232 protein-coding genes, 1 tRNA gene, 8 pseudogenes and 1 riboswitch (1 of these 242 running past the window's edge) are annotated in these 230,686 nt (G+C 39.2%); of the genes and pseudogenes, 106 read left to right on the forward strand and 135 right to left on the reverse strand.

The features are described from left to right. The first annotated feature begins 161 nt into the window (after positions 1–161). From bchB to SLP02_RS12805, 5 genes are all read left to right on the forward strand, one after another. The gene (bchB, locus tag SLP02_RS12785) at positions 162–1,688 is read left to right on the forward strand and encodes a ferredoxin:protochlorophyllide reductase (ATP-dependent) subunit B (protein WP_319421040.1); all 1,527 of its coding nucleotides are present in this window, start codon (positions 162–164) and stop codon (positions 1,686–1,688) included. Between the two features lie 298 nt (positions 1,689–1,986). After that, entirely contained in the window at positions 1,987–2,388 is a 402-nt protein-coding gene (gene rplU / locus SLP02_RS12790) for a 50S ribosomal protein L21 (RefSeq protein WP_319421041.1), read from the forward strand. A gap of 42 nt (positions 2,389–2,430) precedes the next feature. Next, positions 2,431–2,700, forward strand: a complete 270-nt coding sequence (gene rpmA, locus SLP02_RS12795; RefSeq protein WP_319421042.1) for a 50S ribosomal protein L27 — start codon at positions 2,431–2,433, stop codon at positions 2,698–2,700. Between the two features lie 116 nt (positions 2,701–2,816). Then, a complete protein-coding gene (locus tag SLP02_RS12800; RefSeq protein WP_319421043.1) occupies positions 2,817–3,143 on the forward strand; it encodes a hypothetical protein in 327 nt (108 codons plus the stop codon). Between the two features lie 440 nt (positions 3,144–3,583). Further along, complete coding sequence (locus SLP02_RS12805; protein WP_319421044.1) at positions 3,584–4,822, forward strand: DUF4912 domain-containing protein; 1,239 nt, start codon at positions 3,584–3,586, stop codon at positions 4,820–4,822. 206 nt (positions 4,823–5,028) lie between these two features. Here the strand turns inward: SLP02_RS12805 and SLP02_RS12810 are convergent, their stop codons facing one another. The 10 genes from SLP02_RS12810 to SLP02_RS12855 all read right to left on the reverse strand — a co-directional run bounded on the left by SLP02_RS12810 (position 5,029) and on the right by SLP02_RS12855 (position 17,943). Continuing rightward, a complete protein-coding gene (locus SLP02_RS12810; RefSeq protein ID WP_319421045.1) occupies positions 5,029–7,362 on the reverse strand; it encodes a molybdopterin oxidoreductase family protein in 2,334 nt (777 codons plus the stop codon). A 231-nt stretch (positions 7,363–7,593) separates the two neighbouring features. Further along, the gene (locus tag SLP02_RS12815; RefSeq protein WP_319421046.1) at positions 7,594–9,156 is read right to left on the reverse strand and encodes an MFS transporter; all 1,563 of its coding nucleotides are present in this window, start codon (positions 9,154–9,156) and stop codon (positions 7,594–7,596) included. Positions 9,157–9,620: 464 nt separating this feature from the next. Next, a complete protein-coding gene (locus tag SLP02_RS12820) occupies positions 9,621–10,973 on the reverse strand; it encodes a chloride channel protein (RefSeq protein WP_319421047.1) in 1,353 nt (450 codons plus the stop codon). Positions 10,974–11,436: 463 nt separating this feature from the next. Next, on the reverse strand, positions 11,437–12,204 hold the full coding sequence (locus tag SLP02_RS12825) for an RNA polymerase sigma factor SigF (protein WP_319421048.1): 768 nt from the start codon (positions 12,202–12,204) through the stop codon (positions 11,437–11,439). A 353-nt stretch (positions 12,205–12,557) separates the two neighbouring features. Further along, positions 12,558–14,186 (reverse strand): aminotransferase class I/II-fold pyridoxal phosphate-dependent enzyme, encoded by a 1,629-nt coding sequence (locus SLP02_RS12830; protein ID WP_319421049.1) that lies wholly within the window; start codon positions 14,184–14,186, stop codon positions 12,558–12,560. Between the two features lie 290 nt (positions 14,187–14,476). Further along, complete coding sequence (locus SLP02_RS12835) at positions 14,477–15,460, reverse strand: RNA polymerase sigma factor, RpoD/SigA family (protein WP_319421050.1); 984 nt, start codon at positions 15,458–15,460, stop codon at positions 14,477–14,479. A 205-nt stretch (positions 15,461–15,665) separates the two neighbouring features. Continuing rightward, positions 15,666–15,836, reverse strand: a complete 171-nt coding sequence (locus tag SLP02_RS12840) for a hypothetical protein (RefSeq protein WP_319421051.1) — start codon at positions 15,834–15,836, stop codon at positions 15,666–15,668. A gap of 246 nt (positions 15,837–16,082) precedes the next feature. Beyond that, entirely contained in the window at positions 16,083–17,117 is a 1,035-nt protein-coding gene (cbiB, locus tag SLP02_RS12845) for an adenosylcobinamide-phosphate synthase CbiB (RefSeq protein WP_319421052.1), read from the reverse strand. Then, complete coding sequence (locus SLP02_RS12850; RefSeq protein WP_319421053.1) at positions 17,095–17,484, reverse strand: GFA family protein; 390 nt, start codon at positions 17,482–17,484, stop codon at positions 17,095–17,097. Before SLP02_RS12850 ends, cbiB begins: the two co-directional genes overlap by 23 nt. A 15-nt stretch (positions 17,485–17,499) precedes the next feature. Continuing rightward, positions 17,500–17,943, reverse strand: coding sequence for an Rrf2 family transcriptional regulator (locus SLP02_RS12855; RefSeq protein ID WP_319421054.1), 444 nt, complete (start codon positions 17,941–17,943; stop codon positions 17,500–17,502). 250 nt (positions 17,944–18,193) lie between these two features. Between SLP02_RS12855 and SLP02_RS12860 the strand changes: the two genes are divergently transcribed. Then, positions 18,194–18,580: an AbrB family transcriptional regulator gene (locus SLP02_RS12860; RefSeq protein WP_319421055.1), complete on the forward strand. Its 387-nt coding sequence runs from the start codon at positions 18,194–18,196 to the stop codon at positions 18,578–18,580. 260 nt (positions 18,581–18,840) lie between these two features. On the opposite strand, the gene SLP02_RS12865 is transcribed toward SLP02_RS12860, so the two are convergent. After that, positions 18,841–20,466: an ArnT family glycosyltransferase gene (locus tag SLP02_RS12865; protein ID WP_319421056.1), complete on the reverse strand. Its 1,626-nt coding sequence runs from the start codon at positions 20,464–20,466 to the stop codon at positions 18,841–18,843. Between the two features lie 410 nt (positions 20,467–20,876). On the opposite strand from SLP02_RS12865, the gene SLP02_RS12870 reads away from it, so the two are divergent. Beyond that, complete coding sequence (locus SLP02_RS12870) at positions 20,877–22,796, forward strand: cation:proton antiporter (protein ID WP_319421057.1); 1,920 nt, start codon at positions 20,877–20,879, stop codon at positions 22,794–22,796. A gap of 204 nt (positions 22,797–23,000) precedes the next feature. On the opposite strand, the gene SLP02_RS12875 is transcribed toward SLP02_RS12870, so the two are convergent. Beyond that, the gene (locus SLP02_RS12875) at positions 23,001–24,149 is read right to left on the reverse strand and encodes a pyridoxal-phosphate-dependent aminotransferase family protein (RefSeq protein WP_319421058.1); all 1,149 of its coding nucleotides are present in this window, start codon (positions 24,147–24,149) and stop codon (positions 23,001–23,003) included. 295 nt (positions 24,150–24,444) lie between these two features. Between SLP02_RS12875 and cysH the strand changes: the two genes are divergently transcribed. Next, positions 24,445–25,203: a phosphoadenosine phosphosulfate reductase gene (cysH, locus tag SLP02_RS12880; RefSeq protein WP_319421059.1), complete on the forward strand. Its 759-nt coding sequence runs from the start codon at positions 24,445–24,447 to the stop codon at positions 25,201–25,203. A 43-nt stretch (positions 25,204–25,246) separates the two neighbouring features. On the opposite strand, the gene recN is transcribed toward cysH, so the two are convergent. The 3 genes from recN to SLP02_RS12895 all read right to left on the reverse strand — a co-directional run bounded on the left by recN (position 25,247) and on the right by SLP02_RS12895 (position 27,711). After that, positions 25,247–27,007: a DNA repair protein RecN gene (gene recN, locus SLP02_RS12885; protein ID WP_319421060.1), complete on the reverse strand. Its 1,761-nt coding sequence runs from the start codon at positions 27,005–27,007 to the stop codon at positions 25,247–25,249. A 160-nt stretch (positions 27,008–27,167) separates the two neighbouring features. After that, positions 27,168–27,422, reverse strand: a complete 255-nt coding sequence (locus SLP02_RS12890) for a Txe/YoeB family addiction module toxin (protein ID WP_413467373.1) — start codon at positions 27,420–27,422, stop codon at positions 27,168–27,170. Positions 27,423–27,450: 28 nt separating this feature from the next. After that, positions 27,451–27,711, reverse strand: coding sequence for a type II toxin-antitoxin system Phd/YefM family antitoxin (locus SLP02_RS12895; protein ID WP_319421062.1), 261 nt, complete (start codon positions 27,709–27,711; stop codon positions 27,451–27,453). A 90-nt stretch (positions 27,712–27,801) separates the two neighbouring features. On the opposite strand from SLP02_RS12895, the gene SLP02_RS12900 reads away from it, so the two are divergent. Next, positions 27,802–29,037, forward strand: a complete 1,236-nt coding sequence (locus SLP02_RS12900; protein ID WP_319421063.1) for an MFS transporter — start codon at positions 27,802–27,804, stop codon at positions 29,035–29,037. Between the two features lie 67 nt (positions 29,038–29,104). Here SLP02_RS12900 and SLP02_RS12905 read toward each other — a convergent pair whose 3' ends face one another. From SLP02_RS12905 to SLP02_RS12920, 4 genes and pseudogenes are all read right to left on the reverse strand, one after another. Further along, positions 29,105–29,446, reverse strand: coding sequence for a diguanylate cyclase domain-containing protein (locus SLP02_RS12905; RefSeq protein ID WP_319421064.1), 342 nt, complete (start codon positions 29,444–29,446; stop codon positions 29,105–29,107). A gap of 15 nt (positions 29,447–29,461) precedes the next feature. Next, complete coding sequence (locus SLP02_RS12910; protein WP_319423679.1) at positions 29,462–31,240, reverse strand: ATP-binding protein; 1,779 nt, start codon at positions 31,238–31,240, stop codon at positions 29,462–29,464. Positions 31,241–31,282: 42 nt separating this feature from the next. Further along, positions 31,283–31,705 (reverse strand): annotated as a pseudogene (locus tag SLP02_RS12915) (cache domain-containing protein); the annotation flags it as partial. Between the two features lie 18 nt (positions 31,706–31,723). Then, positions 31,724–32,260: a hypothetical protein gene (locus SLP02_RS12920; protein WP_319421065.1), complete on the reverse strand. Its 537-nt coding sequence runs from the start codon at positions 32,258–32,260 to the stop codon at positions 31,724–31,726. Between the two features lie 214 nt (positions 32,261–32,474). Between SLP02_RS12920 and SLP02_RS12925 the strand changes: the two genes are divergently transcribed. From SLP02_RS12925 to SLP02_RS12935, 3 genes are all read left to right on the forward strand, one after another. After that, complete coding sequence (locus tag SLP02_RS12925; RefSeq protein ID WP_319421066.1) at positions 32,475–33,281, forward strand: class I SAM-dependent methyltransferase; 807 nt, start codon at positions 32,475–32,477, stop codon at positions 33,279–33,281. Between the two features lie 23 nt (positions 33,282–33,304). Further along, complete coding sequence (locus SLP02_RS12930) at positions 33,305–33,985, forward strand: HAD family hydrolase (RefSeq protein WP_319421067.1); 681 nt, start codon at positions 33,305–33,307, stop codon at positions 33,983–33,985. A 507-nt stretch (positions 33,986–34,492) separates the two neighbouring features. After that, the gene (locus tag SLP02_RS12935; RefSeq protein WP_319421068.1) at positions 34,493–34,678 is read left to right on the forward strand and encodes a hypothetical protein; all 186 of its coding nucleotides are present in this window, start codon (positions 34,493–34,495) and stop codon (positions 34,676–34,678) included. 176 nt (positions 34,679–34,854) lie between these two features. Here the strand turns inward: SLP02_RS12935 and SLP02_RS12940 are convergent, their stop codons facing one another. The 7 genes from SLP02_RS12940 to SLP02_RS12970 form a co-directional block, all read right to left on the reverse strand. Continuing rightward, a complete protein-coding gene (locus SLP02_RS12940) occupies positions 34,855–36,141 on the reverse strand; it encodes a glutamyl-tRNA reductase (protein WP_319421069.1) in 1,287 nt (428 codons plus the stop codon). Between the two features lie 295 nt (positions 36,142–36,436). Continuing rightward, complete coding sequence (glpX, locus tag SLP02_RS12945) at positions 36,437–37,474, reverse strand: class II fructose-bisphosphatase (protein WP_319423680.1); 1,038 nt, start codon at positions 37,472–37,474, stop codon at positions 36,437–36,439. Between the two features lie 814 nt (positions 37,475–38,288). Next, entirely contained in the window at positions 38,289–38,645 is a 357-nt protein-coding gene (locus SLP02_RS12950) for a DUF760 domain-containing protein (RefSeq protein WP_319421070.1), read from the reverse strand. Between the two features lie 86 nt (positions 38,646–38,731). Then, positions 38,732–39,259, reverse strand: coding sequence for an SMC-Scp complex subunit ScpB (gene scpB / locus SLP02_RS12955; RefSeq protein ID WP_319421071.1), 528 nt, complete (start codon positions 39,257–39,259; stop codon positions 38,732–38,734). A gap of 27 nt (positions 39,260–39,286) precedes the next feature. Then, positions 39,287–40,120: a bifunctional hydroxymethylpyrimidine kinase/phosphomethylpyrimidine kinase gene (thiD, locus tag SLP02_RS12960; RefSeq protein WP_319421072.1), complete on the reverse strand. Its 834-nt coding sequence runs from the start codon at positions 40,118–40,120 to the stop codon at positions 39,287–39,289. Positions 40,121–40,137: 17 nt separating this feature from the next. Beyond that, positions 40,138–41,406: a cell division protein FtsZ gene (gene ftsZ, locus SLP02_RS12965; protein ID WP_319421073.1), complete on the reverse strand. Its 1,269-nt coding sequence runs from the start codon at positions 41,404–41,406 to the stop codon at positions 40,138–40,140. 235 nt (positions 41,407–41,641) lie between these two features. Further along, the gene (locus SLP02_RS12970; protein WP_319421074.1) at positions 41,642–42,412 is read right to left on the reverse strand and encodes a cell division protein FtsQ/DivIB; all 771 of its coding nucleotides are present in this window, start codon (positions 42,410–42,412) and stop codon (positions 41,642–41,644) included. Positions 42,413–42,732: 320 nt separating this feature from the next. Here SLP02_RS12970 and ctpC point away from each other — a divergent pair, with 320 nt between their 5' ends. Then, entirely contained in the window at positions 42,733–44,025 is a 1,293-nt protein-coding gene (gene ctpC, locus SLP02_RS12975; protein WP_319421075.1) for a carboxyl-terminal processing protease CtpC, read from the forward strand. Between the two features lie 15 nt (positions 44,026–44,040). On the opposite strand, the gene SLP02_RS12980 is transcribed toward ctpC, so the two are convergent. Together SLP02_RS12980 and SLP02_RS12985 are read right to left on the reverse strand one after the other, a co-directional pair. Beyond that, entirely contained in the window at positions 44,041–44,235 is a 195-nt protein-coding gene (locus tag SLP02_RS12980) for a hypothetical protein (RefSeq protein ID WP_319421076.1), read from the reverse strand. A 115-nt stretch (positions 44,236–44,350) separates the two neighbouring features. Further along, positions 44,351–44,467, reverse strand: a complete 117-nt coding sequence (locus SLP02_RS12985) for a photosystem II reaction center protein I (protein WP_319421077.1) — start codon at positions 44,465–44,467, stop codon at positions 44,351–44,353. 246 nt (positions 44,468–44,713) lie between these two features. Between SLP02_RS12985 and gcvT the strand changes: the two genes are divergently transcribed. Further along, entirely contained in the window at positions 44,714–45,832 is a 1,119-nt protein-coding gene (gene gcvT, locus SLP02_RS12990) for a glycine cleavage system aminomethyltransferase GcvT (protein ID WP_319421078.1), read from the forward strand. 48 nt (positions 45,833–45,880) lie between these two features. Here gcvT and glpK read toward each other — a convergent pair whose 3' ends face one another. The 3 genes from glpK to psbX all read right to left on the reverse strand — a co-directional run bounded on the left by glpK (position 45,881) and on the right by psbX (position 49,097). Next, on the reverse strand, positions 45,881–47,377 hold the full coding sequence (glpK, locus tag SLP02_RS12995) for a glycerol kinase GlpK (RefSeq protein ID WP_319421079.1): 1,497 nt from the start codon (positions 47,375–47,377) through the stop codon (positions 45,881–45,883). 250 nt (positions 47,378–47,627) lie between these two features. Continuing rightward, entirely contained in the window at positions 47,628–48,731 is a 1,104-nt protein-coding gene (locus tag SLP02_RS13000; protein WP_319421080.1) for a Ycf66 family protein, read from the reverse strand. 243 nt (positions 48,732–48,974) lie between these two features. Continuing rightward, positions 48,975–49,097 (reverse strand): photosystem II reaction center X protein, encoded by a 123-nt coding sequence (gene psbX, locus SLP02_RS13005; RefSeq protein ID WP_319421081.1) that lies wholly within the window; start codon positions 49,095–49,097, stop codon positions 48,975–48,977. Between the two features lie 307 nt (positions 49,098–49,404). Here psbX and SLP02_RS13010 point away from each other — a divergent pair, with 307 nt between their 5' ends. Further along, positions 49,405–49,695, forward strand: a complete 291-nt coding sequence (locus SLP02_RS13010; protein ID WP_319421082.1) for a YggT family protein — start codon at positions 49,405–49,407, stop codon at positions 49,693–49,695. A gap of 17 nt (positions 49,696–49,712) precedes the next feature. On the opposite strand, the gene accC is transcribed toward SLP02_RS13010, so the two are convergent. From accC to SLP02_RS13035, 5 genes are all read right to left on the reverse strand, one after another. Continuing rightward, positions 49,713–51,059, reverse strand: coding sequence for an acetyl-CoA carboxylase biotin carboxylase subunit (gene accC / locus SLP02_RS13015; protein ID WP_319421083.1), 1,347 nt, complete (start codon positions 51,057–51,059; stop codon positions 49,713–49,715). A gap of 72 nt (positions 51,060–51,131) precedes the next feature. Then, positions 51,132–51,368, reverse strand: coding sequence for a hypothetical protein (locus SLP02_RS13020; protein WP_319421084.1), 237 nt, complete (start codon positions 51,366–51,368; stop codon positions 51,132–51,134). Between the two features lie 217 nt (positions 51,369–51,585). Beyond that, positions 51,586–51,657: transfer RNA gene (locus SLP02_RS13025), tRNA-Thr, on the reverse strand. Positions 51,658–51,743: 86 nt separating this feature from the next. After that, a complete protein-coding gene (locus SLP02_RS13030) occupies positions 51,744–52,598 on the reverse strand; it encodes an ion transporter (protein ID WP_319421085.1) in 855 nt (284 codons plus the stop codon). Then, complete coding sequence (locus SLP02_RS13035; RefSeq protein WP_319421086.1) at positions 52,595–53,905, reverse strand: CmpA/NrtA family ABC transporter substrate-binding protein; 1,311 nt, start codon at positions 53,903–53,905, stop codon at positions 52,595–52,597. The genes SLP02_RS13030 and SLP02_RS13035 overlap by 4 nt, the downstream gene beginning before the upstream one ends. Before the next feature lie 654 nt (positions 53,906–54,559). On the opposite strand from SLP02_RS13035, the gene SLP02_RS13040 reads away from it, so the two are divergent. Continuing rightward, a complete protein-coding gene (locus SLP02_RS13040; RefSeq protein ID WP_319421087.1) occupies positions 54,560–56,035 on the forward strand; it encodes a chloride channel protein in 1,476 nt (491 codons plus the stop codon). A gap of 347 nt (positions 56,036–56,382) precedes the next feature. Here SLP02_RS13040 and SLP02_RS13045 read toward each other — a convergent pair whose 3' ends face one another. The 6 genes from SLP02_RS13045 to SLP02_RS13070 form a co-directional block, all read right to left on the reverse strand. Beyond that, positions 56,383–57,426 (reverse strand): S1 family peptidase, encoded by a 1,044-nt coding sequence (locus SLP02_RS13045; protein ID WP_319421088.1) that lies wholly within the window; start codon positions 57,424–57,426, stop codon positions 56,383–56,385. Positions 57,427–57,462: 36 nt separating this feature from the next. Then, the gene (locus SLP02_RS13050) at positions 57,463–57,999 is read right to left on the reverse strand and encodes a COP23 domain-containing protein (protein WP_319421089.1); all 537 of its coding nucleotides are present in this window, start codon (positions 57,997–57,999) and stop codon (positions 57,463–57,465) included. A 163-nt stretch (positions 58,000–58,162) separates the two neighbouring features. Further along, positions 58,163–59,209: a cobalamin biosynthesis protein CobW gene (cobW, locus tag SLP02_RS13055; protein ID WP_319421090.1), complete on the reverse strand. Its 1,047-nt coding sequence runs from the start codon at positions 59,207–59,209 to the stop codon at positions 58,163–58,165. 23 nt (positions 59,210–59,232) lie between these two features. Continuing rightward, positions 59,233–59,904 carry a HupE/UreJ family protein gene (locus SLP02_RS13060; RefSeq protein ID WP_319421091.1) on the reverse strand — a complete coding sequence of 224 codons (672 nt, stop codon included), beginning with the start codon at positions 59,902–59,904 and terminating at the stop codon, positions 59,233–59,235. A 318-nt stretch (positions 59,905–60,222) separates the two neighbouring features. Next, a riboswitch (cobalamin riboswitch) is annotated at positions 60,223–60,371 on the reverse strand. Positions 60,372–60,492: 121 nt separating this feature from the next. Then, a complete protein-coding gene (locus SLP02_RS13065) occupies positions 60,493–61,503 on the reverse strand; it encodes a lysylphosphatidylglycerol synthase domain-containing protein (RefSeq protein WP_319421092.1) in 1,011 nt (336 codons plus the stop codon). Between the two features lie 38 nt (positions 61,504–61,541). After that, positions 61,542–64,112, reverse strand: coding sequence for a protein kinase domain-containing protein (locus SLP02_RS13070; RefSeq protein WP_319421093.1), 2,571 nt, complete (start codon positions 64,110–64,112; stop codon positions 61,542–61,544). 285 nt (positions 64,113–64,397) lie between these two features. On the opposite strand from SLP02_RS13070, the gene SLP02_RS13075 reads away from it, so the two are divergent. Then, a complete protein-coding gene (locus SLP02_RS13075) occupies positions 64,398–64,571 on the forward strand; it encodes a hypothetical protein (protein ID WP_319421094.1) in 174 nt (57 codons plus the stop codon). A gap of 189 nt (positions 64,572–64,760) precedes the next feature. On the opposite strand, the gene SLP02_RS13080 is transcribed toward SLP02_RS13075, so the two are convergent. Then, positions 64,761–65,243 (reverse strand): hypothetical protein, encoded by a 483-nt coding sequence (locus SLP02_RS13080; protein ID WP_319421095.1) that lies wholly within the window; start codon positions 65,241–65,243, stop codon positions 64,761–64,763. Positions 65,244–65,614: 371 nt separating this feature from the next. On the opposite strand from SLP02_RS13080, the gene SLP02_RS13085 reads away from it, so the two are divergent. Beyond that, complete coding sequence (locus SLP02_RS13085; RefSeq protein WP_319421096.1) at positions 65,615–67,024, forward strand: ABC transporter substrate-binding protein; 1,410 nt, start codon at positions 65,615–65,617, stop codon at positions 67,022–67,024. Between the two features lie 80 nt (positions 67,025–67,104). Beyond that, complete coding sequence (locus SLP02_RS13090) at positions 67,105–67,815, forward strand: hypothetical protein (RefSeq protein WP_319421097.1); 711 nt, start codon at positions 67,105–67,107, stop codon at positions 67,813–67,815. Between the two features lie 231 nt (positions 67,816–68,046). Here the strand turns inward: SLP02_RS13090 and SLP02_RS13095 are convergent, their stop codons facing one another. Next, entirely contained in the window at positions 68,047–68,964 is a 918-nt protein-coding gene (locus SLP02_RS13095) for a thylakoid membrane protein ThyD (protein WP_319423681.1), read from the reverse strand. Positions 68,965–69,242: 278 nt separating this feature from the next. On the opposite strand from SLP02_RS13095, the gene SLP02_RS13100 reads away from it, so the two are divergent. The 7 genes from SLP02_RS13100 to SLP02_RS13130 all read left to right on the forward strand — a co-directional run bounded on the left by SLP02_RS13100 (position 69,243) and on the right by SLP02_RS13130 (position 73,101). Further along, on the forward strand, positions 69,243–70,526 hold the full coding sequence (locus SLP02_RS13100; protein ID WP_319421098.1) for a TldD/PmbA family protein: 1,284 nt from the start codon (positions 69,243–69,245) through the stop codon (positions 70,524–70,526). A 216-nt stretch (positions 70,527–70,742) separates the two neighbouring features. Then, positions 70,743–71,138 (forward strand): rubredoxin, encoded by a 396-nt coding sequence (locus SLP02_RS13105; RefSeq protein ID WP_319421099.1) that lies wholly within the window; start codon positions 70,743–70,745, stop codon positions 71,136–71,138. A 99-nt stretch (positions 71,139–71,237) separates the two neighbouring features. Then, complete coding sequence (locus tag SLP02_RS13110; RefSeq protein WP_319421100.1) at positions 71,238–72,293, forward strand: photosynthesis system II assembly factor Ycf48; 1,056 nt, start codon at positions 71,238–71,240, stop codon at positions 72,291–72,293. A 105-nt stretch (positions 72,294–72,398) separates the two neighbouring features. Further along, positions 72,399–72,644, forward strand: a complete 246-nt coding sequence (psbE, locus tag SLP02_RS13115; RefSeq protein WP_319421101.1) for a cytochrome b559 subunit alpha — start codon at positions 72,399–72,401, stop codon at positions 72,642–72,644. A 17-nt stretch (positions 72,645–72,661) separates the two neighbouring features. Then, positions 72,662–72,796 carry a cytochrome b559 subunit beta gene (gene psbF / locus SLP02_RS13120; RefSeq protein WP_319421102.1) on the forward strand — a complete coding sequence of 45 codons (135 nt, stop codon included), beginning with the start codon at positions 72,662–72,664 and terminating at the stop codon, positions 72,794–72,796. A gap of 9 nt (positions 72,797–72,805) precedes the next feature. Continuing rightward, a complete protein-coding gene (locus SLP02_RS13125; protein WP_319421103.1) occupies positions 72,806–72,925 on the forward strand; it encodes a photosystem II reaction center protein L in 120 nt (39 codons plus the stop codon). A 56-nt stretch (positions 72,926–72,981) separates the two neighbouring features. Then, on the forward strand, positions 72,982–73,101 hold the full coding sequence (locus SLP02_RS13130; protein ID WP_319421104.1) for a photosystem II reaction center protein J: 120 nt from the start codon (positions 72,982–72,984) through the stop codon (positions 73,099–73,101). Positions 73,102–73,240: 139 nt separating this feature from the next. Here the strand turns inward: SLP02_RS13130 and SLP02_RS13135 are convergent, their stop codons facing one another. Continuing rightward, on the reverse strand, positions 73,241–74,107 hold the full coding sequence (locus SLP02_RS13135) for a GNAT family N-acetyltransferase (protein WP_319421105.1): 867 nt from the start codon (positions 74,105–74,107) through the stop codon (positions 73,241–73,243). Positions 74,108–74,314: 207 nt separating this feature from the next. Between SLP02_RS13135 and pip the strand changes: the two genes are divergently transcribed. Together pip and SLP02_RS13145 are read left to right on the forward strand one after the other, a co-directional pair. Beyond that, positions 74,315–75,262, forward strand: a complete 948-nt coding sequence (pip, locus tag SLP02_RS13140; RefSeq protein WP_319421106.1) for a prolyl aminopeptidase — start codon at positions 74,315–74,317, stop codon at positions 75,260–75,262. 104 nt (positions 75,263–75,366) lie between these two features. After that, entirely contained in the window at positions 75,367–75,774 is a 408-nt protein-coding gene (locus SLP02_RS13145) for a DUF2834 domain-containing protein (RefSeq protein ID WP_319421107.1), read from the forward strand. A gap of 105 nt (positions 75,775–75,879) precedes the next feature. On the opposite strand, the gene SLP02_RS13150 is transcribed toward SLP02_RS13145, so the two are convergent. Continuing rightward, a complete protein-coding gene (locus tag SLP02_RS13150; RefSeq protein WP_319421108.1) occupies positions 75,880–76,788 on the reverse strand; it encodes a hypothetical protein in 909 nt (302 codons plus the stop codon). Between the two features lie 168 nt (positions 76,789–76,956). Then, positions 76,957–77,484, reverse strand: a complete 528-nt coding sequence (locus SLP02_RS13155) for a hypothetical protein (protein ID WP_319421109.1) — start codon at positions 77,482–77,484, stop codon at positions 76,957–76,959. A gap of 266 nt (positions 77,485–77,750) precedes the next feature. On the opposite strand from SLP02_RS13155, the gene SLP02_RS13160 reads away from it, so the two are divergent. Then, positions 77,751–78,275, forward strand: a complete 525-nt coding sequence (locus SLP02_RS13160) for a hypothetical protein (RefSeq protein WP_319421110.1) — start codon at positions 77,751–77,753, stop codon at positions 78,273–78,275. Between the two features lie 179 nt (positions 78,276–78,454). On the opposite strand, the gene SLP02_RS13165 is transcribed toward SLP02_RS13160, so the two are convergent. After that, the gene (locus SLP02_RS13165; RefSeq protein WP_319421111.1) at positions 78,455–78,916 is read right to left on the reverse strand and encodes a hypothetical protein; all 462 of its coding nucleotides are present in this window, start codon (positions 78,914–78,916) and stop codon (positions 78,455–78,457) included. Between the two features lie 403 nt (positions 78,917–79,319). Beyond that, positions 79,320–79,877: a hypothetical protein gene (locus SLP02_RS13170; RefSeq protein ID WP_319421112.1), complete on the reverse strand. Its 558-nt coding sequence runs from the start codon at positions 79,875–79,877 to the stop codon at positions 79,320–79,322. A gap of 168 nt (positions 79,878–80,045) precedes the next feature. On the opposite strand from SLP02_RS13170, the gene SLP02_RS13175 reads away from it, so the two are divergent. After that, positions 80,046–80,441 (forward strand): ACT domain-containing protein, encoded by a 396-nt coding sequence (locus SLP02_RS13175; RefSeq protein ID WP_319421113.1) that lies wholly within the window; start codon positions 80,046–80,048, stop codon positions 80,439–80,441. Positions 80,442–80,609: 168 nt separating this feature from the next. Continuing rightward, complete coding sequence (locus SLP02_RS13180; protein WP_319421114.1) at positions 80,610–80,879, forward strand: AbrB/MazE/SpoVT family DNA-binding domain-containing protein; 270 nt, start codon at positions 80,610–80,612, stop codon at positions 80,877–80,879. Here the strand turns inward: SLP02_RS13180 and SLP02_RS13185 are convergent. Then, positions 80,872–81,102, reverse strand: coding sequence for a DUF433 domain-containing protein (locus tag SLP02_RS13185; RefSeq protein WP_319421115.1), 231 nt, complete (start codon positions 81,100–81,102; stop codon positions 80,872–80,874). The genes SLP02_RS13180 and SLP02_RS13185 overlap by 8 nt on opposite strands. Positions 81,103–81,225: 123 nt before the next feature. Here SLP02_RS13185 and SLP02_RS13190 point away from each other — a divergent pair, with 123 nt between their 5' ends. After that, entirely contained in the window at positions 81,226–83,649 is a 2,424-nt protein-coding gene (locus tag SLP02_RS13190; RefSeq protein WP_319421116.1) for a S9 family peptidase, read from the forward strand. A 118-nt stretch (positions 83,650–83,767) separates the two neighbouring features. Then, positions 83,768–85,129 (forward strand): 8-oxoguanine deaminase, encoded by a 1,362-nt coding sequence (locus SLP02_RS13195; RefSeq protein ID WP_319421117.1) that lies wholly within the window; start codon positions 83,768–83,770, stop codon positions 85,127–85,129. 92 nt (positions 85,130–85,221) lie between these two features. On the opposite strand, the gene SLP02_RS13200 is transcribed toward SLP02_RS13195, so the two are convergent. Further along, positions 85,222–85,506: a hypothetical protein gene (locus SLP02_RS13200; protein WP_319421118.1), complete on the reverse strand. Its 285-nt coding sequence runs from the start codon at positions 85,504–85,506 to the stop codon at positions 85,222–85,224. Continuing rightward, a complete protein-coding gene (locus SLP02_RS13205; RefSeq protein ID WP_319421119.1) occupies positions 85,472–85,762 on the reverse strand; it encodes a hypothetical protein in 291 nt (96 codons plus the stop codon). The genes SLP02_RS13200 and SLP02_RS13205 overlap by 35 nt, the downstream gene beginning before the upstream one ends. A 183-nt stretch (positions 85,763–85,945) precedes the next feature. On the opposite strand from SLP02_RS13205, the gene SLP02_RS13210 reads away from it, so the two are divergent. After that, complete coding sequence (locus SLP02_RS13210) at positions 85,946–86,233, forward strand: hypothetical protein (RefSeq protein WP_319421120.1); 288 nt, start codon at positions 85,946–85,948, stop codon at positions 86,231–86,233. Between the two features lie 21 nt (positions 86,234–86,254). Here the strand turns inward: SLP02_RS13210 and guaD are convergent, their stop codons facing one another. Then, the gene (gene guaD, locus SLP02_RS13215) at positions 86,255–87,577 is read right to left on the reverse strand and encodes a guanine deaminase (protein ID WP_319421121.1); all 1,323 of its coding nucleotides are present in this window, start codon (positions 87,575–87,577) and stop codon (positions 86,255–86,257) included. 188 nt (positions 87,578–87,765) lie between these two features. Then, entirely contained in the window at positions 87,766–88,248 is a 483-nt protein-coding gene (gene ybaK / locus SLP02_RS13220; protein ID WP_319421122.1) for a Cys-tRNA(Pro) deacylase, read from the reverse strand. 295 nt (positions 88,249–88,543) lie between these two features. Here ybaK and SLP02_RS13225 point away from each other — a divergent pair, with 295 nt between their 5' ends. From SLP02_RS13225 to SLP02_RS13235, 3 genes are all read left to right on the forward strand, one after another. After that, positions 88,544–90,406 (forward strand): iron uptake porin, encoded by a 1,863-nt coding sequence (locus SLP02_RS13225; RefSeq protein ID WP_319421123.1) that lies wholly within the window; start codon positions 88,544–88,546, stop codon positions 90,404–90,406. A gap of 532 nt (positions 90,407–90,938) precedes the next feature. Next, entirely contained in the window at positions 90,939–91,541 is a 603-nt protein-coding gene (locus SLP02_RS13230; protein WP_319421124.1) for a Uma2 family endonuclease, read from the forward strand. Between the two features lie 226 nt (positions 91,542–91,767). Further along, positions 91,768–92,739, forward strand: a complete 972-nt coding sequence (locus tag SLP02_RS13235) for an AAA family ATPase (protein WP_319421125.1) — start codon at positions 91,768–91,770, stop codon at positions 92,737–92,739. Positions 92,740–92,858: 119 nt separating this feature from the next. On the opposite strand, the gene SLP02_RS13240 is transcribed toward SLP02_RS13235, so the two are convergent. Further along, positions 92,859–93,002, reverse strand: a complete 144-nt coding sequence (locus SLP02_RS13240; protein ID WP_319421126.1) for a chlorophyll a/b-binding protein — start codon at positions 93,000–93,002, stop codon at positions 92,859–92,861. A gap of 264 nt (positions 93,003–93,266) precedes the next feature. On the opposite strand from SLP02_RS13240, the gene SLP02_RS13245 reads away from it, so the two are divergent. Then, positions 93,267–95,672: an endonuclease MutS2 gene (locus SLP02_RS13245; protein WP_319421127.1), complete on the forward strand. Its 2,406-nt coding sequence runs from the start codon at positions 93,267–93,269 to the stop codon at positions 95,670–95,672. Between the two features lie 12 nt (positions 95,673–95,684). Here the strand turns inward: SLP02_RS13245 and SLP02_RS26675 are convergent. Next, positions 95,685–95,917, reverse strand: a pseudogene (locus tag SLP02_RS26675) (HigA family addiction module antitoxin); the annotation flags it as partial. A gap of 853 nt (positions 95,918–96,770) precedes the next feature. On the opposite strand from SLP02_RS26675, the gene SLP02_RS13255 reads away from it, so the two are divergent. Continuing rightward, a complete protein-coding gene (locus SLP02_RS13255; RefSeq protein WP_319418706.1) occupies positions 96,771–97,364 on the forward strand; it encodes a hypothetical protein in 594 nt (197 codons plus the stop codon). Between the two features lie 630 nt (positions 97,365–97,994). Further along, positions 97,995–98,474, forward strand: a complete 480-nt coding sequence (locus SLP02_RS13260; protein ID WP_319421129.1) for a hypothetical protein — start codon at positions 97,995–97,997, stop codon at positions 98,472–98,474. A gap of 19 nt (positions 98,475–98,493) precedes the next feature. On the opposite strand, the pseudogene SLP02_RS26680 reads toward SLP02_RS13260, so the two are convergent. The 3 genes and pseudogenes from SLP02_RS26680 to SLP02_RS13270 form a co-directional block, all read right to left on the reverse strand. Beyond that, positions 98,494–98,589: pseudogene (locus SLP02_RS26680) on the reverse strand (addiction module antidote protein, HigA family); the annotation flags it as partial. A 181-nt stretch (positions 98,590–98,770) separates the two neighbouring features. Continuing rightward, on the reverse strand, positions 98,771–99,025 hold the full coding sequence (locus SLP02_RS13265) for a PFE-CTERM domain-containing protein (protein ID WP_319421130.1): 255 nt from the start codon (positions 99,023–99,025) through the stop codon (positions 98,771–98,773). Then, positions 98,997–99,386, reverse strand: a complete 390-nt coding sequence (locus SLP02_RS13270) for a hypothetical protein (RefSeq protein ID WP_319421131.1) — start codon at positions 99,384–99,386, stop codon at positions 98,997–98,999. The genes SLP02_RS13265 and SLP02_RS13270 overlap by 29 nt, the downstream gene beginning before the upstream one ends. A 223-nt stretch (positions 99,387–99,609) precedes the next feature. Here SLP02_RS13270 and SLP02_RS13275 point away from each other — a divergent pair, with 223 nt between their 5' ends. The 8 genes and pseudogenes from SLP02_RS13275 (at position 99,610) to SLP02_RS13310 (ending at position 105,225) form a co-directional block, all read left to right on the forward strand. Further along, complete coding sequence (locus tag SLP02_RS13275; RefSeq protein ID WP_319421132.1) at positions 99,610–100,368, forward strand: HpsJ-like protein, cyanoexosortase A-associated; 759 nt, start codon at positions 99,610–99,612, stop codon at positions 100,366–100,368. A gap of 329 nt (positions 100,369–100,697) precedes the next feature. Further along, on the forward strand, positions 100,698–101,018 hold the full coding sequence (gene grxC / locus SLP02_RS13280; protein ID WP_319421133.1) for a glutaredoxin 3: 321 nt from the start codon (positions 100,698–100,700) through the stop codon (positions 101,016–101,018). A gap of 396 nt (positions 101,019–101,414) precedes the next feature. Next, positions 101,415–102,839: a MotA/TolQ/ExbB proton channel family protein gene (locus tag SLP02_RS13285; protein ID WP_319421134.1), complete on the forward strand. Its 1,425-nt coding sequence runs from the start codon at positions 101,415–101,417 to the stop codon at positions 102,837–102,839. A 21-nt stretch (positions 102,840–102,860) separates the two neighbouring features. Then, positions 102,861–103,325 (forward strand): hypothetical protein, encoded by a 465-nt coding sequence (locus SLP02_RS13290; protein WP_319421135.1) that lies wholly within the window; start codon positions 102,861–102,863, stop codon positions 103,323–103,325. Between the two features lie 40 nt (positions 103,326–103,365). Continuing rightward, entirely contained in the window at positions 103,366–104,079 is a 714-nt protein-coding gene (locus SLP02_RS13295; protein WP_319421136.1) for a hypothetical protein, read from the forward strand. An 86-nt stretch (positions 104,080–104,165) separates the two neighbouring features. Then, positions 104,166–104,507 (forward strand): annotated as a pseudogene (locus SLP02_RS13300) (Uma2 family endonuclease); the annotation flags it as partial. Between the two features lie 30 nt (positions 104,508–104,537). Next, positions 104,538–104,972, forward strand: coding sequence for a Uma2 family endonuclease (locus SLP02_RS13305; protein WP_319423682.1), 435 nt, complete (start codon positions 104,538–104,540; stop codon positions 104,970–104,972). A 13-nt stretch (positions 104,973–104,985) separates the two neighbouring features. Further along, positions 104,986–105,225 (forward strand): LapA family protein, encoded by a 240-nt coding sequence (locus SLP02_RS13310; protein WP_319421137.1) that lies wholly within the window; start codon positions 104,986–104,988, stop codon positions 105,223–105,225. Positions 105,226–105,287: 62 nt separating this feature from the next. Here the strand turns inward: SLP02_RS13310 and nfi are convergent, their stop codons facing one another. After that, a complete protein-coding gene (gene nfi / locus SLP02_RS13315) occupies positions 105,288–105,959 on the reverse strand; it encodes a deoxyribonuclease V (protein ID WP_413467374.1) in 672 nt (223 codons plus the stop codon). A 200-nt stretch (positions 105,960–106,159) separates the two neighbouring features. On the opposite strand from nfi, the gene SLP02_RS13320 reads away from it, so the two are divergent. Beyond that, the gene (locus tag SLP02_RS13320; RefSeq protein WP_319421139.1) at positions 106,160–107,425 is read left to right on the forward strand and encodes an MFS transporter; all 1,266 of its coding nucleotides are present in this window, start codon (positions 106,160–106,162) and stop codon (positions 107,423–107,425) included. 102 nt (positions 107,426–107,527) lie between these two features. On the opposite strand, the gene SLP02_RS13325 is transcribed toward SLP02_RS13320, so the two are convergent. The 6 genes from SLP02_RS13325 to SLP02_RS13350 all read right to left on the reverse strand — a co-directional run bounded on the left by SLP02_RS13325 (position 107,528) and on the right by SLP02_RS13350 (position 110,672). Further along, entirely contained in the window at positions 107,528–107,815 is a 288-nt protein-coding gene (locus SLP02_RS13325; protein WP_319421140.1) for a hypothetical protein, read from the reverse strand. Positions 107,816–107,858: 43 nt separating this feature from the next. Beyond that, positions 107,859–108,509, reverse strand: a complete 651-nt coding sequence (upp, locus tag SLP02_RS13330) for a uracil phosphoribosyltransferase (protein WP_319421141.1) — start codon at positions 108,507–108,509, stop codon at positions 107,859–107,861. A gap of 428 nt (positions 108,510–108,937) precedes the next feature. Continuing rightward, the gene (locus SLP02_RS13335) at positions 108,938–109,267 is read right to left on the reverse strand and encodes a hypothetical protein (protein ID WP_319421142.1); all 330 of its coding nucleotides are present in this window, start codon (positions 109,265–109,267) and stop codon (positions 108,938–108,940) included. 284 nt (positions 109,268–109,551) lie between these two features. Beyond that, positions 109,552–109,764, reverse strand: a complete 213-nt coding sequence (locus tag SLP02_RS13340) for a hypothetical protein (protein WP_319421143.1) — start codon at positions 109,762–109,764, stop codon at positions 109,552–109,554. An 88-nt stretch (positions 109,765–109,852) separates the two neighbouring features. Beyond that, positions 109,853–109,987, reverse strand: coding sequence for a hypothetical protein (locus SLP02_RS13345; RefSeq protein WP_319421144.1), 135 nt, complete (start codon positions 109,985–109,987; stop codon positions 109,853–109,855). Between the two features lie 85 nt (positions 109,988–110,072). Next, positions 110,073–110,672 carry a superoxide dismutase gene (locus tag SLP02_RS13350; protein WP_319421145.1) on the reverse strand — a complete coding sequence of 200 codons (600 nt, stop codon included), beginning with the start codon at positions 110,670–110,672 and terminating at the stop codon, positions 110,073–110,075. A 431-nt stretch (positions 110,673–111,103) separates the two neighbouring features. Between SLP02_RS13350 and SLP02_RS26685 the strand changes: the two are divergent. The 3 genes and pseudogenes from SLP02_RS26685 to SLP02_RS13365 all read left to right on the forward strand — a co-directional run. Then, positions 111,104–111,172 (forward strand): annotated as a pseudogene (locus SLP02_RS26685) (ATP-binding cassette domain-containing protein); the annotation flags it as partial. Positions 111,173–111,252: 80 nt separating this feature from the next. Further along, positions 111,253–111,663 carry a YidH family protein gene (locus tag SLP02_RS13360; RefSeq protein WP_319421146.1) on the forward strand — a complete coding sequence of 137 codons (411 nt, stop codon included), beginning with the start codon at positions 111,253–111,255 and terminating at the stop codon, positions 111,661–111,663. 18 nt (positions 111,664–111,681) lie between these two features. Next, the gene (locus tag SLP02_RS13365; RefSeq protein WP_319421147.1) at positions 111,682–111,843 is read left to right on the forward strand and encodes a hypothetical protein; all 162 of its coding nucleotides are present in this window, start codon (positions 111,682–111,684) and stop codon (positions 111,841–111,843) included. 146 nt (positions 111,844–111,989) lie between these two features. Here the strand turns inward: SLP02_RS13365 and SLP02_RS13370 are convergent, their stop codons facing one another. After that, positions 111,990–114,275 (reverse strand): GumC family protein, encoded by a 2,286-nt coding sequence (locus SLP02_RS13370; protein WP_319421148.1) that lies wholly within the window; start codon positions 114,273–114,275, stop codon positions 111,990–111,992. Positions 114,276–114,473: 198 nt separating this feature from the next. Here SLP02_RS13370 and SLP02_RS13375 point away from each other — a divergent pair, with 198 nt between their 5' ends. The 4 genes from SLP02_RS13375 (at position 114,474) to psbV (ending at position 117,153) form a co-directional block, all read left to right on the forward strand. After that, entirely contained in the window at positions 114,474–115,277 is an 804-nt protein-coding gene (locus SLP02_RS13375) for a sirohydrochlorin chelatase (protein WP_319421149.1), read from the forward strand. A 4-nt stretch (positions 115,278–115,281) separates the two neighbouring features. Then, a complete protein-coding gene (gene cobA / locus SLP02_RS13380) occupies positions 115,282–116,040 on the forward strand; it encodes a uroporphyrinogen-III C-methyltransferase (protein ID WP_319421150.1) in 759 nt (252 codons plus the stop codon). A 264-nt stretch (positions 116,041–116,304) separates the two neighbouring features. Then, positions 116,305–116,493 (forward strand): translation initiation factor IF-2, encoded by a 189-nt coding sequence (locus SLP02_RS13385; RefSeq protein WP_319421151.1) that lies wholly within the window; start codon positions 116,305–116,307, stop codon positions 116,491–116,493. A 168-nt stretch (positions 116,494–116,661) separates the two neighbouring features. Continuing rightward, positions 116,662–117,153, forward strand: coding sequence for a photosystem II cytochrome c-550 (psbV, locus tag SLP02_RS13390; RefSeq protein WP_319421152.1), 492 nt, complete (start codon positions 116,662–116,664; stop codon positions 117,151–117,153). A gap of 236 nt (positions 117,154–117,389) precedes the next feature. Here the strand turns inward: psbV and SLP02_RS13395 are convergent, their stop codons facing one another. From SLP02_RS13395 to ctpA, 6 genes are all read right to left on the reverse strand, one after another. Next, positions 117,390–117,851, reverse strand: a complete 462-nt coding sequence (locus tag SLP02_RS13395; RefSeq protein ID WP_319419762.1) for a transposase — start codon at positions 117,849–117,851, stop codon at positions 117,390–117,392. A 114-nt stretch (positions 117,852–117,965) separates the two neighbouring features. Continuing rightward, positions 117,966–118,340 carry a helix-turn-helix domain-containing protein gene (locus SLP02_RS13400; protein ID WP_319419761.1) on the reverse strand — a complete coding sequence of 125 codons (375 nt, stop codon included), beginning with the start codon at positions 118,338–118,340 and terminating at the stop codon, positions 117,966–117,968. A gap of 575 nt (positions 118,341–118,915) precedes the next feature. Continuing rightward, the gene (locus SLP02_RS13405) at positions 118,916–119,122 is read right to left on the reverse strand and encodes a hypothetical protein (protein WP_319421153.1); all 207 of its coding nucleotides are present in this window, start codon (positions 119,120–119,122) and stop codon (positions 118,916–118,918) included. Positions 119,123–119,244: 122 nt separating this feature from the next. Further along, on the reverse strand, positions 119,245–120,078 hold the full coding sequence (locus SLP02_RS13410; RefSeq protein ID WP_319421154.1) for a pentapeptide repeat-containing protein: 834 nt from the start codon (positions 120,076–120,078) through the stop codon (positions 119,245–119,247). Between the two features lie 213 nt (positions 120,079–120,291). Then, positions 120,292–120,669, reverse strand: a complete 378-nt coding sequence (locus tag SLP02_RS13415) for a DUF1499 domain-containing protein (RefSeq protein WP_319421155.1) — start codon at positions 120,667–120,669, stop codon at positions 120,292–120,294. Positions 120,670–120,796: 127 nt separating this feature from the next. Further along, positions 120,797–122,053 (reverse strand): carboxyl-terminal processing protease CtpA, encoded by a 1,257-nt coding sequence (ctpA, locus tag SLP02_RS13420; protein ID WP_319421156.1) that lies wholly within the window; start codon positions 122,051–122,053, stop codon positions 120,797–120,799. A 464-nt stretch (positions 122,054–122,517) separates the two neighbouring features. On the opposite strand from ctpA, the gene petB reads away from it, so the two are divergent. The 8 genes from petB (at position 122,518) to SLP02_RS13460 (ending at position 130,658) form a co-directional block, all read left to right on the forward strand. Continuing rightward, positions 122,518–123,186 (forward strand): cytochrome b6, encoded by a 669-nt coding sequence (gene petB / locus SLP02_RS13425; protein WP_319421157.1) that lies wholly within the window; start codon positions 122,518–122,520, stop codon positions 123,184–123,186. A 136-nt stretch (positions 123,187–123,322) separates the two neighbouring features. Continuing rightward, positions 123,323–123,805 (forward strand): cytochrome b6-f complex subunit IV, encoded by a 483-nt coding sequence (gene petD / locus SLP02_RS13430; RefSeq protein WP_319421158.1) that lies wholly within the window; start codon positions 123,323–123,325, stop codon positions 123,803–123,805. Between the two features lie 327 nt (positions 123,806–124,132). Further along, the gene (rimP, locus tag SLP02_RS13435) at positions 124,133–124,591 is read left to right on the forward strand and encodes a ribosome maturation factor RimP (RefSeq protein ID WP_413467375.1); all 459 of its coding nucleotides are present in this window, start codon (positions 124,133–124,135) and stop codon (positions 124,589–124,591) included. Positions 124,592–124,667: 76 nt separating this feature from the next. Continuing rightward, complete coding sequence (nusA, locus tag SLP02_RS13440; RefSeq protein WP_319421160.1) at positions 124,668–126,011, forward strand: transcription termination factor NusA; 1,344 nt, start codon at positions 124,668–124,670, stop codon at positions 126,009–126,011. An 87-nt stretch (positions 126,012–126,098) separates the two neighbouring features. Next, on the forward strand, positions 126,099–126,347 hold the full coding sequence (locus SLP02_RS13445) for a YlxR family protein (protein WP_319421161.1): 249 nt from the start codon (positions 126,099–126,101) through the stop codon (positions 126,345–126,347). 276 nt (positions 126,348–126,623) lie between these two features. Then, the gene (gene infB / locus SLP02_RS13450) at positions 126,624–129,575 is read left to right on the forward strand and encodes a translation initiation factor IF-2 (protein WP_319421162.1); all 2,952 of its coding nucleotides are present in this window, start codon (positions 126,624–126,626) and stop codon (positions 129,573–129,575) included. 162 nt (positions 129,576–129,737) lie between these two features. Next, on the forward strand, positions 129,738–130,361 hold the full coding sequence (locus SLP02_RS13455) for a low-complexity tail membrane protein (protein WP_319421163.1): 624 nt from the start codon (positions 129,738–129,740) through the stop codon (positions 130,359–130,361). Positions 130,362–130,463: 102 nt separating this feature from the next. After that, the gene (locus tag SLP02_RS13460; RefSeq protein ID WP_319421164.1) at positions 130,464–130,658 is read left to right on the forward strand and encodes a hypothetical protein; all 195 of its coding nucleotides are present in this window, start codon (positions 130,464–130,466) and stop codon (positions 130,656–130,658) included. A 134-nt stretch (positions 130,659–130,792) separates the two neighbouring features. On the opposite strand, the gene SLP02_RS13465 is transcribed toward SLP02_RS13460, so the two are convergent. Continuing rightward, positions 130,793–131,200: a DUF3465 domain-containing protein gene (locus SLP02_RS13465; protein WP_319421165.1), complete on the reverse strand. Its 408-nt coding sequence runs from the start codon at positions 131,198–131,200 to the stop codon at positions 130,793–130,795. A gap of 163 nt (positions 131,201–131,363) precedes the next feature. Here SLP02_RS13465 and proS point away from each other — a divergent pair, with 163 nt between their 5' ends. Next, positions 131,364–133,169: a proline--tRNA ligase gene (gene proS / locus SLP02_RS13470; protein WP_319421166.1), complete on the forward strand. Its 1,806-nt coding sequence runs from the start codon at positions 131,364–131,366 to the stop codon at positions 133,167–133,169. A gap of 162 nt (positions 133,170–133,331) precedes the next feature. Here the strand turns inward: proS and SLP02_RS13475 are convergent, their stop codons facing one another. Further along, on the reverse strand, positions 133,332–135,377 hold the full coding sequence (locus SLP02_RS13475; protein ID WP_319421167.1) for a chromosome segregation ATPase: 2,046 nt from the start codon (positions 135,375–135,377) through the stop codon (positions 133,332–133,334). 327 nt (positions 135,378–135,704) lie between these two features. After that, positions 135,705–136,598 carry an Hsp33 family molecular chaperone HslO gene (hslO, locus tag SLP02_RS13480; protein ID WP_319421168.1) on the reverse strand — a complete coding sequence of 298 codons (894 nt, stop codon included), beginning with the start codon at positions 136,596–136,598 and terminating at the stop codon, positions 135,705–135,707. A 494-nt stretch (positions 136,599–137,092) separates the two neighbouring features. Between hslO and SLP02_RS13485 the strand changes: the two genes are divergently transcribed. Together SLP02_RS13485 and SLP02_RS13490 are read left to right on the forward strand one after the other, a co-directional pair. Next, complete coding sequence (locus SLP02_RS13485) at positions 137,093–137,443, forward strand: HEAT repeat domain-containing protein (RefSeq protein WP_319421169.1); 351 nt, start codon at positions 137,093–137,095, stop codon at positions 137,441–137,443. Positions 137,444–137,487: 44 nt separating this feature from the next. Continuing rightward, positions 137,488–138,543, forward strand: a complete 1,056-nt coding sequence (locus tag SLP02_RS13490) for a glycosyltransferase family 4 protein (protein ID WP_319421170.1) — start codon at positions 137,488–137,490, stop codon at positions 138,541–138,543. A 144-nt stretch (positions 138,544–138,687) separates the two neighbouring features. On the opposite strand, the gene tatA is transcribed toward SLP02_RS13490, so the two are convergent. Continuing rightward, positions 138,688–138,861, reverse strand: coding sequence for a twin-arginine translocase TatA/TatE family subunit (tatA, locus tag SLP02_RS13495; protein WP_319421171.1), 174 nt, complete (start codon positions 138,859–138,861; stop codon positions 138,688–138,690). A gap of 139 nt (positions 138,862–139,000) precedes the next feature. Here tatA and SLP02_RS13500 point away from each other — a divergent pair, with 139 nt between their 5' ends. Next, positions 139,001–139,786, forward strand: coding sequence for a phycocyanobilin:ferredoxin oxidoreductase (locus SLP02_RS13500; RefSeq protein WP_319421172.1), 786 nt, complete (start codon positions 139,001–139,003; stop codon positions 139,784–139,786). Positions 139,787–140,337: 551 nt separating this feature from the next. Here SLP02_RS13500 and SLP02_RS13505 read toward each other — a convergent pair. Together SLP02_RS13505 and ahcY are read right to left on the reverse strand one after the other, a co-directional pair. Then, on the reverse strand, positions 140,338–140,961 hold the full coding sequence (locus SLP02_RS13505; RefSeq protein ID WP_319421173.1) for an exopolysaccharide biosynthesis protein: 624 nt from the start codon (positions 140,959–140,961) through the stop codon (positions 140,338–140,340). Positions 140,962–141,183: 222 nt separating this feature from the next. After that, complete coding sequence (gene ahcY / locus SLP02_RS13510) at positions 141,184–142,587, reverse strand: adenosylhomocysteinase (RefSeq protein WP_319421174.1); 1,404 nt, start codon at positions 142,585–142,587, stop codon at positions 141,184–141,186. Between the two features lie 672 nt (positions 142,588–143,259). Here ahcY and SLP02_RS13515 point away from each other — a divergent pair. Beyond that, a complete protein-coding gene (locus SLP02_RS13515) occupies positions 143,260–144,012 on the forward strand; it encodes a class I SAM-dependent methyltransferase (protein WP_413467376.1) in 753 nt (250 codons plus the stop codon). Positions 144,013–144,166: 154 nt separating this feature from the next. Here the strand turns inward: SLP02_RS13515 and dnaK are convergent, their stop codons facing one another. Next, positions 144,167–146,098, reverse strand: a complete 1,932-nt coding sequence (gene dnaK, locus SLP02_RS13520) for a molecular chaperone DnaK (protein ID WP_319421176.1) — start codon at positions 146,096–146,098, stop codon at positions 144,167–144,169. Between the two features lie 335 nt (positions 146,099–146,433). On the opposite strand from dnaK, the gene SLP02_RS13525 reads away from it, so the two are divergent. Continuing rightward, positions 146,434–146,694 (forward strand): SemiSWEET transporter, encoded by a 261-nt coding sequence (locus SLP02_RS13525; protein WP_319421177.1) that lies wholly within the window; start codon positions 146,434–146,436, stop codon positions 146,692–146,694. A gap of 113 nt (positions 146,695–146,807) precedes the next feature. Beyond that, positions 146,808–147,743, forward strand: coding sequence for an NAD(P)H-dependent glycerol-3-phosphate dehydrogenase (locus SLP02_RS13530; protein ID WP_319421178.1), 936 nt, complete (start codon positions 146,808–146,810; stop codon positions 147,741–147,743). A gap of 93 nt (positions 147,744–147,836) precedes the next feature. Here SLP02_RS13530 and SLP02_RS13535 read toward each other — a convergent pair whose 3' ends face one another. Beyond that, entirely contained in the window at positions 147,837–149,177 is a 1,341-nt protein-coding gene (locus SLP02_RS13535) for a pentapeptide repeat-containing protein (protein ID WP_319421179.1), read from the reverse strand. Beyond that, positions 149,177–149,554, reverse strand: coding sequence for an EAL domain-containing protein (locus SLP02_RS13540; protein ID WP_319421180.1), 378 nt, complete (start codon positions 149,552–149,554; stop codon positions 149,177–149,179). Before SLP02_RS13540 ends, SLP02_RS13535 begins: the two co-directional genes overlap by 1 nt. Before the next feature lie 59 nt (positions 149,555–149,613). Here SLP02_RS13540 and SLP02_RS13545 point away from each other — a divergent pair, with 59 nt between their 5' ends. The 4 genes from SLP02_RS13545 (at position 149,614) to SLP02_RS13560 (ending at position 154,816) form a co-directional block, all read left to right on the forward strand. Continuing rightward, positions 149,614–150,078, forward strand: coding sequence for a MarR family winged helix-turn-helix transcriptional regulator (locus tag SLP02_RS13545; protein ID WP_319421181.1), 465 nt, complete (start codon positions 149,614–149,616; stop codon positions 150,076–150,078). A 155-nt stretch (positions 150,079–150,233) separates the two neighbouring features. Then, positions 150,234–151,619 (forward strand): HlyD family secretion protein, encoded by a 1,386-nt coding sequence (locus SLP02_RS13550; protein WP_319421182.1) that lies wholly within the window; start codon positions 150,234–150,236, stop codon positions 151,617–151,619. Continuing rightward, the gene (locus tag SLP02_RS13555) at positions 151,606–153,195 is read left to right on the forward strand and encodes a DHA2 family efflux MFS transporter permease subunit (protein WP_319421183.1); all 1,590 of its coding nucleotides are present in this window, start codon (positions 151,606–151,608) and stop codon (positions 153,193–153,195) included. Before SLP02_RS13550 ends, SLP02_RS13555 begins: the two co-directional genes overlap by 14 nt. A 40-nt stretch (positions 153,196–153,235) precedes the next feature. Continuing rightward, positions 153,236–154,816, forward strand: a complete 1,581-nt coding sequence (locus tag SLP02_RS13560; RefSeq protein ID WP_319421184.1) for an MDR family MFS transporter — start codon at positions 153,236–153,238, stop codon at positions 154,814–154,816. A gap of 104 nt (positions 154,817–154,920) precedes the next feature. Here the strand turns inward: SLP02_RS13560 and SLP02_RS13565 are convergent, their stop codons facing one another. Continuing rightward, positions 154,921–155,157, reverse strand: a complete 237-nt coding sequence (locus SLP02_RS13565; RefSeq protein ID WP_319421185.1) for a hypothetical protein — start codon at positions 155,155–155,157, stop codon at positions 154,921–154,923. A gap of 128 nt (positions 155,158–155,285) precedes the next feature. Continuing rightward, positions 155,286–155,921 carry a hypothetical protein gene (locus SLP02_RS13570; RefSeq protein WP_319421186.1) on the reverse strand — a complete coding sequence of 212 codons (636 nt, stop codon included), beginning with the start codon at positions 155,919–155,921 and terminating at the stop codon, positions 155,286–155,288. A 180-nt stretch (positions 155,922–156,101) separates the two neighbouring features. Between SLP02_RS13570 and SLP02_RS13575 the strand changes: the two are divergent. Both SLP02_RS13575 and SLP02_RS13585 read left to right on the forward strand, forming a co-directional pair. Then, a pseudogene (locus tag SLP02_RS13575) lies at positions 156,102–157,053 on the forward strand (IS630 family transposase). A gap of 222 nt (positions 157,054–157,275) precedes the next feature. Continuing rightward, complete coding sequence (locus SLP02_RS13585; protein WP_319421187.1) at positions 157,276–157,650, forward strand: PAS domain-containing protein; 375 nt, start codon at positions 157,276–157,278, stop codon at positions 157,648–157,650. 63 nt (positions 157,651–157,713) lie between these two features. Here SLP02_RS13585 and SLP02_RS13590 read toward each other — a convergent pair whose 3' ends face one another. From SLP02_RS13590 to SLP02_RS13605, 4 genes are all read right to left on the reverse strand, one after another. Next, on the reverse strand, positions 157,714–157,965 hold the full coding sequence (locus SLP02_RS13590) for a hypothetical protein (RefSeq protein ID WP_319421188.1): 252 nt from the start codon (positions 157,963–157,965) through the stop codon (positions 157,714–157,716). Between the two features lie 25 nt (positions 157,966–157,990). Then, positions 157,991–158,395, reverse strand: coding sequence for an Hpt domain-containing protein (locus SLP02_RS13595; RefSeq protein WP_319421189.1), 405 nt, complete (start codon positions 158,393–158,395; stop codon positions 157,991–157,993). A gap of 99 nt (positions 158,396–158,494) precedes the next feature. Next, positions 158,495–158,734 carry a winged helix-turn-helix domain-containing protein gene (locus tag SLP02_RS13600; protein ID WP_319421190.1) on the reverse strand — a complete coding sequence of 80 codons (240 nt, stop codon included), beginning with the start codon at positions 158,732–158,734 and terminating at the stop codon, positions 158,495–158,497. A 43-nt stretch (positions 158,735–158,777) separates the two neighbouring features. After that, positions 158,778–159,047, reverse strand: a complete 270-nt coding sequence (locus SLP02_RS13605; RefSeq protein ID WP_319421191.1) for a response regulator transcription factor — start codon at positions 159,045–159,047, stop codon at positions 158,778–158,780. 2,347 nt (positions 159,048–161,394) lie between these two features. Between SLP02_RS13605 and SLP02_RS13610 the strand changes: the two genes are divergently transcribed. The 9 genes and pseudogenes from SLP02_RS13610 (at position 161,395) to SLP02_RS13640 (ending at position 167,454) form a co-directional block, all read left to right on the forward strand. Then, the gene (locus SLP02_RS13610; RefSeq protein ID WP_319423683.1) at positions 161,395–161,850 is read left to right on the forward strand and encodes a reverse transcriptase N-terminal domain-containing protein; all 456 of its coding nucleotides are present in this window, start codon (positions 161,395–161,397) and stop codon (positions 161,848–161,850) included. Beyond that, positions 161,811–161,954 carry a hypothetical protein gene (locus SLP02_RS13615; RefSeq protein ID WP_319423684.1) on the forward strand — a complete coding sequence of 48 codons (144 nt, stop codon included), beginning with the start codon at positions 161,811–161,813 and terminating at the stop codon, positions 161,952–161,954. The genes SLP02_RS13610 and SLP02_RS13615 overlap by 40 nt, the downstream gene beginning before the upstream one ends. Then, positions 161,951–163,045: a group II intron reverse transcriptase gene (locus tag SLP02_RS13620; RefSeq protein WP_319421192.1), complete on the forward strand. Its 1,095-nt coding sequence runs from the start codon at positions 161,951–161,953 to the stop codon at positions 163,043–163,045. Before SLP02_RS13615 ends, SLP02_RS13620 begins: the two co-directional genes overlap by 4 nt. A 202-nt stretch (positions 163,046–163,247) precedes the next feature. Further along, positions 163,248–163,949, forward strand: coding sequence for an RNA-guided endonuclease InsQ/TnpB family protein (locus tag SLP02_RS13625; RefSeq protein WP_319423685.1), 702 nt, complete (start codon positions 163,248–163,250; stop codon positions 163,947–163,949). Positions 163,950–164,015: 66 nt separating this feature from the next. Next, a complete protein-coding gene (locus SLP02_RS26690) occupies positions 164,016–164,264 on the forward strand; it encodes a zinc ribbon domain-containing protein (protein WP_413467192.1) in 249 nt (82 codons plus the stop codon). Between the two features lie 673 nt (positions 164,265–164,937). Continuing rightward, a pseudogene (locus tag SLP02_RS13630) lies at positions 164,938–166,218 on the forward strand (reverse transcriptase domain-containing protein); the annotation flags it as partial. 195 nt (positions 166,219–166,413) lie between these two features. Next, positions 166,414–166,725, forward strand: coding sequence for an HNH endonuclease (locus tag SLP02_RS13635; protein ID WP_319423686.1), 312 nt, complete (start codon positions 166,414–166,416; stop codon positions 166,723–166,725). Between the two features lie 339 nt (positions 166,726–167,064). Next, positions 167,065–167,157 (forward strand): transposase family protein, encoded by a 93-nt coding sequence (locus SLP02_RS26695; protein ID WP_413467194.1) that lies wholly within the window; start codon positions 167,065–167,067, stop codon positions 167,155–167,157. 12 nt (positions 167,158–167,169) lie between these two features. Beyond that, positions 167,170–167,454 carry a hypothetical protein gene (locus SLP02_RS13640; protein ID WP_319421193.1) on the forward strand — a complete coding sequence of 95 codons (285 nt, stop codon included), beginning with the start codon at positions 167,170–167,172 and terminating at the stop codon, positions 167,452–167,454. 58 nt (positions 167,455–167,512) lie between these two features. Here the strand turns inward: SLP02_RS13640 and SLP02_RS13645 are convergent, their stop codons facing one another. After that, complete coding sequence (locus SLP02_RS13645) at positions 167,513–167,941, reverse strand: beta-carboxysome assembly chaperone CcmS (RefSeq protein ID WP_319421194.1); 429 nt, start codon at positions 167,939–167,941, stop codon at positions 167,513–167,515. 303 nt (positions 167,942–168,244) lie between these two features. Between SLP02_RS13645 and SLP02_RS13650 the strand changes: the two genes are divergently transcribed. Next, the gene (locus SLP02_RS13650; protein WP_319421195.1) at positions 168,245–168,442 is read left to right on the forward strand and encodes a hypothetical protein; all 198 of its coding nucleotides are present in this window, start codon (positions 168,245–168,247) and stop codon (positions 168,440–168,442) included. A gap of 389 nt (positions 168,443–168,831) precedes the next feature. On the opposite strand, the gene SLP02_RS13655 is transcribed toward SLP02_RS13650, so the two are convergent. The 5 genes from SLP02_RS13655 to SLP02_RS13675 all read right to left on the reverse strand — a co-directional run bounded on the left by SLP02_RS13655 (position 168,832) and on the right by SLP02_RS13675 (position 173,533). After that, the gene (locus SLP02_RS13655) at positions 168,832–169,149 is read right to left on the reverse strand and encodes a slr1957 family protein (protein ID WP_319421196.1); all 318 of its coding nucleotides are present in this window, start codon (positions 169,147–169,149) and stop codon (positions 168,832–168,834) included. A 263-nt stretch (positions 169,150–169,412) separates the two neighbouring features. Then, positions 169,413–169,982: a 5-formyltetrahydrofolate cyclo-ligase gene (locus tag SLP02_RS13660; RefSeq protein WP_319421197.1), complete on the reverse strand. Its 570-nt coding sequence runs from the start codon at positions 169,980–169,982 to the stop codon at positions 169,413–169,415. Positions 169,983–170,327: 345 nt separating this feature from the next. Beyond that, complete coding sequence (locus tag SLP02_RS13665) at positions 170,328–171,161, reverse strand: sulfurtransferase (RefSeq protein ID WP_319421198.1); 834 nt, start codon at positions 171,159–171,161, stop codon at positions 170,328–170,330. A gap of 190 nt (positions 171,162–171,351) precedes the next feature. Further along, positions 171,352–171,810: a hypothetical protein gene (locus tag SLP02_RS13670; RefSeq protein ID WP_319421199.1), complete on the reverse strand. Its 459-nt coding sequence runs from the start codon at positions 171,808–171,810 to the stop codon at positions 171,352–171,354. A 10-nt stretch (positions 171,811–171,820) separates the two neighbouring features. Beyond that, a complete protein-coding gene (locus SLP02_RS13675) occupies positions 171,821–173,533 on the reverse strand; it encodes an ABC-F family ATP-binding cassette domain-containing protein (RefSeq protein ID WP_319421200.1) in 1,713 nt (570 codons plus the stop codon). Positions 173,534–174,011: 478 nt separating this feature from the next. Between SLP02_RS13675 and SLP02_RS13680 the strand changes: the two genes are divergently transcribed. Further along, positions 174,012–174,845, forward strand: coding sequence for a response regulator (locus SLP02_RS13680; RefSeq protein ID WP_319421201.1), 834 nt, complete (start codon positions 174,012–174,014; stop codon positions 174,843–174,845). A gap of 11 nt (positions 174,846–174,856) precedes the next feature. On the opposite strand, the gene SLP02_RS13685 is transcribed toward SLP02_RS13680, so the two are convergent. Beyond that, positions 174,857–175,312: a VOC family protein gene (locus tag SLP02_RS13685; protein WP_319421202.1), complete on the reverse strand. Its 456-nt coding sequence runs from the start codon at positions 175,310–175,312 to the stop codon at positions 174,857–174,859. A gap of 172 nt (positions 175,313–175,484) precedes the next feature. Here SLP02_RS13685 and cysC point away from each other — a divergent pair, with 172 nt between their 5' ends. The 3 genes from cysC (at position 175,485) to SLP02_RS13700 (ending at position 177,553) form a co-directional block, all read left to right on the forward strand. Continuing rightward, positions 175,485–176,018, forward strand: coding sequence for an adenylyl-sulfate kinase (gene cysC, locus SLP02_RS13690; RefSeq protein ID WP_319421203.1), 534 nt, complete (start codon positions 175,485–175,487; stop codon positions 176,016–176,018). A 285-nt stretch (positions 176,019–176,303) separates the two neighbouring features. After that, the gene (locus SLP02_RS13695) at positions 176,304–176,687 is read left to right on the forward strand and encodes a hypothetical protein (RefSeq protein WP_319421204.1); all 384 of its coding nucleotides are present in this window, start codon (positions 176,304–176,306) and stop codon (positions 176,685–176,687) included. A 527-nt stretch (positions 176,688–177,214) separates the two neighbouring features. Next, positions 177,215–177,553, forward strand: coding sequence for an STAS domain-containing protein (locus SLP02_RS13700; RefSeq protein ID WP_319421205.1), 339 nt, complete (start codon positions 177,215–177,217; stop codon positions 177,551–177,553). A 155-nt stretch (positions 177,554–177,708) separates the two neighbouring features. Here SLP02_RS13700 and sodX read toward each other — a convergent pair whose 3' ends face one another. The 4 genes and pseudogenes from sodX to SLP02_RS13720 form a co-directional block, all read right to left on the reverse strand. Further along, positions 177,709–178,059, reverse strand: coding sequence for a nickel-type superoxide dismutase maturation protease (sodX, locus tag SLP02_RS13705; RefSeq protein WP_319421206.1), 351 nt, complete (start codon positions 178,057–178,059; stop codon positions 177,709–177,711). A 406-nt stretch (positions 178,060–178,465) separates the two neighbouring features. After that, a pseudogene (locus SLP02_RS13710) lies at positions 178,466–178,682 on the reverse strand (transporter substrate-binding domain-containing protein); the annotation flags it as partial. A 131-nt stretch (positions 178,683–178,813) separates the two neighbouring features. Next, positions 178,814–179,365 (reverse strand): DNA topology modulation protein, encoded by a 552-nt coding sequence (locus tag SLP02_RS13715; RefSeq protein ID WP_319421207.1) that lies wholly within the window; start codon positions 179,363–179,365, stop codon positions 178,814–178,816. A gap of 16 nt (positions 179,366–179,381) precedes the next feature. After that, positions 179,382–179,834 carry a hypothetical protein gene (locus tag SLP02_RS13720; RefSeq protein ID WP_319421208.1) on the reverse strand — a complete coding sequence of 151 codons (453 nt, stop codon included), beginning with the start codon at positions 179,832–179,834 and terminating at the stop codon, positions 179,382–179,384. 263 nt (positions 179,835–180,097) lie between these two features. Here SLP02_RS13720 and SLP02_RS13725 point away from each other — a divergent pair, with 263 nt between their 5' ends. Next, positions 180,098–180,802, forward strand: coding sequence for a phosphatase PAP2 family protein (locus tag SLP02_RS13725; RefSeq protein WP_319421209.1), 705 nt, complete (start codon positions 180,098–180,100; stop codon positions 180,800–180,802). A gap of 29 nt (positions 180,803–180,831) precedes the next feature. Here SLP02_RS13725 and SLP02_RS13730 read toward each other — a convergent pair whose 3' ends face one another. The 8 genes from SLP02_RS13730 to SLP02_RS13765 form a co-directional block, all read right to left on the reverse strand. Continuing rightward, the gene (locus tag SLP02_RS13730) at positions 180,832–181,284 is read right to left on the reverse strand and encodes a GNAT family N-acetyltransferase (RefSeq protein WP_319421210.1); all 453 of its coding nucleotides are present in this window, start codon (positions 181,282–181,284) and stop codon (positions 180,832–180,834) included. A gap of 117 nt (positions 181,285–181,401) precedes the next feature. Beyond that, positions 181,402–181,755, reverse strand: a complete 354-nt coding sequence (gene rplT, locus SLP02_RS13735) for a 50S ribosomal protein L20 (RefSeq protein ID WP_319421211.1) — start codon at positions 181,753–181,755, stop codon at positions 181,402–181,404. A gap of 72 nt (positions 181,756–181,827) precedes the next feature. Next, positions 181,828–182,031: a 50S ribosomal protein L35 gene (gene rpmI / locus SLP02_RS13740; RefSeq protein WP_319421212.1), complete on the reverse strand. Its 204-nt coding sequence runs from the start codon at positions 182,029–182,031 to the stop codon at positions 181,828–181,830. Between the two features lie 149 nt (positions 182,032–182,180). Beyond that, on the reverse strand, positions 182,181–183,002 hold the full coding sequence (locus tag SLP02_RS13745) for an SWIM zinc finger family protein (RefSeq protein ID WP_319421213.1): 822 nt from the start codon (positions 183,000–183,002) through the stop codon (positions 182,181–182,183). A gap of 89 nt (positions 183,003–183,091) precedes the next feature. Next, entirely contained in the window at positions 183,092–183,922 is an 831-nt protein-coding gene (locus SLP02_RS13750) for a M15 family metallopeptidase (RefSeq protein WP_319421214.1), read from the reverse strand. A gap of 22 nt (positions 183,923–183,944) precedes the next feature. Then, positions 183,945–185,351, reverse strand: coding sequence for an NAD-dependent malic enzyme (locus tag SLP02_RS13755; protein ID WP_319421215.1), 1,407 nt, complete (start codon positions 185,349–185,351; stop codon positions 183,945–183,947). Between the two features lie 73 nt (positions 185,352–185,424). Next, positions 185,425–186,075, reverse strand: coding sequence for a tRNA (guanosine(46)-N7)-methyltransferase TrmB (gene trmB, locus SLP02_RS13760; protein ID WP_319421216.1), 651 nt, complete (start codon positions 186,073–186,075; stop codon positions 185,425–185,427). Between the two features lie 49 nt (positions 186,076–186,124). Then, positions 186,125–186,661, reverse strand: coding sequence for a DUF4330 domain-containing protein (locus SLP02_RS13765; RefSeq protein WP_319421217.1), 537 nt, complete (start codon positions 186,659–186,661; stop codon positions 186,125–186,127). A gap of 220 nt (positions 186,662–186,881) precedes the next feature. Between SLP02_RS13765 and SLP02_RS13770 the strand changes: the two genes are divergently transcribed. Then, positions 186,882–187,304, forward strand: a complete 423-nt coding sequence (locus SLP02_RS13770) for a tellurite resistance TerB family protein (RefSeq protein ID WP_319421218.1) — start codon at positions 186,882–186,884, stop codon at positions 187,302–187,304. 12 nt (positions 187,305–187,316) lie between these two features. On the opposite strand, the gene SLP02_RS13775 is transcribed toward SLP02_RS13770, so the two are convergent. From SLP02_RS13775 to SLP02_RS13800, 6 genes are all read right to left on the reverse strand, one after another. Further along, entirely contained in the window at positions 187,317–188,201 is an 885-nt protein-coding gene (locus tag SLP02_RS13775; RefSeq protein WP_319421219.1) for a carbohydrate ABC transporter permease, read from the reverse strand. Continuing rightward, positions 188,198–189,049: an NgoPII family restriction endonuclease gene (locus SLP02_RS13780; protein ID WP_319421220.1), complete on the reverse strand. Its 852-nt coding sequence runs from the start codon at positions 189,047–189,049 to the stop codon at positions 188,198–188,200. Before SLP02_RS13780 ends, SLP02_RS13775 begins: the two co-directional genes overlap by 4 nt. Before the next feature lie 12 nt (positions 189,050–189,061). Beyond that, on the reverse strand, positions 189,062–190,204 hold the full coding sequence (locus tag SLP02_RS13785) for a DNA cytosine methyltransferase (protein WP_319421221.1): 1,143 nt from the start codon (positions 190,202–190,204) through the stop codon (positions 189,062–189,064). Between the two features lie 107 nt (positions 190,205–190,311). Further along, the gene (locus tag SLP02_RS13790) at positions 190,312–191,268 is read right to left on the reverse strand and encodes a DUF362 domain-containing protein (protein WP_319421222.1); all 957 of its coding nucleotides are present in this window, start codon (positions 191,266–191,268) and stop codon (positions 190,312–190,314) included. A 201-nt stretch (positions 191,269–191,469) separates the two neighbouring features. Beyond that, positions 191,470–194,394, reverse strand: coding sequence for a DEAD/DEAH box helicase (locus tag SLP02_RS13795; RefSeq protein ID WP_319421223.1), 2,925 nt, complete (start codon positions 194,392–194,394; stop codon positions 191,470–191,472). A gap of 94 nt (positions 194,395–194,488) precedes the next feature. Next, the gene (locus SLP02_RS13800; protein WP_319421224.1) at positions 194,489–194,998 is read right to left on the reverse strand and encodes a pentapeptide repeat-containing protein; all 510 of its coding nucleotides are present in this window, start codon (positions 194,996–194,998) and stop codon (positions 194,489–194,491) included. Between the two features lie 173 nt (positions 194,999–195,171). On the opposite strand from SLP02_RS13800, the gene SLP02_RS13805 reads away from it, so the two are divergent. Further along, positions 195,172–195,837, forward strand: a complete 666-nt coding sequence (locus SLP02_RS13805) for a Uma2 family endonuclease (RefSeq protein WP_319421225.1) — start codon at positions 195,172–195,174, stop codon at positions 195,835–195,837. A 230-nt stretch (positions 195,838–196,067) separates the two neighbouring features. Here SLP02_RS13805 and SLP02_RS13810 read toward each other — a convergent pair whose 3' ends face one another. Together SLP02_RS13810 and SLP02_RS13815 are read right to left on the reverse strand one after the other, a co-directional pair. Then, entirely contained in the window at positions 196,068–198,314 is a 2,247-nt protein-coding gene (locus SLP02_RS13810; protein ID WP_319421226.1) for a glycoside hydrolase, read from the reverse strand. Positions 198,315–198,484: 170 nt separating this feature from the next. Then, positions 198,485–200,182, reverse strand: coding sequence for a CARDB domain-containing protein (locus SLP02_RS13815; protein WP_319421227.1), 1,698 nt, complete (start codon positions 200,180–200,182; stop codon positions 198,485–198,487). Positions 200,183–200,774: 592 nt separating this feature from the next. On the opposite strand from SLP02_RS13815, the gene SLP02_RS13820 reads away from it, so the two are divergent. After that, positions 200,775–201,641 (forward strand): shikimate dehydrogenase, encoded by an 867-nt coding sequence (locus SLP02_RS13820; protein ID WP_319421228.1) that lies wholly within the window; start codon positions 200,775–200,777, stop codon positions 201,639–201,641. A gap of 23 nt (positions 201,642–201,664) precedes the next feature. Here the strand turns inward: SLP02_RS13820 and SLP02_RS13825 are convergent, their stop codons facing one another. Beyond that, the gene (locus SLP02_RS13825) at positions 201,665–202,795 is read right to left on the reverse strand and encodes a geranylgeranyl reductase family protein (RefSeq protein ID WP_319421229.1); all 1,131 of its coding nucleotides are present in this window, start codon (positions 202,793–202,795) and stop codon (positions 201,665–201,667) included. A gap of 150 nt (positions 202,796–202,945) precedes the next feature. Then, entirely contained in the window at positions 202,946–203,308 is a 363-nt protein-coding gene (locus SLP02_RS13830; protein ID WP_319421230.1) for a DUF1823 family protein, read from the reverse strand. A 53-nt stretch (positions 203,309–203,361) separates the two neighbouring features. Between SLP02_RS13830 and rd the strand changes: the two genes are divergently transcribed. Together rd and SLP02_RS13840 are read left to right on the forward strand one after the other, a co-directional pair. After that, positions 203,362–203,520, forward strand: a complete 159-nt coding sequence (rd, locus tag SLP02_RS13835; RefSeq protein WP_319421231.1) for a rubredoxin — start codon at positions 203,362–203,364, stop codon at positions 203,518–203,520. A 185-nt stretch (positions 203,521–203,705) separates the two neighbouring features. Next, positions 203,706–204,488 (forward strand): hypothetical protein, encoded by a 783-nt coding sequence (locus SLP02_RS13840; protein ID WP_319421232.1) that lies wholly within the window; start codon positions 203,706–203,708, stop codon positions 204,486–204,488. 37 nt (positions 204,489–204,525) lie between these two features. Here the strand turns inward: SLP02_RS13840 and lpxA are convergent, their stop codons facing one another. The 5 genes from lpxA to purC all read right to left on the reverse strand — a co-directional run bounded on the left by lpxA (position 204,526) and on the right by purC (position 210,145). After that, positions 204,526–205,317, reverse strand: a complete 792-nt coding sequence (gene lpxA, locus SLP02_RS13845) for an acyl-ACP--UDP-N-acetylglucosamine O-acyltransferase (protein ID WP_319421233.1) — start codon at positions 205,315–205,317, stop codon at positions 204,526–204,528. A gap of 204 nt (positions 205,318–205,521) precedes the next feature. Beyond that, entirely contained in the window at positions 205,522–206,007 is a 486-nt protein-coding gene (gene fabZ, locus SLP02_RS13850; RefSeq protein WP_319421234.1) for a 3-hydroxyacyl-ACP dehydratase FabZ, read from the reverse strand. A 78-nt stretch (positions 206,008–206,085) separates the two neighbouring features. Then, positions 206,086–206,916: a UDP-3-O-acyl-N-acetylglucosamine deacetylase gene (lpxC, locus tag SLP02_RS13855; RefSeq protein ID WP_319421235.1), complete on the reverse strand. Its 831-nt coding sequence runs from the start codon at positions 206,914–206,916 to the stop codon at positions 206,086–206,088. A gap of 125 nt (positions 206,917–207,041) precedes the next feature. Next, positions 207,042–209,153, reverse strand: coding sequence for a BamA/TamA family outer membrane protein (locus SLP02_RS13860; RefSeq protein WP_319421236.1), 2,112 nt, complete (start codon positions 209,151–209,153; stop codon positions 207,042–207,044). 257 nt (positions 209,154–209,410) lie between these two features. Beyond that, positions 209,411–210,145 (reverse strand): phosphoribosylaminoimidazolesuccinocarboxamide synthase, encoded by a 735-nt coding sequence (purC, locus tag SLP02_RS13865; RefSeq protein WP_319421237.1) that lies wholly within the window; start codon positions 210,143–210,145, stop codon positions 209,411–209,413. Between the two features lie 245 nt (positions 210,146–210,390). Here purC and SLP02_RS13870 point away from each other — a divergent pair, with 245 nt between their 5' ends. The 5 genes from SLP02_RS13870 to SLP02_RS13890 all read left to right on the forward strand — a co-directional run bounded on the left by SLP02_RS13870 (position 210,391) and on the right by SLP02_RS13890 (position 213,953). After that, positions 210,391–210,645, forward strand: a complete 255-nt coding sequence (locus tag SLP02_RS13870) for a DUF7219 family protein (protein WP_319421238.1) — start codon at positions 210,391–210,393, stop codon at positions 210,643–210,645. Positions 210,646–210,726: 81 nt separating this feature from the next. After that, positions 210,727–211,752 carry an ABC transporter permease gene (locus SLP02_RS13875; RefSeq protein ID WP_319421239.1) on the forward strand — a complete coding sequence of 342 codons (1,026 nt, stop codon included), beginning with the start codon at positions 210,727–210,729 and terminating at the stop codon, positions 211,750–211,752. A gap of 67 nt (positions 211,753–211,819) precedes the next feature. After that, positions 211,820–213,139, forward strand: coding sequence for a hypothetical protein (locus tag SLP02_RS13880; RefSeq protein ID WP_319421240.1), 1,320 nt, complete (start codon positions 211,820–211,822; stop codon positions 213,137–213,139). Positions 213,140–213,228: 89 nt separating this feature from the next. Next, positions 213,229–213,627, forward strand: a complete 399-nt coding sequence (locus SLP02_RS13885; RefSeq protein WP_319421241.1) for a DUF4112 domain-containing protein — start codon at positions 213,229–213,231, stop codon at positions 213,625–213,627. A gap of 83 nt (positions 213,628–213,710) precedes the next feature. Continuing rightward, entirely contained in the window at positions 213,711–213,953 is a 243-nt protein-coding gene (locus SLP02_RS13890) for a hypothetical protein (RefSeq protein ID WP_319421242.1), read from the forward strand. 220 nt (positions 213,954–214,173) lie between these two features. On the opposite strand, the gene SLP02_RS13895 is transcribed toward SLP02_RS13890, so the two are convergent. The 9 genes from SLP02_RS13895 to SLP02_RS13935 form a co-directional block, all read right to left on the reverse strand. Next, entirely contained in the window at positions 214,174–214,899 is a 726-nt protein-coding gene (locus SLP02_RS13895; protein ID WP_319421243.1) for a sulfite exporter TauE/SafE family protein, read from the reverse strand. After that, entirely contained in the window at positions 214,900–215,325 is a 426-nt protein-coding gene (locus SLP02_RS13900; RefSeq protein WP_319421244.1) for a universal stress protein, read from the reverse strand. Positions 215,326–215,338: 13 nt separating this feature from the next. Continuing rightward, positions 215,339–216,898, reverse strand: coding sequence for an alanine/glycine:cation symporter family protein (locus SLP02_RS13905; protein WP_319421245.1), 1,560 nt, complete (start codon positions 216,896–216,898; stop codon positions 215,339–215,341). A gap of 505 nt (positions 216,899–217,403) precedes the next feature. After that, positions 217,404–218,513 carry an alanine dehydrogenase gene (gene ald / locus SLP02_RS13910; protein ID WP_319421246.1) on the reverse strand — a complete coding sequence of 370 codons (1,110 nt, stop codon included), beginning with the start codon at positions 218,511–218,513 and terminating at the stop codon, positions 217,404–217,406. Between the two features lie 90 nt (positions 218,514–218,603). Next, a complete protein-coding gene (locus tag SLP02_RS13915; protein ID WP_413467377.1) occupies positions 218,604–219,980 on the reverse strand; it encodes an aminotransferase in 1,377 nt (458 codons plus the stop codon). Positions 219,981–220,481: 501 nt separating this feature from the next. Further along, a complete protein-coding gene (locus SLP02_RS13920) occupies positions 220,482–221,492 on the reverse strand; it encodes a heme-dependent oxidative N-demethylase family protein (RefSeq protein WP_319421248.1) in 1,011 nt (336 codons plus the stop codon). A gap of 26 nt (positions 221,493–221,518) precedes the next feature. Next, positions 221,519–222,040 (reverse strand): dimethylamine monooxygenase subunit DmmA family protein, encoded by a 522-nt coding sequence (locus SLP02_RS13925; protein WP_319421249.1) that lies wholly within the window; start codon positions 222,038–222,040, stop codon positions 221,519–221,521. A gap of 544 nt (positions 222,041–222,584) precedes the next feature. Next, on the reverse strand, positions 222,585–223,355 hold the full coding sequence (locus SLP02_RS13930; protein ID WP_319421250.1) for an SDR family oxidoreductase: 771 nt from the start codon (positions 223,353–223,355) through the stop codon (positions 222,585–222,587). 153 nt (positions 223,356–223,508) lie between these two features. After that, positions 223,509–224,426 (reverse strand): LysR family transcriptional regulator, encoded by a 918-nt coding sequence (locus SLP02_RS13935; protein ID WP_319421251.1) that lies wholly within the window; start codon positions 224,424–224,426, stop codon positions 223,509–223,511. Positions 224,427–224,607: 181 nt separating this feature from the next. On the opposite strand from SLP02_RS13935, the gene SLP02_RS13940 reads away from it, so the two are divergent. Further along, positions 224,608–224,850: a hypothetical protein gene (locus SLP02_RS13940; protein ID WP_319421252.1), complete on the forward strand. Its 243-nt coding sequence runs from the start codon at positions 224,608–224,610 to the stop codon at positions 224,848–224,850. A gap of 74 nt (positions 224,851–224,924) precedes the next feature. After that, positions 224,925–225,089: a hypothetical protein gene (locus tag SLP02_RS13945; protein WP_319421253.1), complete on the forward strand. Its 165-nt coding sequence runs from the start codon at positions 224,925–224,927 to the stop codon at positions 225,087–225,089. A gap of 74 nt (positions 225,090–225,163) precedes the next feature. Here SLP02_RS13945 and SLP02_RS13950 read toward each other — a convergent pair whose 3' ends face one another. Further along, positions 225,164–225,910 (reverse strand): SDR family oxidoreductase, encoded by a 747-nt coding sequence (locus tag SLP02_RS13950; protein ID WP_319421254.1) that lies wholly within the window; start codon positions 225,908–225,910, stop codon positions 225,164–225,166. Positions 225,911–225,947: 37 nt separating this feature from the next. Next, a complete protein-coding gene (locus tag SLP02_RS13955; protein WP_413467378.1) occupies positions 225,948–227,429 on the reverse strand; it encodes a cation:proton antiporter in 1,482 nt (493 codons plus the stop codon). A gap of 508 nt (positions 227,430–227,937) precedes the next feature. On the opposite strand from SLP02_RS13955, the gene SLP02_RS13960 reads away from it, so the two are divergent. Next, entirely contained in the window at positions 227,938–228,375 is a 438-nt protein-coding gene (locus tag SLP02_RS13960) for an NUDIX hydrolase (protein WP_319421256.1), read from the forward strand. 1 nt (position 228,376) lies between these two features. Here SLP02_RS13960 and SLP02_RS13965 read toward each other — a convergent pair whose 3' ends face one another. Then, positions 228,377–228,814 carry a nuclease A inhibitor family protein gene (locus SLP02_RS13965; protein WP_319421257.1) on the reverse strand — a complete coding sequence of 146 codons (438 nt, stop codon included), beginning with the start codon at positions 228,812–228,814 and terminating at the stop codon, positions 228,377–228,379. Positions 228,815–228,917: 103 nt separating this feature from the next. Here SLP02_RS13965 and SLP02_RS13970 point away from each other — a divergent pair, with 103 nt between their 5' ends. Next, complete coding sequence (locus SLP02_RS13970; protein WP_319421258.1) at positions 228,918–229,316, forward strand: hypothetical protein; 399 nt, start codon at positions 228,918–228,920, stop codon at positions 229,314–229,316. 45 nt (positions 229,317–229,361) lie between these two features. Here SLP02_RS13970 and murJ read toward each other — a convergent pair whose 3' ends face one another. Further along, positions 229,362–230,686, reverse strand: the 3' portion of a protein-coding gene (murJ, locus tag SLP02_RS13975; protein ID WP_319421259.1) for a murein biosynthesis integral membrane protein MurJ. Its footprint extends 274 nt past the window's final position; 1,325 of the gene's 1,599 nt are visible here — the last part of the coding sequence; its start codon lies off the right edge, out of view; the stop codon is at positions 229,362–229,364.

Here is a 230,686-nt window from a genome sequence, read left to right on the forward strand (position 1 = left end):
GCCAAAGAATGTGGCGATAATTATATTCTGAATTTTTGAGCATAGTGGCTAGTCGCACTCTCTCCCCTAATTCTGAGACAATCAGAACTAATATTTAAACGCCATTTTCTATCCAAATATCTAAACCCATTCCGTTAATGTAATTTAGGAGAAAATACATAATGAAGTTAGCTTACTGGATGTATGCTGGTCCAGCACACATCGGCACTTTACGCATTGCTAGTTCTTTTAAAAATGTTCACGCTATTATGCACGCTCCTTTGGGAGATGATTATTTCAACGTCATGCGATCGATGCTTGAAAGAGAGCGTAACTTTACACCCGTTACCGCTAGCATTGTAGATAGAAATGTTTTGGCAAGGGGTTCACAAGAAAAAGTAGTAGATAATATTACTCGCAAGGATCGAGAAGAACGTCCAGATCTAATTGTGCTTACACCTACCTGCACCTCTAGTATTTTGCAGGAAGACTTACAAAACTTTGTTAGTCGTGCCTCAATGGATACTAAAGGGGACGTGATGCTGGCTGATGTAAATCACTATCGTTACAATGAGTTACAGGCAGCCGATCGCACTCTGCATCAGGTAGTTAAGTTTTATCTAGAAAAAGCACGCAAAAAAGAGGAATTACCCACAGCTAAAACTGAAAAGCCCTCAGTAAATATTATTGGTATTTCTACTTTAGGTTTCCATAACCAGCATGATTGTACTGAGTTAAAACGTCTGATGGCGGATTTGGGAATTGAGGTAAACGAAGTTATTCCTGATGGTGCTTCGGTACACAACCTTAAGAATTTACCCCGTGCCTGGTTTAATCTTGTTCCCTATCGTGAATTGGGCATGATGACGGCGGAATACTTAGAGTCTGAGTTTTCTATGCCTTGTGTAGACATTGCGCCAATGGGTGTAGTCGAAACTGCGCGCTGTATTCGCAAAATTCAACAGGTAGTTAATGCCCAGGGTGCAGAAGTAGATTACGAGGGGTATATCAACAACCAAACTCTCTATGTATCTCAAGCAGCTTGGTTTTCTCGCTCAATTGACTGTCAAAACCTGACAGGTAAAAAAGCGGTGGTGTTCGGCGATAATACCCATGCAGCAGCCATGACTAAGATTCTGGCAAGAGAGATGGGGATTAAGGTTGTTTTGGCTGGTACTTACTGTAAGTATGACGAGGACTGGTTTAGAGAACAGGTAAGCGAATACTGTGATGAAGTTTTAATTAGTGATGACAATGGCGCAATTGGCGATGCGATCGCGCGTCACGAACCTTCAGCTATCTTTGGGACACAGATGGAACGCCATGTAGGTAAACGTTTAGACATTCCCTGTGGTGTAATTGCGGCACCAATTCACATTCAGAATTTTCCCATTGGCTACAAGCCATTTATGGGTTACGAAGGAACTAATCAAATTGCTGACTTGGTTTATAACTCCTTCACTTTGGGGATGGAAGATCACCTCTTAGAAATCTTTGGCGGACACGATACCAAAGAAGTTATCACCAAAGGTATTTCGGCTGATTCAGATTTAAACTGGGATAAAGAAGCCAAGGTAGAACTAGGTAAAATTCCTGGTTTTGTACGCGGAAAAGTCAAACGCAATACCGAAAAGTTTGCCCGCGATCGCAATTTGTCAGAAATTACCTTAGAAGTTATGTATGCTGCTAAAGAATCTGTGGGCGCATAGGCAGTTATGGGAAAGAAATTAATTTGCTGTTAATTTAAAAGATTGTAGGCTAAACCTAAATATAATTTGTTTCGCCTACAATTTGAAAAGCTGACGGCTAATCTCTGAAAGCCGAAAGCTTATCAAAAATCTTGACAAAATTAAAATAACTCAAGACAATTAGAGATTGGGCATTCAATACCTGCTCGGATCGGGTTTTTAAATAAACGCCAAGTTAGAAACTAGGTATTCCGATTGAAGTTTCAGTCGGCTTTAGTTTGACATGGCTACCCTTACGGCAATATCACAATAGATAATTATGACTTACGCAATTGTTGAAATCGGCGGTACACAAATTCAGGTTGAACCTGGTCGTTTTTACGATATCAATTTACTAGATGCCGATCCTGAATCTAGCTACACCATAGACAAAGTTTTATTGGTAAACAACGACAACGAAGTTACTGTTGGTCGTCCTTTGGTTGAAGGTGCTACCGTAGAAGGTACTGTAATGCGTCATAGACGAGGCAAAAAAGTCATTGTCTATAAAATGCAGCCTAAAAAGAAAACTCGCAAAAAGCGCGGTCATCGTCAAGAATTAACTCGCTTGATGATTGATTCTATTAGTTTAAATGGTTCGGCTATTGCCAAAGCAGAAGCATCAGAAGCTGAAGCTACTACGACAGAAGTACCAGAAGTAGAAGCAGCTACGGCAGAGTAAACAGGCATTAATTTATTAGCAAAATTCACAAAGGAAGATAAAATGGCTCATAAGAAAGGAACGGGTAGTACTCGTAATGGTCGCGATTCTAATTCTAAACGTCTCGGCGTTAAGCGTTATGGCGGTCAAGAAGTTACAGCAGGAAGCATTATAGTTCGCCAAAGAGGAACTAAATTTCACCCTGGTAATAATGTAGGACGCGGTAAAGATGATACTTTGTATTCTTTAGTCCACGGCGTTGTCAAATTTGAATTTAGAAAAAGAGGACAAAAAAAGGTCAGCGTTTACCCTGATGCTGAAGTTGCAGCATAAATAAATTGCTTTGATCTAACTAATTTTTAAATAAACAGCACTCATTTATATGAGTGTTTTTTTTATGGAGTTAAACTAGAATCAATCATTAAAAATAAGTTTCAGAGTTCTGTCTAATGTACCAACCAGAAGATAATTTTGATCGAGATCTGCCTAAAAACTCTAACTCTAATAAAAATATAGATAATATAGATGCCAATTTATCACCCAAAAACGTTGCAGTTCGCAAAAAACAGTTAGAGAAAATTTTTATTAAATTGATTGCTGTTGGTCTTGCATTGGGAGCAGTTTTAGGGGTAGGTACATATTTTCTACTAAACAAGCTGGGTTTGACAAAAAAACCTTACCAAATAGAACAGGAAAAGCAAGAAAATAAATCAGATAGCTATAACGAAATACAATATTTTCCTCACACGCCAAAGTCTTTTTCTTTTAAAAAATAGAATGGCTATATTCAAGCTCTCAAATATTTGATTAATTTTGCTGTAACTTGATGCAAGAACTTGAGTGATATACAGCTTTAAGTCATCGCAGTTAAGAAAAGGGGATAATGTCATAATACTGTGACACGAGCTTTTTTTTTCAGATATCGATCCCAATAAATGTCATGCTTTCATAACACAAAAACAACTAAGGTCTAATAAAATCGTTAGTCATTTAGTTTTTGCTGGTTCTATCTTGATCCCCTGACTTAATTTGTTGTTATAACATATTCAAGTGGTTAAGACCTTTCCCACCCACGTACAAATAAATAAAAATATTAAGTAGACGAAAATTAAGGTTGAAAGACGACTGAAGTACTAGTTGACTTTTCTAGCTTCTCTGTCTTAAATATGGCTGCTAGCAGCTAAACACCGTCTAACTAATTGGAGGCTGTAAGTCAATGGCGAAAGAACGACCACCATTAGAAGAAATGACCTTGAGGCAGCTTAGAAAAGTTGCCAGCGAATATAAAATATCCCGTTACAGCAGAATGCGTAAAGCACAACTGCTAACTTCTATCAAAGAAGCAATTAATAAAAAAGAACCAGAAAAACTTTCTCAAAATCCATCAGCCAACCAGGAGGAACAACAAGTGAAAGCTACGAAATTTGAAGTCGGTCAAGAAGATAATTTAAGGGAAAGCCTTGCTTCTGTCGATCAAGATTTAGGAGAGCTTCCTGACGGTTATGGAGACAGCCGTATTGTGTTGATGCCTCGGGATCCGCAGTGGGCTTATGCTTACTGGGACGTTCCTAATCTTCACAAGGAAGAGTTACGTCGCCAAGGCGGGCAACAGCTAGCGTTGCGTATCTATGATGTGACAGATATTGATATCAACAGTCAAGCACCCCATAGCGTACAGGAATATCTCTGTGATGAGATGGCAAGAGAATGGTATTTGCCTATTCCCGTAAGCGATCGCGATTATGTTGCTGACATCGGCTATCGCTGTGCTGATGGTCGCTGGCTGGTATTAGCTAGCTCTGCTTCGGTAAGTATTCCTCCCGTCTATCCTTCTGATTGGATTGAGGATGCTTTTGTTACCGTAGACTGGCAGGATGATATCAAAGGTAAGACTCTTTATGAGCTTGTGCCTCCTGCTAAAAAGCAGACCGCGAGTACAACAAATACAAATATGAACGCTCCCGAAGGCGATCGCCTTTATAACGCTGTATTCGGAATGACTCAATCCACCGAGTCTATGCAGATGACAGGTTCTTTGTTTGGTTCAATGCAGCAGACCCCTGAATCAGCGGTTAGCTCCTATGTATTCCCTTCTGGTGCAGGAATGTGGGCTTTACCAACTACTTCTGGACAAAATATGTCTGGTGCGGGTTTCTCTGGGGATATTGCTGCCCGTCCTCGTCAATTTTGGCTAGTGGCTGATGCCGAACTTATTGTTTATGGTGCAACAGAGCCTAATGCTACGGTAACTATTGGCGATCGCCAAATTAAACTTAACCCTGATGGTACTTTCCGTTTCCAGATGTCTTTCCAAGATGGTGTAATTGACTATCCTATCAAGGCAGTAGCGGTTGATGGTGAGCAAACTCGTTCAATTCACATGAACTTTGAACGTGAAACTCCTTCTCGCAATACCAATACTAAAGCCGAAGCGGTTGAAGAATGGTTTGCTTAAATATTAACCTAAGTTCGGGTTAAGCAGATTGGGGTAAAAGCCAATCAAGTGTGAGGGCAGGTTTACTGAAGAAAGTTATTATTTTCAGCTTACTACCTGTCCTTTTTTTGCTCCCTAACTCAGGCTCGGTTAGCTTTTGACCTTTTTGAGCTACAAAGATATTGAGCAAGTTTATAGCCTGGATCAAACTGACATTGACTCTTCAACTAAATGGCAATTGGTCGGCTACGCGTAGCATAATCGCCTTGAGATGATTCACTAGATGTCTCATCAATTAGAGAATCTTTTAGTTTTACTGTTGTTAAACTCACCGCACAGGCTTTTAGTTCTGGTTGAAGAGAAATAGGACAGGATTGGGGGTGGGTTAGTGAGTTTGCTTCGCCGTTGTCTGTCCACAAGGCGCCCCAGTGCATCGGCACAAAAACCGTACCAGGAATGATCGCCTTAGTGATTCTAGCAGCAAAACGCCCTACACCACGGCGCGATCGCACTTCTACCATAGTTGCCTCTTCAATATCTAATTTGGCAGCATCTTTGGGGTGAATTTCTACAAAGGGCTGGGGTTGCTTTTTCATGATTTTGTCAATGCGCCCAGTACGAGTCATGGTGTGCCAGTGTTCATATAAGCGACCGATGGTTAGCACAAAAGGATAGTCTGGATCGATAGGTTCAGCTAGTCCCTTAGAATGGAAAGCAGCAAATTTTGCCCGTCCATCAGCCGTATTAAATCTGCCGTCGGTGTAGAGTCTTTTTGCTACTGTAGTTTCTTCTTTGCTGTGAAACAGATTAGAAAGCAAACCTTTTTTAGCTTCACTCTCTTCAGTAACATTTCCTTGAGTGTTACAGGTCAAGGAAACGGCTAATAGATCATCTTGTCTTGCTGCTTCTAAAGGACAGGGCCATTGAATTGCTCCCTGTTGGCGTAATCGTCCATGACTTAAACCAGTCATTTCACAGGAGCGATTTTTGGTTAGCTGGACAAATTCTTGATATACCTGGGCAGAATTAGCAAAATTAAACTCTTTGGTAAAACCCAGACGGCGACCAACCTCGGCAAATATTTCCCAATCTGCCTTGGCTTCTCCTGGGGGATCGCGAAACTGAGGACAAAGTGTGACAACTCTCTCCGAATTAGTCATTGTCCCAGTTTTTTCTCCCCACTGTGCTGCGGGCAAGACTACGTGGGCAAAACTGGCGGTTTCTAGGGGATAGTAAGCATCCTGGACGATAGTAAAAGGCGATCGCAACAGGGCTTTTTTGGTTCTGACCAGATCGGGCATACTCACCGCAGGGTTGGTAGCTGCTACCCAAAATACTCCCACATCTCCTGTTTCCAAACCTGTAATCATGCTCCAGGTATCTCTACCAGGGATAGGCTTAATACTGCCAGGAGGTAACTGCCAAACTTGTTCTACCTCTGCCCGATGCTGGGGATTTTTGACTACTCGATAACCAGGAAGGATATGGGATAAGCCACCTGCTTCTCTTCCACCCATAGCGTTGGGCTGACCTGTCAGGGAAAAAGGACCTGCCCCTGGTTTGCCGATATTACCCGTCATTAGGTGCAGATTAATAATTGTGCGAACTTTTGCTGTTCCTTCTGAGGACTGATTTACTCCCATCGACCACATAGAAAGCACGTTGTCTGATTCTGCCCAATAGCGAGCAGCTTCTTCTAAATGATCGATGCGAATACCACAGCGACGAGCGACTAATTCTGGAGGATATTGTTGGATGACCTGGACATAATTACTAAAGCCTTGAGTACATTCATCAATGAAATAAGTATCAAGTTCGCCCCAACGGAGTAGAAGATGAGCAATGCCGTTGAGCAAATCCATATCTGTTCCTGGCTGGATAGCTAAATGGAGATCTGCATCCTTTGCCGTTTTCGTCTCGCGGGGATCGACAACGATCATTTTGACCTTGCGATTTTTCTTGTGGTGTAACCGCAAACGATTATAAATAATAGGATGACATTCGGCGGTGTTAGTGCCAATTAGAAAAGCACAGTCAGTTAGTTCTAAATCATCGTAACAAGAAGGTGGTCCATCTGAACCAAAGCTTTGCATATATCCTGCTACGGCTGAGGACATACAGAGACGAGAATTAGCATCAAAGTTATTTGTACCAAGACAGCCTTTAAGTAATTTTTGAGCAATATAATAATCTTCGGTTTGAAACTGCCCTGAACCATACATACAGATGGACTCAGCCCCCTGAGTGTCTATTACTTCCTTAATTCGAGACACAATACGGTTTAAAGCGACATCCCAGCTAACGCGATGAAATTCTTGATCTAATGAATCTCGCATCATGGGATATTTGAGACGATCTTTATCTAAAGATTCAGCAATAGTGCCACCTTTTATACATACTTTACCTTTACTGGAGGGGTGAGCGCGATCGCCTCTGACTCGCCACAACGGGTTTCCTTGGCTGTCTCTGTTGGTAGCTTTCCCTGATTGTGCAGGAGGTAAAACTTCTAAACCACAGCCAACTCCACAGTAGGGACACAAGGTTTTAATCGGTTCGCTCACTTTGCTTTTCTCCAGGTTGAATATCGTCAAATATTTATGCTTAAATAAATAAAATTTTTATTATTTACGTTCTACTAATCAGTTGTATTGGATCGTGACCATGAACTACTGTGGGCAATAATACCAAATAAAGATTTTTTTTAATTCTTTTGCTCAGAGCAAAAAGTGCTGAGAAAGCATACATCCAAATATATGTTCTCAGCACTAAGTATTGTGTAGCCGTTGAGATAGCTAGAGCTTTTCTACTCCTAGTGCTGGCTCAGGTGTAAAACTGGGATTAACGTCATGTTCCTCGTCATGATGAGCTTCCGCAAATGAACCTTTTGGTTCTTTGAGAACTACAAAGCATAATGCCGAAACGACTAACGCTGCTACGCCCATAATTTGGAAAAAGCGCATATTAGCTGCTGCTTCAATGGCAGGAGAAGGATCTGCACCACCACCTAACCAACCAGGAAGTAAACTGAAAATGTTGAGATACAATACTGCACCAACGTTACCATAAGCACCAACGTTACCAGCAACCTGACCAGTTACACGTTTCTTAACTAAAGGCACGATTGAAAACGTAGAACCTTCTCCTGCCTGTACAAAGAAAGAACAGAACATAGTCAACACGACCGCAGCAGGTAAGAACCAGCCACTACCCACTTGGCTGAGGAGCAAATAGCCGATACCCATACAGCCAGTAACAACTCCCATAGTCAGCTTACGACTACCTAACTTATCAGAAATAAGACCACCGCCAGGACGAGCAACTAAGTTCATAAAAGCATAACTAGCAGCAATCATCCCCGCCTTCGCAGGAGTTAAGCTGAATGTTCCTTGGAAAAATGCTGGAAGCATGGAAACTACAGCTAGCTCGGAACCAAAGTTGACTAGATAGGTAAGCTCTAACATAGCAACCTGAGAGAAATCGTAACGATCGTCAGCAGGGTAACGTTTTTTGCCTGATAGCAAGTCTTTATTAACAGCCCAGCAATTATAAGCTTGGAATAAATATAATCCTAGTAAAGCAAGCCAGATAATATACATTGTGCCAGTAGCATACAAGCCCAGCTTCATTAAACGCCAAGCAACTAGCATGAGAACTCCAGTCAGAGGCACGTTCATTAGCAATAAGAACCCAAAGTCTTTCTTGCTGGTAACTTCCAAACCCCTAGCACTTTTGGGACGACGGTAAACTTTGCCTGGAGGCGCATCTTTAGCATTAAATAAATAAAATATTCCGTACAACGCGGCAATAATACCAGTACCAGCAATACAAGCACGCCAGTTAATATTTGCACCAGGTGCGCCAAATGCTAGAAAACCACCAATAGTAGCCAAAGTAAAGGCGGAAAAGGCAGAACCAAAGTTACCCCAGCCACCATAGATACCTTCGGCTAGACCAATTTCCTTGGGAGGAAACCACTCGGAAACCATACGAATACCAATTACAAAACCTGCACCGACAATCCCCATCAGCAAGCGAGAGATTACTAGCTGGCTAAAGTTTTGCGCTGAAGCGAACATAATACAGGGAATGGATGCGTACATTAGCAGCAGTGAAAAAGTTAGCCTGGGACCAAACTTATCTAGCAGCATCCCAATAATGATCCGCGCAGGAACTGTTAAAGCTACGTTGCAGATCCCAAGAGTTGCAAGTTGTTCTTTTGTCAAACCCATGTCGGCTCCTATAGTAGTAGCCAGAGGAGCGAAATTGAACCAAACTACAAACGATAAAAAGAACGCAAACCAAGTTATATGGAGTATTTTGTATCTACCCCTGAATTGCCACATTTCTCCGAGCATTATTTACCTTCCTGATTGTCAAAAATTACCATAGTTAAAAGTTAAAGTTGAGAGACTAAATACTAGAACGATGCACAATTTTAATATCTATTTTTTGGGTTTTAAATTCCCCTTTGTAATTACGTAATTGTTGTTCCATCTATCTCTATTTACATTTCAAGAACTAAGTTGAGTTATATATAGTTCTTAAGATGTATTGATCTTGAGGTAATAGTTGCATTTAAAAAAAGGTTTTATCGTATATTTGGCTACCGAAATTTATTAATAGAGCATTTTTATGTATTTTTTACATAATCAAAATACTTTTATTGCATCTTAGGTAATTATTAGATTACGAAGGTAGGTTTTAAATATTTAGTTGACAGCTAAAAAATATCGATCTGACGATATAAATAAACAAAAAAAAGATCGAAGCGATGAAACTTCAATCTTGTATAAATCTTAATTTCTCAATCTAATTTCAATTAAACTTTTTGCTGACGTAATTTTTGCACAGAATACAGTTCATCCATATCACGCGATCGCTGTGTCTTTAACATGGACAATTCTGTAGTCAAAAGAAAGCTTACAAAGCTGGAGATAGCAATTACAGGCAGCATAGCCGTCCCCGAAAGCACGCTCAAGATGATGCTGGTACTGATCGGGGTTTTGGTAACCGCCACGTTAACCGCAGCCATCAAGCAAACCATTCCTACCGTAGGATGAACTTGAGGTATCGCCAAAGATATAGCCAAGCCAACGTTAGCACCAATAAAGAACAAAGGAAAAATAAACCCGCCCAAAAAGCCTGAGTGAAGAGTAAAGCTAATGGCAAACATTTTAGCAACGGCGATCGCAATTAACATTGCTACACTCAAAGTTGCTCCTGTTTGGATAACGGTTTCAATTTGTGATTCACTAAAGAAGAGAGTTTGTGGAAAGGCGAAGGCAATTAGACCAATCGAAAGACCACCACAGGTTGCTAAAATAATTCGCTGATCTTCTAAAGGTTTAGCTAGCTTACCTATCAAACGAAAAATAAGTACAAAGATGGTTGCTACCAATGCACCCACTGCACCCAAGGCGACACCTTCAAGTAGCTCTAAAGAAGTCAGCTTGGGAATCACGTTAAAGTGATACATTCCCCCAATGCTGATGCCAGTATTCAGTCTAAAGATGGCAAAAGAGAAAATAGCCGAAATAATTGCTGGGGCGATCGCTTCATAATATTCTAGTCCTTTACGATGGGGAATCTCTAGAGCAAACAAAGCAGCACCAATCGGCGCACCAAAAAATGCCCCCAATGCAGCACTCATACCGCAAAAGGTCATAATCCTGACAGAATCGCTAGTAACGTTTAGCTTATCTCCCAACCAGCTACCAAAGCTTCCGTTTACCTGGACTAAAGGAGCTTCAGGTCCAGCACTTCCTCCAGCAGTAATGGCAATCAAGGAGGCAATAATCATCGCGGGAGTTTTTTTAATATCAATCTTACCAGGACTATGAATGCGATCTACTACCTGCGCCATTTCTCCTGGTAAGCCCATAAGATATAGCACTAAGCCCACGCAAAAACCGCCAATAGTAGTGGCTATTAATACATAATTTTTAGCTGGTAGCCAACTGGGGAAATAGGGCTGCAAAAAGTTGGGAACTGTATGCCAAACCCCGTGCATCATTCCTTCTAAGACAAAATAATAAATGGTAGCGACCAAACCACCGACAATACCAATCACCACTGAACAAAGAATTATCTGATGATAGGTAAGCGATCGCTTATCCAGATTAATATCTGCTATTTTTTCTAAAAGAATATCTTTATCTACTTGGGTAGTCAATGCCTTTTACCTCAAAATTTTAGCCAGGATTAGATGTCAAAGATGATGGATTTAGTCACCACTGACCTGCATCTAATTTTGTTTTTTCACCATTGCGTTAAATCTAGTTGGTGGCTAAAAGTAAGATTGTCTATTTTGCTACTGTTTGAGGAGATAGATGCAATTTGTCTATTTTAATAATCCTTTTCTTACATCGAATAACTGCATATTTTATTAGTACTAACGTATTTACAAAAGCAAAATTATCTGGTTGGGAAATTATATTTAATCAAGTATTTTATTTCTGTCAAAGAAAACAATTATTTATTCCTGAGAAATTATTTGATATTCAATAGAAAAAAGCATCTAACATTTAGATGCTTATAAAATAGACTGTTAAAATAATTATTTTTGTAGATTGAGGTGATTACTGACTTATCAATATCTATATATTTTTTGGCTAGATAAAGTTAATCGCTTCAATTTATGCTGCTTGAGCCTCAAGCATTGTACCCAACTGTTCGATACCTTTATGTAAATGTCTGGTGACAGTCATAGGGCTAATACCAATATGTTTGGCTGCTTCTTTACGAGGTAAATCCCAGAGAAAAACACATTCAATAGCTGCTTTGGTTTTTTCTTCTAGCTGACCCATTGCTCTTTGTAACTGTAGCTTATCGTCTTCTAATTTGCGCTGTTGATGATAGTTAGGATCGGCGATAGTATCACCAAAGGTAATTGAAGAGTCCAAAGAATTATTTATCATCGCATCTAAACTAATTGGTAAGCGGTTTTGCAGTGCTAATTGACATTCACTCCACTCTTCTAAAGGTACGCCCAAACCATTAGCCAACTCCGTATCTCTGGGTAAACGTCCCAATTCTTCAATTAAATCTTTGCGTAATTTTTTGCCTCTAGTATAAAGCTCTTGCCATCTACGGGGAATTCGCATCATGCTACCTCTATCTCTAAGGTAATGAAGCATTTCACCGCGAATGTAAGGAATTGCAAAAGAGCTAAATGCCGAACCCTGTAAAGGATCGAAGCGTTCGATCGCTCTGATTAAACCAAGATAGCCGATTTGTTCCAAATCTTCATAGGGTTCAGCGCATTTTTGGCAGATTTGATGAGCTACTTTTCGGACTAAACCTATATTCAACTCAACTAATTTATTGCGTAATTTTAAAGAGGGATGACGATAATAATCCTGAAGGAATTCCATGCAACGATAACTGAGAGTTTGAGTAGCCATAAAAATAATGTTTTCAGTATCAACAATCTATTTATGTGAATCTAATTCTCATTTTCTGTTGCAAGAAAAATCTACACCATAGTTGTTTTACGGAAAAATTCGTAATTGGATTTTTTCATCTCCGAGCAAACACGCATTAGATATCAAATTGTTTGATGAAGATTTTTTTTATAAACTATTTATTTTGAATGAATCAAATTAAGCTATGTTAAGCCTAAAATACGTAAAAAGTATCTGGTTTTACAACGATCTTGCCAAAACTAAAAAATAAATGCTTGCCGAAAATGGCAAAAAAAAACAGGAATAGTGTCTACTGTTCCTGTAAGTAAAGTTTTAATTATTGACGATAAAGTTTAAAGTTTTTTTAATTCTTCAGTCAGAATATTTACGGTAAGGTGTATTTGCTCAACCGTATGATCGCAGGTAATAAAAAATCGCAATCGCGCCCCATTTTGAGGTACAGAAGGATAAATCATAAACGGTACGTTAATCCCGCGTTTAAATAGATTCTGAGATAGCTGAATTGACTTGAGGGAATCACCGACAACAATAGGAATGACAGGGGAATTTTTACTCATGCCCGTGTTTAAACCCTGCTCTTTAGCTAAATCTAGAAACAATTTTGCTCTGGCTTGGAGGCGAATAGCTCGCTCTGGCTCTGCTTTCAAAACGCGGATTGCCGCTAAAGTTGCTGCTGTACTTGGTGGAGACATCCCAACGCTAAACACAAAGCCAGGAGCGGTATATTTAAGATATTCAATTAAGGCATGAGAACCAGCAATATAGCCACCACAGCTAGCAAAAGATTTACTGAGAGTTCCCATCCATAAATCAACATCCTTGGGGTTAATTTGGCAATATTCACTGATTCCTCGACCAGTTTTGCCAATTGTTCCCATAGAATGCGCTTCATCTACCATCAAGAAGGTTTTATATTGCTGTTTAAGTTCAATACAGCGAGGTAAATTGGCAATATCACCATCAGTACTGTATACGCCTTCTATGACGATAATTACTCTTTGATAGCGGTGCCGGCGATCGCGTAAAATTATTTCTAATGCTTCCGTATCATTATGGGGAAAAGCAACTAAACTTGCCCCAGAAAGAAAACAGCCTTGAAGAATACTGTTATGGCTCAATGAATCATAGATAACTAAGTCATTTTTACCAAACAGATGACCAATGGTAGTAACGTTAGTCGCATGACCACCAACCATGACAATGCTGTCTTCTACGCCAATAAAATCAGCAAGCTCCTGCTCTAATTCTCTGTGTATTGGTTTTTCACCTGAAATTAAGCGACTAGCACAGGCAGACGTACCATAAAGCTCGGTGGCATCTTTAGCAGCCTGATTAACTAAAGGATCGCCACACATCCCAATATAGTTATAGGTAGCAAAGTTGATTAATTCACGACCATTAATAGTAGTGCGGTCATTAACTATGGTTTCTTGAGGGACAAAAAAGGGATTGCCGTTACCTAAGCTGGCTACCTGCGCCTGCTGTGCCAATAATTTTTTATATTCGGGAAATTCTGTAAACTGGTAATTTTCTAAAGGTATTTCTGATTGATTGTTAATGCTGTTAGCAATCAAATTATCTTTTATTGCCAAAGAAGCCGAAAGTAGATCTTGAGCAGAATTTACCTGAGTTGATGATAGGTTATCGACTGCTAAATATTGTGCCAAAGCCTCAATATTTTGATAATCCCAGAGCAAAGTTGGTGGTAAACGACAGCCGAGATAGTCTTCTAAATCTCCAGACAAATTAATCGCCTCGGCTGATTCTAAGCCATATTCTTCAAAATTTTGGACAATATCAATTTGATTTGGCTCAATTTCTAATACTTCTGCTAATTTGTCAATTAACCAACCCTGTACTGTCTCTGCTTTAGATGCAGCGTTGAGGTTGTTTAATTTGCCATTGCTGCTGACAGAAATATTTGTATCTTTACCATTTAACGTTTCGTTGAACAGTGTCATTACTCACTCCTACACCACTTAATTGAAAATTTACTGCGGGGATATTGTCCACCAACAGATAATAAGAATCTTGGGGATTGCTTATACTGATTACTGATTATTGATTACTGTTTTGCCATGAACCCCCACCAAAATACCAGAGTATTCAGCAGGGGTTTGTTTTAGTTGCTTGGTTAATAACACTAATATAATGGCGACCTCACCTTTTGTTATAGATCATAAATAATAGATCGAATTTATAACAAATATAGTGTAGATCGCCAGTAATTCAAGTAAATATGTCGTCAGTTTTAACTCGCAATATACTCTCGAACGTAGCTTCGACGACGTTTAAGCTGTGCTATAGCCTGATGCTCTAACTGACGCACTCTTTCTCGACTAAGACTCATTCTCTGACCAATTTTAGCTAAGGATAGTTCTTTACCATCTTCTAAACCAAAACGTAAGATAATGACTTCTTGCTGTTGGGGGGATAAATCCGCCATTAGATTATATAGGTCTTGACGCAGAAGCTGCTGAGTTGCATAGCTGTCTGGTGAAGCTCCTTCATCTTCTAGCAACTCTGATAACTCAGTATCCTGGTTGTCACCTACACGCACATCCAGAGAAATTGGTTGACGGGCAATACTCAGATACTCGCGAATTTGGTCAGGTTTGAGATCTAACTCTTGAGCAATTTCTTGGGGTTCGGCACTACGTCCTAACTTTTGGGATAGCTCTCTTTGAGTTTTCTTAATTTTATTGAGTTTTTCGGTGATGTGAATCGGCAATCGAATGGTACGGGCTTGTTGAGCGATCGCTCTGGTGATTGCCTGGCGAATCCACCAGTAGGCATAGGTAGAAAATTTGTATCCTTTGGTAGGGTCAAATTTTTCTACTCCTCTTTCTAAGCCAAGACTACCTTCTTGGATTAGATCGAGAAATTCCATATTGCGCTTTTGGTATTTTTTAGCGATCGCTACTACCAAACGCAGGTTAGCCTCAATCATTTTGCGCTTTGCTCTTTGACCTTCAGTGATAACCCTGTTAAGTTCAATTTCACTCATTTGGGCTGATTTTGCCCACTCCTTCAGGCTGAGTGTAGTGTCTAACTGTTGCTCTAACTCTTCTTTCTCGGTTAACAGGATCATCATTTTCTGTACTTGCTTGCCGTAAACAATTTCTTGTTCATGGGTCAACAAGCGTACCCGTCCAATTTCATGCAAATAAGTTCTGACCATATCTGCTGAATAGTTACTTCTGGGGTTAGTTTTGTCGATTTTGGCTTTGGGCATTTGTACAGTTATGACTCCTTATAAACTGATTAAAAGTCAGCGATACTTCTTCTTTTTACGAACTGTCCGACTGAATGTTTAGACGTGTGATTAGTTATAAAGGTTCAACTAATTTTTTGATAGCTTTAAGCTCTAGGCTGTAGGCCATAAGCTTAGTAATAAAAAATCACTAATGTCTTCCCTACCTGATTGACTGACAAAACTTTCAAGAAATATTGTAGGAATAAGTTAAAACTTTGAACTCCAACTGATCTGCTCGTTTTTGATATTGCGATCGTGATGCCATTGCAGGTGAGGGATCTTGATTACTAGAGAAAGTCACGCAATGAAGTAAATTCCAACCATTAATGAGTGCAGCTTTGACCCAATCCCTCAACTCTTTACTGAATCTCTATTCTCAGGTTTTTCTCTTCATCTTTTGTCAGTCAACCAGCTTCCCTACTTTTATATGATCGACCTAAACAGTTTATGCAAGACCAATCTCGATGTATGGATTGCCGAACTATTGAGGATGTAATTTACAACTTTAATATTGCTGATTTAACTGAAAAAAACCTGACTAGATTATGAGAAGTAAATAAGAATTTAGAAGAACTTTTTTGATTAAACAAAATGTTTTAGCTTAGAAATTGAGCATAGTCATGGCAAACCATAAGGTTGTTCCAATCCCCAGCCAAACTAGAAAACAGTAGCGAGTTAAAATTAAAGCCCGATCGATTTTAGTAACAGAAATTGCTTCTAAAGGATTTCCCAGCAAAGGTTTATTTTTCACTACCCCTTGATAAGTATTTTGACCCCCTAGCTGCACATTTAAAGTTGCTGCATAAACTGCTTCACTCCAGCCTGAATTGGGGCTAGGATCTTTGATTCCATCTCGGCGACAGATTTCTAATACTTTTAACGGCTGACCAGAAAATAAGCTTAAAGTCAATACGGTTAAGCGACAGGGAAACCAGGTTAAGCGATCTTCTAATTGCGCGCTAAACCAGCCCAGATCGCTATAGGGTTCACGACGATAGCCCACCATAGAGTCTAGGGTGCTTGCAGCCTTGTAAGCCAATGCTAACGGTACTGCACCTACACCTGGAATAAAGATTCCCAAAATGGCATAAAAAAGAGGTGCAGTGACTCCATCGACTGTATTTTCAGCTATAGTTTCCAGCAATGCCCGCAATATTTCCAACTCTGATAGATTATCCGTGTCCCGCCCTACATATAGGCTAAGACGAGAACGAGCTACGGTTAAATCTTGAGTGTCGAGCGATCGCAATACGTCTTCAACTGCAACTCTCAAACTTTTGCCCGCCAAGCAACTAGCTAGTAATACTGTTGCCACGACAGATCCTAATAGAGGCTGGATGATACTAAAACCCCAAATAATTAGCCAACCTACTAAGCCACTACCAATGATCAGAATTAGCCCTAGCAATACTCCCGCAAAACGACGTTGCCATCCAGGTTGAGCAAATTTGATTGCTAAGTCTACATAGTTTTTAATTAGCCAGCCCATAATTTGGACTGGATGAAGCCATTCCCAAGGATCTCCTATTAAGTAATCTTCAATAGCTGCTAGTAGTAAAATTAAGGGTGAAGATTGAACCAGAAAAATAGCAGAAACGGTAATTTCTAATTGATTAAGATCTAATTTGATCGACATTATCTGACCAGTTTTGCCCATCAAAAGATCTTATTGTAAATCGTTCTAGTAGATCTCCATCTAAACAACGAACGTTAACATCTACCATATCTGGATGAGAGCGAGGACGATAAAAAGAATGGATGCCACAAATTGAGCAAAAAGTATGTTGGGCGACTTTTGTGTTAAATGTATAGTTAGTTAAAAATTCTTCTCCCTGTATTAAAGTAAAATTTTCTGGGGAAACAATCAAATGTAAAAAGCCTTTTTTACGGCAAATAGAACAGTTACAATCGTCTACAATAAAGCGATCGACTAATACTTGAAAGCGAACTGTTCCACAATGACAACCGCCCTCACAAACTAAAGAATTTTGAGCTTCACTCATAAAAATATTTGACAGCTAAACAATAAAATTGTTTTCTTCTCCTTGAGATGCCTGCCAACTCCTAGCATCATAATATAAATCAGCTAAAGTTATGCTGTGCAGAGCTTCTTTTAATTTTTGATGTAATCTTTGCCAGAGGCTAAAAGTTACCCAATCTTCAGCCAAATTATGATCGGGAGAGTAATTTGGTAAAGGTTCAATAGTTTCTCCTACAGCCTCTAAAATTTTGCCTAAAGAAATTTGCTCTGGCTTATAGGCTAACTGATAACCTCCTTTTGCTCCTCTAATGGATTTAACAATACCAGCGCGACGCATTTCAATCAATAACTTTTCTAAATAAGGTGCAGGTAAATCTTGTCGTTGAGCGATCATCTTTACTGATGCTGGTCGATATTGTGGCTGCAAACTAAGGTCTAATAATGCTTTGACACTATAATGTCCACGAGTTGTTAATTTCATTATTGTTTTTTAAATCCTTGGGAAAACTTATTCAAATAATTTGATATTTTTTATAGAGTTAGCAATATTAATTTCTGGTAGTGTCAACTATATTAATATTGCGAAAATTTAAATTTTTATTTATTTAATTATGTTAAACAAGTGTAATATACTTTTAGATAAAGATATCAAAGTAAAATATATAAACTTTGTATAGCTTTAGCGAAAAGTAAAATTGTAAACCAAGTAAATTTTTAGTTGTTTCAAGTTAATGGCAAAAGCAACCCAACCACAACCCTTAGTAGGTGCAACATTAATCGATAAAGTAAAAGAGCTAGGCAATCTCTCTAAAGAGGAAAAAGCTAGAGAATGTGGCTATTATACGGTCACTAAAAACAATGTAGAACGAGTCAATATGATGAAATTCCTGAATGCACTAATTGATGCAGAAGGAATCGAGTTAGACAGTACTTCTAACGGTCAAGGTAGAGGTGGTCGTTCTGCTAGCTATCGTATTAGCGTTCAATCGAATGGCAATCTATTGATTGGATCTGCCTACACTAAGAAAATGGGATTAAAACAAGGTGACGAGTTTGAAATAACTCTGGGAAGAAAACATATCCACCTGAAACAAATTGGGGTTGATGACGAAGAGTAGTATTAAGTATAGTCTCAATAGAGTAATTTGAATTAGGCAAAGTTTCAAGAGTTTTCTAAACTATCAACAAGCTTATTTGAGGAGTTCGGTTGAACCAGAAAATATCGACCGTTCATCCTCATGTTTTATTTTCAATAGTTTTTTTCACTTATATTACTATACAAGCGTTAAATATTAATCTGCATTAAATACAGAACGCTTGATTGCTTAGGCAGAGAATAAACTATTATCCTTAGTAATCAAATTAAAATGCAATTCAATTAAGAGTTTTTGATAGCGAGTACCCACTTTAAAGATTCAAATTTGGAGCTTTTAACAACGGTCTGTTGAGAAAGATCTAGTTTTTCTAAAGTGATGGGATCTATCAGTAAGTAAACAGGATAATTTTGTTGCCAAGTTTGTTTTAGCTGAGTCAGAGATTGAGTCACAATTTTGCGATCGCTGTAAAAATTTAAGCTAGGTCGTTCTTGAGGCATAGAAGTATAAATTATCGTCTCAGCAGGAGTATGGTTACGGATAAGAGTAGCGATGGGTTCAATAGGCTCTTTGGCGTTTATTTCCCAAATCCAATGGGGAGAAATAATCAAAAGAAACATCGAGATAAACAATCCCCAAAATAGTAGAGGGACAAACTGTTTTTCTCTTTGAGCGATCGCAATTGCCGTAACCGTAAAAGTAATAGCTAACGAACCACAGATAAAGGGTAGGTAAAAATCTACATAGTCTCTTATCCCCCAATATAGTCCTGCAAAAGCAGCCACAGCAGCCATTAGCATAAAGCTATAGATCCAGATACGGGGATAAGCTATATAGCTAGGTACATTGCGAACCATATCTAGCTGCCTTCCTGCTGCTAATGCCAAAGCAGGATATAGAGGCAAGATCGACCAGTAACCTTGGCTAAAGACCAGTAAGCTCAAAAGAGTATAAATGCCGATCCAAGTAATCAATAGCTTACCCCATCCCCATTGAAGATTAAGACTAATCAACTTTAAACCCATCGCCATTACTACTAACCAAGGCAATAAATATTGCAGACCAGATAATAAATAGTATTCAGGAAATAGCTGAACCTGAATTGTACTAGCAGAAATATCCCCTAGAAATAGCTGGAAAAAATCCCCAGTAGTTTTAAATTCGTGATAACGAAACCATTGAGAAACATACCAAGCTATAGCTGGTGCAGTTCCTAAAATTATCCCCGCCCAGTAATAGGTAGAGGCAAGTAGGCGAGGCGTATCCCAAAGCAAAAAAACGATCGCAATTACTAATATTTGTAGGCTCAAAATTCCTTTGGTTAGAGCCATTAGTCCCAAACCAATGCCAGCCAGTAAAGACCATCTAAAATCTCGACGCGATCGCAATATTGCCCAGATTGTCAGTAATTCAAAACACAACAACGGTCCATCCAGCATTGCCAATCTGCTCAAACGTAATACAGGCAAGCAGGTTAAATACACCAAAGCCGAAAAAAGAGCAGGCAGACGAGCCACAAAAATTTCCCGTCCGATGTTGTAAAGTAAAAGAACCGAGACTGCCCCTAACAATGCTCCTGGCAGACGGGTTGTGAACTCACTAACTCCAGCAACTTTATAGGCGATCGCAATTAAGTCATGAACTAAGGTTGGCTGCTCTAAATATGGCTCGCCCCAGAGAGTCGGAAAAAGCCAGTTGTCTCCTAACCATAATCCTTGATAAATTTCTTTTGCTACTTGTGCTACAACCCCTTCCTTCAAGTCTATTAAAGGCAGATTTCCTAAATTAACCAAAAATAAAACTAATGCTGCTAAAAACAAGCTAATAAAACAAAAGCACTCTAGCCAAATTTCACCTTGGCGCAGTTTATTAGGAGAGCGTTTCCAAATGGATGTAGGATGGGATGACATAGCTAAAACATTACAAAAAATAAATTAATTGGTTTTTTATTAAGCTGACAAATATATGAATATTTAAATCTAATTTGACTTAATCACATCGATTCTTAAATTTAACTTTTTGATCGGAAGGACATTCGCTTTCATTAGTTTATCTCTTAATGCTATTACCGAGGCAGCTTTTATTGAAGCGCCAAATAATTTGATTTTTTAACCGAGATGTTAGAATATGACCCAAGAAAACAGCTACAGCTAGGCTTGACTCGTACGTTTGTTTTACTTTAGTTTTCAAGGCATTCGTTATAATTAACTGACTCATAAAAATAAGTTAAGCATGACTCAAATTATCCAATTGAAGCAGATTATTTGCTTCAATTATTGAACTGCCAATCTGCCAAAAAAGCCAATTTTTTACTTAGCTTATGGAAGGATCTTTTGAAATTACTCTACAAATAGTTATTACTGTTCTTGCAGGAATCAGCGCACAAGTAGTAGCCGAATATTTTCAAGTTCCTAGTATAGTTTTTCTGTTAATTTTCGGCATCCTCTTAGGTTCAGACTCTCTAAACATACTCCATCCTCAAGATCTTGGTATTGGTTTAGAAGTTTTAGTTGCCCTTTCTGTAGCTATTATTTTGTTTGAAGGTGGGCTTAACCTAGAGTTGCGGGAGTTGGGCAAAGTTTCAGGCAGTCTCCGCAACCTGGTAACAATTGGCACTCTTATAACCCTTGTCGGAGGTGGCATGGCGGCACATTGGTTAGCGGAGTTTCCTTGGTCAATTGCTTTTCTATACTCTTCTTTAGTCGTGGTGACTGGACCTACAGTAATTAGTCCTTTACTCAAGCAGGTAAAGGTAGATAGTCAGGTGGCAACTCTTCTAGAGGGAGAAGGAGTTTTAATCGATCCGGTCGGTGCGATCTTAGCAGTAGTAGTTTTAAACACCATCCTTAATACTAATGCTGCCCCTCTAGACATTATGAGTGGTTTGGTCTTGCGATTGGGCATTGGGGCGGTTGTAGGTGGATTAGGAGGCTGGTTGCTGGGGCTATTTCTCAAAAAAGCTAACAGTCTTTCCGAAGAATTAAAAAACCTAGTCGTCCTAGCTGCGGTATGGGGACTATTTGTGCTGTCTCAGAGCCTAGGAAGCGAATCAGGATTAATGGCAACTGTTGTAACTGGTATTGTGGTTAAAGCCTCCGCTATTCCCGAAGAAAGACTTTTAAAAAGATTTAAAGGTCAGTTAACAATACTTTGTGTTTCGGTATTGTTTATTCTGTTGGCTGCCGATCTTTCTATTGATAGTGTTTTCGCTTTAGGTTGGGGCAGTGTCTTATCTGTTTTCGTTTTGATGTTAGTTGTAAGACCAATTAGCGTTGCTGTCTGTACCTGGAATAGCACCATGAATTGGCGACAAAAATTATTTTTGGCTTGGATTGCCCCCAAAGGAATTGTATCGGCTTCTGTAGCTTCTTTGTTTGCTATTTTATTGACGGAAAAAGGAATTAATGGTGGTGATGCTATTAAAGCACTAGTCTTTTTAACCATTCTCATGACCGTATTTTTGCAAGGCTTAACTGCACGGTGGGTAGCTGATTGGTTGAAGATTTCCTCTAGCGATGCTAAAGGAGCAGTTATTATTGGTTGCAATCCTTTAGGTCGTTTTATGGGACGACTATTTCAACAGCTAGGAGAATCCGTGGTGATGATTGATACCGATCCCGAAGCCTGTAAAAAAGCTGAAGCGGAGAATTTGCCAGTATTTCAAAGTAGTGCCTTAGATCCTGAAGTTTTAGCCGAAGCAGGAATTGAGTCTATGGGAACATTTCTCGCTTTAACTAGTAATGGTGAAGTTAATTTAGTGTTGGCTCAAAGAGCAGTTGAAGAATTTCAGCCACCTAAAGTATTAGCTGCATTTCCCCAAAATGACTCTGCCGAAACCAGCAGTAAAAAAGTTAACCAAGCTCTAATTCCCCAGCTACAAATCAAAACCTGGAACAGCTATATTGATGATGAACAAATTAAATTAGGCTGGACGATTTTAAAAGAGCCTGAATTTTCTTTCAAGGTAGCTCATTTACAGGCATTGATTCGTGCAGGAGAAATGTTGCCCCTATTGGTAAAAAGAAACGCTAGTTTACAAGTGGCAGTAGCAGCCGAAGAATGGCAAGTCGAAGACGAAATCTATTATCTAATACACGATCCCAGACCAAAATTATTAAAGCGTCTGTCGGGTGGAAATCAATCTTCTCGCCTATTGTTAGAAAAACTGCCTGAAGTAGAAGAGATTCCTTTGGCTGCCCCAATTCAAGCGTCTCCAAAAGTAATTGAAGAAACAATTTAAAATATGAGTTCAGGCAAAAAAATAAGTAAATATCTGTTTAATAGCTATAAGCCAGAAAGGTTTACTCACCGCATCTAGCTTTAAGCCTAATTGAATCTGAGTTTGAGATATTTAGTTGTAATGTATCAAAATATTGTTGGTAAACTGCTAAATCAATTTGTTGGGTTAGCTGAAATTTAACCCAACAAACTCCTGCTATCTAAATTATGATTTAAGTACTTTTTCTAAAGCATCTAAGAGTAGTAAAACGTTTTCAGGACGGCTATTATAGCCCATTAAGCCAATACGCCAGACTTTTCCGCCTAATTCCCCCAAACCACCTGCAATTTCAATATTATATTCAGTTAGTAAACGTTTGGCGATCGCTTTTCCATCTACGCCATCAGGAATTTTGACAGTGGTTAGGGTAGGCAAACGAAACTCTGGCTCTACATGACAGCTTAAGCCTATGTCTGCTAGACCATTCCAGAGCATTTCGGCATTTTGTTGATGGCGTTTCCAGCGTTGCTCTAGTCCTTCCTCTGCTACTAAGCGTAGAGACTCCCGCAAACCATAGTTAGTATTGACAGGTGCAGTATGATGATACACTCGCTGTTCGCCCCAATATTTAGCCAGTAGGGACATATCTAAATACCAGTTAGGTACAGGTTTGGCACGATTATTTAGCTTGGCGACTGCACGTTTACTCATGGTAAAAGGAGAAGCACCAGGAGGACAGCCCAACCCCTTTTGGCTACAGCTATATGCCAGATCGATACCCCATTCATCGATATACAAGGGTACTCCGCCTAAACTAGTTACCGTATCTACCAAAAGCAAACAATTGTGCTGGCGACACAATTGGGCTACTCCTTCTAATGGTTGACGCGCCCCCGTTGAAGTTTCTGCATGAACTAACGCTAAAACTGCGGGCTGGTGTGTTTCTAAATTAGTTTTAATCTCTTCTAAGCTAAATACTTGTCCCCAAGGCTTGGTCATGGTGCGGACATCTCCACCATAACGCCCCGCCATATCTACTAAACGATTGCCAAAATAGCCCTTGACCCCCACTAAAACCACATCTCCAGGTTCAACTACATTAGCTAAAGTCGCCTCCATTGCTGCTGTACCTGTACCAGCAACAGAGATTGTTAGTTCATTTTCTGTTTGCCAAGCGTAGCGTAAAAGATCTCTAATTTCATCCATCAATGCCAAATAGGTCGGATCGAGATGTCCTACAGGACTAATGCCCATTGCAGCAAGAACTCTAGGGTTAACGTTAGCAGGCCCAGGACCTAACAACAGACGAGGAGGCATATCAAGCTGTTTTGTTTTTAGGCGATAGCGATCGCTAATTCCTGTAGTTGCAACCATATTTTTAGTCTCTAAATTGTTTATTGCTTTATGCTTTTCTTTGCTTAGTTTACTTGATGAGGTTGGCAGAAAACATTGCCAAACTGAAGCTAGAAATGAAACAAAATATATGGCGGTGTTCGGTATACCCTTTAGAAACTTTAGTTGAATTTAATTGTGTTGTGTCAAAATGAAATAATTAAATCATGAGATTATGAACATAATCTGGATACATTAGGGATAAACAAACAAATGCCAATAATTTGTTACCATCCTCTTTAGTCGATCATTTACAGCATTTATAGAGCTAGAATCAATGACCTGTGCCACAGTCAAATTAGATACTCTCAATTTATCTCAAGCCAATCAGAAATTAGAAGATGCAGAAGCATTGTCTGTAGTTGAATGGAGTTGCAAAACTTTTGGCGATGGCTTGGTGATGACTACCAGCTTTGGTATTCAGGCGGCGGTAATGTTACACCTTGTAACTAAAATGATTCCCAAAATTCCTGTAATTTGGATCGATACAGGCTATCTCCCTGCTGAAACTTATCAATTTGCCGAACAGTTAACTAAAAAGCTCAATCTCAATCTTCACGTTTATCAGTCTTCTATTTCCCCAGCGCGAATGGAAGCTTTATATGGAAAACTATGGGAACAAAATGATGTAGAAGCTTTGAATCTCTACGATAAGATCCGCAAAGTCGAACCAATGCAGCGCGCCTTAGACGATTTAAATGCCACTGCTTGGCTGGCGGGACTACGTAAAGACCAAACGGCTCATCGTCAAAATTTAGCTAGGGTAGAACAGCAAAATAAGCTATATAAGATTTACCCTATTTTAAATTGGAATGCGCGGGACATTTATCAGTATCTGACTACTTACGATCTTCCTTATCATCCTTTTTTCGATCTAGGCTATGTTTCTGTGGGTGATTGGCACTCTAGTCGCCCTTTAACCGCTGATGACACTAATGGTAGAGATACTCGTTTTAATGGTTTAAAACAAGAATGTGGCTTACATTTACCGCAAACTTCAGGGGAAGAAGAAAGCCTTAATTGCAGCAGCTTATAAAAGCAAATCAGAGATTGGCGATCGCAATCTAAATCACATAAACCTACTTTGATTGAGATGCCTGATATTTGGCTGCTTTTGCCAGTAGAGACTCAGCAAAAGCGATCGCATCTTCTGCTGAATGCCCCCCCGTAATTTGTGCTATTTCTTCGGCACGCATATTATGATCATTTAGAGATTTTATTCTAACAACTGTACGTATATCTGCTATACCAGAGTTGCCGTTTTCCTGTTTGGCTTTAGCAGTTTCTTCGATGATAGTTTTCTCAACCTTAAAATGCCCATTTGCCATTGCTGCAATTAATGGTTGGTGGGTAACGCATAGTACCTGGTGCTGTTTACCTAGCTGGTGCAGCTTTTCGGCGATCGCCTGAGCAACTTTGCCCGAAACCCCTGCATCGATTTCATCAAAGATCAGGGTATGAGAACTTGATTCTGCACTACTAAAGCAGGCTTTTAGGGCAAGTAAAAACCGACTCATTTCGCCCCCAGAAGCAATTATTGATAATGGCTGTACAGCCTCTCCTGCATTGGGACTAAAGTAAAACACTACCTTGTCTGCACCCATCGCCGTAGGGCTACATTCAATTAGGCGACATTCAAATACTACCTTATCCATCGCTAGAGGCTTTAACTCTTTGACAAGCTGCTTTTCTAGCTTAACGGCAGCCTTTTGCCTTAGCTGAGTTAGCTTTTGACACTCTACTGTCAAATTGGCTATTGCCGACTCATATTCTTGCTGTAAGACTTCAATTGATTGTCCCGCCCCATTCATTTCAGCTAGTTCTTGCTGAAGCTGTTCATAAAGAGCAATCACATCGGCTAAATCTGGACCATATTTACGGCAGATATTTTTTAGCTGTCTGATTCTTAATTCGATCTCCTCCAAACGCTCTGGATCGGCTTCTAAACCCTCGCTATAGCTGTTAATTTGCTGTCCTGCTTCGACTATTTGCGCCAATCCAGACTGCACCATTTCTAAGATAGGAGCAAGTTCGCTATCGTATTCCACCATCTCCATCAGACAAGATTCGGCTTTACCCAAAAGATCTGCTCCCGCAGGTGCATCATAATCTCCCTCATAGAGCATTTGATAGGTTTGGTTGCCTAACTGCTGTAACTCCACTACATGAGACAGGCGATCGCGTTCTTGCTCAAGTTCTTCTAGTTCATCAGCATCAGTTAGTTCAGCCTCTTTTAAATCCTTAAGCTGAAACCGTAACAAGTCTTGGCGTTGCAATAGTTCTTGTTCGGACTGAATCCGTTTGTCTAAGGCTTTTCTTGCCTGCTGGGCAGTTTCATAAGCCTGAGTTACTATAGCTAACTGTTGAACAATCGACTTGCCACCATAGGCATCTAATAAATTTCTTTGCTTTTCCGAGATTAATAAATTTACGGTTTGTCCTTGCGCCGTAATTTCTACCAAGCGCGATCGCAATTCGCTCATCAACTGACGATTAACCAACACCCCGTTTACCCGACTGCGAGATCTCAGGTTGGCTTTGCCATTAACTATTTCACGGCTACAGATCAAAGTATCTTCTTCTAGGAGATCGATTTCTTGTGCTTCTAGCCATTCATTTAGTCGAGCATTAGTCTGGAAAGTCGCTTCCACCAGAGAGCGATCGCTGCCACTGCGAATCATGCGGACATTAGCTTTTCCGCCTAAAACAATATCAATTGCATCAAGAATAATTGATTTACCTGCACCAGTTTCTCCTGTTAAAACGCTTAAACCATTTTGCAGATTAAGTTCTAAAGAGTCAACTAAAGCAAAATTATTAATTTTTAGATTAACGAGCATCTAGATAAAATTAGGCTGGCTTGAACCAAAAGAATAAATAATTAAAATTAAATCTGCACTACCAGCAGTTTAGCTGAAGTCACAGAAGATTATTAGTGTTTTTTTATTGACTTTACTGAATCCTAAATATGCCGATCAACGTGGGTTAAATGAATACAGGTTAGTAATGAAATTTACATTGAGCCACAAATATCTTATCTTCAGTAACTTTGTATACTAAGCGATGTTCTTGAGTGATTCTTCTTGACCAATAACCCGTCCAATTATATTTGAGTGGTTCTGGTTTACCAAGACCATCAAAGGGGGTTTTTTTAATATTTCTCAGTATACGATTGATTCGCTTAAATACTTTAGGGTCTTTTTCTTGGAAGTCATAATAATCTTTCAAAGCAGAAGTGGCAAAAACAACTTTCAACAAGTCGGTTGGATATGCTGAAACAAGTTCAGCATCCCCCGACTTCAATTTCTACTTCAACTCCACCACCATCTTCTAATTCAGCGATCGCCTCAGACAAAACTCTAATATTTTCTTGACTAGACATCAAATGTAGGGTGGCTTCATTAGTCTGATAATCATCAAAGCTCATCACCACCACTTTTCTTCCGTTAGACCTCGATACTACGATGGGAATGCGATCATCTTCCACCTTATTAAGATAGTTAGCCAGATTTTGACGAAATTCTGAGTAATTAACAGATTCCATAAACTTAAGTACCCAAACAAGTACTTAAATTATAGCTCTTTATTAAACTAATAAAGATATACTTAAAAGCTGATTGACCCAACTTAATCTATGAAAAGCGATCGCTGGCGTGAAAAATTTGATTTGCCCCCATTATTTTGGCTGATAGCTTTAATTGCTTTCATCAACGCCATTAGTTTCACAATAATTATTCCCCTCATTTATCCCTATGCCAAACAGTTCGGCTTAAGCGATCTACAGGCTAGTTTACTAACTACAGCTTTTGCCTTGTCGCAGTTTTTTGGTACTCCCATATTAGGCAAGCTGTCAGATCGCCTGGGACGCAAATATATATTAGTTTTTAGTTTAGCGGGGACAGTAGTAGCGAATTTAATTGCTAGTGTGGCGGGGGTTGCTTGGCTGCTGTATGCTGCGCGAGTCTTAGATGGCTTGACTGGAGGGAATACCTCGGTTGCCAGTGCGGTAATTAGCGATATTACTACTCCCCAGCAACGTCCAAAAGCCTTTGGTATTTTTGCGGCTACCTTTCGTTTGGGGTTTGTCATTGGTCCTGTCTTAAGCTACCTAGCGCAGCAGTTGCCGACTTTTCCTGGGGTTTCTTCTCTGGGAATGAGTTTTTTGGTTAGTGCGGCGATCGCGGCTTTTGCTTCTTTGTTAACTTTATTTTTTCTCCCCGAAACCACTTCTCAATCAGGGGAATTTAAATTAAGCTGGGACGATTTTGCCTTTGGCAAGATTGTCAAATCTGCTACTAGACCAAAGTTGGGTAAATTGTTTGTCCTTACTTTTTTAAGCGGCATTACCTTTACTATCTTTACCTTTGCTTTTCAGCCGTTTTTCCTGTTTGTCTTAAAGCAAGATGCTAAAGGATTGGCAATCATGTTTGCTTTGGTGGGGATACTGGGCTTTATTTCTCAGGTATTTGCCCTTGAACCTTTGAGTAAAAAATTCAATCTAATTGATATTGTTAGCGTTTCTTTGGTTTTACGGGGAATAACTTTCTTATTGATGCCAACTTTCCCTACCTATGGCGCATTTGTGATTATTTTGATCGTCTTTGGTCTAGTTAATTCTTTTCCCATGCCTTTGATCGACACAGTGTTATCTCTTAATACAAACAATAAAGAACAAGGAGAAGTGTTGGGAATTAACTCTTCTTACTTAAGCATGGCTAATGCGATCGGTCCTGTCATTTCGGGCTTATTAGTTAGCATAAATTACACCACACCCTTGTGGATTACGGGAGTATTAACTATTTTAGTTGCAGGATTTGCCTTCAAACTCAAGCCTCAGTTTAAATGTACTAAATCAATAGTTAATAGCTGACGTTACGTACTCATCGATCTGTAAGACTACGCTCCTCGTCACCCCGTCACAGCAGCAAGCATTTTATCTAAACCGTTGCTTTTGCCTTAAATAGCTTTGATTCAAGCTCTCTTGGATCGAGGGGTTGGGCAAATAAGTAACCTTGGGCAAATTCGCAACCCAAAGCTTTTAATTGCTGTAACTGCTCTCTAATTTCTACTCCTTCGGCGATCGCATCTTGCAGAGAATGAATATCATCTAGTAAAATAACAAATTCATCTCCTCCCAAACGAGCCACCGTATCCATAGTTCGCAAATCTTCCGAGAGAGTTTTGGCGATCGCAATCAGTAATTTATCACCGACTAAATGACCCAAACTATCATTAATAATTTTAAAACGATCAAGATCAATAAAAAGTACCGCAAACAAGTGGTTTAGATTGCGTTAAGAATTTTGCAAGGCGCGCTCGATACGATCCATTAATAGGGTGCGATTGGGCAAACTAGTTAAGCCATCGTAGAGAGCATCATAAATTAACTGCTGTTCGGCTTTTTGACGTTCGATAATTTCTTGTTTTAGCTGTTGGTTAAAAGCTACTAACTTTTGATTACTAATTTTTAACTGTAGAGTTCGCTCCTGGACTTTTTGTTCTAGCTGTTGGTTTAAGCTCAAAATTTCGGCTTTGGCTAATTGTAGATCTAGTTGATTTTTAACTCGCAGCAAGACTTCTTCAATCTGAAAGGGTTTACGGACAAAATCATCACATCCTGCTGATAAAACAATCGCTCTTTCCTCCTCAAAAGTTGATGCTGTTAAAGCAATAATATAAACAGCCTGACCTTTTAGGTGTGATTTGATGTATTTAGTTGCTTCATAACCGTTCATCACTGGCATCCTCATGTCCATCCAAATTAGATGAGGCTGCCATTCTTGCCAGATGGCTACGGCTTCTTGACCGTTGTTGGCTTCCTTGACTTCAAAGCCAACTGGTTGCAGTAGTTTTAAGACAATTTGACGATTCTCCTGGCGATCGTCCACGACCAAAATACGATAGCTAGGCTGGTTTGGTTTTAAGGCAATAACCTTTTTCTGGGATTTGTGAGGTTGCAATTCATCAGCGAGAGGAGGTTCAGTCACAATTTGGAATTTAAATACCGTTCCTGTCTGCAAATCGCTACTGACGGTAATATTTCCTCCCATGAACTGCACGAATTTACGACTAATGGGTAAGCCTAAACCCGTTCCTTCTTCTGACTGTCTGCCTGTTTCTGTTTGCGTAAACGCATCAAATAGAGTATTTAATTCTTCGGGGGCAATTCCTGCACCAGTATCGGCAATTTCAAATAATAAAAGCTTATCGTTGGCTGCATCTGCTTTGACTCGTAGAGTTACTCCGCCTTCGGTAGTAAATTTAAGAGCATTATTTAATAGATTAATTAATACTTGCCGTAATTTACGTTCATCGGTACGCACGTAGTTCGGTGTATTGGGATGACGCTCAAATAAAAGCTGTAGGCTTTTAGCATCAGCCTTAAATTCTAACATTTCAACCGTGGTATCGAGGAGGCGATGTAGGTCAAAGCTATTGGAATTAAGATCGATTCGCCCAGCTTCGATTTTTGACAGATCTAAAACATCGTTAATCAAAGCCAGTAGATGTTCTCCGCTACGATTAACCACTGCCAAATTTTCTAATTGCGATCGCGTTGCTGATTTATCCCGCTGCATGATTTGGGTAAAACCGAGAATAGCGTTCAGAGGAGTCCGTAGCTCATGACTCATGTTGGCTAAGAAAGAGCTTTTGGCTTTGTTGGCTACTTCTGCTGCTTCTTTGGCAGTTTGTAATTCTTTGGTACGCTCGACAACCCGATTTTCTAGTTCTTGGTTGGTATTGGCTAATTCTTGATTAGCAGTATCCAACTCCTGGTTGGTGGCATCTAGTTGAGCAAAAGAAGACTTTAACTGACTTGCCATTTGGTTAAAGGAATCAGCTAAAACACTTAATTCATCGATCTTTTTAATCCTGACTGTTTGTTCTAAATCGCCACTGGCGATCGCCATACTGGCATTAATAAGGCGACGAATCGGCTTTGTTATCCAACGAGAAGTGATTGTTCCCAACAGAGTTGCCACTAATAAAGAAGCCAAACACAGTAAAATGGTAGTACGGGTATTAGCATTAATCTCTGCCATAAAGTCTGATTCTGGCATTACCACCACCATCAGCCAATCTAATCCCAGTTCGTCCTTCCAGGGAGTTACTTGAGCAAAATGCCTTTTACCTTCAAGCTCGAAGTTTACCTGTTGCTCGGTATTGATGCGTTCAAAGCTACTAAATTTAGATTTTAAATATTTGGCTGTGGCTTTGATTAAGGGATCGCTACTGTTGGCTACATTGAGTCGTTTTGCTTCTTCCTCAACAACATTATAGGGTGCTTCGTCACTAGAACTAGCAATAACTAAACCGTCACGCTCTAAGACAAAAACTCTGGCTGAAGGGCTAATATCAAAACTTCGTAAAAACTCGCTAATCCCTTTTAAAAGTAGATCGACACACAAAATAGCCAATAAATTGTGATCCTCGTCATAGAGAGGATAGTTAACGGGGACAGACAAGATATCTGGTGTTCCATCCCAAGCATAAACCTCTGTCCAAGTTGGTTTACCTTTTTTGACTGTTTCGGTGTACCAAGATTCTTGTAAAGGCTAATAGGGAGTATAATCTACTATCTTGGTGCGCCTACCTTGCTCGTCAACTCCATAGCCATAAGAATTCCAATTTGTCTCGGCAGAAAGTTCATCAATTGTAAAACTATCATTCTCTAGCCACCTTCCCGCCCCTGCATATTCACCCGTGGGTAAAGCATAAAAAATATAACCAACATTTTCAAATACCTGTAACTGTTGCCAATGATAAAGCCCTGCGGTTTTATAATCTCTGAGATTTAACAATCCTAGCTTGACAGCATCAGCATTAATTTGATTAATGGCAACGGCAGTTTTAATATAATTATCTAAATGTAAGGAAACGCGATCGCTTGCCTCTACTTGTAAATCCGTAGCCAGAGAATTTACAGCTTTTTGTCCATTACGAAAAGATAGATAACCAGTAATACTTACTGCTGCAAAAATTTGTAAGATAAATGGAACAACTAAGATTAAAGGTAAAGCAATACCTTTTTTTTGTTTGGGTATATTATTCTTACGGGTTGTCAATAATTGACGATCTAGCTTAAAGCTCATGGGGACTGAAGTAAAAATTCATAGCCATATTATTCCTTTCTACTAGGTCAAAATGATGATCGTCACCGATCGGGAAAATCTCTAAGTAAAGCAAGAAATTAATTACTCAGACCAAATATTTTTAACATTTAATGCCAAATGTCAAAAGGCATAACTGAAAATAATTGCTTAGACTGAAAGAGGTTACGTATAGTAAATTTTATTTTCAGCTAATATGGCTACTGGACAAGATACTCTGTGGGAAAAATTTATCCAACCGTTGTTTGGATTTTTAATTGATCGCGAAGCATTAAAAGAACTATCCGACAGCATAGACTGGGAGACTGAGAGCGATCGCCTGAAAAATCCTGATTTGATTTATCCTGAGTACTATAAGTCTCAAAATTTTCACGGTATTAAAGGCGGTTATCTTAATTCCAGCGCAGCCGTAACTTACGATCCTATTACCAAACACGCCTTACCTCCTAATGAAAATTGGAATCGAGAGGCAGTAATTAAAGCAGTCACAGGTAATCCCCTTAAAATCATCGATCTTGGCTGTGGAACAGGTTCAACCACGATTATGCTTAAACAGGCTTTTCCGAATGCCGAGGTTGTCGGCTTAGATTTATCTCCGCAAATGCTGGTTATGGCAGAATACAAGACACAGTTAGAAAGATTAAATGTTCAATGGCTACATGGCTTGGCTGAAGCAACTAGCTTTGATGATAGCGAATTCGATTTAGTTACCGCCTCATTACTATTTCATGAAACTCCTACTGCAATTTCTCAAGCTGTACTCAAAGAGGGATTTCGCTTGCTGAAACCAGGAGGACAGGTCATAATTTTGGATGGTCATCAAAAGACTCTGCGTAACACCACATGGCTTACAGACATATTTGAAGAACCTTATATTGAAGAATATGCTAAGGGTAGCGTGGATGCTTGGTTAGGCAAAGCAGGATTTACTCAGGTATTAACCGAAGATGTTTGGTGGACAAATCAACTAAGTACGGGAGTAAAATCGATTAGCAATTTGTAATTTGATAGTTGATAAATAAATATATGGGTTTGAAAGCGGTTTTATTAGATTTTAGCGGTGTAATTATCGATGACGAAGAGATAAACCAGACATTAGTAGCAGAGATAATGCTGAGTGAAAATTTACGGGCTGATGAGTCTGAATATGCTCAATATTGTCGAGGTAGAAGCGATCGCGCTTGCTTAAAAGATATCTTAGCTAATCGTGGTCGCATTTTACCTGATGAATATCTAAATAAGCTAATTAAAACTAAATCCAATGGCTACCGACAGCAAATCGATCAACTAAATAAATTACCTTTATCTCCCAACTTAGCTGAATTTTTGGCGCAGTTAAAGGAACAAGGTATTGCTATTGGCTTAGTAACTGGTGCAATTCGTTCTGAAGTTGAATATATTCTGCAAAAGGCTGAACTAGCAGAATACTTTGATGTCATTGTTGCAGGAGATGACCTTGAACAAAGTAAGCCTGAACCTGAACCCTATTTGCTAGCGTTAAAAAACTTCAGCTTACAATCATCGGAGTGTTTGGCAATTGAAGACAACCCTGTCGGTATCGAAGCAGCAAAACAAGCCAAGATACAAGTAGTGGGTATTTCTTCTATTTATCCTCTACATATGTTGCAAAGACAAGCTAACTGGACAGTAGATAATTTTTTAGAAATTGAGCTAGATCGAGTAGACGAAGTATTGTCCCAAGCTTAATTGAAGTTATGTGCAATCAATAGTAGGAAAAAATGGCGTTGCTGATTTAGCGAAGGAGCGCGGTCTTTTTGACTGCTCACCGCCATTAATGAACGGTGATTCTAAGCTTTTAGCTCTTAGCTCTTAGCCGTTAGCTATATATTCTTCCAGTAAAAGCTATTGATACTGCCCATTTAGAAATTACTGATGCACAGGCTGAATCTAAAGCGATCGCGGTTTGCTCAATGCTGTGTAGAAATTCCTTACATGGGCTTGTTCTGTTGGGATCTTTAAAAACTTCTATTATTGCTATTGGTAGAAAATTATTTTAATTAAATATTTATATTAGAAGCACGACTTAAATAGTAAGTCGTGCTTTTTTAATCGATCTACGATCATTTTAATAAGTGATTAAGTAACTATTCAACTAGTGATCCTAGTCATAGAATATTTTATTTGGCAAATTTATACTGGCTTTATAGAAAAGAAAAAACCTTAACAACCTTTTAAAATTAGTCAGTATAAATCATGAAAAAACAACTATCTTTTGCCCTACTAACTGTTAGCATTTTTAGTCTTAATATTCTTCCAGTAAAAGCCATTGGTATTGCCGATTTAGAAATTTCTGATGCCCAAGCTGAATTTGGAGCGCTCGCTAATGGTCAATGGTGTGTAGAAATTCCTTACATGGGCGTATTCTGTTGGGATCTTTAAAAACTTCTATTATTGCTATTGGTAGAAAATTATTTTAATTAAAAATGCGGCTTAAACAATAAGCCGCGTTTTTTGCATTATTGAAAATAATATAATAGCCATAGTTTTAATAACATAATCAATCTATGGCTATCTCAATTTTTTATCTTCAAGGTTAACTAATTCACTTCTAAGCACTAACTGTACTGTTCTTCTGTATCTAAATCAAATAGCATTTGTAAAGAACGTAAACAATGACGGCGCGCTTCGATGTCTTGCTGCGCTCTCAACTGCACCATCGGTTCATGAAGAATTTTATTCACAATCCCTCTGGTTAATGCTTCAATTACTTCTTGGTGCTTTTCTCCAAACTCTGAACCTAGACGAGATAAAGCTTTTTCCATTTCTTGTTCGCGAATGCTTTCTACTTTACTACGCAAACAGCTAATTGTCGGAACTGTTTCGAGCGATCGCCACCATAATAGATAATTATTAACTTCTTGCTCAATAATGCCTTCTGCCTCTTGAGCTATTTTACGTCGGCTTTCTTGATTTGCTGCTACCACTGCTTTGAGATCGTCAACATTATAAGCATTAACGCATTTAATTTCATTTACGTCGGCTGCAACATTACGGGGAACCGAAATATCGACTAACATCAAGGATTTATCCAGAGTTAGTTCAGTTTCTAATTTGGTTCTATTTAGGATTGGTTCAGTAGCTCCAGTACTGGTAAAAACCAGATCTGATGTAGCAACTGCTTTCATCATCTCACTAATTGGATAAATAGTAATATTGGCTTGAGCAAACTGATCGCACAGTGCTTGCGCCCGTCTGTGGGAACGATTGACGATGGCAATATTCGTTACGCCTTTAGACAGCAAATGTTTGACTAGCAAACAAGCCATCTTACCTGCACCAACAATAGTAATGCTATTGGCAGTCAGATTATCAACTTTCGTATAAACCAATTCTACAGCAGCCGAACTAATTGAAACCGCACCTGTACCAATACTAGTTTCGCTACGTACTCTTTTGCCTGTAGAGATAGCTTGTTTAAATAAACGATCGAGCAATCTGCCCAAGCCTTGATATTTTTGTCCTAGCTTATGGGTATTTTTTACCTGAGCTAGTATCTGTCCCTCTCCTAAGACTAGGCTTTCCAAACCTGCGGACACACGCATCAAATGGCGCAAAGCATCTTCTCTCAAGAGGGTAAACAGATTGGGGCGAAGTTCCCGTAAGGAAATTTTGGCTTTCTCGGCTAAGAACTGACTAATTTCTTTAACGCCCTGCTCTATATCTAAAGCTACACCATATATTTCTAAACGATTACAGGTGCTAATAATTGCTATTTCCTCAATGTGAGGATAACCTTTGAGCGTTGCGATCGCATTTTCTATCTGAGCTTCGGAAATACTTAATTTTTCCCGCACTTCAACTGAGGCAGTTTTGTGACTTAAACCAACAACTACAATATTCATTATTTTTGGCAAATTTGCTTTAATTTAATGTTTATAGCTAGTACTGCATAAAGACCGAGCAATCTATGACTAGATGCTCAACATAAATATTAAAGCTAAAGATTTTCTAAATTATAAAGTTACGTATCAATCAATTTTTTTTATTCAAGTCTGAGATGGAAAGAGACCACAGCAGAAAATCCTTTTTCTGGCTGTAGATCTCTACCTTTAATCATTTATACAGTTTTACCGTAGCTATTTGCGTGTCCACTCAATCAAGATTTACATAACTTCAAAGGTAAACACGACTACTCCTTTATCTTAACTGTAAAGACTTAGGCTGATCGAACATATGAACTGTATCTACGAAACGTGCGGTTTTTGACTGAGAAGAAATAACTAGGCTTTGAGTTCTAGCACCACCTTTAAAAAAGCGAACGCCATTCATCAATGTGCCAGGAGTAATACCGCAAGCAGCAAACAAAACTGTTTCTCCATTAGCAAGCTCTTCAGCGGTGTATACCTTATCGGGATCATTGATGCCCATTTTCGTTAATCTATCTAGATTGCTTTCTTTACTTTCGCCGATCAAACCAGTTTTGACTATCGCCGGATCGTAAATTAACTGTCCCTGGAAGTGTCCACCTAAGCAGCGCATTGCAGCAGCAGAGATAACACCTTCAGGAGCAGCACCAATACCCATCAAAGCATGAATATTTGAACCAGAGAAGGCGCAAGAAATAGCAGCAGATACGTCACCATCAGCGATTAATCTTACTCTAGCTCCTGCACCGCGGATTTCTTTGATTAAATCTTCATGACGAGAACGATCCATGACTACTACTACCAATTCTTCGATGGAGCGACTAAGACAATCAGCCAAGATCTTCAGATTTTCGGTAGGAGTTTTGTTAATATCTACATGACCTTTCGCTAAAGGAGGTGCTGCTAGTTTTCTCATATAGAAATCTGGTGCAGCAAATAATCCACCTTTCTCGGAAATTGCTAAAACAGCCATAGAGCCATTTTGACCATATGCCACTAGGTTAGTTCCCTCACATGGATCGACGGCAATGTCAATCTCGATAAGCTCATCTGGATTGCAAAAATCCTTAGCATCTTCGCGAGTACAAATACCTACTTCTTCACCAATATAAAGCATGGGAGCATCATCTCTTTCTCCCTCGCCAATTACAATACGACCACGCATATTGATTCTGTTCATGCGTTCACGCATTGCTTCTACTGCCACTTCATCGGCAGTATCCTTTTCACCTTTGCCCATCCACTTAGCAGAAGCGACGGCAGCTTGTTCTACTACCTCAATAATTTCTAAACCGAGGGTTGTTTCCAGCAAGGTTTTCCTCCTTATTTGCTTGTATTTAAATTTCTTTTCAAAAGCGATGAAGTGTGGTATCAGGAGTTTTCCCCATGAACAACTTCATCGCGAAGCGATGCTCACTCAAGTCACAGATTACCAGAGAGATGTATCCCCCTGATATTTATTAAGTTTTAATAAGCTCTGACAAATAGCCCAGCATTCATTTAATTATCTTATTATTTCGCAATTAACAATTATTAAGTTTAATAACCACTTTTGAAAAGTAATTAGCTTTTCGCTAATTAGATAAATATTTTATTACATTATGTGTCAAAACAAGCTTTATATTTGGGGCATTGTAGAGCTTGCTGTTGAATTTTTTAGATTCTAAAAATCAATGTTTAGGGCAATTGTTCGTTTACAAGTATTCAAAGCTACAATTTAGCTACAAAACTTTTAGAAAAGCATTATTTATTAATTAATTGTATATTTAAGCTTACTTGCTGAGAATTTAAAGTTAAGCTCTAAGTATATTAATTACCTGAATTTAAAATCGCTACTAAAAAGAGACTTCAAGCATCATGACCTCTAATGAATTATTCACCTTAATCGCTTTACTAGCTCCTGGTATGGCTTTGTCTGTTTTGATCATGTTGACTTTTTCCAAAGGTGGTTAAGCTGCTTACAGGACGAGATGGCGGTCAACTAGTATTTAAAGCTGACTCTATTACTTATAATTTTTTCTTTAGACAGTCAAGAAGCGATCGCAGCTAAATGTCTGTTTTTATTAGGTAAGGCTAGCTTAAAAAATGGCAAATTTCGCAATTTTGAGCAATTGCCGAGTAATCTAAAGCTCTGGGGGTTCTTCTGTCAAAGAATGGTTAGAAATAGAAGAATCAGTTAGTTTTTCTTCCAAATCCATCCGTTTTTCCATCTGGCACAGAAAATAGCCTGTCATCATTGCCGAAGCAAGCAGGTGAGCCAAGTTTTCTTTGTCCGTAGTTACCTTAACGTTAAAGTCTCCTGCGGGCAGCACTCCTACAAGTCCCTGAACATTTTGAGAGATAATTTGTTTGACTTCAGGGCTGGCAGATTGGGCAATCTGCGCCAAAACATCAGGATGTTGCTGACGCAAATACTGCATCAAAGTATTATAGTGCTGTTCTTGTGTTTCAGAATTCAAAAAATCAAAGTTAAATATCATTCGTTACCCAAACTATGGATTTATCTTGACTCTACTTTGACACAATTTTGGATGATGTCGCTAGTAAAAAATACGGGAAAAAATAGTTAAGATATAGCCATGTCGTTGATTTCAAAGTACTGGTGAAATTTATTGGTCACCTCTAACCAATAGGAGCGTCCATCAGCCTGTTCTCTTTTGCGGATAAATCCCAGCTTGACTAGTTCGCCAACTTGTTGATAGGCACTGCTGCCCCGTAGATCGATCAGTTCAGTTTGCAAAATAGGGTTTCTTAAAGCCACCGCTGCTAAGGTTCGTAATGCTCCTTTACCTAATTCTGCTGGCACTAATTCCTGGAGCAGGTTTTCATATTCTGCCTTTAGCTGTAGACTATAGCCTGCTTCTGTTTCTACAATTTCCAAGGCACTATGACGATGAGCATAGTCATTCATAAGCTCAATCAAAGCATCTTCAACCAACTCATGATTAACTGACTCAGATGGTTCTAATCCTTCCTCTGGGGATATGTTACTTGACTTAGGGGCTAAGGAAATCAGACAGGCGACTATTTCCTCAATAGAAAGTGGTCTACCTTTGATATAAAAAATTGCTTCAATTTTGGTGGTTAATTTCATCGCCAAAGATTGTTATTAAAAAAGTTTTTAGGATGACCGCGAGGGATGTCGCGGTATTGGTTTAAGTTTTGTCAAAGGAAAGAAATGACCTACAGGACCACTGCCAGCACCGATATCGAGGGAACATTCCAAAGCATTAGTAACAAAATGCTTGGCATCAACCACCGCCGACCACAAATCTTGACCTAAAGCTAAATTGGCGCAAATTGCTGCTGAAAGCGTACAACCTGTGCCGTGAGTGTTATTGGTTTCAATGATTTTTGTTGATAAAGTTTTAATTTCTTGCCCGTCGTACCAAATATCTTTTCCTCGATCGCTACCCGAAAGTCCTCCTCCTTTAGCCAGAACTACGTTTATCTTTGAACGCTCATAAATGGCGATCGCCGCTTCTTTTAGTTCGTCTAAGGTATTAACCGTTAGACCGCTCAAGATTTCGGCTTCATAGCGATTAGGTGTAACAATTACAGCTTGAGGTATCAGCAGGTCTTGTAAAGAGGCGATCGCACTATCGTCAATCAACTGCGCTCCTGCACGAGAAACCATTACAGGGTCAACTACTAGTTGCTGCAAATTTAATCTTTCAACCTGTTGAGCTACCGCAGTGATAATGTCACGGTTTAACAACATTCCTGTTTTAACCGCATCAACTTTTAAATCTGTAGCTACAGCCTCAATTTGTGCTGTTACCATAGCAGCCTTAATAGCCTCAACCTGAGTCACGCCCACAGTATTTTGAGCAGTAACGCAGGTGAGCGCGCTAGCACCATGAACGCAGTACATAGCAAAAGTTCGCAAATCTGCCTGAATTCCTGCCCCGCCACTGCTGTCAGAACCAGCAATAGTTAAAGCTGTTTGGGTCATGGATTTACCCTGTAGATTTAGTTTTTGGGATAACGTCTTCGCTGAAGAAAATCAGGAATTTCGATCCGCGAGCGATCGCTTTGGTTGGGTTTGTTTCTTTCTGGCTGAGGTGCAGCAGGCATAGTCGGGAAAGCACTTCTTTGTTCTTCTTGAGACTCTTCTGGGTCTTGATCTTCCCCCGTATCGCCATCAAAACCAGTGGCAATAACGGTGATTCTGACTTCTCCATCCATAGTTTCATCAATTACCGCACCAAAGATAATATTGGCATCTTCATCAACCACTTCATAAATACTATCGGCTGCTGCATTTACTTCATGGAGAGTTAGGTCATAGCCTCCAGTAATGTTAATTACCACGCCTTTAGCACCATGAATAGATGCCTCTAATAAAGGCGATGAAACCGCTGCGATCGCAGCTTCTCTGGCTCGAGATTTACCTGAACCCATACCAATCCCCATCAGTGCCGAACCAGCATCAGCCATAATTGCTCTGACATCGGCAAAGTCAACGTTAATCAGACCTGGAATGGTAATAATGTCAGAAATACCCTGAACACCTTGGCGCAATACATCATCAGCCACCCCAAAAGCTTCTTGGACTGGAGTCTCTGGAGAAATTACTGACAATAACTGGTTGTTAGGAATAACAATTAGAGTATCCACTCGACTGCGGAAAGCATCAATACCTTTTTCAGCTTGTTTAGTGCGTCTTCTGCCTTCAAAAGTAAATGGTCGAGTTACAACACCTACAGTCAAACAGCCCATTTCTTTAGCCACTTCGGCAGCAATTGGAGCTGCTCCAGTTCCTGTACCGCCTCCCATCCCAGCGGTGATAAACACCAAATCTGTGTTTTCTAGAGCATGGGCTAATTCATCTCGCGATTCTTCTGCTGCTTTTTGCCCAATAGCAGGATTTCCTCCCGCACCTAAGCCTCTGGTAATTTTTTGTCCGATTTGCAGCTTTTGAGGAGCCTGAGCGTTGTCTAAAGCCTGAGCATCAGTATTAATTGCCCAAAACTCAATACCTGTAACTTGGCTGTCGATCATGCGGTTAACTGCATTACAGCCGCCGCCACCTACTCCCATTACCTTAATTTTGGCGACGTTGCTAGGCACTATTTTATTACTCCTACTCTCTTCTTTGGGAATTTGAGAATTGTGATTATTTTTGAAAGGTATTCCCATTGTGTGACTCAAAGAATTATTTCCTAAAGCTAAGGGTAACTCAGAACTATAATTATTTTCGTTATTGAAGGTACGGACAGTTATTTTCTCTAAAGACATGGGCGTAAATCAAAGTTTCCGAGCTGGGTTTTCTTATACTTAACTTAACTTAACTCTGCAATTTAGCTCTTTTTATTATCGTCTAAAGTAATTTAAACTGCAAAAAATATTAAAGTTTTTGTAACTATTAAACACATAAATTCAATTGTCCTCCAAATATTTACTGAATAAGTAGTTAAATCAGCCAATTGTCTCAGAGAAAATACTTATGTTATCTTCTAAAATATACATAATATTAGTACTTTTGAATTAAATCTAAATTAGGATTGCTTAGGTCAATATAGGCGATTTTGCTATTTTCAATGTAGTCAGGTAAATTTTGCAGTTTAAGCATCGTTTTGAATTGCCTTTTTAATTGCGATAAATCAGAACCTAAAAATACTTTTCCTATTTTGGTATGCAACAGTAAATCTCCTGATTGATTCCACTCTAACTCCGTGATTTCTAATTCTGGATATAAAGATATTAGTTGATATATGTTTACCCATTCTGGCTGATACTGAATTTGATAATTTAATACTTTAAGTTTTGGCAAAGCAGAATCTGCACTTATATTGTCATAAAATTTTTGATCTATCCATAGACCATTTGTATCCAAAAAACCAACTTTTCCTTGAGATGTAGCTAAAGCTATTGGTGCTTTTTCCTGAAGCGAAACTATTAATTTGGGCGGAATAATTATTCGATTAATTCTTGCCCCTGCAATTGAAGGGATAGATTCTATTTGTTTGGCTAAATTTAACCCATTTATTTTCCAAATAAATTGGGGATAAGAAATTTTTAAAGCATTATAAATAGAGCTTCTGCTAATCAGCTTTTCGCCATTGATCTCAATTTGGGATTGATGTTTAATTTGCCAGTAAGGTAAAATTGCTAGCAAAAAAATGCTCACAGCACACAAGACGATAAAGCTAGAACGCCATAGAGCTAGACGAGATAGACGAAGATCCTGAGCTTTAACCAAAGCAAGCTTATATTTTATTTGTGGTGGAGGAAATGAGCTCATGATCCCAACTTGATTGAAAAGGGTGACTATTATTTCCTGGTTTAAGAAAGTTCTTATGTAACTCACGTTATATTAACTATGATGTCAGAAATCTGCTAATTATTACTCAGTTTTATCTTTAGCTTGTAAAGAAAATAAATATAATCTTCTCTGCCTTTTCTCATTTTTCTCTGTCAGAATATTTAATGGCTTGCAGAGGTTATTACGTTTAGCGTTGCTAAATCACTAATTATAGAAGTCATCTGTGGTAGATTAGACTTTAATTATGGAAATTGCTTGTCGTCTCTTAAATTGACAATATTTATTTTATTTTTAAGCTTATGGTAATTACAAAAAAAGGACTGATTTTGGGAACAACTGCTGTAGCTTTATCAGCTGTTGCAGTTGCTGGGACAGGTATGTACCTATCTCAAGGTCAGGCTTTCATGCAAAGCGGTCCAAAAGAGACAGTGGACGAAGTCTGGCAAATTATCAATTATCAGTATGTAGACACAAGCTTTAATCATACTGATTGGTCAAAAATTCGTCAGCAATATGTTAAGAATGCTGCTTATGAAAATAAACAAGATGCTTATAAAGCAATTCGAGAAATGCTGGGTAAGTTAGGAGATCCTTATACGCGCTTTATGAATCCAGAGGAGTTTCAGAATATGCGCATTGATACTTCAGGGGAGTTAACTGGAGTAGGTATTACCATTGCTAAAGATGAAAAGACAGGCAGGCTAATAGTTATATCTCCCGTTGAAGATACTCCTGCTTTTAAAGCGGGCATCCTAGCACAAGATTTAATTACCAAAATTGACGGTCAAGATACTAAAGGTATGGATGTCAACGATGCGGTTAAATTAATTAGAGGCGAAGAAGGAACTCAGGTTACTCTAACAATCGATCGCCAGGGTAAAAAGAAAGACTACAATATTACTCGCGAAAAAATTGAGATTCATCCTGTTCGAGCAGCCGTTAAAGATAGTGACATCGGCAAGGTAGGGTATATTCGCCTGACAACCTTTAATGAGAATGCTGCTAAAGATATGCAGAAGGCGATTAAATCTCAAGAAAAAGAAGGTGTTGTTGGCTATGTGCTAGATCTACGCTCTAATCCAGGGGGTTTACTTTACTCGTCGATTGATATTGCTCGGATGTGGATTAATGACGGTACGATTGTCTCTACTGTCGATCGCAAAGGAGTAAGCGATCGCGAATCAGCAAACCACAAAGCTTTAACGCAAAAGCCTTTAGTTGTTTTGGTCAACGAAGGTTCAGCCAGTGCCAGCGAAATTCTTTCAGGTGCGCTACAAGATAATAAACGAGGAACTTTACTCGGAACAAAAACTTTTGGTAAAGGTCTGGTACAGTCAGTTCGTCCTCTGGGAGATGGTTCTGGATTAGCAGTGACAATTGCTAAGTATCTTACTCCTAGCGGTAGAGATATCAACAAGCATGGAATCGATCCAGATGTCTTAGTAAAATTGAATGAAAAACAGCTAAAACAGCTTTATGGTGGCAATGCCGATAATTTAGGTTCAAAAAATGACCCGCAATTTTCTAAGGCAATTGATGTACTAACCAAGGATTTGGCACAGCAAGGTTCTAAACCTCAAGCAGCTAAGTAAAACTAAAGTTATTAACTATTGGGGTTTGCACTTACCAGCCCTAATTAAACCAATTTTTTTAGCGATCGCCTCTTGTTCGCTAGCAAATGAACCCCAGTGTTGACGAGATGATTCTTGCTTTGGGGTATTTGTTTGGGGTTGCTCAAAATCAGCTACCTCACAATTCCCATCTTCTTGCTTAATTACATACCAAAACTGTTTATCACTCATGATTTTAGCAATCTAACTTATCTAAATATTAAAGAAAAAATCAGGCTAAGCAAAAAATAAGGGGCTATTGTAATTGCCCCAGTTTTTGGTATCTTAAAATTGAAAGAAAATGGAATTATTCTGAATCACTTCGACCAGGATTACGGGAAGGATCGCTAGACAGGAAGCCGAAGATAAATATGCCAATAAAGAAAAATACGGTGATGTAAACAACAATTTTGAGAGTAGCCATGTTAATTATCTCCTGATAAGTCTAAAAAATGTTAACCAAATTATTAATAAGCGTTTCTTGTTTCAAAAATACATTTTGGTAGCTAATAATGTTACTAAAATGAACTACCCTATACAACCATAGGTCGCTGACAGAATTAAAATTTTGAAACCAATATTACGTAATTATTAAATCATACCTGAATACACCCCCACAAGCCGATTTTTTCTCTGATATAGGTTCAAGTACTTAAAATATATCTACAACATGGCTAATTCTGAACTATCTCCATTATTACGAACTCCTCTTTATAGTCTTGCCCAAGCTTCAAAAGCTCGTTTTACTGGCTTTTCAGGCTGGGAAATGCCCGTACAGTATTTAGGCTTAAAAATCGAACATCAAGCAGTACGCACCCAAGCAGGAATGTTTGATATTTCTCACATGGGTAAATTTACTTTTGTAGGCAAAGATTTAATTAGTGCTTGGCAGAATTTAGTACCTTCAGACTTGAGCCGTTTGCAACCAGGAGAAGCAATGTATACATTGCTGCTTAACCCTCAAGGCGGAATTATCGACGACATCATTTTGTATTACCAAGGAGAAAGCGATACAGAACAAAAAGCGGTGCTAATTGTTAATGCGGGAACAACCGACAAGGACAAAGCCTGGATTTTAGAAAATCTGCAATCTGATTCGGTGACGATGGCAGACATATCCCAGCAACAGGCTCTAATTGCTTTACAAGGACCTAAAGCCAGTCAGATTTTACAAAGTCTGGTGGCAGAAGATATCAGCGCGATGAAGGCTTTTACTCATCAAACCGTCAGCATCAACGGTAGTGCTGCATTTATTGCTCGAACTGGCTATACAGGAGAAGATGGTTTTGAAATTATGCTTGAACCAGCAGCAGCACTACAGCTATGGCAGTCTTTTTTAAAGGCGGGAGTAATTCCCTGTGGTTTGGGTGCTAGAGATACTTTGCGCTTAGAAGCAGCAATGAGTCTTTATGGGCAAGAGATTGATGAAACAACCACGCCTCTAGAAGCTGGCTTAAACTGGGTAGTGCATCTAGATGACAAGCAAGACTTTATCGGACGCTCTGCCTTAGAAAAACAAAAGCAAGAAGGAGTAAAACGCCGTCTAGTAGGTTTGGAAATGTCAGGTAGACACATAGCCCGTCATGGCTATCGTGTTGTGTCCGAAGGGAAAGCAGTAGGAGAAGTAACCAGCGGAACTTTAGCTCCTACTGTGGGAAAAGCGATCGCTTTAGCTTATGTGCCTAAGTCTTTAAGTAAAGTGGGGCAGGCTTTAGAAATTGAAATCCGTGGCAAAACCTATCCTGCTACAGTGGTCAAAAAACCCTTTTATCGTTCACCCCATCGGTAGATTAACTGTCCATTGTTAATTGTTAATCGATTATTGTTCATTGAATTGCTATTCAATCCAATTTTTGGCTCTGCTGACGGCTTTTGACCACATAGCAAAATTCTCTTGTGCCTGAGACTGTCCCTCTCCTGGTTCAAATACCTTGTCTACTTGGCGATCGCCTACCAACTTCTGATAATCGTCCCAAAACCCCACCGCTAAACCCGCACCAAAAGCTGCGCCTTGGGCGGTGGCATCTAGCACTACAGGACGTTCTAATGCCACTCCTAAAGCATCTGCTTGGAACTGCATCAAAAAATTGTTTTTGGCTGCCCCACCGTCGATTTTGAGTAGAGACACGGCTTTGTCACTGTCTTTGTTGACCGCATCCACCACTTCTTTAACCTGATAGGCGATCGCCTCTAGAACGGCTCTAACCATGTGTTCTTTCTTTACCCCGCCAGTAATGCCCAAAAATGCACCACGGGCTTTCATATCCCAGTGAGGCGCACCCAAGCCACTTAAGGCAGGAACAAAATAAACTCCGTTAGTATCTTCTACCTGATTACAGAAAGACTCGGTGTCAGCAGCATATTTAATCAAACCCAAACCATCTCGTAACCATTGAATAGATGCCCCCGTAGTAAAAATAGCTCCTTCTAAAGCATAGTTAGTTTGTTCTAGGGTACTCCATGCCACCGTTGAAAGAAGTTGATTATTGGAACGGGTTACTTCTGTGCCTGTTTGTGCCACTAAAAAGCAGCCTGTGCCATAGGTACATTTGAGTAATCCAGGGCGATCGCATCCGTGAGCAAATAATGATGCCTGCTGATCTCCAAAGATGGCAGCAATGGGAATTTCTGTTCCTAATATCTGGCGATCGCTTTTGCCAAACAAACCCATACTAGGTTTAATTTCAGGCATAATCTGACTGGGAATATCAAATAGCTTGAGCAATGACTCGTCCCAGTCTTTCGTGTCTAAATTCATCAACATAGTACGGCTGGCATTGCTTTCATCAGTAGCATGAACCTGTTTACCCGTTAGATTCCATAAAGCCCAACTGTCTACTGTTCCCGCCATCACGTTATCCCAATTCGTATCAGGCTGATTCTGCTTCACCCAATCAATTAGCCAGGCTAATTTGGTCGCTGAAAAATAGGCATCTAAAACTAAACCCGTTTTCTGTTGAATCACCTCAGCCTGTCCTTCTGCTCTGAGGCGATCGCACATAGTAGAGGTACGACGATCCTGCCAAACAATCGCTTTATGCAGTGGTTTTCCTGTAGTTTTGTCCCAAAGCAAACAAGTTTCTCTTTGAACAGTCAAGCCAATAGCTGCAATTTCTGAAGCGGTAATCTGCTTGTCGGCAATAACTTTTTGTATAGAGTCATTAGTGTCCCGCCAAATTTCTACGGCATCATGTTCTAACCATCCAGGATGAGGGTAATGTTGAGTTAACTCTTTGTATGCCTGACCGACAATATTCCCCTGGCGATCAAATAATATTGCCCGATTACCTGTAGTACCTAAATCTAAGGAAAGAATGTATTTTGTGTCGGTCATTGATAATACCAAAATTCTACTTATGTTTGTAGGTTTACAGCAAAGTCAGGACTCAGAAATGTTTTATTAAGTTTTTTTTACGTTTATGTTGTTTTGGAGCGATCGCCATAGCTGAATTCTATCTTTATGCTCAATTGCTACAGGAATCAACTACCAAATACCAGCTTAAGATTTAAGCTTGGCAAAATAAGCCAAGAAATTATTTAAAAGTCAGGGAATAAAACTTGCAAACTATCATCAAACTTGTGTTTTATTCTTCAAAATTGATGGGCTTGCGTCCTGGCTGTCTTCTTAGATCTTCTGAATAATTATCATCTTCAGAATCGTCGTAATTATCATAGTCATCTTGCTCAGAATCATCGTAGTCATCATAGTCATCATATTCATCTGCATAGTCAGCAGCTTCAGAATCATTTAATGGCTGATAATCGACTACAAAATCTCCAGGAATAGATTCATTTTGCCCATCATTGCTCCTGTTAATCTGAGAATCATAATTTCTCTCTAAATCATCAGAACCATAATTATCTTCTGGTTCATCATAGCTTCTGCCTAAATCAGCTAAATTAGTTGGGTTCGGTCTACTGTTAGTAAGAGGAGGAGTAGACTTGGGCATACGACCAGGACGATCTGGATTCATAGGGCGACGAATAGGGCCAGAAGCATTACGGGAACTATCTGCCCATTCATCTTGAGCGTTCCAACTATCATAACCATCAGAGGGAGGAGCGGAGGCAGGACGACGACGAGGACGAACATCTCTTTCTACATAACTGTCCTCAGCTTGACGGGGACGGGGGCGTTCGGCAAAATTATCGGTTTCAGGACGGCGAGTTTTGCTGCGTCGAGGTTCGTCTCTAATCTCAGGAGCGGGGGAAGATGGTCTTTTTCTCTCAGATGGACGACGAACAGGGCGAGATTGAGGCTCATCGTAGCCTCTCAATCTGGGACTATTGTAGTTGGGTTTAGCCCCATCATAAACATTGTCATAAGGGTCAATTTTGTCTAATTCTGCTTCAGTATAAACTCTGGTACTGCTCACAGGGCGATCGCGATCGACAACGGGAGTATTACGCCTAGCTTGCTCAGTCGCTACGCCCCGCATCCGAATGCTTTCAAAAGCAAAGAAAATTGCTGTTCCCGTCAGCAAGAATTGACCAAACTGCAAAATTGGATCGAGTCGCCACCCATTAAACAACAAGATAACGCCACAAAGTAAACCCACCGCAGCAAAGAAAATATCATAATCCCTTGCCAACTCAGGGCGAATTGAACGCAGGAAAAACAGCCCAGCCCCTGCCACTGCCAAAAATATACCTAAAATAGCTGCTGCATTCAGCCCGAAATTGACCATTAATGTTCTCCTAATATGGCTTTATAAATTTTAACTGATGAATATCTTGACTTTGACCAAAATTAGAGAAATTTAAAGTTATTAAATAACTATTATCTGGTGCTATTTTTGCGCTCATATATTCTTATAAAAAATAATAGGGCAATGAAACATAGACACTACCATTACTGTCTTTTCTCTACGTAGAGAATATCTCATCGCCCACAAAAACCATAATAATTTAATGTCAATACTGACAAGCAATCAAGAACCGCGTTTAACTTTGTCGCTCTGACTCAAAACAATTAGGGCAATAGTTGCGGGAATAACTACAATCACAGCACCCAAGGCTATACTCAAAAGAAAATTGGTTAATGAAGGAGTCATAATTTTTTATCCTGATTAATTTTGTTTATTTAGTAATGATTTACGTTGTGTAGTAATTTTAAAAGTTTTTTAGGCAAAACTAAAGCTCTTCACAACACGGTGCTTTAAAAAGCCCATCATATATTGTAAGGGGATGGTGGTCATCAAATTCTGGCGAGGCTAGATAAAATATAATTTTTATTACTTAACTATAGTTTCGAGTCTAAGCCAACTAGTCCATAAAACAACAGTACAATAAATAATAGATATTTACATTGTGTAATATTATCAGCACTTATCGATCAAATCTCATTGATGTATTGATGTTATGAATTTATCAAGTTTAGGTACTTTGGGTATAAGTCTTTTGTTAGGGTTAATGACAATTTTATTTATTTTTAGAATTGTGCTTACCTGGTATCCTCAAGCAGAGCTTACTCGTTTTCCCTTTAGCTTAGTTGTTTTGCCGACCGAACCTTTTTTAAAGCCTTTGCGTAAAATAATTTCTCCCATTGGTGGAGTAGATATTACGCCAATTATCTGGGTGGGAATTTTAACTTTGATCAGAGAAATTTTAGTTGGACAACAAGGATTAGTAACTATGGCATTAAGCCATTAATCCTAAAAAACCATCAATTAGTCACTCAAATGTTCGGCAATAAAATTAGTGTATATTTCGCCTTTAAGAAAAGCAGGGGTTTCTAAAATGCGCTGATGAAACTCAATGGTAGTAGGTACTCCAGTAATAGCACATTCTCTTAAAGCTCTTTTCATACGCTTAATTGCTACATCACGATTTTCGCCCCAGACAATTAGTTTACCGATCAAAGAATCATAATAAGCAGGAATTTCGTAGTCGGTATAAACATGAGAATCCATTCTTACTCCTGGCCCTCCTGGGGGTAAATAGGCACTAATTCGTCCTGGATGGGGGCGGAAGTTATGTTTGGGATCTTCAGCGTTAATTCGACATTCGATCGCATGACCCGTCAACTTTACCTGATCTTGGGTAAGTCTCAGCTTCTCTCCCTGAGCCACCCGAATTTGTTCGGCAATCAGATCGATCCCTATAACCATTTCTGTAACGGGATGTTCTACCTGAATGCGAGTATTCATTTCCATAAAGTAAAAATCTCCAGATTTATCCAGGAGAAATTCTACTGTCCCCACACCCACATAATCGATTGACTTGGCTGCTTTGACCGCAGCATCACCCATTTTCTGGCGCAATTGGGGGCTTAAGACCGCGCTAGGTGCTTCTTCTAACAGTTTTTGATGACGACGCTGAATAGAGCAGTCTCTTTCACCTAAATGAATAACGTTACCGAAACTGTCGGCAAGAATCTGAAACTCAATGTGACGAGGGCATTCCACAAATTTTTCTAAATATACCCCACCATTACCAAAAGCTGCCTCAGCTTCTCCTTGAGCAGCTTGGAACATTCTGACTAAATCTGTTTCCTCATGTACTAAACGCATTCCTCGACCACCGCCACCAGCAGTGGCTTTAATCATTACGGGATAACCAATTTTGCTAGCAATTGTTTTTGCTTCCTCTTCATCACGTAGTAAACCGTTACTACCAGGTACAGTAGGAACACCTGCTGCCTCCATAGTTTTTTTGGCAGTAGATTTATCTCCCATCGCTAACATCGCTTCCTTGGAAGGACCAATAAAAGTAAGCTGATGATCGTTACAAATTTCTACAAAACGGGCGTTTTCGGCTAAGAAACCATAGCCAGGATGAATGGCGTTAGCATTACGGGTCAAAGCAGCAGCTATGATGTTAGGAATATTTAAATAGCTTTTACCAGATGGGGGCGGACCAATACATACACTCTCATCCGCCAACTGAACGTGAAGAGCTTGGCGATCGATGGTAGAGTGAACGGCTACCGTAGCAATGCCCATTTCAGCACAGGTGTGTAAAATGCGTAGAGCAATTTCCCCTCGATTGGCGATTAGAATTTTGTCAAACTGCATTTTTTGAGTAGATAACTAGAGTCATGTTTTAGAATAGAGCTTTTTATGGCACTAAAGAAAAGATAAAATTGATCATTTACTTGATTTTGCAGGTGGACGATCATCACTCCAGCCCCACCAAGCAGTGTTACACTCGCACTGATAAAATTCTTGCCATTTGCGATGACCATCTACACTTACAGGTGCGCGACGGTTTAGCCAAACATTTTGCGCCTTTTTAGGGTTAGATTTACAGCTAGGACAGCAAAAATCAACCGCATGCACTGCTGATTTAGTCCATTCTGGAGGTACTAAAGCAAAAGCATCCATAAATGTTTTGTTTGATGATAGTTTTAGAATAGTATTCTTAATTATCCCTATTATTTGTTTATCTTGGTATTATCTTAATAGGAATTATTTTACGAACCGTAAGAGCAGTAAAAACGGGGTATCTATAAGAAATTGCAAGATTGCATTTTGATTAGCTTAACGGGCTTTGAACTCGTGACCTCGTCCTCACCCAAGGTGTGTGAATATAATTTAATAAAGCCCCGAGCGAGGATTGAACTCGCGACCTCGTCCTTACCAAGGACGCGCTCTGCCACTGAGCCATCGGGGCATTCGGCGTCTAAAATAGTATAGCATCTACTACTTAATTAAAGAAGATGAAATTAAGTTGCGATCGCAATTCTCAAGATAATTCATTTATTCAAGATGTTTTCCGCAATGGGGACAGGTGGGATTACTGCGCTTACGCTGTACTTCTTCAGCAAAGCCAGAAGCTAAAATTCCCGTTGGTAGTGCCACTAAACCCAATCCCAACACTGCAATAACTCCGCCTAATAATTTGCCAATAGGCGTGATGGGATAGATATCTCCATAGCCAACACTAGTTAAGGTAACAACAGACCACCACATCGAAGCGGGAATGCTAGAAAAGAGTTCTGGTTGAGAAGCTTGTTCGGCGAAATAGACCAAACTGGCAGAAAACATGAGTAGGGTAAACACTGTGAAGGTAGCTGAAAGCAAGTCATGACGTTTAGCAGCCACAACATTGCTCAAAGTTCTCATAGACTCGGAATAGCGACCTATTTTTAATAGTCGAGCCAGTCGCAACAGATGAAGTTCGGGAATAAAAACTAAATTAGGAAAAAGTATAAATAGATAATAGGGAAAAATTGACAGTAAATCGATCAGCGATAAGGGTTTGAAGATAAACTTAATTCTGCCCCAAAGAAAATGACGATATTGCCGCTCTAGGGTGCAGATCCATAGTCGTAGACAGTATTCTATGGTGAAAATAATCACAGAAAACGTTTCAAAGTTATTAAAATAGCTTTTGTAGGGAATAGAGATTGAATACACAGTCTCGAAAGCAAAAGCAATGACGTTCAAGGAAATCAGCGCAATCATAAAGTTATCAAAAGCTTTGCCCAACAGGTCATCGTGGTGACTAACCTCTAACATTTTGAAAATAAAGTATTTGAAACGGTTTATTCTAGTATTTTTACGTCTTAGGAGGCGATCGCGAGATCCCGAACGTGGTTTAGTCTTAGTCATATTCGCTGCTTTTTGATTGGTAAGCTATTTAAATAAGCGGTAGGGTTTTCAGGGTCAAATTGAACGCCATCGTAAAAGGTTTCAATCCCTCTAGATGTGCTTTTGGGGATTGCTTGCTCTTGACCAATAGCCTGTGCTGCTTCTCGCCATAAATCTTCGCGGTTAACTTGCTTAATCAAATCTTGAGTATTGGTATCGGCTGGTAAGTAGCCCCAGCGAATGTTTTCAATCAAAAACCAAAGATCGTGACTTTGATAGGGATAGGAAGCCGAATTTTGCCAAAATTTCATCCGATACGGACTATTAGTTAAAACTTGTCCGTTACCAAAATCAAAGTTACCTTTACTTCGCTCCAAAATATCTTTAACAGGAACATTGAAATACTTGCGAGCTGAGACAATTTGACACATTTCTTCCTTATTGGCCATTTCATCACACCATATTTGCGCTTCCAACACTGCCATCAACATTGCTTTAGCTGCGCGAGGATAACGATTGACCCAATCTGCACGCATTGCCAGGGCTTTTTCAGGATGATCTTGCCATAGTTGTCCCGTAGTTAAAGCAGAATGACCGACATTACGCCTGATTATCTGGGCATTCCAAGGCTCTCCCACGCAGAGCATATTCATCGTTCCTGTTTTAAGGTTTGCCAGCATTTGTGGCGGTGGGACGACAAACATCCATACATCTGTATCGGGATTAATTCCTCCCGCAGCTAGCCAGTAGCGAATCCATAAATCGTGAGTCCCTCCTGGAAAGGTCATTGCTACCTTAAGTTTTCTTCCTGGACCTTTGCTTTTGGCTTGTTCTGCTTCTTCTTTGAGTTTTTCGCTTTTTAAACCAACTGACTCGTAGATATTAGCCAAAGAAATTCCCTGACCGTTAACATTTAGACGTGCCAAAATATTCATTGCCAGCGGCTGATCTGATGTAATTGTTCCCGTAGCCATTAAGTAAGGCATGGGGCTAAGAATATGCGCTCCATCTACGCCACCTGCTGCCGAACCTCGCACTAAATTGTCACGGGTGCTTGCCCATGAAGCTTGTCTGACAACTTCAACTTGAGTCAGACCGTATTTGCGGAAAAATCCTTTTTCTAAGGCAATTATTAAAGGAGCAGCATCAGTCAGGGCGATAAATCCCAAGCGAATTTGGTTCACTTCTAGCCCATTGGTAGTAGGGGCTGCATAGTTAATAGATTGAGTTGTTTTCTCTGAAGTTGTAGACGTACAGCCATGACCGAGAAGACCAGCAGCGATCGCACCTGCCGAACCGACAAATCGCCTTCTGGAAAATTTGGACATCAATGAATATATTATTTGAAAATCCGAGAAATTAAGCAATGGCGCTTAAACGCTCGACACTTAATAGTAAATAAATCGATTCGACTTTTCAGTATCGGCTTTTACTAATTTATAATATTTTTTAGCTGAATCTTATAAATAAAATTCATGTTTTCTAGAATTTGTAAGCTTATTTTGTAGACAATTCATGACATTAAAACCAATAATTGTTAATAGAAACCCAGAAACATTAAAAAAAAATTAAGCTAGGAAAATGTGTGTCTTTAGCTACATCTAGCAGATACCTATTAATATTAGGTTCAATTGATAGCTGGTCTTTAATTTAAAAATAATAAATTTTACAGCTTTGATACCATCATCAATAGCATAAATGTAGTTTTTATTGATGATCGAGAATAAATATTTAGATTAAATTTAATTTCAAATTTAAGACCATAAAAATAACTATAGTTATCTTTGTTTATTTGATATTAAGGCGATAAAAAGATTGAAGTTAAAAAATTATAACCACTGAAGAATTGATTATTTATGTCTGGAATATTGTCATTTAGTGGTCGCGATCGCATTTTGCATTGAACTTGGAATGTTTGGGTTGGTACGCGATGAGATTATTTTTTTCATAGTTTAACTGAGAACGTTTTTAGGAGTATATATATGTCGTCAAATGGTCAACACGGGAATGGAACATGGTCGGGAGACCCGACCGTTTCCTCCCATCAAATTGAGATAAGCGATCGCCACGAAAACAAACCCAGTCTAGAAAGCATTAGCGACAATAGACAGTTAAATTACTCACAGCTTTATCTCTGTGCTGTAGTTATAGGTATCTTTGGCGGTATGACGGCTACTATTTATTACTTCGTGCTAGAAAGCATGATGCACGGTATGTGGCACACCCTGCCTGAAATAGTCAAGCCTTATTTTCCTAGCTGGCTTGGGGTTAGTAACTATGTCTGGATTGCCACTACTATTGGCGGATTTTTTGTTGGTTTAGCTCTTTATTTCTTTGGGCTTCCTGGAGAAATGGCTCAAGTGGTCGATAAAATTCATAACCCAGGCAAAATCGATATCCGCCAAACTCCAGCGATGATTGTCACCTCTTTAATTGCCATTAGCTCTGGTGGGAGCGCGGGACCCGAAGCACCTTTAGTTCAGGTTAACGGTAGCTTGGGAAGCTGGCTGGGAGAGAAATTAAATCTTTGCAAAACTTCGGTGAGAATTCTTACTTTTTGCGGGATGAGTGCAGCTTTAGGAGCTTTTTTCGGCGCACCGATTGGTGCAGCTTTGTTTGCCCTAGAAATTCCTCACCGTCGCGGTTTGCAGTATTTTGAAGCGATCGCCCCATCGATTATTGCTGCCATTTTTTCCTTCGCCGTATTTCGACTAAACACGGGCATAACTATCGGTGGTTTTTACCACTTTGAAGAAGTTCCTGCACTTTCCCCTCAAAACTTACTAGAAGGCTTAGTTTTGGGTGTAATTGGTGCTGGATTTGCAGTAATGTTTATTATCATCTTTCGTCTGATTGGCAAGCTACTAAAACCTCTAGAACATCATCCGATTGTCTTAGCAACTTTAGGTGGTTTATCAATTGGTCTAATTGCTTTTGCTTTCCCGCAAACCCTATTCTTTAGCGAGGCACAAATTCAAACCGTAATTGAAACGGGGGCTGGTTTAGGTGTTGGTCTATTACTGGCGATCGCTGTTGCTAAAATGTTTGCCATTAGCTTTACCCTACATTCTGGATTCTTGGGTGGCTTCATTTTTCCCCTATTTTTTATCGGTGCTAATGTTGGTTATGCCGTGTCTTTAGCAGTACCTCAAGTTCATCCTACGGTGGGCATGGTCTGCTTGATGGCAGCAATAAATGTAGCTGTTACTAAAACTCCCGTAAGTACTAGTATTATCCTCAGCGTACTTTCGGGGACGGCAATGCTGCCTGTTATTGTGATCGCCTCTTTTGTCAGTTTTGTCTTAACTAGCCAAATTACCATGATTAAAACTCAACGATATCGAGACTTAAAAGAAGTTGATTCGTCTAATCTAATTCTCGAAAAAGTGATATTAGTTGGAGAAAAACAAACTATAATTCCTGGTTTAAACAAGCTGAAAAAATTAGTGAGTATTTAAGATAGATTTTATGAGTTTTTTGGTGACAATCTTCGTGCTATTAATTTCGACCTGCTTTTTCTGTTTGCTTATGACGACAGACTTCGGCTGGGGTCCAATTGCCTATATTGCTTCTTTCTTGGGCGGTATAGTTTTAATTGGTTGGGCGGGTGTTTCTTGTCTCGATCTTTTCAACGATTAAATTGATGTTAGTTAATGCAAAGAATAAATTCTCTCGAAGAGCGAGAATGAAATAGCCCTGCTTCAAACAAGAACTTATACGAAAAAACAATATCTTTTAAAGTAAATGATTCACTACACCATTGAAGAACTACTGTTTTCTATGTGGACGCAGTTTATATTATTTTTTAGTTTTTAGGATCACCTGTTGTTTGTTCTTGAAGATCATCAGTAGATTTTTTACAGCTTTGATTGGTTACTTTCGCTTCTGCCTGCATTTTAGTAACTAATCGGGAATTTTCTAGCGACGTAGATTTACGAGCGATTTTTGAGTTAGGTAGTGGTTCAAGAGACTCTAAATGTGGTGTTAAGCCAATGCTTTTTTCAATGGGAATCGCCAAACTTGAGCGTGTGATTAATTTCTGTAACGCAGGACAAGGCTGAGAACCATCTTGATAAATTTCAGGAGAATCCCAAAGAGGATAGGCGTGCTGACCATTTATGCCGACTACTTCTCCTTGGCTGTTTAATAAAGGACCTCCGCTCATTCCTCTTTGAACATTGTTGGTATAGCCTATTTGATATCCTTGCTCAAGAGCTTGATTTAAAATCATAGCAACTCGACCTGACTTAAGCACAAAACCATTAGGCTCATTATTTTGAGGCTGTTTTGAGATAAAGGGAGAAGATATTCTTTCTAATTCAGAACGGGGAAATCCAGCAGCGTATATTGGTTCTCCGACCTCAAGAGATAAAGAACTACCAATTTTTGCTGTGGGATAGGTATTATGGGAATTAAATTCTAATACAGCCAAATCATAATCTTGTTTGGAAGTTGAATTGGTCACAACTTTTGCTGAATAGGTTTTTCCATCGGCAGTTTCAATACTGTAGGGAGCTTCTCCTGCTCGCAAAACGTGTTGATTGGTGATGACAGTATATTTTTGACTTTCTTGCAGCACAATAAAGCCAGAACCTAAAAAATCACCGCTTGATATTTTGACGCTGATGTTTGCTGCATGGTGACTGATTTCTTTGACTAATTCTTGAGAAGTAGTGCTACCAACAATTTTGGTTTTTAACTTAGAAACATCTCCAGATAAAAACATCCCAGTGCCAATTAAACAGATCATCAGTTTTATTAGCTGGGATGTGGATTGTGAGAAGTTAATGTTTGCAAGGATTGTTCTCCCAAAGCCTTTTTCTGACTCTTGATTAGGTAGCCATTTCATTAACTAGTCTTGATAAGTTTGCTCTTATCTATATTTTTAATTGTTTACGGGTACAGCGTCGAGGAATTTTGCCATATCTACATAAAATTCACCGTCAGAGTAGAAACCAGGATCATCTCCACTTAGAGTCAAGGTTTGTCCACTAACGCTACGACGGAAATCCACGAGTTTGACTAGTACTTCTTCTGGATCTGTGCCTTGCTTTAGAGTTACCAGGACGTTTTCTTCAGGACAAGTACCGCCTCTGGTATTGGCTACACAAAGTACAGGCATTTTGTTTACATCACCTGTACGAATAAACTTGAGATTTCCTTTGTCTAAAAATCCTTGGAAACGCTGTGAAACAGCACCGCATCGGTTTTTAGGAGTCCATTCACCAGAAAAGCTATTTTGCCAGTTAATTAAGGATATTCTGCCTCTGGGGGTATTGACAAAGGTAGTCCAATTTCCATTAAGTTGAGCGCAATAATAGGTATTGGTGTCTTTAGTTTGTGCTTTAGCTGGAGATGCGATCGCGCCGCCAATAACAACGCCTAATCCAGCAAGTATGACCGCTAACGATTTAATTTTCATGGTAATTGAGATAGATAGTGTGAGCTATAGGAAAAAGGATACGTTAAGTATTTATATCTAATACTAATGTAGCAAACCTTGCTTCGTAAGAGTTTTTCACCTTGACAAATTATAAACTGCACACTATGTAAAACTGAATTAAGTACAATGTCAGCGATCAAAACTAGATTACTGCCTTATCGCCCAAAATAGATTGTTCTATTAAATCTCGCTTTAAGTTATGTCCAATTAGCACTAAGCGAGTTTGTCTTGGTTCATCGGCTGCCCACGGGCGATCGTAAAAGGTATCAAAACGATTGCCTACTCCCTGCAACACCAAGCGCATTGACTTATTTGGCACATTGATAAATCCTTTGACGCGATAAATCTCTTGTTCTTGAAGCAATTGCTTGAGTTGTTTAGTTAAAGCTTCAGGCTCAAAGGCTTGTTCTGATATTAGTTCAATGGAATTAATATCATCGTCGTGTTCATGTTCTGCTTCGTGATCGTGATGAGAATGACGGCTATCTAAATGATCTTCAACCGCAGCATTAAAGCCTAATAAAAGGTCTGGAGCGATTTCTCCTTTGCTTACAGTGACTATTTTTACCCCAGGCTGTAATTCTTGTTTTAGCCAAGCTTTGATTTTGCTCAATCTATCTTCATCAACCAAATCAGTCTTGGTCAGCAACACCATGTCAGCACAGGCTAGCTGATCTTCAAAAAGTTCCTCAAGGGGCGTTTCGTGTTCTAAATTAGGATCTGCCTGTCTTTGAGACTCTAAAGCGTCAATATCTCCTACTAAGTTGCCTGTTGCCAAAGCATGGCAGTCTACTACGGTTACTACTCCGTCTACAGTGGCACTATTGCGAATTGCGGGCCAACGAAATGCTTGAATTAAAGGCTTGGGCAAAGCCAATCCCGAAGTTTCAATCAAAAGACAGTCAATTTGATCGCGACGCTTCAGCAATTCTTGCATGACTGGATAAAATTCTTCCTGCACAGTGCAGCACAAACAACCATTGGTAAGTTCAACAATATTACTATCGCCATCTTCTTCATCGCAAACTTGACACGATCGCAATAAATCACCATCAATACCTACTTCGCCAAACTCATTAACCAAGACGGCGATGCGTCTTCCTTGGTTGTTTTGCAGTAGATGGCGCACTAAGGTTGTTTTGCCTGCGCCTAAGAAGCCTGAAATTACGGTAACGGGAATTTTGTGCATAATAATTAAAGTCTGATAAATAATTAACCTAAGATGTTGCTGGAGAGAAAGGCAAACCCAATACCACACACGGCAAATCCAGCAAAACGTAGAGGTAAGCTGGGTGATCCCGAAGCTCTTTTGAGAATCGATTTGCCGACATAAAAAGCGATCGCGCTAATCCCTAGCTGAATTAAACAAAAACCAAGTAGATAAGCCCCTACAGCATTAGCCCTAGCACCGACAATAGATTCGCCATAGGCATAACCATGAAAAATACCAGCAATCGCAGCAATAATAATTAATAAAGCTAAATTAGTTTTATTTTCTTTTGCCAAGAAGATGCCCACAATTAGCACTGAAGCTGAAATAATTAATTCTGGTATCGGTAGATTAACGCTTTGTAAATGTATGCCTGTACCCACAGCCGTAGCCAGAATAAATGTCAGAGGAATAACCATACCTAATTTGCTGCTTAAAGCTGCTAATAAGCCAATAGCAATCACAAAAACGAGATGATCGATGCCAATTACAGGATGACCCAAACCAGCAAGAAACCCCGATGCAAAACTGCTAGGAAGTTTTCCACCGCTAGCATGATGAGCCAGCGCAGGGGAAGGGATAAGCAGTAAGCTAATGCTCCCGAAGACACTAGCCAGAAAACCCAAAGCAATTACCTTACGAGAAAGTTGCGCGATCGCACTATTTTTGTTCATAATTTGTGATTAAATTTGATTCAAAACCCTGTAAACACCAATCAATAGCTACAGATATTTTGTTTTTTTGAATAACAAAATTCAGCAAAACAAACTTTAGAGTAGTAATTAACTAATTAGTTGTTTGTCAGCCAAAAGCACGGTACTTCAATTTCTACCGCTCCATTATTAAATTAAGAAGTGCTTTTTGTTTGAAATTATTTTGGTTTATTACTAGTAATAAATGCTTAAAAAAGTTAAAGCTACGTAGAGTAAGCCAACGACAATTGTTATGAAGTGAATTTAACATTATCTGTACCTCGCAGATATGATCTAAGTGTGGTTGTATATAGTATCGGCGGGCATTCTGACTACAGAAATTGACGACAATCTCTTTACAGTTGCGGGACAGTGCCAGATTTTCACTGAACTTTCCCCTTTACATTTAATGACTGCTCATCATTAAAACCGAATTTTAGATAGGCAGTATATTTTTGTTTTACTACCATCTGTCAATCTACCACAGACAGGAGAAATTGAAATAATTTAGCTCGCAAATACTGTGTGTATTAACATGAAACACAAAAAAGCGAGTTTGCCTGAATAGAATTAACTATTACTTTTCCAGCATACTCCTGCGGCGATCGCTTCTGCTAAGATGCTAATTAGGCGATACAGTGCCACTGCTGCTATTTCTGCGGGAAACTGAGTATTATCTAAAAGACTAAAAGCGGTAACCTCAAATACTCCCAAGCCTCCTGGCGCGCCTGGAACAATCAAGCCTAACAACCAAGCAAAGCTAAAGGCACTGGTTAATTGAGGAATCTGTTGCCACGTCACAGACTGCAACGCCATAAAAGTCAGCATAAATCCAGTTGCTCTAAAAACAACAAATCCAATTTCCCCTAGAAAAGGAATAAAAGGATATCGATCTAATTTAATAGCTTGTGCCGCGATCGCATCAGCTTTGTTTTTACTACGGCTCAATCGGTGTAAGAGTTGATTGATGATGAAGGGATGTATGCCAATTAGCACTACTACTAAGCCAGCCAAACTTAAAATGCTGATAGCAGATAACAAAATCTGAGAATCAACATTGATTGTTAGCCAGCTTAATTTATCAGTAATCAAATTAATAATCTTCAAGACAAATAACGAAATTGGCGAATCTATATCCTCTGACCAAATCAACCCGCTACTGGTCAAACCAATAAATAAGGCTGCTGCTGCCATTAATAATGGCTCTAACAAGACACAAAGAGTTGCAGCACCCCTTGAACCTCCTTTGCGCTCGACAACGGTTATTCTGCCATAAAAGTGCCAGATGTTACCTGGGCAATATTTAGCAATATTGGTTAATAGATAAACTCTAATACCTTCTTTTGTGCTTAAAGGCTGTTGAAAAATTTTGATAATCCATGTCCATACCCAACCAGACCAAACATGAGCGCAGATAGTTATGATTAATGCTCCCGTTAGCATCAGCCAGCCTTGAGTATCAATTTCAACTGAAGCAACTTCTATCAAGCGATCTTTGAGTGTCTTGACCAAGAAAAATAATATACCTCCCAAAATAAACCAGCGTAGATAAGGTTTAATTTGAGCAAGAATCTGTTTCATTCAGTAAATTGTTGATTACCCATTACCTATTACCTCAATCAACTGCCAAGTTTACGCTCGATTCTCTCTAAAGCTTGATTTGCTGCTTGCCAATCTGGCTTTAAATCTACTGCTTTTTGATAGTATTCTTTAGCTGTTTGATAATTTTGTGAATATTCGGCGACCGAGCCTTTACCATACCAGGCTTCATGATAATCGGGATTAATAGCCAATGCTCGATCATAAGAATCCACAGCTTGAGTGTATAGTTGGCTATGTTTTTGAACATTGCCTAATCCAATTAAGGCAGGCAAATAATCTGGTTTAACGGCTAATGCCTCTAGATAAGCTTCTGATGCCTGTTGATAATCTCCTTGTTCAAAGTATAGTTTGCCCAAGTTATTCCAGGAAACAAAACTTCTATCTGGATCTAACGAGATTGCTTTTTGAAAATCAGCTATAGCCTTGTCTGTCTGCCCTAAACGGGTGTAGGTTTCACCACGATTGTTCCACAACCAGACATTTTCAGGAGCAATCTCTATAGCTTGATTATATGCTGCGATCGCCAAATCATATTTTTCAAGATTATACAGAGTCAAAGCTTTACAGTTCCAAAGTTGAGGACTTTGATAGTATTTTAAAGCTGTGTCGCAAGTATTCAAAGCTGCTTGATAATCATCCAATTGTCTTTGTGCCTTGGCTTTTTTTAACCAAACTTGTTCAAAATTTCTTACCTGTCCTCTAGTATTTGGTAATCTTCCTAGTCCACTATTGTAATAGTCAATAGCTGCTTGATATTGGTTTTTGTCTAATTTGGTATCGCCGCGATAGAACTCCAAAATCGCCGCCCTCTGACTATATTGAGTCCAGCCATATAGAATTCCGAAAAACAAGATAGGAGCAATGATCAAGTATTTATATAATCCTCTAAATCTAGATTTGTGCTTGATTTTTTTGAGGTCTTTGACTACTCGGTTTACCGATTGATATCGTTGATTTTGATCTAGATAAATCATTTTATCTAGGATTTTGGCAAAGTTAGGACTAATTCTGGCTTTTCGATGCCACAATATTTCTCCCGTGCGGGGATTTTTCTCTAAATTTTGCGGAGAAGTTCCCGTTAGTACATGAATAGCAGTCATACCTAGAGCATAGATATCGCTTGCCAAAGTAGGACTGTTGGCAATTTGCTCTGGAGGAATATAGCCAGTTTTGCTTTCAGGAATTAAATTGATAGCTTCGTTGACTAAATTAAAATCAACCAAAGTAACTTTATTATCCTTGTGTCGTCTAATTAGGCTAGAAGGTCTAATGTTGCCGTGAATAATTTGCTGTCTGTGGAATGGATGTAAAGCAGTAGCAGCATTAATCAGAATCTCAACTACCTCAGTTTCTGAAAGGATAAACTGATCCTCAATAATTTGCGCTAAATTTTTTCCCTCTACATACTCTTGAACGATATAAATTCTTGATTCATCGATAAAATATTCAATTACCGCTGGAGTTTTCTGATCATTATCAATAGCTGATAAATTACTAAAGCCGATCATTATCTCTTGATTCATTGCCGATACTGAAGATTCTCTCAATTGCAGAGGTTGCAGAATTTCTAAATAATATCTAAGTTTACTTTCTTCTAAACTATTAGCTACATAAGAGTGTGTTTCTTTTCTGCCACCTAGGTACTTAGCTATCTGATATTTATTAGCGATAGTTTTACCAATCATTTCTAATGGTTGAAGATCGCGCAATACTTCTTTGGCACTGTTGTAACGTTGTGAAGAGTTACCAGCAGTCATGCGATTAATAATCTTCAAAAAAGCTTCACTGATGGCTATTTTTTTATTCCAGGCAGTTACGCCACTAGCTTCAGCTTCCTCCCACTCCAAGGGAGATTTATTGGTCATCCCAAAAATAACTGTTTTACCTAAAGCAAAGATATCGCTACTATAGATTGGCTTGCCGTTATTTTGCTCTGGGGGCATATACCCTGGAGTACCAATAATCTGGGTTTTAATCTGCTGTTTGCTGGTATCAAAAGCCAAGGTGCCGATTTCTTTAACTGCACCAAAATCAATCAGGCTCATCTTGCCATCTTGTTTACGTCTGATTAGATTGGATGGTTTTATATCCCGATGTATTACACCTTGCTGATGAACAAACTTGAGTATTTCTAAAACATCAAATAAAAACTGAATTGCTTGAGCTTCATTTAATATTTGCCGATGGACTTCCTGCTCAAATTCTTCGCCTTCAATAAATTCTAAAACTAGGTAAAACTGTTTTTTTTCTTCAAAATGACCAATAAATTGAGGAATTTGAGCGTGTTTACCTAACCATTGCAAGACCATTGCTTCGGTTGCCAACCTCTCTTTGGCACTCTCCCACACGGCAGAAGTATTAAATCTTGGCTGTAGTTGTTTAACAGCGCATTTGTGTTCATCTGCCAGTTGGTTGTCTAAAGCCAAATAAGTAGTAGCAAATCCTCCACTACCTAATTCTCTGACAATAGAAAACCTTTCGTTTAATATATCTCCTGATTTGAGAGTTTTGTAGCCATACTTAGTATTCCGTTCAGAGTTTAAGCCTTCGGATTGAGAAATAGGAATAGTGAAATCTGAATCTGACATGGCATATCTGAAACACAAGATTTTTAAATTGTAGCGAACATCTTTAAAAGATTGAACCTACTTTAGATTGCAGTTAGCTGTAGTATACAAGGGAATCTTATACTTAATTTATTTAGCGTTAACAATTGGCTGTATAAAACTGAAGCGTCATACTTTAATTTTCCGTTCTGCAACATAAAAGCTCAGGTTAACGATAAAATTATTATCTAGCCCCGTATACAAATTAGCTTTTTAGCTTTCACTTTAATCGCTTTTATAGTTTACTATCGCCAACTTTTTGGAATTATGACATTTCTTCGCCAATATATAGCCCCTTTAGCCGTACTAATAATTTTTTTGCTAGCCTTATTTGCAGTGAGCGCACGTATTTTTTTACCTTCAGATATGGCTGCTCCTGCTCCAGTTGCATTAGATGATTTGAGTACCATCATGCCCCAAATTGGCTTAAATATATTTTAAAGACATTGCTAAATCAAGTGTGAACTCGAAAGGAATACTATTAGTAGTTATATGCGGACAAGTTTTTTGTAGATTCAGTCGCTATGATACGAAAACCGTCAAGTCCGCGCTGAATCGCTCTCAGCTCTTAGCTTTTAATTCAATACTTTTCGGTTGACATTTGTTTGGAAGATTTAGATTTAGCTCTGTTTAGTTATTGTTGAGCTTAATTAGAGATTTATAATCAACTAACTGCCACCATTCTCGTAACTCAGTCTTCTCAATCTTTATAGCTTCTATCTGCACAAAAAATTTATTATATACGAGCAAATTTAAACTTCTTTTACTACTATAAGTATATTCTTTTCCAGAAATATTATCAATTTTAATACTTTTGTTATATCCTTCTGTTGATTCTTGACTAAAATCCGTAGTCATTAAAAAAGGCGTATAAAGCGCAGAATTAAATGCCCAATCAAATATACGAATGGTGATTTGCTTACTTTGCTGAGTATATATCTGACTAACTTGTGAAATACTATAGTTTCCTAAAAATATTGTTTCACCTTGAAATTTTTCTGCTATCCACCCTTTAGGTGGTTGGGGCAAATGCTCAATTAGTTCTTCAAATGAAACTTGTACTGGTTTTCTATTAGCTATTTTTAGCTGAATATCGTTAGTATTTTTGCTCAACTTTAAAGCTTTATGAATAGCTTCTGAAGGATTTGGTTGAATCTTAATTTTTTCATCTGCTTCTAATGTTTTAGACTAAGAGTCATTACCAATACAAGCAGCTACTAAACCAAAGGCTAAAAATAACAAGAACATTTTAGTAATAATGTTTTTTATAACTTTATAAAAGAACACAAAATAAATCGAGCTAGTATATATGACTGAATCTTTATAATTTTGGGCAGTCGAATTGTATTTTCTCTAGCTATGCGCTTTTCAATGATATATGTTTATGTTTGAATTAGACCAGCCTAAACAATATATAGGTTAGTCGCCATTAATCATTTTAATAACTATTACTTTATCCTTTTAATTTTTATTTATTTGATGTTATGAGCCAGAAAAGAGAAACTACGGTTTTATTATTGTCATTATTAATGACTCTTGGCGTAATCGGTGGTGGTTTGTGGTGGCTGACTAAAGATAAACAGTCTTCAAACCCAACAGAAACTATTGAATCTGCGGGAAAACCCCAATCTACTAAATCGACTTTCGATCAAAAACAAATTAGTACAGGAAACAAACTTTTAATTAGTCAAGATACTACTCCCCAAAAGCAAAAAGCAGTACAGGCGATCGCCAATGCTAATTACTCTGAAGCAGTATCTCAACTAGAGCAATCATTAAAAATAAAGCGTAACGATCCCGAAGCCCTTATTTATCTCAATAATGCTCGTATTGGTGACAACAAAGCCTACAGTATTGCTGTACCTGTTCCAGTAGGCACAGATATGACTACAGCTAAGGAAATACTTAGAGGTGTGGCACAGGCACAGGATGAAATTAATCAGCAAGGGGGAATTAATAGTGTTCCTTTAAAAGTAATCATTGCTAATGATGATAATAATCCTAAATCAGCTAAGGAAATCGCCCAAAACTTCGTTAAAAGTCAAGATATTGTGGGGGTAGTGGGGCATTTTTCTACTGGAGTTACCTTAGCTGCTGCACCGATTTACCAAAAACACGGTTTGGTTGCTATTTCTCCTACCAGCACCTCTGTGGCTTTATCTGATTTAGGCGACTATATCTTTCGTACTGTACCAAGCGATCGCTTTAGTGGCAATACCCTGTCTAAATATATGCTGGAAAAACTCAACCAGCGTCAGGCTGCGATAATTTATAATTCTCAAAGTGACTATAGCAAATCCCTCAGAGATGCTTTTACTACCAATTCTGTTGGCGACGGGGGAGAAATTGTGACCGAAACTGATTTATCCCAAGGAAATTTTAATCCAGCAGAGACGTTGCAGTCAGCAGCTAGCAATGGCGCAGAAGTACTAGTCTTTCTCGATGATTCGACTACATTAGACAAAGCATTTTTGCTAATGCAGCTAAACAATCGTCAATTGCCAATGTTAGCAGGAGATAGCTTTTATAGACCTCAAACCCTACAAATCTTAGGCGAAAAGGCAGCAGGCTTAGTTGTAAGCGTACCTTGGCACATTTCGGGAAATACTAACCCCAATTTTCCTGATGCTGCTCGTCGTCTGTGGGGAGGAGATGTCAGCTGGCGCACGGCGATGGCTTATGATGCCACCAAAGCTTTAGCTGCTGGTTTAGCTAATAGTCCTAGTCGTCAAGGAATACAGCAGACTTTATCTCAGTCAGGATTTTCTTTTGATGGAGCATCGGGTACAGTGAAGTTTTTACCTTCAGGCGATCGCAATTGGGCAGTACAGTTAGTTAAGGTGCAGCCTGGAAATCGTTCTTCCTATGGTTATGATTTTGTACCTGTTTATTAAATATTACTTTATTAATTAATATTTAATTTAGATTCTAGCAGGATAGAATTAGGTTGATAGCTATTAGATGAAACATTAAAGTGACTAACATTCCCGTACCTCCTAAACCACCTCAAAATTTGTTCGATAGTGAAAAAAAGCTCGCTATCTACAGTCAAATGTTAGCGGACTTGGAACAAAATGCTAGTTATCAACAAGAGGCGATCGCCTATCATGCCCAATCCTTGAAACTATTAGAAGCTGAGGCAGCAACTACCCAGACTGAGTTAGAAGCCTGTCGCAATATTATTGATAGTCTCAATAAGACTCAACAATTAGCTGCCAACGTAACGCTAGACGAAGAAAATAAGAGTAATGGATACCATCCGACTGAAGCAGAGGAGACTGCTCCAGTAGAAATGCCAGCAGTTCAATCTAAAGCAGATAAATCGAAGCAGAAAACAGCAGTTAAAAAAAGCCAGACCAAAACTAAATCACCAAAAGCGAAGGTCAAACCACAAGCTCAGACCAAATCTAAGAACAAACTCGATAGTACACTACCTCCGTCTGCCAGACTAGATACTTACGAGAACATTACTACTGGAGTCTTGGACTTTGTTAAAAAGCAAGATGGAGTTATTAGTTCACCAGACATTGTGGCTTATTTCTATCCTGATGGTTTAGATCAAACACAACAAAACAAAGTGGCAAAATCTTTTAGCAGCGTCCTCAGTTTACAATTCAGAAAAGGTATTTTAGAGCGCACCGTCCCTGGCAAATATATGTGGAATAACAAGGCTTCAACGAAATAACCTTTTGACTTAAATTAGCTCCTTGATAGTTTTTTACTAGACTGAGAATGGTTTTTCTCCTGGCTGTACTTCAATTAATATAGTCATTCTAAATAGAAACCATACGAAAAAAGACAACTGTGATGAGTGCCTGAAACTACTCTGACCTCTGACCTCTGACCTCTGACCTCTGACTTAAACCAGTCAATCATGAGGAAGTTAATTGGAATGACTATAGTTGTCTGCTTGAGGCTATTTAATAATTTCTACCAGTGCTGGTTTTAGATCTGCATACTGGTAATTAAAGCCTGTAGACTGAGTTTTTTGCGGTAGCACCTGCTGTCCTTCGAGTACAACTATTGCTCCATCTCCCAGCAAAACTTCCAAAACGAAATCAGGCACAGGTAGCCAAGAAGGTCGATTCATCACCTCACCTAGAGTTTGACACAGTTTGTTCATCCGAACGGAATGAGGAGAGGTAGCATTATAGACTCCAGACATATCAATTTGGTTGATTGCTTGAACAATCAAGTTAACCAAATCGTCGCGGTGAATCCAAGAAAACCACTGTCTGCCACTGCCAATAGGACCGCCAGCAAACATCTTAAACGGTCCGATCATTTTACCCAATGCACCGCCGTTGGCTAAAACAATACCCACACGTAAAATAACTAATCGCACTCCTAACTCAGTTACTTTCTGTGCTTCAGCTTCCCAAGCTTGACAGACTTGAGCTAAGAAGTCATTTCCAGCAGGACTGTCTTCTACAAAAGCAGCAGTTTCACTTGTGCCATAGTAACCGATCGCCGAACCACTCACTAGCACCTGAGGCTTTTGCTCGGCGGTGGCGATCGCTTCTACTAGTTTTGCCGTGCCAATTTGGCGACTTGACATAATTGCCTGTTTTTGCTGAGGACTCCAGCGTTCGGCAATAGGCTCTCCTGCTAAGTTGACTACTCCATCACAGCCTGAAATACTTTTTTGCCATTCTCCCGACTCTTGGGGAGTATATTGAACTATTTCTAGCTGGGAGTAAGCTGAAGCGGGAAAAACTTTTTGAGCTTTATTAGGATTACGGGTTAGAACTAATATTTGATGCCCTTCTTGGTTTAGCTTGGCTACCAAACGACTGCCAACTAAACCTGTTGCTCCTGTAATGGCGATTTTCATCTGTTGCACTGTTATTTATATCGACCTCTTTAGACTAATGATAAAAGAAGATGGCTGGGTAATTAGGCAGAACAGCAAAATCTAACCAAAAGCGATCGCACTTTTTGTTGGTTCAAACGCTATATATCCAATTACAGTCCCTTTAAAACCAAGGCGGTACAAATGACATCCAAAGCCGATGAGATAGGATGTATAGCAGGTTCAACAGCAATGGAATTCGGGATAATCATGCTAAGACGATAATTAAAAAAGTATAAAACTGCTGTAAATTAAAATTTATGAATCAAGAACTGGAATTACTGCTTCAGTTGGCATCTCGTCAAGGAGCAAGCCATGCAGAAGTTTATCAGGTGACATCTCAATCCCAGCCAGTATTTTTTGAGGGAAATCGTCTCAAGCAGCTAGAAAGTTCTCAATCTATAGGTACAGCTTTAAGACTATGGCATGATAGTAAGCCAGGTTTAGCGGTGGCTTATGGCAACCTTGAGCCAGAATTGTTAGTCAGTAAAGCGATCGCTTTATCAAACCTCAACCAACCTGAAACTATAGAATTAGCACCCCCTAGAAAGGCAATTTACGATTTGACGGGTGCGCAAGCAACCGTAACTGAATTAATAGAATTGGGCAATCAAACAATCGAAAGGTTACGGGAAGAATATCCTGAATTAGTTTGTTCTGCCGAGCTTGAGTCTGAGCAGGAAACTACTACCCTAATTAACTCCCAAGGATTACACTGTCACTATAGAGAATCTGGTTTAAGCTACTATATTGGCGCGGAGTTAGTGCGTGGCGAAGACTTTTTGAGTGTCTACGACGGAGAATACACTAAAGAGAAACTAAATCCTGATTTGGTAATTGAGCAAATTGTCAAACGTCTAGATTGGGCAAAGCGTAACGTTACGACCCCTCAAGGCATTGTACCAGTATTACTTACAGCCAATGCTGCTAATTTGCTTTGGGATACTGTCTCATCGGCTTTAAACGGCAAAAGAGTCAAAGAAAAGTCATCTCCCTGGAGTAGCCAGCATCAGCAATTAGTTGTCTCAAAATCAATTAGTCTTTCTCAACAGCCAGATCGACAACCCTATGACTGTCCTTTTGACGATGAAGGAATGCCAACTCAAAAACTGGAGCTTATTTCTCAAGGAATAGTCAATCAGTTTTATAGCGATCGCACTATTGCTAGAGAATTAAATCTTCAACCAACAGGAAACGGTTTTCGCTCTGATCTAGATAGCTATCCTAGTCCTACCTTAGTAAATCTTATTGTTACTCCAGGTGATAGCTCATTCTCAGAATTAATCACTCAACTAGATAATGGCATTATTGTCGATCAAATGCTTGGCGGTGGTGCAGATATCAGTGGAGACTTTTCCGTTAGTCTAGATTTAGGCTATCGAGTTGAAAATGGCAAGATAACTGGTCGAGTAAAAGATACGGCAATCTCAGGTAATGTCTATCAAATCTTAAAAGAGGTGGTTGCTTTGGGTAGTGATTCTATTTGGAATGGCTCTTGTTTTACGCCTTCGTTGATAGTAGAGGGAATTTCAGTTACAGGTTAATTTTTTAGCAAGTACTTCTGAATTATTTTCCTTAGAGAAATAGCCAGCCAAGGCGATCGCTTGATACGCTCAACAAGTTAAATGTTGTAAATATCTCTTTTTCCTCATCCTGCGTACTGGCTTGCCCTTCGTTCCCTTATCCCTTTAAACCCTTGTACTTTTTTATGCGATAATTCATAAAAGAATAATATTTTAATGTTTGCTTAACATAAAGCAATGAATGAGCCAGCTAAAAAACAACCAAATCCAGAAGAAACTCTAGCCAAACAGACTCCCCCAAAAGAGAAAACCCTGGCAGAACAAGCTCCAGCAAGTTATGAATGTCGCTCTTGTGGTTATGTTTACGTGCCATCTAAAGGGGATAATCAGGGGAATGTTCCCGCAGGAACTCCGTTTGCAGAACTATCGAATGACTGGCGTTGTCCTGTCTGTGGTGTCCGTAAAACTCAATTTGTTAATGTTGGCGCGCAAGGTTCAGCATCTGGCTTTGCTGAGAATTTGAATTATGGCTTAGGAGTTAATCGTCTGACTCCTGCCCAAAAAAATCTTTTAATTTTTGGTGCTTTGGGTTTGGGCTTTTTGTTATTCCTGAGCTTATACGGCTTACACTAGCAATCTTATTTCCATGCCTGCGGTTCAAAGAAAGTTATTTTAGTTGATTTTTCTCATGAATTTGCTGCTTATCTGCCTCAATTAATCACAAAAACATTTATGAATTTATTGATTCAAGCACGTAGTTGGATGTATGCCATAAAACAACGCATTCCCTACGTTCAAAACTTAAAGCAAGTAGCTATATTATTTGCAGTTTGTATATTTTGTATTAGCTGTAGTCAAGTGCCTTCCACCACCGCTAATCCTTGGAAAACAATGACTTTACCAACCGAAGCCATTTTTTCTGATATTGCTTTTACTAGTAATAGCGATCGCGGTTGGCTAGTGGGAACTCAAGCCACCTTATTTGAAACCAAAGACGGTGGTGAAACTTGGTCGCAGCAATCTTTAGACTTAGGAGAAGAAAAGGTAACTTTAGAAGCCATCAGTTTTGATGGTGATGAAGGCTGGATTGCTGGTCAACCATCTATTTTGCTGCACACAGAAGATGGTGGTGATAGTTGGTCGCGTATTCCTCTTAGTGCGAAACTTCCTGGCGCACCTCTTGATATCATTGCTCTGGGTAAGTCTACCGCAGAAATGGTAACCAATCTAGGGGCAATCTATAAAACCGAAAACGGTGGCAAAAACTGGAAGGCTTTAGTAGAAGGTTCGGTGGGGGTAGCTAGAGGTATTCAGCGTTCTAACAACGGTAAATATGTAGCTGTTTCTGCCAAGGGTAATTTTTACTCTACTTGGGAACCAGGTCAAACCGAATGGACTCCTCACCAGAGAACCTCATCTCGTCGTCTGCAAAATATGGGTTTTAATGATGATGAAAGTCTCTGGTTGCTGGCTCGTGGCGGTCAGGTTCAGTTTAGCAAATCAGAAGATTACGAAGAATGGGGAGAACCTATCTATCCTGAAGTTTCTGCTAGCTGGGGCTTTTTAGATGTTGGTTATCGTACCCCTGAAGAGATTTGGGTAGCTGGAGGAAGTGCTAATCTATTAGTAAGTCCTGATGGTGGTCAAACTTGGTCAAAAGACCGTGATGTAGAAGACGCGCCCTCTAATTTTTATAAAGTAGTATTCCTTTCACCGCAAAGAGGCTTTATTTTGGGTGAGCGAGGAACACTACTAAAATATGTGCCTGAAGCTGGTACTGCTGCCTAATTACTTTAGGTAAGTTGTAGGCAGTTACCTTTGTTTCGTATTATGTAGATAAGGCTTTTAATATTCACAAGGCTTGAAAACTTTTAATCAGGAGAAATAAAACATATGGCTGGAGATACTGGAGAACGTCCATTTTCCGATATTATTACGAGCGTTCGCTACTGGGTAATCCATAGCGTTACAATTCCTATGCTGTTTGTAGCTGGATGGCTATTTGTTAGCACTGGGTTGGCTTATGATGCTTTTGGTACTCCTCGTCCCGATGAGTACTTTACCCGAGAACGAATTGAAATTCCTGTGATTAGCGATCGCTATGATGCTAAAGGGCAAATCAAAGAATTTAATAAGTAAAAATTAAGTAGAAAAATATGACAAGCAATAACCCCAATCAACCCGTTTCTTACCCCATCTTTACCGTTAGATGGTTGGCAATTCACACTTTAGCCGTACCAACCGTTTTTTTTCTTGGTGCGATCGCCTCTATGCAATTTATTCAAAGATAGGAGTTAATCATGGAGAGAAATCAAAATAAAAATAGACAACCAGTAGAGCTAAATCGTACCTCTCTCTACTTGGGTTTACTTTTAATTGCTGTTCTAGGTATTCTTTTCTCTAGTTACTTCTTTAACTAGACAAGTTACTTAAACAACTTATCTCAATATTCATAACAAGAGGAGAATTAAAAAGAATGTTTGCAAATGGAAAAATTCCCTTGTGGATCGTTGCCACAGTAGCTGGCACGGGTCTCATCGCCGTTGTCGGTATCTTTTTTTACGGTTCTTATGGTGGTGTTGGCTCTGGAATGTAGAGTTTGCCTCAATCAAGCTACACCTTGAAATGTAGAATCAGTTACGCAATGAACCGCCTAGTATTTCCACTCGGCGGTATTTTTTTGGGCTGTTGTTTAATTTATCGCTTAAAGTAGATAATCAAACTGTTTTAAGCTTTTAGCGTCTTGGTGAGCGTTCCCTTGATTTAAAGTCATAGTCGTATATTACCCATACTGGCTGGTAACCAATCTGGCGATAAATATGGTTAGAGATAGGGTTAGCTAAATTAGTAAATAAGAAACAGTATTTATAGTCTTGATTGAGTAACTGTTGACTAACTCCAGCAACACAAGATGTTGCGTAGCCTTTTCCTCTATATTCTGGTGGTGTGTAAACTGCGTTGATTCTAATTCCGTTAGGTGTTGCTCCACCAAAAGCTGCCATTGATACAGATACTTTATCTTGCCAAACAAAAAGACTTTTCTGTTTTAAATGTCGATTGAACCACAATTGATGATCTGACCTGGGTTCGTTGTCGCCTAAAGCTTCATCTTCAAAAGCCTTTCCCCATTTAATTAACAAATTGCGATCGCTTTGTGTTGCTAATCTTAAATTACCTGAAGCGGATGTTATTGGCTGTACTATCTCCAACTGATGTATCTTCATCGCCACAGCTAGTTCAAAAGCTTGTCCTGTCAGAGATTGCCATGTACGAGCAAAGATTATAGCTTCTGATTTTGGTGCTATGACCCCAGGCAAAGATTTATTTGGCGATGCTATATCTTTAGCAATTGAGTCAACTGCTTTATTATCTGTAGATTTAGCTAGCATTAATTTACGAGGAGGAGTTTGGATAGCTGTTGTTTTAATCAATCCTTTATTTTCAACAGTTGCAAGATATGGCAAGTTAGCATCATCTCGATCAGATTTACTTAAAGCTTTGCTGATACCCAATAGTAAACAGTGAGTAGCTTCATCTTCTAGTAAATAACTTTCAACCCTCTGATAATATTCGCTAGCATTATCGAATCTAACTACATCCATAAATAACTCTCACTATTTTCCTTATGATAATTTTGTATAAAAAAAAGGTTTAATACAACTCCCTACTTCTTTCTAAAAATCGCGTTGAAATATGAATCTATTTTTAGGTTTATTAAGAGAAATATTGCCTGGGCTTGAGATACGGGCATTATCGTTATAGTGGCGATCGCTCTATAAAGCTAATAACTTACAATTAATAACTAACCAATGAAAGATTTATATCCACCTATCGAACCTTACAATCAAGGCAAATTAAAAGTCTCTGAGCTACATACAGTTCACTATGAAGAATCTGGTAATCCTCAAGGCAAACCAGTAATATTTCTTCATGGTGGTCCTGGTGGCGGAATTGCCCCTATGTATCGGCAATATTTTGATCCTCAGCAATGGCGTATTGTTATCTTCGCTCAAAGGGGATGTGGGCAAAGCACTCCCTATGCAGAATTACGCGAAAATACTACCTGGGATTTGGTCAGCGATATTGAAAAGCTTAGACAGCATCTAAATATAGATCGGTGGGTAGTATTTGGTGGTAGTTGGGGCAGTACATTAGCTTTGGCATATAGCCAAACTCATCCAGATAGCTGTAAAGGTCTAATCCTGCGGGGCATATTTATGTTACGCCCATCGGAAATTGGCTGGTTTTACCAAGAGGGCGCAAGTAATATCTATCCTGACGCTTGGCAGGAGTATATTAAGCCTATCCCTCCAGCAGAAAGAGGTGATTTATTATCTGCTTTTTACAAAAGGTTAACCAGTGAAGATGCCCAAATCCGCCTAGAGGCAGCCCGTGCTTGGTCAGTTTGGGAAGCCAGCACCAGCAAGCTAATTCCTTCGCAAGCTAGCAAAGTTAGCTTTGGCAGAGCAGAATTTGCCGAGGCTTTTGCCCGCATTGAATGTCATTATTTTGTTAACAAAGGCTTTCTCAAGAGTGAAAATCAATTATTAGATAACGTCGAGCGCATCCGCCATTTACCAGGAGTCATTGTTCAGGGCAGATATGATGTGGTCTGTCCCATGATTACCGCTTGGGAACTTCATCAGGTTTGGACAGAAGCAGAATTTGTCGTTATTGCCGATGCAGGACATTCTGTATCCGAACCAGGAATTAAAGATGCTCTAATTAGGGCAAGCGATCGATTTGCTGCATTGTAGCTAAAAAACAAATAAAATATCTCCTGATGTTGGCAGTAGCCAATTTATTGATTTTTAGTGATAGTGTAAAAGCATCAAGGAATGCTTTGTAAACTTAAACTTTTATGCTTCAGAATCGCATTCGACAAGCTATCTATGCTGCCCTAACAGCGATCGGCTTCGTCTTGACAAATTATTATTTAGTGCAGTTCACCATTGCCACCAAAGGAGAATTGACCATAGCTAACTTTCTTAACTTCGATATTGCTTTGTTTATCGAACAAGTTTTTGCTAATTCCGCCTCCAGTTTTATTGGGATGGATGTAACTATTGCAGCCTTGTGTGCAATAGTGCTGATCGTGACCGAAGGGCGACGACTAAAAATGAGGTTGTGGGGTCTTTACATTGTCGTTATGTTCTCAGTGTCCTTTGGTTTTGGATTTCCGTTGTTTCTGTTCATGCGAGAGCGCAAGCAGATTAAATTGTTAGGTATAGCAGGAGATAATCAGAAGGAGAACATTTCACCAACGTAAATAATTGATTGTCCTACTTCTACTTCCCATCCCTAATATCCTTGCCTCACCTCTACATTTTCTCTGAAATTTAATAGCGTTGTTTTTTTGTTATCAGTCGTTAGTCTATTGGGTGTGGTTTGGGTGCGATCTCAATACTTCCTGTTGTATATGTTGACCATATTGGTTTAGACTTGCAGCCGTGAAACATTTTGGGTTGCCCAAATTAGTACTAAGTCCGATAAAAGGTAGTTCGACCTTGATTGCTCCTCCTATACAATAGCTAGCACATCCGTAGCCTTGCCATATTGTTTGAGATATAGAGCTATCTATGTACTGACTGAAATAATTAAAGTTTGTACGCCCAAAGAGAATAAGCGAAGATGGCTGAAGCATCGTAATAAGTGATTGAATGAAGTTTGCTGCCCAATTATTACCGAACAAATCTTCTTCATTAATGTTTTCATTTTCTAGTAAACACTTGAAGTTAGACAATGTAGCAAAAGGAAAAAGGTCTATGTGAACTGCTTGATAAGATAAATTGTTGTTTGGATAATACGATGCGCCAAAACCTCTTAGGAAACCTTCTACATTGTAACTATCGGGTTTATTCATGCCGAACCATTTGGTGTATGCTGTATATCGCTCGTCTTGAGGATAAAAATAAAAGTTATATCCGTTGATGATTTCGTCTTGAAGCTGTTGATCATTGAGAATATCAGCAAGTTCTTCAGTTTGGTTTAGTACTCGAAAACGATTATTTGGTGTTTCCCGATAATTCAATGGTTCGTTATTTTTGACCTTTTTTAAAGCTGACTCAGGAGTTTCATTAAGATATTCTTTCCGCGATGGATTTGCAGCTACAGTAAGAATAATAGGTTTTTTAGTTTCAGCATTCCCAAACCAAAGGATTGGAGGACACCTTTCGGGTAGCTCTTTTTTCCATTCATCTTGTTCTCTTAATTTGATTTGTTTCTTAACAGCATGAATCAAAAGTGATCGAGCAGTTGAGTTACATTCTAGAGAATTGCTCATAAAAATTTTATACTTGTGTTCTATCAAGTAATTTTTTAGCTATTACCTAACGGTTTAGATTGCACAATCCTAACCTCCACCGTTCCAATTGCATATTGTTCTCTCAAAAGTGCGTAGCAAAGCAATGCCGTAGGCTTATCGCCCGTTCTAACTTACAGTAACGCTTACTCAATCTGTCTTCGTTTCACCCAAACTGTAACTTTCTGATTTAGGAAAGATGCTAGGAATAGCCATTGTGGTCAACATAATCAGATTTGCCACCCAAAACAGTAAAACTAACCACAACAAACCAAGCCAAGGCTGAGGATAATTTATTAAATGTAACCCCGACCATAATTGCCAAATGCGAAACCCCGTGTAAAGTGTTCCAATAATGACAACAACACTTTTACACAAAATACGACTAAAACCTGTTTCACTCGCTAACTGAACGACAACAGCCAATAAATAACAACTGAAAAAGACTCGTACAATTGGCTGATTCCAGAAGACAATCCACATAACTAGAGGCAGAATTATCCCTACTAGCCCTGCAACCTTAGCCCAAACTCTAATAAATTGGATCTGTGCATCGTTAAAAGCCATCACTGAGTTTAATGGTAGTTTTCCTTTTTTGACTAACCAACCATAACTCACGCTCAAAAAAGTGGCGATCGCACAAAAAGAAAAGACTGTAAACCAGTTGTTAGGATTCATTGAATTATTATTTAACGTTTTCTGATTTTATTCTCTTTATTTCTATCGTACCTACCGCATACTGTTCTTTCAATAACGCGATTGCACTACTTCAAACTACAATAAATAAACTCAATCTTGCTGCCACTCAAAGCAATCGTCAGCCGCAAATTTATCAGGCTCACTGTTAGCAATGTAAATTTCTTTAATTAGTAGTACAATGCTCCACTTTTAAGCAACAATAAAGATATCAGTAAATATACTGTTGTTTATAACGAGCCAGAAAAATGACTTATAAATTTCTACTAACAATATTTTTAACTAGCCTGAGTTTGATCGGTGTGTTGACACCAATAGCTGTCGCACAAGAACGCCCAAAATGTTACCTAATCGATAATTCTGGACAGCTAACAGATTTAACCGATATCTGCAATGCCAGTCAGAAGCGATCGCCTGAGACAGACCCTGCTACCAGTGAAAGTCAGAATATTATTAACAATAACAATAATATTAGTATCGACTCCCAACCCCTAGACCCAGGGCTTTCGGTAGATGATAACGTATATATTTTAGGAGATAACAATCTTCCTGTTGAGTCCAGCTTTATTGATAGCTCTTACTACATTGATAACGGAATAGGTACGAACTATACAGCATATATAAGAAGCTATCAAGTTTCTCCTACTTCGTTAGTCCGTGAGACACTTAGAGAGCAGGTATTTCAATTTGGTACTTACCCAAATAGTATTACTTCAACTCTCAGACAAGGGCGAGGCAGAGTTCCTTTTATTATTTATCGCTATCAAATCTAATTTTCTTAGAATCAACACCCGAACTAAAAGCCGAATCTGAAGTAAAGCCAACCGAAGCTGAATCTGCCAAAACTACCAAATCTGAGGCTAAAGTAGTTACCACCCTGAAGAAAACTAAGGCAAGCAGAAAAAGTAACGGTTGGTCACGGTGAATATTAAAAATCTGATTACATACAGGCTCAATTGCGCCGATTATTACTCAAAAGATTACGAGCTAACAAACGAAATAACAAGACCGTTCCTATTCCCCAAACACCATTAACAATTAAAGCAGTAGCTACACCAGGCACTTGCCAACCACCGCCAACGGGTTCATCTTTAAGAGGTAAAACGATAAACCAATTAACTAAACTAGGGACTATTGCGCCCAATAACAGTCCTGATAACCAGTAAGCAAGACCTTGAGTGCCAGAAATAGCGATCGCCAAAAGTATGCCCCAAACTCCTCCCCATAATGCCAAAGACAAAACGCGAGGGATACCGAAAGGAGGAGTTGGATTCGTAGCATAAGGAGTAAGATTATCGGCAGCCAACCCAATGTTTTTGAGCAGAATTAGCATTGGTTGATGAAAAACTAAAACTGCCAAAAAACCAGCAACTAATGCCACAATAAGTATTGGTAAAGAATTTTTGTCGTTCATCTTTATAAAGTCTCAAAAAACTGATATTAATATTATTCGTATCTTCCGCAGCACTTAATTAGAGGGCGTTGCTGAATTGAAGTATGATTTAGAAGAAATGCGATCGCCTTGTCTGTGAATAATTTGTCCATGAAGCAGTAAAAATTAAAAAAGAAGAACTCTTGCCTATTTGTTCTGCAACCTTGTCAACTTCTTTGGCGATGATAATACTGCGATCGCTAAAGCCGAATATTCTTAAATATTCGTAACTATAACCAAGACTCGAATTTATACTAACTATACGCTGCTGTTAATCAAGAAACGCGATCGCGGATAGAAATAATATCGCTTTCTCCTAGTAATTCATCTCATTTGAATTGATCGAGCAAAGTTTTTGCTGGCAATTTGCGATCGACTCATTATTTTACAGAAGATCGAAAAGACTAAAGTTGTAGCCGACACCCAAAAGTAAGCCTACATCAGTATCATCTTCACCAAAGCCCAAATTAAGACGGACTGTCCCTGTAACTCTTGATAATATAGGTATATCAACTCCTGTAGTCACTAAGCCATCGACATTAAAGTCGCCAAAAAAATCTTCTATTGCTATTCCACCACCAACAAAAGGGTAAATAAAATCTAAATCACTGGTAAAAGATTTAAAGACAGGAACGCCAAAGGTTAAGGCAAAAGTGCTGACGTTATTGCCGCCAAAAATAGTTGAAGTGTGAAGAGATATGTTTTTTGTAAAAGCAGTTTTACCTACTAAAGAGAAGCCTCCGTCTCCTAAAGCCGTTTTTGACCCACTAATACCAATATTGCCACCTAAACCAATGTAGCTGCGTGTCGGTTTATCTTTTTTTTGTTTCTTTGCTTCTGTTTCTTCATTGGTTTGCGCCAAAACAGTATCTGCTGTTTTTAGTACTATAAAAGCTGTCTCTATAAAGAGACATAAAAACAAAAAGACAATTTTATTTTTCATAATCTAACACTACATTATAGATCCTGCTTATATTTGATATGTCGCTCGGTTATTATAGGCAATTATCTGCCATTGCATCCAATAAAGTTTGCAAGTCCTGATGTTCTTCAGGATTTACATGGCGATCGCTTTAACTGAAATATTAACCTAAAACTAATTTGGAAACTAATGCCAGGCGAAACCAATCTAAAGGCTTTGTTAAAATCCATGCAGCCTGTTCTCTGTTCAGGGGAGTATGTTTTTTGCAGCGTCAATAATCAAAATCATAGCTTTTCTCACCTCGATCCTATTGGGCAATTCCGAGAAAATGAGGGGTTGACTCTGATTCTAGAACGAGAACAGGCTGATACAGCCAATTTGTCTTACACATCAGTCTTTTCGATGATCACTCTTTCGATCCATTCTAGTTTGGAAGCAGTTGGTTTTCTTGCTGCGATCGCTAACAAATTAGCCGAACATAATATCAGCGTAAATCCAGTTTCGGCTTATTACCACGATCATTTATTTGTCCCTGCTTCACGCGCTAAAGAGACAATGAAGTTGCTTCACGAGTTTTCAAACTGAAATAGGATCTTATTTTTATTTTTAATATAGCGATCGCATCTGCTCTTTTTCTTCAGCTTTAACTTGCTACCAATAATTGGACAGATTCAACTAGTCATAAAACTACAAAGCTGTCTTGCATAATTCATTTTGTTATTATAATGATTGCTATAATATTGTGCTGATTTTATGTATACACTCAAGTTAGCTACAGTAGGATCTTCAACAGGAGTTGTTATTCCTAAAGAAATGCTCAAAAGCATGAAGCTAGAGAAAGGAGATTTTCTTTATGCAGTAGAAACTGCCGAAGGATATGTTTTAACTCCTTACAATCGAGAAGTGGAGGCACAAATTCAAAAAGGTCGCGTCTTTATGAAGCAGTATCGAGAAACTTTTAAAGCCTTAGCAGTATTGATTAATTTACGACTCAAATTTTGGTCAAAAAGTAGTTTCAATTAATATTTACAGAAGCAACTAAACGATGTTCGCGATCGGCAGCAAATTCCAAACAGGCTTTGATATCCTCCTCGGTCAATTTAGAAAAGTCGTCTATAATTTCATCATGAGACATTCCAGAAGCTAACCAGCCTAAAACATCGTAGACAGTAATCCTCATTCGTCTAACACAGGGCTTTCCTCCTCGTTTATCTGGTTCAATTGTAATTAAGTCGTGATAGCCCATGACTGCAAAAACATATTTTTATCATTAGCTATACTTTATCAAAAAATAGTAATGAGATGAAGAGCGAGCGCATCTTCTCTTTTTACTCGGCTTCAACTAACTGCTATTTAATTCCCAAGAATTATGTCTGTAAGATTATTACTGATAGAAGATTTATTTAACCTCGAACAGATTGGACGTTATTATGGCGGGGCTTATAGTTTTTCTCCAGATGGTAAAACGTTAGCCTATGTAGTCCAAAGAGCCAAAGCAACTACTAAAAATCACAAACAAGATTTTTTACATGATAATGATCGCGCCGACATTTGGCTGGCAGATTTGGCAACTTCTAAATCATTCAATCTCACCAAGGGTATAGAAGAAGATGTCGGTTATTGGTCGCCAGCTTGGTCGCCCGATGGCAAACACTTAGCTATGTTATCTACTAAGGGAGGTAATGTTACTCTCTGGGCTTGGTCGCAAGCTACAGAAAGTTTTCAGCAGCTTACTTCAAGAGGAGTTAACTCTGAAGATGCAACATATTGCCCTTACGTTTGGATTTCCAACAAAGAGATTATCTGTACGGTTTTAGCAGAAGGTGAAAAACCCTGGGGAATGATTGTCGAAACAGACTCTCCACAAAAGGCATGGCAAGGATCGCAAACAGCCAATAGAGGGAAAGAAGTAACTGTTAGTGTTTTAAAAAGTGGTGTTGCAGTCGATCTTAGTAAACGCGATCCAAAAACATCGATTGTAGTTAATATTGGCGATCCGTTAGGATACGCGCAGCGTAGTTGCACTACCAAAACTCTGTTTACGGCTAATACCCAAGAATATACCCTTTCTGGCGATAAAAACTGGCTTGCTTGTCTAGAAACAGTAGATATTCGACAGCCACAAGCCGATTTATCCCTCAATTTAGAGTTTGCTGAAAGATACGCCCTTAGGCTTATTTCTTTACAAGATCGAGAACCAAAAAGATTAGAAGTAAGTAACGATGTATTGGCAGATTCTTTGTGTTGGTCGCCAGATAGTCAACAATTAGCTTTTATCGGTTATGAAGACAAACGAGATCGCCCGCCACAGATTTATATTTACGATTGTCAGAATAATACAGTGCAAACTTGGGGTAGCAAAATTAATGCTGCACCTTTAATTAGAAATAAACCCCGTCTACTCTGGGCGGTAGATAATACATTACTGGTTTACGCTGCACAGAAAGAGGCTCAACCCACTCCCCAAAACAGCTATGATTGGTGGTTAGTACGGTTTAATAGCGAACCAATTTGTTTGACCGCAGACCTAGAGACACCCCCAGTAGAATTATTAGCAGAGGTAGGAAGTAAATCATTTGTCGGACTTGTTGAGGGTAATCTTTGGCGTATTAGACTTAAGAACAATCCTCTAGAGAATATTACTACTGAATTAGAAGCAAAATTAACCGCAATTGTTTACCCAGGAGATACCAGCAGAGGAGATACTCAAGTAGTTTCTACCAAACAAGAATTTACTAAGATTATAGTGAGTACGGAGGTAGAAGAACAGACCGAATTTTATCAAATCGACCTAGTAGAAGACACCTGGAAACTGTTAGAGAAACCACAACCAAAAGCCCAAGTAGCAGCATACGAATCTCAAACAGATACAGTGATTTTTACTGCTAGCGATAATACGGGGACTTATCTCTGGTCTTCTCATAACTCAAAAATTAATTGTTTTTTAGAAACCAATACTTTTCTGCGTGATATTAAACTAGGTCAACTACGCCAAATAGAATATACCAGCTTAGACGGGGAAAAACTTAGGGCGCAACTTATTTTACCGCCAGACTATGACTCAGAATGCACTTATCCTGTAATAACAGAGGTTTACCCAGGCTGGGTTATTAGTCCTACCCCTCATCCTTCTTGCGAACTTAACTTTGTTAGCCCTCTCAATTTTCAACTGGCAGCAGCCCAGGGTTATGTATTCCTGCAACCCAGTATTCCCCTTAAACCAGAAGGAGAAGCAGACGATCCAATGTTAAAGTTACTCCAGGTCGTCTTACCCGCAGTGGAAAAAGCGATCGCTCTTAACATTGCCGATCCTGAACGACTTTATTTAATGGGTCACAGTTTTGGTGGTTATGCCGTTTATGGTCTGATTACTCAAACCCATCGCTTTAAAGCAGCAGTATCCTTGGCGGGACTTGCCAATCTTGTTAGTTTGTATGGTGCATTCGACCCTAGATTTCGCTATCGAGAAAATGCCCACGAAGATTTTTTTCAGGGCATACTGCTTGAATCTGGTCAAACAGCAATGGGTAATCCACCCTGGAAAAATTTGGGGCGTTATCTCCGTAACAGTCCCATTTTTGCAGTAGATCGCGTGCAAACCCCTCTAATGATTATTCAAGGAGACATGGATTACGTACCCATCCAGCAAGGAGAAGAATTTTTTGCCAGCCTCTACCGTCAGGGAAAACGAGCCGAATTTGTGCGTTATTGGGGAGAAGGTCATGTTCTTTCCAGCCCTGCCAATATTAAGGATATGTGGGAGCGCATTTTTGCTTGGTTTGGAGACTTTTAATCTAATGAAGCTCAATAATCTTCAAATATAACTGCAAGTATCTTTGCTATAAAGTAAAAGCGATCGCCTTATCTCCTGTCTCTATTAGAATACTTATATTCCTCATCTCCTCAAATAAATGCCTACCCTACTTGTCAAAAATATTCATACTTTAGTAACAATGAATGATCGCCGTCGCGAGATTCGTCACGGTGCTTTATTAGTCAGGGATAACGTTATCGAACAGGTAGGGACAACAAAAGAATTACCCAATACTGCTGATGAAGTTTTAGATTTACAAGACAGACATATAGTTTTACCTGGTTTAGTCAATACCCATCATCATTTCTTTCAAAACCTAACTCGTGTAACTCCCGCAGGGCAAAATGGCGATTTGTTTGAGTGGTTAACAGCGCACTATCCTTTGTGGTCAAACTTAACTGCGGAAGGAATGTACTATAGTTCCCAGTTGGCAGCAGCAGAACTAATTCTATCAGGCTGTACTACTGCCAGCGATCATCATTATTTATTTCCCAATGACTGCACCCTCGATGAGCAAATCCGCGCTGTCGGGGGCATTGGCTTGCGGTTTCATGCCAGTCGGGGCAGTATGAGCGTCGGGGAAAGTAATGGCGGTTTGCCTCCAGATTTTTTAGTTGAAAAAGAAGCAGATATCTTAAAAGATTCGCAGCGATTAATCGAACAGTATCACGATAACGATCGCTATTCTATGGTGAGAATCGTCCTTGCGCCCTGTTCGCCATTCTCCGTATCTCAAGATTTAATGAAAGAGTCGGCTGCAATGGCGAGAAGTTATCCAGGGGTAAGACTCCATACCCATCTAGCAGAAACCAAAGGGGATGTGGAGTATAGCCTGTCTAAGTTTAATCTAACTCCTGGAGACTATGCAGAGTCAGTCGGCTGGCTGGGGGATGATGTCTGGCACGCTCACTGTGTTAAGTTAAGCGATCGCTCTATTGATAAGTTTGGTCAAACTGGTACTGGAGTGGCACACTGTCCCTGTAGCAATATGCGTTTGGCTAGCGGTATTGCACCTATCCGTAAAATGCTTAATGCCAATGTTCCTGTAGGCTTGGGCGTAGACGGTGCAGCTTCTAATGATGCCACAAACTTATTCCATGAAGCCCGCCAAGCTTTTCTTCTCGCCCGCGTCAAAGATGAAGATGCTTCAGTAATGACTGCCCGTGATGCCTTAGAGATTGCTACTAAAGGCGGTGCGAAGGTTTTAGGCAGAAACGATATTGGCTATCTAGCACCAGGGATGGCAGCAGATTTTGTTGCGGTTGATTTAGATAAGCCTGGTTTTGTCGGAACACAACAAGATCCTGTTGCTGCATTAATTTACTGTCAAACTGATTATGTAGACTACAGCTTTATTAATGGTCAAAAAATTGTGGATCGAGGTAATTTAACTACTATTGAGTTTAAGCAAATAATCGAAAAGAGCAATCAAATTGCAGTAAAATTAGCTTCCAAATAATTGCTTTTTTCAGCTTTCTCTCCACTGTATTGCAGAGACTACCCACATATTCTCATTAATCTCTTTTCAACAAGCGCGCTATTCCACGTACTTCAATTAAGCAAAATTTCTCCATAAACATCAACATTATCTATAAAAGAGTTATCGGCATCAGTAGCAAAATTGTTACTAAATTCAGGTAATGATTTTAAAGAAGCAACTAGAGAGCGATCGCACCCTCTTGGAGACCCCCTAAAGGGTTCAACAGTTTGCTCGCCCTCGACAATAACCTCAACGGGGGGAACCCCCGCAACGGTTTTGTCTCGCAACGGGGGAAACCCCCCTTCGGGTTCAGCAGTTTCTTTAAGCGGGGGAACCCCGCCAACGAACTGCTTCACCGCAACGCAACTGTCTCACCGCGTCGCCGTCAGAGCGGGTGGAAACGGCTCTGTTCAAGAGCCTTGTTCCACACCCGCTAGCAAGGGAATGCTCCAATCGACAGTCGCTATAACGGGTCGCTGTCTCGCTATTTGCTTGTTGTGCTAAAGCTTCGGTAACCATAAAAATAGCACCGCCTTTTCCTTGATTTATCCCGTTGCCAGCGATCGCCGCTCTCAACGAACCTGAACCTCGATCATCAGTAGTAGTAACCATAATTCAAGTTGGAATTAAGTCTATTTCTACTTCTACTGCTATTGCTGAAGTAATTCCTAATTCAATCCAGAGCAAAATTGATAACCTAAATAGTCTTAATATATTCACCGACCTCAATAAATTAGATACAATGACCATAAATTAAATTAGTTTTCAGTAGCCTTTGCTACTTTTATACAAAATATGTCTAACTATTGGGGAAATTATTGGCAACCAGAACAATCGCCTAAAAATATAGCGGTATCTCAACCTTCTAAATGGTTATCTAAATTGTTTGTTAAAGGACAGTCATCCTTGGCTAATACATCAGTTCGAGAATTATCTTTATCTAGGCAAGTAGAACATTTGGAAAGGTGTAGCAACTTAGATTCAACACAGCCAGCAAAGCGTACTCGAATTAGTGAATTTACTTTAGCAGAACCTTTAGGCACAGCCAAGCGATCGCTAATCAAAATGCTTTATGGTAAGTAGGGTGTGTCAATTTACCTGTACCTAAGAAAATTGAACAGCCTCACCTGCAACATAAGTAGCTGTTACCGCACGTTCATCTCCCAAGATCATCATGGCAAAGGCTTTTTCAGTTAATTCGGCTAGATTTTTTGATTTAGGGTCGGGGTTACGCAGTTTCATTAAAGGTGTGGCTTGTAAATCCCAAACTACAAAATCAGCTTCTTTTCCTAGTTCAAAATTACCAATTTGATCCTCCAACGAAAGAGCTTTGGCTGCACCGAGAGTTGCTAAGTAAAAAGCCTGGAATACAGATAAACTCTTATTTTGCAGTTGCATGATTTTATAAGCATCACTCATTGTTTTTAGCTGAGAAAGACTTGTTCCGCCTCCTACATCAGTGGCTAAACCAACTTTGATTGGGGTTTGAGTTGATTTTGCTTGGTCGAGTTTAAATAATCCACTGCCTAAAAATAGATTAGAAGTCGGACAAAAAGCGATCGCTGCACCTGCATCTGATAACCTGGCAAAAGCTGAATCATCTAATTGAACGCAGTGAGCTAAAATAGTGCGATCGCCGATCAAATCAAACTGTTCGTATACATTTAAGTAATCTTTACTCTCAGGAAAAAGTTCGGCAGTAAACTGCACTTCTTGAACATTCTCTGCTAAATGAGTATGTACGTAGACATCGGCAAATTCCGCTTTTAACTTACCTGCTAGAGATAATTCTTCTGGGGTTGAAGTGATCGCAAAGCGGGGAGTGATAGCATAAAGCAATCGATCTAACCCGTGCCACTGTTGAATTTGTTCGCGAGTCTGGGCATAAGCAGTTTGAGCGTCGTTGAGCAAAAAATCTGGTGCATTGCGCGTCATCAACATTTGCCCCGCAATAATTCGCATCTGACGACTCTGTGCTTCAGTAAATATAGCTTCCACTGACTGAGGAAAAATCGTGGTTAAGACTACGGCTGTTGTTGTACCGTTGCGTAATAGTTCGTCAAGAAAAAAAGAGGCGATTTTACGGGCATACTCCCTATCCTTGAACTTAGCTTCAGTAGGAAAAGTATACTGATCCAGCCATTCCATCAATTGTTCTCCATAGGCAGCGATCATCTCGGTTTGAGGATAGTGAACGTGAAGATCGATTAAGCCTGGAGTAATTAATTTATCTTGATAGCTGGTAATTTCATCATTGGCATATTGTTCTTTTAAGCTTTCATAAGTCCCAAAAGCTTTGATTTTGCCATTTTCAACTACCAATAGCCCATCTGGCAGATAACGAACGCTATCCACTTCTGATTGATAAAAAGGATCGTTAACAAAGTCTAAAAATGAACCACGAATTATTTTAGTAGATGATGACATGGTAAAAGAAGTCAGAAATTATAAGTCAAAAGTTATGAAGTCAAAAGTCACGAAGCTGACTGCCTGACATATTTATTGTAGTAAAGCTAAATTTTAAAACACTTCAATTCATAAATTCGAGAAAACCAAATGGCATCATAATAGCTGATAGCCTGACTAATCAAAATTAACTTGTACAATTGGCAAGTCTAAGAAAAGAATGAAATAGCCCCTATTTTTCCTTTAACTATCTGCAAGTAATCTTGGGGAGTTAACATAATTAAAGTACCTCGCACCCCAGCCGAGACAGTAATGCGATCGAAAGCTTCAATTGTTTCATCTACATAAACGGGATAGTCTTTTTTACTAGCTATAGCTGTTACTCCTCCGCGAACATATCCTGTAAGCGATTTTAGTTCTTTCAATGCAATCATTTCTAATTTACGTTCTCCAGTTAACTTAGCCATTGCTTTCAAGTCTAGCTGGGCATTACCAGGAATTACAGCAAAATAAACATTGTTTGCATTACTGCAAACTACCAAAGTTTTAAAAACTTGTTCAGGCGCAAGATTTAGTTTATTAGCCGTACTTTCTGCGGTTAAATCTTCTATATCTACTTCATAATCGAGCAATTCATATACTATATCCGAAGAATCGAGCAGACGTACTGCATTGGTTTTTGGTATCGGCATTATATTACTATTTTCTGACTTCTGTAGGGGGCGAACGGTGAGGCAGCGCGTTGGGTCGAGACCCCGCGTCGGCGTAAGACGCAAGGGAATGCTCGACTTGCGGGTCACATGCGGCTAAAGCCTTTGTCGACTTGAAGCGACTGTCGAACCCGAAGGGCCGTTCGCCCCTACTTGTTACAGTTGACTTTATTTGCCCTGCCTATTCAGAACTCAATTGTATACTGTATGCAGTTATACTTTTGTTCTCAGCCAATAATGGTAATTTTGCCTATTATTAACAGGTGTGAGAGTCAGAATGAGTATTCAAAAAATAAAACAATGGCAGTTAAAATCTAGCAGTAGATTTAATTTAATTAACAATTCAATTTTATTATTCTTACCTTTTGCTATATTATCGGCTTCGGCACTTGAAACCAGGGCATCAGAAGAAGTGAACAGCTTCGATGACACTAGCGGGATGTCGCAAGTTAATAATGTTAGACAGTTAAAAACCAAAAAAGGTTTAGAAAGCCATGATGGTAATAGCGAGATGTCTCAGGTTACCAACGTTCAGCAGCTAAGAGATGTTTCGCCCACAGATTGGGCTTATGAGGCATTACGTTCATTGGTAGATCGTTATGGTTGCATTGCTGGTTTTCCCAATCAAACTTATCGCGGTAATCAACCCCTGTCTCGCTACGAATTTGCTGCGGGTTTAAATTCCTGCCTCAGTCAAATCGAGCGATTAATTGCCTCGTCAGGAAGTGTTTCTCAATCTGACGTAGAGACTATTCAACGTTTAAACCAAGAATTTGCAGCAGAATTAGCAACCCTTGGTGGCAGAGTCGATGAATTGGAAAGTCGCGCTGCTGTAGTAGAAGATAGTCAATTTTCTACTACAGCTAAATTTACAGGTAATGTCTTTCTAAACGCTACAGGTGCAACTGCTAGTGATGATGTTTTAGCAGAAACAGCTAGTCTTGATGCACCTTTTAGTCTTCGTCGCGCAGGGCGGGATGCAAATAATAATCCTCTAATCAGCAACATTACAGACGATCCTGAAATTACCTTTAGTTATTATACTTGGTTAAACTTCGACTCTTCATTTACAGGAGAAGATAACTTAACAGTTCAACTAGTAGCAGGGAACGGTAATTCTCCTGCTAACAATTATGTTTCCGCAGGGCTTTACAACACTTTTGGCGTTCCTTTTACCGATCAAACAGGTACAGCTACAGGAGTAGGTACTGTCGAGCTACGAGAATTATCATATGATTTTCCTGTTGGTGAAAAGTTAAGGGTTATAGTCGGACCTAGAATTAATTGGTATCGCTATTTTGATAACAACAACTATACCTTCTTCCTTACAGGCGCAAGTAGCTATAACTCTAGTGGTGGTACTTTAGTAAATCCAATCGATCGTGGTTCGGGTGCAGTAGTAACTTATGACTTTAATGACTTACTAAGCTTTAGAGTCGGTTATTTGGGAGAAAACACCGAGTTTTTACCCGCAGCGTTCTTTAATACCTCTTCCGATCCTAATAAAGGGTTATTTAGTGCTACTCAAAGCCTCACTGCCGAAATCGGTTTAGCGATCGCCGAAAAAGCAAATATCCGTTTTTTATATACTAGGGCTACTATAGACAATAACCAACCGATCCTGGATGCAAATGGCAACATTACAGGCTTTGGTGTCGGTGGAGCAACAGGAGAACCCATCTATGGAGTGGCTGATGATGGCTTTGGTGGCACAATTGGAGATGCTCCTTCTGATACTTTTTCTTTTAACTTTGACTGGACAATTTTTGATAAGCTGGGAGTATTTGGACGCTATGAATATGGCAGCACTAGCATTAGACCGACAAATCCCGCTCTAGACAATGGTAAAGTGAATGCCCAGTCTTTCCAAGCTGGATTAGCTTTTCCAGACTTGGGCAAAGAAGGTGCATTAGGGACTTTATCTTTTGTAGTCCCTTTTGATGTGCTTGATGGAGAAGAGTTTCTAATATCTGGTTCGGGTGATGGAGGTACTCAATACGACCTTGAAGCTACCTATAATTTCCCAGTAAATGATAACATCTCTATTCTTCCTGCCTTTTACCTGACAATTAACCCCAATAACTTTCAAGACAACCCCGATATTTATGTAGGTAATTTGCGGATGCAGTTTAAGCTATAGTCATTACTGAGCAAAAATGAAAGAATTTAATATAGCGGTTCTCAAACTAATGAGATACAAAAGGGAATTGCTTTTAGGGATAGGGATCGGGGATTAGGAAAGAACTAGTACCTAATCCCCAATCTCCAATCTCCAGTCCCCAGACAGAACTAAAATGTACCTTGTTAATACGAGAAACGCTATAAACAGACTGAACAAGTTAAGTAAATTCTTTCTCAGCGTAAGATTCAAGCAATAATTCATATTGCTTGAATCTTACGCTTTGCTGCATGAATTCCAAAAAAGAATGATGCGAATCAAGTGGCGGGGTGACGGGGGAAGCGGAAGACGAGGAGACGGAGAGAACAGGAGACGAGGGGCAACTACGCAGGTAGCAAATTCTTTCCCCCAGTCCCCAAGTCCCCAAGTCCCCAAGTCCCCAAGTCCATAAATTATCATCCGTAGCAAACATTTGAGTATTTCATATTACATTAGACTAAAAGAGTCAGATTTTTGCGCTGTGACTGTCAAGTTGTCACAACTATCTATAGCTATGTTGATTGATGACCAATTATCCATAAGCAAAGAGCATCTTTTAAAGCAGGATCGCACCCTCAGCTTTTCTGGTATGACTTGGGATGATTACGAAAAGTTTAATGCCGTTGAATACTTAGGCTATCGTGCATCTTTTTTAGATGGAGTAATTACTCTTATGTCTCCAAGTCAAAACCATGAGACAATTAAAGACTTTATCTTTTTGTTAGTTGTTACTTATGGTGATGCCTTTGATTTGGATTACTACCCTACAGGATCGACAACTTTTAAAGATAAAAATAAGCAGGTAGGAAAAGAACCAGATACAAGTTTTTGCTTTAATAATTTGAAAGAGATTCCCGACTTGGCGATAGAAGTAGTTTTTGGTAGTGATAGTATCAACGATCTAAAAAAATATCAGCAGTTAGAAGTTAAAGAAGTTTGGTTTTGGATTAATAATGTCCTAGAAATTTATGTTTTGGTTGATGATGTTTATCAACAGCAACAATATAGTTTAAATTTGCCGAAAATTGAAGCTAAGTTGCTCACGAAATATATTGCTCAAGCTTTGACTGGAAATCCTAGAATACTTAAGAAAGGTTTTATAGAAGAAATAATTTAGTTTAGAAAAGAGACTTTACTTTAAAACAATAAAGTTTTTTAAATGCCATGCAACTTAATTATGGCGCGATCGCAGTTACTTTTGTATAAAAACATTTTCAGATTTTGAAGCTCAATTTAGCAAAATTATCTTTGAGCTATATAACAACAGATCTCGATCACAGCTTGATTATTTAAGGCAAGTTTAAAATATTGCTTATTATTATAAAATAAGGATATTTATAACGATGGGCGATTTTAGTTGGAGTGCTTTCGATAAATATACTCCCGATATCGATCAAGAAATAAAAGAAATATTAGATCGACTTCCTATTACGAACACTTCCAATAATCCCCAAGTTATTACTAATACGGTTATTCAGAACAAAAATGTTGTCATAAATAATTTAGAGGATATAGAAAATATCTTACGAGAATTAAATAGTTTAATTGGCTTGAAACAACTTAAATCAGAAATAAATAATCTGATCGACTTTCTTAAAATTCAACAAAAAAGGCAGGAATTGGGAATGTCTAAAGTTCCCATAACTTTACATTTAGTATTTTGTGGTTCACCTGGTACTGGAAAAACTACTGTAGCGCGACTAATTGGTAAGATATACAAAGAATTGGGCATTCTCAAAAAAGGACATTGTATCGAAACAGATCGTTCGGGAATGGTAGCAGAATATATTGGACATACTGCCCCCAAGGTGGATAAATTAATTGAATCAGCCTTAGATGGTGTTTTATTTATTGATGAAGCTTATACTCTAAAACCAGAAAATGCAGGTAAAGATTTTGGACAAGAAGCGATTGATACTTTATTAAAAAGAATGGAAGATTATCGCGATCGCATCGTAGTTATTGTCGCAGGTTATAATCAGGAAATGTCTCGTTTTATTGAATCTAACCCAGGCTTGCAATCTAGATTTACGCGCTATTTTACTTTTGAAGATTATCAACCAAATGAATTATTAACTATCTTTCAAAAAATATGTAATTCTCATCATTATAAATTAGATAAAGCAGCAGAAAAAGCCTTAATAACAAAATTTACAAAGTTATTTGAGGAGAGAAATAAAAATTTTGGCAATGGTAGATTGGTACGCAATCTTTTTGAAAGAACTATAGAAAAGCAAGCCACAAGACTAACTAAACTTTCTGAACTCGATCGAGAAAATATTGTCACCATCATGACAGAAGATATTGCTGTATAGTCATGAGTAATTTTAAATGTTATCGTCAACGCACATAATAACAAATTGAAAAAACCTCCTGATCGGATTTAGTGATCCAGCGTCAAGAGGTTAAGTAATATCCACCTTAGATTATACAATTACATTAGACCAAACTGAGCCAAAACTCCATGTCCAGTATTCATTTCTAAAATAATAGCTGCAACAAAACCAATCATCGCTAAACGACCATTCCAAATTTCTGCATAATTGGTGAAGCCAAACTTGCCTTCTTTCTTTTGCATAATTAATTACTCCATTAGTTGCAGAGAACTGCTTAAGTCAACTATTCTTAATTAAGTGTAACTTTTTTACATAAAGCGTTGCAATATACTTTAGATAATAAGATTGCCTTCGTAAAAACTTTTAGCGTCCTAAGCATAGATTAAAGAGATTTAATTTCTTCGATCGTTTAAAACCGATCCTCTTACCCTGGAGTGAAGACAAAGCATACAGCTACAGGCTAATTTAATTATTAAGATTGGCAATATAAACAAGATAGACTGAGCGTGATTACCACAGAAACTTTAGATTTATTAGAATGGCATCGCCTATGCCAAAACTTATCCACTTTTGCAGCGACGAAACTGGGGGTTGTGGCAGCGCGTCAGTTGAAATTGCCGAATACGCAAGCAGAAAGCGAAAGATTATTAGCCCAAACAAAAGAGATATATAGCTTAGAACAAGAGTTAGATTCTGGCTGGACTTTCAAAGGAATAAAAGATGTAGGTGCAGCCTTGGAAAGAGTTAGCATCGGCGGGGTACTATCGGCACAAGAGCTTTTAGATTTGGCTACTACCCTGGCTGGGATGCGCTATCTACGTCGTTTAATTGACAGCAAAAGCGAATTACCTACCCTGACTAAATTAGTTGCCGATGTCCGCACCTATCCTGAAATAGAAAAAGACATTCATCACTGTATCGACGATCGCGCCGAAATAGCCGATCGCGCTAACCCCAAGTTAGCAGAAATCCGCAGCGAAATTAAAAACCTACGTAGTCGAATTTATAAAGTGCTTCAGGGCATTATGCAGCGTAACTCTACGGCAATACAAGAAGCCGTAATCACTCAAAGAGGCGATCGCTTTGTTTTACCTGTCAAACCAGCTTCAAAGGAGACAATTAAGGGTATTGTTCATGATGTTTCCAGTACGGGTTCAACCTATTATATAGAGCCAAATGCAGTAGTAGGACTAGGTAATCAGTTACGGCAAAAAGAACGCCAAGAAAAGCGCGAAGAAGAGATAATCTTAAAAGCTTTATCAGAAAAGGTGAGGGAGGTACAATCAGACTTAGAAGAAGTTTTAGCTGTAGCCACCATGTTAGATTTAGCTACAGCTAAGGCGCGATATGGCTTATGGTTAGAAGCCAATCCTCCTAGGTTTATTGACACCGCAAAAAGCGAAACCACAACCTTGCGTCGTCTGCGTCATCCTTTGTTGGTTTGGCAACAACGCCACGAGGAAGGAACAGAAGTAGTTCCCATTAATGTTTTAGTAAAACCCGAAACAAAAGTTGTGGCGATCACCGGACCAAACACGGGAGGTAAAACCGTTACCCTCAAGACAATGGGCTTGGCTGCGCTAATGGCAAAGGCTGGAATGTTTGTTCCCGCGCAAGTGCCTGTTGAGTTGCCTTGGTTTGATGTGATCTTAGCAGACATTGGCGATGAACAGTCTTTACAACAAAGCTTATCGACATTTTCGGGACATATACGCCGTATTAGTCGCATAATTGCAGCTTTAAAGGATAATGCTGCTGCCAACTCTCTGATCCTTTTAGACGAAGTTGGTGCAGGAACAGATCCCGTCGAAGGAAGTGCTTTGGCGATCGCCCTTTTAAAATATTTAGCAGAACACGGCTTATTAACTATTGCCACAACTCACTACGGGGAACTAAAAGCCCTTAAATACGAAGATTCTCGGTTTGAAAATGCCTCGGTAGAGTTTGACGACAGCACTCTTCAGCCTACTTATCGCCTGCTGTGGGGGATTCCTGGGCGTTCTAATGCCCTGACTATAGCCCAGCGTTTAGGCTTAAACGATGAGATTATCGAACAAGCCCAATCTCTAGTGGGTACAGGTTCAGACGAAGATGTAAATCAAGTAATTGCAGCTTTAGAAGCACAAAGGCGAGAACAAGAAGCTAAAGCCCAAGAAGCAGGAAAGCTATTAGAACAAACCGAGCGTTTTTATGCTGAAGTATCAGCCAAGGCGGCTTCTCTTCAAGAAAGAGAACAGGCATTAAAAGTTTACCAGGAACAGGCGGTACAAGATGCGATCGCTCAAGCAAAAAAAGAAGTAGCAAAAGTTATTCATCGGCTACAGCAGGGCGATCGAACCATGCAAAAAACCCAACAGGCGACAGAGGCTTTAGACAGAATTACAGCTAAAGAATTAGCGAAAACTCAAACACCAAAAGCCAAAAAGCCAGGTTACAAGCCAAAAGTAGGTGAAAAAATTAGAATTCCTCGCCTCAATCAAACAGCAGACGTACTCAGCTTTGACGAAGATACGGAACAGCTAGCGGTCAGGTTTGGCATCATGAAAATGAATGTCGGCTTGGCAGAGATTGAGTCTCTCGACGGACAAAAAGCCGAAGTCAAGCCTAAAACCCAAGCCACGAAAAAACCTCTGGCACAAACCCAGCCAAAAAAACCTGCGGTGATGGTAAGAACTTCTAAGAACACCTTAGATATACGTGGTCAAAGAGTAGATAATGCGGAAATTGAAATAGATAATGCGATCGCCAAGGCAATTGAATCAGGAGTACTCTGGATAATTCACGGCAAGGGTACAGGGCGTTTACGTCAGGGTGTGCATGAATTTCTTAAACGCCATTCTCAAGTAGACAAGTTTGAACTAGCTGAACAAAAAGAAGGTGGTTCGGGAGTAACGATAGTACATCTTAAGTAGATCGCAATTGAATTAAACTGTTTGCTCTTTGTTAATACGAGGCTGAACGTGACTGTAAATTTCATCTCTCGTTGTCAATGTTTTGAGATCGTATAGAGAGCCTGAAGATTTAGCTATGATGCTGCATCACCTCCAAAATAACGAGCCAGCCTTTCCGCAGTATCGGCGGAAATTGAGCGCCGTTCTTTGACAATTTCGTGTATTCGAGTAGCTGGAACATTTAAAGCTAATGCCAAAGCGTTAACACCTGGTTGACTGACAAAAGATGAAGAGAAAAACCTGAGAATAGAGATTCAGTAAAGAGTTGAGGGATTGACACAAAGCAAGGGGAGTCAGCACTCTGAGATTAGATACCACTCATAATTTCAGAATACTGTGAATCAAAACTCCCGTCTCTACAATGCCTTGAATCAATGGATGAGTCAATAGAAGTTTGAAGACAGAAGTATGAAGGCGCGAAGTTTCAAGTTTGTTCGAGGGCTTGTACCTCATACGAAGGAAGAAGTTTGAAGTTTGAAGGAAGAAGGAATTCGGAATTCGGGAAGGATTTTTTGTAGCTCATACCTCACACCTCATACTTCGCGCCTTCATACCTCATACACAGGGCTATCGCCCAGATCGTCCGTCCTTCGGACGACTTCGATGCTTCGCATCGTGTAGGGCGAAGCCCTGGTACCTCTACCAAACTAAGAGCGATCGTGAACGACGGGGCTTGCAACTATAGTGGAACAAAGGACTTGTCCGCATGTAGGAGGAAGTAGCTGTTTACGAAGTTTGAAGGAAGAAGTTTGAAGGAAGAAGGAAGAAAGATTTTTTGTACCTCATACGAAGGAAGAAGTAGCTGTTTTACTTCATACTTCATACCTCATACTTCATACTTCATGCAGCTGTTTTACTTCATACACGGACTCTCTGTCCGTCGCCGTTCCCGAGGAGACGTCGGAACGCAGAGAGCGTTCACCTCACACTTCGCGCCACAGGGCTATCGCCCAGATCGTCCGTCCTTCGGACGACTTCGATGCTTCGCATCGTGTAGGGCGAAGCCCTGGTCAAGCTACTGACTGGTTACATTTATGTCATCTTCAAACTTGTATTTGGATGATAATTGCTTTAATACACACGGGCAATGTCAACCTGACAAAATGGTCGATGTACATCCCTGGTCGAGGGAAGTTGGCTGGGGGTAGACAGAGACGTATTCAGCGTTGGCTAAACAATCCTCGAATCAATGTCCATCGAATCAGAAAGTCCTTGGTCAAAGCAGCACTTGATGATTGGTCAGAATCAAAAATATTTTTGGCATTAGACACTTCACTGTTCTGGGATGAGTATTGCCTTGTGCGGCTTTGGGTTATTCATCGAGGGAGAGCTTTACCGTTGGTGTGGAGAGTGATGAACCATGAAAGTGCTAGTATTTCAGTTACCGATTATCGAGAGATGATTAAGCAGGCACAAGTTAGGCTACGAGAATCAGTTAAGGTAATTTTACTCGCGGAGCGAGGATTTATACATACCGAATTGATGACCATGCTGACAACTCAACTAGGATGGCATTATCGTCTCCGAATTAAGAGTAATACCTGGATTTGGCGTGGAAGTTGGTGTCAACAGAAGTTTGAAGACAGAAGTATGAAGGCGCGAAGTTTCAAGTTTGTTCGAGGGCTTGTACCTCATACGAAGGAAGAAGTTTGAAGTTTGAAGGAAGAAGGAATTCGGAATTCGGGAAGGATTTTTTGTAGCTCATACCTCACACCTCATACTTCGCGCCTTCATACCTCATACACAGGGCTATCGCCCAGATCGTCCGTCCTTCGGACGACTTCGATGCTTCGCATCGTGTAGGGCGAAGCCCTGGTACCTCTACCAAACTAAGAGCGATCGTGAACGACGGGGCTTGCAACTATAGTGGAACAAAGGACTTGTCCGCATGTAGGAGGAAGTAGCTGTTTACGAAGTTTGAAGGAAGAAGTTTGAAGGAAGAAGGAAGAAAGATTTTTTGTACCTCATACGAAGGAAGAAGTAGCTGTTTTACTTCATACTTCATACCTCATACTTCATACTTCATGCAGCTGTTTTACTTCATACACGGACTCTCTGTCCGTCGCCGTTCCCGAGGAGACGTCGGAACGCAGAGAGCGTTCACCTCACACTTCGCGCCACAGGGCTATCGCCCAGATCGTCCGTCCTTCGGACGACTTCGATGCTTCGCATCGTGTAGGGCGAAGCCCTGGTCAACCTAAAAACTTTCACTTTCATTTAGCAGAGGCAATTTGCTTACACAACGTACAGATTCACAAAGGTGAATTTTCTGGCAAAGTTCATGTGATTCTTGGTCGCAACAACGTTAACGGCGAACTATGGGCAATTGTCAGTAATAAAAAAACTACTCTACAAACCTTTGCTGAATATGGATTACGTTTTGATATCGAAGAGAATTTTTTAGATGACCAAGCTGGTGGTTGGAATGTTCAACGCTCGATGATTCGAGATGTATGCGCTTTGTCCCGTTTGTGGTTTATCTTATCTGTGGCTACTCTCTACGTTAGTGCCCAAGGTGTTGAGGTAGTTCGTATTGGCAAACGAAGATGGGTTGATACTCATTGGTTTCGTGGTAATAGCTATTTTAGGATTGGTTGGGATTGGGTCAAAGCTGCACTCATTAATGGTTGGAATTTACTTCATTGCGTGACTTTCTCTAGTAATCAAGATCCCTCACCTGCAATGGCATCACGATCGCAATATCAAAAACGAGCAGATCAGTTGGAGTTCAAAGTTTTAACTTATTCCTACAATATTTCTTGAAAGTTTTGTCAGTCAATCAGGCGTTAACACTCATTCCTAAAGGCAAGATAAAGTCTTCTCTTAAAATTTCTCCTGGATGAACTGGACGCATAAGATTAATTGGACGGTTCATAATCTTGTTAGTAATAATCGATATTTTATTATTTTAGGACTTACGCAGTTTAACGAGTTTTGCCCCCCTAGCCCCCCAAATTTGGGGGGAACAAGAATATAAAAGTCTCCCAAGTTTGGGGGATTTAGGGGGCGAGTGCGTAAGTCCTATATTTTATGCCGTGCTAGGTATGAAAGCCTAAAAATTAGGCTTCCTGGTTGCTCATTTGTTTACGGGCTGCTATGATTTTACATAGACGAGAAGCACCATATAATCCTCCTAAAATTAAGATACCTAGGTCGGGTGATACGTCGAAGGGAACGGCAGTAGCGGGAGAGGAAGAAAAAGTATAGGCTCCATTGTAGGGAGCAGATTGACTGGATTTATTATTTATAAGAGAATATTGAAATGATCCTTTTCTTAAACCAAAATTATGATGTATTCCCGTTAGAAGAACCATCTAAAGTATCTATAAGAAGAAAATCATCCATCACTAATTCAGATCCATTTGAGGAAAAAATATTGCTGTAACCCCCTCTATTGAAAAAGGAGGAATTTGGTGTTCCAAAATTTCCTCCAGAACCATAAAAAGTAAAGGTTTCACCATTACCTTGAGTAGTGATTTCCCAGTCCTCAAAATCTGATGTTGTTAAATTGCCAGGAATTGCACTATCTTTTACAGAAAAAGTTCCAGAAGAGGTATTTTGACCGACCGTTAAACCACTAAAAGAGAAATCAAAAGCTTGTGCTGATGACTGAATTGTCAATGCCAGAGTAGTTGCTAATCCAAATCCAGCAACTTTAGATAAATAATTCTTCATTTTTGTAAAAATAAATAGATGAGATATATGCATCTCTAATATGGCTGTTGTCTTGTATTTTAGAAAACAGTATTTTTACGAAAAGTATAGAGTTACACAAAGATACTTTGTGTAATTTACTTAATTAGAAAACTTTTCAAATTCTTTTATTATCTTTGTTAATTGCCGAATATTGATTACTAAGCTATAAAAAGGCTTATAGCTCTATCTCTTATTTTTATTCATGCTAAAGTATCGTTTGTGGCGAATTAAACAAAGCTTTGTTGCTCGCACAAAAACAACCTTGGAATACAAAAGATTAAATATCCAGGTTGAACGAAACTCAACAAAAATTATTAATACTGTTGGTTATGTAATCTTTGCTGTTGTTTTATTAGACTATGCTTTTCTGTTAGCTTCGGCTCAATTTTCTGATTCTGATTGGGTGCATAGCACGGCTGGTGGTTTAGTGGAAAATGGTTGGGGGCTTTTGCTGGGATTTCTGTTTATTTTCTACCGTCGCGATCAGGATATTGTCAAACCAAAAGAGTTCTTTCTCCTCAAACTTATTTCTTGGTTGGCTTTAGTTATTGGTATTAGTTATTTTCTAGTTGCACCTTTGATTATTGGCAATGCTTTTCGGATTAATCGTAATTCTAAAGCACAAATGATCGCTCAAATTGATGCAGCTAATACTCAAGTCGAGCAATATTCTACTCAGTTAGAAAAAGCTACTCCCGAACAGTTAGCTAGTGTATTAAAAAACTATCAATCTAACTCACCAGAACTAGAGATAACTAATAGGCAACAATTAAAAGAAAACTTACTAACCCAAGTTCAACAAAAGCAAAATCAAGCAAAAAAAGAACTACAAACTCAATTTACATTACAGAAGAAAAAACTGTTTAAAATAACTGTCAAATGGTCAATGACAGCAATTATGACAGGGATGTGTTTTATATTGATTTGGAAATATACGACTTGGGCAAGAGTTGGTTATTAAGCTAAATCTATTGATGAGTTTAGAATAGGTTGATATGGATGAAGAAATAGAGCTAGATTCAACAACATAAATGGGGATTAAAAACCTTTTTAAATTAGATATAGTTTTTAAAATAGTGTTTGTAGATGAAAGGATTGAGTATAACTGCTATTAGTTTAAGAAGTTTTGCTGAGTGCATGAATATTTTTCATACTTTTAAACCATGCTTATGAAAGGCTAGATAAATGTCGTAAATTTGAACTTGATACTTGAAAAGTGCGATCGCTTTCTAACAAATGTATAAGTGATAATAATCGTTATAATTTACCCAAAATATACCAGTTAATAAAATGCTTGATTTTCTTAATCCTCTTTTAAATCGTCATCCAGAAAAATATAAGGCTGATGTAGAAATTTATACTTGGGCTACCTGTCCATTTTGCATCCGTGCCAAGCTACTAATGTGGTGGAAAGGAGTTAAATTTACCGAATATAAAATAGACGGCGATGAACAAGCTAGGGCGCAAATGGCTCAAAGGGCTAACGGTAGAAAAAGTGTACCTCAGATCTTTGTTAATAATCAGCATTTAGGTGGCTGTGATGATCTCTATGATTTAGATGCTCAAGGACAATTAGAACCCCTGTTAATTAAAGCATCTAGTTCCGTTTAATTGCAAAAGGCGATCGCTCTATAAAGATAACTGGCGATCGCCTTTTTATTGACAAAGTTCTTATCTGCAACACCATCATGGGTATTTATTGGTAATAACTTTATTTTGTATTTTGGCTTTATTTTTAATGAATACTTTGATTATTTACTGCACTTTTCGGTTGAAATGATTAAGCCTTTATTTTCTGAAAATCTTCGCTTTTAACCAGCATAGCTAAAGGTCGTATTCGTTTTTTTTACTTGAATTTGGTTTTCTAAGGGGGAAATTAAGAACATCGTAATCCTATAGTTCCCTAGACTAAGATAGTAGATTGACTAGGAAGTAATTCATAAGCTATTACTAACAAACATAGAACCTCTAAGCTGTAATAGTCATAAAATATAATTGAAAACCAGTATGAGCAAGTTAAGCCTTAAACCTAAAGCCCGTAGTCAAAATTCCAAACGTCAGGAATTAGAAATTGACCCTATCTTTCTATTGTTATTGGCATTAGCAATTTTTCTAGTCACCTATGGTGTAATCGGCATTGTGCCACCATTTAGGCAATCTTATGTTGGGGTATTACTATTTGAAAGAGGTCCTATTCAATACTTAGTAGTGGCATTGGCTGCGATAGTGTTAGCAACTTCGATCTTGAAATTTTTGCTGCTGAGGAATGAATATAATGCTCTAAGTAAGATCTGGATTGCCGATCACATACCTTTAGATCAGCCTGATACTCATGAGGTTGATTATTTTCAGCAGCGGTTGATGAAGGACAAAAACTTAATCGCCATAAGATGTGGGCGAATTTTGAAAGCCTATGTAAAAAGTGGCGATCGCACTGTGGCTAACGAGTTTGCTCTAGATGATTCTTCTTTTTATCTTAGTGCCTCAGAATCTTCCTATTCTATACCTCGTATTTTGGTTTGGGCAATTCCTCTACTAGGCTTTATTGGTACGGTTGTTGGTATTAGTAGCGCGGTTAATAATTTTTCTGGTCTTTTAAACACTGCGGGAGACATCGAAAAAATTAAGGCGGGAATTGGGGCAGTAACACAAGGTTTGGGAGTAGCGTTTGATACTACTTTGTTAGCTCTATTTCTGAGTGTCTTGGTGATGATTCCTTTAGTAATAGTTGAAAAATACGAGTCTAAATTACTCTTGGGAATTGATGTCTTTATTAACGATAAATTATTACCCCGATTAAAAAAGAGAAATGAACAGCTAGATCCAGAAACTATCAATCAAGCTGTAGAAGGCGCAATCAAAGAATATTTTCCTCAACCTCAAGACTTGATTGAGCCAGCCAATGCTTACGCTGAACAAGCTGCCAAAAGACTCTCTCAAGGATTTTTATCGGAAATAGGCAAGGTTCAAGACGTTAGCTCTCAGGTCATTGCCCAAGTTGGCGAAGTCAGAAAAATGGCAGATCGCGATCGCCAAGAGTTTTTGAGCTTTTTTGCCAAGCAACAGCAAGCAAACCAAGAGTTAGTCGTGCAAATTCGAGCAATTTTAGAAGAGATTAGAAGCAAAAATATGGCAGTTGCCAACGATCTCAATGCTCAAACCCAAGGAATTAGCCACCAACTAGAAAAAGCTGCTCAAGTTTTAGAAAGTAGAGTTGGTTCTTTAGAAACCGCAACTCAGAAAATGACTGATTTTCAGCAGATACAGCAGGGTTTAGAAAGAAGTTTTGCATCCTTAGAAAAAACTGCACAGCTAGAAAATGTTCTAGCAGGAGTTAAAGATAACTTATCTCAGCTTCAGCCCATTCTCCAACAGCTAAATAAGCCTCGTCGCATTACTTTTGTCGAACAGGACAATAATAATAATTCTTAGTAAAACTAGACAGCATTTTTTATGTCAAGGCGTAATATTTATCGCAAAAAACAGGCAGAGGTAGAGCTATTTCCCTTTCTATCTGTTCTTGCCTGTACCATTGGTACTTTAATTTTATTAATTATCGTTTTAACTACCCAAGCGTTAGAACCTCAAGAGGCTACTGTAGTTGCCAAAGCTGAAAAGGACGGTAAAGGTGCTAATCAAAACAAAACTCCTCTTTATATTGAATGTCGTCAAGATGGTTTTATAATTCATCCCAGCAAAGAATTTGCTCCTAGAGCCGATATATACGATCAAAAATCTCCCTTAAGAAAAACAATTGCCAAGTTAAAAGCTAACAAAGATAAACAGTATTTAATTGTTATTTTGCGTCCAGACGGTCTGGAAATGTTTGATAAACTGCGCGCGCTGGTAGATGAAGAAGGAATAGATATTGGTTATGAGCCTTTGGAATTTGGCTTAGAACTAAAAATAGAAAGTTAGACAAATAATAAAAATAAAAATTTAAAAACTAAAATTATTAATGAGAAGCAGAGCAAGGCGAAAAACCAATCATGCCAGCCAAAATTTAGATTCTTTTTTAGATATTCTGACAAACACTGTTGGCGTATTGATGTTTATTAGTCTGTTTGTCACTTTGATCGCCACTGGTAGTAACCCTAAAACCACGGTAACTATACAAACACCTTTATCCTCTCCAACCAAAAAAGAATCTCTGTGGTTTGAAATAAAAGACAACAAAGTAATCTACCTAAACCTACGTCAAGTAAGAGAAAAAGAACTGGAATTAACAGGTAACCTGCCCAACTGCAATAAACCAGCAAACGGCTTAGATTCGCCTGCAAGTCTAAGTAATTACCAATCTTGTTTACTAAGCGTTTTGGGTCGTCAAAGTAACTTTAGAACTAGCACCAAAAACTATGAAGTTCAAACCGTAGATGAAGGTGTATCTTTGCTCTTTAAACCAATATCTGAAGATGTAGGGGAGACAAGCAACCAGCTAACGGCAGCAGACTCTCAGTTTAAAAAAGTTTTGTCTGAGTATAAACCCAATCAAGATTATTTGGTATTTATTGTTAGACCAGATAGCTTTGAGACTTTTCGCGCAGCGAGAAAACAAGCTTGGGATGCTGGTTATGAAGTAGGTTGGGAACCCCAAGCTCAAAACTCGCCAATAAAAATCCGTACTATAGTTGGTTCTGAACTTCCTGGAGGTCAGTCTATCGGTGTGCAATAGGCTAAAGAATGAGGAAAGAAAAACTGAAGTTACTATGATTCTTTGAAATTAGAATTAAGGACACCTCCGAAAAAATTACTTAAATTATGACTATAACTACCTACAAATGGTCAATTGAAGAATACCACCTGCTAATTGAATCTGGACTATTAGAGGGGAAATCGGTTGAGTTGTTAGATGGTGAAATAGTCGAAATGAGTCCAGAAAGGGAAGAGCATAGCTACACTAATGATGATGTAGCAGAGTTACTACGAACAAAACTCAAAGGATTGGCTAAAATACGCGAATCTCATCCAATTACTTTAAATAATTCCCTTCATTCTAGGGCAAGCGAGCCAGAACCAGATATCACAGTAGTTAGACTACCTAAGACTATTTATATTGAGCATCATCCATATCCTGAAGATATTTATTGGTTGATCGAGGTGCGACCCCCTAAAGGGTTCGTGCCTTTGCTTATGCCAGGGAACCTTTCAGCATTTGCTCATGGGGGAAACCCCCAAGACCGCAATGCTTCACCACCGCAACTGCTTCACCGCGTCGCCGACAGATCGGGTGGAAACGGCTCCGTCCAGGAGCCATGTTCCACACCCGCTAGCAAGCGCCAGTTCCTTCAAGTCGGGGAATCCGCCCAACGGACTGGCTTGGGAACGCGCACCTTTGAGATTGCTAACAAAACTCTGAGTAAAGATTTAGTAGAAAAAAGTGCTATTTATGCCCGTAACGACATTCAAGAGTATTGGATAATAGATTTGGTAAACAAAAAGTTAATTGTTCATACTCATCCTCAAAACAATAGCTATTCTAAAATAACAGAATACACTGATGGTTCAATTTCTCCTTTGGCTTTTCCCGATCTGGAAATTGCCCTAGATCAACTTTTATTGTTTTAAATTTTTATTGCTCATGAAAGCATTTGTAGGTCTATTAAATTCTTCGATGTGGGCAGGTTATATTGCAGCGATCGCCATTTTCTCAATTCAAAACATTAAACCTGTATCCCTTAACTTTCTCACATTTCAATCCATTAACATACCTGTAGGAGTATTGTTGACTTTTTGTGGCGCAGCAGGAATAATTATTGGCTGGTTTATTCCCTTATTGTTTTCCAAAAGGAGAAGAGTTAATACCAATTCTCGAATATAGCGAGAGATTTGAGTTTTGTTAGGAGATAGGTTTTAGGGTGTGGGGTGTAGGTACAAGTATAATTATTGCTTTTGAGAAGCCAATTTATCTGCCCATCTAGTAGTCTCAGGCAAACGGTATTTTGTCAAACAGCCCATCACATATTTGATCGCCGTAGGCAAACTGATCTTGTGTCCAATTGATACATAAATAGGCTTTACCTTGGTGCGCGATCGCAATACCATGCCGATAGTCTCGTGCTTATCTATTAAAGGCTGCTGGCTACCTTTGTCTAAAGCAACTTCTTCATGTTTACCAATAAACCAGGATTTTGCTACCCCAATAGTCGGAATATCTAACAGCACTCCTAAATGAGATGCCAACCCTAGGCGACGAGGATGAGCCAAACCTTGACCATCACACAAGATAAGGTCAGGAATAGTATTTAACTGCGGAAAGGCTGCCAAAATTGCGGGAATTTCGCGAAAAGAAAGATATCCAGGCACATAAGGAAAGGCTGTAGGAATACGAGCGATCGCTTTTTCCACTAACTCTAATTCTGGATAACTCAATACCACTACTGCTGCTTTGGAAATAGCATAGTTATTTTCAAAGCCAATATCTACCCCCGCTACATATTTAACCTCTCCCAAAGTGTCTGTGGTAATTACCTGATGTCTTAATTGCTCCTGAATTTCCTTGGCTTCGGCTACAGTTTTGACCCAAGGATGGTTAAAATTAATTTTCAATTTGATATAGATAAGAAATAAAACTAGGCTTTTTTAGTATAAATTCAACACTTTATTTACTTTTATAGCATTACAACTTTTATTAAGTAACGTTAAGATATCTGTAGCTGATTCCCTTCAGCAATATTTATCAAAAGCTTAAACCCCTTCTACGATAAGCTTACGGCTTATAGCTAGGGCGAAGCCCTTTATCTTTAAGAAAATTTGTGAAAGCCTGGAAAGTTCTCGAAAAAACCACAAAACAAAAGCTGATTTACCTATTTACAGCAGGATTGCTATTCTGGATCAGCATTACTTTATTATTACCGACTTTACCTACTTATATTCAAGTAATGGGTGGTACTGTTCAACAGGTAGGAATAGTAATGAGTTGTTTTGCGATTGGACTACTAGGTTCTCGTACTTGGTTAGGAAAGGTAGCAGATCGCCGTAGCCGAAAACTAGTGATTTTAATTGGTGCGCTAGTAGCAGCCATAGCACCTATAGGCTATTTACTAGTTAATTCTATAGTTGGTTTGGCAGAGATTAGGGCTTTTCATGGCATTAGTATTGCAGCTTTCACCATTGGCTATAGTGCTTTAGTAGTGGATTTAGCACCTCTGCAACATCGAGGAACGTTAATTGGCTACATGAATTTGGCTGTGCCGATTGGAATGTCTGTAGGACCAGCTATGGGTGGATTTTTACAGGCTAGTGGCAAATTATTTGTTCGAGATGGTACGGGCTACGAAGTTGTATTTATAAGCTCAATGATCTGCGGTATTTTAGCTTTTTTATTGGCGAGTCAAATTAAAGAATCAGCACTACCAGAAGCAGAATCTCAACAAAAGTTGAGTAACAGTAGGCGAGATTTTTGGCAGTTAACCAAAGATCCTGGTTTAATTGTGCCGACTATTATTTTATTGCTGGTGGGTTTGGTTTTTGGGACTTTAGTTGCTTTTTTACCTTTGTATATCAAGGAGTTGGAGCTAGACTTTAACGTCGGATTATTCTACACGGCAACGGCGATCGCCTCTTTTTCAGTCCGACTATTTATTGGTCAAGCAAGCGATCGCTATGGTCGAGGCTTATTTATCAGTGGCGCGCTTGTTTGCTATATTGTCTCGATGGTGTTGCTAACCTTGGCTCAGACCCCAATCATGTTTATCTTAGCTGCGATCGCCGAAGGAGCAGGAGCAGGAATACTAATTCCTTTGGTTTTAGCTTTAATTGCCGATCGCTCCTATGCCCAAGAAAGGGGACAGGTTTTTGCCTTGTGTATGGGGGGATTTGACTTAGGTATTGCCCTAGGAGGCTTTATTCTTGGTTCTCTATCTTTTGTCTTAGGGGGTTATCAAGGCATCTTTGCCTTAGCTGCAATCTTGGCTTTAGTTGCTCTAGTCATCTTTGTGACCCAAGCAGGTAAAAACCTGCGTCATTCTCTTTACTTTGCCCTGGGAAAAGCTCAGGATGTTTATGCCCTAAATAAGTAGTTGAACAAAATCAAATTCAACGTTGATGCTCAAAGTCAGAGGTCAGAGTCAGAGGTCAGTAATAATTAACTGTAGTTATTTCTGTCCATGTATTTCAGCCTGTTATTCTTGTTCTAAAGAATTAGACTGTACTGACCCCAACTGTTGTCTAACATCATCAATTGCCAAATTCAATTGAGCAATTTTGTCTTCTAAACCATGACGAGCTAGTTCAATACTCTCTTCATTATCAAAAGGTATTGCTTTACCACTGCGTAAAATTGTCCGATCTTGTCCTACAATTTGTTTCTCGCTGCGATTTGCCAGTGCTGTCCCCAGCAGTCCGCCAACAACACCGCCAATAATTGAACCGAAAATAAATCCACTGCCAAAACCATTCTGTTGACTCATAGTAATCAAACTACTTAATATTGTTTATTTGAAGTTTGGTAATTTAAGTGCCAAAAGCGCGATCGCCTGCATCTCCTAGACCAGGAACTATATATCCTTTGCTGTTTAATCCTTCATCGATAGTAGCCGTGTAGATTTCTAGTCCAGGATAACTTTCGCTCAATTGTCTAAGAGCAGGAGGAGCAGCAACCACGGAGACAATCCGAATAAACTCAGGCTGGACACCTCGACTAACAATCTCCTTCATTGCCATCATAATCGATCCTCCCGTAGCTAGCATCGGTTCAAGGATAACGATTCTTGCTTGGGGGTTAAAGCGATCGGGTAATTTGTTTAAATAACACTCAGGTTCAAGAGTTGATTCATTCCTTACCAAACCTAAATGATAAATCCCTGCCAAAGGCAGAATTTGTTGCACTCCATCTAACAATACCAAACCTGCTCGGAGAATTGGTACTATTCCCACAGGCATCTCAGGGTTAATAAATGTGGCAGAGCATTCTTTTAAGGGGGTTTGGACTACTGTATCTAAAGTAGGCAGCCAATTTCTAGTCGCTTCATAAGTCAACCATCGTCCTAATTCCGTCATCGCACTTTTGAATAGCACAGAAGGTGTATCAACGTCCCGTGCAACCGCCAGCCAATGTTTAATCAAAGGGTGTTCTGGAACATAAACTCGCAGTTGTAAAGTCATATTAGCAAAAATATTCTGTGCTGAAAAACGTCGAACCTACAGCAAGGTTAACATTACATAGCCATTCTACAAACCTGCATTAGTTTCTAATTTAATTCTGCCTAATATTTTACTCAAGGCGATCGCCTTATTTTAAATGTTCGTACACCTCAAGAATATAGTGGCGAATTATTTGTCATGAAACCTCCGACAGAAAAGGGAGGTTCTTGACCTCTTTGCACGAGATAATATTATTTCTTCGTAAGCAACTTAGTATAAGGGTTCTCTTGCACAATGTTAAAAGCTTCGTCTATAGGAGCAAAGATGATACAAAAAAAGCCTTAATCTAACAACTTAACTAACATTGCTACTTCATATTGCTTGAAGCAGAGTATTCAATAATTCGCTTCCTAAAGCAACCTCTACAATATTTATATCCCAGTACTAGATCAATCCCCAGTACCAGATTCATCAGTTTCCCTTTCCGTACCCGTATCAGATTCATCCGTTTCACTTTCCGTACCTGTATCAGATTCATCCGTTTCACTTTCCGTACCTGTATCAGATTCATCCCTTTCCATATTCGAATTCGTACCAGATTCATCCCCTTCCGTTTCCGTACCCGTATCAGATTCATCCGTTTCACTTTCCGTACCCGTATCAGATTCATCCCTTTCCGTTTGCGCCATCTTGTGAGATTCTATTGAGTCGGTATGGTTATCCGCCAAGACAGGAGATATAGATAGAGTACCTGTACCAAAAAGAGTCGTGAATACCAATAGTTGTCTTGATATTTGTGTGAAAAGATTAACATTCATTAGTTTCAAATTACGTAATTGTATTTAGATGCTAGTCATTTTTACTTACTAAATAGTCTTACTATGGTCTGAAACGGGAAAATACTTTTTTCTGTAAATGGTTAGATACCATTATTAGCGATCTCTGTTAATTAACAATCTTTACTTTTGCACCATCTGCAAAACGATTTTGTCCTTGGGTAACTACAGATTATTCTGGTTCGACACCCTTCTATAAAGCCTAGGTAGTAGATAGTAGGTAACAATTAAATCGAGCTACATCTTTGATCGATCCAAAGTTTAGCTTTACGAATAGCATCTATGCTGGTCAGAGCAAAGGGTACAGCTACAGCACAGCCTTGCTCATGATTGACCCATGCTGCATAGATACAGTGTCCATCTGATTCGTCACGGTCTATTTCTACTTTGCAGCCACGATAAGCAAAAGAGAGAATAATCTGAGGATAATTAGGCTTCATTATAGTTGTTCAAAAAACAAAATTGACGGTATCGAATCAAATGATTGCTGATAAGTGAACTATTTACACGCTCGAATTAGCGACTCGTTCAAGTTTTACTAGTTTTGTTTCTCGCTTCAACAATTTCCCAAACTTCCTGCCATCTATTGGTAATTATGCGCTTCATTTTGTTTGATTGCCATTGAGGAATACCACGGGTTTGGGAGTTTTTAAATTCAGTCACGATACTTATTTGCTCTTAAATATGAATCAAGTAAGCGGATATAGAGTTAAACATCTAAAATATCCGCTCTTGTTTTAATTTCTGCTTACGCAGCAGCCAAATTTTGAGTGACAAAATCCCAATTGACTAATTTACCGAGAAAATCATCGATATAAGCAGGACGTTTATTTTGATAATCGAGATAGTAGGCGTGTTCCCAAACATCCATAGTTAATAGAGGAACTTGTTCGCTAGTTAAAGGATTATCAGCATTCAGAGTTTTGGTTACTTTGAGTGTATCGCCATCTAAAACTAGCCACGCCCAACCACTGCCAAACTGAGTTCCACCTGCGTTTTTGAAAGCTTCGACAAATTTGTCAAAACTACCAAAGTCAGCCTCAATTTTTTGAGCTAATTCTCCTGTAGGAGTACCACCGCCATCGGGTTTCATACATTGCCAATAAAAAGTATGATTCCAAGCTTGGGCAGCATTATTAAACAGTCCAGCTTTGCTATTATCTTTGGCGATCGCTTTGATGACCTCTTCTATAGATTGGCTATCTAATTCTGTCCCTTTTACTGCGTCATTATATTTACTGACATAAGCAGCATGATGCTTGTCGTGATGGAATTCTAAAGTGCCTTGAGAAATAGATGGTTCTAAAGCCTTGTAATCGTAAGGAAGAGATGGTAATTCATAAGCCATTTTGGTTTGTTCTCCTCTCGCTATAAAAAATTGCGGTAGCTAAATATTTGGAACATTACTTTTGTTATTAGCGTGATTTTGACAGCAAATAACAGATGTTAAGCCTATTTCCAGTCCTTTTGCTGATATTACCGTAGTTTTGATAAATAAAAAATGCTCATCCCCAGGAGGGGGAATCAAATGATTTGAGGAAAGACCAACTGAGATTAACCCTGCTGCTAGGTCTTGCTGAACATTTTACTGAAGGCGATCGCTCGGCTACGCTACGCTTTTTTTGACTTTTATCTATATAAAAGAAAAGTGTTTTGTAAATGTATTGCAATTCATATAAGATTCAACTAGGATTAAATCTTAAATAAATCAAGTTGTAAATTTATGATTAAAAGCAAGCAATTTATAGGTTGGATATTAGCAGGGTTGATTGCTAGCGGGGCGATCGCTATCCTAGTCAGCTTTCTGGTGGACAAAGACAGCGTGTTGCCCTTGCCCGTGCTTTAGCAAGTACAGCAACCATTAGTTAATAGTTCAACTTGGCTTCTGGATGTCAAAGGTGAAATGTAGCAAACCTATAAATATCAAAATGGAAAAAAACCCAGAAAATTCAGCTCAATTAAAACGAAGAAATTCTTCCCGTATTAGAGATCACTTAGCAAACGAGCGTACTTATCTAGCATGGATGCGGACGGCAATCTCTTTGATGGGCTTTGGTGTCGTCATCGTTCGTCTACGCTTTTTTAGACCACCTATAGCTACTACTCCTGGTAATGGTTGGAAGTTAGGATTAATCTTTTCTTTGGTAGGACTCTCAACAGTACTCCTCTCAACTTATCATTATTTTGCTGTGCGCCATGATATAGATGAAGATACATATGAACCGCCCGATCGCTGGGTATTAATTTTTAGCTTGACCATTACACTTCTGGGCGCGGGCATTATTTATTATGTTTTCACCCTGCCTCTCAACCCAATTAATACTCTTAATTTTGAATAAAAAAGTAGGAGAACTAAGATGAATCAATGTTTGTGCTGTCGAGATCGCTTGATTAAACATTTAAATCAGACAAGAATGTATTGGTTTTGTCCTTCCTGTTATCAGGAAATGCCAAATGTTAACGTAATTGCAACAAAATATCCGCAAAAGGTCAAACGGCAATTAATAGCTCAAAAATAATGCGTTCAAATTGGCTAATTAGCGTAAGAATGTACGCACTCCTAGAGTAGAGACAACAAAAAATAAAGCCAAGGCAAGAATTATGCTTTAACAGTACAATTTTTTGTCTTGGCAACTTACACAGATGATCACAAAAGCCTAGTAGATTAAATTTTGGTTTTGCTGACCCTACCTTTGTGGGAATTATTGTTTTCAGAAATGTCAGATACTTTCGCTTTTAGATCGGGGTATTTGGGAATCTGATTGCCCAAAGTTCCTTTATCGTAGTAGCTTTTAGCATAACGACCATGATAAGAATAGCGATCGAAGTCGTTTGGCTTGACCCCATTGACTACCATTCCTAATACCTTTTTTCCTGTAGTAGCCAAAGCCTCTTGAGCAAGCTCCGCGCTTTCTTGTTCAACAATTCCAGGTCTAGTTATAAAAACGATGCCATCTACTAGCTTACTTAGGGTAAGTACGTCTGCGGTAACAGGCAAAGGAGGTGCATCGATGAGAATCAGGTCATATTCTCGGCGGGAGCGACCTACAAAGTCACTTAGAGCAGGAGAGTCAAGTATAGCCAAAGGATTAGAGTTGACCATGCCACTGGTTAACAGGCTTAGATTTGGCATTGGCTTTTTGAGAATCGGTATGGGACTAACATTGTTAACAACAATGTCTTTCAAGCCTTGGTTATTGTCTACATCCCATAAATAATGTTGAGAAGAACGACGCAGATCTCCGTCTACTAATAAGACATTACGACCCAGTTGAGCGATCGCTGCTCCTAAGTTAGCTGTTACCGTTGATTTTCCTTCTTCAGGAACGGAGCTGGTAATCAAGATTACTTTGGGAGGTTTATCGCTAGTCAAAAATTTAAGATTTGCCTGAATCATGCGATAAATTTCGCTGGTAAAAGAATCTGGTTCTTCCCTGGTAATAATTCTACCCTGATAGCTAGGTGGCTCTAAAGGAGTAATACCAATAACGTTATAGGCAAATCTCTTTTTAATTTCTGCTAGACTCTTAAGGGAACGATCCTGCATTTCCAGCAAAATAACGGATAAATTCGCCAAAAACGCGCCTAAAACTATCCCTAGTCCCATTAACACTACCCTACCAGAGCTACCTTGATCTGGAACAGAGGCATATTCTACAATATCAGTATTACCACTTTGTTGATTTCCTGCTATTTGCGCTTGCTGTAGGCTATCTAATAGGGTCTTGTATGTTTTGCCCGCAGCTTCTGAGTTACGAACTAATTCTTGCTCTTGCTTTTCTAGTCGCGGTATTTCTTTAGCTCGCTGCAAATATTTCTGCTGAGATTCATACAGAGAAGCAACCTGTCTTTGCAAGCTTAATTCGTCAATTTTTAAGCTAATAAATCTCTCTAACTGGTTTTCTTTTGTTCCGTCTTTGCTGTTTAATAAACCTTCAGATACATTAACTCCCTGTCCGACAGAACTAGCAATTAATCCTTGTAGCTGCTGTGTCAAGTCATTTTTCTTTTCTAGGAGACTGACTATAGTAGGGTGGTCATCCTTAAATCTTTGACGCTGTTCAGCTAGCTCTGATTCGGTTGCGCCCAACTGCTCTATAATACTTTGAACTTCAGGAGAAGCTCCTAATTGATTAGCAGCAATAGCCTGATTCATATCTAAGCCGATCTGACTTTGTAGCGCAGAAGTTTGAGCCTGAGTACCTTGTAGTTCAGAGCCAGTAGTTGTTATTTGCTGGTTTAATGCTCCCAGGTTAGCAACTAAATCTTTCTTTTCTTCACCAATATCAACAATGCTATTTTCCGTTCTAAATTTAGAGATATTAGACTCTGCTTGTTCTACCTTGGTTTCAACACCAGGTAACTCTTTTTCGATAAAATCTCTAGCTGCTTCTGGCTGAGACTGATTGCCTCTAATCTGCTCCTGAACATAGACATCCATTAAGGAATTTACTACTTCAGAAGCTATTTTTGGATCGGGACTCTTGTAATTTATTTGAACTACATCAGTCCCACCAACTAATTCTGTAGCCAGTTTTTTTCTAAAATCTTCAGGTTTTAAAGGTTCTCCTTGATCATTGGTTAGCTTTTGCCGATCGATTACCTGTTGAATTACTGGTTCAGAAGTTAAAACCTCAATTTGGGTACTTAAAGGACTTTGACTATTCAACAAAGGTTCTAGTTCACCTGCCTGTTGCCCAATTCCTACATAGTTGGCTGCGGTTTTTTGTTTAAACAGCAATTTGCCTTCTGCTTGATATGTTTTCTGCTGTAATAAGCTCAGACCTCCCGTAACTCCTAAAGTTAAGAGGAATATTGCTAAGGCGGGTTTCCAACGTCTTTTAACTTTAAGTAGATACTCGCTAAAATCTACGTCTAGGGAGTCTCTCTTAGAACCTGCTGACGCAGAAGAATTATTGATATTTTGGTCTTTAGAGTTATTACTCAACATATTAAGTCTGGAAATTTTATTGTTATGGTGATACTCTGATTTTTTTTAGTTATGTTAGACAGTATTTCTAGTGCTTATATTGATACTTCATCTAAGATATATCATGGACTACAGAATAAACTGTCTCAATCGCTATAATCTTGCAGATAATCTTATATATGTTTTACAACTAACTTATCCACGCTTTCGGAAATATCTTTGATTTCATCCTCCGCTTATCTATTAGTTTTTCATGGTAGTCGAAGTAGCAAAACTCACTCTGCTGCATCAGATTTATGTAGGCTGTTAACTATAAAATTTAGATATAGAAATATATTAACTCAGCAAAATTACTTAAGAGCTAATTTAACTTGTTCTGAGCTAGAAATAGCCACAATCAAAAATTTACCGATGACCCCTTTGGTTGAAGTTGCTGCCTTGGAATTAGCACCGCTTTCTTTAAATGAAAGTTTGGTTAATTTTGCTCAGACAGCTTATCAAAAAGGTTACAGGAAAATTAAGGTATTGCCTTTGTTTCTTGCTCCTGGTATTCATGTAACCAAAGATATCCCTGACGAGATTGCTTTAGCCGCAAAACGGATTAATAATCATTTAACTATAGAATTATTGCCATATCTAGGTAAATATTCGGGAATGATACCCCTAATATCTCGTGAGTTTTCTCAACTGTCAGGCGAAACACAAATTTTGATGGCACATGGAAGTTCTCTATCTACAGCAACTAAATACTTTCAAAATTTAAGCGTCAAGTTAAATGCAGTAATTGCCTATTGGTCAATTAGCCCTAGTCTCAGGGAACAGGTAACGGCGCAAATTGCTGCTGGCTATCAAAAAATTGCCATCCTACCTTATTTTCTTTTTCCAGGCAAAATCTCTAGGGCGATCGCCCTGGAAGTTGAGGCACTACAGGCAGAGAATCCTCAAGTTGAGTTGATTATGGGTCAGCCTTTAGGAGCTTGTGAAGCTTTAGCGCAAATGATTTTTGAGGAAGTGGAAGTGTAAATATATGAAACAAGCTAAATATGTTGGCAAAGTTTATTTGGTTGGTGCAGGTCCAGGCGATCCTGGATTATTGACGGTTAAAGGTAAAACCCTGTTAGAACACGCTGATGTGGTAGTTTACGATGCTTTGGTCAGCCCAGAAATCATAGCGATAATCAATCCTCAAGCAGAAAAGGTCAATGCAGGAAAACGCCGAGGTCGTCACTCTTTGCCCCAGGCTCAGACAACAGAATTATTAAGGATTAAGGCGGAAAAAAGTGCTGTAGTAGTTCGCCTAAAAGGAGGAGATCCTTTTGTTTTTGGCAGGGGTGGAGAAGAAATGGCAGATTTAATTAAAGCAGGAGTAAAAGTAGAAGTTGTTCCAGGAATTACTTCAGGTATTGCTGCGCCTGCCTATGCAGGGATTCCCGTTACCCATCGTCAATATAATTCTGCGGTCACTTTTGTGACTGGACATGAGGCAACCGAGAAATATCGCCCTGGAGTCAACTGGCAAGCGATCGCCCAAGGCTCGGAAACTATAGTAATTTATATGGGCGTGCATAACCTACCGCAGATTATTCCTCAGTTGCTAGCAGGAGGAATGACTTTGGATACTTCTATTGCCCTTATACGTTGGGGGACAAGACCAGACCAAACCCAGCTTATAGGTACTCTTAAAACAATTGTTGGGCAAATTGCAGCAGCAGATTTTCAAGCTCCTGCGATCGCTGTTATTGGTCAAGTGGTGGATTTGCGCTCTTTACTATCTATCGGGCCATAAAACCTACACCCTGCACTTAGCCACAAATTTTTGCAGCAATTGGGTCTATTAAATGGGATGATATTTAATGGGCAGATGTGCTGATGCATAAGCAGCATATTTCACGTCCAATGATTTATCATCATCGCTCTAGGAATCAAGATTTGCTAAGTATTATTACTCAGTCTGCCTTGACAGAAATCCTAGTATAATACATAACTACTGAATCCTGACAATTTATTAATCATTTCGTCTTTGTTGATGAGATTTATATAGACCGTGCTTATGGGCTTTGCAGAACTGTCAATTGCTGATATTGCAGCAGAATACCAAATAAAAGAACAAGAAGTGTTTGAGCTTTGCGATCGCTTTAAAATTAATTATAAAAACGAACGCACCTGTCTAGCACTAGAAGATGCTAAGGCAATTATCATGGAAATTCTGGCTGCTAAGACTAACTCAGAAGCTAAATAAAAATAACTAAACTTAGCTTTTATAGGTTCTATCTGCACTTATAGCGATAAGATTGTTTACTGTTTTTATTAAAAACCAGGTATTCTGTCAAGATAAATAACTGAAGATTATGTATATTGGTGCATTACAAACAGCACCACTATCAAATTAAAACTTTTGAGGAAAACAATGTTGAAGCGATTATTATTTGCTGCTGTAGCTGCCTTATTTTTGGCAATTCAATTTAATATCGGTAGCGTAAACGCGCTCGAATTAGATGAAAATATTCGGACTGTACCCCAAAACGATCAGGGTGAGAAAATGGTTCTGAGTCTAAAGCAAGTAAAACAAGGACAAAGAGTGTTTGTCGATACTTGTTCTTATTGCCATAAAAATGGTGTAACCAAAACTAATCCTAACGTTAACTTGGGCTTGACTGCTTTGGCTGGTGCTTATCCTGCTAGAGACAACTTAGAAGGAATTGTCGATTATCTAAAGAACCCCACTACTTACGACGGGGAAAGAGATATTTACGAATTTCATCCTAACACTACCCGCTCGGATCTTTATCCTTTGATGCGTAATTTGACTGATGAAGATTTAGAGGCTGTTGCAGGACATATTCTAATCCAGCCTGAAATTCGTGGCATCCTTTGGGGTGGAGGAAAAGTCTACAACTAAATTTTGAAGCCAATAGCTGTCGGCTTTTAGCCATCAACTACCAAGTTAATTATTTGTATATAGACAGGATAAGAGATTAAAGATAAATTCTTCTGGTTTCTTGTCCTTTTTTTTGGCTCAATATCAAAAGGTGATACAAGTTATATTTGCATTTCCACTAATATAGATAACATTACCAGTGTTGCCAGAATTAGTATAGATTCCACAATAATTAAGTAATACAGCGGTTTGCAGGTTTAAGAGGGACAGTAGCAGCAGTGAGCGAACCAGTTACGCAAATGTTTAGGATTAATTAAATCCATCGCTATTTTAATCAGCATATCGACCCTTTTGGAAGTCCTGGGAGAAAATTGTCTCAGGAAAGCCTTGAGTTGTGACCACCAATGTTCAATTGGATTAAATTCGGGAGAGTATGGAGACAGGTACAAAATCTTCGCGACCACTGCTTCAATTAAAGGTGCAATAGCTTCTACTTTATGTGCAGGCAAATTGTCCATCACCACCACTGCTCCTTTCCATAGCTGAGGCACTAAACACCTAGAAACATAAACCTCAAACGCAGCCGCAGCCATTGAATCATTAAGCGTCATTACTGCTAGTATTTTAGACTCGCTGATTGCGCCGATAACACTTACCTTGCTACCTCGAGCAAACGGTTTGTAGTCATAGGCTCTCTCACGCCCGTGCAGCGCGAGCATGAGTTCTCATCAATCCGAGTAAAACACCCATTTCATCTATCTAAAAACACGAGGTTTTGGGGATCTACATTTTTAACTTTTGCCCAATACTCTGCTCTTAGAAGCTGGACGCGCTCACGAATTGCTTGGCTGGAGCGAAGTGTTTTTTTTGAGTGGTAATTTTAATCTCTGAAATGTCCGACACATCGTACTTTGACTTACCCATAGTCCCGTCTCATCAAAAAGTAGCTCACAGTATTCTGCTAAAGTCGCATCAGTCTGTTTTTTAAAGATGGCTATCAGCTCGGCTTTATATTTCCGAACAGGACTTACCATCGACCCGCCCTGCTTCCCTGGCAGGATATGCCCTTTTGTCCGCTTCTGAGTAATCAATCTTTGGACACAGTTTTTGCTCACACCGAAGCGTAGCGCAACTTTTCTCACCGAGCTATCACCTTTCTCGATCGCACTAACTATCTTCTCTCGTAAATCTACAGAATAAGGCTTCATTTGTTACCTATTTTTATAACACTTTATTGTCCCCTATTTAGATGCAAATCGCTGTAATTGTTTTCTCGTTAGTGATCGCAGCATTCAAGCCAATAACAGTAATATTAGAACGGACACTTTTAAAAAATTATGTATACGGTTTAAATAACCGCTAATAATAAGATTACCTGTTGATGCTTTTTCTATGTTTTAAATTGAACTGACTTTATCTAATCTTTAAAGAGATAAAAAGATTTCGTAAACTAAAAGAAATTATGTACGTGCAACTTGCTTTTAATTTTAAAAAACGCTAATTAAATTACGGATAAGATAAAAAAATAGTTGGTTGTTATTTTCTAACTGCTTCTTTTAGATCGTCTAGCTCATTACTTTGAAGTGCGATCGCGCTTTCGTAACATTTGCAACTTTGGATATGGACTTTTTAATAGAAAAAGCGATCGCCTGTAAAAATAAGCTTTACTATTCAATGAATAGGTTTCTCTACTGCTCTAACCATCAAACAAATAATTTTGAGTAATATTAAATATTGTAGTGAATTTGTAAAAGATTACATTGATATTTATCTTTCAAAATTTTTAGTTTTTCTCTTTCACTTTATTACTTGCTATATTTGCTTCGGCTTTGGAAATAAGTTTATTTAGTCTGCCAGATTGCAAATCTGATTCTATTTGCCGATCCCAAATATCATTTACATATTCTTGAAGCCATGCAGTAAGTTGACGAACATCTTTTTCTGGTAATTGCTTAATAGCAGTTTCGATTTCTATGATTTTTGTAGACATAAGTAGACATAAATATAAATGGGTAAATTCGTATATTTGCTCGATTTCAATATTGTAATTCTTACGGAGTGACAAAGAACTTAAAAGAAAGATAAACAGTTAGATTTTAAGCTCAGGTAAGATCAAGGCTGTATTTCTAAACTATCTTTAGTGTTGCAGCGGGTATAAGCATTCCAGGTAGTTAAATCGGGTGCAGGAAACCCTAAAATAGCAGAACGAGCTTGCTGGCTTAAACCCTTAACCATACTAAAGTCTGCTCCCGCCACATTTTGAATATTATCTAGGTTTGCCCGTGTCAAATCAGCGGCACGAAAATCAACGCCCTTCAATTCCGTGTTACCTAAACGAGCATTACGTAAACTAGCTCCTGTCATAATCGCCTTTTGCAGGTTTGCGCCACTTAAGGAAACATCATCTAATATCGCCCCTGTTAAATCTGCACCGCTTAGATAAGCCCCGATCATTTTTGCCCCTGTTAAATTTACTCTTCGCAGGTTAGCCGTATTAAGATAAGCACCGTTAAGACTAGCGCCAGGTCCTATTGCGCCAGAACTTTTGTAGTTAAATCCTTGAGGAAAAATAGTTTCGTTGTCGTAGATAGTTACTTGAAACTGAGTACCCTCTAAGTTAGTATCCTTGAGGTTAGCCCCACGTAAATCAGCACGGCTTAAATATGCCCCTGTTAAGTTTGCCCCTGTCAAGTCTGCTTTTTGAAGATTAGCCCCTCTTAAATCTGCTTTTTGAAGATTAGCCCCTCTTAAATCTGCTCCAACTAAATCTGCATTTGTCAAAATACTGTGAGAAAAGTTTACCTGTGCCAAATTAGCTTGATTGAGAGCGATCGCATATAGATCTAAATTACTATAGTCTGCATTAGTTAAACTTTCTCCTGCCTGTAATTTGGCAGTAATATTAGCAGCGAGAGGAGATTTATTACTAGAAGCGGTTGTGGGCATGATTCAGTTGAAATTTTATCGAATTTATTTTAAATAGTCACTTGCCAAAAAGTATAAATTATTCAGTACCTTTCATGAGGTTGAGAATTGTTGACACAATAAATATAGGAGTTCAGTTAGACAAAACCCTTCTACTCTTCAAGCTCTACATTAATTTAGCTAACAAAATTTCAGCTTCAAAAGCTGATAGCTACCCCAATCCTTAAATTAACGTTATTGCAGCTTGCTTCTAATTTCTTCAACTCGCTTACGATTAACTCCTAAATCTGATTTCCCTAGGCGTGAAGCAGAACGTACCTGAACGGCATTTGATTCTTGGTCTGAGTAAAATTCAACATCATCCACATAGCCCATTAACTTACTCTTGAATTCCGCGTAAAGATAATTACCTGTCTCTTCAATTATGGTAGTTCCCTCCATAGCTTCTACTACTTGCTTAATTTGGGCAATAGACTCAGTTGGCAAAGGTTCAATCTTGGATTTAGCATCATTGCTTTGACTGTTGACACAGTTAGGAGTTCCAGGACAGGCAGTTAACTTTCCATCTTTTATGCCTAAATTATTTGGTTTTTTCCCTGAAAAATTAAACATCTTAGATACTTCTCTTTAAAACTTGGTTTTAATGCTATTAGGATGTATTTTATAGCAATTCCTCGGTTTAATTCAGATGTTGTCAGAATATTTAGTAATTAATTAGTTAAAAGCTGATAGCTAAGAATTAAGAGCTTTCTAATGCTGCATCAGCTAAAACATTTTGCTTTGAAGTCAACAATTTTACTGCCTCTTGGTATTGCTTGTCTGCGTCTGTGGCAATTTGCGCGTAGGTAATCGGATCTTGTGATACAACATCGTCAGGCATAATTCCCAATTTATTAATATCTGTGTGGTTAGGAGTCTCATACTTAGCAACTGTTACGGCTAATCCTGCGCCATCAGGTAATTCAAACAGAGATTGAATTAAACCTTTGCCAAAGGTTTTTTCACCTACCAATAATGCTCTCTCATTGTCTTGTAAAGCTCCTGCCAAAATTTCGCTAGCACTGGCAGTACCTTGATTAACCAAAACCACTAAAGGATCATCCGTCAGCATTCCGTCATTAGCATCGAAGCTGCCCAAGGCTCCCTGGCGGTTGACTGTATAGACAATAGTGCTATTGTTTAACCACATTCTGGCAATTTCAACCCCCGCTTGCAGCAGCCCTCCAGGATTATTCCTTAAATCTAAAATATAAGCTTCTGCTCCTTGTTGCTCTAATTTACTAACTCCGTGAGCAATTTCTTTAGCTGCATTGGCACTAAATTGATTGAGGCGCACATAACCAATTTTTTCATCAGTGCTAGTATCCAAGGCAGTGAAGACAGGATTGAGAGAAATGCGATCGCGCACTATATTTACAGTATGGGGTTTAGCCGCCTTGTCCAAACCAGACTGCACCCGCAGCGAAACTTTAGTGCCGATAGCACCACGCATTTTTGCTGCTGCTTCATCTAGAGTAATAGTTTTGGTATCAACTCCATCAATTTCTAAAATGCTATCTTTTGGTTGAACTCCTGCTGCTTCTGCGGGAGAGCCAGCCAAGGGAGAAATAACTTCAATCAGTTTCGTTTCGGGATTAACGTTGATCTGTAGACCTACCCCCGAAAGTTCTCCTGAAGTATTAACCTGTAAACTATGATATTGTTCTGGTCGCAGTAGTCTAGTGAATGGATCGTCTAGTTTAGCCAGCATCTCTTCGATCGCCGTATAAGTTTCATTGCGATCGAGCAAGGGCTTCTTAACAAATTTCTCTCGTAGCTTCCACCAATTTTGATGGTTAAAGCTTTCATCTACATAGGACTGGTTGACAATCCGCCAAGACTGAAGCAGTAATTTTTGCTCTTCGGTAAAAGCTTGAGCCTGAGAAGTGTACCAGCCAAAAGAAGACACAAAACAGAAAAATGTTAATAAGGCGATCGCCAAAATTTTTTTGATCATGAGAAAAATTTAGGGTTATATCTTAGATTATTTTAATTTAGAAAATCTTAATTAATTGTTACGCAAAAACCAAAATTTTTTTTGCCAGCGTCAAAGCTTTGACGGTGTGTTTTTTAAGATGTACTGGTTATCCCGCCCTAAATATGGCGTATAATTAAGATAATAAATAAAGCCACCATAGCTTAAAGTTATGTTAAATTTTTTAAAGAGGCAAGAACGATTGTATTCATGAGTTCTTTCCCCTGATGGACTTAAACAACAAATATACCCATTTGTGCCGTCTGCTTTTGTGCAGCAAGGCTTTTAAAAAGTTGGCACTCTTTTATCTGGAGGCTTTAGGGCAGTCTCACATATCCACAGGTTCAAGCAAAGTAATCTTGAATTTTAAAGATAGTCAAGACTCCAAGGAAGCTAATTCGGTAAAATTATCCATAATTATTTTTGTTAGCTAATTTATAGGCTTCATGTTTTCAAAACAAGTAACAGATTCAAAAACTTTTCAATGGTTTGATGAGCGTCTGGAAATTCAAGCAATTTCTGACGACATTACCAGCAAGTACGTGCCACCCCACGTAAATATTTTTTACTGCTTGGGCGGTATAACTCTAGTCTGCTTTTTAATTCAGTTTGCGACTGGATTTTGCATGACTTTCTACTACAAACCCAGTGTAGCTGAGGCTTTTACTTCAGTCGAATATCTGATGAACGAGGTCAGCTTTGGCTGGTTAATTCGTTCTATCCATCGCTGGTCAGCCAGTATGATGGTCTTAATGATGATTCTTCATACTTTCCGCGTCTATCTTACAGGTGGTTTCAAAAAACCCCGTGAGTTGACCTGGATTACTGGAGTAATCATGGCTGTAATTACAGTAAGCTTTGGCGTTACTGGTTATTCTCTTCCTTGGGATCAAGTTGGCTATTGGGCTGTAAAAATTGTCTCTGGTGTACCAGCAGCAATTCCCGTTGTCGGCGACCAAATGGTTGAACTATTAAGAGGTGGCGCAAGTGTTGGTCAAGCTACCTTAACTCGTTTTTATAGCTTACATACCTTTGTCTTACCTTGGTTGATTGCAGTGTTTATGCTGCTACACTTTTTGATGATTCGCAAACAAGGAATCTCTGGTCCTTTGTAAACTAGCAATCACGACGTTATCAGAGGTTTTAATCAGCTACCTCTGATAGATTTTGATAAGATTGTAACTAGATTGTATCTAAGCTAGATAGACTATTTCAATTAGCTGATTTCCAGGAAATTTAGGAGAAAAAACTATGTCCACTTTAAAAAAGCCAGATCTTAGCGATCCCGCTTTACGCGCTAAGTTGGCTCAAGGTATGGGTCACAACTACTATGGTGAACCTGCTTGGCCCAACGATTTGTTATATATATTCCCCGTAGTTATTTTAGGAACTATTGGTTTAACCGTAAGTTTAGCTGTCCTCGATCCTGCGTCGATTGGCGAACCTGCTAATCCTTTTGCTACTCCTTTGGAGATTTTACCTGAGTGGTACTTGTATCCTGTATTCCAAATTTTGCGTGTAGTTCCCAGTAAACTATTAGGGATTGCTGCTCAAACAGCGGTACCTTTAGGGTTGATGTTAATTCCTTTCATCGAAAACGTTAACAAGTTCCAAAATCCCTTCCGTCGCCCAGTAGCTACCAGCGTGTTTATATTTGGCACTTTGGTAACTATTTGGTTGGGTATTGGTGCGACCTATCCCATCGACGAATCCTTAACTTTAGGCTTGTTCTAAATCCTATTTATTTATAGGTTTGATTCGAGTTTTAGTTAAGTTTGCGAGATACAGTATTTCGTTATTCATCATTTTTGCTATGAGGAGTAATGATCGATTGTATCTCGCTGTTTAATTTAGTAACCCAATTTCTGAGAGATTGTCGTAACCTATAATTTATTGGTATCATGAATTGATTGAGGAGTTGATAGCCAAAGTTACACCTCTTCACCTGCATACATAATTAGAGAAGAAATGAAGTGGGAATAGCCCGCTTTTTTTGTTGTCTAAATTAAATAAACAATTCCAACTCAACCAGAGTTGGCTGACGACAACTTTTTCCTCAACATGACTCATCCTGTTGTTCCCCAAATTATTGAACTAGCATCTCCCCTAGCTGAAGAACTCAATTTAGAGCTAGTTGACGCGGTTTTTCAAACAAATAAAAACCCACCTATTTTAAGAATAGACGTTCGCAATCCTAATACAGACACTAGTTTAGAAAACTGTGAACAAATGAGTCGTATTTTAGAAGAAAAACTAGATCTTGCTGAAATTGTTCCTGGAGCTTATGTTTTAGAAATTTCTAGCCCTGGTATTTCTCGTACTTTAACCACAGAGCGAGAATTTATCGCCTTTAAAGGTTTTGCCGTCAAGATTAGTACTTTTGGTCCTTACAAAAATCACCAACAATGGCATGGAAGACTACAGCATCGAGACGAAACAGCAGTTCATATCAATAAAAAAGGAAAAGCGATCGCGATTCCCCGTAATTTAATTGCCAAAGTAGAGCTTGACGATGAATAGCTTAGCCAACTTTACCAATCTAGGTTAATTACAATCATAATCTTAATCTAAATTTTACTATTAGGAGTACAACAACATGACCTTAGTCAGTTTGCCTGGTCTGAGGGCAACAATCGCCGAAATCAGTCAACGATACAACTTGCCCGATAGTGCTGTTGAAGAAGCACTAAGAGAAGCTTTAGTTAAAGGCTACGAAAAGTTTCGCCGTTCTAAAAGCCGTGATGAAGAATTTAGTGAAGAATATTTTGAAAACTTTAATGTTCAGTTAGATACAGAAGACGAAGGGTTTCAAATTCTAACTACCAAAGTCATTGTTGACGTTAGTAAAGACCAAATTGAAGATCGGGATCATCAAATAGCTTTGAGTGAAGTACAAGAGCAGGTTGATGACTCAGAAATTCAGGTAGGAGATTCTGTATTAGTTGATGTAACTCCCGAACAGAAAGACTTTGGGCGCATGGCAGCAATTCAAACTAAACAAGTCCTGTTACAAAAATTACGGGATCAGCAAAGAAAACTTATTCAAGAAGAATTTGAAGATTTAGAAGATACAGTTTTACAGGCACGAGTAGTCCGTTTTGAACGTCAGTCAGCTATTGTTGCGGTTAGTAGCGGTTTAGGACAGCCAGAGGTAGAAGCTGAATTACCCAAAAGAGAACAACTGCCCAATGATACCTATCGTTCTAACACCACCTTCAAAGTCTATTTGAAAAAAGTTAGGGATACTCCTAATCGTGGTCCTCAGCTAATGGTTTCCAGAGCAACTGCGGGTTTAGTTGTCGAACTGTTTAGCAATGAAGTTCCCGAAATTGAAGAAGAAATTGTCCGTATTGTGGCTGTGGCAAGAGAAGCTCATCCTCCATCACGTCATGTTGGGGTACGTACCAAAATAGCTGTAGATACCTTAGAACAAGATGTCGATCCTGTGGGAGCTTGTATTGGTGCTAGAGGTTCAAGAATTCAGGCAGTAGTTAATGAGCTTAGAGGCGAAAAAATTGATGTAATTCGCTGGTCTCCTGACCCAGCTACCTATATTGCCAATTCTCTAAGTCCTGCCAGAGTAGATCAGGTAGTTTTAGCAAATACTGAAGAAAAGCAATCTGTGGTTTTGGTAGCTGAAGACCAACTAAGTTTGGCGATTGGTAAAGAAGGGCAAAATGTTCGTTTGGCAGCTAGACTTACGGGCTGGAAAATTGATATTAAAGATATTAATAAATTTGATGAGGAAGCTGAAATGGCAAAATGGGCTGCTCAGGCAGAAGCAGCTAAGGTAAGGGCAGCAGAACTTGTTGAAGAAGAAGAAATAGAGGAGGCAGAAGTAGAGGAGGCAGAATCTGACGTAGAAACAATCACTGAGTCAGCATCAGAAAAAGATTTAGCAACTCAACCAGCAGAAACAGAAATAGAACAAGAGAACTAGGTAATTTGTATTTATGCGGTCATAGTTATGGTTATAATTTATGACCGCGCAAAAAACTATACCCGTGCAATAGGCAAAAGCAAGAGTTTGAAGCAGATTAATTATCGTCGATGTGTTAGCTGCCGTCGAGTAGCACCCAAAGAATCATTTTGGCGAATAGTTCGCCTACAGCGAAACCATCAAATTCAGTTGGACAGAGGCATGGGGCGTTCAGCTTACCTCTGCTGCAATATTAAATGTTTAAATCAAGCTAAAATTAAAAACCGTTTGAGCAGTTCCCTAAGAACAAAAGTACCCGAAGGTATTTATCAAAAATTACAAGAACGTTTAAGCTGATAATATTAATATCAGATAATGTCAGAAAATAAATACCAAACTTTTTTCAACTTAAACTTAAAATCACCTAAACAATCTGATATTTTTCTCTAAAATAGAGCTATGAGGTAATTGCCGTTAAACTTAAAGACTTGTTCAATATCATTCTATAGTTTAAATTTAGATTTTATTTGATAGAGTCATAAAAGTTGGATTAGCAATCTTGGAAACATGAAAGACTACATGGATAAACAAATGGTCAAATAAACACAAACAGTTAACAGAGGGGCATAGTGGATGAACGGCAAAGTAAGAATATACGAACTATCGAAAGAATTAAATTTGGATAACAAAGACATTAAAGAAATTTGCGAACAGCTTAACATTGCAGTTAAAAGTCATAGCAGCACAATTACAGCATCTCAAGCAGAAAGAGTAAAAGCCATGGCTGCAAAATCCCCTCTCGCTGAAAAGACAACAAGCAGCCCAAAAAAAGAAGCAAAACCACCAAAAGCACCAGGAAAACGCAAGCAGCAAATCTTGGCTGTTCATCATAATAGAGGTGAAGCTCCTGCTTCCTTTCAAAATAATAATTCTAATGGTGGAACATCTTCAAAATTGGTATCTCCGCCCAGTAGACCAGCATCCCCAGCTTCCAAAACATCTCAATCAGAATCTTTGGTATCACCAAAACCTGCTCAATTTAGAGAGTCTGATTCCAATCGTCATGAGCTTAAACAATCTTCTCGAAGAGAACAGAATAACTCAGAGCCAGCTTCTAAACCAACAGCAGCTAAACCTCCTCGATTAGTTACGCCTCCTTCTCGCGCCCAGGAGAATAAGGCAAAGGCGAAAAGCTCTAGCTCAATTCCCTCACCTGTTAAGCCTAAAATAAAAATTACGGAGCAACCCCAAAATAAGCAAGAAGAAGAGAAAGAGAAAAAGAAAAAGGTTCTTCCTGCTCTGCCTAAGTTAAATCAAAGACCTCAAAAAGCGCAAGTAGCTAGCAAAGCCAAAACAACATCGGATGATGATCTTGATGATAGTCTGGCTATTGACTTGCCTGATGATAATGAGATCGATAATGACGAGATCATCAAAAAAACTGAAGTTAACAAGGTTACTAGACTCAAGCGTCCGACTCCTCCTCGCAAAGTAAAAGAATGGGAAAACGAAGAGGAGGATGAAGGAAAACAAAAGGCGGGCAAAGCAAAAGCTAGTAAAAAACGTCGTGGAATCAAACCTTTGTTGGATGATGATGACGATTTTGATTCTGATTCAAATACAGTTCAAGTTAATACAGCTTTTACTTTGTCTACGGCGCGTCCAGCCAAGCCAAAATCTATGCAGCAAGAACAGCCTGCTGCCAGCGTCAACAAAAAACCGCGCAAGCCATCATTTAAGACAGAGAAAACTCAAAAAACTGAACGTCAGTCGAAAAATAAAGCTGTTACGCCAACTTTACCTGAGTTAATTACTTTGTCCGATAATTTGACCGTCAGAGATCTATCTGAAAGACTTAATACCCCAGAAACGGACATTATTAGAAGCTTGTTCTTCAAAGGAATAGCGGTCAATATTACTCAAACTTTAGATTTAGAAACGGCTCGTACAGTAGCTGAGGAGTTGGGGGTAATTGTAGATACTCCTGAAGAAAAATCAGCAGCTACTAAAGATACAGAAATGTTAGATGCTAATGATTTAGAAAATCTTCAGCCTCGCCCACCTGTAGTTACAATCATGGGTCACGTAGATCACGGTAAAACTACTTTACTTGATTCAATTCGTAAAAGCAGCGTCGCTTCGGGAGAAGCAGGGGGAATTACCCAGCATATTGGTGCTTATCATGTTGATGTAGAACATAACGGTAGTAATCAGCAAATTGTCTTTTTGGATACTCCTGGTCATGAAGCCTTCACGGCAATGCGTGCTAGAGGCACAAGAGTGACGGATATAGCTGTTTTGGTAGTAGCTGCTGATGATGGAGTACAACCTCAAACAAAAGAAGCTATTAGCCATGCTAAAGCTGCTCAAGTGCCGCTCTTAGTAGCGATTAATAAAGTAGATAAGCCAGGATCTAACCCCGACAGAATTAAACAAGAACTAACAGAACAAGGATTAGTTTCTGAAGATTGGGGTGGTGACACCACTATGGTTGAGGTAAGCGCGCTTAAGGGAGACAACTTAGATGAACTACTAGAGATGATTCTTTTATTAGCTGAGGTTGAAGAGCTTTCGGCTAACCCAGACCGTCCTGCTAAAGGAACAGTTATTGAAGCTAATCTTGATCGCAATCGTGGTCCAGTTGCTACACTTCTAGTTCAAAATGGTACTCTGCGGGTAGGGGACAGCATTGTTGCTGGTTCTGTGTTTGGTAAAGTTAAAGCGATGGTTGATGACACAGGAAACAAAGTTGAAGCAGCAACGCCATCATTTGCTGTTGAAGTCTTAGGACTCAACGATGTTCCTGAAGCTGGAGATGAGTTTGATATTTACCCTAGTGAAAAAGAAGCAAGAGTAGTTGCTGACCAAAGAGCGATCTCCCAACGCGATACCAGACTACTACAGTCCTTATCATCTCGTCGGGTTAGTCTTAGTACTCTTTCCGCTCAAGCACAGGAAGGAGAGCTTAAAGAGCTAAACTTGATTATCAAAGCTGATGTTCAAGGTTCGGTAGAGGCTATTCAGGGTTCTTTACAACAGCTACCTCAAAATGAAGTTCAGATTCGGACTCTGATGGCATCTCCAGGAGAAGTAACTGAAACTGATGTAGATTTGGCAGCAGCCAGTGGCGCAGTCATTATTGGCTTTAATACTACCTTGGCTACAGGTTCAAGACAGGCAGCCGATAGAGAAGGGGTAGACATTCGCCAGTACGATATTATCTATAAGCTTTTAGATGATATTCAAGGGGCAATGGAAGGTCTGCTCGATCCAGAGGAGATTGAAGAAAGCCTAGGTCAAGTTGAAGTTCGTGCCGTATTCCCAGTTGGTCGTGGTGCTGTGGCTGGTTGTTATGTTTTATCTGGTAAAATCGTTCGTAACTGTAAAATCCGCGTTCGTCGTGGAGATAAAATAGTCCACGAAGGTGAATTGAATTCTCTCAAACGGATGAAGGATGACGTAAAAGAAGTTAATACTGGTTTTGAGTGTGGTATTGGCGCAAGCAAATTCTCTGACTGGAAAGAAGGAGATATTATCGAGGCTTATGAACTAGTCTTCAAACGCCGTACCTTAGCAACTAAATAAACACACTTCTTGTTAAAAGAAATAGAAGTTAAGCTTGATAGTAGAGGGAGTATGCTTCCTCTATTTTTTTGTCTGTACTTTGTTATTTCGAGTAAATACTGATTGATTTGATATTGCTAAATAGTTGTATATTTAAAGTTAGCGATCGCTAATTATGATTAAATGTTAAATGTCAAACGTTTACGTTCTGAACCTTTTATTTGGATTCATCTATCGGGAATAGTTCTTTTTCCTATTTTATTAGAAGTAGCTTGGATAGGCTTGTCGCTGGGCAATCGTTTTACTTACATATTAGAAATAGCTTTGCTGATTGGCAGCGGCGTTTTCCCTGTGCTGTTAATGCAGCTAATTCGCCCGTTTAACATTTTTAGTATTTTATTAGTGTCTTTAAAAGCCGAATGCCTAAGTGATGAGCAAAGACAAATACTGGCTTTGTTTAGAACTGCCAAGCAAAAATTTTTTAGCATGGTAACAGCAGGAATTATGATCCTAGTATTGTTGCTGCTCTATCGCTTATCTCCATTAGCTGTTGGTGTTGCTGACTTTTTACCTCAATGGCATATATTAGGCTTGGCGATCGCTATTGTGGCTTTTTTAGCGAGTAACCTGTTTTTACAAGTACCTTTAAGCGTTTTATTGGTTTTGCTGACCAAAAAATCAAAACTAGCTGAGATTGAACCATATCCTCTAGAAAAAATAAATGAGAGCTTTACCACACCTGGAATTAAGGTAAATAAAATACTTTGGTTTTTAGAACCTGCACTCGAAACTACAGATAATGCCTGAGTGTTCTTTAAAATTCTCAATTGTGTAATTTCAACTACAAACTCTTTTTGCGCTTGAGGTACGCTTATACTTATAGAGTAAGAAATATAATATCTTTACCCCATGGCAGATTCAGATATAGCAGTACAAAACGGCAGCAATCAAGATCAAGAAATCTGGAACAACCTTCAACAGGCGATCGCTAAAAGCTCTGGTTTTCAAAGCTGGAAACAAGAAAGAAATGTGAGCATCAATGAGAACTTAGATGTTCAAGTACGACGCTATCTAGAAGAAACTCTAGAAACTCTCGCTTACTAAACAATAGAATGATAAGGCTTTGATTGATTTTTGGCTTAATTTTTATAGGGACGTATAACCAATGCGTCCCTATTCTAGTTTTTAGCTAACAAATATCGCTATTCATATCTTTTACCATTGTGTTCAATCCATCCTCAAGGATGATTCCTGGCAGGATCGTGATGTGTCCAATGTATTACACCACCCTGAGCATTCCACTCATATTCACCCTTGAATATAACTAAATCGCCTTTTTGAAGCGAATTAATTCTGGGAGCAACGTCGATGTTGTGAGCAATTAATAAAGTTTTACCAGAACTTAGTTTAATAATAAATCTTTGGTGTCTACTACCATCTAGGTCGTCTGCAAGAATCTTGATTACAATCCCTTGACCTTTTACTTGAGCATTACTGTTTTGAGTTTTAAAAGCATTTCCTGATAGTTGCTTATTACCTTTAATTGACGGCGAAAGTTCTGCATTAGAAACTAGCGTCATTTTAGTAGATCCATCAGCCAATTCAATCAAAATAATTAAAATCAGCAGTTTGTGTAAAGACCTCATTTTCGTTCTGAAAAATACTATCTTAACTCTGCATTATCTAAAATAAGAGATCTACAATTTGGAAAGAGTGCGATCGCATTTTCCTCGATTATGATTAAGTTAGTTTAGCCAATCTAATGACTGATAAAATAAGAACTCTGCAAGCTTACTGAAGGAAATAACCATGCGACTAAACGAGATGCTGTTTGTAACACTGCGAGAAACACCAGCAGAGGCAGAAATACCCAGTCATCAATTGTTGCTTCGAGCTGGCTATATTCGTCGCATTGGTAGCGGTATCTACGCCTATATGCCCTTGATGTGGCGCGTGTTGCAAAAGGTGTCTCAAATTGTGCGAGAAGAAATGGATGCAACGGGGGCGCAGGAATGTTTATTACCTCAATTGCAGCCATCCCAGCTATGGCAAGAATCAGGACGCTGGGATACCTATACCAAAGCAGAAGGGATTATGTTTTCCCTCACAGATCGCAGTGACAGGGAGTTAGGTTTAGGTCCTACTCATGAAGAGGTGATCACGACTATTGCCCGTGAGACTATTCGTTCCTACCGTCAATTGCCTTTGAATTTATATCAAATTCAAACTAAATTCCGTGATGAAATTCGCCCTCGTTTCGGCTTGATGCGAGGCAGAGAATTTATTATGAAGGATGCCTATTCTTTCCATGCTGACGAAGCAAGTTTGAAGCAGACTTATCAAGCAATGGATCGAGCATATCGCCAGATTATGACTCGCTGTGGGTTGCAGTTTCGACCTGTAGACGCGGATTCTGGGGCAATTGGTGGTTCTGGTTCACAGGAATTTATGATCTTAGCAGAGGCGGGAGAAGATGAAATTCTCTACACCGAAGATGGCAAGTATGCAGCCAATACCGAAAAAGCAGTATCTCTTGTTCCAGATGTAGTCCCGTCGCCTTTTAATAGCTACGAAAAGTTGGCTACACCTGACACAGAAACGATCGCTAAATTAGCAGAGACGGTTAAATGTTCGCCGACGGTAATCGTTAAAAATGTTTTATACGAAGTTATTTATGATAACGGCATGACTGTATTAGTCTTAATTAATATTCGTGGCGATCGCGATATTAATGAAGTCAAACTAACTAATGAGTTAACCAAACTTGCGCCACAGTATAAAGCCAAGACAATTATTTCTCTTAGCGTACCCAATGCCACCGCCCAGAAGAAATGGGTAGCCAAACCTTTACCGTTAGGCTATATTGCACCCAATCTTGATGATGACTATATAAGTGCCTCGAAAAACGTAGCCAAAAAGTTTTTACGTCTGGCAGATCGAACCGTTATCGACGCTAAAAACTTTGTCACAGGAGCAAATGAAGTGGGCTATCACGTTGTTGGGGCAAACTGGGGCGATAATTTTAGCTTACCCGAACTTCAGGTAGATATTCAAAAGGCAAAGGCAGGCGATCGCGCCATTCACGATCCAAGTCAAACTTTAATGAGTGCGAGGGGCATTGAAGCGGGGCATATTTTCCAGCTAGGCACAAAATACTCCGAGGCGATGGGGGCAAACTTTACCAATGAACAGGGTAAAACAGAACCTCTATGGATGGGTTGTTATGGCATTGGTGTCTCGCGGTTGGCTCAAGCGGCAGTAGAACAATCTTATGATAAAGATGGTATTATTTGGCCCGTAGCGATCGCACCTTATCATGTAGTAGTGATCGTGCCTAATATCTCTGATCAAGAAAAAATGGCTGCGGGAGAAAAGCTGTATGAAGAGTTTAAGCAGGCTGGAGTAGAAGTCTTGTTAGATGATCGCCAAGAACGGGCAGGAGTTAAATTTAAAGATAGTGAACTAATTGGTATTCCCTATCGCGTGGTCACAGGGCGATCGCTAGCAGAAGGGAAAGTTGAGGTAGTTAAACGGGCTAATAGAGAATCTCAGGATCTACCTATTGAAGAAGTGGTGGCAACGGTTAAACAATGGATTAAGCAGAAAACCCACTGACATTATCTAAGGCAACGGCGTTACTTGATTGATAATTTTGCCAGTTGCCGAAATCTCTGATTGAATTTCACCTATATTTTCTGTTTTTGGTAATTCACTTATTTAAGGCTACTAGAATGTTATTCTACGAATTACTCAAGGAGATAACATTTTAGATAAAAGTTAATTGTCTCTTTCGCGCTCTTTTTTTTGCTTATCTAGTTTAAAAGTGGGAGGAACTACTGGTTCGGGTGCAAGTCTGATCCGCCAGATTTTAATTTCTCCTTGGGCAGTAGTATAGCTAGTCGTACCAGAGGGAATTTGTTTGGCGATCGCAATTGCTTCTTCTAAAGAACTATCAGAAGCTTCTCTAGCCTGGTCGAGAATTTCTGCTGACCAGTCCTCAACGCTAGGTATTACCTCATTCCCATAAGAGCTACTCCTAGGAACTTGTCTTATGACCCTAATTGCACTAGCTAGAGCTTCTGGTGTACCCCTATCTGCCAGGTCATAAGCTTCTTCTAGATATCTTTCCCCATCAATTTCCGCTTGCCAACGGGCAATTTTGCTTTGAGCATCTGGATATAAAGCCCTGCCCGAACTGATTCTTTGAGCCGTTCTAATCGCAGCAGTATAGTTATCATCATAGGCAAAAGCCTCAGCTTCATCGAGAATTGGCTGGTCTTTTATGCGCTCAATATTAGCTCGCCAAGTACGAACATTGTCCTGTGCTTCTTTATGCAAAGGGCTGTTACCAGAAATTAGATTAGCTTCAGCGATCGCTCTAGTCCAGGCATTAACATTATTACCGTAGGCTAATTCTTTAGCACGATTTAAAATTGGCTGATCTTCAATTGTCTGAATTTGTTTGCGCCATTGATTTATCTCTCCACTAGCTTCTTGATAACGAGGATTAGCATCAGGAATTAACCTAGCTTCGGTAATTGCCTTATTTAGAGCAGCTATAGTCCCAGTTCTAGCAAAATCCCTAGCTTTAGTAAGATGGCGTACATCGTCAATTTCTTTTTCCCAACGGCTAGCAAGTTTTTGCCCTAAATCGTAATATTCGCTTTTTTTGCCTAATTTATCTATTTCTTCGATTGCATCTTCAATGCCAAATACGGTATCTAGCTGCGCGCTAGAACCTGCGTTTGCCAAAATTTGCCAATCTTTGACTCGCTTTTGTAGCTTAAGGCTACGAGGAACACGACCAGTTATCCGTAGCAACTGTTGCCAATCTCGATCTTCAATTGACTGTTCAATAATAGCTACTAGTTTTTCTTTCCCTTGGGCAATAATTTCTTGAGCCTGATCGTAGGCATAGCTTTTACTATCAATATCGGCTGCCTTCTCAATTGCTAAGATCAAACCATCTATTTGACCGCTACTAATTTGAGCTTGGGCTTTATTTAAGCTAGCATTTTCTTCTTGAGCAATATTAATATTATTGATGCTTTCTTCATACTTAGTAGTTGCCCAATATTTATTAGGATTGTCGGTTAAAAGTACAGCAGCACTAAAAGCTCCGTTCCAATCAGCTTCTCGAAGTTTGTCTTCTACCTGCCTGTAGGTTTCTTCCCCGTCTGACCAAATAGATTTCCAAGTAGCAATTTTTTTGTCTACTAGTTTTTTGGCAGAGAGTCTGCTAGGAATTTTTTTTGCTGTGGCGATCGCCTGCTCTAATTTTCCCGCCTGGAATTCTTCTTCGCCGATAGCCAGAATAGAAGTTGCCCAACGGTTGATATTGCGATTTATTTCTGGTCTGAGAGGATGATTGTTTGGCAAAACTGCCACTAAATTAATTGCCGACAACAAGCCTTCAACATTCTTCTGTTCCGCAGCAGTTTGAGCGCAATAAAGGCGAATTGAAGCAGAGGCGAACGGCCAAAATACCTTGGAACAGCTTTGAGTTTTAGGTAATTTTAGCAACGTTGTCATTGCTCCATAACCTATCCCCCCAGAACATAATACTAAGACCAAGCCCCAAATTTGCCACATTTGCCACCAGGATCTTTTCTGTTTGCGTGTTGTAGTTGATTTTGTTCGCTCCGCAGCCGAGCCGATTGAAGAAGTTTGTGGAGTCACAGGAATTAAAAGATTTTTTTGGAGATTATTATCTTTACTAAAAGCTTGATTAGGATGTCGAGGCTTATCACTGTCAATTTTAGCGTCAGATTCATTTGACATTGCATCTAACCCTGATTTTTTTGGATCTTTATCTATCGCCATAAACTACCCGTTGTGATGCCAATAATAATCTGTTTGATTTATCTAATAAGGCGATCGGAGATTATTACCTTGTTTAAAAGACTTGTCTCCACTAACACCTTTGATTGAATCGTATCCCATCTTATCACCTGATTTTATTGCGTAAATAATACATATGTGTCTGTTTAACCAAGACTTGATTTAGTTGTGAATTTTGGACAATATAACAATATTTATACTATCAACTCTTGTCAAATACAAAGATGTTGCTTATGATAGAGGCTTCTTCCGCCAAGAAGAAGCCCTTAATTTGCCTTTTATACCTAGTTTAAATCTGCAAAATACTTTTTATTCTGCTCTTAAATCAGCAATCAACTGATTTAGTTGATTTTCATTTGCCTGATAAACTTCACCGCAGAATTGGCAGATTGCTTCTGCTCCCTCGTCTTTTTCAATCATATCTTGCAGTTCAGCCGATCCCAGCATTTTGAGCGCGCCTAAAACTCGTTCAAAAGAACAGCCGCAATTAAAACTTACGTCTTGAGATTCAGGAAAGATAAAGAGATCTAAATCTCCCAATAGCTCTTGCAAGATTGTTCTCAGACTTTTTCCTGCTAACAGCAAAGGCGTAAAACCTGATAGTTGAGATACGCGAGACTCTAGTAATTTAACTAACGATTGATCGCGGACAGCTTTAGGCATAATTTGTAATAGTATTCCTCCTGCTGCGGTAACTCCTCCTGCACCCACAAAAACCCCTACTAATAGAGCGGAGGGAGTTTGTTCTGAAGTTACTAAATAATTGGCTACATCTTCCCCAACCTCTCCTGACACTAGCTCGACTGTACTAGAATATGGTTGCCCATAGCCTAGATCTCGAACTACGTGCAGATAACCATTGTGACCAACTGCTCTACCCACATCTAACTTACCTCGGTCGTTAGGAGGAAGCTCGACTTGAGGATTTTGAACATAGCCTCTAACCGTGCCGTCTACTCCCGCATCAGCCAAAATAGTTCCTAGAGGACCATCTCCTTTTAGATGAATGTTAACCCTAGAGCCTTCTTTTTTCATATTGGAAGCTAACAATAATCCAGAAGCCATTGAGCGACCTAAAGCTGCTGTGGCAACATAAGAAAGCTTATGTCTGCGTCGTGCTTCTTCAGTAAGGTCTGTGGTGATAACGCCAACGGCTCTGATTCCTCCATCTGCTGCGATCGCTCGAATTAATTTATCTGTCATTGGTATTTGTATTTAGATATTTCCTATATATGCTTGTTGGTTATTCAAACATGATGTAAATCATTCTCTATCTCATACTGTACAAGTTAGAATTATATTAATGCTAGGCTAGTACCGCTTCGCTTAAGTAGTAAGTAGCAAGTTAGATATCGTCTGCGATTTGATATATTATTTTCTACCACTATATTAATTTAACTAACTTTTTAGTATTGTTACAGACTGTATTTTTCAGACTCTGAGATCTTCTGGGTAACTATACTGCCAACAGATTTTTATAATTTATGAACGTTCTATTTTTGTTTTTGCCTGGATTGTCTTATCAAGTGTAGATTTTGATACTCCTGGAATGGTAAGAATTATTCCTGCCAATACTACTGAAATTGACATTGTGTTTGAACTAATTAAAGATTTGCAACAAAGCGATCGCACCTTAAGATGCAAAGCAATTTGGGCAAAAAGGAGATTCGAGAGCAATAGAGCCTTTAGTCGAAGTTATGCTAGAAGCAAGCTCTTTTGGTAAAAGCTTGATTGTCAGCACGATTGCTCAGATTGCTCATCATCATATTGCACCAGTCAATGATACTTTATTTGCTTCTTTAAACGATAAAAATTCTGAAGTAAGAAAAGATGCTATTCACAATTTAGCTGCTTTACATAAATCTATCTCAGAAGTAAATAAACGCCTAACTAGTATGCTAAAAGACTCAGATCGCGAAGTACGCCAAATGGCTGAGTGGGCGTTAATAAGAATCAATTTAGCGTCTTCTCCAACTGCTCAAAACTATATTAATCATCAAGATAACCATGGCATTGCCTCTAGTAACGGCACATCTAACCATAATTAGATAATATGCAATCTCATTTTTAAATAAACATTCATAAAAATGTAATGCTTAAAATTTTATTTCTATCTACTTCCGTTGGTTCGTTAGGTTCAGGAGAAGGAGGGGGAGTAGAATTAACTGTGCAAAACTTGGCTCAAGAATTACGTCGTCGAGGACACCAGTTAGAAGTTGTTGCTCCTAATGGTTCTTGGTTAACTGACATTCCTGTTACCACCATAGAGGGAAATCTACAGATTCCTGTACAAACTCAAAGCCGAGATGTCCCAGTTTGTTTACCAGATAATTCGGTATTGGCGAATATGTGGTCATATGCCCGTCAAGTGCAGCATCAGTATGATTTACTAGTAAATTTTGCTTTTGATTGGCTACCCTTTTATTTAACCCCCTTTTTTGAGACTCCTATTGCTCATTTTATTAGTATGGGGTCAATGACGAAGGCAAGCGATCGCATTATGCAGCAGATAATTAAACAGTATCCTGGTACTTTTGGCGTATACACCCAATCTCAGGCAGATACTTTTCCTTTTGCCAAAGAATGTAAAATCCTTGGCAGTGCTATCGATTTATCTCTTTATAACTTTAACCCAAATCCCCAGGCAAGTTTAGCCTGGTTGGGACGTATTGCCCCCGAAAAAGCCCTAGAAGATGCAGTAGAAGCAGTAAATATTACGGGTATCCCCCTAAAAATATTTGGCAGAATCCAAAATCAGGAATACTGGCAAGAAATTTTAACTAATTTTCCGAATGCGCCCATAGAATATCAAGGGTTTTTAGCTACGGAAAAACTACAGCAAGAATTGGGCAAATGTCTGGCTTTACTCATGACACCACGCTGGATTGAAGCCTTTGGCAATGTTGCCATCGAAGCTCTTGCCTGTGGAGTCCCAGTTATCGCTTATCGTCGTGGAGGCCCTGCGGAGATAGTCAAGCAGGGTCAAACAGGCTTTTTAGTCGAGCCAGATAGCGTTACGGAATTAGTAGCAGCAATCAATAAAATTGGACAGATTGACCGCCAACTGTGCCGTAAGCAGGCAGAAGCAGAATATTCTCTAAAAGCATTGGGCGATCGCTTTGAGGCTTGGTTTACTAGCCTGATCTAATTAAAAAAAAATAGTTTTCAAATTAACTCAATATTTTCATACAGATCGGCAATTTCGTTCTTCTGAAAGTATTTCTTGGTCTAAATACTCTTCAGGGGTATAAATCTTCTTCTTAAGTGCCTGTGTCATTTCTTAGCTAAAGTTTTATTCTTGTTCTTTTTCTTCACCCTCTTCTAATTGAGGATTGTCCATCTCTTCTTTAAAACCACGAATTGTTTTACCTAGTGCGCTGCCGATTTCAGGAATTTTCTTGGGACCAAAAATTAGAATCGCTACTAGACCAATTACAGCTACTTCAGGTACACCTAAACCAAACATAATTAATCTCCTGCACTAAAATCTATTACGATTAATAGCTAAATACATCTATCAAGTCAGTCTCAGTATATCGTTAATTTTATAGACATCTGTGGCTGCTAATATTTATTTGCCTAGATCGAGCTTTTTTATAATCGTAATGTTAGAAACTTCTCAACCTTCACTGCGTCAAGAACAACATCCTTTAATCCATCGGCTTGCTGAACGAATTATAAATTCTTGGCAAAAGTATTTAGATTTATCAGTTTATGCTTTGCCTGAGGGATTAGGATACGTAGAAGGTAAATTGGAAGGAGAAAGACTACGGATTGAAAATCGCTGTTATCAAACTCCTCAATTTCGCAAAATGCACCTGGAATTAGCCAAGGTTGGTAAAAACCTAGATATTCTCCATTGTGTAATGTTTCCTCGTCCCGAATATCCTCTACCGATTTTTGGCTGTGATATTGTGGCAGGTAGAGGAGGAATTAGTGCCGCGATCGCTGATTTGTCTCCCACTAGCCCCGAAAAAACTTTATCTGCTGGCTATACCGAGTCTCTTTTGGCACTACCAAAGTTTGAATTTGCCGAAGCAAGAGAATTACCCCCCTGGGCTGATATTTTCTCCGATTTCTGTCTGTTTGTTCGCCCCCACAATGCTGAAGAAGAACAAGAGTTTTTGGATTTAGCCTCTAGCTATCTGCGTATACACTGCAAACAAGCAGTAAAGTCTAATTCTGTATCTCTTCCCCAACAAGAACTATATTTAGCTGGACAAAGGTATTACTGCACCAAGCAGCAGCAAAACGATAAAACTCGTCGTGTTCTAGAAAAAGCTTTTGGCGAGGAATGGGCAGAAAATTATATGACTTCGGTATTATTTGATGTGCCTGAAGCCATAAGTGAACCAGAAGCTTCTGTAACTACCGAAAAAGCAAATTTATAATAGTTGCAGCTAGTATCCTATATCCCTAAAGGAATTTTTAGAGGCTGTTGATTAACTAAAAATCAAGTGCTTTTTTTGCTCTAGCCCATTTAAATTAAGTGTTTAAGTAGTAATATATTTGACAACGTTTCCTAAAACAGCGTAGTATAATATTAACTAATCAATCGCCTGGCTGTTGAAAGCTGCGGTTTGATAAGCAATTTGAACGTAGAGAAAAGTTTGACTTTATATGGAAATACTGTCCCTTTCTCTCGTACTAGCATTGGTAACAATCTATGACCTAGCTGTAAACAGCGAGTGTTAAGCAAGGTTCTAGCTCTGCTTGTATTTTGAAGCGATCGCAATTCAATCGGGAAAAGAAAAAGAGAGATGAAATAGTTTGCTTCAATGTACTTCTTTTCCTTCACTACAATTATGCTCGGCATGATTGATAATTTTTACGGCACTGACTTAATTTTAGACGGTGCTTTTTTTATTGCAGAAATATTTTGTAATTTTTAAGATGATGGTTACAATTTTGAAGACACTATAGAAGCGCGATCGCTCTTATTTTATCTGCCTAATTGCTCTTTAATAACGTCAATTAGACTAGAACCTCCCCAGACAACGGCAATCAAAATTGAAGTAGAAATAGCCCCTGCTACAGCACAGATAATTAAACCCAATAAGCCGATCGCACCATCATCTTCTACTAAGCCAAAACCAGTTACAAAAATACCCATCGCTGGTAGGGTATTTGTCCCTGGAATAGGAATCATCATCGAAATAGACATTAAGGCGATCGCAATTCCCAAGATTACTCTACCAGGTAAACTAGTGCAAAGGGAGCTAAGACGGGGTTTAGTTATCGCTTCAATTCTCTCCAACCAAGGAATACCCTTTTTAATAAATCCTTGAACACTCTTAAGGGACATTGAACCATTCATGATTTTAGCAGGCAGCCAAGGGCGATCGCGACCTATAATTAGCTGTATTGCCAAGAAAAACATCGCAATGCCAAAAGGAATCGAGTATCCAGGGGCAGGAATTGGCAAAGCAGAAGGTAAAGCCAAAACTACAAATAAAAACCCAAATATTCTTTCCCCTGCCAAGGTTAAAATATCTGATAAAGTTACCTTTTCTTCCCTTGCTTCTTCAAAAAAGTAGCGATTTAATTCCACAGAAAGTTTAGCCATTTGCTCCCACACTTTAGATAAATATAATTGTTTAGATAATACCAAGATCGAACTACTGGCAATTATAAAAACTTAAGCAAGATAAAACCCAGGGACAGCACCGCTAAAAATCCCCAAGCTACCTAACAAAATATTTTTAAAACTAACTTTCAATAGTAATTGAAAAAAACAAAAAAAAGGTGAGCCTAACCCACCTTAATCTAAAATTATTGTTTAGTACTTTTAGTACTTGTAGCTGTCTGTTTTAAACGGGCCATTTACAGGCACTTTAATGTACTTAGCTTGTTCTTCAGTTAATTGAGTAATTACACCGTCAAACCCTGCAACCATGTAACGGGCTACTTCCTCGTCTAAATGCTTAGGTAAAACTTCTACTGTAATCGCACTTGCTTGTTCTTCGGCAGATTTATCGGCAAACTTGCGCTCGTATAATAACATTTGCGCTAATACCTGGTTCGCAAAAGAACCATCCATAATTCTCGAAGGATGTCCTGTAGCATTACCTAAGTTAACTAAACGTCCCTCTGACAATAGAAGTAAGAAGTCTTGAGGGTCATTACTGCGATAAACTTGGTGGACTTGGGGTTTAACTTCTTCCCAACGCCATTCTTTACGCATAAAAGCAGTATCGATCTCGTTGTCGAAGTGACCAATGTTACAAACTACTGCACCTGGTTTTAAACATGACAACATATAAGCATTACAAACATTATAGTTACCAGTTGCGGTAACAACCATGTCAAGAGAACCTAATAGTTCTTTGTTGATGCTGTTGATTGTGCCATCGTTTTTGCCATCAATAAAAGGAGATACTAATTCATAGCCATCCATACAGGCTTGCATAGCGCAAATCGGATCTACTTCGGCAACTTTAACAATCATGCCTTCTTGTCGTAGGGAAGCAACAGAACCTTTACCAACATCACCGTAGCCAATGACCAAAGCTTTTTTACCAGCCATTAGGTGATCGAGACCACGTTTGATGGCATCATTTAGACTATGACGACAACCATACTTGTTATCGTTTTTAGTTTTTGTTACCGCATCATTAACGTTAACTGCAGGAATTTTTAATTCGCCATTTTCCAGCATTTCCCAAAGACGATGAACACCAGTGGTGGTTTCTTCGGTAACACCATGAATGCTATCGAGCATTTGAGGATACTTTTGGTGGATGTGACCAGTAAGATCGCCACCATCATCTAAAATCATGTTGGCATCCCAAAGATCGCCTTCTGCATTGTGGCAAGTTTGCTCGATACACCAGATATATTCTTCTTCTGTTTCGCCTTTCCATGCGTATACAGGGATTCCCGCAGCAGCGATCGCAGCTGCAGCGTGGTCTTGTGTAGAGAAAATATTACAAGAAGACCAACGAACTTCTGCACCCAATTCGATTAAGGTTTCAATTAAAACCGCCGTCTGAATTGTCATATGAATACAGCCAATGATTTTCGCACCCTGTAGAGGCTTGCTTTCGCTGTATTTAGCGCGAATTGTCATTAAGGCTGGCATTTCACCTTCAGCAATAGATATTTCTTTACGTCCCCATTCTGCCAGAGTAATGTCCGCTACTTTATAGTCTTGTTTGTTCGTCTTTTCCTTGGTAATAACTTGTGTATTCATAGATTAGTTGTAAATTAAAGTGATAATTGTCAGGTATTTGTGTTGCAGTTTGCTGACCCAAATGGCTATCAGCAATATTATATTGTTTAGCAAAGCCTGCTTGATCCTATCTCAATACAGTTGACTTAGCAGTAAATCGCCTTATCTATAGCAAATATAACAGTAAACATTAAATGTGTTCTTTTGATTCTAATGATTTGAGTTGATTACCAATCACTAATAAATCTTCAAAGTAGTATCATCTAATGGTAAATATTTTTCTTAAGTAATATAACACAGTTATTTAACTGATGTTTGATGTCAAACATTAGAAACTGTGGTCATTTAAGGGAAAGGATGCTTTTGAGCGAGGAAGTGCGCGGGAGCATCGCTTTTTAAACTTCTTGAAGTAAAAAAAATTTATTCTTTCAGTTAGCCGAGTTTTCAATTGTTCGGGGGTTGAATTTTCAAAAAAAATTATTTGTAAACTGTTTATGGGTAGTATTACTACAAAAAGATTCAAGTATTCACTGTTAAAAATTCAGATCGTGATCATCAAAAAAACTTATCTCAGTAAACTTTTCAGTAGCGCAGTTTTTGCATATAAAAAAGCATTTCCTCACCGAAGGCGGCGGACGAAGCGTCCGCGGCAGCATATTCCACTCTCGCGGTGGGGGTCTCCCCCATAAGCGACTGAATCAACAAAGGCTTAAGCCGCATGTAGCGCTCGCCATAATCGCGCTCGCCATTTTATTAACTAACTTTGCTTACACTCCTATTGCTTTAGCTCAAGATAATCTTCCAACTTACTACCGAGAAAAAGTAATTCATAATCCTGGCGGTATTGGTAAATACTATATGGGTCGTGAAATTGCTCAGGTAATGGGACATCAGGCGATGATGTGGTTAGAAAGAGATAGCAGGGAAACAGAAGAACGACCAACCACCACTGTACAGCAGCTAGAGTTAAAACCAGATGATGTGGTGGCAGATATTGGTGCGGGGACTGGTTACTTTAGCTTTCGCATGGCTGAAAAAGTGCCAAAGGGAAAGGTTTATGCGGTGGATATTCAGCCAGAAATGTTAGATGCAGTTAATTTTCTCAAGGAAGAAAATAACATTGCCAACGTAGAGACTATTCTAGGAAAAGAAGACAATCCTAATTTACCCCCAGCTAGCATTGATTTAGCTTTTATGGTAGATGCTTATCATGAATTTGCCTATCCCAGAGAAATGATGGCAGGGATATATCAGGCACTAAAACCAGGAGGCAGAGTTGTATTGCTTGAATACCGTAAAGAAAACCCGCTGATTATGATCAAGCCTCTCCATAAAATGACTCAAAAGCAGGTAAAAAAAGAATTACAAGCAGTTGGCTTAAAATGGCAGACAACCAAAGAATTTTTGCCAGAACAACATTTTTTAGTATTCAATAAGCCTGTTTAATTTCATTTATATTCTTTCAAGGCATCTTCAACTGGCATTAATTACTAGGGATTCAATTATAAACTCTAACTGTTGAATAAAAAAAGAGACACACCGTGATAGGTGTGTCTCTTTTGACTTAAAGTCTCAGTTTAATTCTCTTTAACTGCTTAAACTATTTAGTTTCCGAAAACTCGGCATCGATTACATCATCGCCACTATTGCTAGAACCACCGCCATCAGCTTGGTCTACAGGAGGTTCTTCTCCTGGGGCTTCACCCGCTGCTGCATCTGCTGCACCTTCACCTTGTTGGTAGATGCTGCTACCGATGCTGTAGAGAGTTTGCTGTAGTTCGGGCAGAAGAGTTTTGATTTTCTCATCGTCTTCTGAAGCGACAGCTTCTTTCAGGTCTTTAATTAGACCTTCAGCTTTAGTTTTGTCATCAGCAGATACCTTGTCACCTAGTTCGGTAAGCTGTTTCTCTGCTTGATATACCAAGGAGTCAGCCTGGTTTTTGCGGTCAATCGCTTCGCGACGTTCTTTGTCAGCAGAAGCATTAGACTCTGCTTCTTGTACCATGCGATCAACTTCATCATCAGGAAGAGTTGATGCACCAGTGATACTGATAGACTGCTCTTTGCCTGTACCTTTATCTTTGGCAGTTACGTTTAAAATACCGTTAGCGTCGATATCAAAAGTAACCTCAATTTGAGGTACACCACGAGGTGCGGGAGGAATGCCGTCTAAGCGGAACGTTCCCAAACTCTTATTATCTTTCCCAAATTCTCTTTCTCCTTGCAGAACATGAATTTCTACATTAGTTTGACCGTCAACGGCGGTAGAGAAGGTTTCTGATTTCTTGGTAGGAATAGTAGTGTTACGAGGAATAATCTTAGTCATTACCCCACCCAAGGTTTCTACACCCAGAGAAAGAGGAGTAACGTCTAGAAGTAAGATATCTTTAACTTCCCCAGCCAAAACACCAGCTTGAATAGCTGCACCGACTGCCACTACTTCATCAGGGTTTACAGTTTGATTGGGATCTTTACCTAAAACTCGTTTGGTAACATCAACGATCGAGGGAATACGGGTTGAACCACCCACCATTACTATTTCATCGATCGCTTCTTTGGCTAGCTTAGAATCTTTGAGAGCCTGCTCAACAGGAATGCGACAGCGATCGATTAGATCGGAACATAACTCTTCAAACTTAGCTCTAGTTAAAGAAACGTCAAGGTGCTTGGGACCATCCTGAGTTGCGGTAATAAAAGGAAGGTTGATATCAGTTTGAGTCGCGCTAGAAAGTTCAATCTTGGCTTTCTCCGCTGCTTCAGTAAGACGCTGTAAAGCCTGATTGTCTTTACGGAGGTCAATACCTTCGTTTTTCTGAAATTCCCCTGCTAGATAGTCAACGATCTTTTTATCAAAGTCATCACCACCTAGATGAGTATCACCAGCGGTAGCCAAAACTTCAAATACGCCGTCCCCTACTTCTAGAATCGAAACGTCAAATGTACCACCACCTAAGTCAAAGACGAGGATAGTTTCATTATCTTTTTTATCTAGACCATAAGCCAAAGAGGCTGCGGTAGGTTCGTTAATAATCCGCAACACCTCTACCCCAGCGATTTTACCAGCGTCTTTAGTTGCCTGACGCTGAGAATCATTGAAGTAGGCAGGAACAGTAATAACTGCTTGAGTTACCTTTTCTCCCAGATATTTACTAGCATCTTCAACTAGTTTACGTAATACTTGAGCCGAAATTTCTTCTGGTGCAAACTGCTTATCTTGTGCAGGACAGTTTAACTTAACATTACCATTGCTATCTTTGACTACATCGTAGGCAACCTCTTTAGTTTCGTTAGTTACTTCATCAGACCGGCGACCAATAAAGCGCTTAACTGAATAAAAAGTGTTACCAGTGTTCATCACAGCCTGGCGTTTCGCAATCTGACCAACTAGAAGATCGCCATTTTTTGCGTAAGCGACAACTGAGGGAGTAGTTCTAAAACCTTCCGCGTTAGCGATAACCGTGGGTTTTCCCCCTTCCATCACTGCTACACAAGAGTTAGTAGTTCCTAAGTCAATACCAACAACTTTTGCCATACTTTAAGCAATACTCCGAATTTAACAACAAAAACTAAAATTTTTTTTGAGGCAGTGCAATAATATACAATGCGCTATAGATTTAGACTATTTGTGAATCTTATTGGCTTGCTTTTCTCGCCTCAGTTATCACATCTATCTCTATACATAGTGCAAGTTAATCGTAAGTCTTAGGTAGTGTAGTTTTCCGAACCTTAGGATGGCGGTTGAAGTATAAAGGATGATGGATAAATAGTAACTGGTAGCAGTCAATATCAATAAAATGCTTGAATCTCCTTACTATTTATTATCATTGAGAAGGCATTTATTTAAAGAGAAGAGTGAAATATTTTTATATGGAATTTCCATTTATGACTTACGTGGGTCTTTTGGCAGGTATTTTAACTACTATTTCTTTTCTGCCACAGGCAGTTCGCGCCTGGAAGACTAAATCTACTAAAGACATCTCTCTGGCAATGTTTCTTTCTTTTTGTCTTGGGGTTGTACTATGGGTAATTTATGGTTTTTATACTCAAAATCTGCCTGTGTTTCTAGCCAATTTCGTCACTTTTATTCTGGCGTTTTCAATTTTGGTTTGCAAATTAAAGTATGGGTAAATGGCAATAATGATTTGTATTTCCTATATCAGCAAAATAAACGGCAGGATCTCTTTTAAAGTATTAACAAAGAAGAAATTAAAAATACTATTGTTGAAATTGTATCCATAAATATGTCATCTAATATTGTCGCCATTTTAGGCACAGGAGTATGGGGTTCAGCTTTGGGTGCGATCGCCAAAAGCAATAGCCATGATGTCCATTTTTGGTCTCATCGTGGTGATGTGACCTTAGAATCAGTAGTGAAGGATGCAGATATTATTGTTTCTGCGGTTTCCATGAAGGGAGTCATTCCCACTATTGGCAAACTGCGATCGCTCAACCTGCCTACAGATAAAATTATCGTTACCGCTACTAAGGGATTAGACCCTGAAACTACCCGTACCCCTTCCCAGATTTGGCAAACAGCTTTCCCAGATCATTCTGTAGTAGTATTGTCTGGTCCTAATCTTTCTAAGGAAATAGCCAAAGGTTTACCTGCTGCCACAGTGGTAGCCAGCAATGATTTAGCTGCTGCTGAGAGAGTACAAGAGATTTATTCTTCAGATACCTTTAGGGTTTATGTGAATGAAGATCCCATCGGCACAGAATTGGGAGGAACGCTGAAAAATGTAATTGCGATCGCCTCTGGTGTTTGTGATGGCATGGAGTTAGGCACAAACGCTAAAGCAGCTTTACTTACCCGCGCCTTACCTGAAATGATTCGCATCGGCATCCACTTGGGTGCATCGGCAGAAACCTTTTTTGGTTTATCTGGTTTAGGAGATTTAATGGCTACCTGTGATAGTTCATTATCTCGAAATTACCAAGTAGGCTATGGGCTTTCTCACGGCAAACCTTTAGAGGAAATTTTGGCAGACTTAGAAGGCACAGCAGAAGGAGTAAATACAGCAAATGTACTGGTTAAAATAGCCGATTTAGAAGCGATCGCCGTCCCCATTGCCCGACAGGTACACCGACTCTTACGGGCTAAAATAACCCCCGAAGAAGCGATTCAAGCACTAATGGAAAGGGATCTCAAACCAGAATTTTGCGATTTGGATTTCTAAATGTTGAACCATTAAAAATGTAATTTTTCTAGCAATTAAGTCCGCTACAATTGCGCTTGGCAGTTTAATTTAACCGTTTAGTTAAACTTTATATTACTTATTAGTGTCTTCTTCTTGGTAGATTGTGCCGTCAGGCATAGTTGCTCCATAAAACATACTGGACTTGCCATATAGCTTTTCTAAGTTGGGAAGCGTCGCATTTAATAGATTTGCTTTATATAAATTGGCACGACTTAATTGTGAGTTGCTAAGATTTGCTCCCTGCAAATTAGCTCCTTGTAAATTCGCGCCCTGTAGATTTGCATAGCTAAGATTGGCATCCTGTAAATTTATCCGCGATAAGTTTGCGCCAGATAAATTCGCTTTCGATAAGTTTGCTTCATTTAGTGATGTCATAAAAAATCTAACATTCTTTAAATTAGTTTTGCTCAAATTAGCTTTTACTAAAGATACTTGAATTAGTTCTGCTTGACTAAAATCTAGTCCACTTAAATCTAATCCATCTAAGTTTTCTCCATCGATAATCTTACCTCTCAAATCTGCGTCTCTCAAACTTACCTTGTTTAGATCGAGAGGATATTTTCCTACTCGAACCATTCCCGCTTGTACTGGATCAAACTTCGCTGGAAAAACTGTATCTCGATAAAACCCAGTTTCCTTTTCTAAAGCTCCAATCTTTCTGTACTTTGCTTTCTCCAAATTAGCTCCAGCTAAATTAGCGTTATTTAAATAACCCGAACTCAAATCTCCATAGGACAAATTAGCTCCAGCCAAATTAGCGTTATTTAAATAACCCGAACTCAAGTCTCCATAGGATAAATTAGCTCCAGCCAAATTAGCATTATTTAAATAACCCGAACCCAAGTCTACATGAGATAAATTAGCATTGCTTAGGTTTGCTTTTGACAATGTAACGTTCGATAAATCAAAGTTTTCTAAATTAACTCCCTGCAAATTAGCTCCTTGTAGATTAACTCCCAGCAAATTGACTCTCTCTAAATTAGCATCCCTGAGATTTGCTTCTTGTAATTCAACGTTTCTCAAATTAGCTTCACTTAGATTAGCATTACTTAAATTCGCTCCTTTCAAAGAAGCTGATAAATTTATTTGACAACTAGTAGGTGGCCCAATGTAACCATTTTGTCCAGCACCAGTATTCATATCATACCAACCTAATTCAGCTTGACTTAGATTGGCTTGTTGTAAGTTAGCACCATCTAAATTGGCTTTCACTAATTTAGATGGTGCTAAATTCGCGCCAGCTAAATCTGCACCAGCTAAATTAGCATCTCCTAAGCGACAGCCTATACACTTATTAGTCTTAAGTAATCGCTTCAGATGCCTTGGATTGGTAGTTTGTTTACTTGTACAATCTAAACATCCTGAAAGAAAAGTAAGGATAAAAATCGCAGCAATCAAAGGTTTAAGCTTCATTAGTTTAATTGTCTTAACTTGAACTGGCGTTGATTAGCCAAATTTTCCACCATAAACTGCCAAGCAGCTTTTTTGTCTAAGGGTTTGGCGTAAAAATATCCTTGGGCAAATTTACAACCCCAAGCTTTTAATTGTCCCTGTTCAATTGTTTTTACTCTTTCAGCCACAACATTAAAACCCAAATTGTGAGCCAAGTCTAATGTTGCTTTAACGATAGTGCAAGCTTGGTTTTTCTCGTTTAGACGACTAACAAGGAAACGGTCTATCTTTAAAGTATCTACAGGAAAGCGATCTGAATAGCTAAAGGAGGTAATTACTTCTGATTTTAATCTCTCACTCACCATAGTTATCAGCTTTTCTCCTATACAGCTAATCAACTTGCAAAAGTTGCCTAAAATATCTACAATAATATTACGTACCCTAAGTATTTTGCCAAATGCCTACTAAGTCTGCTGATTTAAGTCCTCAACAATATCGAAAAATTCTAGCTCCATGCAGTATCGGCTATCGTATTAAACTGCTATCTCAGCTTTCAGCTCGTAATTTTAATGAACTATTAGAACCTTGGGATTTGACTCCTTTTCACTGGGTAGTTCTGTGTTGTCTTTGGTCAGAAGATGGTTTGGCTACTTCAGCAATTGGGGAGAAATTACAACAGGTAGGAGGAACTCTTACAGGGGTTTTAGACCGTATGGAAGAAAGGAAATTAATTCGCCGTGAACGCGATCGCGCCGATCGACGCATGGTCAGAATCTGGCTAACAGATACGGGTAAAGAACTCGAAACAGTTTTGCCTCCAATCGTTCTAGGCTTGCAAGAACGTATTATGACGGGTTTTTCAGCCAGCGAACAAGAGCAGTTTTCCCAACTAGTCGATCGCGCGATCGCTAATATGTCATGAAATTATATGTAGGTTATAATCGACAAATTAAAATTTAGCTTTAGAAAAATAAGTATTAAGCATGGTCTTGCAAAACTTAATACTACGCATACGAAATAAAAGACTACTTATTAAATACCTGAGCATATTGAAATTAAATAAAGGAAATAAGAATCATGAAAACTTTAAACGGTAGAACATCAGATCGAGATCGAGATCGAGACATACAGGTCAAGGATCAAACTTTGGTTGAAAAACCAATATTAGACAAGCCACAAGACAATCGCGAGCCAGAACAAGATGCTCCTCAAAAACCGCGTAAAAAACTACCAAAAGGATTAGTTTGGGTAGTAGTAGGAATTGGCGCGATCGCAGCAGGTGTGTTTGGCTATCGCTGGTGGCACTATGCTTCTACCCACGCAACTACTGATGATGCCTACATTGCAGGTCATGTACACCCAATCAGCAGCCGTATTGCTGGGACAGTAACTGACGTAGAAGTCAACGATAACCAGGAAGTCAAAAAAGGAGAATTGCTAGTCAAGCTCGACAAGAGCGATCTTCAAGTCGCGGTAGCAAAAGCAGAAGCAGCATTATTAACCGCCCAAGGTCAGGCTAAAGCAGCACAGGCAAATATTGCTCTAGCATCAGATACTACTGATGCTAAATCGGCTCAGGCTAAGGGAGACATTAGCGATGCTACTGCCAATATTTCTACAGCTAAAGCCGCAGTGTCTGGAGCCAAAGCAGGTATCGCTTCAGCGCAGGCTCAAGTAGCCCAAGCCGATGCCGATTTAAATAATGCCCAAAAAGATTACAATCGCTATTCCACTCTGTATAAAGAAGGAGCAGTTACCCTTCAACGGTTAGATAATGCACAAGCAACTTATAAAGTAGCTCTGGCTAAAAAGAATGCAGCCGATCAGGGAGTAGACCAAGCTCAGGCACAGTTGGAACAGGCTCAACAGACGGTAAATAGTGCTAACGCCAAACTGGCTTCTACAAAAAGCCAACTACAACAAGTTTCGGCAAGCGGTCAACAAATTGAAGCTAATCGCGCCCAGTATGCTGCTGCTCAAGCCGATATTGCCCAAGCTAAAGCCACTCTTGAAAATGCACGTTTGCAACTTTCCTATGCCAATATTACCGCTCCAACTGGGGGTAAAGTTGGTAATAAAACAGTAGAAGTAGGACAAAGAGTCCAGCAAGGAACACCATTGATGGCAGTTGTCGGGGACGATTATTGGGTCACGGCTAACTTTAAAGAAACCCAACTGGGAGAAATGAAGCCAGGAGAAAAGGTAGAAGTCAAAATTGATGCTTTTGACGGTCGCACTTTTATGGGGAAGGTCAATAGCATTGCCCCAGGTTCGGGAGCGCAATTTGCTTTACTACCTCCCGATAATGCTACGGGTAACTTTACTAAAGTAGTACAGCGTATTCCTGTAAAAATTGTTCTCGATCCTCAAAGTATTAAAGGTTACGAGTCGCGGATCAGCCCTGGTATGTCGGCAGTCGTTCATGTAGATTTACCACAGCACAATGACAATGACTCAAATTAATAAATCCCAAAACTTCGTTACCGATCGCTTGGATACCAATTTTCTCAAGTGGGCGATCGCGATTACCGTCGCTTTAGGAGCAATCCTCGAAGTCATTGATACTAGTATCGTTAATGTTGCCTTACCCGATATTCAGGCTAATTTGGGAGCGACAATTACCGAAATCGGCTGGGTGGTTACTGGTTACGCGATCGCCAATGTAATTGTTATTCCTTTAACTGCCTGGTTAGGGGAACAGTTTGGTCAAAAACGCTACTTTATCTTTTCTCTGGTTGGTTTTACCATTTCTTCGGTGCTGTGCGGATTTGCTCCTACTTTGCCATTTTTAATAATTTCGCGCATTCTTCAAGGACTTTGTGGCGGAGGCTTACTAGCCAAAGCTCAGGCGATTTTATTTCAGACTTTTCCTCCCGAAGAACAAGGGACTGCTCAAGGAGTGTTTGGCATGGGGGTAATCGTCGGACCAGCCATTGGTCCTACTTTAGGAGGTTATTTAACTGATAGCGTCGGCTGGCGATGGATTTTCTTTGTCAATATTCCGAAAGGAATATTAGCCGTAATTATGTGTTGGCTGTTTCTGCCAACCGATTCCAAGGCAACACAGCATTCTAGTAGAAAAGTCGATTGGTTGGGAATTAGTTTATTGGCGATCGCCGTTGGTAGCCTGCAAACTTTTTTAGAAGAAGGAGAACGGGACGATTGGTTTAATTCTAGCTTCATTTTTACTCTAGGAATTGTAGCTGTGTTAGTGCTGGGATTGTTTATCTGGCGAGAACTGACCGCTAAACGTCCCGCAGTAGATCTAAAAGTTCTGCGTCATCGTTCTTTAGCTGCTGGCAGCCTCTATTCGGCAATTTTGGGGATGGGGCTTTATGGCACGTTGTTCGCCGTACCAATTTTCGCGCAAAACGTGCTGCACTTTACCGCCATGCAAACGGGGATGCTGTTGTTTCCTGGAGCTTTAGCAGCAGGAATTATGATGCCTATTTTGGGTAAGGTGACGAGCAAAATCGACTCTAGACTACTAATTGCTAGTGGTGCAATTATTACCAGCTTGGTCATGTTTCAACTGGCAAAAATTAATTCCAATACGGGGACAGAAGCATTGTTTTACCCTTTACTTTGGCGAGGAGTCGGCACAGTGTTAATGTTTTTACCTTTAAGTTTAGCTACCATCGGTTCACTGCCCAAAAGCGATATCCCCGCAGGATCTGGTTTTTACAATCTCACCCGTCAATTAGGAGGAAGCATTGGTATTGCAATCCTCTCTACTCTTTTAGCCCGACGAGAAGCTTTTCATCGCGCTATTTTAAGCAGCGATGTAAGCCTTTATAATTCAGCAACCAATCAACGTCTTGATGCTTTAACTGGTGCGTTTCAAGGTCGCGGTATGGATGCCCATACTGCCCATCAACAGGCTTTAGCAGTCATTTCCCAGACGCTCGATCTTCAGTCGTCGATTTTGTCTTTTGAAGACATTTTTAAAATCGTCGGTATTGTTTTTATTTGTACCTTGCCTTTGCTGTTGCTTCTTGGTAAAGGAAACAAAAAAGCGAGTGTGTCTGGAGTCGATTAATTTTACTTCCTCATTCTTCATCTTTCATCTTTTTAAAAAAATGTCTCAAACAACTCAAGTCAAACAACGGCAACAAGAAGATACAGTCAGCTTCAAAACTTGGATCGGTGTCATCGGTGCCATGTTAGGCGCATTTATGGCGGTGCTAGACATTCAAATTACCAACTCGTCGTTACAAGACATTCAGGGAGCTTTAGCAGCAACTTTAGACGAAGGTTCTTGGATTTCTACGGCTTACCTGATCGCCGAAATTGTGGTAGTTCCAATTTCAGGCTGGCTGTCGCAAGTATTTTCAGTACGTCGCTATCTTTTAGTTAACGTTACTTTGTTTATCTGCTTTTCCTTTGCTTGCGCCCAGGCAACTAGCCTGGGGATAATGATTGGTCTTCGTGCCTGTCAAGGGTTTACGGGGGGCGTTTTAATTCCTATGGCACTGACTATTGTTTTGACTTTTTTACCCAAATCAAAACAATCTATTGGCATGGCAATGTTTGCTGTAACTGCCACTTTTGCGCCTTCGATTGGACCAGCTATTGGCGGCTGGCTGACGGATAATTTGGGCTGGGAATATATCTTCTATCTCAATATAATTCCTGGGATAATTATGTTTGCAGCGATCGCCTATGCCATTCCTCCTAAACCAATGCAGCTTCATCAACTTAAGAGGGGCGATTGGTGGGGCATCCTCAGCATGGCAATCGGTTTGGGTTCTTTAACCGTATTTTTAGAAGAAGGTAATCGCAAAGATTGGTTTGGTTCGGAGTTGGTTACCCGTTGCGCTATCTTTGCCGTAATTTTTATCGCTATTTTCTTGTGGATTGAGCTTACTCGTCGTCAACCTTTTATCAATCTACGTCTGCTGCTACGACGTAACTTTGGGATCGGTAGTATTGCGGGAATGGGTTTGGGACTAGGTTTATACGGCTCAGTTTATATTTTGCCTTTATATTTAGCTCAGATTCAAGACTATACGGCATTGCAAATTGGGGAAGTAATTATGTGGTCGGGTTTGCCCCAGCTAGTATTAATTCCATTTGTGCCGAAATTAATGCAGCGTTTTGATGTTAGGTTGATCGCTGCCGTCGGATTTAGTATTTTTGCCGTAAGCTGTTTCATGAACTCCAACATGAGCAGCCAGACGGATATTACCCAGCTAAAGTGGTCGCAGCTAGTCAGGGCATTGGGTCAACCGTTGATGATCGTACCTCTAACCACAATTGCTACGGGCAATATTGAACCAGAACAGGCTGGTTCGGCTTCTGGCTTGTTTAACGTAATGCGTAACTTAGGTGGCTCATTTGGCATTGCTACCTTGTCTACTATACTCTCACGACGAGAGCAGTTTCATTCTAATCGCATCGGCAATGCTGTTTCTTTGTATGCTCCCCAAACTCAACAACGACTCAATGAGTTAACCCAAAACTTTATCAGTAAAGGTAGCGATGCAGTAACGGCAAACCAGCAGGCGATCGCCGCGATCGATAATATTGTCCGCCAACAGGCTAATGTAATGGCTTACAACGATTGTTTTTATCTAATGGGGTTTGCCATTCTGATTTGCGGTTTGGCTTTGGTTTTTTGTAAGAAAGTTAAGGCTGGTGGTAATGCTGCTGCACATTAAAGCTTTGTATAGAAACTAATCGAGATCCGAGCGATCGCAATTATTTATAAACACTTATACAATTTATATCCAAAGCAAATAGACCAATCGAATCATCAAGCTATTCAAAATGGAATATCGTTACATTTCTGGATACCCTCTTTTGCCAAATGTTCAATAATATAATTTGGCGTATTGGAATTATTAGCCACTTGTTGACGAATCATTCTGTCTTTATCGAAAGCTAATTTGCTGAGAATAGTTACAGTAGCACTAGGGTTGTCAGCAATAAAATATCGAACTCTCGTGTTATCACTAGCTGCACATATTTCCATCAAGTCAAGGGAACTATTATTATCCATTGATTGATTTATTGCTTCTTAAGGATATTGAACGTTTACGAATAGTTTAAACAAAGATTAACTATCAATTAGAAGTTAACCCTTCAAACAGCCGTTTCTATGCCTAGTCTGCTGCACATTAAATTATTTTATTCTGACTGACAGCTTTGCTCCATTAATGAAGCTGCATTCTCATCATTAGCTATTTTTCGGATTTTTGCTGACTCGATATGTATAGGATGGAAGGGTGGCTCTGAGAAGATTTTCGGGTTTACTTGCCGAAGAGTATAGCAGCCGACAAAAGTGTCTTTTGAACCGTTTGTATTAGTTACAGAGAGCGTAACTGGTACAGTCGTGAACACGGAGCCAGCCGCACCTTCACCTCTAATTTTGCCTGTTGTCAGCTTTACTTGAGCCGTATTACTATAGCCTGCTGCAAATTGTGGATATGCAGGCGGTTGGGATTGAGCATCAGTACCTTTTTGCCCCCAATAAGAATAAGCACGCACGTATTCTTGACGGTTAATCGCGTTGTAATAAGACTTGAGAACCTCTATTGGAGTACTGCGATCGTCGAGGTATGGCTGCTGATTGTTTTGTGCTATTTGTTGCTCTTTGGAAGGAATATTTTTTGCTTGTGATGCTTGACTTACTCTATGTGTGGAGATTGCAATTCCTTGATCGCTAGTCACCGCGTTATGATTACACCCAATTAGAGCTATTGTCAGAATTAAATACGTCCATAACGCTGCCACACTGCCAAATCTCAATCGTTTTGCTTTCATAGTCGGCATATATTAATTGCAATATTTATGATAGCCATAAACTGCATCTAGTTTGAAGTGCGGAAATGCTTGGGTTTCCCAAGCTGTCTTGCAACAGTACGTGCGGACAAGTATAGCAATACGTGGCTAGGTTAGGACAAAATTAGCTAAAATAAAAGCGCTCGCCAAAACCGAAAAATAATGCCTGCTCCCTATAGCTACGATTTAAGAAAAAAAGCCGTAGATGCCTGTTCTAGAGGTGAAAAGAAGAGAACTATTTGTCGATTGATGAAAATAAGCCGTAACACCTTAGACCTATGGCTGAAAAGAGAACAAGAAACAGGAGACTTTAAAGCGGTCGCCGAGCGTCCCACCAGAGAAGAGCGAAAAATTCAGGATTTAGAGAGATTCAAACAGTTTGTTAAACAACATAAAGATAAGACACAACAGCAAATGGCAGATTTGTGGGGAGAGAATCTTACCCAGCAAAATATTAGTGATGGAATTAAAAAGTTAGGCATAACCAGAAAAAAAGCGGTCAGACCCCGCGTCGCCGACAGGCGCAAGACAAAGGGCTTGCCCGCATGTACGCTGACCAAGACAAACTTACGGGTATCAAGAAACAGATGAAGAGAAAAGAAAAGAATTTCAAGAGCAACTAAAACATCAACAGGCAAATAACCTAGTTTATGTGGATGAAGCAGGATTCGATAACCGAGACGATTATCCCTATGGTTATAGCCCCAAAGGAGAAAGATGTTAGGCACTCAAATCTGGTAAAAGAAATGAGAGAGTAAGTTGGATTGCTGCATTCAAAGAAGGAAAAGTGTTTGCTCCGTTAACTTTTGAAGGGTCATGTAATCGAGATTTATTTGAGACATGGCTTAAAGAAAGTTTGATTCCTCAACTTCAACCTGGAAATATCATTATTATTGATAATGCTACTTTTCATAAAGGACAAAGTATTCAAGAAATAGTAGAAGAAGCAGGGTGCCAGATTTGGTATTTGCCCTCTTATTCTGCCGATCTAAACAAGATAGAGCGTTGGTGGTCGGTTCTCAAAACTTGGATGAAGCAGAGAGTTAAAGAATTTGAGACTGTTAGAGAATGTGTTGATACAGCTTTCAAAAAATGTCCTAACGTATATGCGTAATGCTATATCGAAGGGCGATCGCCATGAACAAGCCGCCTGAAAGTTATGGTCGTTGCCATCAGTTTATCGCCAATGTGCGGTGGCATACACTGATACAGGGTCTGCTTATACAATAGTTTTTCCTCCTACGCTACAGTTAAGAATATTACCGAATATTTTGAGCTTAACAGACAAGCATACAAACTATATTTTCTAGAGCGATCGCACCCTAGCATCAGCAAAATGGATTTAGATTACGAATATATAAATGAACGGTTCAAAACTTTAATTACCAATATTCCAGGCGCAATATACCGTTGTGCTAACGATGCTGACTGGACGATGGAGTTCTTGAGTGATGAAATTACGACGATCTCAGGTTATCGAGGTGCCGACTTTATTCAAAATCAAAGTCAGACTATAAAAAGCATTATTTACCCAGAAGATCGCGATCGAGTTATTCGAGAAGTAACAGAGGCGATCGCCGTTCGTCAACCCTATACAATTGAGTATCGGATTATTCGCTCAGATGGGGAAATTAGCTGGATAAACGATCGAGGGCAAGGAATATTTGATCGAGATGGCAAACTTCTTTGGTTAGATGGAATTATCTTATAAGAGAATCAACCTCAAACAAATACTCGTCTTATAGATGCGAATAGGTAGAAGTTTAACGAGGAACTAAAATTTATGATCGACAATCATTATCTTAACTTTAGCCCCAGAACATTGTAGCAGTTGAGTTGCAGATGCGATCGCCTGAGTTGGATTCATCGGCTGCACTAACAATGTGTGTTCGCCACCACGCAATATTTTCAGACGATTAGCAAAGTCTTTGTTGGTGCTAAATAAAAATGTCTTGGGGAGTATCACCACAATTGGTAACGAGGGCATTTGCTGGTGAAATTCAGCTAGTAAATCTAGACTATCCATCGGGCTATCTTGGGTTGTTTTGCTTCTAATCTGAAATATTTTGAGCAAAACAATCGCAGGTTGGTCGCGTTGAATTATTTCTTGTGCTTGTGATGCAGTTGTAGCGATGCCTTCGGCTAGCTTCGCGATCGTTATCCATAATTAATAACAAGGGAGAACTATCTAAAACCGAATTAGAACTAAAATCGTAACGGTCGAATTTATCTCTCAAGTTGCAAACCAATTCATTGAAAGGCTCGATTTGTTCTGGCTGGGGAAAAGTCTCAGCATCGAGAAAAGCTTCTAGTTCACTTGCTAGCTTTGAGCCATCGGCAAAACCCAAACTACCTAAAGAACCTGCTAATTTATGGGCTGTTAAGTTTGCTGACTGTTTTGATTCTCGATCAAGATCATTTTTACGGGACGCGATCTCCGTCTTTTCTAAAACCACTAAGCGATCGCTTAGTGGTTTTAGAAAAGACGGAGATCGCGCTTCGGAATTGGATACAGACTCAGTTGGTTGTTGGGCTTTATTAGATAGTGGCTTAAGTCAATAACCTATCCCGTAAACCGTTTCCATTAAATCTTTAGCTGCACCAGCCCCTTTTAACTTTTGACGCAGTGTTTTAATATGCGTTCTAACTGCTTCCTCAGTCGGCGGTTCTTCAAAAGTCCAGAGGTTTTCCATAATTCCCTTAAGACTAAAAACGCGGTTATGGTTGCGTAGAAATAGCTCTAGCAAAGCATAATCTTTTGCCGTTAAATTGAGAGATTTCTCATCATCAATCACCTCTAAACTATTAAGATTGAGACTTAAATTACCCTACCTTAATCTAATGGATTCGCACCGTAAGCTCGTTAAAATTGAATGGTTTGACTAGATAATCATCAGCCCCAGCATTGAAACCTTTGACAGTATCCGTGCTGCGATTGCGAGTAGTTAACATGAGAACGGGCATACTGTAATCGCGATCGCGAAGTTTTTTACACAGGCTGATGCCATCAATTTTTGGCAGCATTACATCTAAAACCACCAAATCGTAGCTAAAAAGCTCGATATATTCCCATGCTTCTTCACCATCTAAAGACAATATCCAACGCATATCTTTGAGCGATAAAATGCCTAGACAGTGCATCTAACAACACTTCATCATCGCCCACTAATAAAAGTCTCATTTAAGTTTTGGGAATCGCTTGAAGTCTTTGTTCTATCTATCGACCATTTATAAGTCGTTGAAACCATATTACTAAGCTCATCACCAACTATAAGCTGATTTCAAGCGATCGCTTTTAAGACCATCAAGCGATAAAATTAATTATTTTAACGAGCGAAGCTACAAGCTTGGGTTAAAGTAGCTGCGGACAAGTCCTTACTCTTTTCTATCTTTTATAGAAAGTGAAAACCCACGCGGTTCACCCGTGGGATGGAAAAACCAATCGCTTAATATACGCAATTTACATCGAAGCCGTGTTTGTGGTACGATTATCGTCGCTCTGGGTTTAAAGCCTTGCCCTATAAGGGCAGCTTTGCTGTGTGTGCTTATAGCTTATAGCCAGAATCACCCGTCATTCATGCGGGTAAGCAGTCAAATCATGAAACAGTGCAACCCGTTAAGGTCAAAGGTAATACATATTACCGTCAACCTTGTGAGATAACATCTCATAACTTTTTATTTTATAGAGGTTAAATTCCTCTCTACCGAACCCAAGGTATGAATCCGTCTACCCAGGTTTTGCTAATTGGTAACTAGCATCTCTCGGTGCATGGGTAGAAATGCAGCCCTGCCAAAAGTCGTCTTTAGGTATCCTGCTAGGGAAGATACATACGGTTAACGTACAGTTAATCCACTCACCTTGTCGTAAAGATGGTATGGACGCAAAGCGACTGAAAATATAGAGCTTTCAACTCTATATCCAAGATTTTGGTCAAAGAAGCACTTCAGACTTTAAACGTACAGTGCAGACTAATTGAAGGATGAAGCGTTCGCCAGAAAGAAATGTCAAATAGACTACATTAAAGTGTTTCGTGAATGTGTAAGGGTGTCTGACACGGCATATTGTGGAAACCTAAGTGTATCGAGAAATAGAAAAAAAGGAACAGGGAAACCCAATATGTCTCCAGATAAGAGAATAAAATTTGCCCTCATTGAACCTAGTTAAAGGAAGAAAGTTTATCGCTATTTGCGTACTTGTTTCATACTTCGTTTAACTCAAATTTCCAAGAGGTGCGTCGAGAAGCTGGATAACTTGCTTTTATTAATCATAATAGCAACATCTGAACTCTGTGAGCGACAAAACAAAGATAAATCTCAAAACAATGGTAGGCAACCAGCCACAAGATATATTGGAATAGGATGTCCTAAAAAGCCAATGCCTTATCCCTGAACGGACAGGGGAAGGGGAAACCCAAGGATATGCCTACGTAGGATGGTTAATGCGTAGGATACGACTTAGTAACATCTAAAATGCCCAATACGCAGATGCGTACAGAAGGCTTTAAAACTGACACTTCCAAGGCGGTCAAGCGTGGGATTATAAGGGTGAAAACAGCGTTAAACAATCCAAGTCCGAAGACTGGTAACGGTCAAAGACACCATATACATGGCGCATACCAGGAGCTAGATGAGTTGGAAACTCTCACGTCTGGTTTTGAAGTAGAGGTGAGGTATCAGAAATGAACCCATCGACTATAACACTGCGCGGATTCAAGTACAGATTTTACGTGCGGTTCGTTAGTGTCACCAATCTTAACCGCTGAAGTACACTGCACGCAGGCAATTGCGTCATTAGGAAAGCTCTAATTTTAAAAAAAAAGAGCGATACCGAGACAACTTACTCATCATGGTAGTGAGGAGCATTCCAAGTCTACCCCTCTAGAAATAAGAGTGAAAGCATCATATCCAACTTTAGAAACTGATAATGTCTAATGTTGAAGCGATATGAAAACCACCCAAACTAGTAGCCAAAACTGGTGCAAGTGGGAGCAACTGAATATGGATAACGAAAGTGAATTCTTGGTAATTCTTTGTAATGTATAACCTGGGGAATGGCTTATATCCAGGGAGCGAAATAAGCTCAAGGTGGGCACAGTAAAGGATACTGGGCAGTGAAACGCAGTACATATTTAACTCTCGCGCCCCCGAAGAAGAGAGGAATCCTAAACTCAGGAAACAATGGTAAGTAGGAACGAATCAAAGGATGGGAAGGTTCTCTGTAAACAGAGTAGTTATCCGCAAAGAAACCACCCAATCTAGGGATTGTGGAATAAGCCAAAGCCTATCTGTAATAGATATGGATATGCTGACAGCCACACTGCTGTATGGGATGTTCATTTTCTGATTAAAAGTTAATAAATCCAATATGGAGATTACATCAAAGTCGGAATGGAATAACTAGGATGAAATCGACTTTAATCCAGTCGATTCCAGCATATTTAAGCTTCAAAAGAGAATCTACAGAGCATCATTAACCGAGGACTATAAGTTAGTTCACAAGCTTCAAAAGTTAATGGTTAAATCCTGGTATGGAAAACTACTAGCTGTAAGGAAAGTAGCTCAGGAAAATAAAGGTAAGAAAACTGCTGGAGTAGATGGGATTAAGTCTATTTCTCCTAGTAAGAGGCTTGCACTTGTTGACCAGCTTGCTATAGACGGTATTGCAAATCCAACTAGAAGGGTTTGGATTCCTAAACCTGGAAAGAAAGAAATGCGACCGCTAGGCATACCAACCATGCTAGATAGATCCAAACAGTCCCTTCTCAAGCTGGCAATCGAGCCAGAATGGGAAGCAAAGTTTTTGAAGGCAAATGAGTTGGCTTCAGACCAGGTAGGTCGTGTCACGATGCAATCAAAGCTATTAAAGATAGTATCAAGACCAAATCTAAATTTGTTCTTGATGCAGATATAGCCAGTTGTTTTGACAAAATCAAACATGACACTCTTCTAAATAAACTAAACACTCTTCCAAAGTTCAAAAGTCAACTACTCCTGATTTTAACCAGGAGTAGTTGACTTTAGTAAATGGTCAGAAAGAAAAGGATACAACCAAACACAAGCTGGAACTCCACAAGGCGGGGCGATATTCGCCATTATTGGCGAATATCGCCCTACACGGGCTGGAAAACAAGCTAAAAGGACTAGTAGTAACTCTACCCAATAGATATCCAAATGGGGAAAATATGCGTAAGAAAGACAAAGCATTCTCTTTGTCCGTAATACGTTATGCTGACGATTTCGTCATCTTACATAAAAATATCGAAACAGTTCTTAAGTGTAAGGAAGTAATAGAAGAGTGGCTTCAAAATTTTGACCTAGAATTAAAGCCAAGTAAAACCAGAATTGCCCATACTCGTGATGAATATAATGGTGAAAAACCTGGATTTGATTTTCTTGGATTTCACATTCAACACCATAAATTAGGTAAACATCATTCAGGAAAGGACACCAAAGGTAATAGACTTGGATTTAAGACTATCATTGAACCTCAGAAAGAAAAAATCCAACTACATTACAGAAAACTGGATGAATGTATGAACAAAATGAGTTCATTCAAACAATCGGAACTTATTGGTAAACTCATCCCTATTATTAGAGGATGGTGTAATTATCAAAGTCCTTGGAACTCATCTAACGCATTTAGAAAGTTAACTAACTTAATGTGGAATAGATTATGGAGATGGGGTAAACGTCTTCATCCAAATAAAGGTAGAAAATGGATTGCCAGGAAATACTGGGATCTAAAAGATAAAGGATGGAGATTTACATTCAAATCAAAAGACTTTTCTTACGCCCTACCAAAACACTCTGACTTCAGTTGTGGAAAGATGTGGGTCAAAGTACAAAATACTAGAAGCCCCTTTGATGGCGATGAAACTTATTGGAGTAAAAGGATGGGAGATAAATATCTAACATCCGACCCACAAAAATCCAGGCTAATTAAAAAGCAGAAGGGTAAATGTGGTCATTGTGGATTAAACTTCCACCCAGAAGATTTGACTGAAAAACACCATATTCAAGAAAAATCAAAAGGTGGCAACAATTCAGATAAGAACCTAGTTCTAATACATCTACATTGTCATGATAAAGTTCACGGTAAAAGATGATGGTACAAATTATGGTACTAGCCATACACTGAGGAGCGGTATGAAGGGAAACTTTCACGTACCGTTTTGGAGGGAAGTAGGGAAAGGCAACTTTCCTTACTCACCTAACTCAACTTCAGTGCAGCGATTAGAGCTAGCGCAAACGTTTGGCACAGCCTGCTTTGCAGGCAAGCGTCGCTAGACGCGACTTGAGCCTTCGGCTCTGTCCAGATTCGTATACAACTGGGCATTAGCTTTAAGAACCAATAGTTACTACCAAGATAACGTATCTCTTAGCTATACAGATACTTCTAATGCTCTAACTAAATTAAAGAAAGATCCAGAAAAACCTTGGTTAAAACAAGTTTCAGCAGTCCCATCACAGCAAGGACTAAGGCATCTAAATACTGCATTCATCAACTTTTTCGCTGGTAGAAACAAGTATCCTAGATTTAAAAAGAAGAACAGTCGGCAGTCATGTCATTACGCACCAAATGCTTTTAAATGGGAAAAAGACGCATTAACTTTAGCTAAAATGCCTCAACAGTTGAAAATCAAATGGAGCAGATATTTTACTGGTGAGCCTAAATCTGTAACTATTTCTAAAGATTCAAGTAATAGATATTTTGTCTCTTTCTTAGTTGAAGAAGAATTAGAACAGTGGCAAACAACAGTAGGTAAAATCGGTGTTGACTTGGGCGTAAAAGATGTGATGGTGACTAGCACGGGCTTTGCTTCTGGCAATCCTAAATGCCACCAAAAATATCAGACTAGATTAAAGACGTTACAGCGCAGACTAGCAAAGAAAAAGAAAGGTTCAAATAACAGGTATAAAGCAAGGCTAAAAGTAGCGAAACTACACGCTAAAATAGCCGATTGCCGTAAAGACTGTCTTGGTGCGCGAAAACCAAGCTATCTATACTGAGACGTTAGCTGTAAAAAACATGATGGCGAATCATAAACTCGCCAAGATCATAGCAAGCCCTCCAGCGTGCGTGGATGGGGCGAAGCATTACGTCAATTCCAGTACAAATGTAAATGGCATGACCGCGTACTTGGAGCAATAGATAGATGGTTTCCATCTTCTAAACGCTGCAATCCTTGCGGTCATATTTTAGATAAGCTACCTTTAGATGTTAGAGAGTGGGTATATCCTAGCTGTAAAAACCTCAACTTGAGGGATAAAAACGCAGCAATAATGTGCGATTCGTTCAGTCGAAACCTAATAATAGGGGAATGACTGGCATCTGTTAAGTAACCAGTAATGGTAGAGTTCGCACTTTAATCCTTAACAGATGACAACTTCATAATCATATAAGTGAGTGAGAGTACCCTAGAAATCACAAGTCTTATTACCCCAGTACTGGGTTAAAAACATATTCCCCAGGTTCGAGACTAGCCATCAACGCCTGAAGCGGGAATAAAAGCGGAAAGAAGAGGTAAACCTAATACCAAATCCCGTTATTAAAATCTCTAAGAATAGCGAAAGCAAAGAACTGTAAAAAAACTGCCGTTACTGCGAACCAGTGAAAATAGGTTGACACACTGGGAGTACCAAAAGGTCATAGGGTCATATTTATATGACATAAGGGCGATAGAAGAGTATTATTCGGTCTATCAGTACAACCCTAAAACTTGGTGGAGTGGTTCATTCTAAGGAGATTAAAACGATGATTGTGAGGAACGAAATAATCTATCCGAATGCTCCTATTGAATGGTCGAATATCGATAGGTAGTCAGCTAAGACGAAAAATCTACTTAAAAAGGTAGGCATCAGATAGAAAAGATTGAGTCAGAAGCCAACGCTCTATTGTAATGATAGAGATATGCCGACAGACTTACGGTAATACGGAATGTAAAGCAAGCAATAGTAGTACATAAGTCATAAACACGGATAATCCGATGTAAAACAAGTTAGAAAACTCCAAAAGACATTAATGAGGTCTTGGTCAAATAAGGTCTTAGCGATTCGGCGGGTAACTCAAGATAATAGAGGGCAAAAGACAGCAGGAGTGGATGGTAAGAAATCACTATCTCCAGAAGCACGTCTTAGACTCATAGGACAACTCAAACTTATAGGAAAAAGTAGACCTACTCGAAGAGTTTGGATACCCAAACCTGGAAAGGATGAAAAACGTCCACTTGGAATCCCAACAATGCACGACCGCGCCTTACAAGCGTTATTAAAACACGCCATAGAGCCAGAATGGGAAGCTCTCTTCGAGAGCAATTCCTACGGATTTCGACCAGGACGTTCCTGTCAAGATGCTATCAAGCAAATAAAAAATGCAATTCAATCTAAAGCCAAATATGTGCTGGATGCTGATATTGCAAAATGCTTTGATAAAATCAACCACTTAGCCTTACTACAGAAACTCGGTTACACGGGCAAATTCAGGCAACAACTTAAAGCTTGGTTAAAATCTGGAGTCATAGACCAAAAGGTATTTACTGCCACATCCGAAGGAACACCTCAAGGTGGGGTTATAAGCCCTTTACTTGCTAATGTTGCTCTACACGGGATGGAAAAGATGTTAATGAAGTTTGCCAAAACTCTTGATGTTAAAAGGAAAGATAAACCAAACAGCCAGATTAGCTGGCAACAAAAGGTCAAATCTCTTACCTTTATCAGGTATGCAGATGACTTTCTTCTAATACATCATGACCTAAATGTAGTCAAAAGATGCAGAGAATTAATCTCTGAGTGGTTAAAAGACATGGGACTGGAACTAAAACCTTCAAAAACCAGAATCGCCCACACTTTAATTTCAGAGCAAAGCGAAGATGGACAAGCTGGGTTTGACTTTTTGGGCTATCACATTCGACAGTTTCGGGTGGGAAAATACAAAAGTTCAATACATCCCAGCACCAAAGAAAAACTTGGTTTTAGAACATTCATTATTCCATCAAAATTTGCCTGTAAGAAACATCAACAAAAGATTAAAGATGTTTTTAAGAAACACAAATACTCCCATCAAGCAAAACTTATAGTTGAGGCGCACGGAAGCCTCGATGCATCGAGGCTGTCCGCCGTCGCCTGCTTGCAGCTTAACCCGATTATCCGAGGATGGACAAATTATTATTCATTTTCTGATGCTCAGGGAACAGGAGTACTAACAGGTCAAGATTACCTCGTATTCCAAAAACTTAGAGCTTGGAGTCGTCACCGTACTGGTGATTGGGGAAAAGCAATTAAAAAGTATTGGACAACCATTGGTAATAGAAACTGGGTATTCGCAACCAGAAAAGGAGATAAAAATCCCCTTCGGTTACTAACACATACTGAATTTGGAAGCAGTAGCATTGAATATGTGAAAGTTAAAGGTGATGCCAGTCCATTTGACGGGAAATTAATCTATTGGAATACCAGGATGGGACGTAGCCCCGATATGCCTTCTCGAAAAGCATTACTGCTCAAGAGACAAAAAGGTGTGTGTTCCTGGTGTTGCTTACGCTTTCGTGAAGGAGATTTGTTAGAAACTGACCACAATATTCCTCGCGCCCTCGGTGGTAAAGACGAATATAAGAATCTACAACTCCTATATGGGCATTGCCATGACGAAAAAACTGCCCTTGACATGGAATTTATTAGAAATCAAAGATTCATAAAATACATGGATTACATCAACCAAACACTAGCTAAATCTAACTGGCTTTGGAATGAAAATGATTTTCTAATAGTTTCAGACAACAAAGAGTAGGATGTCCCACTGACAATGGGGAATATGTTGAGTAGCCGAGTGAGGGGAAATCTCTCACGCTCGGTTTCGGACGGGAGGGGTGTAGTGGTAACACTCACCTCGACCTTTCTAGTGTCAAAATAGACCTATTGCATGAATCGAGAGAAAGTGAGAAAAGTAGGTCAGAGAGTGAAAAAAAGAATGACCTACAAACAAATAAAAAATCTGAGAGACAAAGGGCTTGCACGCATGTAAGAATTTAAACGTTTGTGCGGGGTGAAACCCAAACTGTTTGATGAAATGGTAAAGGTGTTGAAGCGCGAATAGCCTAAATGCATACAGCGAGGGGGACAACTAAAATTGAGTACGGAAGACCAATTACTAATTACTTTAGAATATTGGTCAGAGTACCGTACTTATTTTCAGATCGCAAGCGTCATGGGGAGTTCATGAATCTACAATCGCGTGGAGCGATTCGCCGTTGCAAAGCAACGTCGGATTGCCGAAGGCAATCGCAGAATAGTTCACCGAGTAGAAGACAAGCTGATTAAATCAAAAAAGTTCAGCTTACCTGGGAAAAAAGCACTATCGTCTAGCGAAATAAAATGGTTAGCGGTAATTATAGATGTGGGAGAAAGTCCAATTGAACGCCCTAAAAAGCCGTATCTGCCGCTTTCCGTTGTGAATGTGAGCGTTTTTTACAATTTTTGTATAAGAACAGCAACAGCTTGGGCAAATCAGCATCATTAAAAGCTTTAAAATATTAGTTCTTAATTCTAAATCATTACTTCTACACGACTACCAAAATCTATTGAATATATTTGGCTAAAGCTGTTTCTAATGTTGCTATTAACTGGTCAATATCTCCATCTGTAGCAGCAAAAGAATCTGGTGGAGAAGTATTAGGTTGAAAGTTGATTAATTTTACTTGTCCTTCCCCAATGACAACTATCACAACCTCTGTTTCTTGGTCATAATTATCAACAATTCCCAGTATCTCTTGTAGTTGTCCCCTAGTATTTTGATTGAGTTTCTCAAGACTTTCTAGAGAACAAGCAACAAAATGAGGCTCAGGTTTTAAATCAATACCCAAAACTTCTTTTGTACCTGCCCATTCTTGCTGTAATCCCCAGGCTAAAGCAGCAAGCTGTTGTTCATTATCGTTAACAAAAAAATCTAATTGCGATCGCCATTTTTGTTCGGCTATTTCTGGTCGATTATTACCTAAATCAAACATATTAACTGTTAAACACCCTAAAGTTTTGCCCTACAGCCAGATATAATCCTGCAAAATTTTGGCTTGTGAAAACTACATCCTTATTTATCGTCTTCTTTGTCCACACTAAAGTCAAGCGTTATAGTCGTACCAAGTTAAATTAGCGGTGCACCCCCCGCAACGGCTTCTTGAAGCGATGGCTCATGGGGGAAACCCCCAAGACCGCCTCGCTTCGCTTCTTAAAACAGTTTCTTTAACGGAGGAAACCTCCCTTCGTGTTCAGCACCCGTTAGCATTCGCCGTAGGCGCAGTAGCGGCGACGCGGTGAGAAAGGACGCTTCGTCCGCATCTGAGTCCGTTGGCGGGCTTCCCCCGCTACAGGCTGCAAAGCAGCCAAGTCCGTCCTTGGCGGACGTACTGGGCGGTACTCCGCCCTGTGGAACTGTCGAACCATGCGCGGGGGTCTTTCCTCAGTTTGCTCAAGTCGGGTTTCCCGACGGGGCTTATAAATCCTGCGAGTAAGGCTTTAGCCGCAACTGACCCACAGGAACAGCCCCTCCGCAACGCAACTGCTTCACCGCAACGAACTGTTTCGCTTTTCGCGCTTGCCCGCATGTACTTGTCCGCATCTAGGCGCAAGACAAAGGCGCTTTGCCGCATATACGCGCACCAAGAGACACATTAAAGTTATTTGCTCGTAAGTAACGAGTTTTAAAAAATGTCTATCACGTTTACACGTAATGCTATACCTGAATCGCAGCGCATTCCCTTGCGCCTATCAGCGACGCGGGGTCGCTGCTCCTTTTCAAGGCAAAGCAAACTTTTGAAATAAACTTTTAGCTCAAATTAAAGGATTTTTTCACCGCAGACTACCTTAACCTCGCCAAGTTTAGCCAGATCTATGAACCCAATTAAATGTCGCACTCCATGCGAGCAAACGTAATAGCATCAAACCCAAAGGCAAACATCAAAGGCATCGGCGAGCCAAAAAGATAGCTAGCAAACAATGCTAGCACGCTGACAACAGCAGCAGAAACTAACCATTTATATTCGCTACTACTCAAACCTTTTTCACTTTTTATCACTCTCATTACCTTTTGGGGAATAGGTTCTGGCATAACGCCATTAGGAGGAAATGCCCAGTAGTGATTGTAGCGTTCTTGAAATAGATCTGTCCAACCATGGCGATCGCACCATTCTTGAACCCATTCGTCATGAAAGTGTTTCATCAGATTTGAAGATGACTTAATTGTTAAATTTTTTAGAGCAATAAATTTTTAAATATTTGTCTTTTTCCAATTTTCATAACGTTAGCAAAAGCAGTGTTTTTTTTAAATATTTATTCCTGCATACTTAACAAACCTTAAATAAAACTTAATTGTTTCATTCAAAAATATGAGCATAATTACTCATTTTATTAGTTTATGCTTAATATATCTTCATTGTTCAGTAGGTTAATTTGAGACAAAAGATACTTAACAATTGGTAATATTTATGAGCAGTATTCAAAAGATTCTAAACAAGTTTCAGTACAAATAAAGTTCAATTTGATGTCCCATTTATCTACTGGCAATCGGTCAACATAGGCAAAATCAAATACTATACCAATAGTGGGAATAGTTGCCCACTGGGGGAGACTTAATAAACGATCGTAAAAACCTCCACCGTAACCTAAACGATACCCTCGTTGATCGCAAGCTACGGTAGGAACTAGAATCAAGTCGGTAGATAAAGGAATAATTGTTTTTGCTGTCGCTAAAGGTTCTTTGATACCATATTTACCCACATTTAGAGTTTCTCCTGGCTGCCATGAATGCCAAACCAAAGTTTTTTCAACACAGCGAGGAAATGCCCAGTTCTTATGTTCAGAAAATAGGATTGTCAAATCAGCTTCGTGACGAAAACTAAAGTAGGCAAAAACAGTTTTTGCTTGTTGAAATAGCGGAAAAGTTTTCAAGCGATCGCAAAGAAGATTACTTTTTGTCTGCCATTCATTAGTAGAAAGAGATTTTCTTTGCTGTATTATTGTCCGTCTTAATGCTGATTTATCTAGTTGAGACATAATATTAAGAAAACAAAAGTAACGTTAGTTGGCGAATAATATTCTAAATACTTTAATCACTCAATTGCGTGGCAAGTAATTTTAAAATAGGGGCGATCGCCAATCAAATGTAGCTTATCAAAAAAGCCTTTAGCCTTTAGCCTTTAGCTTTTAGCTTTCAGTTGACTGCTAAAAGCGCGATTGAGTTTAAGACTCCGACCTTTTAGGTCGTCTTCGCCCTCGCTAATAACCTCAACGGGGTGAAACCCCGCAACGGTTTTGGCTCGCAATTAGGTAGAGTTTAAGACTCTATTTAACCCGTGCTAATAGCTAAGAGCTAATAGCTAATAGCTAGGGCGAAGCCCTTTATTTTTCAGATTCGAGATAAGAACACCAATCACTCCAGCCACCAGGATACAATTTAGTATTCTTCAACCCTGCCAAACTGAGAGAAAATAGGTTAACACAGGCAGTTACCCCAGATCCGCAATAGACAATTATATCTTCAGCGTCCTTCAAATCGCTCCATAACTGTTGCTGTGCTTGTTTGGACTTGAGATATCCCGATTCATCGCTTACCTGTTTCCAAGGAGAATTAACCGCACCTTCAATACTTCCTGCAATCGGATCTATCGGTTCAATTAATCCAAGATAGCGATCGCGATCGCGTGAGTCTACTACAATTACCCCATCTTTATTTTGGACAGATTTAACTGTATTTATGTCTACTAACCAATCTAGATTAGGTTGAGGGGAGAAACTTGTGGGTCTATTTTTGGGAATAGCATTACTTACAGGATAATTATGTTTTAGCCAGTCATTCCAACCACCGTCCAATAGAACTACAGAATCATGTCCTAAATAACGTAATAACCACCATAAGCGCGCTGCAAATGCAAAACGAGAATCATCATAGGCGACAACTAGGGTTTCATTTTTGATAATTCCCATACGTGCCAACTTTTGAGCCAGTGTATCTATATCTGGTAAAGGGTGTCTTCCTCCGTGGCGTTGTACTTCACTAGCTAAATCGCGATCTGAATTTAGATAATATGCACCCTTAATATGACCGTGATGATATGACTCTTCTCCCCAATTGGGATCGCCTAGCTGAAAACGACAATCTACTATAACTAAAAAAGGGTTATCTAATTGCTGTATCAGCCATTGGCTATCGACTAGATATTCTGTTTTCTTCATGGGAATTTATGTTCAACGCATCTCTATTTTTATAATGTCCTAATGGATAAAGATATAGTATCGATTGAAACCTCTGATTTAATGTTAAAACGGCAGTTATTTGGTGTCGTACTGCTAATGCAACTATGGATTATGCTAATTTAGCTAATGATAGTAGTGCCAGTATTAAATAATTAATGTTGACTTTAAATTAAGCTATATTAGGTGGGGTTTGCAGCTGTTCAATTTGGGTTTTGATTAAGTTTGCTAAATGCTCTCTTTTTATTTCCACTCCTTGATTTAGATCGCGGGAATTTTCCAGAAAAATCAGGCTATCTACCTGCTGTAAAGAGAATAGCCTAAACAATAGTTGAACAATGGAAATTGGTAGGGCAATTAAATCTGGGTTGGTTTTACCCTGAAATGTAGCAGCATCCTGAACCGAAACAAAAGCATAAATCACCTGCTTTTCTTGAGATGTTTGAGGATTAGCAATAGTAGTTAAAACCCAATCCTCTTCAAGATTTTGCAGCACATAGTATTCAGCATACTTTAACTGCTCGGCAAATAGTTTTAAAACAGGAGCGATCGCTTTTTCGGCGATGATAGCTGGCACACCAAAGTTAGGTGCTTCATCAATTATTTCTGCTAACTGTTGTTCCAATTCCATTGCTTTTTATTTATGCTTTGGCTTTTTTCTGTTTCTTCTTGGTAGCCTGCTTGGCTTGCTTTTCTGCTTTTTTAGCAGCCTTTTGTTCGACTTCTGCTTTTTGTCTGGCTTTTTCTTTCTCTTCGGCGATCTTGTCTATATAGTAGTGATAATCGCCTCGGTATACTATTAATTCTCCATCACGAATTTCGACAATTTTGGTAGCAGCCTGAGAAATAAAATAGCGATCATGAGAAACAATAACTACCGTACCGTCATAGTGCTGTAATGCTTCTTCAAGCATTTCTTTAGCAGGAATATCTAAATGATTAGTCGGCTCATCTAAAATTAGTAAGTTAGCAGGAGTCAAGAGCATTTTTGCTAAAGCCAAACGAGCCTTTTCGCCTCCGCTTAAAGCTGCGACTTTTTTGAATGCCGTTTCCCCACTAAACAAAAACTGTCCTAATAAAGTCCGCACCTGTTCATTTTTCCAGTCGGGAACTTCATCATGGATCGTATTCATCACAGTTTTATCCATGTCTAAAGCTTCTGCTTGGTTCTGCTCAAAATAGCCAGGAATGACGTTATGCTTACCAATTTCTACTTCTCCTTCGTCAAACTCTTCCATACCCATGATCATGCGTAATAGAGTTGATTTTCCTGCACCATTTGCACCTAAAATGGCAATGCGATCGCCTCTTTCGATGGTTAATTCTGCTCCTAAAAACAAAATAGCGTTATTGTAAGCATGAACCAGATCTTTAATGGCGATCACTTCCTTACCGCTTCTAGGAGAAGGAGGAAAACGGAATTTTAGTGTTCTCAAGCCAGCAACAGGTGCTTCAACTAGTTCTACTTTGTCTAACTGCTTTTCTCTACTCTTGGCTTGGGTACTACGGGTAGCACTAGCTCGGAACTTTTCGATAAATTCCTGCTGCTTAGCCATTTCTTTTTGCTGTCGCTCGTAAGTTGCTCCTTGAGCTATCTGCGTCTCTGCTTTTTGCTGAAGATAAGCAGAATAATTACCCAAGTAAGTAGTAGAAATTCCTCGTTCTGTCTCCACAATTTTTGTGCAAAGACGGTCTAAAAATTCGCGGTCATGGGATACAATTACCATTGGTGTATTAATCCCGCGCAGGTAGTTTTCTAGCCACTCAATTGTTTCTAAATCTAAGTGGTTGGTTGGCTCATCCAACAGCAGCAAATCTGGCTCTTGCAGGAGTATTTTACCCAAACTCATACGCATCTGCCAGCCTCCACTATAAGAGCTTACCAGGCGATCGCCATCTTCGGAGGTAAAGCCCATTTCGGGCAAAATCTTCTCGATTTGAGCATCTAAAGTATAGCCGTCTAAAGCCTCAAATTGTCGCTGTAGCTTGTCTAGCTGATCGATTAGCTTATCCAACTCTTCAGGAGTGGCTTTTTCCATTTCCTGATGAATTTGGTTCATCTTTTGTTGCGTAGCATTAGCTTGGGTAAACACTGTCCAAAACTCTTCGTAAACTGTTCTTGTCGGCTCAACCTCAAACTCTTGAGTCAAATAGGCAATCTTGAGACTAGTTGGGCGAACTACTTCTCCTGATGTGGCTTCAACTTCTCCACTGATAATTTTTAGCTGAGTGGATTTTCCTGCACCATTGACTCCAACTAAACCAACTCTTTCTCCAGGTTTAACTTCCCAAGTGACATCTTTTAAAACCTCGCCCGTTGGGTAAATTTTGCTGATGTGTTCGAGTCGCAACATACACTATCTCCTATAAGTTTGAAATGCACTGAAAAAATATTTTGTTTTGTTTACTTTTATTGCATTTTCTATACAAGTTATATTATATGATTAATAAATCGAAATGCGATCATATATTTTTTTTGTATTTAATATTGCAGTTTGATGAAGTTTCCCCTTACAAATAATTAGCTTTGACAAATGTGTAGTAATTTTTAGCAACATTTGGTAAACTATTTTTTCATTACCAAAAAACTAATGTGTATGGGCTAACGCCTGTGGACACCTTAGTTAAGCAATTTGCAGTTAAGCTCTAAACCACGCAAGCATCAAAGACTCAAGTATACCTAAATAAGCAATCTAGAAAATTTATTCTTTAACCTAATATTTTTCAGTCTTCTCTACAGTGCTGTCTTGATGGCAATTTGTAATGGATCGTTTTAAGAAACAGGCTTAAGAAAACACTTATTCAATTTATCTATTTAAAATTTTTATCATCATGACTACAGTTCTAATAGTTGACGATTTGGGCAGTATAAGAGAGTTTTTAAAGATCAATTTATCTAGCGAACCAGACATAAAAATAATTGGTTTAGCAGATAATGGTCAAAGCGCGATCGCACAAGTAGGAGAACATCAGCCTGATATCGTGTTAATGGATATCGAAATGCCAGGAAACATAGACGGTATAGCCGCAACCAAAGTAATTTCTAATCGCTTTCCTAAGAGTAAAGTGCTGTTGTTAACTAGTCAAGATGATCGACAACAGTTAAACTTAGGGCTTCAGGCAGGTGCTAGAGGTTATATTTTAAAAAATAGTAGCGTTAAAGACATTGCAACCATTATCCGTTTAACTGAAAAAGGCTTCTTCCAAATTGGACCAATTCTCGATAATTGGAATGGTTCTCAACATCACAGTTTGCAGTCAGATACCTATATTTTGAAGCCTCAAAAAATCCCTAGTAAAGTTGGAGTAGTAGTTGAGAATAATGGTGCTAACTCAGCTGAGTCGGCTGATACATCGTCAATGAATCATGTTCTATCTAATCTAACTTCAGGTTTATTTCAACTACAGGAAACGATCAGATCCCAAGAAGATACTATTATTAACCTGACCAATCAGTATTCGCAAGTTCAACAAGAAATTAAAGTAAAGCTGAAAAGAGACAAGCATATTACTAGCAGTGGCAGAGTTAATAGCTATCGCAATGGCTTGATGCCTAGATTTGCCAGTCAAAGACGACAACACCTTTTGTTTATTGCTAGCTTTTTATTAGGAATTTTCACAGTATTAATTATGATGTTCTTAATCATGACTCTTGGTAGTGCTTAAGCTAATAAGCATCAGTTACTATGCTTGTTTTGTATAGCAGTCTCGCCAATCAAATTTGATTCGCGTCCACCAAAGATTACTGATGAATCGCTATAGTATTTAAATTCCAGTAGATTGTGAAAAGGATCTTCGATAAAAAAACTATAATGTTCTAATAATTGCTGAGGAAAACGTAGTTTTGGCTGTTCGTAAAATGTAAGCTGCTTTTCAGTAGCGCGATCGCAAACTGTTTGCCAATCTAGTTTAGTAGGCAAGATCAATCCTAAATGTCGGGGATATATTCCTAATTGTCTATTTAGTTTCTTGTGAGAGATATGACCAACCAGTTGAGTTCCGTAAAAGTTGAAAATTACGGCTGCTTTGTTCTCTCTACCTACCTCACAGCCTAAACTTGCTCCATAAAATTGTTTTGCCTCAGTAATATCGTTAATCGGTATAGCCAAATGAAAAATAGGCGCGTTAATCATAGCAATATAAGGGTTATAACGCTTATATTTTATCTAGATTTGAGTTTTAAAACTTGAAAATGTTAAGCCGATTGAGTTTAGATAAACTCCTCTATCCTATTTAGACATTCTCTAAGCGCATTAAGGTAGTATATTGTGGGGTATAAAAACATATTAAAGACTATAAACAATTATGAATCAACGTGGAGTAGCCGTCTGGTTTACAGGATTTAGTGGTGCGGGCAAAACTACTATTGCTGATGCACTTACTAATGAACTAAAATCTCAGGGGTGTCAGCTTGAGGTTCTAGATGGCGACGAAATTAGAGAAAACTTAACCAAAGACTTAGGGTTTTCCAAGGAAGACCGAGATACCAACATTCGCAGAATTGGATTTGTTGCCAAACTCTTAGCTCGAAATGGAGTCATTGTTTTAGTTCCTGTAATTTCTCCCTATCGCGCTATTAGAGAAGAAATGCGAGCAAATATTAGTAGCTTTATAGAGGTATTTGTAAATGCTCCTCTTTCTGTTTGCGAAGAGCGGGATGTAAAAGGACTTTATGAAAAAGCCCGAGCAGGAAAAATCAAGCAATTTACTGGTATTGATGATCCTTACGAACCACCAACAAACCCTGAAGTAGAGTGTCGTACCGATTTAGAAGAAATATCCCAAAGCGTAGACAAAATAATTAGTAAACTAAAAGAATCGGGCTATCTCTTGGGGTAAGTAACAAAGCGTTAATCGGCGTTTTGTTAGCTAAATAATCATAATTTTAACTCTGAAAAACAGGATAAATATCGATAATTGCTATTTTTTGCGATCGCATTTTGGACACGTCTGGCAATAGAAAAGGTTTAACTACGTAACAATCACTTCCAATCATTATATATGCTTTATTTGTTATAAGCATTAGGTTAAATACAGCTATTTTTATAGCGTGATGATTAAGCCAACAAAAAATTTAATCTCTGACCGTTAATAAAACAATGCAGTTTCGCAGCTAAATTTACTATGAACATTGTGTCTAATGCTTCAGATTTGCTTTTCAAGACAAATCAAATCATCTGCTTAGAATATCAGCATAATTGCCTTTATGGAGAAGTAATTCAGTTAATACCTGAGCGCAAATTATGCTGGTTCAGACCAATGTGCCTAGTTCAACTAAGCTGCGATCGCAGCCAACCAATGGACGTTAACCAAATAATCGATCTACAGTCTGGATCTGATTTACTGTGGCCAATGAATTTATTTAGACCTGCTTTGGATACTGAAGTTATTTCTTGGCTGAGTAGGTTAAAGGATCTTGATGAAACATTGATGCCTAAAGCATCGAATCGTCAATGCTTGAACAAATTTGTGCGGCAAGTTTGGCAAGCCAATAAAGATAAGTTTTAAAGTATGAAAAATTATTTTGTCGTTATTATTGCTTGCTGACAAATCATATATCCTCAATGTTGTTCGAGTTTTTTACTTTTATGATCTAGGCTGATGCTCATCTGCAAAGACAAAAACAGCAGGTATGTCTATAAGAAAACTACAGTTTAGTAATTTTTAATACCAACTTTTGATAAAAATTAAATCATAATAATTTATACCAATTACCAACGGCAGTTCGGTTTATGTAAGGTTAAGCTGAAAATTCAGTGATTACCACGATATGAAACCGCTAAAAATTGATTATAAATATAGGGTGTTTCTCATAGGCAAAGCAGACTTAAGCCGATAAGCTTAATCTCAAGTCTTTATAAGTGAATAGGTTAGGTATATTTAGCCAGTATTTAGCCTCCCTGTAATCAGATTTTAGTAGTACTTCATCTTCTTATCAAGATCCTGTAAAGTAGATCGAATCCGTAAAGTTACGGATTATGGTTGGGACATAGAACTATTTTTTTAAGTAATATCTAAAGCGGAAAGTAATAAAGATGAGCAGCACAAAGTTAAGAACAGAATTCACCACTTTTAGACCAGAAGGTTTCTTGAGTGCAGCCAATGCCTCAGAATTTCTAGAAAAATTAACTACAGAAATCAAATCTTCTGTAAACCCCGCTCTACTTGTAAATATGGAAGCAGTAGAGTTTATGGATAGCGCAGGATTAATGGTCTTAATCAAAGCTTTTCGCCTAGCTCAAAGCCTAGGGCATCGGTTTGGAATTTGTTCTCTGGCTCCTTCTGTACGCATAATGTTTGAGCTTACCCAATTGGATAAAGCTTTTGAAATCTTCGAGAATCAAGCTGCGTTTCAAGGAGCAATCGCTCAGTAGCCTTAACTAGGCCTGATTGATTCAAACGCTATTAACGAAAATGAAGTTAAAAAGGCAGTGAAGACTTGGCTTTTTTAGCTTTAATTGTTTTTATAGCTATTTATTGCTTGGAGCATTTGTAATTTAAGATTATTATTTGGGGTTATTAGTCTACTTCAGCCAAAGCGACTAGTAACCCTTCCCATTAAGTATTTGTAATTCAGCGTACCCCAATGACGACTATCTGTACTGGCTGCAAGATTATCGCCAATTAGAAAGCAGTTGCCATCATTGTCAATAGCTTTAACTCTTTTGATTATGGTTAACTCTAAATATAAAGGATGAGTTGCAACTACAATATCGTTAATTTCAGGTAAAGTTCTGTGATAGGAATAGGGATTGACGAGAATTTCTTCACCTGGCTGTAACAAAGGCAGCATTGATTTTCCAGTAATTTTTAAGCGTTTTCTTTGACGTAACAGCCACCATAAGAATTCACGGTAGTCAGCCTCTGGTAGAATAGGCATTTTTTTGTAATTGTCAATCAATAAAAATAATTTTTTGGTATTTAACTTAAACTTAGGTTATCTATTATATTGCCCTAAAAAGTCGAAAAAGGTTATGTCGGCAGCGGATGAGCGATCGCTTGTTAAATTATTATCTTTACTAATTACTAGTCTATTTATGATTACCTTACCTTAATAATGATCTGGCTTTTACCTAGCAATTTAATTAAGTCTTGCACTGTTTGTTTAAATATAGTTACTTGTTGATCATGAGATGGAGTTTGTTGCCAGACTTCTCTTTGCATCAGGCGATCGCTCTGGTTGGATTACAGGAGTTGTATTACTGGATGGAGGAGTAACCGCAGGACGTAATTAAATGATAGATTGTCTAGGCGATCGCCGATTAAATTATTACTGTGTTGTCGACGATCGCCATATCTACTCGCTCATCTAGAACTACTTGCAAACGTTCTTTATTAGTCACAGGTAAAAACTCTACCGCCTCAGCGTCACCGAGTAATTCTTCAGCTAATTTATGAGCAATGTCAATTTCTAGCCCAACTAAATTCCCTTTTTTATTGATAAAAGCCCAAAGGACGCAAATTATCTTTTACAGCGACTTTTAGTTCTCCTCTTGAGGCAATTTCTGACCATTACTCTGCAAGTATTAATTGCGGGTTAGTTGTCATAAAAGCGATCGCCAAGCTAGTTGAAGATATTGCCGTAACCAGACTTAAAAGTCTTTGTTTCATTAGGTTAAGTAGCTTATTACAGATCAAATTAACTTGTTGAAGTTATTAGTTACTTGCTCTAGCAAATTGAATACCTGATTGGGATTTTGCAGAATAATAATTTGCTTGCTGTCTTGATATTCAGCTAACTTATTCATAATTTTGTGACGATGTAGCTTAGGAAAATTCCAGACATACTGCAAAAATTCCCAGTTCAATCTTTCAGGACATCCTACAGCCATATCTGGTCTTACCTTGTCAGGATACTCTAAATATCGTTTTATAACTCGCCATAAACATAAATAACGATTGAAATCCAGCCAGATAATAGTGTCTGCTGCTGTTAAACGGATATCTGTTGTATTGTAATAATTTCCGTCAATGATCCAGCTATTCGCTTCAATTAATTCTTGCTGTATTTTTTGCCATTTGTTTTGATCTGTTTCTTGCCATCCTGATTGCCAATAATAAGCATCCAAATGAATAACTGACAAATTAAGCCGTTGTCCTAAATTTCTTGCTAGGGTAGATTTACCTGCACCACAAGAACCAATTATCACTATACGTTCTTGATCAAACTTTTGAAAAGCAACCATTACTTTTAATCGAAAGTTAAACTAATTTTGAGCGCAAAATTTGGTCTACCTGTACTCGCTTTGCTTGAGGAACCCAAATTTTCCACTTTTTACACCACCAATTTCGGCGTTTAAACTTTAACAACAACTCTTCAGAACTTTTCCATTCATAGGAATGAATTAGTGACCAGCGAATGAGATAGCCATAGGTTATAATTCCATTTTCTCGCATCTCTTCAGGGCAGAAAAGATCTATCAAGTAACTTGAAGCTAGACCCATAGAACCGCCACTAATTAAGGGATTTTGAATATAAAAACCCAAAATAATTAGAACAGTGCTTAATCCAATTAACATAAACCGCCGAAATTTAGACATTGGGATGACTAATAGTTGTTTCCCTGCTTGACGATACCGTTGCTTTAACAATGCAACAAATATTACAAAAAGTGCTATTGGCAGAATTAATATAGCAGCTAGCTTAATAAACATGGCTTTTTACCTTTAAATGTTATTTATTAGCCTTTATAAGTCGGTTTTTTTAAACTAATTTATCACCTCAACTTTGAAAAGATTAGTCTAAACTCTTACTTAGGAAAATGTTGTTTGTTATTCTTAAATCATAAATTTTTTGATTACAAAAATATGTTTAAATATTGACAGTAAGAGTACTTTAAATTAAGGTTAATTTATGCTTAAGATATTTAATCTTATGATATTTATTGTATGTATAATTACTGAGAATTTATAATAAAATGAATATATTTGATTATTCAATTATTAGCTTTTTCAATCAATTTGCTCAACGATCTGTGCAGTTTGATCAACTAGTGTTACTTATTAGTGACAATGTGTTGCTAAAAGGCGGTTTCATTCTTGCTTTATTTTGCTATGCTTGGTTTAAGGAAGATAGCTTTAAGATCGTCCAAAGAAATCGTGAATATATTTTGATTACAATTTTAGCTAGTTCAGTGGGAATTGTTGGTGCCAGACTACTAGTTTTGTCGCTTCCTTTCCGATTAAGACCTCTACACAATCCTGAAATAGCACTGCAATTTCCTCTAAAAAGAGACTTTCTAGAAGGATGGAGTTCTTTCCCCAGCGATCATGCTATTTTATTTTTTACCTTGGCTACGGGTTTATTTTTTGTCTCGCGTATTTTAGGTAGTATTGCGATCGCTCACGCCATCTTCGTTATTTCTCTTCCCAGAATTTATCTTGGATTGCATTATCCAACTGATATCTTGGCAGGGGCTTTAATAGGCATTGGCGTAGCACTTTTAGTCAATAGAAGAAAAATTAGCAGCAGAATCACTAAACTGCCGATGCGCTTGTTAGACAAGAATCCTAGCTTGTTCTATAGCTGCTTCTTTGTTGTGGACTTTGAAATTGCCGAAATGTTTAATAGTTTGCGTAACATAGCTAAGGTGATATTCTCACTCTTGTCTAGCTTTACTTAAAATTAGGTAGAAGAATAAATGTAGAGTATTTATCTTGAAGAGTTTGAATAACTAAAACTCCAACCGTGTTGCTTAAAACCCAAGGATTCATAGAATTTGTGAGCGCGCTCGCGTTTTAGATTAGAAGAAAGAGTGACTTTATAACACCCTGCATCAAAACTAATCTTTAATGCTTTTTGCATCATCTGTTTGCCAAAGCCTTTTTGCCAATATGCAGTAGAAATAGTAACTGAGTCAAGGATAGCCGATCTATGAAAACCTCGGTGCATCATGGTAGGCATAAATAATAAGCTAAAAGTGCCTATCTCCTTATCTTCCAAACAAGCCAGATAAATATAATGATTTGGAACTTGCTCTATTTGATTCCAAATAGCTGTTATTTCAGCCTCAGACATCAATGGTTTTTCATCCATGTCAGCATAGAAATGATTGAGAATCGGTAAATCTTGTTTTGTTGCCAGACGAATGTTAATCTCTTTCATTCTTAAATACAAAAAAGCGTAAAACTCGGCTTCATTACAAAAACCGAGTCTCTTACAATTTTCAGCCATTCAATTAAATTAAATTAAATTAAGTAATTTCTGAATAAATAATCTATTTTAATCTGCTGATTTAGCTACTTCAACAACTTTTTCAAAAGCTTGTGGATCTACCATTGCTAACTGTGCCAACATTTTGCGATTTAAACCTACTTCAGCTTTCTTTAGCTGATAAGTAAACTTACTGTAGCTTAAGTCGTGCATTCTGGCTGCTGCATTGATGCGGGTAATCCAAAGGCGACGAAAATCACGTTTGCGTTTACGGCGATCGCGATAAGCATTACGCAATGCCTTCATTACCTGCTGATTAGCAATGCGAAATAGCTTGGAATGTGAACCACGAAAGCCTTTTGCTAGCTTTAATATTTTCTTGCGACGTTTGCGGGCAACATTGCCCCGTTTGACTCTACTCATAATTAATCTTTAGAACTTGTTTGATGGGCGTTAACAACTAAATTTAGAACTACTAGTTTAAATCAGCCTAAATTAGCTATAGGGCATCATTGTGCGTACTGCTTTTTCGTCAGTTTCATGTACCACAGTCATGCTAGATAGACGACGGCGAGTACGTTCTTTACTTTTACGTTCTAATAAGTGGTTTTTGAACGCCTTGCGACGCATAATTTTCTTGCCACTGCCAGTAATACGAAAACGCTTGGCAGCGGATTTTTTAGTTTTTAACTTAGGCATTGGCTACTAATAATTAGACACAATTTACAATTATACTCTTCAGCCAATGTCAATTACAAATTTTTTGAAAGCTCCAAGTTCTAAGCTTTTTCAAGAACCAATTTTAATGTGAGAAAAATTAATTAAATGCGATCGCGCTGGCACAGTTGTTAGCGGTTTAATGCCGACAGAAGTGCTTGCTGTCCTGCTTTTTGATATACTTCAGCTAAATATTGTTGAACTGCTTCAGCATCGGCAGGAGGTAAAGGCATTTTGCCTAAAATATCTAAAGCTGTTTTTTGTTCTGTAGGTGGCACGATCGCCACTAAACTTGATTCTAAGGGTTCTTCATATTGCCAAAAGCCCTTGACAACAGCAGATGTGTCTTTTTCTGTATTGGTGAGCGAGCTAATTACCTTGGCTGATTCTGATTGTGCAGTAGAATATATCTTGGCTGCTTTTTGACTACGTAACTGACGTAAACGCTCAATAATTTGGTTTTTAGTGCGTCCTCGCAATTGAAAAATAATAAAGGGGTCTTCACTAAAGCGATCGCCCAATTGATAGTAAACTGCTGCAATATGTTTACAGGGATTGGCTTTGTCGGGGCAGCTACAGCGAGAGCGAACTTCGTTAAGGGTAAAAGGAAACAAGCTTAAGCCACCAGCCGTAAATACAGCTTCAATAGTCTCTGGCATTTCCCCTGCTAGTAGCTGCGCTGAAAAAATTGCCTTCTCAGACATTTTAGAGATCACATAATCCCAGTCTTCATTACTAAAAGACTGTAAGGACAAAGATACTTTATACGGTTCAGCATCACTTCCCTGCACCGTTGCCTTGGCACGGGAGTCATTAAAGTCCATAATTAGAACATTACCCTCCCTAGCATAGCTTCTTCCTCTTTCTAGGCGTTTTTTGAAGCGATAGGAACTAAGTAGCTCCAACCATCGCTCTACCCACCATTCTTGCTTTTCTACTTCAAAGTTGGTCATTTCATTTAGCTTTTAGCTTTTAGCTCTTAGCTTTTAGCTTCCATCCTAGTACAAAATTAGCCTCAACCTCTGACCTCTGACCTCTGACCTCAATTCCTAGCTTTATAAAACGTTTCTAAGCTATCGCGATCGCCGACAAAACGCCAGTGCCAAGGTTCGTAATTAACGCCTTGTGGATTATTAGGAGGAAAAGATAGTTCAAAGCTATACTTCAAAGCATTTTGTTTCAGCCAGCGAAAAGCAGCAGTATTCGCAAATGTTTCTTCTACATTAGTTGCAGGAGCATTAGCGTCGCCAATATCGAGGGCATAACCTGTGTGATGCTCACTATAGCCAGGAGGTGCGCTAACTTCGGCTCTTGTAGTAGCATTCTGTGCTTTTTGCTCTTTAACTTTAAAAAATAGCTTTTCTTGATCTTTTGTACTCCGAAAAGCAGAAATAGCAGCTAAATTCACACCATCGGCTTTGGCAGCAGCCTGCATTTGCTGAAATTTTTTGGCAGCAGCAGGGCGCAACTTTAACCTATCGTCAACGGTGATTGGTACTAGTTCTGATTCTGGAGCAACGTCATAGGGTAAATGCCCTAATAAAGTTTCCTGACTAGATTTTGCTGTTGTCCCAGTTTTAGAGGAATTTTGTAGACTTGTTTGCTTATTTTTGGGTGAGATATTTTGTGCAGCAGGAGTTGGTTGTTGCTGGTTGTTTTTGCCTTTGAGTGTTGGTGATGCTGGTTTAGTAACAGGCTGGTTAACTGCCGTTGGAGTAGATTTATTGCCTAAAGAAATTAGAAACATTGATAATAAGCCCACTAATCCAAGGCAGGTAATAACCCCAAGAATTAAGGGTAAAGATAAAACAAAATTTGCTTGTTTAGGGCGGCTCTCTTCTCTTATAGCCTCTGGAATATCTATTTCATCCATAATTTGTTCAACAACTATTATTTTATTTATTAGTTATTGGTTTTTGGGCAACGTTATCATGTTGGGCAGCTTGGTAAACCGCCTGAGCTACTGCTTTTGATACTTTAGGGTTAAACACAGAAGGAATAATGTGTTCTCGATCTAAATCGGCATCCTCAACTAAAGCAGCGATCGCTTTAGCAGCTTCCAGGTACATATTAGTGGTAATCGCCGAGGCCCGACAATCTAATGCTCCACGAAAAACTCCAGGAAAGGCTAACACATTATTAATCTGATTAGGGTAATCGCTACGCCCTGTAGCCATCACTGCCACGCTATCATAAACTAACTCAGGTTGAATTTCAGGAATGGGATTTGCCATAGCGAAGACAATCGCTTGTTCTGCCATTGTCTGCACTATTTCGGGAGTAATAACTCCTGGCGCACTTACACCTAAAAAGATATCAGCGTCTTTCATGGCATCAGCTAATTTACCACTATCTTGTACGGCAAATTCTCGCTTATTAGCGTTTAAATCAGGACGTTCGGCTGAAATAATACCCTTAGAGTCGCAAATCACAATGTTACTTGCCCCTGCCTTACGTAGAAGTAGAGCGATCGCAATTCCCGCTGCCCCTGCACCATTGATTACAATCTTAACCTCAGCTAAATCTTTACCAATTAATTTAAGCGCATTGTACAAGGCTGCCAAAACTACAATAGCCGTACCGTGCTGATCGTCGTGAAAGACAGGAATATCAAGCTCTTGCCTCAATCTCCGTTCAATTTCAAAACAACGGGGGGCAGCAATATCTTCTAAATTTATGCCTCCAAACACAGGGGCAATCTGTTTCACCGCCTTAATAATTTCTTCGGTATCTTGGGTATCTAAGGCAATGGGAAAAGCATCAAGCCCCGCAAATTCTTTAAATAATAGTGCTTTACCTTCCATGACGGGGAGTGATGCCCCTGCACCCAAGTTACCCAACCCTAAAACAGCACTACCATCGGTAACTACGGCAACTGTATTACTTTTGATGGTTAGTTCGTAAACCTTTTCAGGAGATTCGGCGATCGCTCGGCAGATTCTACCTACTCCTGGAGTATAAGCCATAGCTAAATCTGACTGAGACTTGAGAGGCAGCTTACTTTCAACCCTGATTTTGCCTCCCTGGTGGATCGCAAAAGTGCGATCGCTAAAGCTAATAACTTTAACTTTAGGCAAATTTTTAATTGCCTCAATAATTTTATCCCCTTGTTCGGTACTAGAGGCATCGATCGTTAATTCTCGTTGAGTATATTTGAGATTGCGTTGCAGCAGCACAATATCTCCCAGACTACCGCCTTGGTTAGCGATTGTACTCATAATCGAAGCCAATGCACCAGGACGATTGGGAATTTCGATCTCGATCTTTAGGCTAAAGCTAGCACTGGGGTATAAATCTACCATTATTTATATGTTTATATGTATTGCAGAATAAATCATTGTAAAACGTTTCGCATAATTAACGTAGTAATGGCATTTAAGGGAACTTCTCTGCTAGGGATTTTTGCAACAACACTCGATATACGGGTAGATTTTTCTTTTGCACATATAGCTCTCTTTCGGTTGACACAGGAAAGGGGTTAGTATCTAACCAAGCTGCTGTATGCTGTTGAATTAATAAAGGATGGTTAGCAAAGCGAGCGCGCATTTCCACCGCTACTTCCTCTATATCAGACTGCAAAAATACCTGCCCTCCCTCTGCTAGATAATCAACCAGAATCTTGACTAATTCTGACTGCACTACCCGCCGTTTGTTATGTCGCTTCTTAAACCAGGGATCGGGGAATTGAATTGAGATAGTCTTTAAAACATTGCTTGGCAAAGATGTTAATAACTCTGATGCCGAACTGTTCATGTTGCCAAAAAGATAGTGCAGGTTTGTCAAACCCAACTCATCTCTAGTTTGATTAGCCGCATTGACCAACTGATCGCGAATTTCAATCCCCAAAAAGTTTGTCTGGGGATCTAGCTGTGCCATTGACAACAAGAAGCCACCCCGCGCGCAGCCAATATCTAGATGGAGAGGATAATTGCTTTGAGCAAATATATCTTGCCAATTTGGTATATCTAGCGGCTGCTGAAATTTACGAGCGAGGGGATTAACGTGCTGACGGATACGAATAGGCATACAAAAGAGGGCGTTACTGACTTTAACTGTAGTAAAAGAACTCCAAGATTTAAGAATTAGTATTTATAGAAACTACTGTACCGCTAAAGTCATAAAGATCGCCCTGCAACTGAATGGATGAGCCTATTTTTATTTTTTTACTTCCATCCAAAACAACGCCACTGTCGGTTACCTCAGCATTACTATTGAGAGTCATGATTAAATCTCTAGTAATTATAATTTCAGGGCGTGGATCTGGTAAAGCTTTTACAGATCCGTCTGGCTGAGGTACAGGAGTTGTTCGCGGTAAGGTTTCAGTGTTAACAATTTCTACTTTTCCTGCTGGTTGATTGCGAATAACAATATCAGCTTTTTTTTCTCGCTTAAATTCTGCAACCAAGCCATCAAAATCAGCGACGTTCAAACCCTTGACAAAAACCTTTACTTCAACAGGTTTTTGCTTTGTTTGAGCAACAAGATTTGTAGTTAGGGGCGTACCTGGAAAAAAGAAAACACCGACAAAGACTAGTAAAATTACAGCAGCAGCAGCCAAATCAAGAATGCTTAATTTGCCAAATAATCTTCCTTTAGAATCAATAATACTCATAAATCAACTGTCGGAAATTTCGATGTCCTGAATAATTTCGATTATATTATGTCACTTGTTAGCTATTATTTGTTCAACTTAAATGTTCAAATACTCGCCAATGTATGAAGAAAACAGTAGTTTATTAAATTTTGTCAAAGAAAGAGATGCAGTTTAGTTAGCAAAATCGTTTTCTTTTCTAAAATTTGAGCAAGAAACAAAATCAGGAAATCAAATAATTATGACCCAATCAACAACAAATGATAACCAAGACTTATTTAAAATTTTGGTAGCAGTTGCTTGGATTGATGGAGAAGTTCAAGCCTCAGAAAGAAAGTTTCTGGAGAGAATAGCAGCAGAACAAAATATAGAATCAGCAGCAGTACAAGATTTATTAACCACTCATCAGGCTACTTCTACCGAACAGTGCTATGAACTATTAAAAGCATATCTAGGCTCTAATCCTAATTTAGAAGACTATCAAGAACTACTATCCGCCGTCAGTACCTTGATTTATAGCGATGATGACATTGCTACTGAAGAAGCCTCCTTATTGACTCAAATGCAAAATCTTGACCCAAATAACCCAGCCAACAATTCTACTTTTGATAAAGTAATTGGTAAAATTCAAAAATTATATCGAGCAGGATTATCAGCAGTTTAAACAAGATTCTGGCTATTCTTCATTCCAGATACGTAAATAAAAATATACAAACACAAGGGCAATTATCAATAAAATAGTTGCTGCTGCTGCTGCATAGCCAAACTCGAAGCGGGAAAACGCCTGTTCGTAAATATAATAAACCAATAAATTAGTTGAGTTTAACGGACCACCACCAGTGATAATATAAACCTGCTCAAAACTTTTCAGGGTAAAGATAGCTGTAGTCAAAACGGCAAAAACAATAGTCGGTTTTAAGCCAGGAATGGTAATATATCTAAACTTTGCCCAACCATCAGCACCATCTAATTCCGCAGCTTCATAGTGAGATTGAGGAATAGTCTGTAATCCAGCTAAAAACACTACTAAGTTAAAGCCCAACTGTTTCCAGCTACTTAATAGAATTAAGACAGGCATTGCCCAAAAAGTACTGCTTAACCAGGCAATAGGCTCTAGTCCCCAGTCAATTAAAATATCATTAATTGGGCCATCGGTTTGAAATAGCCAACGAAAGGCTAAACCCACAGCAACTAAAGATGTAATCGAAGGTATAAAATATGCTGCTCTTAAAACTCCCCGTAAAGCTAAAGAGCGATTGAGTAAAACAGCTAATCCCAGAGGAATAATAATTGTCGGCATCAGAGTAGCAACCGTAAAATATGCCGTGTTACCAATTACCTGCCAAAAGTCGGCATCGGTAAACAAACGCAGATAATTACGCACTCCTATCCATTCAACCCCTGATACTGTAAAGCTGCCAGTAGTAAAGCTAAGGTACAGTAGGTAAACAATCGGATAAAACAGGAAAATACCTAATAGAATCAGTGCAGGGGCGAGAAACAGCCCAGCAGCAACCGAATCGCGATCGAGCAAGGTCGAGAAAGAAGTTGATTTAGTCATGTTTGATATTGGATCAACATAGCTGCAATTGTTTTAACTGGATTATCTGGAGATTTAATCTTGACTTTTTGAATCTGAAAATTAGAGTTGTCAATTGATTCTAGTTTTTCTCTGTCTGCTAGAGGACAAGATAAATATTTTGATTCACGCATCAAGGTTAATAAGCGAAAATTTTGATTTGTCTTTTTAGTTGGTAGATTTAGATATTGATAAACTTTCTGGGGGTGTTCAATATGCCACATTCCTCGCATTCTTAGGCTGGTAATTCCTAAAGGATCGACTCGGTTTACTCTTCCTAATTCTTTCGTCGGGCTAAATTCAACTCCAGCAGTTTGATTGATTCCTGCTATTATCCGCACCTTCATATTTTGATAAATTTCATGGCTAGCTGCATAGCAATCTCCATAAACTAACCATAGAGAACTTAATTTTTGTTTGTTGACACAGCCAACAGCGTATAGCAAATCTTTTTCATCCCACTTTTCACAATCTCTACAAGTTCTAGTAATCATAGGACTACTAGAGTACAGTTTTGCTGAAGGATAAGAACTATTTAAGGCAATTTGGGCTGTTTCTGACTGTAACTTTTTAACTTCAATTGCGTCACCAGATTTCAACATAAAATCTGGAGGGTTGTTAGCATTGCCCGCATAAGAAAAAACTTGTTCGTAAACCTCTTGTTTTTTTAGCTCGTTTGCTTCGCGTAGTGTATTAGCAAAAATGTCTTTAATAAATAATTCTAAGGCATCTCCCACGGCGTTTATTTTATTTTGATTTCGATAAAAGTTAACAACGTCTGGAATATCATTGCTGACAATACTGTCTATCGCTCTAAGAATATTTACCATTCAATAATTTAACTAATTAGCTAAAGTAAGGTTTAAATCCAGATTTAATTGACTAGGCTCTTTTTTTTGCTGATTTTTAAAGGCTGGATTCAATAATTGTTCTTTAATTGCTGTAGCCAAAGCCCAACTAAGATTGACAGGGACAGCATTACCAATCATTTTGTAACCTGCATTCAAGTTTTGATAATAAAATATAAAGTCATCAGGAAAAGTTTGAATTCTGGCACACTCTCTTACAGACAAACGATGATAAGGGTAGGGCGAATCAGGATCAAAGATAAATTTATCTCGCGCTACATTAATCATTTTGCTAGCATGGGGATGAATTGGCGCATGACGGCAACTTGCTTGAATTGTAAAAGATGGCTCTTGCCACGATCGCACTCGATTACGGGACATATACATACTGGAAAAGCCACCAGTTGCATATTCATGATTGGGAATTAAACAAGCCTTGTCATTGGTTTTATTTTTGGCTTTGGCTGCCAAAGCCGACGCTCTCAAATCCCAGATAGCATCTTTGAGAGTTAATTTTGGCTGCTGTTTAACTGTTTTAACAGCTTCAATAGCCTCAACGTGGGAAACCCCCGCAACGGCTTTTCGCTCAAAATCAAAAGCTCGTTCAAGATCTTGACGAAAACCAACAAAAATAACCCGTTTTCTTTGCTGAGGAACATTAAAATTAACTGCATCTAGTAATTTAAACCTGACTTCATACCCTGCCTCTTCAAAAGCAGCAATAATATTTTTGAGAGCCTGAGAGTGTTTTTGATGCAGCATTCCTGAAACGTTTTCTGCCAAGAAAAATAAAGGCTGTTTGTCTTGTAAAATCCGAACATATTCTAAGAATAGGCGACCACGATCATCTTTAATTCCTTTTTGTCTACCTGCTTCACTCCAACTTTGGCAAGGTGGCCCGCCTACAATACCAATACAGTCAGGAATTTGTGAAGAAGCAATTTCTCGAATATCTCTGTGGTCTAAATGAGTATTAACGTGGTTTGATTCGTAGGTGTGCCAAATTTCCTTGTCCCATTCATTTGCCCAAATAGTCTTAAATCCCGCTTGAGCAAAACCCAGATCTAAACCGCCACAACCAGCAAAGAGCGACACAATATTCAAACTGCTGTTTAGATTAGCTAATAGTGATTTCATTAATAAAAAAAATAAAGCGATCGCCTGTAGCTATAAATAATAAGTTACTTGTCAAGATCAATCATTCTAGATTTTAGCAAAGTAATAGTTTGGTCAAATATCTTCGTCTATTTGCCATAGGTTTTAATTGGCTCTTTGATAAAACGGATATAAAAGTTTTTAAAGGTCGATCGCAACACACGAGGCAACCCAAAATCAATCGGCATTAAAGCATCAGGCAATTTCCAGTCTGTTACCTGTAAGTCTGCTGGTTTGCAGTAAGGAAACTCGATTTCAGAGAGTTCAGAACAGTATCCCTGTTTAAATTGAGCAGCTAGAGTCGGTACAACTTTTGGGTCAACATTGAGAATATCAATCATGGCGCGATCTAAGGCAAACACGTCGGTTGACGCGCCCAAAACTCCTAATTGCTTTGGTTCACCGCCACTAGGGCCATTACCCTCATGACCAATAATACCGTCAATTATGGTCAAATTAGGCGCGATCGCCTTTGCCGTTTCGACAATCATTTCTCCAAAGCGATCGGCATTTTTACCAGCCTCCATGTGCCACCAAGCCTTCATCTTGCCAGGGACACAGCCAAAGAGATTTTTAACTCCTAGCGTCATCGTTAACTGCACATGAGATTTTACCTTGGGTAAATTAATTACCACGTCTGCATTCATCGCTTCTTTAGACAGACGAAGATGCTGAAAGTTTTCATTTTCGGTGGCGTAACGCTGTCCTTTAAATTCCACAATAGGTAAATCTAATTCTGCACATAAAGGTAAATAACCATTAGCTTTTGCCACACCCATAGCACTTCCAAAGGCAGGACTATCCCCCAGGAAAGGTTTTCCCCCTGCTTCTTTTACCAGTTGGGCAACACAGTAAACAATTTCAGGACGAGTAATACATTCTTTGGTAGGACGACTACCCGTAAGTAAATTAGGCTTTAATAAAACGCGATCGCCTTCTTTAACGATGGCTTCTATTCCTCCCAGGGGTTGGAGTAAATATTCGAGGCGCGATCGCAATTTTTTTAGCTCGTAAGATTCAGCGCGAATTAGACTAACTGTATACATTTTTTTAGTTTATTTTTAAGCAAGTTATGCAAATTCTATCTCTTCTGCTTAAAATTTTAACCATAGAAATTGCAGTAGCTCAAATGTTAGAAACCGATCATTATAATTATTGAAATAACCTTGACGCGATCGCTTAATCGCTTTTTTTTTATACTTATATGCCTTTTAATATTTCGTCGAATGTTAGAAAATTGACAAAAATTAAATTGGAAAACGTTTCATCATCGTGCTAGCATCTCTAGCGTTGTTGGATAAAGTAGAAGAAATATTAGGGATTTGGGGGATTTGAGACAAAACATCGACGGTGCGCCTTAGCATTCTCACAATATCTCCCTCTGCCAAACTAACGCTTTCACAAAGATTATTCCAGTCCATACCCAACGCCCACTGTTCGCATAGCCCCACTAACTCGTACTCCCGCCATACTGGTAAACTAACCTCGTGACGACGTTGAGCCTGAAATAGACGGGTACGTATCTTCTGTAGACTAGAGAAGGCTGATTCGTCTCCTGAAGTTGTAGAACCTCTTTTTTTAACTCCTAATGCTTCTAATACTTCTTTGGGCGGGGGAAAGTCACACCAAACATCGGCGCGAGGAGTTTCGGTAATTAAGGCACAAACGGTAGCTGCTAGGTGATGGGGTTCTAAGTATTCTAGTTCTCCAGAAACAAAGACTAAAGCCAGCCACAGTTCGTTGTCTCCGCGAATGGTGGCAGCAGCTTGTCCTAAAAAGGTAGGATTATATTTATCTAAAGCTTCAAAGTCTTGTAAAACATTGATTAAATTGAGAAATTCTGACCAATAGTAAGACTGATTTGACTTTTGCTTTTGATATTTGATTTGAGTCTTATGAAGTTTCTCTCTTAGCTGTATCCGCTTATTGTGTTTTTTTAATAGGCGATGAGGATTATTTACCTGCTGCACAGGATGGTTATCTATTTCTTGGTGAACGCTATCTAATCTTCGCTGTTGCTCAACTACTTCGGGTGCAGGAGTTGGCGGAATTAAATAGTTGACGATTTGTTTGACGGCGATCGCTGTAGCTTCATCACCATTGCGCCATTTACCTAGTTTAACGTTATCTAAAGGTGGTAAAGATATTTCGCCTATCTCCTCGGTGGGTAAAGCTCCCTCGTTGATTTCGGTAACGTCGGCGTTGGCTGCAATATACCAGCAGTTATCTACTCCCAAGCAGAGTAAATTAGATGCTTTACCTGAACCAGGAATCTTATCTACCAATACCGCAGCTAAAGGTGAACTTAGCCGAATATGCCTGCCCTTAAGACCAATAATTCTGCCTGGTTCAATTTGAGAAACCAAAGGCTTGATTTTACTTTTTTGATCGGCTTCCGCCTGCTGTTGCAGAATTTCTAAGAGTCGTTGTTCTTCTTTGGCACGCTCCTGTAGTTTTTGATAGCTGGCTAACTGTCCAGGAGAAGTAGCTGCTAATGCCACGTCTAACTTGGCTAACTCGGTGGTAATTTCGGCGATCGCACTTTGTTCGGGAGCAAGTCTTTTTTGGGATAAATACTCGGCAAAACTTCTTTCTAGTAGCTCTTTAACTTCAGCTAAACTATATTTTTGGAGCAGATTTAATACCATGCCATAGGAAGGAGTAAACCAGCTTCTCAGAGGTTCAGCGGTGGAAGTTGCCAAAAATGCTGCTTCTTTTGCTCCCTCAAAGGGAGTTTGCATGGTCACTACATGACCTATATCATCTTTACCTCTTCTGCCCGCTCTACCTGCAATCTGCAAAAACTCCGAGGGACTAAGCATACTGTGTCCCCCATCAGTACGTTTTGACAGGGCAGACATTACCGTGGTGCGGGCGGGCATATTTATCCCTGCTGCTAAGGTAGCCGTTGCAAAGACAATCTTAACTAGTCCCTGTTCAAATAATCTTTCGACTAATTCTTTCCAGGCTGGTAACAAGCCTGCATGGTGAGAGGCAATACCCCGCATCAATGGTTCAATCTGTTCGATTCTGGCAATCTGCGAACTTTCACACAAAAACTGCCAAAGCAAATATTTCTGGTTAGGATCGGCGTTAAGATACTGTGCTAACTTGGCTTCTGCCTGTTCGTTATTGGCTAAATAATCTCGCAATAGTTCTGCTAACTCTGGATTAGAATCGGCAAAGTGTTCCAACAATGCCGTCTGTAACTCAGTATTTTCAGCTAGAAAAAAATAGAGCAAAATACTTTCAATTTGCTGCCCTTCTTCAAAAGTCACCAAATCTAATCCATCAAGGGTATCTACAGACTTGTCGCAACCCCGACGACTAAAGATGATATAGATCGCAGGCAGCATATCTTTATTCTGTAGCTGCTGCACCACCTGATAAATTTTCGGGCAGTCTTTAATCTTAAGGCGTTTGGGTTTTTGTCCTTGGCGAGGTGCAGCAGCTTTGAGTTTGGGGCTGATCTCAGTTTCGTTCTGGTTCAGCAGTCGGTGCATTCCACGGCGATCGCAAAAGTAATATCTTAAAGGTACAGGGCGAAAATCTGAATTGATAAGCTCGCACTCGTATTTCTCTTGGTTATCACTATTAGAATTGCGAACTTTGGCAATCCAGTCGGTTAACTCTTGAGGATTACCAATCGTAGCCGAGAGAGCCACTAGCTGTATTTGGGGTGGACAATAAATAATTGACTCTTCCCATACCGTACCGCGATAACGATTACTGATATAGTGACACTCATCTAGTACTACTGCCTCTACATCCTTGAGAGAAGTTCCTAGCTGTCCAATCGGTGTCTCGTAGAGCATATTGCGAAAAATCTCTGTGGTCATCACCACCACAGCAGCATTAGGATTAACAATAGTATCCCCTGTCAATAAACCAATTTTCTGAGAATCTCCTGCCCCAAACTGTTCTTGAAAATCTCGAAATTTTTGGTTAGAAAGAGCCTTAAGAGGAGTAGTATAAAATACTCGCTTACCATGTTTTAAAGCGCGATGAATTGCATATTCACCGATTAAAGTTTTCCCTGAACCTGTGGGGGCGCATATGACTACGGATTTTCCTGCTGCCAATGCGGCGATCGCCTTTTCTTGAAATTCATCAAGTTCAAAAGGGAATAATTCTGACAAATTTAACTCAGACGTAGAGGCGATTAGATTCACAAGCTGTTCTATAGATCGGACTGTCGGTCGTGATGACCAAAATTAATTATCTCTATTGTGGCATTTTTGAATCAAATTAGCTGTTGGTCTTAATTCAAGGACAGTACAAGGTATCTTTAGTGTTTCTGCCTGTAGTTGAATTAGTACCGCTTGCTATTTCACACAGTTCTCTTTCGGTAGTGGGACTAAGTAAAGCGTCGGTAAAATCTGCCCCTGTAATAGTTGCTCCTTTAAACAAGGCATTAGTTAAATATGCCCCTTCTAAATTGGCGTTGGTTAAATTAGCGCGAGTTAAACGAGTCGATTCTAAACTGGCATAACGTAAATCCGTACCTTCCAAATTAGCGTTAGCTAAATTAGCTCCAAAAAAACGCACTCCTGTTGCCTTGGAGAAACTAAAGTCACTATCTCTTAAATTAGTATGATCGAAGCTGGCATTGGTTAAATCTTGATTGGTGAAATCGGCATCGGTTAATACCTGTTTATTGTAATCTGCACTCCAAGCGGGCATTACGAATAAAGATAACGTAGCGATAATAGTCACAATCAGAATCGAAAAACCAGTGACTGTAAATGATCGTAAATGTTTAATCTTGATATCCATTGTTTTAATTTAATATTTGATCCTCAAAGAAAATATTACCAATGAATAATAGACAATTATCGATATAGCAATACTTCTTACCTACAGTAGAGCGATCGCCAATCCGAAATACACCACTATTAATAGCAAGTATTAATATAATAAATTTAATGAATGCTCCTTTATAGCCAGCTATGGTTACTCATCAATCCAAAATACTTCCTTTAGAAAATGGCGATCGCCTCTCCCGTCTTGAATTTGAGCGACGCTATCGAGCAATGCCTGAACTTAAAAAAGCTGAACTAATTGAAGGAAGAGTATACATGGCATCTCCTGTTAGGATTATTCACGGACAACCCCACGCATATATTATGGGATGGTTAGCTGTTTATCATGCAGCTACTCCAGGGACGCAATTTGCCGACAATACTACCGTGAGATTGGATGCAGATAACGAACCTCAACCTGATGCCTTGCTGCGAATTGAAGCAGGACAATCACAGATTGATGTTGATGATTATATTCAGGGTGCGCCAGAGTTGATTGTCGAAATCGCTGCTAGTACTGCATCTTACGATCTACAGGAGAAGCTACAGGTATATCGTCGCAATGGAGTGCAGGAATATCTGGTCTGGCAAGTAAGCGATCGCATTTTTGATTGGTTTTGCCTCCAAGATGGAGAATACATCAAGCTACAACCAGACAAGAAAAATATTATAAAAAGCGAGGTTTTCCCTGGCTTATGGCTGGCACTAGATTCTTTATTAAATTATGATCTAGCTGAAGTTCTCAAGACCGTGCAACAAGGATTAAACACAACAGAACATCAAAATTTTATCCGTATAATTAGCAATCAATAGTCATCCCTCATCCCTTATTCCTTACCTAGTCTCCTAAGCAAATACCCAAACCTCTAGCGGTTTTAATCAAAGTATTTTCTGAATCTACAGTGCGGTAATTTTCAATCTCCACCAATGCCAATTAAAGCATCTAAATCTAGCTGTCTATATCCTGCAATGATTTCTGAAGAGCGATCGCCTGACAACTTTAAATTACCCAAAAAGGCGATCGCTAATAACTAATAATTAAATCAGGGTGATTGCAGCCTAATAAACTTATCTTCGGGAACATAACTACGGAATTCACCGCGATCGCAAAAGACAGCTAAGATCTCTAAAGTACAATCAGGCTGAATATGCAAATCTGCCCAAGGAACAGCAATTTCTAAACACTGATCGAAAGCAGCTTCGGCACGACAGGCGCGAATTTGCCACTGCAATTCGCCATGAGCCTCTTCCAACCAAACTGAATCGGTAATCAAGTTGATACCCAAATGATGGTGGAAAGAATAGTTGGTGGGAGCTTCATTGGGTAACCCAGATATAGGTGCAGAACTATTATGATTCGTCATTCCAGGGTAATACCAGAGTAAATGTAATTCTCCTGGGATATCTTTGCCTGGCTCAACTCCTGCCTTAAAGTCCATCCGCAGATAAAAACTGCGGTGGTCTAAACCATAATATAATCTCTGCACGACGCTGCTGCGGTGCATTGTACCTCTTGCGCCACCCACTTCAATTCTGCCTGCACGATCCCAATCCTGTTCGTCGCCAATACCGTTAACAATAGGATGAATAAAGCTTCGGGGAGGGCGATCGCCTTTTACTTCGTGTTTATCCACTGCCTGATAAATGTTTTCAGGAATCGGCTCATCTAGTGCTTGATAAATAGCGCAGATATGTTCGCGGAATAGCTGATCGAACATCGCATCTTGATTTGAAGAATGTCCTTCGCCAAACCACCAAAACCAGTCTGAACCTTCGGCTGCATATAAAGCTTCCCAAACTTCGGGATTTGCTTCTTCGGTAGCTTCTGGATGTCTGGCTAAAGTTTCTCTGGCTTGAGTTAACAAATCCCAAGCACGATTTTTGACAGGATCGCCAATCCAGGTGGTAAAGCTACCGTCTACCCAAGATCCACTGTGTAACTGTTGAGCGGGAATCGTCTCTGTAGGCGGAAACTGTTCGATAAACTCTTTAACCGTTACTAGCCTGATATCTTCGCCACGGCTTAATCTAGCGTACAAAGCGTCTAAAAAGGGCATTCCGTCACGGGGGTAGTATTCCCAGCAGTTTTCTCCATCTAGGGCAATAGTGACCAACCAAGGGTGTTCTAAGGCAGTATCAGGATTGTCCTGATGAGATTTAAGAGAACGGGCGATCGCTTCTAGATGTCCGATCAAATCCGCAGCAGCATTACGAGGACTCATGCCGCTATAGGTAAAGCCAATTAAATCCGACAGACGGTGATCGCGGAAGACAATCGCTAAGTCGCCGTTTTCGGTTTCTAATTTATAAGGACGGTAGAGTAATTCTGGTTGATAAACATTTCCCGCTTCGTCACGATGGAAAAAGTGCTTGATACTCCAGCCCAAAACCGCCTCATCCGAACAAATCCATTTAAAGCCTTGCTGGGTAATATAAGGCAAAATTGTCGGGCTGACAGACTGTTCAGAGGGCCACAAACCCGCAGGTTCTTGTTCAAAACGATCTAGATACATTTCCCAGGCAATACTCAAGTGGCGGGGAATATCTTCTGACCACTGGAAACGACTTTGGGGCAAGCTCATATTTGGTACAGCCACCCGCCCCGCATTTGTATCAGCCAGCAAAGGTAAAATTGGATGAGTATAGGGGGTAGTCATGATTTCTAGCTGCCCTGCATCCTGCATTTTCTTATGCTGAGGGATAATGCGCTTAATAATTTCCCGTTGCTTAGAATAAATTCTCTGGCGATCGCTTAAAGTAAAATCTTTACCCTGTTTTAGCCAACCAGCAATCTCACCATCGTCCCAAAACAAAGGATCGATCCAAGCTAAATTATGCCAAGCCAATAAATCACTATAGTCTTGATTAGTCCAATTGGCTAAACACCAGTCAAAACCTTTGTCTTGTCGTTGGTGATACAGTTGAGCATAGCGAGGATGGGGTTCAACTAAAGTGTGATAGTAACCATCAAAGAAGTGCTTGATAATGTATTGCTTTTCTTTAGGCTTGAGATTTGCTTCTGGGGTTAATGCCAATGCCAAGTAAGGATCGATCGCTTCGCCTTCAGCATAGTCTTCTAGCTGCAAGATCAGTGAAGGCACAAGATTTACTGTCTGGTGCAGTTTTGGATATTTCTCCAACATCAAAACTAAATCTAAATAATCTTTAGTGCCATGGAGACGCACCCAAGGTAAACGATACTGTCCCCAAGCATCTGAGTCTGCTTCTCTAGACTTGTACAGGGGTTGATGTTGGTGCCAAACAAAAGCTACATAGAGAGGATGAGACATAAATTAATCAGCAGTAAGCAAAATACAAAACCAGTATAGATCTTAGATCTTTATCTTTAACTACAATTCTTAAAACAAAAGAAAAGACTTAGGAGGTCTACCTAAGTCCAATAAAAAAAATGAGGGTTTTTTCAGGTCTGTGTATCTTGATTTATCATTTATCTAGTTGACTAGATTACATCGACATTTACTTCGGCGTAATCTATATTTAAGCCGTTGAGGCTATTGTTCGTTTCATCGCTTTCAACCACGTCTCCGTAAGGATCGGCTGCCACACCAACATAATATTCACCGCTATCCGCACCAAAACCTTCCCAATTTGAAGGCAAAGTTAATTCAGTAGTCATGGTAGTGCTTCCATCAGCTTCGAGACTTATTTGAGAAGAATCTTCATCTCCTTGTAGGAAAAATACTTCAGGTATATCTTCAAGGCTCAAGCCATCGCTTTGATCGAGATATTCCTGATCGAAGATATAGAAATCTGCTGCAAAGTCCTCAGCAACAGCGTTACCTTTGTTTTCAATCTCATAGGTAACTTCAAAAGTCGATCCAGTTGAGATAGTATCGTCACTAACTTCAAAAGTCGATCCAGTTAGCAGGTCGGCACCACCAAGAGCGTTATCAATGCTAACTTTCTGGTAGTCTACGTCTAGTTCAGTTAGGCTATTATTGGTTTCATCACTTTCAGCAAAATCATCATAAACATCTGCCTCCGCACCCAGATAATAATCTCCAGAACCAGTGAAGCCTTCCCACTTTTCGGGAATAGTTAGCTGAGTAGTCATAGTGCCACTTTCACCAGTTTTAAGACTCATTAAAGTAGATTCGCGATCGCCCTGAAGAAACATTACTCCAGGATCATCTTCAAGACTTAGACTATCGTTACTCGCTAAATAATCTTTTGTAAATAAATAGAAACCTGTACTAAAATCATCAGCAGTAGAATCACCTTGGTTAGTGATTTCATATTCTACTGTCACAGTTTCTCCAGCAGCTACATTATTTTGTACTTTAAAATCAGTTACAGCCAAATCTGGTTGAGCAACCACAACTCCAGTGTTAATAACATTTATAGCTGTATAGTCTAATCCTGCATTTTGTCCACTGTTATTAACTTCATTGGTTTCGCTTACTTCATCTTTGGAGTCAACATCTAAAAGAATATTATATTTTCCATCACCACTTTTCCAAAAGAGATGATCTTTTGGAGGAACTTGGTAACTGTATTTTTTATCCTCTGTATAGCCATTGGGATTTACGATGTCTTTAATATCGTAAGTACTTAGTTTGGCATCATCTTCGGAGATCTTTGTATCTTTGGAAAGATAAATATCAACTGAAAATGGATTAGCTATTTCATCAGGACTGACATTTGCCACAGCAAAACTCAAGTCTATATAACTTCCAGCAGCAACCTCTGGCTTGCCAACTCTAGTTTGTAACCCGACTAGATCAGAATCACCAAACTCTACGGCATCAACTGTATCTAGATCGACTCCTATGCCTCGATTACTGTTATTGCTTTCATTAGACTCAGAGAACTTGTTTTTAGGATCGAGACGTAGACCTACTGTATAGGTACTATCTTTGTCTAGCCAAAATGGACTTGTAGCACTAGGAGTTTTGTAGCGAAAGCTTTTAAGACCTGAGTCTTTGCCAGCTTCTAGTACATTTCTTATTTCATAGTTACCGATTTTTAGATCATTTTCATCGATTTTCTCATCTTGAGAAATAACAATATCAAAATTAAATGGTTGAATATCTTCATCGCCATTATTAACAACAGAAAAATCAAGATTTATATCTTGTCCTCTACTTATTTTCTGTTGAGTAATATTAAAAAAACTACCTGTTAGATCTATTGCCATAAAATTTATTATTTAAAATACTCCACGCAAATGTAATCTATTTAATATTATTGAGTATGTATCAGGATTGAAACTGGTAATTCTTCTATTATTTTTATATTTTTTAGATGAAGCTTCTTAAATGATTTATGTAATTTTGCAGTCAGAAAAAAAGACTTTAGACTCTTATTTTTTAAGAAGTGTAAAATAATAAGTATAAAAGCGTAACCGAAAATATTGAATATAGTATAAAATAATCTAGTTATTACTTAGGTGTATACGCTATTTTATATAAGAAAACTAAAAAATTACATCTACAAAGTAAATGCCTATACTTTTTAAGTATTTATACACGTTTTTAATTAAACTACAATAATAGTTATAGGTATAAATATGTATAAAGTTGCTATACATAAACAGTTTAAATAATTATAATTATTCATTTAATAATTTGACTTAAATTAATTATTCATTTAATAATTGAATTTCACAAACCAAATGATAGATAAATTTTGAAATAAATTTAAAGCAATAATTTTTTAAAATTTTTACTTAGTAATAGATAATAGCCAGTCAAGAAAAACTATTTATCATCGATATAAATTAAAATGCAATGCAGCTAATTACAGGACAAACAAAGCTATTAGGAATAATAGGAAACCCCGTAGAACATTCTTTATCTCCAGTGATGCACAATGCAGCGATCGCGCATTTGGGCTTAGATTATATCTATGTACCTTTTCCTGTAAAACAGGCAGATCTAGAAACAGCGATCGCTGGATTTAAAGCCGTTAACCTAAAAGGATTTAACATCACCATTCCCCATAAACAAGCAATCATACCTTTACTGAGTGAAATTACAGATGATGCAATTAATATTGGTGCAGTCAATACGGTTTGGCGCACTGCTTCTGGCTGGAAAGGCACAAACACAGATGCAGAGGGTTTTGTTGCTCCTTTAAAAAATATGTCACGAGATTGGACACAAATAACTCCCGTCATTTTAGGAAATGGAGGCGCAGCTAGAGCAGTAATTGCTGGCTTGGCTAATTTAGGCTGTTCTGAAATTCACGTTGTTGGACGTAATCCCGATAAATTAGCTCGATTCTATCAAAGTTGGTCACACACGCCCAATATTACTTCCTTGCTTAAAATTCATAATTGGGATAATCTTGCTAGTTTAATTTCGGCTGCGGATCTACTGGTTAATACAACTCCTGTGGGAATGTCTCCTCATACAGATGCTTCTCCTGTTGACGCAGACTTGATGCAGAAGCTTAAAAAGAGTGCGATCGCCTATGATTTAATTTATACTCCTAATCCCACTCAATTTCTCAAACTAGCTCAAGCTCAAGGAGCAACAACTATAGACGGACTAGAAATGCTGCTGCAACAGGGAGTAGCTGCGCTTAAAATTTGGCTACAGCAACCAGTCCCTGTAGAAGTAATGCGTAATTCTTTAAGAGACTGTTTATATTAAACATTGAGCATTAAACTACTTATTCACCCTATTCCTGGGATAAACTTTAATTTCTGAGTCGCTTTGTCAGCAACTTGAGAATAGCTTAATTCGCCACAGAGAATTTTACCCATAAGTTGACCAGCAGTAGGACGTTTGACCCCTAGCTTATAGGCAATCTTAGGAGCTTTATAAAACAAATTAGCTAAGAAGTCTGCTTTGGCTAAATTTGCTCCCCATTCCTGGTTAATTGTTTCTGTATAGTTGGCTAAAGCATTAGCATCTCCTTGAAGCGCATTACTAACTGCTGCTGCTGCTTGGACTCCTGTAAACATCCCAGGACGAATACCTTCCCCAATGAGCGGATCGACCATTCCTGCTGCTTCTCCTACGAGTAAAATGCGATCGCTGTGTAAAGGACGATCTTTCTGCCATAAATTGAGAGAGTGTTCTCTATATTCTCCCTGACTGGCATCTAAATCGAATAGTTCAGCGTATTTGGTTAGCTGTTTTTTTAGTTCGTCAGGCTTGCCTTGAGGATTACGCACATAAGCAGCACTGATTGAATAACCATCAGCTTTAGGAAAACACCACATAAAGCCGTTTTTTAATGAACCGAAATCAAAAAATGCCGTTATTTTACGGCGATCGCTAACTTCTCCAGGAACTTGTAAACTAGCTGCTGCTATCTTCTGAGTATCAGTAAAACCAAGTAATTTTGCCACGGTACTATTAGCACCATCGGCGGCGATTAAATATTTGCTTTTAAATACACCATTATTAGTTTCAACTTGCCAAGTATCTCCCTGCAAACTAACTCCTGTTACTTCTGTATCAGCTTTAAACTCAACTCCTTGACCTATGGCTTGCTCTATCAAAAAGTTATCAAACTGATCCCTTTGTACCATCCACATTGGAGTAACATTCTTTAGCTCAACCTCAGCAGGGTCACTCATCTTAAAAGTATATTTGACCTGAGAAACATGATTTTGTACTACAGGGGAAAAGTCAAAATCAAACCATTGAGCGATCGCAGGAGACACGCCACCACCGCAAGACTTGGTACGGGGAAAAGAAAGTTTTTCTAGCACTAAAATTGAATGCCCTTTTTTAGCTAGATGATAAGCAGCACTACCTCCAGCAGGACCAGCACCCACGATAATACAGTCAAACATACAAAAATACCTTACTATCTAAAAATATTGTTTTAAAACCTTTAATACCTTAAAGGAAGGAAAACAAATGCGCAACAAGGGAGTTATAACTTAATTAGACAAAAATAAATTAAACACGATCGCTAATTTACAACATGAGTTTCCCAAGAATTAATGAGTTTCTAGATAGCTTAATAGCCAATTAGCTGCGGTTGCTCTACGGGTTTCTCTAGGACCAAATTCCCCCAGCTTATAACCTTTAAAACCTAACTTTTCTTTGAGTAGCTGCTTATTTTCTTGGGGAATTGAACGAGTTAGCTTGACTGTTGGTGGTCGATTAGCAATAAAATCTGGTGGTTCGGGATATTTTTCGCCCCAGTCATCTACAACTTTACTAATATCCCAAGCTTGTTTTGTTTCATCATAAATGTAGCCTAAGCAACTCCAAACTAGCTGATTGACCACCTCATCGCTTATTTTATCTTGAAGGATTGCCCAAATTGTATCCGTATTTATAGTTGGTAAGTTTGACATGAATTAAGATAAAGTCTAATTGTTCAATTTACATACTTATATTATTAAAGTTTATGAAATATATTTGTTCGGCTTGTAATTACGAATACGATCCAGAAGTAGGCGATCCAGATAGTGGTATTGAGCCAGGAACAGCTTTTGAGGATATACCAGAAGATTGGATATGCCCTGTTTGTGGGGTAGCTAAATCAGACTTTGAACCAGCTAAATAACGTCGTTAGACCAACAGTTGAGATTAGAGCAGTTCAACTAAATTTAGTTTTAGCTTTAGTTTTAGCAGTGGTGCGATAACTTCGTTAAGCTTCGTAAACGCGCTTTTATCATTTTCGATAACATAAATATGATTAGTCAAGCACTTTTTTGCTAATCAATCCATAAAGTATGAGGATTTAGAAAAATGGAAGCAAACATCCGACTATATGCTTATTTATGCCTTGCTTTAATCACTGGTATAGCTGCTTTGCATAGTCTTTCCCGTCTAGGTAAATTAGGTAAAGATATTGCTGATTTTTGCTGTCATGCTCCAGGTATTGATTTAATCTTGGCGTATTTTATGCTGCTGCCAATAGCTATTGGCTCTTTAGTATCAGGTTTTACTGGTGCGGGAGTTGCTTTTATAGCTGAATTGAGTGTTTTATGGGCTTGGATTGTGGCTCACGAATTTGCTCATCGAGATGTAAAGCAAAAAGGTCAGATTTTTCGTACTTTGAGTAGCATTGTAGGCAGATGGCGCAATCATCTCGCGGTTTGGATTACTGCTTTAGCGATTCCCCTATTTTGGATGGTTCGTTTCGCCGAATTAATTGTGTATCCGCCTTTGACCAAGCTGATTGGCTTGCCAAAATATGAAGCTAAAGAGTGGGTTAATGTCTCTCGGCACAAGTTTGAGGGCTTAATTGGCTATGATTTGATCTGGTGTTTATATTGCGATTGGATGACTGGAGTGTGGTCTTTAGGCACCGAAATGCTGCGTAACGTCGAGTCATTTTGGTGTCCAATCCGCTTTTATGACAATAAAAAATGCGCTAATTGCCAGATAGATTTTCCTGATATTGATGGCGGTTGGGTTGCTGCTGATGGCACTATGGAAGATGTAGCTAAGGTGCTGCAAGAAAAATATGATGGCAAGAAAGACTCTAGCTGGTTTGGTCATCCCTGTCGTCAAGAGGATGAAGGATGAGGTATAAGGGACTATGAGCAATAAAATGGCAAAATACCTATTTTTTGCTCATAATCAAGCCTCGTCTACCTGAACTTGATTGCCGTACGAAATCCTGTAGATGTCGAATATGCTTATTGTCTGATAGCTGATCCAGTTGCGCGATCGCATCTGTTAGAGGAATCTGCTGAAGATATAAGATGCGAAAGGCTTTTTTTAGTTCGCGAACTTCATTCTGGTCAAAGCCACGTCTTTTTAATCCTGTTAGGTTAAGCGATCGCACTCTAGCAGGATTGCCCTCCACCATCATGTAGGGAGGGACATCGCGACTAATACGGCTCATTCCTCCCACCATTGCCATAGTGCCGATATGAACGAACTGATGAATACCTAAAACACCGCTAATGATTGCCATTGATTCGATGTGAACATGACCCGCGATCGCCACGCTATTGGCAATAACTACTTCATTGCCAATTACGCAGTTATGCCCTACATGAGCATATGCCATCAGCAGGTTGTCATCGCCAATAACGGTGGCTTCTCCTTCATTTGTAGCGCGGTTAATGGTCACATACTCACGAATCCGATTGCGATCGCCAATTATTACCTGACTGTTTGCGCCTTTGTATTTTAAATCTTGAGGTTCTAAGCCAATAGCTGCACCAGGAAAAATTTGATTTTCTTTACCAATTGTAGTTAGTCCATCAATGATGACATGGCTACCCACCACTGTATCTGCCCCAATAGTAACTTGGCTACCAATTACCGCATAGGGTTCAATACGAACCGTTGGATGTATCTGAGCATGGTCATCAATAACAGCAGTCGGATGAATTAAGGTTCTCAAAATCAATTCCCTCAGGGGCTATAGCTTGTCCTATGCTTGGGCAAAATTTAAGTCGTTACACAAAAGCAATAAACGCTCAATAACATAACTAAAATAACCTCTGGTTATTCGTTTGATGGTAATTATAAATATTTTTCTTGGTTTTGACCAACGCTCAGGCAAGCCCAGTGGTTTATGGCAATAATCCTGAGCTTGAGACTAATTTTACTTATCAATCAAAGAAAACATCATTTCTCCTTTAACCGCAAGCTCTCCATCTACTTCGGCTCTACCCTGCATTTTGGCAATACGGTTTTGTTTTAATGCTAAAAGTTCTACAGTCATAGTCAGGCGATCGCCAGGAACTACAGGACGACGAAAACGTGTCTTATCTATTCCTGCAAAAGCAAAAAACTTGCCAGCCATTCCTGGTAACTGCACCAGTACAATTCCTCCCACCTGTGCCATTGCCTCTACCATTAACACTCCAGGCATCAAGGGAAAATCAGGAATATGCCCAGGAAAAAACGGCTCATTAAAGGTCACATTTTTTATGCCGATGGCCTTCTCTCCAGGTACATAGTCAATAATGCGATCTACCAGGGAGAAAGGATAGCGATGGGGCAATAGCTGATGTATTTCTTGAATATTGAAAGTTGTCTTAATATCTTGAGGGGCAGTTTTTAAAATAGAGTTTTCTACAGTTGACATTATGATGATTACTGATTGCTTTTGGTGGGCAATAGAAGTTTATTATATATAGCGCACAAAATTATTGTTATTGCTCACCTACAACTGATTACTAAGCTCAGATAATTTAGCTGCTAATTGAATATGCAGCTTGTGACTGGCCTTATAAGCAATCAAATGAGCACAGGGAAACTGACCCAACAAACTAATATCCCCTACTAAATCTAATAGTTTATGACGGGCTGGTTCATTCGTAAATCTCAGGGGTGGATTAATCCACCCTGTATCGCTACAAACTAGGGCGTTATCCAAACTTCCTCCTTGAATTAAACCAGCCTTTTGTAACTGCTCTATTTGTTCGGCAAAACCAAAAGTACGCGCAGGAGCAATGTCATTAGCAAAACTTTCTTGAGCAGGATTCCAACTGTGCCACTGATTGCCGATCGCTTTGTAGGCAAAATCTATGCCACAGGTAAAACGAGTTTGAGATGCGGGTAAGGCAGCCACAAAAGAATCTTGTTCTCTAATCCAGATTGGCTTAGTCGGAGTAATGGCAGTTTGAGTCAAGGAGTTATCGGTAATACCCACCGAGGTAATTGCTTCACACCAGTTTTTAGCCGAACCATCTAACACCGGAACTTCTTCGCCATCAATTTCAATACGAGCATCATCCACACCATTTGCTACTAAGGAAGCTAATAAATGCTCTACAGTTCTTACTTTGACATTTCCTGCTGCTAATTCTGTAGATAAGGTAGTTTGTCCCACCGTCTCTACTTGTGCAGTAACTATCGGCTCATTAGGCAAATCCACTCGCACAAAATAACGCCCCGCTCCTGGATTGGCAGGTAGGACTTTTACGGTAGTATGTATCCCAAAGTGCAATCCTACCCCCGATAGCTCAAACTCCTGCTTTACCGTATTTCCCATTTGTCTTTCATAAGGTTATTTAGTAATCTTTGAAGCTAAAAGCACACGCTGCGAAAGCTGCGAAGTCGTGCGCTAGCGCGACGATCTGGGCGAATGCCCTGTAGCTAAAAGCTAAAAGCTATTTGTTAAAACTTCTCACCGATACCAAATTGAATCTCATTACCTCCATTATTGTTAATGCCATAATCAACCCGAATTGGTCCCAAGGGAGACTGTACCCTAACTCCTGCACCATAACCATAACCACTGCCTGGTAATCCTCTGGCAATCGATGGTTGACCAGGAACTTTGGTTTCTGTACCCAAAGTTGTGCCGTAATCAAAAAAGAGTGCGCCACCGACAATTTTAAAAATAGGAAAGCGATATTCAACGGTAGCTTGAAGATAACTTTTGCCACTGCCAACTTCACCGTCACCATAACCCCTAACAGAATTACTACCGCCTAAAATAAAAGCTTCATAGGGTGGTAAGTCGCCCACAATTGTTCCTACTTGAAAATTAAAAGCCAATGTTTCTGGTCCATCGTTAAAGCGAACTATATTAATGGGAAAATAACGACTATAGTTGGCTCTAATCCGATTAAATAAGATATTTCCTGAACCAATGGGGATGGTTTGCTCTGTTCCTAATCTCAGTACTGAACCTTCTGTGGGTTGTAAAGCATTGTTACGGCGATCGCGACTTGCTCCAAAACTTAAGCTAAACAAATCATCTGTACCATTATCACTAAAGGCAAGAGGAATGTTATTAATTCCGTTTATAGTGCCTAAAGGGGCAGAATCGCCGTCACTATTTTTTGCTTGCACGTGCTGATATTGAAATCCAGTTGATAGTGTCCATTCTCGCCGTGCAAAAGGATCGGCAGGTAAAGGACGAGCAAAGTTAATACCGCCTCCTGTACGGACTATACGCGGAGAATCATTACCGTTTAGAGTTTGAATATCGTCATCTCCATTAAATACCAGGGAAATCGAACGGCGACGGAAGGCATTAACGGTGTAAGAAGTACGGCTTTTGCTAGTGGCAATCCAAGGATCGGTAAAATTGACATCAAATAGAAGACTATCATCACCGATCTGTACTTCTGTGCCTAAAGTCTGGTTATTACCGCCTAAGTTTTTCTGCTGATAGCTGACTGTACCAAATAAACCACTAGAAGAGCTATATCCTGCCCCCGCAGCAATTGAACCGCTGCTTCCTTCGACAACATCAATATTAACCACTACCTTGCTAGGATCTTTACCAGGACTAAAAGAAAAACGGGCATCTTCAAAAATTCCTAAGCCAAAAACGCGCTGTAGATCTCGTTGAGCCGTATCCTTTTTAAACACATCTCCTGGCTTTAACTCTACTTCCCGCGTCACAATAAATTCACGAGTTTTAGCTTTGGTTGGTTTATCATCTTCATCAAGGTATCTAACCTTGATGTTTTCAATTACCCCTTCTGCTACCACTAAAGTAACTTCTCCGTTCGGGCTAACCTGAGGCGAACCAACTACCTGAGCTAGTTCATAGCCATTTTTGCTATACCACTCATTTACTTTAATAATACCTGCCTGTAATTTTCTTAGATTAAGAATCTGATTATAGTTTCCGCCAAAGAACTCCTGGACTTTTTCTGGAGGCAAAACCCCTGATTCTCCTTTAGGAACAGTTTCCACCGTCACCTTGTTAAGAACTGGATTGGGTTGAACCGCAAAAGTAATTCTTACTCCTAAAGGTGTATCTCCTGGAGTTACCTCCACATTTTGGAAATAGCCAGTTGCATAAATAGCGTTGACATCTGCTTGAAGCTGAGTTCTAGTAGTGGTTCTACCAGGCTCGGTGCCAATAGTTGCATAAACAATATCTTGAAGTTCTTTTTTTGCCCCTTCAACTGCTACTTCTGCTACTAGCACACGAGGTTCTTGTGGCGATGGCTTATTAGGTGACTGTGGTGGTTGTCCCCCTGGCGAGGGTGGTTGAAATGTGGGCAGCTTAATATTTGGGTTTACTTGGGTATCAGAATTAGGCTGTGATGGTGATTGAGATGGGCGATTAGGGGTCTGAGCTATTTTAGTTGAATTAATATTTTTGAGCAGGGTTGCACCATTGGTAACGATGACCTCATCTGATTGATTGAAATTTTTAGTTTCTGCTCTAGTAGGTAAAGATATCCCTAGAGCTAAGGTTGTAGCCAAAACTGTAATTAGAGTAGGAGATAGACGCACGTTTTTTAATCCTGTTAACACTTCCACACACCAAACAGAGCATTCAATAAGTTAACCATTTTATTTAGTTGTTGTCTCGCCTCTGACTTATAAAATTGGTATTCAATTAATCTTGGCTGATTTTGCTGAAGATTAATTATCTTTGACCTGATGGTTAAATATCGGATAAATATGACCACTTATTTTACTCTATGTTCCCATTTTTTATTAATTAGCTATTTTTATTAGGGTGAAGCATTAAAGTTAAATAGTTGATAAAAGCAATTAATAGAGATAAAGTACACTTAACTATTTTTTAGTTGAGCCAAAACTCGCTGTTGGACTTGTTGATAAGCAGCTTCTACTTGTCCTAGATCTTTACGAAAGCGGTCTTTGTCCATAACTCTTGATTGGGGATCGACATCATTTTTATCCCAAAGACGACAAGTGTCGGGGCTAATTTCATCTGCTAAAAGCAGATTTTGTTGGGCATCAAGACCAAATTCTAATTTGAAATCTACCAGAGTAATGTCGCATTTATCAAAAAAGCTTTGGAGGTTTTTATTAATTTTACGAGCCATATTCTCTATTTCTTCAAGTCTTTGAGACGTTATTATATTCATCAAAAATATGCGATCGCGGGTTAATAAAGGATCGCCTAATTCATCACTTTTGTAGTAATACTCTACTAATGCAGAAGGCAAGACTTTTCCTTCTGGTAAACCTGTTTGGCGACATAAACTCCCCGCGGCGATGTTTCTGACCACAACTTCAATTGGTATAATCGTCACGGCTTTGACTCTCATCTGATTTGGTTCAGGCGTATCTATATAGTGAGTCGGTATGTCCATTAAACCCAACCAGGTAAATAAGGCTGCGGTAATCTGACAGTTTATTTGTCCTTTCCCTTTTATTTGTCCTCGTTTTTGAGCATTAAAAGCCGTAGCGTCATCTTTATACACTGTAAGCAGTATCTCTGGATTGTCAGTAGCATAAAGGATTTTTGCTTTGCCTTCGTACAGTTTTTCTGGCTGGGACATCTTTAATAAATTGCCTAAAATATAGGTCAATAAAAAATTGGATTGAAAACTTAGGTTAAGGTTAGATTAACAAAGCCTAAATATTTTGTTAACATCTAAAATAAAGCCCTGTTTATAGTAGCGTCATCAAGTAACTTTTGTGTTTAGATCCTGTTAAAAAAATAATTGTTAAAAATTATTACGATAAAACCAAGTTATCTACAAAATTGCTACAAATCGGAGCGTATAATTCTTAATTAAGTCCTATGTCAACTGATAAAAAAACTAACGATTTTATCTATCCTCGCCATCCTTATCACGGCAAGGTTAAGCCTGAAAATTTGGTCTTTAATTCTAATTTGCAAGAGTTTGCTCAAAAAATTAGTTATACTTGCAACTTGCAAACAGGGGGTAAACTACCACCAGAACAGGCTTATAAGCAAATCAAATCTTTGTGGAAGGAATTAAAAAAGAGTAAGAAAGAGTTAGGCATTGGAAAAAACGGTTGCGACAGGCAGTAAGCGTCAGAAAAGGCAATAGTATTTTTAATCAAGACGGCTGCTATAACTAGTAAAACTATAAACTATAGCTATAGCTAAATAATGTCTCGCTCTAAAGCTCTGCAATCATATATCTTAGTTCGTTTGCTTCTTGCCCCTTTGATGTTGCTGACCATCGCTACTGTGGTGTTTTTGCTTTTAAGGGCAACCCCTGGAGATCCTGCCGATGCGATTTTAGGTACTCGCGCCCCAGAAGCAGCTAAAGCAGCATTGCGATCGCAATTAGGTTTAACAGATCCTCTCTGGCAACAGTATTTTGACTACCTCAAAAATTTACTCAGCTTTGATTTAGGAAGCTCTCTTTCGAGTCGTGGTTTATCAGTTTGGTCAGTAATTAAAGACTATTTTCCCGCCACCGTCGAACTTTCTTTGTGCAGCATGATTATTGCTGTATTGGTAGGTGTTTTAGTGGGTATGGTTTCTGCTTCCTCAGAGCATAAGTTTATTGATGCGGGAGGTCGTTTATTTGGGATTATTACCTATTCTCTGCCTTTGTTTTGGGTAGGCATGGTCTTACAGTTAATCTTCGCGGTGAATTTAGGCTGGTTTCCCCTGGGTACTCGCTTTCCGATTAGTTCTCCCACTCCGCCTCAGGTAACGGGACTGTATTTAATTGACAGCTTGCTAGCAGGAGATATGGGGATGTTACTCCACACCATACATTATTTAGCACTGCCTAGTCTGACTTTAGGTTTATTGTTAAGCGGTATTTTTGAACGTATCGTTAGGGTTAATCTCAAGCAAACTTTACAAGCCGATTATGTTGAGGCAGCTAGAGCCAGAGGTATTCCTGAAGGCACTATCTTAGTTTCCCATGCAATGAAAAACGCTCTAATTCCTGTAATTACAGTACTAGGTTTAACCTTTGCAGCATTGCTAGGTGGTGCTGTATTGACTGAGGTAACTTTTTCTTGGCCAGGTTTAGGCAATCGACTCTACGAGGCTATTTCTCTGCGAGATTACCCTACTGTGCAAGGGGTAATGGTATTTTTTGGCATTATTGTGGTGATTGCTAGTATTGCGATCGATATTATCAATGCCTATATTGACCCCAGAATTAGGTATTAAACTTTAGCTAAAAGAAAAATTTGCCAATTCAAGTTAGCATATAGCCTGGGCATTCTACGAAATATTTATGCAAGATCATCTAGAAAAAGCTATTCAACTCAAGCAGACGGTAGTAGATTTCGTTTATGATGCAGAAGGTGAAATGGCGATCGCCCTAGAAACCTACGCAGCACAAACAGCTAAAAAGAATAGCTACGGTATTAAACAGCAAAATTTAACTGTTGATTTATTTCTGAGCGAGGGAAAAATACAGGCTCAAACTCCTTTGGATCTATTTTTAGCACAGGCTAAGGATTTAAACGCCGATGACATAGAAATAATTAAGCTGTGGAAGCATAATTTTATTGGCTTGTTTGAAATTCAAGCGATCGCCGATGATTCTTATCAGTTAATGAACTGGTTAACTGCTAAAACCTATCAAGTTTATGGTCATTCTGGTATACCAGACAAGGAAAAGAACAGATGGCAGCCAGGAGAAATTATTTTAACTATTATTGCACCTATAAACGCTCGCGAGTGGTTCTTTTTCAGCGATCGCATTATTAAAGGCAGGTTAAGTCAGCCCAAACTAGCTGTAGCTGTTGGCGAGTTTCGCGATAATTACCCTGATTTTCTCTATGCTGATGCACCAAAATTATTAGAACAAGCTTGGGATTCTGTAGCAGTATATCATCAAGAGTTTGTTGACTATATGGGTAAGGACAATCTGACTTTGCCTGGGTACAAATTAAATCAGAAAATTGCTGAACTTCAGCAGATAATGAGCCAGAAAAAACTGGCTGAAGCAGGTATTGATGATTCAAAATCTCTATCCCAATTGCTAACAGAATCAGGTAAAAGTGAGTCTGATTTTACTAAAGCTGCCACGGACTTAGGAGTAGAAGCTCAAACAGTGGCTAAGATAACTCAGAATAAAGACAAGCTGTCGATGGTAACACCCAAAATCGATCTACCAGCCGATCTTAAACAGGCAGAAGCAGTTACCGTCTTTTCTCATCCGCGCTGGGGACAAATGTTTTTACCTACTTACGAGAAGTTTACCAGTTTATTAGCTGATGAGAATCCAGAAGATTCTGAAAATAGTAATCTATATGTTCGTCGCTATTTGGAAAAGCCAGAAACAAATTATTATGTTTGGCAACAGCTAAAACAAGAGTATCCTCAATCGCTAACGAAACTGTTAAAAAATTATACCAATAAAGACAATTTTGATTTAGAAACAGATTTAGAGCAATTATTACTTAAACACAATAAACCATCGACTCCCGAACTGCCTGCGATCGCCAGCGTTCCCATACATCTTAATAATCTCTTTGAAGCAGCCGTAGCACAAGTGCAGAAAACTAAAGCTAAAACTAAGAAAAAGAAGAAAAAAGGTTTTTTGTAATAATTAAATAAAATTTATAACTATAGAGAGAAGAAACTGTTGAGCGATCGCTATAAGATAAAGCAGTTATATTCTTATGTACAAAATCAATGGATAAGATTCAACAGCTAAAAAATCTTCGGAAAATTCGGAAAATAGCCAAGCTTTTAGATACAGCCATTGGTATTCCTGGGACTAAAATTCGTTTTGGTCTAGATCCGATATTGGGTTTAATTCCAGGAGGAGGAGATTTGATTTCGGCTGGTATCTCTGCCTACATGATTTATTTGGCTACTCGTTTTGGACTAGAACGAGCAGAAATATCTAAAATGATCAAAAATGTGGCAGTAGAGACAGCCGTTGGCTTTGTACCTTTAGCTGGTGACATTTTTGATGCCTATTTTAAGGCAAATATGCGTAACTTAGAAATATTAGAAAAGCACATAGAGAAAAACGAGGCTGGCGATCAGGTTCAAGTAACTCAAGATTTAAGTACGCTAACCAAATAAAATAGATCTTTGGACAGATGTAATTGACAATCTAGTATGTCAGCTTGAGATATCAAAATAATTATATAGTTAAAATAAAGACTATGCTTCAAGGAATAGAACTGATAGACTGTGCCAAGGCAAATGCCAAGCAAGGAATTGCGATCGCTGCCAAAAACTCTGGATACGAGCAAAATACCGCTCTATTTATCGAAAATTTACATCAAGCCTGTCAGCAAATTGGTGTAAACATCGACGAATTAGACGATCTAATTACCGATCAACAAGTTGCTAAAACAAATAGAAAAGTAAGAGAAATTTCCCCTGATACCGCTGAAGATCTTTAGATCGCTTTTAAGTAACGTAAGTTCGGTTTAGGCAGAAGCAAAAGCAGGATCGATAGTAATTGAAGGCTTCTTAATTCAGTCGCTTCAAGCTGTCGGGGCTATGGGCGGAATCTTCGTCCGCCCATAGCCCCAAAAAACTAGCCCAAAAAGCTGAATCGCTCTATAGAAAAAACGAGTTGGAATCTTATATTTTTGAATTGCTTCGTTTAGAATCGATGAATCAAACCAGCAATCTCAAACCTGTAACCATCAATAAAGCCAAAGTAATACGCTTAAATGTTAGAGGATTTATTTTTGTAGACAAAATTATTCCCAGCCACAAGCCAAGAGCAAAACCAGGAAGACTATAAACGGCAAACCGACCAACAGAGATAGTTATGTTTCCTTGCCAGCCATGTGCGATCGCTGCTATTAAAGAACTAAAGAAAAATATAGCCGTCAGATTGCCTTTAAATTCTTTGGGAGTCCAACCGCGACAGTTAGCATAGACAATCACAGGAGGACCGCCAACGGTATATGCTCCATTGAGAATTCCTGACGCTCCACCAAATATATAAGCCCAAATAGACGATTTTAAGCGAGGTAAAGACAAATCGAGCCAATCGTAGAGAACATAGCTAATAATTAAAATACCTAATCCTTTAAGAGCGATCGCTTCAGGAATGCGGTCAAGTAATAAAGTACCGACAGGAGTGGCTATTAAAGCTGCGATCGCCAATTTCTTAACTGCTTTTAGGCTACAGTTACGGCGATAATGATACCAAATGACGATATTGGCAATAATGCCCACCAAAGTAACTAATGGCACTGCGGTTTGCAAGCCAATCACTCCAGGTAAAAAAGACATAGAAACGATCGCAAAGCCGAATCCAGTTATGCTTTGAGTTAAAGCTGCCAGAAAGATAATACCAGCAACTAGCAAATGTTCGTTTCCGTATAGCTCCATTTATTTGAGAACTAACACTGGACAGGGAGATAGTCTTACCACCCTTTCTGCTACCGAACCAAGTAAAAAACGGCTCACTCCCTTACGTCCGTGGGAAGGCATGACGATTAAATCTGCCTCGATCTCTTTGGCGTAGTCAACAATTTGTGTACTGGGGTCGCCAATTGCCACATCGATTTGAATTTCCCTATATCCCATTTCATCCAGCTTTGACCCCAAAAAGCTTTTGACCTTTTGTTTTCTTTGTTCATTGTCTAGAGTATTCCACATGGCTGCTGGATCGGCAGGATGCAGAGGAGTTAGGACGTGAATTAGTTTTAAAGCTGATTCATCGGCAACGTATTCTTTAGCTGGTGCGATCGCCTCATAAGACCATTCCGAAAAATCAATGGGAATTAAAACAGATTTTTTTTTGAGCCAACTCATAATTTATCTCCTCCTATTTTAAGACAGGTTCTTTAATCTTATTGACTTCTGCCAGCATTGCCCCAGATTTAAGGCGAGACATATAGTTATTTAGCTCTCTAGCAATCAGTCCAGACATTAAAAAGCAGCCGAATAAATTAGGCAAAGACATCGCTAGTGCCATAATGTCGCTAAAGTCAAGAACAGGACCAAGGTTGACTACTGAGCCTACGAATACGCAGAGTAAAAAGATTGCTTTGTAAGCATTCACTGTTTTGTCTCCGAAAAGAAATGCCCAAGCTTGCTGTCCATAATAACTCCAGGAAATCATAGTTGAAAGGGCAAACAAAAAACCAGCCACAGCAATTACGTAGGGAAACCAGCTAATGACTGTGGCAAATGATGCAGCAGAAAGTTGCGCCCCATCAAGATCGAGGGAGTTAGGATCGGCATAAACCCCAGTCAGAACAATTACAATTGCCGTTAAGTTGCAAATAAATATCGTGTCAATAAATGGCTCTAATAAAGCAACTATTCCCTCTCTAACTGGTTCATCGGTACGAGCAGCGGAATGGGCGATCGCAGCCGAACCCAAACCTGCCTCGTTAGAAAAAGCAGCCCTTTGAAACCCAGTTACAATTGAGCCAACAATACCTCCTGCCACAGCTTCGGGAACAAATGCCGTTCTGATAATTGTAGCGATCGCTGCTGGAACCACAGTTAGATTAACTAATATTACCCAAAAACAGGCTAAAGCATAAATTACCGCCATAACTGGGACTAAAACCCCTGCTACTGCACCAATGCGCTCTATACCTCCCAAAATTACTAAACCGACGGTTACTGCCAAAATGATGCCAAACAGCCAGCTAAGATTCTCAAAAAATGGCAAAACGTTGGATACTGCCGCAAAAGCTTGATTCGCCTGAAACATATTGCCAATGCCTAAGCTGCCAATGGCACAAAGAACAGCAAAAATTACTGACAACGCTTTTCCTAAACCCCCCATACCCATTGCTGACAAGCCACGATTTAGGTAATACATCGGACCACCACCCACCGTACCATCGGGCTTAATGATGCGATATTTTTGACCGAGGGTACATTCTGCGAACTTACTCGACATACCCAGAAAGCCAGCCATTGTCAACCAAAAAGCTGCTCCTGGTCCTCCCAAGCGAATCGCGATCGCAACTCCTGCAATATTACCAATGCCTACCGTACCAGAAAGGGCTGCTGATAGAGCCTGAAAATGTGATACATCTCCTTCGTCATGAGGATCGTCGTATTTTCCCTGCACTACATCGATGGCGTGTTTAAATGCCCGAATATTAATAAATTTTAGGCGTAGGGTAAAAAATATTCCTCCAGCAATTAGCCAAAGAACAATCAACGGCATCCCGTTTTCGCCACCAATCTTAAAATAGAAAAATAGACTTAATACGTCGACAATTTTCTGGAATACTGCCTCTATTCCGCCCAAAAATCCTCCAGGCACATTTTCTTCTTGAGCCAAAGCAACTTGAGGTACTAAGACTATTAATAAGATAGGCAGCCACAAGTATTTTTTGAACTTCAACAATAATTGCTTCATGATTCTAACTAACTTGAAATGATAAATTTTTGTGAATGTTTACATTGCAAAAGTACGCTTTACTTTTTGTTTTTTGACAGACGATAAACGTTTATCAATTTTTTTTAGGCAATGGCTTAAGTTTGCATTTGTTTAGTTGATAAAACTGTAATTGAATATACTATAATTATTAAAAAGCCAAAATTAATATTATAAATATCAGGAGTCAATCGCCTCAAACGCCCATTAATGTGTAGTAATTTAGATAAGTTTTGTTCTTACTACTCAACTTCTTTTTTATCAAAAAATAGATTTTGTTTAAATTATTATTGATATTTAGAAAACGCTTTATTTAATAATAAAAAAAATAAACATAGTAAAATTTGCGAGCTTCGATTAAAAGCTGCAAAAAGTTTTTAACTATTAAATTAGTCAGGTATTACTTCAATTGATTGTCAAGAAATAAAAGTAACACCTGGCTTTACAAAACGATGCCGATCGCTAGTGTAATTGTCAGAAAAACAATTTAAGCTAAAGAAAATTCGGCATTACGGGCGACTAAATCTTTGAATACTTCTCTGACTACAGGATGTACTAACTGATGATTATCAACGTTTAATCCCATTGCTAAAGCAGGGTCATTTTCTAAGGCTTTAATTCCCGAATCAGCCAGCTTAACTACATAAGGTAAAGTACTGTTGTTTAAAGCTTGAGTTGCAGTCCAGGGTACAGCCCCAGGCATATTGGGTACACCATAATGGACAACTCCCTCTTCAACATAGACGGGCTGCGAGTGAGAAGTTGGACGCAAAGTTTCAATACATCCTCCTTGATCTACGGCTACATCAACAATTACCGAACCAGGGCGCATCTGGGCAACTAAAGTACGATTAACTAAAGTTGGTGCATTTTTGCCTGGAATTAATACCGCACCGATCAACAAGTCTGCATCGGGTACAGCAGCTTCGATAGCTGCGGTGGTGCTATAGAGTAGTTCCACTCTAGAACCAAATAGAGTTTCTAAATAAGATAGTCGCTCAACGCTGATATCAAAAATCTGGACTTTTGCACCCATGCCCACGGCAATTTTGGCTGCTTCAGTACCAACAACACCACCACCTAAGATTGTGACTTTGCCTGGAGATACTCCTGGGATACCACCTAATAAAACCCCTCTGCCTCCCTGTTGCCTTTCTAAAAAGCGTGCGCCAAACTGTACTGCTAACCTACCTGCAATGATGCTCATGGGCATCAGTAAAGGCAAGGTGCGATTCAATTCTACCGTTTCATAGGCGATCGCCGTTACCCCAGAATCAATTAGACGTTCGGTAAGGGGTTTATTCGCTGCTAGATGCAGATAGGTAAATAGTATTTGTCCTGGCTGGATAAACTGATATTCCGTTGCCAAAGGCTCTTTAACTTTGATGACTAACTCTTGATTCCAGGCATCTTGCGCCTTAGAAACAATAGTTGCCCCAGCCTGTTGATAATCGCGATCGCTAAATCCCGAACCAACTCCAGCCGAAGTTTCTACAGATACATTATGACCTTTATCGGTCAAAACTCTAACGCTGGCAGGAGATAATCCTACTCTAAATTCTCGATCTTTAGTTTCCTTTGGTACGCCGACTTGCATAATTAATTTCCTTTTTGTAAATTACTTTATACCTCTGTCAGGGCGATTCGCGAATCGCCCCTACGGGAGATATCTCTTATACCTTTAAACCTAGCTATCTAAAGCTTGTTTCAAACTATCTACTATCAAATCTGCATCTGCTTTAGTCAAAATTAAAGGAGGAGCAATAATCAGCACGTTAGAAAGCCCTGGCACAGTACTGCTATTACGTCCAATTATTGTGCCTAATTCTAAGCAGCGAGCCACAATTGCACCTACCTTTTCTCCTGCTAGGGGTTCTTTGGTTTCCTTGTCCGCTACTAATTCAATGCCGATTAGCAATCCTTTACCTCGTATATCGCCAACGTTGGGATGGTCTTCCAAGTTAGATAGTTCTGCTCTTAAATATGTCCCCATTTTGGCAGCTTTTTCTGCTAGCTGTTCCGTCTCGATAATCTCGATGTTTTTTAAAGATAGAGCAGTAGAGGCTGGATTGCCTCCATAGGTATTGATATGGCGGAAGTGAGAAGTAGGATCGCTTTCATCTAAGAAAGCTTCAAAGATATGCTGTTGGGTGACTGTTGCTGAAAGAGGTAAATAACCACTAGTAATACCTTTTGCCAGGGTAATCATATCGGGCTTGACTCCCCAAAGTTGATGTCCAAACATTTTGCCCAAGCGTCCAAAACCACTGACTACCTCATCAAAGATTAACAAGATGCCATGGCGATCGCAAATATCCCGCAGCATGGGTAAATATTCATCGGGAGGAACAATTACTCCTCCACCTGAAATTACAGGTTCAACAATTATTGCAGCTACGCTTTGAGCGCCTTCGTGAATTACAGTGTTTTCTATTGAACTGGCACATTCGATATTACATGAGCCATATTCTTTACCAAAGGGACAGCGATAACAGTAAGGTGGATGAACATGAAGAAAGCCAGGTACGAGAGGATCGTATTTGGCACGTCTTTCGGCTTGAGCAGTGGCACTCAATGCACCCATAGTATTGCCGTGATAGGCTCGATAGCGGGAGATAATTTTATAACGTCTAGTACCGCCTGTTTGGGAATGGTATTGACGCGCCATTTTAAATGCAGTCTCATTGGCTTCTGAACCACTATTAGAAAAGTGAACCTTGCCCTCAAATCCTAAAAGCTCAATTAACTTAGCTGCCAGCTTAATTGCTGGGGAATGGCTCATTACCAAAGGAAAATAAGACAGTTCAATCAACTGTTCGTGTGCTGCATCAGCCAATTCCTTGCGCCCGTAACCGACATTAACACACCATAATCCCGATACACCGTCCAGGTATTCTTTGCCTTCACTATCGGTAACATAACACCCCTCAGCTTTATCCATACGCTTGGGTGGGTTGCGTTCGTATTTTTTGTGCTGTACCATCGGATGCCATAAAGATTCAACATCCATCTGTGTTAGAGATGTTTCAGACTCAGGTGATACTTCTTCTGATTTAGCTGACATAAGCTCATCAGAACGATCTAAATCTAACATTGCATTATTTCCTACTAATATAGTGGTTATTCAAATCTTTGAGCGATCGCCTGAAGAAATATTTCGCCCAACGCTACAGCGATTTTGAAAATACGCCAGCATAAATTGCGCTTAAGTCTATAATCCCTATATAAAATAAGGGAGCGAAATTACAGCAATCACTGAAAATGCTATTTACTTCTGCTCTAAGAAAACTGTATCTATCTAGAGCCAGAACATATACTAAATATAGTTAGGCGAACCAGCACCACTTCTATTGATCAAGTGCTTGTGCAGTCTGCCATGCTTGATGGACAGTCGTAGGGGAGTGTTATTATCGCAAAGGCAATGCTGGTAGGACACGGCAATAAAATCCGTACTAAAGTGAGTGATGAACCTGATGTGCAATATAATCTAATAACTGAAGTCTATAGAATTTGAGCGAGCCTTTTTGTTTGTTGTGAACATTTAACCCCTAATGTCATGAATCCCTTAAAGGCTTCTGCTGAAAGTATACTTGTTGCTGGTGTCGGGTTGCTCTAAGTTAGACTGAGCTAGCCAAGTTAATACAGTTTTGTGGTAGCGACTCAAGCCTTTATATTCGAGTATATCTGGTTGTAAATTTTTCAGCACTTCATGTAACCGTTTTGTCCAAGCTGGATTAATAGAAAGTTCTTCTAAACTAATTAAGTAAGTATGAATAGGAAACATTAAAGCATTACTACGAGGTAAACGAATAAATCGCTGTACCTCAACTCGTAAATGAACCTTTTTGCCGCAGTTAGCTAAAGTAACCGAACTGCGATCTTTTCCCCATTCTGGATAAGTTTCAAAGGAAGTATCTAAGCGACGATTAACGGTCATTGTCCAGTTGCGTCTTGTCCAGGGTTTACCTATTTCTACCCGCCGTAAAAAGGCTTTGGCTTTTTTAAAAACTCCCATTTCATGCGCTCTTGGTACTGGCCCATGAAACTCTTCAAAGCTCATTCCTGCATCAAATCCTAAAGACCAACGGGTGGGAAACATCAAGATTCCTGCATCTAAAAATAAATCCTCTTCTCTCTGGTCTAGCAACAAGATATCTTCTTGAACTTGACGAGCAATGTATTCAAAAGGTTCGCAGGGTAAAGAAGATTCGTCTAAAAAAGTAAAGGTGTCTTTAATATTAAGCTTTTTATTCTCCCAAGTCCAGCAATTAGACTTGCGCCTAACCTTATCGCCATTTTGAGTTAAGGAAAAAGATTGGGGATACCAAGTAGCAAGATCGTTCATAATCACTTCTAAAGCATCCCACTGAGCATCTTTCATGTGGGGTAAGGCTACATAACGCCCTTCTTTACCTTGGTTTAAAGTGCTATTTCGCTGCTCAACTTCGAGATCATAATGTTCGTCAACATCAAATAGAGCTTGGTTAACTACAGGTTGAATATTAACTGAATATTGATAAGAGTCGGTGGCAAAAGGAAAGGGAAATCTTTTAATTGCTTCAATACTATTGCTCATTTTTATTTCTCTAATTCGTAAAAAGTTCATTCAGCATCAGCACAGACACCTAGATAGGCATTTTTTAAGCGAGAAAAATGCTCCCAGACTTCTAGTTTGATACCACAACCAGAGCAGGTAATAATATTAGTTTGAACTTGAGGATTAATCCTGTGACAGGTAGAGCAGTAAATATTTTTAACTTTTCGATTAACTATTTCTAAGTGAATTTCCTCTTCTAACATTCCGAAACTGCGAGCTAAACGTCTAAGATTTTGCACAAATTGCTCTGAACCAACCGCATAAAACCTTGTTCCCATATATGCCTGTTGCAGAAAATTCTGTAACCTAGCTTCTAAATTTTCTGTTGAATCAAATTGCTCTATATCTAAGTCTTTTCTGGCTATTGCTATTGCCCCCTGATAAAAAATCTGGAGATTTACTGGAATATATTCAAGTGCATTTAATTTGGTACAAACTAAATTTATTGCATCTTTTTCTACACAAATAAGATGCAATGAAGCAGAAAGATCGAACTTAAGTTTAGTTGGTTGAGGGACACTACGCATTGTTGTTTATTTCCTAATAAATCCGAGCTTAAAAAATTGGCAATACAATAAATACCAAATAAAACAGCCCTACCGAAATATGGGGACTTGAAGAAATTTTACTTGATTGCAAAAGTGGCTTGTATCAATCGAACTTTAATATAAAGCGCGATCGCAATGGTTATTTTGCCTGTAAAACCTACTATTTCTTAAGCTCAACTTCCCCGTGAATATAATGTAGCCATGTTGAGCTTGAAGTTAAATTAAATACAACCAGGAGAACCAACACCACTTCGGTTTGTTAAATGCTTGTGCCGTCTGCCATGCTTAATGGACAGCCGTAAAGGAGTATGATTACTGCCAAAAAAATGATTATAGGACACGGCAATCAAACCTGTACTAGGATAATCTCGATTACTAAATGAGTAATGCTACTTTGTATTTAAAGCATATAAAAACCAACTTTAATTATTTGTTCGTGGCAAACATTATATTCTTAATGTCACAAAATCCTTAAAAAATTATGGTTTTCAAAATGATCTAGTCTGACTTCCACGCAGCAATGCTAGTGCCGATTAATCATGGTTGCGCTGGATTGATCTGTGGCTAACACCAATACCTCACTCATATTGACGTTTGCTGGACGAGTGGCGCAAAAAACTACGATTTCAGCAATATCTTTAGGAGTCAAGGGATTTATTCCTTGGTATACTTTGTTAGCTTTTTCGGTATCTCCTCGAAACCGCACCTTGCTAAAATCGGTTTCTACCGTACCAGGATCGACGCAGCTTACGCGAATGGGAGTTCCCAATAAATCCATCTTCAACCCTTCTGATAAGGCTCTAACTGCTGCTTTGGTAGCACAATAAACATTGCCTCCAGTATAGGTTTGATGTCCTGCAATTGAGCCAATATTAATAATATGTCCTTGGTTTCGTTCCACCATTTTTGGTAAAAGCGATCGCGTCACGTATAGTAAACCTTTAACGTTAGTATCGATCATTTCTTCCCAGTTTTGAATATCTCCTTCTTGCAGCTTTTCTAAGCCACGGCTTAATCCTGCATTGTTGACCAAAATATCGACGTTACACCAAGGTTCGGGCAAAGATGCAAAAGCTGTTTGTACCGCATGGCGATCGCTAACATCTAGTTCTAATAAATGAATTTTGCAGTCATAAGCTGCTTTTAGTTCCGCTGCTACTGCTTCGAGCTTTTCTTTTCTGCGTGCAGCTAAAATCAACGATGCACCTTCTTTGGCAAACTCTTTAGCGCAAGCTGCGCCAATACCACTACTTGCCCCTGTAATTATAACTATTTGCTCTTTGATTGAAACCATATTTATTTATCTAAAAATGCTACATCTTTATAGAGTATGTTCTTTTGTGAATTAAATTAAGTACTTTGTCTAACTATATTAGGTAATATTTTCTCAATAGTTTTTTAGATAGAATACTGACTAAACGTCTACAATTTTCAATCAAAGCTTTCTTCAAACTAAACGTGCTTTCGTTACAGACACTTGGGAGTTTTTGAGAACATCTAAAAAGGCAAAAACTGCTGGCGTGTGTAGAGCGTCTTTTAACACTGCTGCTCTAATACTTCTCTCTAAAGGAACTGGCAAAGAATAAACTTGTAGTTCGCTAGGAACAGGTTCAGCAGCAAGCCTGGGCATAATCGCTGCACCCAAACCTTGCATCGCCATACCAACTATAGTCGAGTCTTCCCGCATTTCATAGGCGATATTTACTGGTTCTGGCGATCGCTCTAAATACTTACGAATTTTTAGAGAACAGCTATTTTTTACCGAGAGAATTAGAGGATATGTCGCTAATTGCTTCCAGGTTAATTGCGTCTGGTTTAATTTTAGATCGCACGATAGTAGCACCACATATTCATCTTCATAAATTTCCCAGGTTTCAAACTCTTTGGAACAAGGTAGATCGACTATTCCAATATCTCCTTGACTTGAGCGCAACATACTTTCAATTTCAAAATGCTCATCAACATCGATAATACTCACTTTAATCAAAGGAAATTGACGGCGAAACTGAGCAATTAAGGCAGGAAGTATATGACTTGCCGCACTACGAAAGGCTACCAGTCTAACATTTCCTCCTTTTAAACCTTTAGCTCGATTGGCTTCGATTGCCATCTTCTGTAACAAGTCTAATACCTGTCTGGCTGGTGCGATTAACTTTTCACCTACAGGGGTAAGATCTGCGCCATTACGTCCTCGATGAAATAAAATTACCCCCAATTCTGTTTCCAAAGCTGCGATCGCATGACTGACTGCTGACTGAGAAATCTCCAACTGTAAAGCAGCCTCGCTAAAGTTGCTGTAGTCTGCCACTGCAACCAGTATTCGTAGCTGTGAGATTTTTATTTTGTATGGATCGATCCCACTCATAAGCTTAGTTATTAATTACGGAACATACGATTGCGCTCTTGCTACAAACTATTGTATAAGCTATCCCCAGACCAGCCATTTAACTATTAGTTTTATTCATGTTTACTATGCACGCTTTGTTTTGTTTCCTTTAAATTCAATAGCTACAGTTGATATATAGAAAGAAAAACGGAGGCAAAACATGAAAGTTCTCTTACAGCCAGAAGCTAAAATCCTAAACATAATTACTTCAATTGACAATCTCTTCAAAAACATCGGACGCAGCTTAGTAACTCAAAAACATGAGCCTCAAATTGAGCAAAAACGCGATCGCCACGGCAATTTATATTGGCAGGTAAAAGATTTTGCCACCAACAAAACTTATGAATTTGATTCAGATCGAGATGTAAGAGTCTGGATTGAAAATCGTTATCACAGCTTTTAAAACCGCTTTGTAATTAGCTTGAGCCAATTACAGGCAGTCACTAAAAATTCAAAAATTATCACTTAGGAGAAAAAATGATTTATTCCAAATCAAATACCAAACTATCAAATATCGCTGAGAATAAAGTTGTCTACGATGACAACAAAGTTCGGTTGTGGTTTCAGAAATTCTGGCAGTTTAGTCTATTTTATGGAGATTATCTAGGAAGTTTACACTCTAATAAAAAAAGAGTTGGTTAATTTTAGAACGATCGAATCAAAATGCCAGTAATCCCCAAGAAAGACAGCTATAGTTTTCCTTAGGGATTATTATTCTATCTACCTCCCGCAACATCTATAAACGAACCTGTTGTATACGAAGCCTCACTCGACAATAACCATAAAATTGCTTTTGCAACCTCTTCTGCTTGTCCACCACGTTTCATGGGAATAGAGTCTTTTATGCGCTCTAGACGATTTGATTCGCCACCGCTAGCGTGAATATCAGTATCAATAAAGCCTGGACGCACGCCATTTACTCGAATTCCTTCATTAGCAACTTCTCGTGCCAATCCTATTGTCATAGTATCCACTGCCCCTTTAGAAGCAGCATAATCTACATATTCACCAGGAGAGCCAAGACGAGCAGCAGCAGATGAGAGATTTACAATAACTCCTCCTGTTCCACCATGTTTGGTAGACATTCTTTTGATAGCTTCTCTAGCACACAAGAATACTCCAGTAACATTAACAGCAAAAATTCTATTTAAGCGTGCAGCATCCATATTTTCAACTCGCATTTGCTGTTCTAAAATACCTGCATTATTAACCAGTGCTGTTACCTTTCCTAACTGCTCATCCACCTGATTAAAGAGAGCGATCGCATCAGCTTCTAGAGAAATATCAGCAGCTGCGGCGATCGCTTTTCCCCCTGAGTGTTTGATATTATTTACAATTTTGGTTGCAGCTTCGTGATTATGAATGTAGTTAACGGCAACAGCATAACCTCGTTGAGCAGCAAGATAGGCAGTAGCAGCACCAATACCACGACTACCTCCTGTAACAATTATAATTTTTTCCATAATCTGACTAAATTTAATTTGTTTCTTAATAAGGCTTTTATGAAACGTCTCTACTATTAACTAACATCACGGGAGTATTAAAATTATTTTCCAGCACTGATTGGAAAATAGCATCAGGGTGCGTGGATTGTTGCGCCAATATAATTACCGTAGCCTCATATTCCTGGGATAGATGCAGTATTTCCTCTGGAACATCTCCCTGAATATTTATCAGCCTGTAGGGAATATCTAAAAGTAATTTAGCTGCTAATAATTCCAGCTTTAAGCTATTAATAGCGCAGATAATAACGGCTTCTCCATCTGTCCGACGAGCAAAGTCGGCAACTTTAGTTAAAATTAATGCTGCACTAAAATCAGAATCAATCGCTCCTAAGATAACGGTAGAAGTTGCTAAATCAGTTTTGCTAGGATCTACCCGATCTCGTGTAAGTAATTTGGGGGCAAAGGTGGGGATTGCCCATGCTCCTAATGGCGCAGTAATGAGGATTGATAGGGCTGCGATCGCCAGAATGACATCTCCCCCTGGAATGCCCCTGCTCAAAGGAATCGCGCCAATTGCTGCCTGTACCGTAGCCTTAGCCGAGTTTCCTGGTAATAAAAACAGTTTCTCGCGCCAAGTCCAATTACTGCCTACTGTAGCTAAATACCAGCCAATTGTCCGACCAAAAAGCAATCCCAGTGCCAATAATAGTATTCCTGGTAGCAGAACATTTTCCAATATTTTTAGCTGAATTGTTGCTCCCATCAAGACAAACAATAAAATCTCAGCAACAATCCACAGGTGATTAAATTCTTTACGCAGTCTTCGAGCTAGAGGCGGACTGAATTCAATCAAGAAAAATCCCATCGCCATTACTGCTAGGTAACCAGAAAAATAAGGAAGTTGCAAAGCTAAAACTACAGCTAATAAAGCCAGACTAGCGGTAATTAAAGTGTTCTGAACATTATTCTGCGTCCATTGTTGTTTAACTGTACAGAAAACAATTAATTTGGCAGCTAAATAGCCAACGATCGCTCCTAAGATAATTTGAGCGATTACCTTGAGAGGCAGTAACCAAAAAGCGTTGCTAGCAATATTTCCCTGAGACAAAAAATTGAGCAACAGGCTAAACAGCAGCAAGATTAAAACATCTGACAAAGCACTACCCGTCAAAATTGCATCGGCAATTCCTTTAGAGACTCCCCAGCCTAAATTTTTGAGTCGTAACATTCCAGGCACAATGACCGCAGGAGATTCGGCACTAATTACACAGCCTAAAAGCAAGCCTGTCAGCCAATCAAACTGAAATAGCCAAATAGCCAGCCCAGAAATGGCGATCGCTTCTGTTAAAGCAGGCAGAAAACCTAAGCGTAAAGCCACGCTACCCTGCTTTGCTAGTTTATCTCTGTCTAAGCCTAATCCTGCCCGCATGAGGATTACCATTACGGCAAAAGTTCTGAGATCGTCTGCCAGATCCAAAACACTGTCGGCAATTAGATCGCTCACCTCAGAGCCAAATAAAATGCCCACCAGCATCATTCCCAATAGGGGTGGCGCACCTACTTGACCACCAATAAACAAAAGCAAGATCAAAATTAAGCTAAATGTAAACTGTCAGGCATTTATTTTACTAATTGACAATATGCCCAATATTACTACGCTCGATGAGAATTAACCTTTCTACTGTAATTCCATTGAGGTCATTAATATTCCAGTAAATAAAAAGATTTTTTTACAAGTTAAATTTTGGTGAATTTTACAAATTAATGTAGATGATGAGACTTAAGTTAATAATGTAGAAAATCAAGGTTAATGTTTACGTCAGGGGTTTGGGGAGGGCGTAACGTCCCCAACAGGGGGTTGGGGGAAAGTTCCCCCAGTATTAAATTATGGTTTTATAGATAAATTCTATGTAAAAGAGAGAGAATAAGCCTCTTTAAATTTACATCAGGCGTACTAAACCTCTGTTATCAAATCTGCTCAAGACTCTTATGTTTGTTTTAAATTGTTTTAAACTTAGTGGTAATTTATTGATCCACTATTTGACGTGAACCATCGCAATCCTGCACCAACTGTAGATATTATTATCGAGCTAATCGATCGCCCTGGACGACCAATTGTTTTAATTGAAAGACAAAACGAACCCTTTGGTTGGGCGATTCCAGGGGGATTTGTTGATTATGGTGAATCGATTGAAACCGCAGCCATTCGAGAAGCAGAGGAAGAAGTAAGCTTAAAAGTAAAGCTGATAGAGCAGTTTTATGTCTATTCCGATCCTAACCGAGATTCTCGTCAACATACTCTGGCGATCGCCTTTATTGCTACAGCTAAAGGTGAACCTGTCGCTGCTGATGATGCGAAAAATTTAGGAGTGTTCCATCAATGGGATCTGCCTCAAAATCTTTGCTTCGACCATGACCGTATTATGGAAGACTATTGGAATTATCGGCACTATGGCTTTAGACCAAAATTAAATAACTCCTAAATTATGTAGCCACAACTTTGGTCTTCAAACCTGCGAGCGCATTTTCATTCACCGTTCCCAAAATATAGACATCAATTTCTGTTTCTCCCAATAGATAAACCTGAATGTTTTGCAGATTAGTATCTAATACATTTATCAAAGCCTGATAGCGTTTCACTTCCGCTTGTTCTAACTCGTTGTGCCATTCTTGTTCGGTAATTGCCGAATTAAAAAAAGTCAACAAATCCTGTACTTTGACTTTGGTATCAGCAGTAACATTTTCTTGTTCTAGTAAAATATCTAAATTCCAACTTTCAAGATCGTGCCAATAAATAACTTGAAAAGGATACTCAGCTTCGCTAAACCAAAGTAAGCCTTCACAAGCTGTAGTTAATTCTTGAACTAATTGCCTATTGAAGGAATCTGATGAATTTTGGCTTTGATTGATATTATTTTCCATAATCTCAAAATTGAATTAAAACAAGCATTTCTTGATCGCAATTATCATTACTTTTGAATAGAATAAAAGCGATTAATTTGCATCTCTAGCTAAAGTTATCAATATGGCTAACCAAGAACAGATCAAGCAAGCATCTGCTAAACTCTATCTCAATTTAGACAATCCCCAGTCCGTAAAAAAACAGCTACAGCGAATCAATCAAGCACAAAAAGAACTGCGCCAGCTTAAAGGCGAGGTAAATAGCAAAATACAAGAAGTCAATCAGCCTGTTAAGTCATTTGGTATCGATGAAGCTGCATCGATTGGTTTACATATTTTTGGGCAACATCGTATTGCCAATCAGGTAACCAGACAGGGCAATCAAGCTGAACGTAGGGGAAAAAATCAACAAAATAAAGCTAAACAGCCTTTAATTAGAATGCGCGAACTAATTGATAAATATATCTTTGAAGGCGATCGCCTAAAATTGATGGCACAGAATTATCTCCAAGAAAATAAATAATTAATCATTATTTATTGGGCAGAGACTTAATATATCATCAAGTTTTTATCTGCCCAACTTCTGTCTAATTCTACCTACCAGCAGATTTAGTTCAGGTAACTTTAACTGCATAGCGATCGCGCCAAAAATAATAATTGCTACTCCATTGGCAAGACTCAATTCTATTAATAGCAGCAATAAATTGTCATTACCAATAGTTCTTTCTAAACCTTGGCTAACTCCATAGCTAGCAAATCCCGCTGCTAAAGTAGCGACAAATAAACCTAAAATGCCTTTTCCCCACGACCATAAAGGTAAACCATTCAGGCGACGGTGTAAGATCCAAACAAAAATTACCATTGAAGTAATATTTACCCCTACAGTTGCCATAACTAAACCTGGCGCGCCAAAAGCTGACACTAAAAAGTAATCTAAAACTGCATTGATAAAAATATTGATAATGCTAATTTGAAAAGGAGTTTTTCCATCTCCTAAGGCATAAAATACCCGAATCAAAACATCTCTAGTCATATAAAAAAACATTCCCAAGCCATAAACTACTAGCAAGGAAGCGACAAACTGAGCGTCTTCTGAGTCAAATTGCCCGCGCTCAAAAGCCAGCTTCACAATAGGCAAAGAAAGAGACATAAAGATCGCCGTAAAGGGCAACATACTAAGCGCACCCAAGAATATTGCCTGACGGATTCTGACTTTTAATTCCTGCCAGTTTTCGGGGGCTGCTGTTCGAGAAAAGATAGGGTAAAAAGGTACTAAGATGGCATTGGAAATAATGCCTAAAGGGGTAATAAAAATAAAGGTAGCACTCTGAAGTGCTGCTGCTGCCCCTGGTATACCCGATACAAAAAACTGATCTACGTTTAGATTGACATACAGCATCCCTGATGAAAAGGTAGCGGGAATCATAACTTTGAAGACTTCCATTACTCCAGAAGTGTTTAAATCAAAACGCAGCTTTAGCGTCCCCATTCCTGCTCGCCACTGAACAATTAACTGCGCCAACCACTGTAAAATTGCTCCACCCAAAGTTGCACCTGCCAAGACAGTTGCCCCAATCTGAAAGTATTGGGGTGTATTTAGCTGCTCACCAAATTTTAATAAAGCTACTGCGACTCCTGTGGCAATTACGGCACTAGAAAATAGGGGACTAATGCTAGGCAGTAAATAACTATTAGCTGCATTAAGCGTACCAAAGCCAATGCCGATCAGCCCTGCAAGTAAAGCCATTGGTGCCATGATTCTTAGCTGGAGAATAGCTAGCTGTTTGGTTTCTATAGCTAATTCAGGTCCTAAAAGATTGATCAAACTGCCTGCAAAAATAATGATTATAATTGTGACTAAGAGCAGCAAAATACTAACTATAGTAGAAACTG

This window comes from Pleurocapsa sp. FMAR1, assembly GCF_963665995.1.
Taxonomy (GTDB): domain Bacteria; phylum Cyanobacteriota; class Cyanobacteriia; order Cyanobacteriales; family Xenococcaceae; genus Waterburya.

What these genes read in the sequence shown, in the direction of transcription:
- SLP02_RS13155 (WP_319421109.1), bottom strand. Translation starts at nt 77,484, where the DNA reads ATGAATCCTAACAACTGGTTTACAGTCTTTTCTTTTTGTGCGATCGCC.
- glpK (WP_319421079.1), bottom strand. Translation starts at nt 47,377, where the DNA reads ATGACCGACACAAAATACATTCTTTCCTTAGATTTAGGTACTACAGGT.
- SLP02_RS13800 (WP_319421224.1), bottom strand. Translation starts at nt 194,998, where the DNA reads ATGGATATCAAGATTAAACATTTACGATCATTTACAGTCACTGGTTTT.
- SLP02_RS13955 (WP_413467378.1), bottom strand. Translation starts at nt 227,429, where the DNA reads ATGATGCTGGTGGGCATTTTATTTGGCTCTGAGGTGAGCGATCTAATT.
- SLP02_RS13700 (WP_319421205.1), top strand. Translation starts at nt 177,215, where the DNA reads ATGAGCAGCACAAAGTTAAGAACAGAATTCACCACTTTTAGACCAGAA.
- SLP02_RS12920 (WP_319421065.1), bottom strand. Translation starts at nt 32,260, where the DNA reads ATGAGCTTTAAGCTAGATCGTCAATTATTGACAACCCGTAAGAATAAT.
- SLP02_RS12870 (WP_319421057.1), top strand. Translation starts at nt 20,877, where the DNA reads ATGGAAGGATCTTTTGAAATTACTCTACAAATAGTTATTACTGTTCTT.
- SLP02_RS13185 (WP_319421115.1), bottom strand. Translation starts at nt 81,102, where the DNA reads ATGGGCTATCACGACTTAATTACAATTGAACCAGATAAACGAGGAGGA.
- SLP02_RS13415 (WP_319421155.1), bottom strand. Translation starts at nt 120,669, where the DNA reads ATGTTTAATTTTTCAGGGAAAAAACCAAATAATTTAGGCATAAAAGAT.
- SLP02_RS13475 (WP_319421167.1), bottom strand. Translation starts at nt 135,377, where the DNA reads ATGGCGATAGATAAAGATCCAAAAAAATCAGGGTTAGATGCAATGTCA.
- SLP02_RS13750 (WP_319421214.1), bottom strand. Translation starts at nt 183,922, where the DNA reads ATGGATGAAATAGATATTCCAGAGGCTATAAGAGAAGAGAGCCGCCCT.
- SLP02_RS13695 (WP_319421204.1), top strand. Translation starts at nt 176,304, where the DNA reads ATGAACATTGTGTCTAATGCTTCAGATTTGCTTTTCAAGACAAATCAA.
- SLP02_RS13730 (WP_319421210.1), bottom strand. Translation starts at nt 181,284, where the DNA reads ATGAAAGAGATTAACATTCGTCTGGCAACAAAACAAGATTTACCGATT.
- SLP02_RS13965 (WP_319421257.1), bottom strand. Translation starts at nt 228,814, where the DNA reads ATGGAAAATAATATCAATCAAAGCCAAAATTCATCAGATTCCTTCAAT.
- SLP02_RS13290 (WP_319421135.1), top strand. Translation starts at nt 102,861, where the DNA reads ATGTCAAGGCGTAATATTTATCGCAAAAAACAGGCAGAGGTAGAGCTA.
- bchB (WP_319421040.1), top strand. Translation starts at nt 162, where the DNA reads ATGAAGTTAGCTTACTGGATGTATGCTGGTCCAGCACACATCGGCACT.
- SLP02_RS13675 (WP_319421200.1), bottom strand. Translation starts at nt 173,533, where the DNA reads ATGTTGCGACTCGAACACATCAGCAAAATTTACCCAACGGGCGAGGTT.
- SLP02_RS13890 (WP_319421242.1), top strand. Translation starts at nt 213,711, where the DNA reads ATGCTTCAAGGAATAGAACTGATAGACTGTGCCAAGGCAAATGCCAAG.
- SLP02_RS12805 (WP_319421044.1), top strand. Translation starts at nt 3,584, where the DNA reads ATGGCGAAAGAACGACCACCATTAGAAGAAATGACCTTGAGGCAGCTT.
- cysC (WP_319421203.1), top strand. Translation starts at nt 175,485, where the DNA reads ATGAATCAACGTGGAGTAGCCGTCTGGTTTACAGGATTTAGTGGTGCG.
- SLP02_RS12825 (WP_319421048.1), bottom strand. Translation starts at nt 12,204, where the DNA reads ATGGCTACTCAAACTCTCAGTTATCGTTGCATGGAATTCCTTCAGGAT.
- pip (WP_319421106.1), top strand. Translation starts at nt 74,315, where the DNA reads ATGAAAGATTTATATCCACCTATCGAACCTTACAATCAAGGCAAATTA.
- scpB (WP_319421071.1), bottom strand. Translation starts at nt 39,259, where the DNA reads ATGAAATTAACCACCAAAATTGAAGCAATTTTTTATATCAAAGGTAGA.
- SLP02_RS13190 (WP_319421116.1), top strand. Translation starts at nt 81,226, where the DNA reads ATGTCTGTAAGATTATTACTGATAGAAGATTTATTTAACCTCGAACAG.
- SLP02_RS13805 (WP_319421225.1), top strand. Translation starts at nt 195,172, where the DNA reads ATGGTTACTCATCAATCCAAAATACTTCCTTTAGAAAATGGCGATCGC.
- ald (WP_319421246.1), bottom strand. Translation starts at nt 218,513, where the DNA reads ATGCAAGTCGGCGTACCAAAGGAAACTAAAGATCGAGAATTTAGAGTA.
- SLP02_RS13000 (WP_319421080.1), bottom strand. Translation starts at nt 48,731, where the DNA reads ATGGTCAATTTCGGGCTGAATGCAGCAGCTATTTTAGGTATATTTTTG.
- psbE (WP_319421101.1), top strand. Translation starts at nt 72,399, where the DNA reads ATGGCTGGAGATACTGGAGAACGTCCATTTTCCGATATTATTACGAGC.
- SLP02_RS13500 (WP_319421172.1), top strand. Translation starts at nt 139,001, where the DNA reads ATGTTAGAAACTTCTCAACCTTCACTGCGTCAAGAACAACATCCTTTA.
- SLP02_RS12800 (WP_319421043.1), top strand. Translation starts at nt 2,817, where the DNA reads ATGTACCAACCAGAAGATAATTTTGATCGAGATCTGCCTAAAAACTCT.
- SLP02_RS13235 (WP_319421125.1), top strand. Translation starts at nt 91,768, where the DNA reads ATGGGCGATTTTAGTTGGAGTGCTTTCGATAAATATACTCCCGATATC.
- SLP02_RS13160 (WP_319421110.1), top strand. Translation starts at nt 77,751, where the DNA reads ATGACTTATAAATTTCTACTAACAATATTTTTAACTAGCCTGAGTTTG.
- SLP02_RS13385 (WP_319421151.1), top strand. Translation starts at nt 116,305, where the DNA reads ATGGGCTTTGCAGAACTGTCAATTGCTGATATTGCAGCAGAATACCAA.
- SLP02_RS13870 (WP_319421238.1), top strand. Translation starts at nt 210,391, where the DNA reads ATGTCAACTGATAAAAAAACTAACGATTTTATCTATCCTCGCCATCCT.
- ftsZ (WP_319421073.1), bottom strand. Translation starts at nt 41,406, where the DNA reads ATGTCTTTAGAGAAAATAACTGTCCGTACCTTCAATAACGAAAATAAT.
- SLP02_RS12865 (WP_319421056.1), bottom strand. Translation starts at nt 20,466, where the DNA reads ATGTCATCCCATCCTACATCCATTTGGAAACGCTCTCCTAATAAACTG.
- SLP02_RS13900 (WP_319421244.1), bottom strand. Translation starts at nt 215,325, where the DNA reads ATGAGTTGGCTCAAAAAAAAATCTGTTTTAATTCCCATTGATTTTTCG.
- SLP02_RS13050 (WP_319421089.1), bottom strand. Translation starts at nt 57,999, where the DNA reads ATGAAAATTAAATCGTTAGCGGTCATACTTGCTGGATTAGGCGTTGTT.
- SLP02_RS13365 (WP_319421147.1), top strand. Translation starts at nt 111,682, where the DNA reads ATGAATCAATGTTTGTGCTGTCGAGATCGCTTGATTAAACATTTAAAT.
- SLP02_RS13165 (WP_319421111.1), bottom strand. Translation starts at nt 78,916, where the DNA reads ATGAACGACAAAAATTCTTTACCAATACTTATTGTGGCATTAGTTGCT.
- SLP02_RS13075 (WP_319421094.1), top strand. Translation starts at nt 64,398, where the DNA reads ATGACATTTCTTCGCCAATATATAGCCCCTTTAGCCGTACTAATAATT.
- SLP02_RS13815 (WP_319421227.1), bottom strand. Translation starts at nt 200,182, where the DNA reads ATGGCAATAGATCTAACAGGTAGTTTTTTTAATATTACTCAACAGAAA.
- SLP02_RS13720 (WP_319421208.1), bottom strand. Translation starts at nt 179,834, where the DNA reads ATGTTTATTAAGCTAGCTGCTATATTAATTCTGCCAATAGCACTTTTT.
- SLP02_RS13790 (WP_319421222.1), bottom strand. Translation starts at nt 191,268, where the DNA reads ATGTATACAGTTAGTCTAATTCGCGCTGAATCTTACGAGCTAAAAAAA.
- SLP02_RS13370 (WP_319421148.1), bottom strand. Translation starts at nt 114,275, where the DNA reads ATGTTGAGTAATAACTCTAAAGACCAAAATATCAATAATTCTTCTGCG.
- SLP02_RS13635 (WP_319423686.1), top strand. Translation starts at nt 166,414, where the DNA reads ATGCCTTCTCGAAAAGCATTACTGCTCAAGAGACAAAAAGGTGTGTGT.
- SLP02_RS12935 (WP_319421068.1), top strand. Translation starts at nt 34,493, where the DNA reads ATGAAAAAACAACTATCTTTTGCCCTACTAACTGTTAGCATTTTTAGT.
- SLP02_RS13040 (WP_319421087.1), top strand. Translation starts at nt 54,560, where the DNA reads ATGTCGTCAAATGGTCAACACGGGAATGGAACATGGTCGGGAGACCCG.
- SLP02_RS13125 (WP_319421103.1), top strand. Translation starts at nt 72,806, where the DNA reads ATGGAGAGAAATCAAAATAAAAATAGACAACCAGTAGAGCTAAATCGT.
- SLP02_RS12900 (WP_319421063.1), top strand. Translation starts at nt 27,802, where the DNA reads ATGAAAAGCGATCGCTGGCGTGAAAAATTTGATTTGCCCCCATTATTT.
- SLP02_RS13560 (WP_319421184.1), top strand. Translation starts at nt 153,236, where the DNA reads ATGTCTCAAACAACTCAAGTCAAACAACGGCAACAAGAAGATACAGTC.
- SLP02_RS13225 (WP_319421123.1), top strand. Translation starts at nt 88,544, where the DNA reads ATGAGTATTCAAAAAATAAAACAATGGCAGTTAAAATCTAGCAGTAGA.
- SLP02_RS13110 (WP_319421100.1), top strand. Translation starts at nt 71,238, where the DNA reads ATGAATTTATTGATTCAAGCACGTAGTTGGATGTATGCCATAAAACAA.
- SLP02_RS13285 (WP_319421134.1), top strand. Translation starts at nt 101,415, where the DNA reads ATGAGCAAGTTAAGCCTTAAACCTAAAGCCCGTAGTCAAAATTCCAAA.
- SLP02_RS13205 (WP_319421119.1), bottom strand. Translation starts at nt 85,762, where the DNA reads ATGGTTACTACTACTGATGATCGAGGTTCAGGTTCGTTGAGAGCGGCG.
- SLP02_RS13950 (WP_319421254.1), bottom strand. Translation starts at nt 225,910, where the DNA reads ATGGAAAAAATTATAATTGTTACAGGAGGTAGTCGTGGTATTGGTGCT.
- SLP02_RS13100 (WP_319421098.1), top strand. Translation starts at nt 69,243, where the DNA reads ATGAATCAAGAACTGGAATTACTGCTTCAGTTGGCATCTCGTCAAGGA.
- rpmA (WP_319421042.1), top strand. Translation starts at nt 2,431, where the DNA reads ATGGCTCATAAGAAAGGAACGGGTAGTACTCGTAATGGTCGCGATTCT.
- SLP02_RS13925 (WP_319421249.1), bottom strand. Translation starts at nt 222,040, where the DNA reads ATGCGTAGTGTCCCTCAACCAACTAAACTTAAGTTCGATCTTTCTGCT.
- SLP02_RS13490 (WP_319421170.1), top strand. Translation starts at nt 137,488, where the DNA reads ATGCTTAAAATTTTATTTCTATCTACTTCCGTTGGTTCGTTAGGTTCA.
- SLP02_RS13745 (WP_319421213.1), bottom strand. Translation starts at nt 183,002, where the DNA reads ATGACCAACTTTGAAGTAGAAAAGCAAGAATGGTGGGTAGAGCGATGG.
- SLP02_RS13455 (WP_319421163.1), top strand. Translation starts at nt 129,738, where the DNA reads ATGTTAAATGTCAAACGTTTACGTTCTGAACCTTTTATTTGGATTCAT.
- SLP02_RS12925 (WP_319421066.1), top strand. Translation starts at nt 32,475, where the DNA reads ATGGCTACTGGACAAGATACTCTGTGGGAAAAATTTATCCAACCGTTG.
- SLP02_RS13920 (WP_319421248.1), bottom strand. Translation starts at nt 221,492, where the DNA reads ATGAGCAATAGTATTGAAGCAATTAAAAGATTTCCCTTTCCTTTTGCC.
- SLP02_RS13810 (WP_319421226.1), bottom strand. Translation starts at nt 198,314, where the DNA reads ATGTCTCATCCTCTCTATGTAGCTTTTGTTTGGCACCAACATCAACCC.
- purC (WP_319421237.1), bottom strand. Translation starts at nt 210,145, where the DNA reads ATGTCCCAGCCAGAAAAACTGTACGAAGGCAAAGCAAAAATCCTTTAT.
- SLP02_RS13755 (WP_319421215.1), bottom strand. Translation starts at nt 185,351, where the DNA reads ATGGTAGATTTATACCCCAGTGCTAGCTTTAGCCTAAAGATCGAGATC.
- rd (WP_319421231.1), top strand. Translation starts at nt 203,362, where the DNA reads ATGAAATATATTTGTTCGGCTTGTAATTACGAATACGATCCAGAAGTA.
- SLP02_RS12985 (WP_319421077.1), bottom strand. Translation starts at nt 44,467, where the DNA reads ATGGCTACTCTCAAAATTGTTGTTTACATCACCGTATTTTTCTTTATT.
- SLP02_RS13130 (WP_319421104.1), top strand. Translation starts at nt 72,982, where the DNA reads ATGTTTGCAAATGGAAAAATTCCCTTGTGGATCGTTGCCACAGTAGCT.
- fabZ (WP_319421234.1), bottom strand. Translation starts at nt 206,007, where the DNA reads ATGTCAACTGTAGAAAACTCTATTTTAAAAACTGCCCCTCAAGATATT.
- SLP02_RS13605 (WP_319421191.1), bottom strand. Translation starts at nt 159,047, where the DNA reads ATGCGTTGGATATTGTCTTTAGATGGTGAAGAAGCATGGGAATATATC.
- ahcY (WP_319421174.1), bottom strand. Translation starts at nt 142,587, where the DNA reads ATGAATACACAAGTTATTACCAAGGAAAAGACGAACAAACAAGACTAT.
- lpxC (WP_319421235.1), bottom strand. Translation starts at nt 206,916, where the DNA reads ATGGGAAATACGGTAAAGCAGGAGTTTGAGCTATCGGGGGTAGGATTG.
- guaD (WP_319421121.1), bottom strand. Translation starts at nt 87,577, where the DNA reads ATGTCATCATCTACTAAAATAATTCGTGGTTCATTTTTAGACTTTGTT.
- SLP02_RS12950 (WP_319421070.1), bottom strand. Translation starts at nt 38,645, where the DNA reads ATGATATTTAACTTTGATTTTTTGAATTCTGAAACACAAGAACAGCAC.
- SLP02_RS13325 (WP_319421140.1), bottom strand. Translation starts at nt 107,815, where the DNA reads ATGAGTCAACAGAATGGTTTTGGCAGTGGATTTATTTTCGGTTCAATT.
- cysH (WP_319421059.1), top strand. Translation starts at nt 24,445, where the DNA reads ATGACCTGTGCCACAGTCAAATTAGATACTCTCAATTTATCTCAAGCC.
- SLP02_RS13970 (WP_319421258.1), top strand. Translation starts at nt 228,918, where the DNA reads ATGGCTAACCAAGAACAGATCAAGCAAGCATCTGCTAAACTCTATCTC.
- SLP02_RS12940 (WP_319421069.1), bottom strand. Translation starts at nt 36,141, where the DNA reads ATGAATATTGTAGTTGTTGGTTTAAGTCACAAAACTGCCTCAGTTGAA.
- proS (WP_319421166.1), top strand. Translation starts at nt 131,364, where the DNA reads ATGCGACTAAACGAGATGCTGTTTGTAACACTGCGAGAAACACCAGCA.
- SLP02_RS13930 (WP_319421250.1), bottom strand. Translation starts at nt 223,355, where the DNA reads ATGGTTTCAATCAAAGAGCAAATAGTTATAATTACAGGGGCAAGTAGT.
- SLP02_RS13485 (WP_319421169.1), top strand. Translation starts at nt 137,093, where the DNA reads ATGCTAGAAGCAAGCTCTTTTGGTAAAAGCTTGATTGTCAGCACGATT.
- SLP02_RS13395 (WP_319419762.1), bottom strand. Translation starts at nt 117,851, where the DNA reads ATGCTCGCGCTGCACGGGCGTGAGAGAGCCTATGACTACAAACCGTTT.
- ctpA (WP_319421156.1), bottom strand. Translation starts at nt 122,053, where the DNA reads ATGATCAAAAAAATTTTGGCGATCGCCTTATTAACATTTTTCTGTTTT.
- SLP02_RS13505 (WP_319421173.1), bottom strand. Translation starts at nt 140,961, where the DNA reads ATGGCTAAACTTTCTGTGGAATTAAATCGCTACTTTTTTGAAGAAGCA.
- SLP02_RS13135 (WP_319421105.1), bottom strand. Translation starts at nt 74,107, where the DNA reads ATGGATGTAGTTAGATTCGATAATGCTAGCGAATATTATCAGAGGGTT.
- SLP02_RS13255 (WP_319418706.1), top strand. Translation starts at nt 96,771, where the DNA reads ATGATAATTGCTTTAATACACACGGGCAATGTCAACCTGACAAAATGG.
- SLP02_RS13895 (WP_319421243.1), bottom strand. Translation starts at nt 214,899, where the DNA reads ATGGAGCTATACGGAAACGAACATTTGCTAGTTGCTGGTATTATCTTT.
- SLP02_RS12875 (WP_319421058.1), bottom strand. Translation starts at nt 24,149, where the DNA reads ATGGTTGCAACTACAGGAATTAGCGATCGCTATCGCCTAAAAACAAAA.
- SLP02_RS13825 (WP_319421229.1), bottom strand. Translation starts at nt 202,795, where the DNA reads ATGTTTGACTGTATTATCGTGGGTGCTGGTCCTGCTGGAGGTAGTGCT.
- SLP02_RS13180 (WP_319421114.1), top strand. Translation starts at nt 80,610, where the DNA reads ATGTATACACTCAAGTTAGCTACAGTAGGATCTTCAACAGGAGTTGTT.
- SLP02_RS13350 (WP_319421145.1), bottom strand. Translation starts at nt 110,672, where the DNA reads ATGGCTTATGAATTACCATCTCTTCCTTACGATTACAAGGCTTTAGAA.
- accC (WP_319421083.1), bottom strand. Translation starts at nt 51,059, where the DNA reads ATGCAGTTTGACAAAATTCTAATCGCCAATCGAGGGGAAATTGCTCTA.
- SLP02_RS13010 (WP_319421082.1), top strand. Translation starts at nt 49,405, where the DNA reads ATGAATTTATCAAGTTTAGGTACTTTGGGTATAAGTCTTTTGTTAGGG.
- SLP02_RS12815 (WP_319421046.1), bottom strand. Translation starts at nt 9,156, where the DNA reads ATGCTCGGAGAAATGTGGCAATTCAGGGGTAGATACAAAATACTCCAT.
- SLP02_RS13360 (WP_319421146.1), top strand. Translation starts at nt 111,253, where the DNA reads ATGGAAAAAAACCCAGAAAATTCAGCTCAATTAAAACGAAGAAATTCT.
- SLP02_RS13550 (WP_319421182.1), top strand. Translation starts at nt 150,234, where the DNA reads ATGAAAACTTTAAACGGTAGAACATCAGATCGAGATCGAGATCGAGAC.
- cobW (WP_319421090.1), bottom strand. Translation starts at nt 59,209, where the DNA reads ATGCACAAAATTCCCGTTACCGTAATTTCAGGCTTCTTAGGCGCAGGC.
- SLP02_RS13310 (WP_319421137.1), top strand. Translation starts at nt 104,986, where the DNA reads ATGAAAGCATTTGTAGGTCTATTAAATTCTTCGATGTGGGCAGGTTAT.
- SLP02_RS13530 (WP_319421178.1), top strand. Translation starts at nt 146,808, where the DNA reads ATGTCATCTAATATTGTCGCCATTTTAGGCACAGGAGTATGGGGTTCA.
- SLP02_RS12830 (WP_319421049.1), bottom strand. Translation starts at nt 14,186, where the DNA reads ATGACACTGTTCAACGAAACGTTAAATGGTAAAGATACAAATATTTCT.
- SLP02_RS13065 (WP_319421092.1), bottom strand. Translation starts at nt 61,503, where the DNA reads ATGAAACAGATTCTTGCTCAAATTAAACCTTATCTACGCTGGTTTATT.
- SLP02_RS13070 (WP_319421093.1), bottom strand. Translation starts at nt 64,112, where the DNA reads ATGTCAGATTCAGATTTCACTATTCCTATTTCTCAATCCGAAGGCTTA.
- sodX (WP_319421206.1), bottom strand. Translation starts at nt 178,059, where the DNA reads ATGCCTATTCTACCAGAGGCTGACTACCGTGAATTCTTATGGTGGCTG.
- psbV (WP_319421152.1), top strand. Translation starts at nt 116,662, where the DNA reads ATGTTGAAGCGATTATTATTTGCTGCTGTAGCTGCCTTATTTTTGGCA.
- SLP02_RS13045 (WP_319421088.1), bottom strand. Translation starts at nt 57,426, where the DNA reads ATGAAATGGCTACCTAATCAAGAGTCAGAAAAAGGCTTTGGGAGAACA.
- SLP02_RS13400 (WP_319419761.1), bottom strand. Translation starts at nt 118,340, where the DNA reads ATGAAGCCTTATTCTGTAGATTTACGAGAGAAGATAGTTAGTGCGATC.
- trmB (WP_319421216.1), bottom strand. Translation starts at nt 186,075, where the DNA reads ATGCCTATTCGTATCCGTCAGCACGTTAATCCCCTCGCTCGTAAATTT.
- SLP02_RS13230 (WP_319421124.1), top strand. Translation starts at nt 90,939, where the DNA reads ATGTTGATTGATGACCAATTATCCATAAGCAAAGAGCATCTTTTAAAG.
- SLP02_RS13460 (WP_319421164.1), top strand. Translation starts at nt 130,464, where the DNA reads ATGGCAGATTCAGATATAGCAGTACAAAACGGCAGCAATCAAGATCAA.
- cbiB (WP_319421052.1), bottom strand. Translation starts at nt 17,117, where the DNA reads ATGTCGATCAAATTAGATCTTAATCAATTAGAAATTACCGTTTCTGCT.
- SLP02_RS13060 (WP_319421091.1), bottom strand. Translation starts at nt 59,904, where the DNA reads ATGAACAAAAATAGTGCGATCGCGCAACTTTCTCGTAAGGTAATTGCT.
- SLP02_RS13885 (WP_319421241.1), top strand. Translation starts at nt 213,229, where the DNA reads ATGGATAAGATTCAACAGCTAAAAAATCTTCGGAAAATTCGGAAAATA.
- recN (WP_319421060.1), bottom strand. Translation starts at nt 27,007, where the DNA reads ATGCTCGTTAATCTAAAAATTAATAATTTTGCTTTAGTTGACTCTTTA.
- SLP02_RS13770 (WP_319421218.1), top strand. Translation starts at nt 186,882, where the DNA reads ATGACCCAATCAACAACAAATGATAACCAAGACTTATTTAAAATTTTG.
- tatA (WP_319421171.1), bottom strand. Translation starts at nt 138,861, where the DNA reads ATGTTTGGTTTAGGTGTACCTGAAGTAGCTGTAATTGGTCTAGTAGCG.
- SLP02_RS13830 (WP_319421230.1), bottom strand. Translation starts at nt 203,308, where the DNA reads ATGTCAAACTTACCAACTATAAATACGGATACAATTTGGGCAATCCTT.
- SLP02_RS13105 (WP_319421099.1), top strand. Translation starts at nt 70,743, where the DNA reads ATGAATGAGCCAGCTAAAAAACAACCAAATCCAGAAGAAACTCTAGCC.
- SLP02_RS13170 (WP_319421112.1), bottom strand. Translation starts at nt 79,877, where the DNA reads ATGAAAAATAAAATTGTCTTTTTGTTTTTATGTCTCTTTATAGAGACA.
- SLP02_RS12860 (WP_319421055.1), top strand. Translation starts at nt 18,194, where the DNA reads ATGGCAAAAGCAACCCAACCACAACCCTTAGTAGGTGCAACATTAATC.
- grxC (WP_319421133.1), top strand. Translation starts at nt 100,698, where the DNA reads ATGCTTGATTTTCTTAATCCTCTTTTAAATCGTCATCCAGAAAAATAT.
- rplT (WP_319421211.1), bottom strand. Translation starts at nt 181,755, where the DNA reads ATGAGTAGAGTCAAACGGGGCAATGTTGCCCGCAAACGTCGCAAGAAA.
- SLP02_RS13020 (WP_319421084.1), bottom strand. Translation starts at nt 51,368, where the DNA reads ATGGATGCTTTTGCTTTAGTACCTCCAGAATGGACTAAATCAGCAGTG.
- SLP02_RS13715 (WP_319421207.1), bottom strand. Translation starts at nt 179,365, where the DNA reads ATGGTTGCTTTTCAAAAGTTTGATCAAGAACGTATAGTGATAATTGGT.
- SLP02_RS13085 (WP_319421096.1), top strand. Translation starts at nt 65,615, where the DNA reads ATGAGCCAGAAAAGAGAAACTACGGTTTTATTATTGTCATTATTAATG.
- cobA (WP_319421150.1), top strand. Translation starts at nt 115,282, where the DNA reads ATGAAACAAGCTAAATATGTTGGCAAAGTTTATTTGGTTGGTGCAGGT.
- SLP02_RS13685 (WP_319421202.1), bottom strand. Translation starts at nt 175,312, where the DNA reads ATGATTAACGCGCCTATTTTTCATTTGGCTATACCGATTAACGATATT.
- SLP02_RS13295 (WP_319421136.1), top strand. Translation starts at nt 103,366, where the DNA reads ATGAGAAGCAGAGCAAGGCGAAAAACCAATCATGCCAGCCAAAATTTA.
- SLP02_RS13265 (WP_319421130.1), bottom strand. Translation starts at nt 99,025, where the DNA reads ATGGTTCTTCTAACGGGAATACATCATAATTTTGGTTTAAGAAAAGGA.
- SLP02_RS13775 (WP_319421219.1), bottom strand. Translation starts at nt 188,201, where the DNA reads ATGACTAAATCAACTTCTTTCTCGACCTTGCTCGATCGCGATTCGGTT.
- SLP02_RS13305 (WP_319423682.1), top strand. Translation starts at nt 104,538, where the DNA reads ATGCCAGGGAACCTTTCAGCATTTGCTCATGGGGGAAACCCCCAAGAC.
- SLP02_RS13210 (WP_319421120.1), top strand. Translation starts at nt 85,946, where the DNA reads ATGTCTAACTATTGGGGAAATTATTGGCAACCAGAACAATCGCCTAAA.
- SLP02_RS13935 (WP_319421251.1), bottom strand. Translation starts at nt 224,426, where the DNA reads ATGAGTGGGATCGATCCATACAAAATAAAAATCTCACAGCTACGAATA.
- SLP02_RS13785 (WP_319421221.1), bottom strand. Translation starts at nt 190,204, where the DNA reads ATGAAATCACTATTAGCTAATCTAAACAGCAGTTTGAATATTGTGTCG.
- SLP02_RS13820 (WP_319421228.1), top strand. Translation starts at nt 200,775, where the DNA reads ATGCAGCTAATTACAGGACAAACAAAGCTATTAGGAATAATAGGAAAC.
- SLP02_RS13175 (WP_319421113.1), top strand. Translation starts at nt 80,046, where the DNA reads ATGCCAGGCGAAACCAATCTAAAGGCTTTGTTAAAATCCATGCAGCCT.
- SLP02_RS13545 (WP_319421181.1), top strand. Translation starts at nt 149,614, where the DNA reads ATGCCTACTAAGTCTGCTGATTTAAGTCCTCAACAATATCGAAAAATT.
- gcvT (WP_319421078.1), top strand. Translation starts at nt 44,714, where the DNA reads ATGGCTAATTCTGAACTATCTCCATTATTACGAACTCCTCTTTATAGT.
- SLP02_RS12855 (WP_319421054.1), bottom strand. Translation starts at nt 17,943, where the DNA reads ATGAAATTAACAACTCGTGGACATTATAGTGTCAAAGCATTATTAGAC.
- SLP02_RS13570 (WP_319421186.1), bottom strand. Translation starts at nt 155,921, where the DNA reads ATGAAAGCAAAACGATTGAGATTTGGCAGTGTGGCAGCGTTATGGACG.
- SLP02_RS13275 (WP_319421132.1), top strand. Translation starts at nt 99,610, where the DNA reads ATGCTAAAGTATCGTTTGTGGCGAATTAAACAAAGCTTTGTTGCTCGC.
- infB (WP_319421162.1), top strand. Translation starts at nt 126,624, where the DNA reads ATGAACGGCAAAGTAAGAATATACGAACTATCGAAAGAATTAAATTTG.
- SLP02_RS13095 (WP_319423681.1), bottom strand. Translation starts at nt 68,964, where the DNA reads ATGAAAATCGCCATTACAGGAGCAACAGGTTTAGTTGGCAGTCGTTTG.
- SLP02_RS13590 (WP_319421188.1), bottom strand. Translation starts at nt 157,965, where the DNA reads ATGGATAGTCTAGATTTACTAGCTGAATTTCACCAGCAAATGCCCTCG.
- nusA (WP_319421160.1), top strand. Translation starts at nt 124,668, where the DNA reads ATGACCTTAGTCAGTTTGCCTGGTCTGAGGGCAACAATCGCCGAAATC.
- SLP02_RS13660 (WP_319421197.1), bottom strand. Translation starts at nt 169,982, where the DNA reads ATGTCTCAACTAGATAAATCAGCATTAAGACGGACAATAATACAGCAA.
- SLP02_RS13940 (WP_319421252.1), top strand. Translation starts at nt 224,608, where the DNA reads ATGAAAGTTCTCTTACAGCCAGAAGCTAAAATCCTAAACATAATTACT.
- SLP02_RS13535 (WP_319421179.1), bottom strand. Translation starts at nt 149,177, where the DNA reads ATGAAGCTTAAACCTTTGATTGCTGCGATTTTTATCCTTACTTTTCTT.
- petB (WP_319421157.1), top strand. Translation starts at nt 122,518, where the DNA reads ATGTTTTCAAAACAAGTAACAGATTCAAAAACTTTTCAATGGTTTGAT.
- SLP02_RS13035 (WP_319421086.1), bottom strand. Translation starts at nt 53,905, where the DNA reads ATGTCCAAATTTTCCAGAAGGCGATTTGTCGGTTCGGCAGGTGCGATC.
- SLP02_RS13145 (WP_319421107.1), top strand. Translation starts at nt 75,367, where the DNA reads ATGCTTCAGAATCGCATTCGACAAGCTATCTATGCTGCCCTAACAGCG.
- psbF (WP_319421102.1), top strand. Translation starts at nt 72,662, where the DNA reads ATGACAAGCAATAACCCCAATCAACCCGTTTCTTACCCCATCTTTACC.
- SLP02_RS12910 (WP_319423679.1), bottom strand. Translation starts at nt 31,240, where the DNA reads ATGGTGGTGGTAATGCCAGAATCAGACTTTATGGCAGAGATTAATGCT.
- SLP02_RS13195 (WP_319421117.1), top strand. Translation starts at nt 83,768, where the DNA reads ATGCCTACCCTACTTGTCAAAAATATTCATACTTTAGTAACAATGAAT.
- rplU (WP_319421041.1), top strand. Translation starts at nt 1,987, where the DNA reads ATGACTTACGCAATTGTTGAAATCGGCGGTACACAAATTCAGGTTGAA.
- dnaK (WP_319421176.1), bottom strand. Translation starts at nt 146,098, where the DNA reads ATGGCAAAAGTTGTTGGTATTGACTTAGGAACTACTAACTCTTGTGTA.
- petD (WP_319421158.1), top strand. Translation starts at nt 123,323, where the DNA reads ATGTCCACTTTAAAAAAGCCAGATCTTAGCGATCCCGCTTTACGCGCT.
- SLP02_RS13240 (WP_319421126.1), bottom strand. Translation starts at nt 93,002, where the DNA reads ATGCAAAAGAAAGAAGGCAAGTTTGGCTTCACCAATTATGCAGAAATT.
- rimP (WP_413467375.1), top strand. Translation starts at nt 124,133, where the DNA reads ATGACTCATCCTGTTGTTCCCCAAATTATTGAACTAGCATCTCCCCTA.
- SLP02_RS12835 (WP_319421050.1), bottom strand. Translation starts at nt 15,460, where the DNA reads ATGCCCAAAGCCAAAATCGACAAAACTAACCCCAGAAGTAACTATTCA.
- psbX (WP_319421081.1), bottom strand. Translation starts at nt 49,097, where the DNA reads ATGACTCCTTCATTAACCAATTTTCTTTTGAGTATAGCCTTGGGTGCT.
- SLP02_RS13525 (WP_319421177.1), top strand. Translation starts at nt 146,434, where the DNA reads ATGGAATTTCCATTTATGACTTACGTGGGTCTTTTGGCAGGTATTTTA.
- SLP02_RS13030 (WP_319421085.1), bottom strand. Translation starts at nt 52,598, where the DNA reads ATGACTAAGACTAAACCACGTTCGGGATCTCGCGATCGCCTCCTAAGA.
- thiD (WP_319421072.1), bottom strand. Translation starts at nt 40,120, where the DNA reads ATGACCCAAACAGCTTTAACTATTGCTGGTTCTGACAGCAGTGGCGGG.
- SLP02_RS13945 (WP_319421253.1), top strand. Translation starts at nt 224,925, where the DNA reads ATGATTTATTCCAAATCAAATACCAAACTATCAAATATCGCTGAGAAT.
- SLP02_RS13585 (WP_319421187.1), top strand. Translation starts at nt 157,276, where the DNA reads ATGGATTTAGATTACGAATATATAAATGAACGGTTCAAAACTTTAATT.
- SLP02_RS12980 (WP_319421076.1), bottom strand. Translation starts at nt 44,235, where the DNA reads ATGAGTGATAAACAGTTTTGGTATGTAATTAAGCAAGAAGATGGGAAT.
- SLP02_RS13765 (WP_319421217.1), bottom strand. Translation starts at nt 186,661, where the DNA reads ATGAGTATTATTGATTCTAAAGGAAGATTATTTGGCAAATTAAGCATT.
- SLP02_RS13670 (WP_319421199.1), bottom strand. Translation starts at nt 171,810, where the DNA reads ATGGAATTGGAACAACAGTTAGCAGAAATAATTGATGAAGCACCTAAC.
- SLP02_RS13645 (WP_319421194.1), bottom strand. Translation starts at nt 167,941, where the DNA reads ATGTTTGATTTAGGTAATAATCGACCAGAAATAGCCGAACAAAAATGG.
- SLP02_RS13340 (WP_319421143.1), bottom strand. Translation starts at nt 109,764, where the DNA reads ATGAAGCCTAATTATCCTCAGATTATTCTCTCTTTTGCTTATCGTGGC.
- SLP02_RS13915 (WP_413467377.1), bottom strand. Translation starts at nt 219,980, where the DNA reads ATGTCAGCTAAATCAGAAGAAGTATCACCTGAGTCTGAAACATCTCTA.
- ctpC (WP_319421075.1), top strand. Translation starts at nt 42,733, where the DNA reads ATGGTAATTACAAAAAAAGGACTGATTTTGGGAACAACTGCTGTAGCT.
- SLP02_RS13725 (WP_319421209.1), top strand. Translation starts at nt 180,098, where the DNA reads ATGAATATATTTGATTATTCAATTATTAGCTTTTTCAATCAATTTGCT.
- SLP02_RS13680 (WP_319421201.1), top strand. Translation starts at nt 174,012, where the DNA reads ATGACTACAGTTCTAATAGTTGACGATTTGGGCAGTATAAGAGAGTTT.
- SLP02_RS13655 (WP_319421196.1), bottom strand. Translation starts at nt 169,149, where the DNA reads ATGAAACACTTTCATGACGAATGGGTTCAAGAATGGTGCGATCGCCAT.
- SLP02_RS13150 (WP_319421108.1), bottom strand. Translation starts at nt 76,788, where the DNA reads ATGAGCAATTCTCTAGAATGTAACTCAACTGCTCGATCACTTTTGATT.
- SLP02_RS13875 (WP_319421239.1), top strand. Translation starts at nt 210,727, where the DNA reads ATGTCTCGCTCTAAAGCTCTGCAATCATATATCTTAGTTCGTTTGCTT.
- SLP02_RS13410 (WP_319421154.1), bottom strand. Translation starts at nt 120,078, where the DNA reads ATGCCCACAACCGCTTCTAGTAATAAATCTCCTCTCGCTGCTAATATT.
- SLP02_RS12895 (WP_319421062.1), bottom strand. Translation starts at nt 27,711, where the DNA reads ATGGAATCTGTTAATTACTCAGAATTTCGTCAAAATCTGGCTAACTAT.
- SLP02_RS13555 (WP_319421183.1), top strand. Translation starts at nt 151,606, where the DNA reads ATGACTCAAATTAATAAATCCCAAAACTTCGTTACCGATCGCTTGGAT.
- SLP02_RS13270 (WP_319421131.1), bottom strand. Translation starts at nt 99,386, where the DNA reads ATGAAGAATTATTTATCTAAAGTTGCTGGATTTGGATTAGCAACTACT.
- SLP02_RS12970 (WP_319421074.1), bottom strand. Translation starts at nt 42,412, where the DNA reads ATGAGCTCATTTCCTCCACCACAAATAAAATATAAGCTTGCTTTGGTT.
- upp (WP_319421141.1), bottom strand. Translation starts at nt 108,509, where the DNA reads ATGACTTTACAACTGCGAGTTTATGTTCCAGAACACCCTTTGATTAAA.
- rpmI (WP_319421212.1), bottom strand. Translation starts at nt 182,031, where the DNA reads ATGCCTAAGTTAAAAACTAAAAAATCCGCTGCCAAGCGTTTTCGTATT.
- SLP02_RS13840 (WP_319421232.1), top strand. Translation starts at nt 203,706, where the DNA reads ATGGAAGCAAACATCCGACTATATGCTTATTTATGCCTTGCTTTAATC.
- SLP02_RS13405 (WP_319421153.1), bottom strand. Translation starts at nt 119,122, where the DNA reads ATGTCTACAAAAATCATAGAAATCGAAACTGCTATTAAGCAATTACCA.
- SLP02_RS12850 (WP_319421053.1), bottom strand. Translation starts at nt 17,484, where the DNA reads ATGAGTGAAGCTCAAAATTCTTTAGTTTGTGAGGGCGGTTGTCATTGT.
- hslO (WP_319421168.1), bottom strand. Translation starts at nt 136,598, where the DNA reads ATGACAGATAAATTAATTCGAGCGATCGCAGCAGATGGAGGAATCAGA.
- ybaK (WP_319421122.1), bottom strand. Translation starts at nt 88,248, where the DNA reads ATGCCGATACCAAAAACCAATGCAGTACGTCTGCTCGATTCTTCGGAT.
- SLP02_RS13780 (WP_319421220.1), bottom strand. Translation starts at nt 189,049, where the DNA reads ATGGTAAATATTCTTAGAGCGATAGACAGTATTGTCAGCAATGATATT.
- SLP02_RS13905 (WP_319421245.1), bottom strand. Translation starts at nt 216,898, where the DNA reads ATGAAGCAATTATTGTTGAAGTTCAAAAAATACTTGTGGCTGCCTATC.
- SLP02_RS13880 (WP_319421240.1), top strand. Translation starts at nt 211,820, where the DNA reads ATGCAAGATCATCTAGAAAAAGCTATTCAACTCAAGCAGACGGTAGTA.
- SLP02_RS12930 (WP_319421067.1), top strand. Translation starts at nt 33,305, where the DNA reads ATGGGTTTGAAAGCGGTTTTATTAGATTTTAGCGGTGTAATTATCGAT.
- SLP02_RS13565 (WP_319421185.1), bottom strand. Translation starts at nt 155,157, where the DNA reads ATGGATAATAATAGTTCCCTTGACTTGATGGAAATATGTGCAGCTAGT.
- SLP02_RS13665 (WP_319421198.1), bottom strand. Translation starts at nt 171,161, where the DNA reads ATGAAGAAAACAGAATATCTAGTCGATAGCCAATGGCTGATACAGCAA.
- SLP02_RS13465 (WP_319421165.1), bottom strand. Translation starts at nt 131,200, where the DNA reads ATGAGGTCTTTACACAAACTGCTGATTTTAATTATTTTGATTGAATTG.